The sequence below is a fragment of the Streptomyces syringium genome (assembly GCF_017876625.1).
GTDB classification, from domain to species: Bacteria; Actinomycetota; Actinomycetes; order Streptomycetales; family Streptomycetaceae; genus Streptomyces; species Streptomyces syringius.
Genome location: NZ_JAGIOH010000001.1, coordinates 3150301 through 3380986, shown reverse-complemented (window position 1 = coordinate 3380986; position 230686 = coordinate 3150301). Strand labels below are relative to the sequence as shown.

Annotated in this window: 188 protein-coding genes, 3 tRNA genes, 2 pseudogenes and 2 CRISPR repeat arrays (1 of these 195 cut by a window edge); of the genes and pseudogenes, 115 read left to right on the top strand and 78 right to left on the bottom strand. The window is 71.8% G+C overall.

Annotated features, from left to right (window positions below):
* On the top strand, window positions 1-811 hold the end of the coding sequence (locus JO379_RS14835) for a serine protease (RefSeq protein ID WP_209515301.1). Its footprint begins 2510 nt before the window's first position; only the last 811 of its 3321 coding nucleotides appear in the window; its start codon lies off the left edge, out of view; its stop codon occupies window positions 809-811.
* Here JO379_RS14835 and JO379_RS14830 read toward each other — a convergent pair.
* Window positions 803-2233: an NAD(P)H-hydrate dehydratase gene (locus JO379_RS14830; protein ID WP_130879021.1), complete on the bottom strand. Its 1431-nt coding sequence runs from the start codon at window positions 2231-2233 to the stop codon at window positions 803-805. The two genes, JO379_RS14835 and JO379_RS14830, sit on opposite strands and share 9 nt — an antisense overlap.
* Window positions 2234-2320: 87 nt before the next feature.
* Between JO379_RS14830 and alr the strand changes: the two genes are divergently transcribed.
* The 8 genes from alr (at window position 2321) to JO379_RS14790 (ending at window position 10671) form a co-directional block, all read left to right on the top strand.
* Window positions 2321-3505: an alanine racemase gene (gene alr / locus JO379_RS14825; RefSeq protein ID WP_130879022.1), complete on the top strand. Its 1185-nt coding sequence runs from the start codon at window positions 2321-2323 to the stop codon at window positions 3503-3505.
* Between the two features lie 17 nt (window positions 3506-3522).
* Entirely contained in the window at window positions 3523-4749 is a 1227-nt protein-coding gene (locus JO379_RS14820) for an alpha/beta fold hydrolase (RefSeq protein ID WP_130879023.1), read from the top strand.
* A gap of 124 nt (window positions 4750-4873) precedes the next feature.
* Window positions 4874-5446, top strand: a complete 573-nt coding sequence (gene tsaE / locus JO379_RS14815) for a tRNA (adenosine(37)-N6)-threonylcarbamoyltransferase complex ATPase subunit type 1 TsaE (protein WP_130879024.1) — start codon at window positions 4874-4876, stop codon at window positions 5444-5446.
* A 138-nt stretch (window positions 5447-5584) separates the two neighbouring features.
* Window positions 5585-5764 (top strand): hypothetical protein, encoded by a 180-nt coding sequence (locus JO379_RS14810; RefSeq protein WP_130879025.1) that lies wholly within the window; start codon window positions 5585-5587, stop codon window positions 5762-5764.
* Between the two features lie 62 nt (window positions 5765-5826).
* Window positions 5827-7005: an IS4 family transposase gene (locus JO379_RS14805; RefSeq protein ID WP_209514724.1), complete on the top strand. Its 1179-nt coding sequence runs from the start codon at window positions 5827-5829 to the stop codon at window positions 7003-7005.
* 267 nt (window positions 7006-7272) lie between these two features.
* Window positions 7273-8124, top strand: a complete 852-nt coding sequence (locus JO379_RS14800) for a transposase (protein ID WP_505016575.1) — start codon at window positions 7273-7275, stop codon at window positions 8122-8124.
* An 87-nt stretch (window positions 8125-8211) separates the two neighbouring features.
* Window positions 8212-8742, top strand: a complete 531-nt coding sequence (locus tag JO379_RS14795; protein WP_209515297.1) for a transposase — start codon at window positions 8212-8214, stop codon at window positions 8740-8742.
* Window positions 8743-9642: 900 nt separating this feature from the next.
* Window positions 9643-10671 (top strand): lactonase family protein, encoded by a 1029-nt coding sequence (locus JO379_RS14790; RefSeq protein ID WP_209515294.1) that lies wholly within the window; start codon window positions 9643-9645, stop codon window positions 10669-10671.
* Here JO379_RS14790 and JO379_RS34140 read toward each other — a convergent pair.
* Window positions 10655-11035 carry a DDE-type integrase/transposase/recombinase gene (locus JO379_RS34140; RefSeq protein ID WP_209518709.1) on the bottom strand — a complete coding sequence of 127 codons (381 nt, stop codon included), beginning with the start codon at window positions 11033-11035 and terminating at the stop codon, window positions 10655-10657. The genes JO379_RS14790 and JO379_RS34140 overlap by 17 nt on opposite strands.
* Window positions 11036-11275: 240 nt before the next feature.
* Between JO379_RS34140 and JO379_RS14780 the strand changes: the two genes are divergently transcribed.
* Window positions 11276-12208, top strand: coding sequence for a transposase family protein (locus JO379_RS14780; protein WP_209515291.1), 933 nt, complete (start codon window positions 11276-11278; stop codon window positions 12206-12208).
* A gap of 282 nt (window positions 12209-12490) precedes the next feature.
* Here the strand turns inward: JO379_RS14780 and JO379_RS14775 are convergent, their stop codons facing one another.
* Both JO379_RS14775 and JO379_RS14770 read right to left on the bottom strand, forming a co-directional pair.
* Complete coding sequence (locus JO379_RS14775; RefSeq protein ID WP_209514724.1) at window positions 12491-13669, bottom strand: IS4 family transposase; 1179 nt, start codon at window positions 13667-13669, stop codon at window positions 12491-12493.
* A 247-nt stretch (window positions 13670-13916) separates the two neighbouring features.
* Window positions 13917-14507 carry a hypothetical protein gene (locus tag JO379_RS14770; protein ID WP_130879026.1) on the bottom strand — a complete coding sequence of 197 codons (591 nt, stop codon included), beginning with the start codon at window positions 14505-14507 and terminating at the stop codon, window positions 13917-13919.
* Between the two features lie 127 nt (window positions 14508-14634).
* Between JO379_RS14770 and tsaB the strand changes: the two genes are divergently transcribed.
* The 3 genes from tsaB to tsaD are packed head-to-tail and all read left to right on the top strand — an operon-like array spanning window position 14635 to window position 17133.
* Complete coding sequence (gene tsaB, locus JO379_RS14765; RefSeq protein WP_130879027.1) at window positions 14635-15303, top strand: tRNA (adenosine(37)-N6)-threonylcarbamoyltransferase complex dimerization subunit type 1 TsaB; 669 nt, start codon at window positions 14635-14637, stop codon at window positions 15301-15303.
* A gap of 23 nt (window positions 15304-15326) precedes the next feature.
* The gene (gene rimI / locus JO379_RS14760; RefSeq protein WP_207303954.1) at window positions 15327-15986 is read left to right on the top strand and encodes a ribosomal protein S18-alanine N-acetyltransferase; all 660 of its coding nucleotides are present in this window, start codon (window positions 15327-15329) and stop codon (window positions 15984-15986) included.
* Window positions 15979-17133 (top strand): tRNA (adenosine(37)-N6)-threonylcarbamoyltransferase complex transferase subunit TsaD, encoded by a 1155-nt coding sequence (gene tsaD, locus JO379_RS14755; protein WP_130879028.1) that lies wholly within the window; start codon window positions 15979-15981, stop codon window positions 17131-17133. The genes rimI and tsaD overlap by 8 nt, the downstream gene beginning before the upstream one ends.
* 3 nt (window positions 17134-17136) lie before the next feature.
* On the opposite strand, the gene JO379_RS14750 is transcribed toward tsaD, so the two are convergent.
* On the bottom strand, window positions 17137-18342 hold the full coding sequence (locus JO379_RS14750; protein WP_209515290.1) for a THUMP-like domain-containing protein: 1206 nt from the start codon (window positions 18340-18342) through the stop codon (window positions 17137-17139).
* Window positions 18343-18434: 92 nt separating this feature from the next.
* On the opposite strand from JO379_RS14750, the gene JO379_RS14745 reads away from it, so the two are divergent.
* The 4 genes from JO379_RS14745 (at window position 18435) to groL (ending at window position 22531) form a co-directional block, all read left to right on the top strand.
* Complete coding sequence (locus JO379_RS14745) at window positions 18435-18995, top strand: flavoprotein (RefSeq protein WP_130879030.1); 561 nt, start codon at window positions 18435-18437, stop codon at window positions 18993-18995.
* Between the two features lie 241 nt (window positions 18996-19236).
* Window positions 19237-20118 carry a polysaccharide deacetylase family protein gene (locus tag JO379_RS14740; RefSeq protein ID WP_130879031.1) on the top strand — a complete coding sequence of 294 codons (882 nt, stop codon included), beginning with the start codon at window positions 19237-19239 and terminating at the stop codon, window positions 20116-20118.
* A 352-nt stretch (window positions 20119-20470) separates the two neighbouring features.
* The gene (gene groES / locus JO379_RS14735) at window positions 20471-20779 is read left to right on the top strand and encodes a co-chaperone GroES (protein WP_010986397.1); all 309 of its coding nucleotides are present in this window, start codon (window positions 20471-20473) and stop codon (window positions 20777-20779) included.
* Window positions 20780-20908: 129 nt separating this feature from the next.
* Window positions 20909-22531: a chaperonin GroEL gene (gene groL, locus JO379_RS14730; RefSeq protein WP_130879032.1), complete on the top strand. Its 1623-nt coding sequence runs from the start codon at window positions 20909-20911 to the stop codon at window positions 22529-22531.
* A gap of 116 nt (window positions 22532-22647) precedes the next feature.
* On the opposite strand, the gene JO379_RS14725 is transcribed toward groL, so the two are convergent.
* Complete coding sequence (locus JO379_RS14725) at window positions 22648-23409, bottom strand: SDR family NAD(P)-dependent oxidoreductase (protein ID WP_130879033.1); 762 nt, start codon at window positions 23407-23409, stop codon at window positions 22648-22650.
* Between the two features lie 9 nt (window positions 23410-23418).
* Complete coding sequence (locus JO379_RS14720; protein ID WP_130879034.1) at window positions 23419-24156, bottom strand: MOSC domain-containing protein; 738 nt, start codon at window positions 24154-24156, stop codon at window positions 23419-23421.
* An 82-nt stretch (window positions 24157-24238) separates the two neighbouring features.
* Between JO379_RS14720 and JO379_RS14715 the strand changes: the two genes are divergently transcribed.
* Window positions 24239-25150, top strand: a complete 912-nt coding sequence (locus JO379_RS14715; protein WP_130879035.1) for a LysR family transcriptional regulator — start codon at window positions 24239-24241, stop codon at window positions 25148-25150.
* 76 nt (window positions 25151-25226) lie between these two features.
* On the opposite strand, the gene JO379_RS14710 is transcribed toward JO379_RS14715, so the two are convergent.
* Complete coding sequence (locus JO379_RS14710; RefSeq protein ID WP_130879036.1) at window positions 25227-25541, bottom strand: WhiB family transcriptional regulator; 315 nt, start codon at window positions 25539-25541, stop codon at window positions 25227-25229.
* Between the two features lie 427 nt (window positions 25542-25968).
* Here JO379_RS14710 and JO379_RS14705 point away from each other — a divergent pair, with 427 nt between their 5' ends.
* The 4 genes from JO379_RS14705 (at window position 25969) to JO379_RS14690 (ending at window position 30463) form a co-directional block, all read left to right on the top strand.
* Window positions 25969-26580 carry a response regulator transcription factor gene (locus JO379_RS14705; RefSeq protein ID WP_003948568.1) on the top strand — a complete coding sequence of 204 codons (612 nt, stop codon included), beginning with the start codon at window positions 25969-25971 and terminating at the stop codon, window positions 26578-26580.
* 366 nt (window positions 26581-26946) lie between these two features.
* A complete protein-coding gene (locus tag JO379_RS14700) occupies window positions 26947-27546 on the top strand; it encodes a sigma-70 family RNA polymerase sigma factor (RefSeq protein ID WP_130879037.1) in 600 nt (199 codons plus the stop codon).
* Window positions 27547-27712: 166 nt separating this feature from the next.
* Window positions 27713-29215 carry an IMP dehydrogenase gene (gene guaB / locus JO379_RS14695; protein WP_130879038.1) on the top strand — a complete coding sequence of 501 codons (1503 nt, stop codon included), beginning with the start codon at window positions 27713-27715 and terminating at the stop codon, window positions 29213-29215.
* A gap of 120 nt (window positions 29216-29335) precedes the next feature.
* Window positions 29336-30463, top strand: coding sequence for a GuaB3 family IMP dehydrogenase-related protein (locus JO379_RS14690; RefSeq protein ID WP_130879039.1), 1128 nt, complete (start codon window positions 29336-29338; stop codon window positions 30461-30463).
* A gap of 85 nt (window positions 30464-30548) precedes the next feature.
* Here the strand turns inward: JO379_RS14690 and JO379_RS14685 are convergent, their stop codons facing one another.
* A complete protein-coding gene (locus JO379_RS14685) occupies window positions 30549-31160 on the bottom strand; it encodes a hypothetical protein (RefSeq protein ID WP_130879040.1) in 612 nt (203 codons plus the stop codon).
* 207 nt (window positions 31161-31367) lie between these two features.
* On the opposite strand from JO379_RS14685, the gene JO379_RS14680 reads away from it, so the two are divergent.
* A complete protein-coding gene (locus tag JO379_RS14680) occupies window positions 31368-32522 on the top strand; it encodes a rod shape-determining protein (protein WP_130879041.1) in 1155 nt (384 codons plus the stop codon).
* A 71-nt stretch (window positions 32523-32593) separates the two neighbouring features.
* Here JO379_RS14680 and JO379_RS14675 read toward each other — a convergent pair whose 3' ends face one another.
* The 3 genes from JO379_RS14675 to JO379_RS14665 form a co-directional block, all read right to left on the bottom strand.
* A complete protein-coding gene (locus JO379_RS14675; protein ID WP_209515287.1) occupies window positions 32594-33847 on the bottom strand; it encodes an RNA polymerase sigma factor in 1254 nt (417 codons plus the stop codon).
* Entirely contained in the window at window positions 33844-34206 is a 363-nt protein-coding gene (locus JO379_RS14670; protein WP_130879043.1) for a YciI family protein, read from the bottom strand. Before JO379_RS14670 ends, JO379_RS14675 begins: the two co-directional genes overlap by 4 nt.
* 249 nt (window positions 34207-34455) lie before the next feature.
* A complete protein-coding gene (locus JO379_RS14665; RefSeq protein ID WP_130879044.1) occupies window positions 34456-35727 on the bottom strand; it encodes a nucleotide sugar dehydrogenase in 1272 nt (423 codons plus the stop codon).
* Window positions 35728-36067: 340 nt separating this feature from the next.
* Between JO379_RS14665 and JO379_RS14660 the strand changes: the two genes are divergently transcribed.
* Window positions 36068-37774, top strand: a complete 1707-nt coding sequence (locus JO379_RS14660) for a glycerol-3-phosphate dehydrogenase/oxidase (protein WP_130879045.1) — start codon at window positions 36068-36070, stop codon at window positions 37772-37774.
* Window positions 37775-37830: 56 nt separating this feature from the next.
* On the opposite strand, the gene JO379_RS14655 is transcribed toward JO379_RS14660, so the two are convergent.
* Window positions 37831-38985, bottom strand: a complete 1155-nt coding sequence (locus JO379_RS14655; protein WP_245382128.1) for a serine hydrolase domain-containing protein — start codon at window positions 38983-38985, stop codon at window positions 37831-37833.
* Between the two features lie 153 nt (window positions 38986-39138).
* Here JO379_RS14655 and JO379_RS14650 point away from each other — a divergent pair, with 153 nt between their 5' ends.
* Entirely contained in the window at window positions 39139-41148 is a 2010-nt protein-coding gene (locus JO379_RS14650) for a protein kinase domain-containing protein (protein ID WP_209515281.1), read from the top strand.
* Window positions 41149-41312: 164 nt separating this feature from the next.
* Window positions 41313-44003: a serine/threonine kinase C-terminal domain-containing protein gene (locus JO379_RS14645; RefSeq protein ID WP_209515278.1), complete on the top strand. Its 2691-nt coding sequence runs from the start codon at window positions 41313-41315 to the stop codon at window positions 44001-44003.
* A 57-nt stretch (window positions 44004-44060) separates the two neighbouring features.
* Here the strand turns inward: JO379_RS14645 and JO379_RS14640 are convergent, their stop codons facing one another.
* Complete coding sequence (locus JO379_RS14640; RefSeq protein ID WP_209515274.1) at window positions 44061-45638, bottom strand: class I adenylate-forming enzyme family protein; 1578 nt, start codon at window positions 45636-45638, stop codon at window positions 44061-44063.
* Window positions 45639-45795: 157 nt separating this feature from the next.
* Between JO379_RS14640 and JO379_RS14635 the strand changes: the two genes are divergently transcribed.
* The 4 genes from JO379_RS14635 (at window position 45796) to JO379_RS14620 (ending at window position 50314) form a co-directional block, all read left to right on the top strand.
* Window positions 45796-47118, top strand: a complete 1323-nt coding sequence (locus tag JO379_RS14635; RefSeq protein ID WP_245381468.1) for an amidohydrolase family protein — start codon at window positions 45796-45798, stop codon at window positions 47116-47118.
* Between the two features lie 6 nt (window positions 47119-47124).
* Window positions 47125-48294, top strand: coding sequence for an acyl-CoA dehydrogenase family protein (locus JO379_RS14630; RefSeq protein WP_209515271.1), 1170 nt, complete (start codon window positions 47125-47127; stop codon window positions 48292-48294).
* 2 nt (window positions 48295-48296) lie between these two features.
* Window positions 48297-49421: an acyl-CoA dehydrogenase family protein gene (locus tag JO379_RS14625; RefSeq protein ID WP_209515269.1), complete on the top strand. Its 1125-nt coding sequence runs from the start codon at window positions 48297-48299 to the stop codon at window positions 49419-49421.
* 413 nt (window positions 49422-49834) lie between these two features.
* The gene (locus JO379_RS14620; RefSeq protein ID WP_130879052.1) at window positions 49835-50314 is read left to right on the top strand and encodes an ATP-binding protein; all 480 of its coding nucleotides are present in this window, start codon (window positions 49835-49837) and stop codon (window positions 50312-50314) included.
* A gap of 344 nt (window positions 50315-50658) precedes the next feature.
* On the opposite strand, the gene JO379_RS14615 is transcribed toward JO379_RS14620, so the two are convergent.
* Window positions 50659-51585 (bottom strand): cyclase family protein, encoded by a 927-nt coding sequence (locus JO379_RS14615; protein ID WP_209515267.1) that lies wholly within the window; start codon window positions 51583-51585, stop codon window positions 50659-50661.
* 141 nt (window positions 51586-51726) lie between these two features.
* On the opposite strand from JO379_RS14615, the gene JO379_RS14610 reads away from it, so the two are divergent.
* The 4 genes from JO379_RS14610 (at window position 51727) to JO379_RS14595 (ending at window position 56482) form a co-directional block, all read left to right on the top strand.
* Window positions 51727-52638, top strand: a complete 912-nt coding sequence (locus JO379_RS14610) for an SDR family NAD(P)-dependent oxidoreductase (protein WP_209515266.1) — start codon at window positions 51727-51729, stop codon at window positions 52636-52638.
* Window positions 52639-52686: 48 nt separating this feature from the next.
* Window positions 52687-53850, top strand: coding sequence for an acyl-CoA dehydrogenase family protein (locus JO379_RS14605; RefSeq protein WP_209515264.1), 1164 nt, complete (start codon window positions 52687-52689; stop codon window positions 53848-53850).
* Window positions 53847-55310: an aldehyde dehydrogenase family protein gene (locus tag JO379_RS14600; RefSeq protein WP_209515261.1), complete on the top strand. Its 1464-nt coding sequence runs from the start codon at window positions 53847-53849 to the stop codon at window positions 55308-55310. The genes JO379_RS14605 and JO379_RS14600 overlap by 4 nt, the downstream gene beginning before the upstream one ends.
* Window positions 55311-55408: 98 nt before the next feature.
* Window positions 55409-56482, top strand: coding sequence for a Zn-dependent alcohol dehydrogenase (locus JO379_RS14595; protein ID WP_209515260.1), 1074 nt, complete (start codon window positions 55409-55411; stop codon window positions 56480-56482).
* A gap of 47 nt (window positions 56483-56529) precedes the next feature.
* On the opposite strand, the gene JO379_RS14590 is transcribed toward JO379_RS14595, so the two are convergent.
* A complete protein-coding gene (locus JO379_RS14590) occupies window positions 56530-57630 on the bottom strand; it encodes a GlxA family transcriptional regulator (RefSeq protein WP_130879058.1) in 1101 nt (366 codons plus the stop codon).
* A gap of 236 nt (window positions 57631-57866) precedes the next feature.
* On the opposite strand from JO379_RS14590, the gene JO379_RS14585 reads away from it, so the two are divergent.
* On the top strand, window positions 57867-59177 hold the full coding sequence (locus tag JO379_RS14585; RefSeq protein ID WP_130879059.1) for an MFS transporter: 1311 nt from the start codon (window positions 57867-57869) through the stop codon (window positions 59175-59177).
* A 103-nt stretch (window positions 59178-59280) separates the two neighbouring features.
* On the top strand, window positions 59281-60288 hold the full coding sequence (locus JO379_RS14580; protein ID WP_209515256.1) for a hypothetical protein: 1008 nt from the start codon (window positions 59281-59283) through the stop codon (window positions 60286-60288).
* Between the two features lie 19 nt (window positions 60289-60307).
* On the opposite strand, the gene JO379_RS14575 is transcribed toward JO379_RS14580, so the two are convergent.
* The 3 genes from JO379_RS14575 to JO379_RS14565 all read right to left on the bottom strand — a co-directional run bounded on the left by JO379_RS14575 (window position 60308) and on the right by JO379_RS14565 (window position 64244).
* Entirely contained in the window at window positions 60308-60943 is a 636-nt protein-coding gene (locus JO379_RS14575; protein WP_245381466.1) for a flavin reductase family protein, read from the bottom strand.
* Between the two features lie 87 nt (window positions 60944-61030).
* Entirely contained in the window at window positions 61031-61960 is a 930-nt protein-coding gene (locus JO379_RS14570) for an enoyl-CoA hydratase/isomerase family protein (RefSeq protein ID WP_209515254.1), read from the bottom strand.
* A gap of 58 nt (window positions 61961-62018) precedes the next feature.
* Window positions 62019-64244, bottom strand: a complete 2226-nt coding sequence (locus tag JO379_RS14565; protein ID WP_209515252.1) for an acetate--CoA ligase family protein — start codon at window positions 64242-64244, stop codon at window positions 62019-62021.
* A gap of 109 nt (window positions 64245-64353) precedes the next feature.
* Between JO379_RS14565 and JO379_RS14560 the strand changes: the two genes are divergently transcribed.
* Window positions 64354-64794: a Zn-ribbon domain-containing OB-fold protein gene (locus JO379_RS14560; RefSeq protein WP_130879063.1), complete on the top strand. Its 441-nt coding sequence runs from the start codon at window positions 64354-64356 to the stop codon at window positions 64792-64794.
* A gap of 9 nt (window positions 64795-64803) precedes the next feature.
* Here JO379_RS14560 and JO379_RS14555 read toward each other — a convergent pair whose 3' ends face one another.
* Together JO379_RS14555 and JO379_RS14550 are read right to left on the bottom strand one after the other, a co-directional pair.
* Complete coding sequence (locus JO379_RS14555) at window positions 64804-65487, bottom strand: pyridoxine/pyridoxamine 5'-phosphate oxidase (RefSeq protein WP_245381465.1); 684 nt, start codon at window positions 65485-65487, stop codon at window positions 64804-64806.
* A gap of 107 nt (window positions 65488-65594) precedes the next feature.
* On the bottom strand, window positions 65595-66767 hold the full coding sequence (locus JO379_RS14550) for a thiolase C-terminal domain-containing protein (protein ID WP_209515249.1): 1173 nt from the start codon (window positions 66765-66767) through the stop codon (window positions 65595-65597).
* A gap of 88 nt (window positions 66768-66855) precedes the next feature.
* Here JO379_RS14550 and JO379_RS14545 point away from each other — a divergent pair, with 88 nt between their 5' ends.
* Both JO379_RS14545 and JO379_RS14540 read left to right on the top strand, forming a co-directional pair.
* Entirely contained in the window at window positions 66856-68169 is a 1314-nt protein-coding gene (locus tag JO379_RS14545) for an acyl-CoA dehydrogenase family protein (RefSeq protein ID WP_209515248.1), read from the top strand.
* Between the two features lie 20 nt (window positions 68170-68189).
* Window positions 68190-68645 (top strand): nitroreductase family deazaflavin-dependent oxidoreductase, encoded by a 456-nt coding sequence (locus JO379_RS14540; RefSeq protein WP_242626164.1) that lies wholly within the window; start codon window positions 68190-68192, stop codon window positions 68643-68645.
* Between the two features lie 130 nt (window positions 68646-68775).
* Here JO379_RS14540 and JO379_RS14535 read toward each other — a convergent pair whose 3' ends face one another.
* A complete protein-coding gene (locus tag JO379_RS14535; RefSeq protein ID WP_209515246.1) occupies window positions 68776-69423 on the bottom strand; it encodes a TetR family transcriptional regulator in 648 nt (215 codons plus the stop codon).
* Between the two features lie 282 nt (window positions 69424-69705).
* Here JO379_RS14535 and kbpA point away from each other — a divergent pair, with 282 nt between their 5' ends.
* Together kbpA and afsK are read left to right on the top strand one after the other, a co-directional pair.
* Entirely contained in the window at window positions 69706-70506 is an 801-nt protein-coding gene (gene kbpA, locus JO379_RS14530; RefSeq protein ID WP_130879068.1) for an AfsK-binding protein KbpA, read from the top strand.
* Between the two features lie 236 nt (window positions 70507-70742).
* Window positions 70743-73283, top strand: coding sequence for a protein serine/threonine kinase AfsK (afsK, locus tag JO379_RS14525; RefSeq protein ID WP_130879215.1), 2541 nt, complete (start codon window positions 70743-70745; stop codon window positions 73281-73283).
* An 82-nt stretch (window positions 73284-73365) separates the two neighbouring features.
* On the opposite strand, the gene JO379_RS14520 is transcribed toward afsK, so the two are convergent.
* From JO379_RS14520 to JO379_RS14505, 4 genes are all read right to left on the bottom strand, one after another.
* Window positions 73366-74070, bottom strand: a complete 705-nt coding sequence (locus tag JO379_RS14520; protein WP_209515244.1) for a hypothetical protein — start codon at window positions 74068-74070, stop codon at window positions 73366-73368.
* Window positions 74071-74135: 65 nt separating this feature from the next.
* Window positions 74136-74903, bottom strand: coding sequence for an enoyl-CoA hydratase/isomerase family protein (locus tag JO379_RS14515; protein WP_209515241.1), 768 nt, complete (start codon window positions 74901-74903; stop codon window positions 74136-74138).
* Window positions 74900-75364 carry a Zn-ribbon domain-containing OB-fold protein gene (locus JO379_RS14510; protein WP_130879070.1) on the bottom strand — a complete coding sequence of 155 codons (465 nt, stop codon included), beginning with the start codon at window positions 75362-75364 and terminating at the stop codon, window positions 74900-74902. Before JO379_RS14510 ends, JO379_RS14515 begins: the two co-directional genes overlap by 4 nt.
* 6 nt (window positions 75365-75370) lie before the next feature.
* Entirely contained in the window at window positions 75371-76522 is a 1152-nt protein-coding gene (locus JO379_RS14505; RefSeq protein WP_209515239.1) for a lipid-transfer protein, read from the bottom strand.
* A gap of 153 nt (window positions 76523-76675) precedes the next feature.
* Here JO379_RS14505 and JO379_RS14500 point away from each other — a divergent pair, with 153 nt between their 5' ends.
* Window positions 76676-78370, top strand: coding sequence for a FadD3 family acyl-CoA ligase (locus tag JO379_RS14500; protein WP_130879072.1), 1695 nt, complete (start codon window positions 76676-76678; stop codon window positions 78368-78370).
* A gap of 332 nt (window positions 78371-78702) precedes the next feature.
* Here the strand turns inward: JO379_RS14500 and JO379_RS14495 are convergent, their stop codons facing one another.
* From JO379_RS14495 to afsR, 3 genes are all read right to left on the bottom strand, one after another.
* A complete protein-coding gene (locus JO379_RS14495; RefSeq protein ID WP_130879073.1) occupies window positions 78703-78921 on the bottom strand; it encodes a hypothetical protein in 219 nt (72 codons plus the stop codon).
* A 478-nt stretch (window positions 78922-79399) separates the two neighbouring features.
* Window positions 79400-79561 (bottom strand): hypothetical protein, encoded by a 162-nt coding sequence (locus JO379_RS14490; RefSeq protein ID WP_165451572.1) that lies wholly within the window; start codon window positions 79559-79561, stop codon window positions 79400-79402.
* Between the two features lie 453 nt (window positions 79562-80014).
* Window positions 80015-82978, bottom strand: coding sequence for an SARP-family global regulator AfsR (gene afsR / locus JO379_RS14485; RefSeq protein ID WP_505016574.1), 2964 nt, complete (start codon window positions 82976-82978; stop codon window positions 80015-80017).
* A gap of 122 nt (window positions 82979-83100) precedes the next feature.
* On the opposite strand from afsR, the gene JO379_RS14480 reads away from it, so the two are divergent.
* The 6 genes from JO379_RS14480 to JO379_RS14455 all read left to right on the top strand — a co-directional run bounded on the left by JO379_RS14480 (window position 83101) and on the right by JO379_RS14455 (window position 91339).
* Window positions 83101-84330 (top strand): amidohydrolase family protein, encoded by a 1230-nt coding sequence (locus tag JO379_RS14480; RefSeq protein ID WP_209515235.1) that lies wholly within the window; start codon window positions 83101-83103, stop codon window positions 84328-84330.
* 76 nt (window positions 84331-84406) lie between these two features.
* Window positions 84407-85318 carry a TIGR03619 family F420-dependent LLM class oxidoreductase gene (locus JO379_RS14475; RefSeq protein ID WP_130879216.1) on the top strand — a complete coding sequence of 304 codons (912 nt, stop codon included), beginning with the start codon at window positions 84407-84409 and terminating at the stop codon, window positions 85316-85318.
* Window positions 85319-85508: 190 nt separating this feature from the next.
* Window positions 85509-86270 carry an SDR family NAD(P)-dependent oxidoreductase gene (locus JO379_RS14470; RefSeq protein ID WP_209515233.1) on the top strand — a complete coding sequence of 254 codons (762 nt, stop codon included), beginning with the start codon at window positions 85509-85511 and terminating at the stop codon, window positions 86268-86270.
* Between the two features lie 119 nt (window positions 86271-86389).
* Window positions 86390-87517 (top strand): LLM class flavin-dependent oxidoreductase, encoded by a 1128-nt coding sequence (locus tag JO379_RS14465; protein ID WP_209515231.1) that lies wholly within the window; start codon window positions 86390-86392, stop codon window positions 87515-87517.
* Window positions 87518-87762: 245 nt separating this feature from the next.
* The gene (locus JO379_RS14460; RefSeq protein ID WP_209515229.1) at window positions 87763-89517 is read left to right on the top strand and encodes an N-acyl-D-amino-acid deacylase family protein; all 1755 of its coding nucleotides are present in this window, start codon (window positions 87763-87765) and stop codon (window positions 89515-89517) included.
* A gap of 235 nt (window positions 89518-89752) precedes the next feature.
* Window positions 89753-91339: an APC family permease gene (locus JO379_RS14455; protein WP_209515227.1), complete on the top strand. Its 1587-nt coding sequence runs from the start codon at window positions 89753-89755 to the stop codon at window positions 91337-91339.
* Window positions 91340-91493: 154 nt separating this feature from the next.
* Here the strand turns inward: JO379_RS14455 and JO379_RS14450 are convergent, their stop codons facing one another.
* A complete protein-coding gene (locus JO379_RS14450) occupies window positions 91494-93011 on the bottom strand; it encodes a CehA/McbA family metallohydrolase (RefSeq protein ID WP_209515225.1) in 1518 nt (505 codons plus the stop codon).
* Between the two features lie 228 nt (window positions 93012-93239).
* On the opposite strand from JO379_RS14450, the gene JO379_RS14445 reads away from it, so the two are divergent.
* The 3 genes from JO379_RS14445 (at window position 93240) to JO379_RS14435 (ending at window position 98088) form a co-directional block, all read left to right on the top strand.
* Window positions 93240-94097: a TIGR03619 family F420-dependent LLM class oxidoreductase gene (locus JO379_RS14445; RefSeq protein ID WP_209515223.1), complete on the top strand. Its 858-nt coding sequence runs from the start codon at window positions 93240-93242 to the stop codon at window positions 94095-94097.
* 170 nt (window positions 94098-94267) lie between these two features.
* On the top strand, window positions 94268-96862 hold the full coding sequence (locus JO379_RS14440) for a bifunctional FO biosynthesis protein CofGH (RefSeq protein ID WP_130879082.1): 2595 nt from the start codon (window positions 94268-94270) through the stop codon (window positions 96860-96862).
* Window positions 96863-96945: 83 nt separating this feature from the next.
* A complete protein-coding gene (locus tag JO379_RS14435; protein WP_245381464.1) occupies window positions 96946-98088 on the top strand; it encodes a DUF8017 domain-containing protein in 1143 nt (380 codons plus the stop codon).
* 73 nt (window positions 98089-98161) lie between these two features.
* Here the strand turns inward: JO379_RS14435 and JO379_RS14430 are convergent, their stop codons facing one another.
* Window positions 98162-98944, bottom strand: a complete 783-nt coding sequence (locus tag JO379_RS14430) for an SDR family oxidoreductase (protein ID WP_209515221.1) — start codon at window positions 98942-98944, stop codon at window positions 98162-98164.
* A gap of 142 nt (window positions 98945-99086) precedes the next feature.
* Between JO379_RS14430 and JO379_RS14425 the strand changes: the two genes are divergently transcribed.
* Window positions 99087-99929 (top strand): hypothetical protein, encoded by an 843-nt coding sequence (locus JO379_RS14425; RefSeq protein ID WP_209515220.1) that lies wholly within the window; start codon window positions 99087-99089, stop codon window positions 99927-99929.
* 147 nt (window positions 99930-100076) lie between these two features.
* On the opposite strand, the gene JO379_RS14420 is transcribed toward JO379_RS14425, so the two are convergent.
* From JO379_RS14420 to JO379_RS14410, 3 genes are all read right to left on the bottom strand, one after another.
* On the bottom strand, window positions 100077-100280 hold the full coding sequence (locus JO379_RS14420; protein ID WP_130879085.1) for a DUF397 domain-containing protein: 204 nt from the start codon (window positions 100278-100280) through the stop codon (window positions 100077-100079).
* A 269-nt stretch (window positions 100281-100549) separates the two neighbouring features.
* The gene (locus tag JO379_RS14415; protein ID WP_209518707.1) at window positions 100550-101407 is read right to left on the bottom strand and encodes a helix-turn-helix domain-containing protein; all 858 of its coding nucleotides are present in this window, start codon (window positions 101405-101407) and stop codon (window positions 100550-100552) included.
* 406 nt (window positions 101408-101813) lie between these two features.
* Complete coding sequence (locus JO379_RS14410; protein ID WP_209515219.1) at window positions 101814-102602, bottom strand: GOLPH3/VPS74 family protein; 789 nt, start codon at window positions 102600-102602, stop codon at window positions 101814-101816.
* Window positions 102603-103128: 526 nt separating this feature from the next.
* Here JO379_RS14410 and JO379_RS14405 point away from each other — a divergent pair.
* The 4 genes and pseudogenes from JO379_RS14405 to JO379_RS14390 form a co-directional block, all read left to right on the top strand.
* Window positions 103129-105381 carry a D-alanyl-D-alanine carboxypeptidase family protein gene (locus JO379_RS14405; protein WP_307842001.1) on the top strand — a complete coding sequence of 751 codons (2253 nt, stop codon included), beginning with the start codon at window positions 103129-103131 and terminating at the stop codon, window positions 105379-105381.
* A gap of 206 nt (window positions 105382-105587) precedes the next feature.
* Complete coding sequence (locus tag JO379_RS14400; RefSeq protein ID WP_372449082.1) at window positions 105588-107459, top strand: DUF8823 domain-containing protein; 1872 nt, start codon at window positions 105588-105590, stop codon at window positions 107457-107459.
* 268 nt (window positions 107460-107727) lie between these two features.
* Complete coding sequence (locus JO379_RS14395; RefSeq protein WP_130879087.1) at window positions 107728-108303, top strand: GVDTG sorting domain-containing protein; 576 nt, start codon at window positions 107728-107730, stop codon at window positions 108301-108303.
* Between the two features lie 458 nt (window positions 108304-108761).
* Window positions 108762-109364 (top strand): annotated as a pseudogene (locus JO379_RS14390) (class F sortase); the annotation flags it as partial.
* A gap of 45 nt (window positions 109365-109409) precedes the next feature.
* Here the strand turns inward: JO379_RS14390 and recQ are convergent.
* Together recQ and JO379_RS14380 are read right to left on the bottom strand one after the other, a co-directional pair.
* Window positions 109410-111518 carry a DNA helicase RecQ gene (recQ, locus tag JO379_RS14385; RefSeq protein ID WP_209515217.1) on the bottom strand — a complete coding sequence of 703 codons (2109 nt, stop codon included), beginning with the start codon at window positions 111516-111518 and terminating at the stop codon, window positions 109410-109412.
* Between the two features lie 134 nt (window positions 111519-111652).
* Window positions 111653-113713, bottom strand: a complete 2061-nt coding sequence (locus JO379_RS14380) for a restriction endonuclease (RefSeq protein WP_209515216.1) — start codon at window positions 113711-113713, stop codon at window positions 111653-111655.
* 340 nt (window positions 113714-114053) lie between these two features.
* Window positions 114054-115423: a CRISPR direct-repeat array (repeat unit 28 nt; unit sequence CTGCTCCCCGCGCATGCGGGGATGGACC).
* Between the two features lie 139 nt (window positions 115424-115562).
* Here JO379_RS14380 and casA point away from each other — a divergent pair.
* The 9 genes from casA (at window position 115563) to istB (ending at window position 127798) form a co-directional block, all read left to right on the top strand.
* The gene (gene casA, locus JO379_RS14375; RefSeq protein WP_209515215.1) at window positions 115563-120188 is read left to right on the top strand and encodes a type I-E CRISPR-associated protein Cse1/CasA; all 4626 of its coding nucleotides are present in this window, start codon (window positions 115563-115565) and stop codon (window positions 120186-120188) included.
* Window positions 120185-120874 carry a type I-E CRISPR-associated protein Cse2/CasB gene (gene casB / locus JO379_RS14370; RefSeq protein WP_209515213.1) on the top strand — a complete coding sequence of 230 codons (690 nt, stop codon included), beginning with the start codon at window positions 120185-120187 and terminating at the stop codon, window positions 120872-120874. The genes casA and casB overlap by 4 nt, the downstream gene beginning before the upstream one ends.
* Window positions 120871-122061 carry a type I-E CRISPR-associated protein Cas7/Cse4/CasC gene (gene cas7e / locus JO379_RS14365; protein WP_209515212.1) on the top strand — a complete coding sequence of 397 codons (1191 nt, stop codon included), beginning with the start codon at window positions 120871-120873 and terminating at the stop codon, window positions 122059-122061. Before casB ends, cas7e begins: the two co-directional genes overlap by 4 nt.
* On the top strand, window positions 122058-122789 hold the full coding sequence (gene cas5e, locus JO379_RS14360) for a type I-E CRISPR-associated protein Cas5/CasD (protein ID WP_209515210.1): 732 nt from the start codon (window positions 122058-122060) through the stop codon (window positions 122787-122789). The genes cas7e and cas5e overlap by 4 nt, the downstream gene beginning before the upstream one ends.
* Window positions 122789-123496 carry a type I-E CRISPR-associated protein Cas6/Cse3/CasE gene (gene cas6e, locus JO379_RS14355; protein ID WP_209515208.1) on the top strand — a complete coding sequence of 236 codons (708 nt, stop codon included), beginning with the start codon at window positions 122789-122791 and terminating at the stop codon, window positions 123494-123496. The genes cas5e and cas6e overlap by 1 nt, the downstream gene beginning before the upstream one ends.
* Before the next feature lie 6 nt (window positions 123497-123502).
* Window positions 123503-124456, top strand: a complete 954-nt coding sequence (gene cas1e / locus JO379_RS14350; RefSeq protein ID WP_209515206.1) for a type I-E CRISPR-associated endonuclease Cas1e — start codon at window positions 123503-123505, stop codon at window positions 124454-124456.
* Window positions 124453-124800, top strand: coding sequence for a type I-E CRISPR-associated endoribonuclease Cas2e (gene cas2e, locus JO379_RS14345; RefSeq protein ID WP_209515204.1), 348 nt, complete (start codon window positions 124453-124455; stop codon window positions 124798-124800). The genes cas1e and cas2e overlap by 4 nt, the downstream gene beginning before the upstream one ends.
* A gap of 91 nt (window positions 124801-124891) precedes the next feature.
* A CRISPR array of direct repeats spans window positions 124892-125163; the repeat unit is 28 nt; unit sequence CTGCTCCCCGCGCACGCGGGGATGGACC.
* A 242-nt stretch (window positions 125164-125405) separates the two neighbouring features.
* Window positions 125406-126965: an IS21 family transposase gene (gene istA / locus JO379_RS14340; protein ID WP_209513316.1), complete on the top strand. Its 1560-nt coding sequence runs from the start codon at window positions 125406-125408 to the stop codon at window positions 126963-126965.
* A complete protein-coding gene (gene istB / locus JO379_RS14335) occupies window positions 126962-127798 on the top strand; it encodes an IS21-like element helper ATPase IstB (protein WP_245381325.1) in 837 nt (278 codons plus the stop codon). Before istA ends, istB begins: the two co-directional genes overlap by 4 nt.
* A 1263-nt stretch (window positions 127799-129061) precedes the next feature.
* Here istB and JO379_RS14330 read toward each other — a convergent pair.
* Both JO379_RS14330 and JO379_RS34345 read right to left on the bottom strand, forming a co-directional pair.
* The gene (locus tag JO379_RS14330) at window positions 129062-129376 is read right to left on the bottom strand and encodes a 4a-hydroxytetrahydrobiopterin dehydratase (RefSeq protein ID WP_209515203.1); all 315 of its coding nucleotides are present in this window, start codon (window positions 129374-129376) and stop codon (window positions 129062-129064) included.
* 1 nt (window position 129377) lies between these two features.
* Window positions 129378-130913 carry a helix-turn-helix domain-containing protein gene (locus JO379_RS34345; protein ID WP_505016582.1) on the bottom strand — a complete coding sequence of 512 codons (1536 nt, stop codon included), beginning with the start codon at window positions 130911-130913 and terminating at the stop codon, window positions 129378-129380.
* On the opposite strand from JO379_RS34345, the gene JO379_RS14320 reads away from it, so the two are divergent.
* Complete coding sequence (locus tag JO379_RS14320; RefSeq protein ID WP_209515199.1) at window positions 130893-131279, top strand: hypothetical protein; 387 nt, start codon at window positions 130893-130895, stop codon at window positions 131277-131279. The two genes, JO379_RS34345 and JO379_RS14320, sit on opposite strands and share 21 nt — an antisense overlap.
* Window positions 131280-131288: 9 nt before the next feature.
* Here the strand turns inward: JO379_RS14320 and JO379_RS14315 are convergent, their stop codons facing one another.
* From JO379_RS14315 to JO379_RS14295, 5 genes are all read right to left on the bottom strand, one after another.
* On the bottom strand, window positions 131289-131525 hold the full coding sequence (locus JO379_RS14315; protein WP_130879093.1) for a hypothetical protein: 237 nt from the start codon (window positions 131523-131525) through the stop codon (window positions 131289-131291).
* A 62-nt stretch (window positions 131526-131587) separates the two neighbouring features.
* Entirely contained in the window at window positions 131588-131977 is a 390-nt protein-coding gene (locus JO379_RS14310; RefSeq protein WP_209515197.1) for an MmcQ/YjbR family DNA-binding protein, read from the bottom strand.
* Window positions 131978-132111: 134 nt separating this feature from the next.
* Entirely contained in the window at window positions 132112-132327 is a 216-nt protein-coding gene (locus tag JO379_RS14305) for a DUF6243 family protein (RefSeq protein WP_209515195.1), read from the bottom strand.
* Window positions 132328-132526: 199 nt separating this feature from the next.
* A tRNA-Arg gene (locus JO379_RS14300) sits at window positions 132527-132599 on the bottom strand.
* Between the two features lie 68 nt (window positions 132600-132667).
* Window positions 132668-133939, bottom strand: a complete 1272-nt coding sequence (locus JO379_RS14295) for a M6 family metalloprotease domain-containing protein (protein ID WP_209515193.1) — start codon at window positions 133937-133939, stop codon at window positions 132668-132670.
* Window positions 133940-134198: 259 nt separating this feature from the next.
* Here JO379_RS14295 and JO379_RS14290 point away from each other — a divergent pair, with 259 nt between their 5' ends.
* Together JO379_RS14290 and JO379_RS14285 are read left to right on the top strand one after the other, a co-directional pair.
* Window positions 134199-134825 carry a TetR/AcrR family transcriptional regulator gene (locus JO379_RS14290; RefSeq protein WP_130879097.1) on the top strand — a complete coding sequence of 209 codons (627 nt, stop codon included), beginning with the start codon at window positions 134199-134201 and terminating at the stop codon, window positions 134823-134825.
* Between the two features lie 200 nt (window positions 134826-135025).
* A complete protein-coding gene (locus tag JO379_RS14285) occupies window positions 135026-136543 on the top strand; it encodes an MFS transporter (RefSeq protein WP_209515191.1) in 1518 nt (505 codons plus the stop codon).
* A gap of 138 nt (window positions 136544-136681) precedes the next feature.
* Here the strand turns inward: JO379_RS14285 and JO379_RS14280 are convergent, their stop codons facing one another.
* Window positions 136682-137188, bottom strand: coding sequence for a MarR family winged helix-turn-helix transcriptional regulator (locus JO379_RS14280; protein ID WP_130879099.1), 507 nt, complete (start codon window positions 137186-137188; stop codon window positions 136682-136684).
* Window positions 137189-137304: 116 nt separating this feature from the next.
* On the opposite strand from JO379_RS14280, the gene JO379_RS14275 reads away from it, so the two are divergent.
* Window positions 137305-138105, top strand: coding sequence for a dioxygenase family protein (locus tag JO379_RS14275; RefSeq protein ID WP_372449081.1), 801 nt, complete (start codon window positions 137305-137307; stop codon window positions 138103-138105).
* 113 nt (window positions 138106-138218) lie between these two features.
* Here JO379_RS14275 and JO379_RS14270 read toward each other — a convergent pair whose 3' ends face one another.
* Window positions 138219-138638: a hypothetical protein gene (locus tag JO379_RS14270; protein WP_130879100.1), complete on the bottom strand. Its 420-nt coding sequence runs from the start codon at window positions 138636-138638 to the stop codon at window positions 138219-138221.
* 592 nt (window positions 138639-139230) lie between these two features.
* Here JO379_RS14270 and JO379_RS14265 point away from each other — a divergent pair.
* Complete coding sequence (locus JO379_RS14265) at window positions 139231-140244, top strand: sigma-70 family RNA polymerase sigma factor (RefSeq protein ID WP_130879101.1); 1014 nt, start codon at window positions 139231-139233, stop codon at window positions 140242-140244.
* Window positions 140245-140495: 251 nt separating this feature from the next.
* Here JO379_RS14265 and JO379_RS14260 read toward each other — a convergent pair whose 3' ends face one another.
* Window positions 140496-141467, bottom strand: a complete 972-nt coding sequence (locus tag JO379_RS14260) for a helix-turn-helix transcriptional regulator (RefSeq protein WP_130879102.1) — start codon at window positions 141465-141467, stop codon at window positions 140496-140498.
* 101 nt (window positions 141468-141568) lie between these two features.
* Between JO379_RS14260 and JO379_RS14255 the strand changes: the two genes are divergently transcribed.
* From JO379_RS14255 to JO379_RS14240, 4 genes are all read left to right on the top strand, one after another.
* Window positions 141569-143101 carry an MFS transporter gene (locus JO379_RS14255; RefSeq protein ID WP_130879103.1) on the top strand — a complete coding sequence of 511 codons (1533 nt, stop codon included), beginning with the start codon at window positions 141569-141571 and terminating at the stop codon, window positions 143099-143101.
* Between the two features lie 169 nt (window positions 143102-143270).
* Window positions 143271-144032, top strand: a complete 762-nt coding sequence (locus JO379_RS14250) for a DeoR/GlpR family DNA-binding transcription regulator (RefSeq protein ID WP_130879104.1) — start codon at window positions 143271-143273, stop codon at window positions 144030-144032.
* A complete protein-coding gene (pfkB, locus tag JO379_RS14245) occupies window positions 144029-144976 on the top strand; it encodes a 1-phosphofructokinase (RefSeq protein WP_209515190.1) in 948 nt (315 codons plus the stop codon). The genes JO379_RS14250 and pfkB overlap by 4 nt, the downstream gene beginning before the upstream one ends.
* A gap of 167 nt (window positions 144977-145143) precedes the next feature.
* Window positions 145144-147123, top strand: coding sequence for a PTS fructose transporter subunit IIABC (locus JO379_RS14240; protein WP_209515188.1), 1980 nt, complete (start codon window positions 145144-145146; stop codon window positions 147121-147123).
* Between the two features lie 27 nt (window positions 147124-147150).
* Here JO379_RS14240 and JO379_RS14235 read toward each other — a convergent pair whose 3' ends face one another.
* A complete protein-coding gene (locus JO379_RS14235) occupies window positions 147151-148350 on the bottom strand; it encodes a P1 family peptidase (RefSeq protein ID WP_209515185.1) in 1200 nt (399 codons plus the stop codon).
* Window positions 148351-148413: 63 nt separating this feature from the next.
* Window positions 148414-149631 carry a low temperature requirement protein A gene (locus JO379_RS14230; RefSeq protein WP_209515183.1) on the bottom strand — a complete coding sequence of 406 codons (1218 nt, stop codon included), beginning with the start codon at window positions 149629-149631 and terminating at the stop codon, window positions 148414-148416.
* A 214-nt stretch (window positions 149632-149845) separates the two neighbouring features.
* Here JO379_RS14230 and JO379_RS14225 point away from each other — a divergent pair, with 214 nt between their 5' ends.
* On the top strand, window positions 149846-150028 hold the full coding sequence (locus JO379_RS14225; protein WP_130879109.1) for a hypothetical protein: 183 nt from the start codon (window positions 149846-149848) through the stop codon (window positions 150026-150028).
* Window positions 150029-150037: 9 nt separating this feature from the next.
* Here the strand turns inward: JO379_RS14225 and mscL are convergent, their stop codons facing one another.
* From mscL to JO379_RS14195, 6 genes are all read right to left on the bottom strand, one after another.
* Complete coding sequence (gene mscL, locus JO379_RS14220; RefSeq protein ID WP_130879110.1) at window positions 150038-150517, bottom strand: large conductance mechanosensitive channel protein MscL; 480 nt, start codon at window positions 150515-150517, stop codon at window positions 150038-150040.
* Window positions 150518-150610: 93 nt separating this feature from the next.
* Window positions 150611-150766 carry a hypothetical protein gene (locus tag JO379_RS14215; RefSeq protein WP_209515181.1) on the bottom strand — a complete coding sequence of 52 codons (156 nt, stop codon included), beginning with the start codon at window positions 150764-150766 and terminating at the stop codon, window positions 150611-150613.
* 285 nt (window positions 150767-151051) lie between these two features.
* Window positions 151052-151903: an S-methyl-5'-thioadenosine phosphorylase gene (locus JO379_RS14210; protein WP_130879111.1), complete on the bottom strand. Its 852-nt coding sequence runs from the start codon at window positions 151901-151903 to the stop codon at window positions 151052-151054.
* 166 nt (window positions 151904-152069) lie between these two features.
* Window positions 152070-152411 (bottom strand): FmdB family zinc ribbon protein, encoded by a 342-nt coding sequence (locus JO379_RS14205; RefSeq protein ID WP_130879112.1) that lies wholly within the window; start codon window positions 152409-152411, stop codon window positions 152070-152072.
* 66 nt (window positions 152412-152477) lie between these two features.
* Window positions 152478-153755 (bottom strand): MFS transporter, encoded by a 1278-nt coding sequence (locus tag JO379_RS14200; protein WP_130879113.1) that lies wholly within the window; start codon window positions 153753-153755, stop codon window positions 152478-152480.
* A gap of 309 nt (window positions 153756-154064) precedes the next feature.
* Window positions 154065-155597 carry a potassium/proton antiporter gene (locus tag JO379_RS14195; protein ID WP_242626169.1) on the bottom strand — a complete coding sequence of 511 codons (1533 nt, stop codon included), beginning with the start codon at window positions 155595-155597 and terminating at the stop codon, window positions 154065-154067.
* 238 nt (window positions 155598-155835) lie between these two features.
* Here JO379_RS14195 and JO379_RS14190 point away from each other — a divergent pair, with 238 nt between their 5' ends.
* Window positions 155836-158742 (top strand): penicillin acylase family protein, encoded by a 2907-nt coding sequence (locus tag JO379_RS14190; RefSeq protein ID WP_209515179.1) that lies wholly within the window; start codon window positions 155836-155838, stop codon window positions 158740-158742.
* Window positions 158743-158883: 141 nt separating this feature from the next.
* On the opposite strand, the gene JO379_RS14185 is transcribed toward JO379_RS14190, so the two are convergent.
* Entirely contained in the window at window positions 158884-159474 is a 591-nt protein-coding gene (locus JO379_RS14185) for a 5-formyltetrahydrofolate cyclo-ligase (protein WP_209515177.1), read from the bottom strand.
* 93 nt (window positions 159475-159567) lie between these two features.
* Here JO379_RS14185 and galU point away from each other — a divergent pair, with 93 nt between their 5' ends.
* The 7 genes from galU to JO379_RS14150 all read left to right on the top strand — a co-directional run bounded on the left by galU (window position 159568) and on the right by JO379_RS14150 (window position 164960).
* A complete protein-coding gene (gene galU, locus JO379_RS14180) occupies window positions 159568-160470 on the top strand; it encodes a UTP--glucose-1-phosphate uridylyltransferase GalU (RefSeq protein WP_130879116.1) in 903 nt (300 codons plus the stop codon).
* Between the two features lie 3 nt (window positions 160471-160473).
* Complete coding sequence (glp, locus tag JO379_RS14175; RefSeq protein ID WP_209515175.1) at window positions 160474-161784, top strand: molybdotransferase-like divisome protein Glp; 1311 nt, start codon at window positions 160474-160476, stop codon at window positions 161782-161784.
* Window positions 161785-161889: 105 nt separating this feature from the next.
* Window positions 161890-162417, top strand: coding sequence for a cyclic pyranopterin monophosphate synthase MoaC (gene moaC, locus JO379_RS14170; protein ID WP_130879118.1), 528 nt, complete (start codon window positions 161890-161892; stop codon window positions 162415-162417).
* Window positions 162414-162926 (top strand): MogA/MoaB family molybdenum cofactor biosynthesis protein, encoded by a 513-nt coding sequence (locus tag JO379_RS14165; RefSeq protein WP_209515173.1) that lies wholly within the window; start codon window positions 162414-162416, stop codon window positions 162924-162926. The genes moaC and JO379_RS14165 overlap by 4 nt, the downstream gene beginning before the upstream one ends.
* Window positions 162923-163609: a GNAT family N-acetyltransferase gene (locus tag JO379_RS14160; RefSeq protein WP_130879120.1), complete on the top strand. Its 687-nt coding sequence runs from the start codon at window positions 162923-162925 to the stop codon at window positions 163607-163609. Before JO379_RS14165 ends, JO379_RS14160 begins: the two co-directional genes overlap by 4 nt.
* A gap of 150 nt (window positions 163610-163759) precedes the next feature.
* Window positions 163760-164785: a divisome protein SepX/GlpR gene (gene sepX / locus JO379_RS14155; protein WP_130879121.1), complete on the top strand. Its 1026-nt coding sequence runs from the start codon at window positions 163760-163762 to the stop codon at window positions 164783-164785.
* 101 nt (window positions 164786-164886) lie between these two features.
* Window positions 164887-164960 (top strand) — tRNA-Ala (locus JO379_RS14150).
* 145 nt (window positions 164961-165105) lie between these two features.
* Here the strand turns inward: JO379_RS14150 and JO379_RS14145 are convergent.
* The 4 genes from JO379_RS14145 to JO379_RS14130 all read right to left on the bottom strand — a co-directional run bounded on the left by JO379_RS14145 (window position 165106) and on the right by JO379_RS14130 (window position 170738).
* Complete coding sequence (locus JO379_RS14145) at window positions 165106-166449, bottom strand: erythromycin esterase family protein (RefSeq protein WP_209515172.1); 1344 nt, start codon at window positions 166447-166449, stop codon at window positions 165106-165108.
* Between the two features lie 293 nt (window positions 166450-166742).
* Window positions 166743-167357 (bottom strand): DJ-1/PfpI family protein, encoded by a 615-nt coding sequence (locus JO379_RS14140; protein WP_209515170.1) that lies wholly within the window; start codon window positions 167355-167357, stop codon window positions 166743-166745.
* Window positions 167354-168325: a GlxA family transcriptional regulator gene (locus tag JO379_RS14135; RefSeq protein ID WP_209515169.1), complete on the bottom strand. Its 972-nt coding sequence runs from the start codon at window positions 168323-168325 to the stop codon at window positions 167354-167356. Before JO379_RS14135 ends, JO379_RS14140 begins: the two co-directional genes overlap by 4 nt.
* Before the next feature lie 154 nt (window positions 168326-168479).
* On the bottom strand, window positions 168480-170738 hold the full coding sequence (locus tag JO379_RS14130) for an alpha-N-acetylglucosaminidase (protein ID WP_209515168.1): 2259 nt from the start codon (window positions 170736-170738) through the stop codon (window positions 168480-168482).
* Between the two features lie 231 nt (window positions 170739-170969).
* Here JO379_RS14130 and JO379_RS14125 point away from each other — a divergent pair, with 231 nt between their 5' ends.
* The 3 genes from JO379_RS14125 to JO379_RS14115 all read left to right on the top strand — a co-directional run bounded on the left by JO379_RS14125 (window position 170970) and on the right by JO379_RS14115 (window position 173363).
* Window positions 170970-171425, top strand: a complete 456-nt coding sequence (locus tag JO379_RS14125) for a hypothetical protein (RefSeq protein ID WP_130879125.1) — start codon at window positions 170970-170972, stop codon at window positions 171423-171425.
* Window positions 171426-171516: 91 nt separating this feature from the next.
* Entirely contained in the window at window positions 171517-172755 is a 1239-nt protein-coding gene (locus JO379_RS14120; RefSeq protein WP_209515167.1) for an ATP-binding protein, read from the top strand.
* Window positions 172756-172862: 107 nt separating this feature from the next.
* Entirely contained in the window at window positions 172863-173363 is a 501-nt protein-coding gene (locus tag JO379_RS14115) for a DUF1269 domain-containing protein (RefSeq protein WP_130879127.1), read from the top strand.
* Window positions 173364-173381: 18 nt separating this feature from the next.
* Here JO379_RS14115 and JO379_RS14110 read toward each other — a convergent pair whose 3' ends face one another.
* Window positions 173382-173873 (bottom strand): GNAT family N-acetyltransferase, encoded by a 492-nt coding sequence (locus JO379_RS14110; protein WP_130879128.1) that lies wholly within the window; start codon window positions 173871-173873, stop codon window positions 173382-173384.
* A gap of 67 nt (window positions 173874-173940) precedes the next feature.
* Here JO379_RS14110 and JO379_RS14105 point away from each other — a divergent pair, with 67 nt between their 5' ends.
* Window positions 173941-174732, top strand: a complete 792-nt coding sequence (locus JO379_RS14105) for an exodeoxyribonuclease III (protein ID WP_130879129.1) — start codon at window positions 173941-173943, stop codon at window positions 174730-174732.
* Between the two features lie 108 nt (window positions 174733-174840).
* Here the strand turns inward: JO379_RS14105 and JO379_RS34135 are convergent.
* From JO379_RS34135 to JO379_RS14090, 3 genes and pseudogenes are all read right to left on the bottom strand, one after another.
* Window positions 174841-175278, bottom strand: a pseudogene (locus JO379_RS34135) (XRE family transcriptional regulator); the annotation flags it as partial.
* 284 nt (window positions 175279-175562) lie between these two features.
* Entirely contained in the window at window positions 175563-176384 is an 822-nt protein-coding gene (locus tag JO379_RS14095; protein ID WP_209515166.1) for a MerR family transcriptional regulator, read from the bottom strand.
* Between the two features lie 45 nt (window positions 176385-176429).
* Window positions 176430-177233: a MerR family transcriptional regulator gene (locus JO379_RS14090; protein WP_242626170.1), complete on the bottom strand. Its 804-nt coding sequence runs from the start codon at window positions 177231-177233 to the stop codon at window positions 176430-176432.
* A gap of 155 nt (window positions 177234-177388) precedes the next feature.
* On the opposite strand from JO379_RS14090, the gene JO379_RS14085 reads away from it, so the two are divergent.
* The 3 genes from JO379_RS14085 (at window position 177389) to JO379_RS14075 (ending at window position 180094) form a co-directional block, all read left to right on the top strand.
* Window positions 177389-178912: a flavin-containing monooxygenase gene (locus JO379_RS14085; protein WP_209515165.1), complete on the top strand. Its 1524-nt coding sequence runs from the start codon at window positions 177389-177391 to the stop codon at window positions 178910-178912.
* Window positions 178909-179802: an SDR family oxidoreductase gene (locus JO379_RS14080; RefSeq protein WP_209515164.1), complete on the top strand. Its 894-nt coding sequence runs from the start codon at window positions 178909-178911 to the stop codon at window positions 179800-179802. The genes JO379_RS14085 and JO379_RS14080 overlap by 4 nt, the downstream gene beginning before the upstream one ends.
* Before the next feature lie 103 nt (window positions 179803-179905).
* On the top strand, window positions 179906-180094 hold the full coding sequence (locus JO379_RS14075) for a hypothetical protein (protein WP_130879134.1): 189 nt from the start codon (window positions 179906-179908) through the stop codon (window positions 180092-180094).
* Window positions 180095-180224: 130 nt separating this feature from the next.
* On the opposite strand, the gene JO379_RS14070 is transcribed toward JO379_RS14075, so the two are convergent.
* Window positions 180225-183569, bottom strand: a complete 3345-nt coding sequence (locus tag JO379_RS14070; RefSeq protein WP_209515162.1) for a S41 family peptidase — start codon at window positions 183567-183569, stop codon at window positions 180225-180227.
* A gap of 85 nt (window positions 183570-183654) precedes the next feature.
* On the opposite strand from JO379_RS14070, the gene JO379_RS14065 reads away from it, so the two are divergent.
* The 3 genes from JO379_RS14065 (at window position 183655) to JO379_RS14055 (ending at window position 188134) form a co-directional block, all read left to right on the top strand.
* Window positions 183655-184254, top strand: a complete 600-nt coding sequence (locus tag JO379_RS14065) for a TetR/AcrR family transcriptional regulator (protein WP_130879136.1) — start codon at window positions 183655-183657, stop codon at window positions 184252-184254.
* A gap of 106 nt (window positions 184255-184360) precedes the next feature.
* On the top strand, window positions 184361-186607 hold the full coding sequence (locus JO379_RS14060; RefSeq protein WP_209515160.1) for an MMPL family transporter: 2247 nt from the start codon (window positions 184361-184363) through the stop codon (window positions 186605-186607).
* 330 nt (window positions 186608-186937) lie between these two features.
* Window positions 186938-188134 (top strand): MarP family serine protease, encoded by a 1197-nt coding sequence (locus JO379_RS14055; RefSeq protein ID WP_209518704.1) that lies wholly within the window; start codon window positions 186938-186940, stop codon window positions 188132-188134.
* 145 nt (window positions 188135-188279) lie between these two features.
* Here the strand turns inward: JO379_RS14055 and JO379_RS14050 are convergent, their stop codons facing one another.
* Window positions 188280-190319: an MDR family MFS transporter gene (locus tag JO379_RS14050; protein WP_130879138.1), complete on the bottom strand. Its 2040-nt coding sequence runs from the start codon at window positions 190317-190319 to the stop codon at window positions 188280-188282.
* A 252-nt stretch (window positions 190320-190571) separates the two neighbouring features.
* Between JO379_RS14050 and JO379_RS14045 the strand changes: the two genes are divergently transcribed.
* From JO379_RS14045 to JO379_RS14025, 5 genes are all read left to right on the top strand, one after another.
* On the top strand, window positions 190572-191690 hold the full coding sequence (locus JO379_RS14045; protein ID WP_209515158.1) for an energy-coupling factor ABC transporter permease: 1119 nt from the start codon (window positions 190572-190574) through the stop codon (window positions 191688-191690).
* A gap of 1 nt (window position 191691) precedes the next feature.
* Window positions 191692-192459, top strand: a complete 768-nt coding sequence (gene cbiQ, locus JO379_RS14040; RefSeq protein WP_130879140.1) for a cobalt ECF transporter T component CbiQ — start codon at window positions 191692-191694, stop codon at window positions 192457-192459.
* A complete protein-coding gene (locus JO379_RS14035) occupies window positions 192456-193229 on the top strand; it encodes an energy-coupling factor ABC transporter ATP-binding protein (protein ID WP_130879141.1) in 774 nt (257 codons plus the stop codon). The genes cbiQ and JO379_RS14035 overlap by 4 nt, the downstream gene beginning before the upstream one ends.
* Window positions 193230-193315: 86 nt before the next feature.
* A complete protein-coding gene (locus JO379_RS14030) occupies window positions 193316-194515 on the top strand; it encodes a serine hydrolase domain-containing protein (protein WP_209515156.1) in 1200 nt (399 codons plus the stop codon).
* A gap of 59 nt (window positions 194516-194574) precedes the next feature.
* On the top strand, window positions 194575-195360 hold the full coding sequence (locus JO379_RS14025) for an SDR family NAD(P)-dependent oxidoreductase (protein ID WP_209515154.1): 786 nt from the start codon (window positions 194575-194577) through the stop codon (window positions 195358-195360).
* 17 nt (window positions 195361-195377) lie between these two features.
* On the opposite strand, the gene JO379_RS14020 is transcribed toward JO379_RS14025, so the two are convergent.
* The 3 genes from JO379_RS14020 to JO379_RS14010 form a co-directional block, all read right to left on the bottom strand.
* Window positions 195378-196226 (bottom strand): EamA family transporter, encoded by an 849-nt coding sequence (locus JO379_RS14020; protein WP_130879144.1) that lies wholly within the window; start codon window positions 196224-196226, stop codon window positions 195378-195380.
* 161 nt (window positions 196227-196387) lie between these two features.
* The gene (locus JO379_RS14015; protein WP_307841991.1) at window positions 196388-198019 is read right to left on the bottom strand and encodes a penicillin-binding transpeptidase domain-containing protein; all 1632 of its coding nucleotides are present in this window, start codon (window positions 198017-198019) and stop codon (window positions 196388-196390) included.
* Window positions 198020-198174: 155 nt separating this feature from the next.
* Entirely contained in the window at window positions 198175-199938 is a 1764-nt protein-coding gene (locus JO379_RS14010) for a dolichyl-phosphate-mannose--protein mannosyltransferase (RefSeq protein ID WP_242626171.1), read from the bottom strand.
* Window positions 199939-200146: 208 nt separating this feature from the next.
* Between JO379_RS14010 and rsmI the strand changes: the two genes are divergently transcribed.
* The 14 genes from rsmI to JO379_RS13940 all read left to right on the top strand — a co-directional run bounded on the left by rsmI (window position 200147) and on the right by JO379_RS13940 (window position 217357).
* On the top strand, window positions 200147-200995 hold the full coding sequence (gene rsmI, locus JO379_RS14005; protein WP_130879146.1) for a 16S rRNA (cytidine(1402)-2'-O)-methyltransferase: 849 nt from the start codon (window positions 200147-200149) through the stop codon (window positions 200993-200995).
* Between the two features lie 194 nt (window positions 200996-201189).
* Window positions 201190-201675, top strand: a complete 486-nt coding sequence (locus tag JO379_RS14000) for a hypothetical protein (protein WP_130879147.1) — start codon at window positions 201190-201192, stop codon at window positions 201673-201675.
* Between the two features lie 32 nt (window positions 201676-201707).
* Entirely contained in the window at window positions 201708-202631 is a 924-nt protein-coding gene (locus tag JO379_RS13995) for a TatD family hydrolase (protein ID WP_209515150.1), read from the top strand.
* 96 nt (window positions 202632-202727) lie between these two features.
* On the top strand, window positions 202728-204302 hold the full coding sequence (locus JO379_RS13990) for a resuscitation-promoting factor (protein WP_130879149.1): 1575 nt from the start codon (window positions 202728-202730) through the stop codon (window positions 204300-204302).
* Window positions 204299-205171 carry a 16S rRNA (adenine(1518)-N(6)/adenine(1519)-N(6))-dimethyltransferase RsmA gene (gene rsmA, locus JO379_RS13985; RefSeq protein ID WP_130879150.1) on the top strand — a complete coding sequence of 291 codons (873 nt, stop codon included), beginning with the start codon at window positions 204299-204301 and terminating at the stop codon, window positions 205169-205171. Before JO379_RS13990 ends, rsmA begins: the two co-directional genes overlap by 4 nt.
* A gap of 72 nt (window positions 205172-205243) precedes the next feature.
* Window positions 205244-206170 (top strand): 4-(cytidine 5'-diphospho)-2-C-methyl-D-erythritol kinase, encoded by a 927-nt coding sequence (locus JO379_RS13980; protein ID WP_130879151.1) that lies wholly within the window; start codon window positions 205244-205246, stop codon window positions 206168-206170.
* A 115-nt stretch (window positions 206171-206285) separates the two neighbouring features.
* The gene (locus JO379_RS13975; RefSeq protein WP_209515148.1) at window positions 206286-207650 is read left to right on the top strand and encodes an acyltransferase family protein; all 1365 of its coding nucleotides are present in this window, start codon (window positions 206286-206288) and stop codon (window positions 207648-207650) included.
* Window positions 207651-207761: 111 nt separating this feature from the next.
* Window positions 207762-209573: an ABC-F family ATP-binding cassette domain-containing protein gene (locus JO379_RS13970; protein ID WP_209515146.1), complete on the top strand. Its 1812-nt coding sequence runs from the start codon at window positions 207762-207764 to the stop codon at window positions 209571-209573.
* A gap of 254 nt (window positions 209574-209827) precedes the next feature.
* Window positions 209828-211702, top strand: a complete 1875-nt coding sequence (locus JO379_RS33685) for an outer membrane protein assembly factor BamB family protein (protein WP_209515145.1) — start codon at window positions 209828-209830, stop codon at window positions 211700-211702.
* 236 nt (window positions 211703-211938) lie between these two features.
* Window positions 211939-212616 carry a response regulator transcription factor gene (locus JO379_RS13960; RefSeq protein ID WP_130879155.1) on the top strand — a complete coding sequence of 226 codons (678 nt, stop codon included), beginning with the start codon at window positions 211939-211941 and terminating at the stop codon, window positions 212614-212616.
* A gap of 254 nt (window positions 212617-212870) precedes the next feature.
* Window positions 212871-213953, top strand: coding sequence for a galactose-1-phosphate uridylyltransferase (galT, locus tag JO379_RS13955; protein ID WP_209515144.1), 1083 nt, complete (start codon window positions 212871-212873; stop codon window positions 213951-213953).
* Window positions 213950-214912: a UDP-glucose 4-epimerase GalE gene (gene galE, locus JO379_RS13950; protein ID WP_130879157.1), complete on the top strand. Its 963-nt coding sequence runs from the start codon at window positions 213950-213952 to the stop codon at window positions 214910-214912. Before galT ends, galE begins: the two co-directional genes overlap by 4 nt.
* Window positions 214909-216063, top strand: a complete 1155-nt coding sequence (galK, locus tag JO379_RS13945; RefSeq protein WP_307841990.1) for a galactokinase — start codon at window positions 214909-214911, stop codon at window positions 216061-216063. Before galE ends, galK begins: the two co-directional genes overlap by 4 nt.
* A 505-nt stretch (window positions 216064-216568) precedes the next feature.
* Window positions 216569-217357 (top strand): response regulator transcription factor, encoded by a 789-nt coding sequence (locus JO379_RS13940; protein WP_130879158.1) that lies wholly within the window; start codon window positions 216569-216571, stop codon window positions 217355-217357.
* Here the strand turns inward: JO379_RS13940 and JO379_RS13935 are convergent.
* On the bottom strand, window positions 217316-217813 hold the full coding sequence (locus tag JO379_RS13935) for a MarR family winged helix-turn-helix transcriptional regulator (protein WP_130879159.1): 498 nt from the start codon (window positions 217811-217813) through the stop codon (window positions 217316-217318). The genes JO379_RS13940 and JO379_RS13935 overlap by 42 nt on opposite strands.
* Before the next feature lie 140 nt (window positions 217814-217953).
* On the opposite strand from JO379_RS13935, the gene JO379_RS13930 reads away from it, so the two are divergent.
* Entirely contained in the window at window positions 217954-218766 is an 813-nt protein-coding gene (locus JO379_RS13930; RefSeq protein ID WP_209515143.1) for a trans-aconitate 2-methyltransferase, read from the top strand.
* A gap of 69 nt (window positions 218767-218835) precedes the next feature.
* Here JO379_RS13930 and JO379_RS13925 read toward each other — a convergent pair whose 3' ends face one another.
* Entirely contained in the window at window positions 218836-219528 is a 693-nt protein-coding gene (locus JO379_RS13925; protein WP_130879161.1) for a TetR/AcrR family transcriptional regulator, read from the bottom strand.
* Window positions 219525-220505: an acyl-CoA desaturase gene (locus JO379_RS13920; RefSeq protein WP_209515142.1), complete on the bottom strand. Its 981-nt coding sequence runs from the start codon at window positions 220503-220505 to the stop codon at window positions 219525-219527. Before JO379_RS13920 ends, JO379_RS13925 begins: the two co-directional genes overlap by 4 nt.
* A gap of 195 nt (window positions 220506-220700) precedes the next feature.
* Here JO379_RS13920 and ppc point away from each other — a divergent pair, with 195 nt between their 5' ends.
* On the top strand, window positions 220701-223472 hold the full coding sequence (gene ppc / locus JO379_RS13915) for a phosphoenolpyruvate carboxylase (protein WP_372449080.1): 2772 nt from the start codon (window positions 220701-220703) through the stop codon (window positions 223470-223472).
* A gap of 73 nt (window positions 223473-223545) precedes the next feature.
* Here the strand turns inward: ppc and pth are convergent, their stop codons facing one another.
* The 5 genes from pth to JO379_RS13890 form a co-directional block, all read right to left on the bottom strand.
* Entirely contained in the window at window positions 223546-224136 is a 591-nt protein-coding gene (pth, locus tag JO379_RS13910) for an aminoacyl-tRNA hydrolase (protein ID WP_130879162.1), read from the bottom strand.
* 85 nt (window positions 224137-224221) lie between these two features.
* On the bottom strand, window positions 224222-224797 hold the full coding sequence (locus JO379_RS13905) for a 50S ribosomal protein L25/general stress protein Ctc (protein WP_130879163.1): 576 nt from the start codon (window positions 224795-224797) through the stop codon (window positions 224222-224224).
* A gap of 185 nt (window positions 224798-224982) precedes the next feature.
* Window positions 224983-225960 (bottom strand): ribose-phosphate diphosphokinase, encoded by a 978-nt coding sequence (locus JO379_RS13900; protein ID WP_130879164.1) that lies wholly within the window; start codon window positions 225958-225960, stop codon window positions 224983-224985.
* A 73-nt stretch (window positions 225961-226033) separates the two neighbouring features.
* Window positions 226034-227488, bottom strand: a complete 1455-nt coding sequence (gene glmU, locus JO379_RS13895) for a bifunctional UDP-N-acetylglucosamine diphosphorylase/glucosamine-1-phosphate N-acetyltransferase GlmU (protein ID WP_209515141.1) — start codon at window positions 227486-227488, stop codon at window positions 226034-226036.
* A 114-nt stretch (window positions 227489-227602) separates the two neighbouring features.
* Window positions 227603-227674 (bottom strand) — tRNA-Gln (locus JO379_RS13890).
* 411 nt (window positions 227675-228085) lie between these two features.
* Here JO379_RS13890 and JO379_RS13885 point away from each other — a divergent pair.
* Entirely contained in the window at window positions 228086-229447 is a 1362-nt protein-coding gene (locus JO379_RS13885) for a sensor histidine kinase (RefSeq protein ID WP_130879166.1), read from the top strand.
* 49 nt (window positions 229448-229496) lie between these two features.
* Here JO379_RS13885 and JO379_RS13880 read toward each other — a convergent pair whose 3' ends face one another.
* Together JO379_RS13880 and JO379_RS13875 are read right to left on the bottom strand one after the other, a co-directional pair.
* Window positions 229497-230000 (bottom strand): SUKH-3 domain-containing protein, encoded by a 504-nt coding sequence (locus JO379_RS13880; RefSeq protein ID WP_130879167.1) that lies wholly within the window; start codon window positions 229998-230000, stop codon window positions 229497-229499.
* 5 nt (window positions 230001-230005) lie between these two features.
* Window positions 230006-230536 carry a YwqJ-related putative deaminase gene (locus tag JO379_RS13875; protein WP_209515140.1) on the bottom strand — a complete coding sequence of 177 codons (531 nt, stop codon included), beginning with the start codon at window positions 230534-230536 and terminating at the stop codon, window positions 230006-230008.
* Between the last annotated feature and the right edge of the window lie 150 nt (window positions 230537-230686).

Genomic DNA, 230686 nt, shown 5'->3' with positions numbered 1-230686 from the left:
CGGCGGACGCCCCGAGGTGCAGTGGCGGGGGTCGTCCGCTCCCGAGGATCTGGCGGACCTGGCCACACCGGCCCTCACGGACCTCTCGCTGCGCGGATGTCAGGAGATCATCGATCTGCGCGCCCTGCGTGACTGCCCTCCGCTGCGCTCGCTGCGGATCACCGAGTCCGAGGGCGTGTCCCACCTGGGGGCGCTGAATGGCGAAGCACTCCGGCTCCTCGAACTGTCCTTGTTCGGGTTTCCCCCGGGCTTGGAGGCGGTGGCCGGTCTCGAACGGCTGGAGTCACTGGACTTCGAATGCACCCATTCTGGTGTCCCCGACGGGGCGGACGGCGAACTGCCGCTGCCGCCCCGGCTCAAGTCGCTGACCCTGGGACGTGGTGCGGCCGGGCTGCGGCTGGTGGGGTTGAGCAGGCACCCCCGGCTCGTAACGGTTACCCTCAGCAACCCCGAACATCCCCTGTCGGCCTTTCCCCTGGCCACGCTGCCCCGGCTCGGCGCGCTGTGCATCAGGAGGATGGACCTGACCACGCTGCGGCACGCGGAGCCGCTGCTTCGTGTGTCCGACCTCGCCCTCGCCGATGTCATCGGTCTCGCCGGGCTGGCTCATCTGCCGGAGGTCTTCCCGGGCACCCGGGCGCTGGCCATCAGCACGCATGAGTTCGCCGCCAAGGAAACCCTCGACCTGGCCCTCCTGGAGGGCCTGAGCCTGGAGAGCCTGATCCTCCGCCACCCCGGCCCCGTCCGTAACGTGGATCTGCTGCCGAGCGGCTGCGCTCTCTACCGCACGTCGCCCGAACTCTCACTCTGACACCGCCCGCCACGCCCCCGCCAGGGCCCCCGCCACCCCCATCGCCGTCAGCGGCGCCGCGCCCAGCGACCGTGCCGCCAGGCCGTGCAGATACGCGCCCACCGACGCCGCGTCCCGCCCCGGCAGCCCCGCGGCCAGCAGGGAGCCCGTCAGGCCCGACAGCACGTCCCCGCTCCCCGCCGTGGCCAGCCACGGTGTCCCCGTCGGGTTCACCCGCACCGCCGCGCCCGAGGCGCAGGCCACCACCGTCGTCGAGCCCTTCAGCAGGGCCGTCACGCCGAAGCGTTCCGCCAGGGCCCGCGCCGAGGACAGGCGGGACGACTCGACGTCCTCGCGGGAGCAGCCGAGGAGGGCCGCCGCCTCGCCGGCGTGCGGGGTGAGGACGGTCGCGGCGGACCGGGCCCGCAGGGCGTCGACGGAGACCAGGTGCAGGCCGTCCGCGTCGACGAGGACCGGGACGTCCGAGGCCAGGACGTCATCGACGGCACGGCGGGCGCGGGCGTCGTCGCCGAGGCCCGGGCCGACCACCCACGCCTGGACGCGCCCGGCCTTCGACGGCGGGCCCGCCGAGACCAGGGTCTCGGGGAAGCGGGCGATGACCGCCTCGGCCGCGGGGCCGACGTAGCGGACCGCGCCCGCGCCGCCGTGCAGGGCGCCCGCGACGGAGAGGACCGCCGCGCCCGGGTAGCGGTCCGAGCCGGCCACCACGCCCACCACGCCCCGGCGGTATTTGTCGCTCTCGGCCGCCGGGCTGGGCAGCAGCCCGGCGACGTCCGCGTGCTGGAGCGCCTCCACATCGGGCTCGTCCGGCAGGCGGAGGCCGATGTCGACCAGGCGCAGGGCGCCCGCGTGCTCCCGGGCCGGGTCGATCAGCAGGCCCGGCTTGTACGCGCCGAAGGTGACGGTCGCGTCCGCCCGGACCGCCGTGCCGCGCACCTCGCCGGTGTCGGCGTCGACGCCGCTGGGCAGGTCGACGGCGACCACCAGGGCCCCGGCCGCCGCCGCGACCAGGGATTCCGCCGCCGGGCGCAGACCGCCCTTGCCGCCGATGCCGACGATCCCGTCGACGACGAGGTCCGCGCGCCGGACCACGCGGTCGCCCTCCTCGGCGGAGGCGATCCGCCCGCCCGCCGCCCGCAGTGCCGCCAGGCCGCCCGCGTGCGCGCGGTCCGGGGCGAGCAGCACCGCGCTGACCCCGGCGCCGCGCCGGGCCAGCCGGGCGCCCGCGTACAGGGCGTCGCCGCCGTTGTCCCCGCTGCCGACCAGCAGGGCCACCCGTGCCCCGTACACCTTGCCCAGCAGGCCGGCGCAGGCGGCGGCGAGCCCGGCCGCCGCGCGCTGCATCAGGGCGCCCTCGGGCAGTTCGGTCATGAGCGCGCGCTCGGCGGCCCGTACGGTCTCGACGCTGTAGCCAGTCCTCATGGATTCAGTGTGGCCGCCGGGGCGTGTGCCCGCCCGGAACATGACACCCCGCACCGCCGCCCCGGGAGGCCTGAGACACTGACGGGGATGAGTGAGACACCGATGCCGATGCGCGCCCGTGCCGTGATCGACCTGGCCGCCCTGCGGGCCAACGTGACGACGCTGCGGGCACGTGCGCCCCGGGCGCAGCTGATGGCCGTGGTCAAGGCGGACGCCTACGGCCACGGCGCGGTGCGCTGCGCGCGTGCGGCGCGGCAGGCCGGGGCCGAGTGGCTCGGTACGGCCACGCCGCAGGAGGCGCTGGCGCTGCGGGACGCGGGGGACACCGGACGGCTGATGTGCTGGCTGTGGACGCCGGGCGGGCCGTGGCGGGAGGCCGTCGAGGCCGACATCGACGTGTCGGTCAGCGGCATGTGGGCGCTGGAGGAAGTGTCGGCGGCGGTGCACGCGAGCGGCCTGCGGGCCCGGGTGCAGCTGAAGATCGACACCGGCCTCGGGCGCAACGGCTGCCAGCCCGACGACTGGCCGGAGCTGGTGCTCGCAGCCCGCCAGGCCGAGGCCGAGGGCCTGATCCGGGTCACCGGCATCTGGTCGCACTTCGCCTGCGCGGACGAGCCCGGCCACCCCTCCATCCAGGCCCAGCTGCGGGTCTTCAAGGACGCCCTCGACTACGCCGAGCGCCAGGGGATCACCCCCGAGGTGCGGCACATCGCCAATTCCCCGGCGCTGCTCACGCTCCCCGAGACCCACTTCGACCTCGTGCGGACGGGTGTCGCGGTCTACGGCGTCTCCCCGAGCCCCGAGGTCGGCACCCCGGAGGACTTCGGCCTCAAGCCCGTGATGACGCTGTCCGCGTCCCTCGCCTCGGTCAAGCGGGCGCCGGGCGGTCACGGTGTCTCGTACGGGCATCACTACACGACGCCCGGGCCCACTACGCTCGCCCTCGTCCCCGTCGGGTACGCCGACGGCATTCCGCGGGCCGCCTCCGGCACCGGGCCGGTGCTGGTGGGGGGCAAGTGGCGGACGGTCGCGGGCCGGGTGGCCATGGACCAGTTCGTCGTGGACCTGGGTGGCGACAGCGCGCAGGTGGGTGACGAGGCGGTGCTGTTCGGCCCGGGCGACCGGGGCGAGCCGACCGCCGAGGACTGGGCGCGTGCCACGGGCACGATCGCCTATGAGGTCGTCACGCGCATCTCCAGCCGGGTGCCCCGCGTCTATGTCGGTGAGAACGGGAACACGCAGGAGATCACCGAGGACGTGGACCACAGCTAGGACACGGGGGACCGGGAATGAGCGAAGGAGACACCACGGGCGTGGACGCCGCCGGCCGGTGGCGGGGCGCCGGGGTCGCGGGCGCCGCGATCGGGATCATCGCCACCGGGGCCGCGGTCGGTGTGGCGGTGGAACGCCTGACGGTGGGCCGCGGCATGCGCCGCAAGGCGCGCCTCGCCCTGGACGCCTCGGCCCCGTACGGGACGCTGCGCGGCACCGCGGGCAAGGCGGTCGCCGAGGACGGCACCGAGCTGTACTACGAGGTCGACGAGGTCGACGACCCGGCCGCGGCGGACGCCCCGGCGCCCCGCCGACGGCTCTTCGGGGGCGCCGCCCGCCCCCAGGCCGAGCCGGTCACCGTCATTTTCAGCCACGGCTACTGCCTGGGGCAGGACGCCTGGCACTTCCAGCGGTCCGCGCTGCGCGGTGCCGTGCGGACCGTCTTCTGGGACCAGCGCAGCCACGGCCGCTCCGCCCGCGGCGTCGCCCAGCGCGACCGCGAAACGCCCGTCAGCATCGACCTGCTGGGCCGTGACCTCAAGGCGGTCATCGACGCCGCCGCCCCCGAGGGGCCCCTGGTACTGGTGGGGCACTCGATGGGCGGCATGACGATGATGGCGCTCGCCGCGCAGTACCCGGAGCTGGTCGCCGAGCGCGTCGTGGGCGCGGCCTTCATCGGCACGTCCTCGGGGCTGATCGCCGAGCTCACCTACGGCCTTCCCGTCGTCGGCGGGCTGAACGTGGCGAGCCGCGTCCTGCCGGGCGTCTTCAGGCTGATGACCGCGCAGGCCGCGCTGGTCGAGCGGGGGCGGCGGGCCACCGCCGATCTGTTCGCGGGGCTCATCAAGCGCTATTCGTTCGGCTCGCGCGATGTGGACCCGGCGCTGGCGCGGTTCGCCGAGCGGCTGATCGAGGCGACGCCGGTCGAGATCGTCGCCGAGTTCTACCCGGCCCTCGCCGCGCACGACAAGGTGGAGGCGCTGTGCGCCTTCGACCACATGCCGGTGCTCGTCCTCGCCGGGGAGAGGGACCTGATGACGCCGAGCGAGCACAGCGAGGCCATCGCGGCGGCCCTGCCGGACGCCGAGCTGGTGCTCGTACCGGGCGCCGGGCACCTGGTGATGCTGGAGGACCCCGGGACGGTCGACGAGCACCTGGCCGGAGTGCTGGCCGCGGCCGGGGCGGGCGAGGCGGCCCGGGGCATCGAGCAGCGACGGGCGGCCGGAGCGCGTCGGCACGGCTGAGGGAAGGCGGGCGGGGCCGTCCGTGGCTCCGTCGGCACGGCCGGGCAAAGGCCGCCACGGGTGTTCGTGCCCGCGGCGGCACGGCTGAGCCCCTTACCGGCCCGAGCCCGTACCATCGGCGGGTATGAGCGCCCCGCACGACACGGCCCACCACGAAACGGCCGCCGACGCCACCATCGCCACCACCACCCGGATCACCGTCAAGTCCGCCGAGGACATGCGCGGACTCGGCCGCAGACTCGCCACGTTCCTGCGCCCCGGTGACCTGGTGCTGCTCACGGGCGAGCTGGGAGCGGGCAAGACGACGCTGACCCGCGGGCTGGGGGAGGGCCTCGGCGTGCGCGGTGCCGTCACCTCGCCCACCTTCGTGATCGCCCGCGTCCACCCGCCGCTCGGCGACGGCCCGGCCCTGGTCCACGTCGACGCCTACCGGCTGCACGGCGGGCTGGACGAGATGGAGGACCTGGACCTCGACGTCTCCCTGCCCGAGTCGGTGATCGTCGTGGAGTGGGGCGACGGCAAGGTCGAGGAGCTGTCCGACGACCGGCTGCACGTCGTCATCGAGCGGGCCGTGGGGGCCGACGCCCCGGGCCTCGACGACCTCGACAGCGCCGAGGAGGCCGACGACGAGCGCGGCGTCACGGTGACCGGAGTGGGCGCGCGCTGGGCGGGCGTGGATCTGACGCCGCTGGGGTAGAAGAGGGCTGTCCGTACGTTCCGACAAGTCGTCGGCAAGATGTTGCGTCGGCGGTGTCGGCCGTGGTCACATGGAGTCAGAGACTCGGTTAGGTCTACCTAAGTACCTGACCTTGCCCAGCTGCCCCAGGAGGCATACATGTCGGCCCAAGAGCCTGCTGCCGCCGTGGCGAAACGCTCCGAGGAGCGGCCCCCGTCCATGCGTGACCTCCTGGCGTCGTGTGCCGCGGCCGACGCGGTCTCCACCCCGCCGCAAGCGCCTGAGACGGCGTCCGGGGCCGAGGGCGGCGAGGGCGTGGCGGAGCGCGACGCGGCCTAGAGCCAATGCCGTTGCGATAGCTGTGGGCGTAGGCTTTGGGTGCTGTTCCGGGGGTGGTGCCGATGGCTGAGCGTGTGCCTGAGCTGGCGGGTCTGGGGTTGTTGACCTGGGTGTATCCGCCGGGCTTGGTGGATCGGGTGGTGGCGGCGTGCGGCCGGACCGAACAGCGCAGACGGCTGTTGCCGGCTCGGCTTACGGTCTATTTCGTGCTGGGTCTGGCGCTGTTCTCCCCGGCGCCGTATCTGGAGGTGCTGAGGCATCTGGCCGAGGGCCTGCGGAGTGCCGGCCTGTGGGGCGACTGGCGGATCCCCGCCAAGTCATCCCTGTTCAGGGCCCGGGAGAGGCTCGGGGCTGAACCGTTGCGGGTGCTGTTCGCCGCCACCGCGAGGCCCTTGGCCGGGACGGGAACACCCGGTGCGTCCTGGCGGCGACTTCGGCTGACGGCAGTGGACGGCACCTGCTGGGACGTCGCCGACTCACCTGCGAATGCTGCGGAGTTCGGCCGTCCGGGCAACACCCGCAAGCCGGACCGGTCGGCGTTCCCGCAGGTACGAATGGCCGCGTTGGTTGAGTGCGGGACGCATGCGGTGCTCGACGCGGAGCTGGGCGGCTGCCGGGTCGGCGAGCTGACCCTGTCGGCCCGGCTGGTGCGCTCAACCGGCCCGGACATGCTCGTGCTCGCCGACCGTGAGTTCCTCGGTGTGCCGTTGTGGCGGGCCTTCACCGCGACCGGTGCCCATCTGCTGTGGCGGGTCTCGGCGAACCGGGTGCTTCCCGTTCAGCAGCGGCTTGCGGACGGCTCCTGGCTCAGCCGCCTGCATGCCGGCACCGACGGGAAGAAGCGTGACCCGGTCCGGGTGCGGGTGATCGCCTACGGGCTCGAAGGAATCGGTCCCCGTTCGGGAGTGGAGGAGTACCGCCTGGTCACCGACCTCCTCGACGAAGAGCTCTACCCCGCAGCGGAGTTGGCCGCCGTGTACTGCGAGCGGTGGGAGGCCGAATCGGTATTCGCCGAGATCAAGACGCAGCAGCGCGGTCCGCGGGTCGTGCTCTCCAGCAAGACGCCCGAGGGTGTGCGCCAGCAGATCTGGGCGCACCTGCTGGTCCACTACGCCCTGCGGTCTCTGATGGTCCGATGCGCCACCGCCCAAAGAACCGATCCGGACCGGCTCTCCTTCACCGACACGCTGCGCGCCGTCCGGCGCAGCGTCACCACCTCGCCAGGTGTCTTTTCCCCCTGAACTGCTGATCGGACACCTGACGCGGTGGCGTGACGACAGCCTGGACGGCCTTCGGCCCCCACGCCGACTTCGCAGTCAACCACGGGTCGTGAAACGCAAGATGTCCAACTACCGGCTCAAAAGAGCCGCACACCGCCACTGGCCACAACCCACCCAAACCCCCACCCAGGCCGTCCTCATCCACCCACCGAGAACGGCCAGACCGTAACGCAACGGCATTGTGCCTAGGAATCCAGTGAAGATGTTGGGCTGTTCTTTTCCTGGATCATGTGGTTCGGGGTCAAAGTGACAGGCATGATGGGACGGCCGCCCAGTCGTCCGGTCGGGCCTGATGTGTGGGTCACGTGCCGGGAGTTGATTCCAGCCGGGAGCATGTTCGCGTTCCTGGCCGAGCGCCGGGACGCTCTGTTTCCCGAGGCGATGTTCGCGGACATGTATCCCGCGTCGGACGGCCGTCCGTCGGTGCCGCCCGGGGAGCTGGCCTGCGCGGTGGTGCTGCAGACCTTGCACGGGCTGTCGGACGTCGAGACTGTCCAGCACCTGCGGTGCGATTGGCGCTGGAAGGCCGCGTGCGGGCTCGGCCTGAACGACCGGGCATTCGATCCGTCCCTGCTGGCGTACTTCCGGCGCCGGCTGGCCCGATCCGGTCGGCCCGACCGGATCTTCGACGCGGTGCGCAAGGTGGTGGCCGCCACCGGCGTGCTCAAGGACAGGCACCGGCGGGCTCTGGACTCCGCGGTGATGGAGGACTCGGTGGCCACCCAGGACACGGTCACCCAACTCATCGCCGCGATCCGCCGCGCGATCCGCGACTTTCCCGGCGCCGCTGCGGTGGCCGACGAGTACTGCAGGGCCCACGACTACGCTGACCCGGGCAAACCCAGGATCGCCTGGAACGACGAGGAGGCCCGCACCCAACTCGTCGACGCGCTCGTCACCGACGCCCTCAACCTGCTGGGACGCCTTCCCGAGCAGAATCTCGGCCCGGGCGGCCGATGCCGTGGGCACCCTGGCCCTGGTGTCCGGGCAGGACATGGAAGTGGCCTACGACTCCGACGGGCGGTGGCGCATCGCCCGCCGCACCGCATACGACCGGGTGGTCTCCACCGTCGATCCTGACGCCCGGCACGTCCACAAGTCCGTCTCCCAGTATCGGGACGGTTCAAGGCCCACCTCGTCGTCGAGCCCGAGACTGGGCTGATCACCGTGATCACTCTGCGGTCCGCCGCCGGGGCCGCCCATCACGAAGCCGCGGTTGCCCTGGACCTGCTCAACGAAGAGACACAAGCCTTCGACATCCTGGCCGACTCCGCCTATTCCACCGCCGCCTTGCGGGCGGCGCTGATCGAGGCCGGGCACCGGCTGCTGATCAAACCGGCCGCGTTGAGGAAGGCTGCCGGCGGTTTCACTCTCGACGACTTCCGCATCGATGCGGCGGCCGACACGGTGACCTGCCCGGCCGGCCACAGCACTGTCCTCCTGCCACCCGGTGGCAAACACCACCAGCGCAAGGCCTGGTTCACTGCGGAGCAGTGCATCACCTGCCCGCTCAGGTCCCGGTGCACCACCGCCAAAGGCGGCCGTGTCGTCACCTGGTGCCCACACCACGACCTGCAGGAAGCCGCCCGGCAGCAAGCTGCCGATCCCACCTGGCAGGCCGACTACCGCCGCTGGCGTAGCCGTTGCCGCCACGCGTCTCTGGCTCCGTCCGTCCGTGGCCTGCCGGACAGCCCTTAGGTCACGCGAGAGCTGCTGCGGAGCGGGCACGTGGTTGCCTCAGGCAGGCGTGGTCGTTGTGGCGGGCGGGGCGAGGGCTTACTTCTCTTCCTGGTCTCTGGACGGCCCGCCGATGTTGAGGCTCAGGCCCGGTTCCTTCGTCCACTCTTCCCTGGCGCGTTTCATGCGCTCCTCGGGGGTGAGCTTGGCCCATTCAGCTTCCGCTTTTTTCTCTTCCTCCCGGGCCTTGCGCCCTGCTCCAGAACGGAGAACGGAGGGTCACAGGGGTCGGGTGACGAAGCGGGGCTCCCGGTTGATGCGCTGGTGTTATCCATACACCGCGCTTCGTCCGAGGACTCCCGGCCGCCGTGACCGTGCCGCACAGCCTCACGCCGCCGACATCCTCGGACGTGCCCGGCGTCGCGGCGAACAGCGGGGCATGGACGCAAATTCAGCATCAGCCCCTGACTCATGTCAATCGTGAGGGCAGTCCTCCCTCTGGAGCAGCATCGTCTGAATATCCATAATCAGCCGGCTTCACTCCGAGCGCCTCCTTCCTGCGCCCTGCCCAACCCACCACAAGAGCAGTACCGTAAAGGGACCCCAAAGACCACGAGCCACCTGAGCGCCCATCCATTCAGCAGTTCACCGCCGCCACCGCACTCGACGAACCCGGCCGGGCCCTCGCCGTCGGGCAACAAGTACTGGCTCGCCGACACCGATACCGGCACCAGCTCCCTCACCACAGAACCCAAAACGCTCACCGCCGACGTCCGCAGGGCCATTGACAGCAAGACCATCCTGCTCCTCGACGCCGCCCACACCTGGTACACCGTCACCCCCCCACGTCGACCAGGACCAACAGACCGGCGCCACCGACTGGGACACCTTCCAGCTCAAGACCAGCTAAGGAGAACCACCATGAGCAAGCTCACCCTGTACGCCCCCTCCCCGTTCCGCATCCGGACCATCGACACCAGCACGCGAACGGTGAGCGATCCAGTGAGCAGCCTGGAGGGCGGACTTTCCCATGGCGGAATCCTCTTGCTGGATGCCCCCCGGTCGCTGGTCTATCGCATCGGTAACTCCGAGCACGTCGATGAGATCGATGTCAGTAATCCCAAAAGCCCGACCGCAGCTCACCTGGCGGCCGGGAAAGGGGCGAAGCTGCTGTGTGCAGCCCTTGCCGGCGGCTTCGGACAGCCACCCCATGTCGATCAGCGTCTTTACTGCGGCGGCAGCGACGGGTTCATCTACACCTTCCCCCTTGACCCCAGCGGCAAGACCCGCAAGACGAACTCCGCTCCCGCTCCCTATGAAGTCGAAGGCGCCCACGGCAGGCCCATCGTCGACCTTGCCGTCACCTCCGACGGCACCCACGCCTTCGCCCTCATTTCAAGCAGCGACGGCAAAGCTGCCGCGGTCACCAAAGACCTCAAACCCATGCCCCACAACCCACGAGTCCACTACTACGCCGACCGCCCCCAATGGAACACCATCCCCCACCCCGACCACATCAGCCTCACCCCCGACGAACGCCACCTCATCGTAACTGATTTCGGCGGAAAGAAATGCACCATCATCGATACCACGACAACCAAATCTTATGAACGTCCACTCGCCGACTACGCCGGCGTGCCAGTACACGTGGACAACACTACTGCCTGTTTTCTTTGTCCCGGCCGATTCCACAGCATCGATCTCGAAAGCGGGGAACCAAAAAAGGGGCCCGAAATGACCGGAATCACCACGAGTCTCTTTTACTTCGCCGCGACTGGAGCGGGGTGTGCGTTCTTCGCCAGCCCTTATTACAATAAGGTTTCGTGCTGCCTTTCCGATTGCAACGGGAATGGGCAAACCTTCATTTTTTCAGAGCACTCGAAAGACCTAACCCTGGAGACGCACGCAGATATGACCCTGGGAATCGGTGTGATTACCGAAGGCGGCTGATGAACCGACAGAACCCCACGACATCCGGTGTCCACGCATTCTCGCCTTTGAGGGTCTCCCTCTTGAACGCGGCGTTGAAGCTTTCGGCGGCGGCGTTGTCTGCGCTGGCTCCGATCGCACCCATGCTCTGGCGAACCCCTGCTGACCTGTAGATTTCAGCGAAGACCGTGCTCGAATACTGCGAGCCGTGGTCGGTGTGCATGATCGATCCGGCAAGGCTTCCGCAGGTCTGCTCAGCGGCTTCGAGGGCGTCGATGACGAGTTCGGTCCGCATGTGGTCGGCGACCGCCCACCCGGCCAGACGGCGTAAGGCGAGGTCGATGACGGTCGCGAGGTAGAGCGGCTTCGAGCCTTTGACTGGCAGGGTATGTGATGTCGCCGACGTATTTGGTGTTCACCGCGGCCGCAGTGAAGTGTCGTCCGAGTAGATCCGGTGCCTTCGCCGCGGCCTGGTCCGCAACGGTGGTGTGGTGCCGGCGGCGCAGGCGGACTCCCTCGAGCCCGATGGCCCCCATGATCCTCGCGACGCGCTTGTGGTTGACCACCGGGCCTAACGACCTCGTGCATGGTTGGCGGCGGGGCGTGATGGCAGCATGTTGGGTTCATGCGGAATGTTTCGCGTGCGGTGATCGTTGGCAGCCCGCGGATCACCGGGTTGACTGTGGACGTGATCGCTGAACTCGTTGCCGAGGTCGGCCCGTTGTGGACGGAGCAGCGTCACCGGCGCCTTGTGCAACGCCAGCGGGTGCGAGCGGTGGGGGCCGGGGCCAGGTACAAGCTGGTCTTCGTCGACCGGCTGCTCGTCACGCTCGTCCATCTCCGCCACGGTGTCACGCACGACGTGTTGGCCTGCTGGTTCGGCGTGGACCGCTCTACCGTCACCCGCGCGGTCGGTGAGATGCGACCGTTGCTGGCTCAGCGGGGATGCCAGGTTGAGCCCGGTATTCGGCTGCGCACGCTGGCCGAGGTAATCGAGTACCTCGGTGCGAGTGGACGTGCTGCGATCATCGATGCCACCGAGGTCCGAGTCCGGCGTCCCGCGGCCGGCACCGCGGGACGCGATCGCTACGTGTCCGGCAAGAGCAAGCAGAACGCCGTGAAGTTGCTCGTCGTCACGGACGCGCGGGGCCGCCTGCTGTTCGGCGGCGCCCTCAGACCGGGCAGCTGCCCAGACATCACCCAGGCTCGCGACGCAGGGCTGGTGGAACTCCTGCGCCAGCAAGGCAGTCTCGAGGTTCTGGCCGACGCCGGATACCAAGGTCTGGGCGCCCAGACCGGTGGACAGGTGATCACGCCGCCGCACCGCAAGTTCAAGAAGAACGCCCCACCGTGGTGGGAGGAGTTGTTCGCCCAGCAGCGCCGGGCGCATGCCTCGCAGCGCATTCGCGTCGAGCACGGCATCGCCCATCTCAAGAACTGGCGGGCACTGGCTCGTCACCATGGCCGCCGTGAACTCCTCGACGAGATCGTCCCGGCAGCCGCCTGCCTGGCCGCTGCCGGACAGGCACGCCAACAGCAGCCGAAAACCGCGCGATGAACTCCGCGGATAACTACATCCATCACGCCCCGCCGCCAACCATGCACGAGGTCGTTAAAGCCAATGCCGTTGCGTTACGGTCTGGCCGTTCTCGGTGGGTGGATGAGGACGGCCTGGGTGGGGGTTTGGGTGGGTTGTGGCCAGTGGCGGTGTGCGGCTCTTTTGAGCCGGTAGTTGGACATCTTGCGTTTCACGACCCGTGGTTGACTGCGAAGTCGGCGTGGGGGCCGAAGGCCGTCCAGGCTGTCGTCACGCCACCGCGTCAGGTGTCCGATCAGCAGTTCAGGGGGAAAAGACACCTGGCGAGGTGGTGACGCTGCGCCGGACGGCGCGCAGCGTGTCGGTGAAGGAGAGCCGGTCCGGATCGGTTCTTTGGGCGGTGGCGCATCGGACCATCAGAGACCGCAGGGCGTAGTGGACCAGCAGGTGCGCCCAGATCTGCTGGCGCACACCCTCGGGCGTCTTGCTGGAGAGCACGACCCGCGGACCGCGCTGCTGCGTCTTGATCTCGGCGAATACCGATTCGGCCTCCCACCGCTCGCAGTACACGGCGGCCAACTCCGCTGCGGGGTAGAGCTCTTCGTCGAGGAGGTCGGTGACCAGGCGGTACTCCTCCACTCCCGAACGGGGACCGATTCCTTCGAGCCCGTAGGCGATCACCCGCACCCGGACCGGGTCACGCTTCTTCCCGTCGGTGCCGGCATGCAGGCGGCTGAGCCAGGAGCCGTCCGCAAGCCGCTGCTGAACGGGAAGCACCCGGTTCGCCGAGACCCGCCACAGCAGATGGGCACCGGTCGCGGTGAAGGCCCGCCACAACGGCACACCGAGGAACTCACGGTCGGCGAGCACGAGCATGTCCGGGCCGGTTGAGCGCACCAGCCGGGCCGACAGGGTCAGCTCGCCGACCCGGCAGCCGCCCAGCTCCGCGTCGAGCACCGCATGCGTCCCGCACTCAACCAACGCGGCCATTCGTACCTGCGGGAACGCCGACCGGTCCGGCTTGCGGGTGTTGCCCGGACGGCCGAACTCCGCAGCATTCGCAGGTGAGTCGGCGACGTCCCAGCAGGTGCCGTCCACTGCCGTCAGCCGAAGTCGCCGCCAGGACGCACCGGGTGTTCCCGTCCCGGCCAAGGGCCTCGCGGTGGCGGCGAACAGCACCCGCAACGGTTCAGCCCCGAGCCTCTCCCGGGCCCTGAACAGGGATGACTTGGCGGGGATCCGCCAGTCGCCCCACAGGCCGGCACTCCGCAGGCCCTCGGCCAGATGCCTCAGCACCTCCAGATACGGCGCCGGGGAGAACAGCGCCAGACCCAGCACGAAATAGACCGTAAGCCGAGCCGGCAACAGCCGTCTGCGCTGTTCGGTCCGGCCGCACGCCGCCACCACCCGATCCACCAAGCCCGGCGGATACACCCAGGTCAACAACCCCAGACCCGCCAGCTCAGGCACACGCTCAGCCATCGGCACCACCCCCGGAACAGCACCCAAAGCCTACGCCCACAGCTATCGCAACGGCATTGGGCCTAGAGCCTGTTCTCGGGTGCACCCCCGCTGCGCGGTGGTGTCCTCAATTGCCGGACGGGCCGGTTGTGGCTGGCCTCAGCCGATTCCAGCCCGTCCGGCGATTGAGGACGCGCCCGAAGGGCACCCCGCCGAAGGCGGCCAGGACAGGCACCCGTACGAGTGAGCCCGGTCAGGGCCAACGCACTTACTGAACGACGACGACCTTCGTGCCGTGGACCGCGAACGCCCACATCGCGTCGCCGTCGGGCCGCGTCTCGCGGATGCCGCCGGTCTTCTTCGCGTTCGCCGCCGGAGCCGGCATCGAGCCGTCGACCGCCGCGCTGAAGCCGAAGACGATCCCGGGCAGGCTGTGGAAGCGCACCACGTGCTCGACGGGCGTGCCGTCCGAGCCGACGACCTGGGGGGCGCGCGAGGTCACCGCGTACGTCCCCGGCTTCAGGGCGGCCGTGCTGGGCGTGACCTCGAAGGTCCGGGTGGCCTTGCCGTCGGCGCCGACCAGCCACACCCGCTTCTGCCCGAGCGCGTAGACGACCCGCTGCCCGGTGCCCGAACCGGCCGGGACCGGCGCCGCCGCCTTCTCCTGGCCCGTCTTGCCCTTGCCGGCCGCGTCCTTGCCGTCCTTGGCCTTCTCCCCGGTCTTGCCGGGGGAGGAGGAAGAGGTGGCCCGGGCGGGGCGGTCGGGTGCGGCCTGTGCCTGGAAGGCGAGGAAGCCGACCGCGGCCAGTGCCGCCGCCGTGAGTCCGGCCACCACGGCCCCCGCGCTGCTGCGTGCCACGCTGCGCACCCTTTCGTCCTGCGTACGACTTTGCGGCTGACCGTAGCACCGCGCACGCCCCCGCCGTGCCCTCGGCGGAGGCGGGCGCGCGCACCGGGTGCCCCCGTGCGCGCCGTAGGCTGTCCATGTGCTGCTGCTCGCTCTTGATACCGCCACCCCCGCCGTGACCGTCGCCCTCCACGACGGGGACACCGTCGTAGCCGAGTCGAGCCAGGTGGACGCCCGCCGTCACGGCGAGCTCCTGCTGCCCGCCGTCGACCGGGTGCTCGCCGAGGCGGGCCGCACACTGGACGCCGTGACCGGGATCGTCGTCGGTGTGGGCCCCGGACCGTACACCGGCCTGCGGGTCGGCATCGTCACCGCCGCGACCTTCGCCTCCGCGCTGTCCGTCCCCGTGCACAGCCTGTGCTCCCTCGACGGGATCGCCTACGCCGCCGGCCAGGCGGGCCTGGAGGGCGAGTTCGTCGTGGCGACGGACGCGCGCCGCAAGGAGGTCTACTGGGCCCGCTACGCGGACGCGCGCACGCGCGTGACCGAGCCCGCCGTGGACCGCCCCGCCGACCTCACCGAGCCGCTCGCGGGCCTCACGGCCGTCGGCGCGGGCGCCGTGCTCTACCCCGACGCCTTCTCGGACGTACGGGCCGACCTGCCCCAGCACCAGTCGGCGGGCGCGCTGGCGTCCCTCGCGGCGGAGAAGCTGCGGACGGGCGGCGAGTTCCTGCCGGACCAGCCCCTGTACCTGCGCCGCCCGGACGCGCAGGTGCCGGCCAACTACAAGGTGGTCACCCCCAAGTGAGCCAGGCCGTGCGGATCCGTGAGATGCGCTGGTGGGACATCGCCCCGGTGCTGGAGCTGGAGCGCGCGCTCTTCCCCGACGACGCCTGGTCCAAGGGGCTCTTCTGGTCCGAGCTGGCCCACGCGCGCGGGGCGAACGCCAACCGCCGCTACGTCGTCGCGGAGCTGCCCGGCGGTGCGGACGGCGCCGACGACGCCCCGGGCGCCGGTGACGCCGGAGTGGCCGGGCGCCACGCGAGCGCGGCCGGCGGACCGGGCACCGGCGCCGGCACCACGGCCACGGGCGGCCGCATCGTCGGCTACGCGGGCCTCGCGGCCATCGACGGCACCGGCGACGTCCAGACCATCGCCGTGGCCTACGACCACTGGAGCACGGGCCTGGGCGCCCGCCTCCTGACCGAGCTGCTCACCACCGCGACCGACTTCGAGTGCCGCGAGGTGCTCCTGGAGGTCCGGGTCGACAACACCCGCGCCCAGCGGCTGTACGAGCGCTTCGGCTTCGAGCCGGTCGGAGTGCGGCGCGGCTACTACCAGCCGGGCAACATCGACGCGCTGGTCATGCGCCTCGCGACCGACGCGCCCTCCGCCGACGCTTCCGGCCCCGCCGAATCCGCGGAACCCTCCTCCGCCTCCGACAGCGGCTCCGCCGCACAGAACACCGAGCAAGGAATGACCCATGGCTGACGAACCTCTCGTACTCGGCATCGAGACCTCGTGCGACGAGACCGGAGTCGGCATCGTCCGCGGCCACACCCTCCTCGCCGACGCGGTCGCCTCCAGCGTCGACGAGCACGCCCGCTTCGGCGGCGTCGTTCCCGAGGTCGCCAGCCGGGCCCACCTCGAAGCCATGGTCCCGACCATCCAGCGCGCCCTGAAGGACGCGGGCGTGAGCGCGCGGGACCTCGACGGCATCGCGGTCACCGCCGGCCCCGGCCTCGCGGGTGCCCTGCTCGTCGGCGTCTCGGCGGCCAAGGCCTACGCGTACGCGCTCGGCAAGCCCCTCTACGGCGTCAACCACCTCGCCTCGCACATCTGCGTCGACCAGCTCGAACACGGCGCGCTGCCCGAGCCGACGATGGCGCTGCTGGTCAGCGGCGGCCACTCGTCCCTGCTGCTGGCGCCCGACATCACCTCCGACGTCCGCCCGCTCGGCTCGACCATCGACGACGCGGCGGGCGAGGCCTTCGACAAGGTCGCCCGCGTCCTGAACCTCGGCTTCCCCGGCGGCCCGGTCATCGACCGCTACGCCCGGGAGGGCGACCCCGCGGCGATCAAGTTCCCGCGCGGTCTGACGGGCCCGCGCGACCCGATCTACGACTTCTCCTTCTCCGGCCTGAAGACCGCCGTCGCCCGCTGGATAGAGGCCAAGCGCGCGGCGGGCGAGGACGTGCCCGTCGCGGACGTGGCGGCGTCCTTCCAGGAGGCCGTCGTCGACGTCCTCACCCGCAAGGCCGTCCGCGCCTGCAAGGACAACGGCGTCGACCACCTCATGATCGGCGGCGGCGTCGCCGCCAACACCCGGCTGCGCGCCATGGCCCAGCGCCGCTGCGAGGACGCGGGCATTGTGCTGCGCGTACCCAGCCCGAAGCTCTGCACGGACAACGGCGCGATGGTCGCGGCGCTCGGCGCGGAGATGGTGGCGCGGGGGCGCGCGTCGTCGTCGTGGGACCTCTCGGCCGACTCGTCGCTCCCGGTGACGGAGACGCACGTGCCGGGCACGCACGACGAGGACCACGACCACGGAGACGGTCACGGTCACTCACACGGTCACGGCCACGCGCACGACCACGACCACTTCCACGAGCTGAGCAAGGACAACCTCTACTCCTGACCGTCAGCCGGCCGGGTGCCCCAGCAGCATCGTCGGGGCGCCCGCCACCCGGGTGAGCAGAATCGTGCAGGAGTTCGGCCCTGCGGGCTTGAGCTTCTTGCGCAGCTCCTCCGGCTCGACCGCCGACCCGCGCTTCTTCACCGTCACGACGCCCACCTCGCGCTCGCGCAGCAGGGCCTTGAGCTTCTTCAGGTTGAAGGGCAGCACGTCCGTGATCTCGTACGCCGCCGCGTACGGCGTCGGGCGCAGCTCGTCGCTCGTCACATACGCGATCGTCTCGTCGATCAGCCCCCCGGCGAGCTCCTCGGCCGCCTCCGCGACCAGGTGCGCGCGGATGACCGCGCCGTCGGGCTCGTAGAGATAGCGGCCCACGGGCCGTACGGCCGGGTCCGGCAGGCCTTCGCCCAGCAGGGACGCGGCCCGGGGCAGCAGCGTCGCCCGCCGTGCCCCCGGCTGCGTGCCGAACCACAGCACGGCCTCCTTCACATCGCCGCCGTCCGAGATCCACTCGGCCTCCGCGTCGTCGGGGATCGCCTCGTGCGGCACCCCGGGCGCGATCTTGAGCGCGGCGCGCGGTGCGGTGCGGGCGGCCCCGATCGCCCAGGACAGCGGCGGTGAATACGCCTCGGGGTCGAAGATCCGGCCCCGCCCGCCGCGCCGCGCCGGGTCGACGAACACCGCGTCGTAGCCGGTGGTGTCGATCTCGGCGACATCCGCGCACCGCACCTCGATCAGGTCGGACAGCCCCAGGGCGGCCGCGTTGGCACGGGCGACCTCGCAGGTCAGCGGGTCGCGGTCGACGGCCAGCACGAAGACCCCGGCGCGCGCCAGCGCGATGGCGTCACCGCCGATGCCGCAGCAGAGATCGGCGAGACGGCGGACGCCGAGCGCGGCGAACCGCCCGGCGCGGTACTCGGCCACCGACTTGCGGGTGGACTGCTCGACGCCGTTGGGGGTGAAGAACATGCGGTACGCGTCCTCGGCCCCGAACTTCGCCACCGCGCGCTGTCGCAGCCGCGCCTGGCCGAGCGCGGCCGAGACCAGCTCGGCGGGGTACTCACGGCGCAGCCGGGTCGCGGTGGCGAGCTCCTGGGCGGGGTCGTAGTCGCGCAGGGTGTCGAGGAGCCGCCGCCCTTCGTCGGTGAGGAGCGCGGCGAAGGCGTCGGTGGGCGAGCCGGTGGAAGAGTTCGGTGCGGGCACGTGTCTCATTCTCGCCGACGCCCGGCGCCCCGGCCGTCGGTGCCCGCCCGGCGGGAACGCACCACTTGCGGGCCCCGGCCGCACCCCGTGGACTGGCCCGTATGACCGCGAACGGCACCGCGCGCCGCGTCCTGTACCTGATCGCCTGCGCTGCCCCGCCCACCCGCCGGATCGCCGACGGCATCCGCGCCGCCCAGACGGCCGGCTGGGACGTCTGTCTGATCCTCACGCCCACCGCGCACCGCTGGCTGGCCGACGAGACGGCCGCCCTGCGGGACCTGACCGGGCATCCGGTCCGGCACGCGTACAAGCTCCCCGACGAGCCCGACGTGCTGCCCGCCGCCGACGCCGTCCTCGTCGCGCCCGCCACCTTCAACACGCTGAACAAGTGGGCCGCCGGCATCGCCGACACCCTCGCGCTCGGGCTCGTCACCGAGGCGATCGGGCTGCGCCTGCCCCTCGCCGCCCTGCCGCACCTCGGCGCCGCCCAGGCCGCGCACCCCGCGTTCGGGCGCAACATCGCGTTCCTGCGCGAGGCGGGCGTGACCGTCCTCCTCGGCGGCGACGGCTACCACCCGGAGCGGGGCGACGAAGTCGACGCCTTCCCCTGGGCGGCCGCCGTCGCGGCCCTGCCGGCACCAGCACCGGCACCGGAGCTGTAGCGCTTGTCCGCCGGGTCTTCGGGGGGCTCCCAACGCCCGGCACCGGGGGCTCCTCCCGGCGGCAGCCGGGGGGAGCCCGCCGCGTGCCGCCGACATGCGCCCGGCACGAGGGCGACCCTCCGTCGTGCGCTCGCACGCCCCGGACGCCGCTCGCCGATCCACGAAGATCTGCCGGGCAGGAACCGGCCCCACGTGCCGTCCCGGACCAGGCGCATCGAACACATGAACAACAATCGTGCCGGTGAGCACGACTGTTTCCGGCCTCCGGGCCGCCCTCGCCACCGCCCTCCCCGTCTGCGCCGCGACGCTCCTGCTGACGGGCCTGCTCTCGGGCTGCTCGTCCGGCGCCGATGCCGGAGCCGATGCCGGAAAGGGCGAGCGGACCCGCGCGTCCGAGAAGGCCGCCGCCCGGCCGCCCGCACCCGCCCCCGACGCGGACGCCTACCGCCGCTGGGGCCTCGACAAGCCCCTCGCCCCGCCCCCGGCCCCGCCCGCGCGCAAGCTGACGGAGAGCGTGCAGGCGGGCGGCGCGCCCCTGCTCGTACGGCGGGTGCCCACCCGGGACAAGGTCGTCTTCGTGACCATCGACGACGGGGCCGAGAAGGACCCGGAGTTCGTGAAGATGGCCGAGGACCTCAAGCTGCCGCTGACGATGTTCCTCACCGACGACATCGCCCGCGCCGGCCGCGGCTACCCCTACTTCGACCGGCTCCACGCCCTCGGCAACGGCGTCCACAACCACACCCTCGGCCACCCCGACCTGCGCACCCTTGACCCCGACGCCCAGCGCCGCCAGATATGCGGACAGCAGGACGCCCTGGCCAAGCGGTACGGCGCCCGCCCGGCGCTCTTCCGCCCGCCCTACGGCAACTACAACGACGCCACCCTCGCCGCCGCCGGCGGCTGCGGAGTGAAGGCGGTCGTGCTGTGGGAGGCCACCATGCAGATCAACGACATGCGGTACGCGCAGGGCGGCAGGCTGCGGCCCGGTGACATCGTCCTCGCGCACTTCCGCGGGCCCAAGGAGCTGAAGGGCACGTCGATGACCCGGATGACGGCGAACATGCTGCGCAGCATCCAGAAGCAGGGCTACACGGTGGCCCGCCTGGAGGACTACCTCTGAGGGCCCGGCGGAGGATTACCCCCGGCGACGCGCGGGAAGATCCACCCCTGCGGCCCCCGGCGCGCCGGTGCGGGCCGTGCACGTGTCCCGTGCGAGGCCTGTACGAGGTCCTGTGCGAGGCCCTGTGCGAGGGGGTCACCCCAGGGGTGGAACGGGACGCGCAGCGCACGCCGAATTGGCACTCCGCTTGACCGAGTGCTAACCGCGTCATAGTCTCGGCTCCGTTGGCACTCTCCACCGGGGAGTGCCAGACACGGCGACGGGCAGCTCCGGCACCCGCGACGACGGATCCGACCTGGTCGCCACCTCAGACAGTTAACCCCGTGAGATCTCCGAAGGGGGAGGTCGGATCGTGACGACCGCCAGCTCCAAGGTTGCCATCAAGCCGCTCGAGGACCGCATTGTGGTCCAGCCGCTCGACGCCGAGCAGACCACGGCCTCTGGCCTGGTCATCCCGGACACCGCGAAGGAGAAGCCCCAGGAGGGCGTCGTCCTGGCCGTGGGCCCGGGCCGCTTCGAGGACGGCAACCGTCTTCCGCTCGACGTTACCGTCGGCGACGTCGTGCTCTACAGCAAGTACGGCGGCACCGAGGTGAAGTACAACGGCGAGGAGTACCTCGTCCTCTCGGCTCGCGACGTTCTCGCGATCGTCGAGAAGTAGCCGGGGTCCGGGGGCAGGTCCCCCGGAAAGTACCGAACCCCAGTTTGCATTGATCTACGCCCCGGCCACCCGAGTCTGAACAACCGGGCGACCGGGGCGTAGTTCTTTCGAGAGGACACAACAGCTCCCATGGCGAAGATTCTGAAGTTCGACGAGGACGCCCGTCGCGCCCTTGAGCGCGGCGTCAACAAGCTTGCCGACACCGTGAAGGTGACGATCGGTCCCAAGGGCCGCAACGTCGTCATCGACAAGAAGTTCGGTGCCCCCACCATCACCAACGACGGTGTCACCATCGCGCGCGAGGTCGAGCTCGACGACCCGTACGAGAACCTGGGCGCCCAGCTCGTGAAGGAGGTGGCGACCAAGACCAACGACATCGCGGGTGACGGCACCACCACCGCCACCGTGCTGGCCCAGGCGCTGGTCCGCGAGGGTCTGCGCAACGTCGCCGCCGGCGCCTCCCCGGCCTCGCTGAAGAAGGGCATCGACGCCGCGGTCAAGGCCGTGTCCGATGAGCTTCTCGCGACCGCCCGTCCGATCGAGGACAAGACCGACATCGCCGCCGTGGCCGCGCTCTCCGCGCAGGACAAGCAGGTCGGCGAGCTCATCGCCGAGGCGATGGACAAGGTCGGCAAGGACGGTGTCATCACCGTCGAGGAGTCCAACACCTTCGGCCTGGAGCTGGACTTCACCGAGGGCATGGCCTTCGACAAGGGCTACCTCTCGCCCTACATGGTCACCGACCAGGAGCGTATGGAGGCCGTCCTCGACGACCCGTACATCCTGATCCACCAGGGCAAGATCTCCTCGATCCAGGACCTGCTCCCGCTGCTCGAGAAGATCATCCAGGGTGGCGCCTCCAAGCCGCTCCTGATCATCGCCGAGGACGTCGAGGGCGAGGCGCTCTCCACCCTCGTCGTCAACAAGATCCGCGGCACGTTCAACGCCGTGGCCGTCAAGGCCCCCGGCTTCGGCGACCGCCGCAAGGCGATGCTCGGCGACATGGCCACCCTCACCGGTGCCACCGTCATCGCCGAGGAGGTCGGCCTCAAGCTCGACCAGGCCGGTCTGGATGTGCTGGGCACCGCCCGCCGCGTGACCATCACCAAGGACGACACCACCATCGTCGACGGTGGCGGCAACTCCGAGGACGTCGTCGGTCGCGTCAACCAGATCAAGGCCGAGATCGAGTCCACGGACTCCGACTGGGACCGCGAGAAGCTCCAGGAGCGCCTCGCCAAGCTCGCCGGTGGCGTCTGCGTCATCCGCGTGGGTGCGGCCACCGAGGTCGAGCTCAAGGAGAAGAAGCACCGTCTGGAGGACGCCATCTCCGCGACCCGCGCCGCGGTCGAGGAGGGCATCGTCTCCGGTGGTGGCTCCGCGCTCGTCCACGCCGTCAAGGTCCTCGAGGGCAACCTCGGCAAGACCGGCGACGAGGCCACCGGTGTCGCCGTGGTCCGCCGCGCCGCCGTCGAGCCGCTGCGCTGGATCGCCGAGAACGCCGGCCTCGAGGGCTACGTCATCACCGCGAAGGTGGCGGAGCTCGAGAAGGGCCAGGGCTTCAACGCCTCGACCGGTGAGTACGGCGACCTGGTGAAGGCCGGCGTCATCGACCCGGTCAAGGTCACCCGCTCCGCCCTGGAGAACGCCGCGTCCATCGCGTCGCTGCTGCTCACGACCGAGACCCTGGTCGTCGAGAAGCCGGCCGACGAGGAGCCCGAGGCCGGCCACGGCCACGGTCACTCCCACTAGTCGCGACCACCGCCCGGTGGCGGCCGCTTCGCGCGGTGGCCACTCGGCACGGCCGAGGCCCGGCACCCCTTCGGGGGCGCCGGGCCTCGGCCGTTCTCCCTCCGGGCCGTGGGAACCTACCGGCGGCCCGTCCCCGACGACGCCCGCCCGAGCGCCCCGCGCGGCGCCAGCTTCGCCAGACCGCTGAACGCCTTGTACCGGGGGTCGGGCACGGAGATGGTCTTGCCGCGCGCCAGGTCCTTCAGCGCCGAGGTCACGAGCTTGTCCGCGTCCAGCCACAGCCAGTTCGGGATGTTCTCCGCGGGCATGCCCGCCCGCTCGTGGAACTCCGTCCGGACGAAGCCCGGGCACAGCGCCATCAGCCGCAGCCCGCTGCCCTCCAGGTCCTTCGCCGCACCCTGGGTGAACTGCACGACCCACGCCTTGCTCGCCCCGTAGGTGCCGCGCGGCACGAACGCGGCCACCGACGCGACGTTGACCACGCCGCCGCGCCTGCGCTCGCGCATACCGGGGACGGCAGCCGACGTCAGCCGCAGCACCGCCTCGCAGTGCACCTTGAGCATCCTCAGCTCGTCGGCCATCGTGACCTCGAGGAAGACGCCCTTGTTCCCGAACCCGGCGTTGTTGACCAGCAGATCCACCGGCTGCGTACGGTCCGAGAGCCGGGCCTCGACCGCCCCGATGCCCTCGTCGTCCGCCAGATCCGCGCGGAGCACCTCCGCTTCCACGCCGTGCCGGTCGTGGAGCTCGGTCGCCTGTTCGTTGAGCCGCTTCTCGTCGCGCGCCACGAGCACCAGATTGTGCCCGTCGGCCGCCAGCCGCCGAGCGAAGGCCGCGCCGATGCCGGCCGTCGCTCCCGTGATCAGTGCAGTCGTCATACGGGAACGTTAGTGCTCGCCGCCGTCCCGCGGGGCCTCCGCCGCCCCCGCTGACCCTTCCGGCTGATTCCGCTGCCGCGCCAGGTACTTGTGGACGGCCTCCACGGCCTCCGGAGGCAGGGCGTCACCGGCCGCCAACACCCGGGGCAGCAGGGCCCGTTCGGTGGTGAGCGCCCGGAAGAGGAAGGAGATGCTCACCTCGTGGCCGGGCCGGTGCACGATCGTCACCGCATCACCCGCACGGACCTCGCCGGACTCCACGACCCGCAGATACGCGCCGGGCGCGGCCTCCTGGGTGAACCGCTTCGTCCAGCCCGACTCGCCCAGCCAGTCCGCGAAGGTCCGGCAGGGGATGCGCGGCGCGGAGACCTCCAGCACCAGCTGTGCGCCGATCCGCCAACGTTCGCCGATGAGCGCGCCATTGACGTCGACTCCGCAGGTGGTGAGGTTCTCGCCGAAGGAGCCGTGGGGCAGCCGCCGGCCCAACTCCCGCTCCCAGCCGTCCAGGTCCTCGCGGGCGAACGCGTACACCGCCTGGTGGTCCCCGCCGTGATGGCGCAGATTGACCACCTCGTCCCCGGCGAGGCCGCTCCCCGCGACGCCCTTCGGCCCGGGCGGGGCCACGGCGACCGGCCCGGCGACGGGCCGCTTGTCGATGCCGGTGTCCATGCCGGCCGCGAATCCGGGGGCGTCGCCGGGGGCCGCCGCGGTCGTCGCGCGGCCCACGTTCACAGAGATCACGTACATGAGGGGCAAGGTTAGGTGCGCGGCCCTCAAAGGGGCGAACGCATATTTTCTGGCTTCCCCAAGAAGGCCTTATGCTCGAAGCATGATCGAGGCTCGTCATCTGAGGGTGCTGCGCGCGGTGGCCGCCACCGGTTCGTTCTCGGCCGCGGCGCGCGAGCTGGGCTGCACCCAGCCCGCCGTCAGCCAGCAGATGAAGGCCCTGGAGCAGTCCACGGGCACACCACTGCTGATCCGCACGGGCCGCGAGATGCGCCTGACGCAGGCGGGCGAGGCCCTCGTCCGGCACGCCTCGGGGATCCTGGCCGGGCTGACCGCGGCCGAGGAGGAGATCGCGGCGATCGCGGGGCTGCGCGCCGGGCGGGTGCGGCTGGTCTCCTTCCCCAGCGGCAGCTCGACGCTGGTACCGGGCGCGCTCGCGGCGATGCGGGCCGCCCACCCGGGCACGCGGGTCTCCCTCGTCGAGGCCGAACCGCCGCGCTCGGTGGAGATGCTGCGCGACGGCGACTGCGAGATCGCGCTGGCCTTCCGCTACCCCGAGGTGCGCGGCGCCGACCCGGCGGCGAGCGCGGAGTGGGACGACCTGGTCGTGCGGCCGCTGCTGACCGACCGGCTCATCGGCGTGGTCCCGGAGGGGCACCGGCTGGCCGGGGCCGACCGGGTCGGGATCGAGGAGCTGGCGGACGAGCCGTGGATCGCGGGCTGCCCGCGGTGCCGCCTGCACCTGGTCGAGGTGTGCGAGAGCGCGGGCTTCACGCCGCGGATCGACTTCGCCACCGATGACTATCCGGCGGTCTTCGGGCTGGTCGGGGCCGGGCTCGGGGTCGCGGTGATGCCGGAGCTGGCCCTGGAGTCGGTACGCCCCAAGGGCGCCCGGATCGTACCGGTCGAGCCCGTCGTGCAGCGCGAGATCGTCGCCCTCACCCTGCCGGACCTGGCCCGGGTTCCGGCCGTCGGGGCGATGCTCGAACAGCTGGCGGCGGCCGCTCGTCGCTGAGCGCTCCTGATGAGACGTTTCTTCAGCGCGGACGCCGAGCGATGGAACGTTTCTTCACGCGACAGGGCATGTGGTCTCACGCACTGAGAGCGCCGGTCACGGCGATGCTCCGGTGTCGCGCGCGTCCCATCAGCTCCTCGCGTTCATCCTCGGTGAGCCCGCCCCACACGCCATAGGGCTCGCGCACGGCCAGCGCGTGCGCCGCGCACTCCGCGCGCACGGGGCAGCGCATGCACACCTCTTTCGCCGATGCCTCGCGGGCGCTGCGGGCGGCGCCGCGTTCGCCCTCGGGGTGGAAGAAGAGCGAGCTGTCGACCCCTCGGCACGCCGCCAGGAGCTGCCAGTCCCACAGGTCGGCGTTGGGACCGGGAAGACGGGAGAAATCTGCCATTGCTTATCCCCTCGAAGCGATCTGTGACGCGATGTGTCCTGAGTGGTGTGCGGGTTGATCCTCTGAGGAGTTCCCCGTCATCTGCTGTGTAAGCAGATGTAAATATGACTCATTGCGAATCTAGCCATAGACACCAGCAAATGGGAAGAAAAACGGCGCCGGATGGGCAAATGGGGCATAGCTTGAGTGGTGAGCAGGGCGCCCCCAATGCGCCCTGCTCCGTGTCCGCGCCCTCACGTAGAGTGCCGAACGTGGCCGACCGAGCCCGTAACTCTTTCGGGTGACCGTCGTTGAGAGTGCGGAGGCGGTTGACGGATGAAGCAGTCGGGCAGGTGTCCGACCCAGCGGGAAATCGTTGATCGCACAGGTGACGATCAGTACCAGCCTGGAGGCTCAAGGTGACGCGCATCAGCTGCGGAGGGCGGCCATGACATCCGTCCTCGTCTGCGACGACTCCCCGCTTGCCCGAGAAGCGCTCCGTCGTGCGGTGGCGACCGTGCCCGGCGTCGAGCGTGTGACGACGGCGGCCAACGGCGAGGAAGTCCTCCGCCGCTGGGGCGCCGATCGTTCGGACCTCATTCTGATGGACGTTCGGATGCCGGGGCTCGGCGGTGTGGAGACCGTGCGCCGGCTGCTCTCCGCCGACCCCGGGGCCCGGATCATCATGCTCACGGTGGCCGAGGACCTCGACGGGGTCGCGCTCGCGGTCGCCGCCGGGGCGCGCGGCTATCTGCACAAGGACGCCTCGCGCGCCGAGCTGCGGGCGACCGTGACCCAGGCGCTCGCCGACCCGACCTGGCGCCTCGCCCCCCGGCGGCTGCGCTCGGCGGAGATGGGCGCGGCGCCCACGCTCACCGCGCGGGAGATCCAAGTGCTCGAAGGTATGAGCCACGGTCGGTCCAACGCGGAGATCGGCCGTGAGCTGTTCCTCTCCGAGGACACGGTCAAGACCCACGCGCGGCGTCTGTTCAAGAAATTGGGCGCCTCGGACCGGGCGCACGCGGTGGCGCTCGGCTTCCGCTGGGGCCTGGTCCGCTAGGGCGTGGTGTGGCGCGCAGTGTCGTGAGGCCGCGGTGCGCGCCACCCCGGTGGTGCCTGCCGCGGCCTCACCGCGTCGGCGTCCGACGCCGAAACTCCGAGCGATGCCGCATCCTTGGAGTGTGACTCCTCCCCGGCAGGAGCCGAAGCTTCTCACTCGGCCCCGAAAGATCTCATGACGGACAGGCCCTGCCCGGCGCCGTACGGCACGGGCACAAGCTATCGGTGGAGTCGTGAGTGCAGGGGCGGGCATACCCGAAAGGGGGAGGCGCTAGACGTGAGTGCGAGGACACCGACGCGTAACGGTTCGATGCACAACCACGAGGGCGATGCCACGGAAGCTTCCACAGCGAGGCACCATGGACCGATGCGCGACGACGACAAGGCGGGGTCTCCCATGCCCACAGCCCCAGGGGAGATCGGCGCCCTCGTCGCGCGCGCCGTGGAGGGTGACCGGCGGGCCACCCACGATCTGCTGGCCCTGGTGCACCCGCTCGCCCTGCGCTACTGCCGCACGCGGCTGTCGCGGCTGCCGGGCGACGCCAGGCACTTCGTGGACGATCTGGCCCAGGAGGTCTGCCTGGCGGTGCTGTGCGCCCTGCCGCGCTACCGCGACACCGGGCGGCCCTTCGAGGCCTTCGTCGTGGCCATCGCCGCGCACAAGGTCGCCGACCTGCAGCGGGCCGCGATGCGGCACGGCAGTACCGCGGTGCCGTCCGACGAGATGCCGGAGCAGCCCGACGACTCGCTCGGTCCCGAGGAGCGGGCGCTGCTCAGCAGCGACGCGGAGTGGGCGAAGAAGCTCCTCGCCAATCTCCCGGAGAACCAGCGCGAGCTGGTGCTGCTGCGGGTCGCCATCGGGATGACGGCGGAGGAGACGGGACAGATGCTCGGCATGTCGCCGGGTGCGGTGCGGGTCGCGCAGCACCGGGCCCTCAGCCGGCTCCGGGCGCTCGCCGAGCAGTGAAAGCGGCCCCGGGACGGATGCGGGGCGGCGCGGGTGCGGCCCGCGCACATCGTCGATTTGTCGGAACGTACAAGTGATGCGGGACTCAGCGGTCGTGGAATGGGACACCTGTGACGGCCGTTAGCATGGGAGTCCGCGCTGGGGCAAGACCATTTGGGAAGGTGTCATGACTGACAACGTCGACGGAATGCCCGGAAAATTCGCGATGCTCGGTCTGACATACGACGACGTCCTGCTGCTGCCGGGCGCCTCGGAGGTACTGCCGAACGGGGTCGACACCTCGTCCCGCGTCTCGCGCAACGTCCGGGTCAACATCCCGCTGCTGTCCGCCGCGATGGACAAGGTCACCGAGGCGCGGATGGCGATCGCCATGGCCCGTCAGGGTGGCGCGGGCGTGCTGCACCGCAACCTCTCCATCGAGGACCAGGCCAACCAGGTCGACCTGGTCAAGCGCTCCGAGTCGGGCATGGTCACCGACCCGATCACGGTCCGCCCGGACGCCACGCTCGCCGAGGCCGACGCGCTGTGCGCGAAGTTCCGGATCAGCGGCGTGCCGGTCACCGACCCGGCGGGCAAGCTGCTCGGCATCGTCACCAACCGCGACATGGCCTTCGAGCTGGACCGCCGCCGTCAGGTGCGCGAGGTCATGACGCCGATGCCGCTGGTGACGGGCAACGTCGGGATCTCCGGCGAGGACGCGATCGAGCTGCTCCGCCGCCACAAGATCGAGAAGCTGCCGCTGGTCGACGAGAGCGGTGTGCTCAAGGGCCTCATCACGGTCAAGGACTTCGTCAAGGCCGAGAAGTACCCGAACGCGGCGAAGGACTCCGAGGGCCGCCTGGTCGTCGGTGCCGCCGTGGGCGTGGGCGAGGAGGCGTACGAGCGCGCCCAGGCGCTCGTCGCGGCCGGTGCCGACTTCCTGGTCATCGACAGTGCCCACGGCCACAGCCGGGGCATCCTCGACATGATCGCCAAGGTCAAGTCCAACATCAACGTCGATGTCGTCGGCGGCAACGTCGCCACGCGCGACGGCGCCCAGGCGCTCATCGACGCGGGTGTCGACGGCGTCAAGGTCGGTGTCGGCCCGGGCTCGATCTGCACGACCCGCGTCGTCGCCGGCATCGGCGTCCCGCAGGTCACCGCCATCTACGAGGCCGCGCAGGCGTGCCACGCGGCCGGTGTGCCGCTGATCGGCGACGGCGGTCTGCAGTACTCCGGCGACATCGCCAAGGCGATCGCGGCCGGCGCGGACACGGTGATGCTCGGCTCGCTGCTCGCGGGCTGCGAGGAGTCGCCGGGCGAGATGGTCTTCATCAACGGCAAGCAGTTCAAGTCCTACCGGGGCATGGGCTCGCTGGGCGCGATGCAGTCGCGCGGCCAGGCCCGCTCGTACTCCAAGGACCGCTACTTCCAGGACAACGTCCTCTCCGAGGACAAGCTCGTGCCCGAGGGCATCGAGGGCCAGGTGCCCTACCGCGGCCCTCTCGCCTCGGTCGCGCACCAGCTCATCGGCGGTCTGCGGGCCTCCATGGGCTACGTCGGCTCGGCCGATGTGCAGGAGCTGAAGGACAAGGGCCGCTTCGTGCGCATCACGTCGGCGGGGCTCAAGGAGAGCCACCCGCACGACATCCAGATGACGACCGAGGCACCGAACTACTCCCGCCGGTAGTAGGCGGCAGGAGTACGCGCAGCGCAGGAGCCCGCGACCGAAAGGCCGCGGGCTTCGCCGCGTCGGGGATACTGGTATGCGCAGACGGAGCGCCAAGGAAAGTATTGAAAGGCCACACACGTGACTGAGATCGAGATCGGGCGCGGCAAGCGCGGCCGCCGGGCGTACGCATTCGACGACATCGCCGTCGTCCCGAGCCGCCGTACGCGCGACCCGAAGGAGGTCTCGATCGCCTGGCAGATCGACGCCTACCGCTTCGAGCTGCCGTTCCTGGCCGCTCCCATGGACTCGGTCGTCTCGCCCGAGACCGCCATCCGCATCGGTGAGCTCGGCGGCCTCGGCGTGCTGAACCTCGAGGGTCTGTGGACCCGCTACGAGGACCCGGAGCCGCTGCTCGCGGAGATCGCGGAGCTGGACGAGACCGCCGCGACCAAGCGCCTGCAGGAGATCTACGCCGCTCCGATCAAGGAGGAGCTGATCGGGCAGCGCATCAAGGAGGTCCGCGACTCCGGTGTCGTGACCGCCGCCGCGCTCTCCCCGCAGCGCACCGCGCAGTTCTCCAAGGCCGTCGTCGACGCGGGCGTGGACATCTTCGTGATCCGCGGGACGACCGTCTCCGCCGAGCACGTCTCCGGTGCCGCCGAGCCGCTGAACCTCAAGCAGTTCATCTACGAGCTCGACGTCCCGGTCATCGTCGGCGGCTGCGCGACCTACACCGCCGCGCTGCACCTGATGCGCACCGGCGCGGCGGGTGTCCTCGTCGGCTTCGGCGGTGGCGCGGCGCACACCACGCGCAATGTGCTGGGCATCCAGGTCCCGATGGCGACCGCGGTCGCCGACGTGGCCGCCGCCCGCCGTGACTACATGGACGAGTCCGGCGGCCGTTACGTCCACGTCATCGCGGACGGCGGCGTGGGCTGGTCGGGCGATCTGCCGAAGGCCATCGCCTGTGGCGCGGACGCCGTGATGATGGGCTCCCCGCTCGCGCGCGCCACGGACGCGCCGGGCCGCGGCTACCACTGGGGCATGGAGGCCGTCCACGAGGACGTGCCGCGCGGCAAGCGCATGAACCTGGGCACGGTCGGCACGACCGAGGAGATCCTCGCCGGTCCCTCGCACACCCCGGACGGCTCGATGAACATGTTCGGCGCGCTGCGCCGCGCGATGGCCACCACGGGCTACAGCGAGCTGAAGGAGTTCCAGCGGGTCGAGGTGACGGTCGCGCCGTCGCAGCACGACAACCGCTGATCCACGCCTTCGAGGGCCCGGACCGCTTCGGCGGTCCGGGCCCTTCGGCGTGTGCGGGGCCCGCCGGGCGACTCGGGGGTGGCTGTCAGCCGCCGAGCTTGCGGGCGGCGCTGAAGGCGCCGACGCCGCCGAGGGCGTAGAAGAGGACGTCCATGCCGCCCATGTCTTCCTTCCACGCCTTGTTGACGACCTCGAAGTGGTCGAAGAGCACCTCGGTGACCGGCACGTTCAGGAAGTCGGCGAGCGCCAGGGAGTAGCCGAATATCTGGCCGAGGTAGACGCCGAGGAGCCCGAGGGCCACGCCGACGACCGGGAGGACGGCGTTGCGTCCGCCGATCTTGCCGAGGGCCGCTCCGACGAGGGCGCCCACACCGATGGCGAGGTAGCCGATCTGGCGGCCGTCGGTGGCCTTGAGGATGTAGCCGTAGATGCCGGCGCCGACGAGCATGGCCACGATGCCGAGGAGCACCGCGAGGCCCACGTTGCCCTGGCGGACCGGCGCGGGCGGCGGCGGGAAGCCGCCGGGGGCGCCGTACTGCGGGGCGCCGTGCGGGGGCATGCCGTACGGCTGCTGGGGCTGCTGCTGGCCGTAGCCGGGCTGCGGGGGCTGCTGGCCGTACGGGCCGGGCTGCTGCGGCGGGGGCTGCTGGCCGTAGGGATTCGGCTGCTGCGGCTGCTGCTGCCAGGGCTGGTTCATGGTGGTGTCCCCCGTGGGCGAAGAAGATGAGCGCGAGAAAGTTGCAGAGTGTGAAGCGTGGGCCACAAGCTAGCAGCCGGGCCTGACAGCGCGACAAGAAAACCCGGTGGTCCCCGACATGACCCGGGCCGACGCACTGTCACCGACAGCGAGCGGGCCGCTGTGAACTCCGCATAAACGTTCGACCATAGGGAATAATGGCAACTTATGGCACAAAGCAAGTCGTTCAGCGGCAGGGACATGGGCATCGACCTCGGCACGGCGAACACGCTCGTGTACGTGCGGGGGAAAGGAGTGGTGCTCAACGAGCCATCGGTGGTCGCGGTCAACGCCGCTGACGGCGGAGTGCTCTCGGTCGGATCCGAGGCCAAGGAGACCATCGGCCGCACCCCTTCGAACATCGTGGCCATCCGCCCGCTGCGCGACGGCGTCATAGCCGACTTCGAGATAGCCGAGCGGATGCTCCGGCACTTCATCAAGAAGGTCACGGGCAACCGCCGCTTCTCCCGCCCGCGCGTCGTGGTGTGCGTGCCGTCGGGCATCACCGGCGTCGAGCGCCGCGCGGTCATCGAGGCCGCCACGCAGGCCGGGGCCCGTCAGGTGCATCTGATCGAGGAGCCGATGGCCGCGGCGATCGGCGCGGGCCTGCCGGTCAGCGAGCCGACCGGCTGCATGGTCGTCGACATCGGCGGCGGCACCACCGAGGTCGCCGTGATCTCGCTGGGCGGCATCGTCACGGCGCGCTCGGTGCGGACCGCGGGCGACGCCATGGACACGGCCATCACCTCGTACGTGAAGAAGCACTACGCCCTCGCGATCGGTGAACGGACCGCGGAGGAGATCAAGATGAGCATCGGCTCGGCTTCTCCCACGGCCTCCTGGACCGCGGCCGGGCTCAGCGCGCTCGCCAAGCAGCTGGAGAAGAACGACGGCCTGGAGGACGTCGGCGGCGACCCGGAGGAGACCCAGGGCCTGCTGCCCCCGGACCGCTTCACCATCCGCGGCCGCGACCAGGTCAGTGGTCTGCCCAAGACGCTGGAGCTGACGGCCGACGAGGTCCGGCACGCGCTGACGGAGCCGGTGGACGCGATCGTCATGGCCGTGCGGCAGACCCTGGACGAGACCCCGCCGGAGCTGGCGGGCGACATCATGGACCGCGGCATCGTCCTGACCGGCGGCGGTGCGCTGCTGCGCGGCCTGGACGTGCGGCTCAGCAAGGAACTCGACATCCCGGTGCTGGTCGCCGACGAGCCGCTGGACTGCGTGGCCGTCGGCACGGGCCGCTGCGTCGAGGACTTCGCCTCGCTCAGGACGGTCCTGGACGCGCAGCCGGGCCGGCTGCTCGGGACGGGCCGGCTGTAGGGACGGATACGAGGCCGGTCCGGCGTCTTCCCCCGGGTTCCGGGGGAGAGGCCGGGCCGGCCTTTTCGCCGTCAGCCCGGTAGGGGCGAGAGCCGTGCCGCGCGAGCGGTGAGGTGGCGCCGTTCCGGTGCGCTGGTGGTGCGTCGGGCGGCCTCGCGGTAGGCGTCCGCCGCTGCCTGCTGCCGGCCGAGCATCTCCAGCAGATGGGCCCGGGTGGCGAGCAGCCGGTGGTGGCGTGCCATGCGCTTGTCCGACGTCAGGGTCTCGAGGAGGCCGAGCCCGGCGGAGGGGCCGTGCACCATGGCGACGGCGACCGACCGGTTGAGGGTGACCATCGGGTTGGGAGCGGTGTGCTCCAGCAGTTCGTAGAGCGCGAGGATCTGCGGCCAGTCCGTGGCGTCGACGTGCTCGGCCTCGTCGTGGACGGCGGCGATGGCCGCCTGGAGTTGGTAGAGACCGACCTGCCCCCGGGGCAGCGTCCTGCTGATCACCTCGATTCCCTCGGCGACGAGCAGACGGTCCCACCGGCCCCGGTCCTGCTCGGCCAGCGGCACCAGGTCACCGTCGGGGCCGATGCGCGCGGGGCGGCGCGCGTCGGTGAGGAGCATCAGCGCCAGCAGGCCCGCCGTTTCCGCGTCGTCGGGCAGCAGGCGGTGCAGCAGCCGGGTGAGCCGGATCGCCTCGGCAGACAGGGCGGGTGCGGTCAGGTCGGCGCCGTCCGTGGTGGTGTAGCCCTCGTTGAAGACGAGATACAGCACGTGCAGCACCTCGGCCAGTCGTTCGGCCCGGTCGGCTGCCTCCGGCATGCGCAGCGGCGTGCCGGAGGCCTTGACGGTCTGCTTGGCCCGGCTGATGCGCTGGGCCATGGTGGCCTCCGGGACCAGGAACGCCGCCGCGATCTGTGCCGTCGTCAGGCCGCCGACCGCACGCAGCGTCAGCGCGATCCGGCTCGGGCGGGACAGCGCCGGGTGGCAGCACAGGAACAGCAGCGCGAGGGAGTCGTCCCGGTCCGTCTCCGGCTCGGCGTCGGCGGCCCGGCTCAGCAACTCCGCCTGCGGGGTGGCCAGGGCGATGCGCTCCTCGCGGTGCCTGCGCGCCTGTTCGCTGCGCACCTGGTCCACCAGCTTGCGGGAGGCGACGGTGACCAGCCAGGCCCGGGGCTGCTCCGGTATTCCCTCGGCCGGCCACTGGAGCGCGGCGGCGAGCAGCGCCTCCTGGACGGCGTCCTCACAAGTGTCGAAGACGCCGTACCGGCGGACCAGCGTGCCGAGGACCTGCGGCGCCAGCTCGCGCAGCAGGTCCTCGACACGGTGTCGCTCGCTCACATGTCCGCCGCGGACTCGTGCAGGACGGGCCACAGCTCGACGGGATCCGTGTCGGCGAAGGGCATGTCCGCGGCGATCTGCTGCGCGCGCTCCTCGCTCTCGCAGTCGAGCAGGTAGAAGCTGGCGAGGTACTCCTTGGTCTCCAGGTACGGGCCGTCGGTGACCACCGGGACGCCGGCCTCGCGCCGCACGAGCCGGGCGTTCGCCGCGTCCGCCAGACCGTAGGCGCCCACCAGCTCGCCGGTCTCGCGGTACTTCTTGTTGAACGCGTCCTGCTTGGCGATGGCCTCGGGCCATGCCTCGGCCGGGAAGGAGTCCCACTTCGCCTGGTTGCCGTAGATCATCGCGACGTACTTCATCTCGGGTGTCCCCTCAGTCCCGCGCGCCGGGCCGGCGCGCTGTCACCCTTCAGTCGGAGCGGGAAACCGTCCCTCGACATCCGACGACAACTTTCTTCGACTTTTTTCGCGGACTTTTTTCGCGGACTTTCATCGTGGGCCTTCGTTCGCGGACCTTCCTTCACGGACTCGAAGGTCGCGGCCGCGCCCCCGGTGCCACGAATGATCAACCTACTGCGTGGTCCGGGCGGCCTGCCGGCGCCGGTTCTCCTACAACCGGTGGGCTGCCCCCGCGGGGCTCGCGCCGCGGGTGTCCAGCAGCAGCTGCGCCTTGACGGCCAGTCCTTGCAGGTCGTAGGTGCGGTGGGGCTGGAGAAGAACCGTCAGGTCGGCGATGGCAGCCGCCTCGTAGAGACAGTCGGCGCGCGGCACCGGACGGCCGAGTACCCGCCACTGCTGGACGTACGGGTCGTGGTAGCTGATCTGGGCGCCCAGCTCCATCAGCCGGGAGGCGATCTCGCGGGCGGGCGAGCCCTCCTGGTCGCCGGTGTCGGCCTTGTAGCCGACACCGAGCAGCAGCACGCGCGCGCCGCGTGCCGATTTGCCGTGCTCGTTGAGGAGCGTGGCGCAGCGCTGGATGACGTAGCGCGGCATCCGGCCGTTGACCTCCTGCGCGAGCTCCACCATCCGCAACGGGTGGCCGAGGCTGCGCCCCTTGTACGAGAGGTAGTTCGGGTCGATGGGCACACCGTGGCCGCCCACCCCGGGCCCCGGGCGGAAGGCCTGGAAGCCGAACGGCTTGGTCTCGGCGCAGCGCACGACGTCCCACAGGTCGACGCCGATGTCGTGGCAGAAGACCGCCATCTCGTTCGCGAGCGCGATATTGACGTGCCGGTAGTTGGTCTCCAGGACCTTGACGGCCTCCGCCTCGCGGGGGCCGCGGGCGCGGACGACCTTCTCGCAGATCCTCCCGTAGAAGGCGGCGGCGGCCTCGGTGCAGGCGGGGGTGAGGCCACCGATGACCTTGGGGGTGTTGGTGTAGCCGTGGCGCCGGTTGCCGGGGTCGAAGCGGCTGGGCGAGTAGGCGAGGTGGAAGTCCCGGCCCGCGCGCAGGCCGGAGCCGGATTCGAGCAGCGGACGGAGGTAGTCCTCCGTGGTTCCTGGGTAGGCGGTGGACTCCAGGAGCACAGTGGTGTGCGGGCGCAGCCGGGCGGCGAGCGCGCGGGCGGCGTCGCCGATGGCGCCGAGGTCCAGCGCCCGGTCCTCGCCGAGCCGGGTGGGGGCGCAGATCACCGCCGTACGGACCCGGCCCAGCTCGGTGTCCTCGGTGGTGGCGCGGAAGCCCGCGGAGAGCATGCGGCGGACGCCGGCGGCGGTGAGCGAGCCGTCGGCGCCCTCGGTGGGCAGCCGGCCGGCGCGGAGTTCGGCGACGGTGTGCGGGTCGGGGTCGTAGCCGACGGTGGCGATACCGGCGGCCGTGGCGGCCTGGGCGAGCGGGAGGCCGAGGTGGCCGAGTCCGAGGACGGCGAGATCTGCGGGCATGGCGGGCGGTCCTTCCCGGAGGGGTCCTGCTGGCCGGTCCTTCCCGGCGGGCGTCGGCCGGAGGGCACTCCGGAGGTTGCGGAGGGCTCTTCCGAGGGGTGAGCCCGGAGGGGAGGCGGATGGCCCCGCGGGCGGACGGGACCGATCCCCGGACGAGTTACATCAGGTTAAGCGGATATATGACTGTTATCCGGGATTATCGCGGCGCGGCTCGCCTCCGACACGGCCAAAGCGGCCGATCTGGTGCAGCATCGGAGGGGAACGGGTGCCCGGCAGTCCTGGTGCCCCGGTGGCCGCGGCCACCGGGGCGGCAGCGAGAGCGGTCAATCGGGAGGCAGCAGTGAGGACAGCGACACTCGGGCCGGCCGAGCGCGGCGAGGCGCTCGCCCGGATGGCGGAGCGGGAACTGGACATCCTGGTGGTCGGCGCGGGCGTCGTCGGCGCGGGCACCGCGCTCGACGCGGCCACCCGCGGGCTCACGACCGGGCTCGTCGAGGCGCGCGACTGGGCGGCGGGGACCTCCAGCCGGTCCAGCAAACTGATCCACGGCGGGCTGCGCTATCTGGAGATGCTCGACTTCGCCCTCGTGCGCGAGGCGCTCAAGGAGCGCGGACTGCTGCTGGAGCGGCTGGCGCCCCACCTGGTGAAGCCGGTGCCCTTCCTCTACCCCTTGCAGCACCGGGGCTGGGAGCGCTTCTACGCCGGCTCGGGCGTGGCGCTCTACGACGCGATGTCGGTCTCCTCGGGCCACGGGCGGGGGCTGCCCACCCACCGGCACCTCACCCGCAAGCGCGCGCTGCAGGTCGCACCCGCCCTGAAGAAGGACGCGCTCGTCGGCGCGCTGCAGTACTACGACGCCCAGATGGACGACGCGCGCTACGTCACCACCCTGGTGCGCACCGCCGCCGCCTACGGCGCGGACGTCGCCAACCGGGCGCGCGTGGTCGGCTTCCTGCGCGAGGGGGAGCGGGTGGTCGGGGCCCGGGTGAAGGACCTGGAGCAGGGCGGCGAGTTCGAGGTCCGCGCCCGGCAGATCGTGAACGCCACGGGGGTGTGGACGGACGACACCCAGCAGCTCATCGCGGAGCGCGGACAGTTCCACGTACGGGCGTCCAAGGGCATCCACCTCGTCGTGCCCAAGGACCGCATCCACTCCACCACCGGGCTGATCCTGCGTACCGAGAAGAGCGTGCTGTTCGTCATTCCGTGGGGCAGGCACTGGATCATCGGCACCACCGACACCGACTGGGACCTGGACAAGGCGCATCCGGCCGCCTCCAGCGCCGACATCGACTATCTGCTGGAGCACGTCAACGAGGTGCTCGCCGTGCCGCTGACCCGCGACGACGTCCAGGGCGTCTACGCCGGGCTGCGCCCGCTGCTGGCCGGGGAGTCGGACGCGACCAGCAAGCTCTCGCGCGAGCACACCGTCGCCCACCCGGTACCGGGGCTGGTGGTCGTGGCGGGCGGGAAGTACACCACCTACCGGGTGATGGCGAAGGACGCCGTGGACGAGGCGGTGCACGGTTTGGCCCAGCGGGTCGCGGAGTGCGTCACCGAGGACGTGCCGCTGGTGGGGGCCGAGGGCTACCGGGCCCTGTGGAACGGCCGGGCGCAGATGGCGCAGCGCACGGGCCTCCATGTGGCGCGCGTCGAGCACCTGCTGAACCGCTACGGCTCGAGGGTCGACGAGGTGCTGGACCTCGTCACTGCCGATCCGAAGCTGGGCGAGCCGCTCGGCGGTGCCGAGGACTATCTGCGGGCCGAGGTCGTCTACGCCGCCTCCCACGAAGGGGCCCGCCATCTCGACGACGTGCTCACCCGCAGGACGCGGATCTCCATCGAGACCTTCGACCGGGGCACGCGCAGCGCGCGGGAGGCCGCCGAGCTGATGGCGGGGGTGCTGGGCTGGGACCGGGCGCAGACCGAGAAGGAGATCGAGCACTACGAGAAGCGCGTGGAGGCGGAGCGCGAGTCGCAGCGGCAGCCCGACGACCAGACGGCGGACGCGGCGCGGCTGGGCGCCCCCGAGGTGCAGCCGCTGTAGGGCGGCGCGGTGCGGTGTGATGCGGTGCCGGACGTCCGGTCCGCTCGTCCGGTTCGTCAGGCTTTCGGGCAGAACTCGGCGGTCAGAAGGGCCCTTTCGGCCGCCGCGTCGACGGGGGCGTCGCTGTTGACGCGGTAGCTGACGAGGTGCCGCCCGTCCGTGGTGCCGAGCGTCTGTACGTACGAGCCGCTGATCTCGCCGTTGTGGCCCCATAGGGTGCGGTGGCAGGGCAGCCGCACGGGGAACAGCCCCATGCCGTAGCGGCCGTACGAGTCCGTCGTGTCCCGCATCTGCCGCAGCTCCGGTGCGGGCAGGAGGGTGCCGCGCAGCAGTGCGCCGAAGAGACGGTTGAGGTCGGGGAGGGTGGAGACCAGCTCGCCGGCCGCGCCCGCCGAGGAGGGATTGAGGTAGGTGGCGTCGGCGGTGCGGCTGTTGCCAGTCGTCGTGCCAGTCGTCGCGCCTGGTGTCGCGCCTGTCGCCGTGTAGGCGCGTCCGTGCGGGGAGGGCAGCCCCGCCCGTGTGCCGGGAAAGCTGGTGCCGGTGAGGCGCAAGGGGGCGATGACGCGCCGGTGGGCCTCGGTGGCGTAGGAGTGGCCGGTGACCTGACGGATGACCATGCCGAGGAGTAGGTAGTCGGTGTTGGAGTAGCGGTACCGCTCGCCGGGGGCCGCGTGGGGCGGGTGCGAAAGGGCGGTCCGTACCAGTGCGTCGGGTTTGTGGGTCTGGAAACGGTGCGCGGTGAAGCCCGGGCCGAAGAACCGATGGAAGAAGGCGCGGTCGTCGGTGTAGGAGAACAGCCCGCTGGTGTGTGTGAGGAGTTGGCGGACCGTGATCCGGCAGCCGGGGTCACGGCTGTCGCTGTCGCTGTCGCCGGGGCAGGGCAGCAGGGCGGCGGTCGCGGCGGGCAGATGGGTGCTGACCGGATCGTCGAGGTCCAGCTTGCGCTCGGCGGCGAGCTGGAGGGTGACGGTGGCGATGACGGTCTTGGTGATGCTGCCGACCCGAAAGCGGTCCGTGGGGCGGATGGGGCGCCCGGTTCGTACATCCGCCACGCCCGCCGTGTGGAATCGGACCCCATGAGCGTCTTGTGACAGCTGGGCCGCACCGGGAACCGTTCGCGGGGAAACGAGGTCTTGGACAGGGGACCGGGCGGCGGTGCCACTGCCCGCAGACCCCGCGGATACCGTCACGGCGCAGGTCAGAGCGGTCATGGCGGAGGCGAGGCGCACGAGGGCGGTGTGCGTCGGCATGTGCTCATCATCCATGGGCACTCGGACCCTGGCCTTCCACCGGTCTGCGGATGAGAGACAATGGTCGCTCTGCCAGGGTCGGTTGGTCGCAGAGCTGATTGCCAGAGGGGACGCATGTCGGAGGCGGAGCAGACGCAGGGCACGGCAGGGCGCCTCCTGGCCGGGCGGTACCGCCTCGGGGGCATCCTCGGTCGTGGCGGCATGGGTACGGTCTGGCGGGCGACCGACGAGACGCTCGGCCGCACCGTCGCGGTCAAGGAGTTGCGCTTCCCGGCCAACATCGACGAGGACGAGAAGCGCCGCCTGATCACGCGCACACTGCGTGAGGCGAAGGCCATCGCCCGGATCCGCAGTGCCGGTGCGGTCACCGTCTACGACGTGGTGCACGAGGACGACCGCCCGTGGATCGTCATGGAGCTCATCGAGGGCCGCTCGCTCGCCGATGTCATCCGTGAGGACGGGCCGCTCAAGTGGCGACGGGCCGCGGAGGTCGGACTGGCCGTCCTCGACGTGCTGAGCGCGGCGCACCGTCAGGGCATCCTGCACCGCGACGTGAAGCCGTCCAACGTCCTCATCGCGGACGACAACCGTGTCGTCCTCACCGACTTCGGCATCGCCCAGGTCGAGGGCGACCCGTCGGTCACCTCGACGGGCATGCTGGTCGGCGCCCCCTCGTACATATCCCCGGAGCGGGCGCGCGGCCAGAAGCCCGGCCCGCCGGCGGACCTGTGGTCGCTGGGCGGCCTGCTGTACGCGGCGGTCGAGGGCGTCCCCCCGTACGACAAGGGGTCGGCCATAGCGACCCTCACCGCCGTGATGACCGAGCCGCTCGGCCCCCCGCGGAACGCGGGCCCGCTCGAAGGCGTCATGTACGGACTGCTCGCCAAGGACCCCGCCAAGCGGCTGGACGAGGCGGGCGCCCGGGCCCTGTTGACCGACGCGGTCAACGCCCCCGACGAGCGGCTGCCGAAGGCCCCCGAGGCCTCCCCGGCCCTGGACGCCACACAGGCGATCGCTCTGCCGTCCCCCGCCGAGATGCGCTCCGGCACCCGTCCGTCCTCCGGGGCGGGCACGGGAGCGGCGGCGGGCGCGGCCTCCGCTTCGGCGTCGGGCTCCCGCAAGGGCGACACCCGTGCCTCCGCAGCACCGTCCGCCGGCTCGCGTGCGACGGACGGGGCGGGCGACCGGATGCGGGGCGCGTTCAAGTCCGTCCGGGACGCGGCCTCGGGCACCGGCGCGAAGCCGGCACGACCGGCGAAGCCCGCTCCCTCCATACCGTCCGCCCAGCGGCAGACCGGCCTCGGCCGATCCGGAAGCGGCAGCGGCGGCCACCCCGCGCGCCCCGGGCGGGCGTCCATCACGGATGTCGTGTCCCGCCGCACGCTGCTGGCCGTGGCGGTCATCGTCGCGCTGGCCATCATCGGCACCGTGCTCGCCATCACGCTGAACGGTGACGGCGACGACAAGGGTGCCACGGGCGGCACCAAGGGCGGCACGTCCAAATCCGTCGGGGACAAGGCCCCTTCCTCCCGTTCCTCCCTCACCGAACAGGGTGCCAAGGGACCGGACGCCGCGTCACCCGGGACGGGCAAGGACAAGAAGGACAAGGGCGACACGTCGAAGGACGAGGACGACGCGTCCTCGGACGGCGATGACCTGCCCGACGGGTTCGCGGCGGTCAAGAACGCCGAGTACCACTTCAGCATCGCCATGCCCAAGGGGTGGCGGAAGACGGGCACCGCCGGGGCCCACTCCGGGGCGATCTACAGCCAGTCCGGTGGCTTCCCGCGTCTCCAGGTCGACTTCGGTTCCGACCCGGGCTCGGACGCCGCCGCGGCCTGGCGCGAGTCCGACTCCGCAGCCAGGAGCGGAGGCATGCCCAACTACAACGGCCTCGGCGTCGAAGAGGTCGAGGACTGGGACGGCCACGACTACCCGACCATCGCCGACTGGACCTTCGAGCGCGACCAGAAGGACAAGCGCGTCCAGGTCGTCAACCGGGGCTTCAAGGTGGACGACAAGCGTGGCTACGCCATCATGGTGACGTGCGAGAAGGCCAAGTGGTCCGACTCGGAGTGCGAGAAGCTGCGGGAGACGGCGTTCAAGACGTTCCAGCCCGCGTGACGGGCCGGAGCCCGGTCACATACTGAGCCGTACGCGCCCGAAGAGACGGCTTCGGCACGTATCGTGAGTCCCCGTGAACCATACGCAGCCGCAATAAGCAGCTAAATGACCGACTTTGATGGTCATTCGAGCGATGGTGTGGATCGCGCGCTTGGGGAGGCGTCGTGGACGACTATGCGGGTCGGGTGCTCGCCGACCGCTATCGCCTGCCGCTTCCGCCGTCGGACGCCTTCGAACTGGTGGAGACGCGGGCCTATGACACGTACAGCGGTCAGGAAGTCCTCATCCGGCAGATCCCCCTGCCGGAGATCGTCGACGCGGAAGTCCTGGGTGACGACGGCCCGTACGAGGGTGAACGCGCGGTCGGGGCCGGTCACGGGGGCGAGGGTGCCCGTGGTGAGGTTCCCGGTGCGGGCGGGCTGACGGGCCAGGGGCCCGGTGATCCGGCGGTGCGCCGTGCTCTGGTCGCCGCCACGGCTGCCGCGCAGCTTCCCGACCATCCCCGTCTCGACCAGGTCTTCCACGTCTTCGTCGAGGCGGGAAGCCTATGGATCATCAGTGAGCTCGTCTCGGCCCGCCCGCTGGCCGCCCTGCTCGCCGAGCGCACGCTCTCACCGCACCGGGCCGCCGAAGTGGCGGCCGACGTCCTCACCGCGCTGCGCGCCCTCCACGCCCAGGGCTGGACCCACCGCAACATCACGGCCCGCACCGTCCTCATCTGTGACGACGGCCGTGCCATGCTCACCGGCCTCGCCGCGGGCGCGGCGGAGGAGGCCCTCTGCGGCCACGACCCCGTCCCGGCCGGCCCGGCTGGTGCCGGGCAGGTGGCCGGTGGTGGCTCCACGGGACAGGCCGGCCCGTGGCCGGGTGCCGCGCCGGGCGGACGTGCGGCGATCACGACGCCCCGCGCCGGGGAAGCCCCGCCCCGACAGGCGGGGGCCGCCCCGACAGGCTCCTCGTACCCACGGCTCCCCGATCAGACGGCCCCGCGGCGGGGGCCGGTGGGCGCAGGCGGCGCGGCGCCCACGACGGGGGAGGCGGGCACGGCCGGCATCCCGGCGCAGGAGGGGCGGGGCCATCGCGACCAGGGCGCGATCGGCGGGTACGGACCGTCCGGCGGCGGGGTACCGGGCACCGACCGGGCGGGCGGCCACGAGCAGGACGCGGCTCCGGACGACCGGGTGCCCCGGGCCGGGGCGATCGCCGCGTACCGCGCGGGCGCCCGGGCCGCCGCCGCGCGCGCGGCAGCGGAGAGCACCCTCCGGCCGTCGGCCGGCTCGTCCACCTGGGGCGCGGGCAGCGCCGTCGGTGGGGCCGCCGCTTCCCCCGACTCCCCGTGGGCCTCCGACGCTCCCGTGGGACGCCCCGCCCCCAGCGGCCCGCCCGGCCCGGGTGGCCCCGGCGGTGCGGCCGGGCCCGTCCCCGCGCAGAACGGCCGCGAGCGCGGCACGGGCGGCTGGGCGCGCACCGCCGGACCGGGCAGTGCGCTCGCCGCCGAGCGGGCGCGGCAGGCGCGCATGGTCGTGGTGGGTGCCGTCACCGAACGATGGGCACCGGAGCAGGCCCATCCGGTGCAGGACAGCTGGCAGCTCGCTCCTCCCGTGGGCCCCGCCGCCGATCTGTGGGCGCTGGGCGTGCTGCTCTTCCGCGCGGTGCAGGGCCATGCCCCGTACCCGGAGGAGAGCGCGGCCGAGCTGGTGCAGCTCGTCTGCGCGGAACCGCCCGCCTACGCCGAGGAATGCGGAGCGCTCCGCCCCGTGGTCGAGTCGCTCATGCGCAAGGATCCGACCGAGCGTCCCGAATGCGAGGAACTGCGCGGCTGGCTGCGCTCGCTGATCCGCTCCGCGCCGGAGCCGGAGCTCGGCAGCCGGACGGTCACTGTGCCGTCGATCGGCACGAGCCTCCCCACCGACCCCCGTCGGCTCCCGCTCATCCGGCGGCGCGGCGAGCTCGTACGCCGCCGTCGGGGCCGCGCCTCCGGTGGGCCGGACCCGGCGCCCGTGCACGGGCGGCACAAGAAGACGGCCGGGGAGTTGGCGGAGGAGCCCGGCGAGTGGGACGAGGCGGCCCCCGACGGCCGGCCGGTCCCCGACCGTGGCGACGACCGGGTCCCGTCGCAGGGCGGGGCCCGCTCCACGGGGCGAGGGGGCGCGCAGCGCTCACCCCGGCATCTCGGGCTGCTGCTGCTCGGCCTGATCCTGCTCCTCCTGGCCGGGGCGGTGCTGTACGCGCTGCTGTTCATGCCGCGTGCCGACGAAGGCGGGGACCGGGGACAGACGGACCGTACGGGCACGGCGGGGCTGCGGAGCGCCGTCCCCAACCAGCCGGGGACGAACGGCAGGACGGCCCAGACCGACGGCTCCGGCACACAGGAGGCGCGAACCACCGAACCCCATGGCGTCGCCAAGGGCTACACCCTGCGCCGGGACCCCAAGGGCTTCTCCGTGGCCGTCGCCGAGGACTGGCAGCGCCGCGGCGAGAACGACCGGGACCAGGTCGTCTACGTCGGCGGGGACTACGAGCTGATCGTGGTGCCCGGCCGGGACAAGGTGTCGGAGTTCGGCGGCGACCCGTTGGCCTACCAGCAGGGCAAGGAGCCCGAGCTGGAGCCCTACCGCTCCTCGTCCTGGTCGGGCGCCTCCGGGCTGCGCCGTTCCGACGTCGGCGGGAGGGCGATGGTGGAGGGCACGTTCAACTGGAACGACAGCAGCGGCCGCCAGGTCTATGTGCGCAACGCCGCGATGATCCTGGCGGGCCGCTATCACGTGGTGCAGGTGATCGGCCCGATGGACGAGCAACGCTCGGTGGACGGCTTCTTCCAGCAGGCCACGTCCACCTACCGCTTCACGGGCTGAGCGCGGGGGTCTGGCGAGCATCCCGTCGAGCGGCCCGTCCGAGCCCTCGAGCGGCTGTCAGCCGGAGAAGCGCTCGCGCAGCTTGTACTTGAGGACCTTGCGGAGCGTGTCGTTGCGCGGCAGCTCGTCGACGAGCTCCAGCTGCTCGGGCATCTTGTGCACGGACAGTCCCGCGCTCCGCAGGTGGGCCGTGATGTCGTCGAGCCCCAGCGGTTCGGCGCCGGGTGGCTGCTGGACCACGGCGCAGACACGCTCGCCGCGCGCCTCGTCGGGAAGGCCGATGACGGCCACGTCCTCGATGGCGGGGTGTTCGTGGAGCAGCCTCTCGACCTCCTGGGCGGAGATGTTCTCGCCCTTGCGGATGATGATGTCCTTGGTGCGGCCGGTGAGTACGAGGTGGCCCTCGATGGTGAGCCGGCCGAGGTCCCCGGTGATGAGGAAGCCGTCCTGGTCGAAGGCCTCGGCGGTGTGGGCGGGATCGAGGTAGCCCTGGCAGACGGCCTCTCCGCGCAGCCGTATCTCTCCTTCCGTGCCGGGCGGGAGCGGCTTGCCGTCGGTGTCGACGACGCGGATCCGCATGCCGGCCGGAGGCCGTCCCTCTGTGGTGGCCAGTTGCTCCGGGGTGTCGTCCGGCGACCCCATGGTGATCATCGGCGCTTCGGTCATGCCGTAGCCGTGGGTGAGCGCGCACCCGAGCTCGTCGACCACCTCGTGATAGAGCGCGGGCGGCTTCGGCGCGCCTCCGCCTGCCATGAGGCGGAGGGTGGGGACGAGCTTGCGGGTGGGGTCCTTGCGCTGTTCGGCGAGGAACAGGGCGTAGAAGGCGGTGGATCCCCCGGCGACGGTGACGCCGTTGCGGCGGTAGGCGTCGAGCGAGCCCGGCAGGGCGAAGTGCTCCAGGAGGATGCTCGGGAAGCCCCGGAGCAGCAGCATCACGGTGTAGTCGGGGCCGGCCACATGCGCGTAGGGGAAGGCCATGGAGCCGACGTCGCCGGAGGACAGGCGCAGCGCGTCGGCGAGACAGGCACCGGCGGCGATGAGGGACCGGTCCGTGTGGAGCACGCCCTTGGGCTCGGAGGTCGTGCCGGAGGTCCAGTAGATCCAGCGGACGGTGGTGCCCTCGGTGGGAGGGGGCGGGAGCGTCGAGGGGTCCGCCTCCGGGAGCCTGTCGTAGGCCGTGAAGACGAGGGGCGGTGACGGCAGCGTGAGGGCGAGGCGGTAGGCCATCGCGGAGTGGTCGAAGCCCCGCCAGACACCCGGCACCGCGAAGAACTCCGCCCGAGTCGCCCGTAGCGCGTGGCGGACCTCGCGGTCGCGGTAGAAGGGGGTGAGCGGTGTCTGCACGGCCCCGAGCCGGGCCAGCGCGAAGGCCAGGACCACGGTCTCGACACGGGTGGGCAGCTGCCAGGCGACCCGGCTGCTCGGCCGTACGCCCAGCCCGTGCAACCAGGCGGCGACGCGCTCCGCGCGGTCGCGCAGCTCCCCGAAGGCCAGCCGCCGGTCGGCAGCCGTGTCCTCGGCCGCCGGCTCGTCGGCCTGGATGAGTGCGACGGCATCCGGGGTGAGCGCGGCGCGGCGGTCGAGGAGCTCCCACAGGGTGCGGGAGGCGACCAGATCGGGGGCGGTGCCGGCCATGAGGTGCCTCCCGGGGGGGCTGACGGTTTGTCAGGCGTGGCGGGAAGCGTAGGGGCGACCCGGCTTGTCGGTCCAGGGGGCGCGGACTAACCTCGAATCTGATGGAGCGTCAGGAAAGCTGATACCGCGTCGCCGGGTAATCGAGAGGGAGCCCCTCATGGATCTGCCGCGCATCGTCAGCGTGGACGACCACGTGATCGAACCCGCCCATCTCTTCGAGACCTGGCTGCCCGCCAAGTACCGCTCCCGCGGTCCCCGCGCCCTGACGGCCGGCATCGGTGAACTGGCCTACGTGGCCGGCAAGTACGTCATCACCATGGACCCCGAAGGGCCGCCCGCCGACTGGTGGGTCTACGAGGACCTCCGGTTCCCGTACAAGCGCAACATCGCCGCCGTCGGCTTCGACCGCGACGAGATGACCCTGGAGGGCATCACCCGGGAGGAGATGCGCCCCGGGTGCTGGGACCCGGCGGAACGCCTGAAGGACATGGACCTCAATCACGTCGAGGCGTCCCTGTGCTTCCCCACCTTTCCGCGCTTCTGCGGCCAGACCTTCGCGGAGGCGCACGACAAGGAGGTCGCGCTCGCGTGCGTCCGGGCCTACAACGACTGGATGGTCGAGGAGTGGTGCGGCGACAGCCGGGGCCGGCTGATCCCGCTGTGCCTCATTCCGCTCTGGGACGTCGGCCTCGCCGTCACCGAGATCCGGCGGAACGCCGCCCGTGGCGTACGGGCCGTGACCTTCAGCGAGATCCCCACCCACCTCGGACTGCCCAGCATCCACTCCGGGTACTGGGACCCCTTCTTCGCCGCCTGCCAGGACACCGGCACCGTCGTCAACATGCACATCGGCTCGTCCTCGCAGATGCCCGCCGCCTCCCCGGACGCGCCGCCCGCCGTACAGGCGTCCCTGTCGTTCAACAACGCCATGGCGTCGATGATGGACTTCCTCTTCAGCGGCGTCCTCGTCAAGTTCCCGCGCCTCAAACTCGCCTACAGCGAGGGGCAGATGGGCTGGATCCCCTACGCCCTGGAGCGCGCCGACGACGTCTGGCAGGAGCACCGGGCCTGGGGCGGGGTGCGCGATCTGATCCCCGAACCGCCCTCCACCTACTACTACCGGCAGATCTTCTGCTGCTTCTTCCGGGACAAACACGGGGTCGCCTCACTCGATGTTGTGGGCCGCGACAACGCGACCTTCGAGACCGACTACCCCCACGTCGACTCGACCTTCCCGCACACCAAGGAAGTCGCTCTCGACCATATGAAGGGCCTGGACGACGAAACCGTCCACAAGGTGATGCGGGGCAACGCGATCCGGATGCTCGGCCTGGACCTGGACCTGGACCTGGACCTGGACCTGGACGTACGGAATCCGGACGCACCGGATCCGGACGCCCGGGATCTGTCTGCGAGGGGACCGGAGGGGCGTGGGCGCCCGGCGGACCGGGCGCCCGGTCTCGACCGACCCGGCGCGTGAGAGCCCATGGACCTCACCTTCACCAAGGAAGAGGAAGAGTTCCGGCGAAGGCTGCGCACGTGGCTGCGCGAGACACTGCCGAAGCTGCCCGCGAAGCCGCCGCCCGATCAATGGCCGGCGCGGCGCGCCTATGACTGCGCCTGGCAACGCGCGCTGTACGACGCCGGCTACGCCGGACTGCACTGGCCCACCGACGCCGGGGGACAAGGCGCCACCCCCACCCAGCATCTGATCTTCCTGGAGGAGACGGAGCTGGCGGGTGCGCCCTACGTCGGTGCCAACTTCGTGGGCCTCCTGCACGCCGGGCCCACCATCGCCGTGGAGGGAACGGCCGAGCAGCGGGCCCGCTGGCTGCCGCCGATCCTGCGCGGCGAGGAAGTGTGGTGTCAGGGCTTCTCCGAGCCGGACGCCGGCTCCGACCTGGCCTCACTGCGTACCCGAGCGGTCCGGGACAGCGATGCTTACATCGTCACCGGCAGCAAGATCTGGACCTCGCACGCCGAGGTAGCCGACTGGTGCGAACTGCTCGTCCGTACGGACGCCTCGGCCCCCAGACACCGGGGGATCTCCTGGCTCGCCATGCCCATGGACGCCCCCGGGGTGACCGTCCGCCCGCTGCGCACCCTCGCGGGCTCCACCGAGTTCGCCGAGTTGTTCCTCGACGAGGTGCGGATACCGCTCTCGCACCGCGTCGGCGCCGAGAACGACGGCTGGCGCGTCACCATGGTCACCCTCTCCTACGAGCGCGGTACCGCCTTCGTCGGCGAGGTCGTCGCCTGCCGCCGCACCCTGGCCCGGCTGGCCCGGACGGCGAAGGAGAACGGCCGGTGGGACGACGCGGTCCTGCGTCGTCGCCTGGGGCGGCTGAACGCCGAATTCGGTGCGCTGTGGCGACTCACGCAGTGGAACGTGAGCGCGGCGGAGCGGACGTCGCCCGGGGGCGGGAGCGCGGTGCCGGGCGTCGGCGGCTCCGTCTTCAAGCTCCGCTACTCCGAGGCGCGACAGGAACTGTACGAAGCGGCCGCCGAGGTCATCGGCCCGGAAGCGCTGGACGCCGGGCACCCATGGACGGCGGACCGCCTCTCCGCCCTCTCCTACACGATCGCCGCCGGGACGTCCCAGATCCAGCAGAACATCATCGCCGAGCGCATCCTCGGCCTGCCCAAGGGGCGTTGATCATGGAATTTCAGCTGAACGACGACCAGCGGGCCCTGCGGACCGGGACACGGCAACTCCTCGCGGCGCTGTTCCCCCGCGAGCGGCTTCGGGCGATGGTGGACGCGGGCGGTCCGGGGGGTGCCGGGGGCCCAGGGGGTGCCGGGCGTCCGGGAGGTGCGGCGGTGGACGGCGCCTCGGTCCGGGAGCTGTGGCGGGAACTGGGCGCCGCCGGCTTCTTCTCCCTGAGGCTGCCCGAGGAGCGCGGTGGGACCGGCCTCGGCCTGCCGGAGACCGTGCTCGTCTTCGAGGAGGCAGGACGGGTCCTGCTGCCCGGCCCGCTGGTCGCCACTCATCTCGCCGCGGGCCTGGTGGAGGGGGCGGCCGAAGGGCGGGCGCTGGTGACGGCCCTGGACCGGCCGGGCCCGGTCGAGCACCTCGCCTCGGCGGATGCCGTCCTCCTGCTGGACCGCGCCACCCTGCGGATCCTGCGAACGGACCCCGGCCCCGACCCCGACCCGGATGGGGACGCATGCACGGCGGTGCTTCCGCGCGCGCTGCGGGCCCGGTCGGTGCGGGCGGTCGACCCGACGACACCGCTGCACCTCGTGAGCCAACTGCCGGACGACGCGGGAGCGGTCCCTGGCGAGCTCCCCGACGCCGTCCGACTGCGTCGGGAAGCCGCCCTGTTGACGGCGGCCCTGCAACTGGGCAGCGCCCTGCGGACGGTGGAGATGACGGTCGCGCATGTCAAGGCACGATCGCAGTTCGGCCGCCCGGTCGGCTCCTTCCAAGCGGTGCAGCATCTTTGCGCCCGCATGTTCGTCCGTGCCGAAATCGCCCGGTGCAGCGTCTATGCCGCATCACTGACAGTGACATTCGGTGATGTTTCCAGGGCGAAATTGCTCGCCGATACGGCTGCTGTCCGTAATGCCCGTGACTGCCTGCAACTACATGGCGGATTCGGGTTTACCTGGGACGCGGACGTTCATCCGCACCTCAAGCGAGCTTGGGTGAGAGCGGCACAGTGGCAGTCGGCGGCAGAGGCCGAAGAAGGACTCGCGGAGGAACTCCTGAACGAATTCCCTGCGGGGCTGTCGACCGGTCCGGGCGAGGTGGTCGCGAACGTCGAAATTAGCTCTGAGTGAGCACTGTGACCGAAATGCCCGCTATATCACTAATAAGTGATCACGCAGCGTCGATATCGTGTTGTGTCCTGCGTGTGACTCGTCACGGGGAGGAGTTCGCCCCGACCTCGGGTACGCTCCCTTGGATGCGAGTGGTTCAGAAGCGCAATTATCCCGGTGCCGCCGATATGGCGGCGCCGAACGCGGGATTGTCTGCCGCTCGCGTCGGCTCGGGGGCCGCGATTCCCCGATGTTCGAGTCCCCGCAGCGCGCGTCGCACAGTATGCAGCACGCATACTCCTTTGCGCCGGAATATGCCTGAAGCGCTTGTTGAGGTGACTCTACGTCAACCATGCTGTCTCGGAAGGAGATCACGTTCCGTGACCTCTCGGAGACGCGAGGCGTTGTGTCCGCCGGTTCGGATGGTGTGAGCGGTGCAGGTGCTTCAGATGCAGATGGAGGTTCGGGCCGACCCCGCGGAGGTGGGGCGGGCTCGCAGATGGGCGCGGTCGCGCCTTGCCGGTACCGGGATAGGGGTGGACGAGCCCTTGGCCGAAACGCTGATCCTGCTCATCTCGGAGCTGGTCACCAACGCCGTGGTGCACACGGGCTGTCCGGCCGTCCTGCGCATGCTCTTCCCGGGTGCGGGCGGCTCCGCCGAAGCCGCGGCCGGGGTGTGTCCGGGCACGGTTCGTGTCGAGGTCGCCGACATCAGTGCTCGTCCACCGCGTCGCCGCTGCGCGGAGGGTGATGACACCGGTGGCCGTGGGCTGGAGTTGGTGGACGGCCTGGCCGACCGCTGGGGTTGGCAGCCCGAGGGTGCGGGCAAGCGCATCTGGTGCGAGGTCGACCGCGGGGAGCCGCTCTGGGTCGGCGCTTTTGAGCCGCCACGCGCCGTCACAAATCGGGCGTAGTCGACAAAGTCCAGACCAGGTGTTGACGTGAAGTGCTCGCGTGATCACCCTTGGATGCAGCGATTCGTTGCGAGGGGACGTCGAGAGGTCCGCGTTGTGGGGCCGGCTTGGCGAGTGCGGGTCGCGGCCCGGCGCGACATCAGGGCAGAGGCGCCGGAGCTGGGTGGCGGCGTGTGGTGCCGTGCTCGGGGTGCGCATCAGCGCGCCGCCGCCCGCCCGCCCTTATGGCGTCCCGTGTGGCGGCTTGCTCCGCGGTGGGAAGGCCAACGGCCGGAGTGCTGAGGCCAAGTGGTCCGGGCCGAGATGGCCTGGGGCGAGATGGTCCGGGGCGAGGTGGCTCCGGCTCAGAGGACCGCCACCGGCGCCACCGGCGCTCCCGTGCCACCGGTGAAGGGCTCGGGTGTCGCCGACAGGAGGAACGCATAGCGTTTTTCCTCCGCGCATGCCTCCGACAGTTCCTCCAGATTCCAGTTCTGCCCTTGCAGCATGCCCATCTCCACCAGGTCGAGCGCGTGTACGGGCAACCATAGATTTTCGAACTCCGGTGGGAATGCCTCGAACGTCAGGGTGTCATTGGCGACGGCGGCGACATCGCGGGCGTGGAACCACTCCGGCGTACGAATCGACAGCCCGGGCGAAGGAAAGGCGTACGCCTCCCTGTCGCCTGCCAGATAGTGCTGAATCTGCCCCGTTCGCACCAGGACGATATCGCCCGCCCGTACCGAGACGCCGGCCAGTTCTTCCGCCGCGTCGAGGTCCTCGGGGGTGACGATGTGCCCGCCGTCGAGCCGCTCGGTCCCCCTGGCTCGCGCGACATCGAGCAGAACGCCCCGCGAGGCGACGGGCCCCGCCTTCTCGATGCCGCTGAAAGCGGCACGGCCGTGCGTGGTGATCGAATCCGCCGGGCGGCCGTTGTAGATCTTTCCGCTGTGGGAGACGTGGGGGAGAGCATCCCAGTGCGTGCCCGCCTGGAGGCCCATGGTCACGGTGTCATCGCTGGTGGCGATGGTGTCGGGCCCGAACATCTCCCAATTGACGGCCACCATCGTGTGGAGCGGGTTGACCCTGCCGGGAATCATTCCGGTCTGCACCCCGTCCTGCCGGAGCGGCAGAGCCAGAGGGACGCGGCGGCCGGTGGTCACGGTCGCGGCGGCGGCGCGCACCACGGCGCCGGTGATGAGATTGAGGGTGCCGATCTCATCGGCCGCCCCCCAACGTCCCCAGTTGTTGACGCGCTTGGCGATCTCGTGGAACTCGGACGGCAGTGGCATGGGAGCCCTTCCCGGGGTCGGACATCGTCGGCCGTGCCGCGCCAGGACTTCGTGCGGCCACTTCGGCGGTGGGTCTTGTGCTCGTGCTCGCTCTGCCCAAAAATCTAACGGACCGTCAGAAACTCCGGGAAGGGGCAGGCCATGGGGAACTTCTTGGCGGGCAAGGTGGTCGCCGTCACCGGAGCCGGACGGGGAATCGGCCGGGCGGTCGCCCTGGCCTGTGCCGTCGAGGGGGCGAAGGTCGTCGTCAACGACTACGGCGTCTCCATCGACGGCGGTGAGCCGACCAGTACCGTCGCGGCCGCTGTGGCCGAGGAGATCGAGAAGGCGGGTGGCGAGGCGACCGCCCTGGCGGACGACGTGTCGACCATGGCCGGGGGGCAGCGGATCGTCGACACCGCGCTGGCGCGGTACGGGCGGCTCGACGGCGTCGTCTGCGTGGCAGGGATCCTGCGGGAGCGGATGCTCTTCAATATGACCGAGGAGGAGTGGGACCCGGTCGTCGCCACCCACCTGAAGGGGACCTTCACCGTCTTCCGGGCCGCCTCCGCGCTGATGCGCAGGCAGGGCAGCGGCACCCTCATCGGATTCACCAGCGGCAATCACCAGGGCAGCGTCTCGCAGGCCAACTACTCCGCAGCCAAGGGCGGTGTCATCTCGCTCGTCCGCAGCGCCGCACTGGGTCTGCACAAATACGGGGTCACGGCCAACTGCGTGGCCCCCGTGGCCCGTACGCGGATGTCCGCGAACGTCCCGACGGAGCTGACGGAGATCGGTGAGCCCGAGGACGTGGCACCGCTGGTCGTCTATCTGCTCAGCGAGCGGGCCCGGGACGAGGGCATCACCGGCCAAGTCTACACGGTGGCCGGCCCGAAGATCGCCGTCTGGGCGCAACCGCGAGAACTGCGCGCGGCTCACGCGGAGGGAGGCTGGACCCCTCAGCGGATCGCCGACGTCCTGCCGGGAACGGTCGGTACGGACCCGATGCCCATGCTGGCCCGGCTGGAGGCCATGGCGAAGGCGGCCGCGGCCAAGGCTCGTCCGAACGCGTGACCGCCCCGGGATTTCGGATCAAGGTGTCGGCGAGGGGAGAGGGCAGGCGTGGATTTCGCATTCGGTCCGGAGGACGAGTCGTTCCGGAAGACCGCCCGGGCTTGGCTCGCCGCACACCTCGCCGGGGGACCGGACCGGGTCTCCGGCCGGGCCTGGGAGCGCGAGCTGGGCGCGGACGGCTGGATCGGCCTCGGCTGGGACCGTAACCGTGGCCGCTTCGGCAACCGGGCCGCGACGGTGACCGAACAGGTCGTGTGGGCGGAGGAGTACGCCCGCGCCCAGGCCCCCGCGCGGGTCGGCCACATCGGTGAGAACCTCCTGGCCCCCACGCTCCTCGCCCACGGCGACGACGCCCAGCGCGCCCGGTTTCTCCCCGCCATCGCCCGCGGCGAGGAACTCTGGTGCCAGGGCTACAGCGAGCCCGGTGCGGGATCGGACCTCGCCTCGGTGCGCACCGCCGCCGTCCGGGACGAGGGCAGCGGAACGTATCGGATCACCGGGCAGAAGATCTGGACCTCGCTCGCCCACGAGGCGGACTGGTGCTTCGTCCTGGCCCGTACCACCGAAGGGTCGCAGCGCCACCACGGGCTCTCCTTTCTGCTGGTGCCGATGGACCAGCCCGGCCGGATCGATGTCCGGCCGATCCGGCAGATGTCGGGGTCGGCCGATTTCAACGAAGTGTTCTTCGAGGGCGCGGTGGCCGCAGCCGATCACCTGGTCGGCGGCGAGGGGAACGGCTGGCGGGTCGCCATGGGCCTCCTCGCCAGGGAGCGCGGCGTCTCCACACTCGTCCAGCAGATCGGCTTCGCCGCCGAGCTGACACGTGTGGTCCAACTCGCCCTGGAGACCGGTGCCGCGGCGGAGCCGGTCGAGCGCGACCGACTCGTGGGGCAGTGGGCCGCCTTGCAGGCCATGAGGTGGAACGCCCTGCGGACGCTGGGCGGGGTATCGGATCCGGGGGCGCCCAGTGTCGCGAAACTGCTGTGGGGAGGCTGGCACCGGTCCCTCGGTGAACTGGCCATGCGGGTACGGGGCGCGGACGCCACGGTCGCCCCGGACGACTGGCGGACCGATCACCCTTATGAACTGGACGCAGCCCAGCGGCAGTTCCTCTTCTCGCGCGCCGACACCATTTACGGCGGCTCGGACGAGATCCAGCGCACCATCATCGCCGAGCGCGTCCTCGGCCTGCCGAAGGAGTTCCGTCCATGACGGCATACGGGCACTGGATCAACGGCGCCTGGCGTACGCCGGAAAAGGGGCACTATCCAGTTGTCAATCCGGCGACCGAACAGGTCGTCGGGGAGGCCCCGGAGGCGACTCCCGCCGAAGTCGCCGATGCCGTGACCGCCGCGCGGGCCGCCCAAGACGGCTGGTCCCGTACGGATCCGCGCGAGCGCGCAGCCGTGCTGGACCGGATAGCGGATCTGCTCATCGAACGCGGAGGGGAGCTGGCGACTCTCCTCCAGGCGGAGACGGGCGCGACACGTCGCGTCGCCTCGACCCTGCAAGTGACCCCGGCCGTCGACCGCTTCCGCCGCTACGCGCGGGGTGCGGTGGAACCGGATGTCGTCCCCCTCGGGCCGCGGGCCGTCAAGGCCAGCGCGCTCGCCCCCGGCGGCCTGATCGGCGCCGCCGCGGTCCGTCGCCCGGTGGGCGTCGTCGGCTGCATCACCTCCTACAACTTCCCGGTCGTCAATCTCGCGGGCAAGGCCGCTCCGGCCCTGGCCATGGGTAATACGGTCGTCTCCAAGCCGGCCCCGCAGGACCCGCTCGGCTGTCTCGAGCTGGGCCCGCTGTTCCAGGAGGCCGGACTTCCGGACGGCGTCTTCAACGTCGTCACCGGCTCGGGTCCTGCCGCGGGGGAAGCGCTGGTGGCCCACGCCGAGGTCGACATGGTGAGCTTCACCGGCTCCACCGAGGTGGGAAAGAAGATCGCCGAGACCGCGGGGAGGTCGATGAAGCGCACCCTGATGGAGCTGGGTGGCAAGGGCGCTGCCATCGTCCTGGCTGACGCCGACGACGCAACGGCCACGTCGGCGATCGGGGCGGTCGGTTCGGTCTGGTCCTTCCACAGCGGGCAGGTCTGCACGGCGCCGACCCGCGTGCTCGTCCATCGGTCGATGTACGAGAAGGTCGTCACCGGCCTCACACATTACGCCCGCTCGCTGACGGTCGGTAACCCTGTGGATAACTCCACCGTCGTCGGCCCGCTGATCTCCGCCGCGCAGCGCGACCGTGTCGAGGAGTACATCGCCGGCGCCCGTGACCAGGGCGCCCGCATCGTCACCGGCGGATCCCGGCCCGGCCTCCGGCCCGGTTTCTACGTCGCGCCCACCCTCATCGCCGATGTCACGCCCGACATGACCGTCGCCCGGGAGGAACTCTTCGGCCCGGTCGTCGCCGTCATCCCGTTCGACGACGAGGAGGAGGCGGTCCGCATCGCCAACGGCACCTCCTACGGTCTGTACGACTACGTCTTCAGCACCGATACCGGCCGGGCCTGGGCCCTCGCAGGCCGGCTGCGCAGCGGAAACGTCGGCATCAACACGGCCCAGCGCCATCCCGAGACCCCCTTCGGCGGCTTCAAGGACAGCGGTATCGGCCGCGACGGTGGTTCCTTCGGGCTGCACGCGTACAGCGAACTCCAGTCCGTCGTCTGGTCCTCCTGATGGGACGGCCCCTCCTGGACGGCTCCTCCTGACGGGACTGCCCCGGGACGGCCGCGCAGTCGCTTCAGCCCGTACCGCTTTCCGAGAGGACATCAGCCATGCGAGGCGTCATCTTCGACGGCAAGCGGTCCCGCGTCGTCGACGACCTGGAGGTACGTGCCCCCGGGCCCGGTGAGGTCCTGGTCGCCGTCACCGCCGCCGGGCTCTGCCACAGCGACCTGTCGGTCATCGACGGGGTCATTCCCTTCCCGGTCCCGGTCGTTCTCGGGCACGAAGGGGCGGGCGTCGTCGAGGCGGTCGGGGCGGGCGTCGCACACGTCGCGCCCGGTGACCACGTCGCTTTGTCCACGCTGGCCAACTGCGGCACCTGCGCCGACTGCGACCGGGGACGGCCGACCATGTGCCGCAGGTCCATCGGCATGCCCGGCAGGCCGTTCTCGCGCGGCCGCGAGAAACTGTTCCAGTTCGCCTCCAACTCGGCCTTCGCGGAGTACACGGTCGTCAAAGCGGTCCAAGCGGTCAGGATTCCCCCCGATGTGCCGCTGACGTCCGCGGCCCTCATCGGCTGCGGCGTGCTGACCGGGGTCGGGGCCGTCCTCAACCGCGCGAAGGTGGCCCAAGGCGACTCGGTGCTCGTCATCGGCACGGGCGGCATCGGGCTCAACGTCCTGCAAGGGGCACGGCTCGCGGGGGCCTCGACCGTTGTCGCCGTCGACGCGAACCCGGCCAAGGAACCGACCGCCCGGCAGTTCGGAGCCACCCACTTCATCGACGCGGCCGCCGCCCCCGACACCTCCGAGGCCGTACGGGAGGTCCTCCCGAGAGGAGCCGACCACGCCTTCGAGTGCGTCGGCGACACCCGGCTCGTCCGGCAGGCGATCGACCTGCTCGACCGGCACGGCCAAGCGATCCTGCTCGGGGTGCCGCCCGCCGACGCCGAAGCGGCCTTCCTCGTCTCGTCCCTGTACCTCGACAAGACGATTCTCGGCTGCCGCTACGGTTCGTCACGGCCTCAGCGGGACATCGCCCTATACGCCCGCCTGTATCGCGAGGGGCGCCTGCTGTTGGACGAACTCGTCAGCAGGACCTACCCGGTGGAGGATTTCGCCGACGCGGCGGACGACGCGCGACACGGCCGTATCGCACGCGGTGTTCTGACCTTCTCCCGCTGACCGGGCGGCTGCCTCCTTACCCTGGTGCCCGCCTCCGCCAGGTGCCGTCAGCGACGGGCGCTCACGGGCGCCGCCCGGAACGTGCGCCGGTAGACCGTCGGCGAGACACCGAGCGCCGCCTGCAGGTGCTGTCGCATGGACGAGGCCGTTCCGAAGCCCGCGTCCCGCGCCACCTGGTCCACGGAGAGGTCGCTGTCCTCCAGCAGATGCCGTGCGCGTTCCACTCGCTGTTGTGTCAGCCACTGTCCGGGGCTGATGCCGACCTCCTCACGGAAACGGCGCGTGAAGGTCCGCACGCTCATCGCCTCCTGCGCGGCCATGTCGCGCAGCTGAATCGGCTGGTGCAACCGGGCCAGCGCCCAGGCGCGGGCCCCCGTCGTCGTGGCGAACTGCGGCTCGGGCACGGGCCGCTGGATGTACTGGGCCTGGCCGCCGTCGCGGTGCGGCGGCACGACGCTGAGCCGGGCGACCTCGTTCGCCACGGCGGTGCCGTGGTCGCGGCGCACCATGTGCAGGCACAGGTCGATGCCGGAGGCGACGCCCGCCGACGTCAGCACGTCGCCGTCATCGATGAAGAGGACGTCGGCGTCCACCCGGACCGCCGGGAAAAGCCGCTGGAAGTGTTCGGTACTGCTCCAGTGCGTGGTGGCCGGCCGGCCGTCGAGCAGTCCGGCGGCGGCGAGGACATACGAGCCCGTGCAGATGGACACCATGCGGGTGCCGGGTCGGATGCCGGCGAGGGCGGCGGCCAGGTCGTCGGTGAGCCGCCCCTCGGTATAGGCCGGGCCGAGCCGGTAGGAGGCGGGTATGACGACGGTGTCCGCCTCGGCGAGAGCCTCGGGGCCCTGGTCGACGGTGATCGAGAAATCCGCGTCGGTGCGCACCGGTCCGGGAGCGAGCGCGGCCGTCACGATCTCGTAGAGCGGCTCATGGGCGGTGGTGCGGGCCCTGCCGAAGATGCGGAAAGGAATGCTGAGTTCGAAAGGGATCACACCGTCCAGAGCCAGGACGACGACCCGGTGCGGCCTGCCACCGGCGGGTGCCTCGGTGCTCCCGGGCGCCCGGGAACTCGCGCCGGATGCGCGCCCACGCTCACCGAAGGAGGCACCGGGACGGTCGGCGGTATCCGTTTCCGTGGTCTGCGACATGCTCCTACGCCCCTCGTCCCGTTCCCGATCGGCCCTGCCCCTGACTGACAAGGCTTCCGCGGACCGGCGCATTCCCGACACCCCGCCGGATGCACCGGCGGGGGTTTACCGCCCATCGCGCTCCTTACGGCCAGAGGCCGTCTTCGCTCCCCGGGCAGAAGTGATGACCCGATCCTTGCGGCAGGTGTCATCCGGGCCACTCGATCCGAGGGGACGGCGCGCTCGATCCTGATGACGTGACCCAGACAACCGAACTCCCCGCTTCGTCAGACGGTGGATCCACGCGTCCCGGCGGCCGGTCGCGCGTCCACCGGGCCTGGTTCGTCGCCGCCGTGTCCTTCGTGACGATCATCGGTGCGGCCGGCTTCGCCTCCCTCCCCGGTCTGCTGATCGAGCCGTTGCACACGGAGTTCGGGTGGTCGCGGGGAACGATCGGCTTCGCGGTCTCCGTCAATCTGGCCCTCTACGGGCTCACCGCCCCCTTCGCCGCCGCACTGATGGACCGTTTCGGCATGCGCAAGGTCGTCGCCTGCGCGCTGACCACGATCGCGGCCGGCGCCGGCCTGACCGTCTTCATGACGACGAGCTGGCAGCTCGTCCTGTGCTGGGGAGTGCTCGTCGGGCTGGGCAGCGGCTCGATGGCGCTGGCGTTCGCCGCGACCGTCGCCCAGCGGTGGTTCGTCGCCCGCCGCGGTCTGGTCACCGGCATCCTCACGGCGGCCGGTGCGTCGGGACAGCTGGTCTTTCTGCCGCTGCTCTCCTGGATCGTCGAGCGGCACGGCTGGCGGCCCGCCGCCGCGATCGTGGCCGCCGTCGCCCTCGCCGTCGTCCCCTTCGTCCTGTCGCTGATGCGCGACCATCCGGCGGACGCGGGCCTCGCGCCGTACGGCTCCACGACGTACGTACCGAAGCCGCTCCCCGTGGCCGGGGCAGCTCGCCGCGCGGTGACCGCGCTGCTCACAGCGGCTCGCACCGGCCCGTTCTGGCTGCTCGCCGGCACCTTCGCCATCTGTGGCGCCTCGACGAACGGGCTGGTCAAGACGCATTTCGTGCCCGCCGCCCACGACCACGGCATGCCGACCACGGCTGCCGCCGGTCTGCTCGCGGTGATCGGCGTCTTCGACGTCGTCGGCACCATCGCCTCCGGCTGGTTCACGGACCGCTTCGAGGCGCGCCGCCTGCTCGCCGTCTACTACGGGCTGCGCGGCGTCTCCCTGATGTTCCTGCCGATGCTGCTGGCCCCGTCCGTCCATCCACCGATGATCTTCTTCATCGTCTTCTACGGGCTCGATTGGGTCGCCACCGTCCCGCCCACCATCGCCCTGTGCCGCGAGCACTACGGCGACGACAGCGCGATCGTCTTCGGATGGGTGCTCGCCTCCCACCAGGTGGGCGCGGCCCTGATCGCCTTCCTCGGCGGCGCGGCACGTGACGTCTTCGGTTCGTACGACCTCGTCTGGTACGCCTCCGGCGCGCTGTGCGCGGTGGCGGCACTGATGGCCCTGGTCATCCGTCGTCGGTCGACCGCGTCCGTGTCGCCCGGCTGACGGCTGTCGCGCAGCGGTGGAGTGGGGCCGAGGGTGTTCTCGGGTCACTCGCGACGCAACCCTTCGGCCCCTGGAGGAATCTTTCTTGGCGAGAGGGGCGAACATGACACAGCAGGCAGAACCGGACGCGATACCGGACGAGGCGACGACGGACGGTGCGCCCGAGGAGTCCTCGCGGGAGGCGGTGCGCGGGGACGGCTTCGGCGCGGCGTTCTGCGCGTCGATGGCCACCCTCTGTGTGGAGGCCGCCCTCGCCGGGACGATCGCCGTCCTCGTGCTCCTCTCCCGGGAGCACGACGGGCTGCCCGGCAACGCCCTCGTGATCGTCGCGGCGGTGCTGGTGGTCGCGCTCCTGACCGTATTGATCAGTGGTTTCGTCACGGCGGCCGCGGTGATGCCCGCGCTGGCGCTCGCGCGGCGGGCCGCGCGGCGCGCGGGAAGGGCCGAGGGGCCACTGTGGGTCCTCGGGGCCGTACCGGCCGTCGCGGCGGTGGCGGTCGCGGTGTTCGGCGGCGTGGCGGCCCTCGGAAGCCTCTCGCTCGCCCGGCCCTTGGCGTACCTCCTGTGGTGGGCCGCCCTCACCGTCGCCCTGCTACCCGGTGCCGTGCTCGCCCGGGCCGCGTCCCGGCGGCTCCCCGAGGGCCGCTCCGCGCGGACGGCCCGGCGGGTCACGCTGTACGGCGGACTCGCCTGGCTCGTCACCGCCGCCCTCGGCGCGGGAGCGTACGGGACCGGCCTGGTGAGCGTGTACGAGCCGCCCCGACTGGAGAAGTCGGACCTCGCGGGTATGTGGAGCGACGGCCGCGGCGGCAGGGTCGAGCTTGCCCCCGACGGGGTCGCGACCGCCCGTGGGCTCGACAATTTCGTCTGGGACGGCATGGGCAAGGACAGGCCGACGGACTGCGACGGTTCGGGGACCTGGACGGCGGTGAAGGACGGCGGAACGGTCCAGGGCATCTCCCTGCGTATCGGCTCGTGCGAACTGTCCCGCGAGTGGAGCGTCAGTGGCACCGAGAAGGAGCCGCGGATCTTCCACGAGATCGGGAAGCCGGGTTCCGGCAAACGGTATGTGCTCACCAAGGTCGTCAAACACTCCAAGGGTGCGAAGTAGGCGGAGCGTGCGGCGGGCTTCAGGCGCTGAACGTGCCGAAAGCGCCCCGGTGGAACAGCAGCGGCCCCGCGGCCGCCGCCCCCTCGTCCGTCCCGAGTGCCTCGACGCGTCCGACGACGATGAGGTGGTCCCCGCCCGTGTGCACGGCGTGGATCACGCAGTCGATCCACGCGGGTACGTCCGTGAGCCGAGGTGACCCGGTCACGGGCGATGGTTCGTGAGGCACGCCCGCGAATTTGTCGGCCGTGCGCGAGCCGCTGATCGCGAAGGACCGGCAGAGCGCACCCTGCCCGGCCCCGAGGACGTTGACGCAGAAGACCCCGGCCCTGGCGATACGGGGCCAGGTCGTGGACGTCCGGGCGACCATGAACGCCACCAGCGGCGGGTCGAGGGACAGCGACGAGAAGGACTGGCAGGCGAAGCCGGCCGGCGGCTCTCCGTCCGCGCCCGGCGCGGTGATGACCGTGACGCCGCTGGCGAAGTGGCCGAGCACGCTCCGGAACTCGTCCGGCGTCGGCGGAAGACGCTCGTCCGCCCGTACGGCCCGTAGCTCCGGCCGGGGCAGCGGATCGACGGGCCGTCCGGCGGAGGTCGGTGACCCCGTCGATCGTAGATAGCGCACGGCCGCGGCGGCCATCCCCGCGTGTCCCATCATGGACCCATTGAAACTGATGGATCATCAGGTAGGAAGCTTCGCGACGGCCCGAGCGTGCGCCGGCCGGCCGCCCTGCCGTCTGCCGCCCTACCGCCCCCGGAACGCGGGGCTGCGGCGCTGCGCGAAACTCGCCACGCCCTCGATCGCGTCCGCCGTCGTCATATTGATCTCTTGAGCTGCGGCCTCGGCCGCGAACGCGGCCGCGCGGTCACCATCAAGGGAGGCGTTGACCAGCTGTTTCGCCAGCGCGAGCGTGCGCGTCGGTCCGGTCGCCAGCCGCGCGGCCCAGGACCTGGCCGTCGTGGCGAGCTCCGTTTCGGGCACCACCCGGTTGACCAGCCCCAGACGTTCCGCTTCGGTGGCGGTGAGGGCGTCGCCGAAGAACAGCAACTCCTTGGCGCGCTGCGGTCCCACCAGCCGCGGCAGCAGATACGCGCCGCCGCCGTCGGGCACCAGGCCACGCCGTACGAACACCTCGATGAATCGCGCGGACTCGGCCGCCAGCACCAGATCGCAGGCGAGGGCGAGATGCGCGCCGAGGCCCGCGGCCGTGCCGTTCACGGCGGCGATCACCGGCTTCTCGCAGTCCAGCACCGCGCTGATCAGCCGCTGCGCCCCGCGCCGGATGGTGCGGGCCACGTCGCCCGGCACGCGCTCGGCGGGGGCGGTGGAGGCGGTGCGCAGATCGGCGCCCGCACAGAATCCCTTGCCGGTGGCGGTGATGACCACGGCTCTGACGCCGGGGTCGGCGGAGTCCTGATCGAGCAGCGAAATAAGACGTTCGCGCTGGTCAGGGGTGATCGCATTGAGTACGCCGGGCCGGTTGAGGGTGATCCAGGCGACGCCGTTGTCAGTGGTGTGGAGTACTAATGAGCAGGCGGATTCGGCGAGTTCGGTGCCTTCGGCGGATCCGGTGGACCCGGCGACGGGTTTTCCGGATTCGGGAAGCGTGGCCGGGGCGGCGGGCTCGGTGATGCCGTGGGGATCGACAGGTGTCTCATGGGGGGAGACGGTCATGGGGGAACTCCTTGTCCTGCGGGCGCCCGCGCGCGGCTCGGCGGCGGACGGCGGGTGCTCAGCGGCAGAAGGCGAGCGCGTCGAGGGCCACGGCGCCCTGGCCGCGCTCCAGCACCAGCAGCGGATTGATCTCCAGCTCGGCGAGGGTGTCGCCCAGCTCCAGCGCCATGCGCTGCACGCGCAGGACGGTCTCGACGAGCGCGTCGACATCGGCCGGGGGAGCCCCTCGGACGCCGCTGAGCAGGGCATGGCCGCGCAGTTCGCCGAGCATCGCGCGTGCGTCGCCCTCGCCGAAGGGCGGGACGCGTACGGCTGTGTCGTGCAGGGCCTCCACGAGCACTCCCCCCAGGCCCACCGTCACGGTGGGGCCGAACAGGCTGTCCGGTGTGATGCCCAGGATGGTCTCGACACCGCGTCCGACCAGCTGGCAGACGAGGATGCCGTCCAGGGGCAGTCCTTCGTAGCGGGCGATGTCGGTCAGCTCGCGATAGGTGTCACGCACTTGGCTGGCGGATGTCAGCCCGATCTTCACGAGGCCCAGTTCGGTCTTGTGGGTGAGCTGTGGCCCCGAGGCCTTCATCACGACGGGGTAGCCGACCTGGGCAGCAGCGCGTACGGCCGCTGCGGCGCTGGTCACCAGCTGTTCGCGGGGGACGCGTATGCCGTATGCGCGCAGCAGCTGTTTCCCCGCGTGCTCGCTGAGCTGTTCGCCCGGGCGCATGAGCGCCTGTGCCTTGCGTGCCGAGGGGGAGAGGGTCCGCGGGGCGTCGTCGAACGGGGAGCGGTAATCGGCGGCGAAGCGGTGGTGGTCGAGATAGGCGCGGACGGCGGTGACGCAATTGGAGAAGGTGCGGAAAGTGGCGACGCGGGAGGACCCGAGCAGGGTGGTGCGATAGGCGTCCTCGGTGCCCACGGGCGAGCCCCACACCACGCACACCAGCTTGTCCGTCTCCTCCGCCGCGGCCACCAGATCCTGTGCGAGCCGGTCGCTCATGGGCGGGAAGGGGCCGGTGATCGGGCAGACGAGGACGCCGACGGACGGGTCGGCCAGGATGGCGTCGATGATCCGACGGCCGCGCCAGTCCCCGACGGGGTGGCCGCCGTTGTCGATGGGGTTCGCGACGCTCAGGTACTCCGGTATCCACTCGTGGAGCTCGCGCTGCTTCCCGGCGGAGAGGACGGGGAGCTCCAGGCCGGCCGCCGTGGCCAGGTCGGCGAAGTGGGCCCCCGTGCCGCCGGAGATCGAATAGACGGCGACACCGGTGGCCCGGGGCGGGCGGGCACGGGCGAGCAGGGCCGAGGTGTCCTGGAGTTCGTCCAGGCCGTCGACGCGGATCACGCCGAACTGCCGCATGGCCGCGTCCACCACTTCGTCCGCCCCGGTCAGCTTGCCGGTGTGGGAGGCGGCCGTGCGGGCACCGGTCTCGGTGCGGCCGACCTTGACGGCGACGACGGGCACCCGGTGGCGGGCCGCGCGGTCGGCGGCGAGCAGAAAGGCTCGGCCGTCCTTGATCCCTTCGACATACGCGGCGATGGCCCCGACCTCGGGCCGGGTGGCGAAGTAGGAGATGAAGTCGGCGCACTCCAGATCCGCTTCGTTGCCCGTCGGGGCCCAGTGCGAGAGCCGGATGCCGAGCTCCTGGAGGGCGAAGACGGGGCGGCCCTGGTGGCCTGACTGGGTGATCAGCGCGATGGCGGGGCCGTCGAGGTCGGTGCGGAAGCGCTCGAAGGCGTTGAGGTTGGTGTTCGGTCCGAGCAGCCGGATTCCCGAGGCCCGGACGGCGGCGGTGAGCCTGGCCTGTGCGGTGGCGCCCTCGGCTCCGGTCTCGGCGAAGCCGGAGGCGAAGGCCACGGCGTATTTGACCTTGGCGCCGGAGAGTTCCCCGATGAGAGGCGTGGGGTCGCCGACGAGCAGGACGGCGAGATCGACCTGCTCGGGCACCTCACCGATGGACGGACGGCAGGTGAGGCCGAAGACGGTTCTGCGGGTGGGGTGCACGGGGTGGACGCGGGCGCCGACGCGCTCGGACCAGGCGAGGAGCTGCCGGGTGATCCCGGTGTTCGGGCGCCCCTCGGCGTCCGAGGCGCCGATGACGGCCACGGTCCGGGGGCGGAAGAACAGGTCCAGGTCGGGGACGGCCGACTGCAGTGGCCGGCCACTGACGTCCACGTCCTGGGCGGCGTCGGCCAGGCCGTGGACGGCGGGGCGGGGACGCTCACCGCAGGCCACGACGCGGGCGGTGCGGGAGGTGGTGGTGAGGGTGCCGTGAGTCGATCCAAGCATCGTTCTCGCCCACTCCTGTCCATGGCCGATAGGCTGACGTATAGTCAGGCTACTCACCTGATGGGCCGTCAGGAATGGTGTGACCGCAGCAATAAGGGAGGGCGCCCCTTTGAGCTCGACGCCTCAACCCTCCGGCACGGCACCGCGTTTCGATGTGCCCGAGACCGACGCCTTCACCCTTCCCTACTGGGAGGCGGCTGCCGAAGGGCGGCTGCTGATACGCCGCTGCCGCGCCGTGGAGTGCGCCCGTCCGCACCACTTTCCGCGCGAGTTCTGCCCGTACTGCTGGAGCGAGGACGTCGAATGGGAGGAGGCGAGCGGCCGCGCCACGCTCTACACCTGGTCCGTCGTCCACCGGAACGACCTGCCGCCCTTCGGCGAACGGCTTCCCTACGTCGCCGCTGTGGTGGACCTCGCCGAAGGGCCGCGCATGATGACGGAGGTCGTCGACTGCCCGGAGGCGAGGCTGGAGATCGGCATGCGCCTGCGGGCCCGCTTCCGCTCGTACGGTGAGCCCGCCGTGTCCGTCCCGGTGTTCCGCCCGTACTGACGCGGGCCTTCAGGGCCAGAGGAGTTCCCTGGCCCAGGAGCCGTCCTCGGTGCGGTGGTAGTCGAGACGTACGTGCCGGCGTTGCGCGTCGCCCTGGAAGAGCTCGACCTCGTCGGCTTCCAGCACGTACAGCGTCCATGTGTCGGCAGGCGCGTCGGGCTCCCGGTGTGCCCGCTCCCATGCCGCCTCCGAGGCCCGTGCCAGGTCCGAGAGGGAGGCCAGGGCCTCGCTCTGGTGTCCCACCAGCGCGGCGGCCAGGGCGCCCGTCGACCGCTTGGCCAGGTCGGCCCGGCTCTCCGCCGCGCTCGCCGCCGTCACGGTGCCGCGCACGCGGACCTGTCGGCCGACCGCCGCCCAGTAGAAGCCCAGCGCCGCCTGGGGGCGTACCGCCAGGTCCCGCCCCTTGCGGCTCGTCCGGTGGGTGGCGAAGTGCCAGCCCCGTGCGTCCGTGTCGTGCAGCATCAGGGTCCGGACGGACGGCCGCCCGTCCGCGTCCGCGGTGGCGAGGGACATGGTGTGCGGCTCGGGTACGCCCGCCTCGGCCGCCTCACGCAGCCACTGCTGGAAGAGGGGCAGGGGATCGGCGGGCGCGGAGCCCGGGTCGAAATGCGGGAGTTCGGTGTCCCATACGCGCAGGGAGCGAAGGAGCTCCCGGAAGGACTCCTGCCGGCTGTCGTCCGAATGGCTGCTCATGAGGCCATCCAACCCGCCGTTGCCCCGCATGCCTCGTCGCCTGTGCGGCTCGGCGGACACGCGTCCCGGCGGGCGGGCGGGGCGGGCAGGCAGGGCCGGCCTCGGGGTCAGTCCCGGCCCAGGACCACGGTGCCCGACGAGCAGAACCAGCCGCCCGTCCCCGAGGCGACGGCGAGCCGGGGGAGCCGGCCGTCGTCCTTGCGTACCTGGCGGTCGGCCTCCGCCTCCCCGCGCAGCTGCCGTACGGCCTCGACCAGCAGAAACAGGCCGCGCATGCCGGGGTGGCAGGCGGAAAGGCCGCCACCGTCGGTGTTGACCGGCAGTTCGCCGCCGATCAGCAACCGTCCTCCCGCCACGAAGGCACCGCCCTCGCCCTTCGCGCAGAAACCGAGGTCCTCCAGCGTCACCAGCGTCATATAGGTGAAGGCGTCGTACAGCTCAGCCACCTCGATGTCCCGGGGGGTGACCCCTGCCCGTTCGAAGGCCAGCCGTCCCGAGACGGCCGCCGGGGACACGGTGAAGTCGGCCCACTCGGACATCGTCGTATGGGAGACCGCCGTACCGGCGCCCAGCACCCACACCGGAGGCTTCGCCGTGTCCGCCACGTACTCCTCCGCCGCCAGCAGGACCGCGCAGCCGCCGTCCGACCGTATGCAGCAGTGGAGCGTGGTGAAGGGGTCGGCGATCACCGGTCCGCCGAGGACGTCGTCGACCGTGATCGGGTCGCGGTACATGGCAAGGGGATTGTGGGCGGCGTTGGCGCGGGTTTGAACGGCGACGTCGGCAAACTGTTCGAGCGTGGTGCCGTATTGGTGCATATGGCGGCGGGCCGCCATCGCGTACTTGGCGACGAGGGTGTGTCCGTACGGCACCTCGAACTGCGCGGGGCCCCGCGTGCCGAAGGAGAGGTTCGCCCGGCGGCGGCCCGCCTTGAGGTCCGCGCGAGCGGTGGAGCCGTAGACCAGCAGCACCGCGTTCGCGTGGCCCGCGGCGATTGCGTCGGCTGCGTGGGCGGCCATGACCTCCCAGGTCGAACCGCCGACGCCGGTCGAGTCCACCCAGGTGGGCCGCAGCCCCAGATACTCGCCGACCTCCAGGGGGGCGAGCGTGCCGAGCCCGGCCGAGGCGAGGCCGTCGATCACTCCCTTGTCGAGGCCCGAGTCGGCCAGGGCGCGGCGGGCGGCCTGGGCGTGCAGGGCGTAGGGCGTGGCCGTGTCGACGCGGCCGCAGTCCGAGAGTGCGACGCCGACGACGGCGACCTTGCGGGTTCCGGGACTCATGAATCTGACGGTACATCAGCAAGGGGCTGGGAAAGTGCGGTCGGGCTGCCTAACATGACGCCCCGTCAGTCAGGGGAGGAGCTCGCCGATGGACGCCTCGCTGAGCGAGGAGCAGCACCAGATCAGGCGCACTCTGCGTGAACTGCTGCTCAAACGCTGTGGCCCGGACGACGTCAAGGCCGCGGTCCGCACCGGGACCGGCTACGACGAGAGCCTGTGGCGCTGCCTCGCGGAGCAGCTGGGGCTGCCCGGGCTGGCGGTGGAGCGACGGTACGGGGGCGTGGGGTGCGGACCGACCGACCTGGCGCTGGTCAGCGAGGAGACCGGCCGGGCGCTGCTGCCCTCGCCACTGCTGTCGACGGCGGGTCTCGTGGCGCCCCTGGTGGCGGCACTGGGCACGTCCCGGCAGCGCGCGGAGCTGCTGCCGCGGCTCGCGGCCGGGGAGCTGACGGCCGCGCTCGCGGTTCCGGGCTGCACGCTGCCGGCGGCCCTCGGGCTCACCGGGCCGAACGACGGCGCATGGTCCGGTGGCGGCCGGGCGGGCGGTGTGCAGGCGCGGCCGGTGGACGGTGGCCGGAGCTGGCGGCTGTACGGCGAGGCCCGGCAGGTCCTGGACGGTCACCGGGCCGGCCTGCTGCTCGTCGCGGCGCACGCCGGCGGGTACGCGCGCAGCCGCACCCTGCTGTTCGCCGTGCGGCCGCGGGACGCGCGCGGTGTGGTCCGTACCCGGCAGACCTCCTTGGACGAGACCCGGACGCAGGCCCGGATCGAGTTGCGGGACACGGAGGCCGAGTTGCTGGGCGCGGACCCGGACTCCGCCCCCGCCCTCGCCGACGACGTGTGCGGCGCCCTGGCCGCCGTGGGCGGGCGCGTGGCGGCCGTGCTGGCGGCCGAAGCGGTGGGAGCGGCGGAACGGGCGCTGGAGCGGACGGTGGAGTACGCGCGCGTGAGGGAACAGTTCGGCAGGCCGATCGGGTCGTTCCAAGCGGTCAAGCACCGGCTTGCGGACCTCTACGTGGCGGTGCAGGCGGCACGCTCGGCGGCGTACTACGCCGCATGGGCCGTGGGCCGCGAACAGGAGGCCGAGCCCCGTCCGGGACAGGGCGAGGGGCTGCCCCAGGCTCCGGCCGCGGCCGTTTCGCCACCGGGGCACAGCAGCGCCCGGGTCGCCGCCGGGCTCGCGCTGGCCCAAGCGCTGGAAACCGCACGGGTCGTGGCGGGAGAAGCCGTCCAACTGCATGGAGGTATCGGTGTGACGTGGGAACACGATGTGCAGCTGTACTTCAAGCGGGCCGCGTCGGACGAGCTGCTCTTCGGGCCCGTGCACCGGCTGCGGGAGAGCGCGGCGCGGACGGCGGGGCTGTTCGGCACGGGTGCGGGCCGGGAAGCGGTGGCCCTGTGACGTCCGCGGTGGAACGCCTCGTGCAGAAGTTGTCCTCGAGCCGCGGGTTCGCCCGGGTCGCGCCGCACTTCGTGCCGGCGCTCGACCGGACCCTGCACCGGCTGACCGGCGGAAAGGTGCTGCTCAGTGCCCAGATGCTGCCGAGCCTCCTGCTGACGGCCAGGGGTGCGAAGAGCGGGCTGCCCCGGCGGACGCCGCTCGCCTGCATGCCCGAGGGTGACGGCCCCGGCAGCTGGATCCTGATCGGCAGCAACTTCGGCCGTCCCGGCCATCCCGACTGGACGGCGAATCTTCTGGCGCACCCGGACGCGGAGATCAGCTGGCGGCGGCGGGACATCGCCGTACGGGCGCGGCTGTTGCGCGGGGCGGAGCGGGAGGCCGCGTGGGCGGCGGTGGTGAAGTTCTGGCCTCCGTACGCGCGTTATCAGGCGCGTGTGGAGCGGGAGATCCGGCTCTTCCGGCTGGAATGGAGGTAGCCGCGCGACATCGTGAGCGCTGCGCGGGAGGTGACGTCCGCTGTCGGTTCGCGCCGCGGCGGGCCGCCCGGAGCCGAGCCCCGGGTGGCCCGCCGCTGCGATGACAGGACGTGCGAGGCGCGCTACGGCGCTACTTGGTCGGCTTCTTGCCCGTGATGCCGAGATGGACGAGCAGGGCGAGGTTGGGCTTGAGTTCGGCCTGCTTGACGCCCCAACTCTGGAAGCCCTTCTGGTGCGAGGCCACCGCGGCGAGCATCGCGACGAGCGAACCGGCGACGGCCGCCGGGCTGACGTCCTTGTCCACCTTGCCCTTGGACTGGAGTTCCTTGACCGAGTCCGTGAGGGAGTTGGTGACGGCGTTGAGGATCTTCATGCGGATCTTGTAGAACCGCTTGTCGCCTTCGGCCGCTCCCAGATCGATGACGCGCAGGATGGCGTCGTGCTTGCGCCAGAAGCCGAGGAAGCCGTCGACGAGTTCTTCGGCGGCCTGCCAGCCGGACCTGCCGACCCACGAACGCCCGGCGACGAGTTCGGTGAGGGTCGCGCCCTCCTTCGCCATCTCCTCGGCGATCTCGAGGACGGCGCCCTCGACGTCGGGGAAGTACTGGTAGAAGGTCGCGGGAGAAGTGCCGGCCTTACGGGCGACGTCGATGACCTTGACGTCGCGATAGGGCGAGGAGCTGAGCATTTCGCTGAGGCAGTCGAGCAGCTTCTGCCGCGTCGCCTGTCCGCGTCGTCCGGCCACCCGGCCGTCGACGGTGCGTACTTGTCCTGTCATGCCGTCAGCTTACCGAGGGGTGATCGGAGCGCGATTCGGCCGCATGCAAATGGGGGCGGGGGGCGGAGACCGGGTGTACCCGCTGATCAGGGGGGTTGTGGGGGTCACGGGGAAGGCCGGAGCGGATTGGCCCGTACCGGTGAATCCTCTTATCAACAGGCTGTGGACAACGCCGTCGAGCGGCACCGCCCCGCGGTTATCCACAGGCCGCGCGGGATCCATGATCCCCCTATAGCGTGGCAGTCGTAACACCTCGGGAACGGGCATGGAAGGAGCCGACCCATGAGCACGGACTCGGACGCATTCCCGGAAGGCATGCCGTGCTGGGCGGACGTCACTCTGCCGGACCTCGAAGCGGGCAAGCGCTTCTACGGTGAGCTCCTCGGCTGGACCTTCGACGTCGGCACCGCCCGGTTCGGCTACTACACGCAGGCCTCCCGTGACGGGAAGAAGGTCGCGGCCCTGGTGCCCAAGACCGACGGCCGGATGCCGACGGCCTGGGGGGTCTACTTCGCCGCGTCCGACGCGGTGGCCACGGCCGGCCGGATCGAGGCCGCGGGCGGCCGGATCATCGTCGGGCCGATGGGCATAGCCGACTTCGGCAGGATGGTGGTGGCCGCGGACCCGGACGGCGCGGTCTTCGGCGTCTGGCAGGCGGGCAGCCACCACGGCTTCGAGCTCCGCGGGGAGCCCGGTTCCTACGGCTGGACCGAGGTGTACACCCGCGACCCGAAGGCGGTCGACGCCTTCTACGAAGCGGTCTTCGGCTTCACCTCGACGGATCTGAGCGAAGAGGCGGGCATGGAGTTCGCCATGTGGACACCCGCCGGGAAACCGGCCGCCTCGGAGCATGCTGTAGGGGGCCGGGCCGTCCTCGACGACAGCTTCCCGGCGGAGATGCCCGCGCACTTCCGGACGTACTTCGTGGTCGACGGCTGCGACGCGGCGGCGCACGCGGCGGTCGGCCTGGGCGGGCGGATACTGCGCGAGCCGCAGGACACGCCCTACGGACGCTTCGCCGTGCTGGCCGACGACCAAGGGGCGAGCTTCGCCGTCATCGACCTCTCACAGGTGCAGGGATAGCGGAGCGACGGCCCACGGGCCGGTGCGAAGAGCGGGGACGGGAGCGACCGGGACAAGGGGGAGGGTGCGGGACGGGACGTTCCGCATGTGGTGGAGACACGACGAAGCGTGCCCCGGGTTCGCAACCGTGGCCTTCGCCAGGAAGAATCAGGTTGCGTACCCCGGGATAATTCGCGGTGATGCGCTGCACGGGGCTGGAACCCTTCAAGCCCCCACGGGGAGGTGGCAGGCCAGTGGTGGAGCAGCTTACGCAGCACGACCCGAGACGGATCGGCCCGTTCGAGGTGCTCGGCCGACTCGGTGCCGGCGGCATGGGGCTGGTCTATCTCGCCCGCTCGGCGTCCGGCCGACGGGTCGCGATCAAGACGGTGCGCACGGAGCTCGCGGAGGACCAGCTCTTCCGGGTGCGCTTCACCCGTGAGGTGGAGGCGGCCCGCGCGGTCAGCGGCTTCTACACCGCCGCCGTCGTCGACGCCGACCCACGGGCGGCCGTGCCATGGCTGGCCACCGCATACGTGCCCGCTCCTTCGCTCGAGGAAATAATCAATGAGTGCGGGCCGCTCCCGGCCCAGGCGGTGCGCTGGCTGGCGGCCGGGGTCGCGGAGGCGCTCCAGTCCATCCACGGCGCGGGGCTCGTGCACCGCGACCTCAAGCCGTCGAATGTGCTGGTCGTGGAAGACGGGCCGCGGGTCATCGACTTCGGAATCGCCTCCGGGGTGTCCAACACCCGGCTCACGATGACCAACGTGGCGGTCGGCACCCCCGCGTACATGTCACCCGAGCAGGCGCGGGACTCCCGGAGCGTGACGGGCGCCAGCGACGTCTTCTCGCTGGGCTCGACGCTGGTCTTCGCGGCCACCGGGCATGCGCCCTTCCACGGCGCGAACCCGGTGGAGACCGTCTTCATGCTGCTCCGCGAGGGCCCCGACCTCGGCGGGCTGCCGGACGAGCTGCGCCCCCTCATCGACTCGTGCATGCAGATGACGGCCGAGCACCGGCCGAGCCCCGCGGACCTGCAGTCGCAGCTGGCCCCGCACCTCTTCGCCTCCGGCGGCGGTGACGACAGCGGCACCGCGTCGGCCTGGCTGCCGGACAACGCCGTCTCCCTGATCGAGCAGCGCCGGGCCGGGCACCGGCCCGCCGCGGCGGGCGCGGGAGCCAGAGGCGCCAGGAGCCGTCCCAGCGCCCCGCCGCGGCCCCCGCAGCCGCCGACCCCGGCGCCCGGCCCCGCCGCGTCCTACGACCCGCAGGGCGGACACGCGCGGAGCGGCCCGGGCTGGGGCGACGGGCACGCGGCCGGCGCCGGTGCCGTCGGCGCCGCCTCCGGCCGGTCCGGCATGGTCGGCGCGCGTGACCCGCGCGGTGGCCTGGGCGGCCCGCACGTGGCCGCCGCCGGACCCGTCGGCGCGCAGGGCCGGCACGCCGCCGCGCCCGTCGCGTCCGGCCCCGACGGTGCCGTACGGCTCCCCGGCTCGCAGGTGCCGATCGGTCCCGGCCCCCGGGTCGCCGACGCCCGCGAGCCGCACGCCCAGACGGGCACCGGGCCCGCGACCGGCTGGGTGCGTCCCCCGGCCGGGGCGCCCGCCGCCGTGCCCGTGCAGAATCCGGCCCCCACGCCGGACGCCGGAGCGAACACCCAGGGCGAGCAGGGGCGTTGGCGGCCCTGGCGGTTCCGGATGTCCAACGACGTCTGGGGCACCCCGACGGTCGCCGGCGACCTGCTGTACGTCACGTCCTTCGAGGTGCACGCCCTCGATGTGGCCAGCGGCCGACGGCAGTTCAAGACCCGGGACGTCGCCTGGGCGATGGCCGTCGCGGACGGCCGCATCCACGCCTCGGACGGGCCGACGCTGTACGCACTGGACGCCACCGACGGTGCCGAGCACTGGCGGCTCGCGACCGACGGCTGGGTCTACTCCCTCAAGGCCGACCGCGGGACGATCGTCACCGGTACGCGCGGCGGGGGCGTGCAGGCCTGGGAAGCCGCCAACGGCGAACTGCTGTGGGAGGCGGGCGGTCTCCAGACCGACTTCGAGACGCCCGACTGCGGGCCGTTCGTGCAGGACGGCACGGTGTACGTGTGGGCCGACGCCCGTCTGAAGGCCCTTGAGGCCCGTACGGGCGCGGAGCGCTGGTCGTATCCGATCGGCGACGCCGCCTCGTGCGGTGGCGTGCCGGTGCGCTTGCTGGCGGCCCCGGACGGGGTCGTGTACGTCGCGGCCGGTACGCGCGTGCTCGCCATCGACGTGGCCCGCGGGGACGTGCGCTGGCGGTTCGAGGCGCCGGCGGTCTTCCTCAGTCCGCCCGCCTTCGCGCCCGGGCCCGCGGTGACGGGCGGCGGTGTCTACATCGCCGACTACCTGGGCACCGTGTACGCCCTGGACGCGGCGACCGGCCGGGACCGCTGGCGCATCGCGACGGAGGCCCGCCAGTCGACGGAGCCGGTGCTCGTGGCGGCAGGATCCGTGCACCTGGGCAGCGGCGGGGCGCTCTACACCCTGGACGCCGTCACCGGCACGCCCAAGTGGCGCTTCGCCGCCGGCGGCGATGTCGTGGGCGCCCCGGTCGTCGCCGACGGCCGGGTCCACTTCGGCTCCGCCGACCACTGTCTGTACACGGTCGACGCGGCGGGTGGCCAGCTCCGCTGGAAGCTGGCGACGGGCGGCGAGATCACGGGCTCGCCGGTGGCGACGGGCGGCGTGGTCTACGCGTGCAGCAAGGACCGCTGTGTCTACGCCCTGGACGCGGCCAAGGGCACGGGTCTGTCCCGCCGCTGAGACCGACGTGGCCGACCGGGCCCGCCACGCGCCCGCCGCCAGGACGTCATCGGGTGTCCGGACGGCGGTCGGGACGGGCACGTCACCGGGTCTCGGGAGGCGGTGCGGGCCACGGAGGCGGGGTGGCCGACGGCGGGGAGGGGAGAGGCTGGGTGTCGTAGGGCTCCTGCGGGTCGTCGTAGGGTCCGGGCACGCCGCGCGTGCTGCTCGGGTCGCTGCTCGGGTCGCTGTACGGGTCGTACGCGCGGAGTGGCCGCTCGGAAACCGGGTCGTACGCGCCGAGTGGTGGCTCGGGAGCCACGTCGTACGCGACGGGCGGCGGCTCGGGAATCGGGGCGGGTGCGAAGGCGTCGGCGTGGCGGGGACGGCGGCCGGGCATGACGAGGGCGGCCAGGAGCAGCGCGGCACCGCCGACGGCGGCCGTGGCCACGCCGGTGTTCAGCCCCTCGCCGCGGGCCCCCACCGTGAGGGAGCCCGCCGCCTGGCCCTGTCGGACTGCCCACAGCACTGTGAGGGCGATGATCACCAGGCCCGTCAGGCCGACGAGCAGCCGTGACCGCAGCACCAGTCCCATGAGCGTCACGAGTGCCGTGATCAGCATCGGTGCGAAGAGCGAGCCGGCCAACCGCGCGTGGTCCCCGGTGACACCGTCGGCGCGGAAGAGGTCCACGACGAGGTAGTCCTTCCCCCGCCGGTCGCCGTACCAGGGGCGGAATGGACTCCAGACGACGGCCACCACGCCGGCGAGCGCCACCAGGGAACCGATCGCGTTGCGCAACGTCGCCATGACACGACGCTACGTCCGTGCCGTGGCCCCCGCCATCCGCGGCGCCGCCGGTGACCGTCCGCCGCTCAGCGCAGGCGGTACTCCCGGTCACGGGCGGCGAACAGCCCCGCCTGGCGGTCCGGCGGCAGATTGCCCAGGGAGATCAGGTGCGGTGCCAGGGCGAGCGCCCGTTCGCGTGCGGCCTCCTGCGCCGCCCACACGGCACGCACGGTGCCCTGCACCGCCTCGGTCGGGTAGGACGCGATGACGGCGGCGGCGCGCAGGGCCGCGGTGACGGCCCCGCCGGGCGGGGTCAGCTCGGATACCAGCCCGATCTCGTACGCGCGACGTGCGGAAAGCCGCTCCGCGGTGCCCATCAGCGCCAGCCGGGCCGCTTCGCCGAAGGGCATGCGCTGGGCCATGAAGAGCGATTCGTAGGCGCTGACCATGCCGTACGAGGTGTGCGGGTCGAAGAAGGTGGCGTTCTCCGACGCCACGATGAACTCGGCCTCGCCCAGCAGGTAGAACGCTCCGCCGCAGGCCATGCCGCCGACCGCGGCGACGACCGGCTTCCACAGGTCGGCGGCCTTGGGGCCGACCGTCAGCAGCGGGTCGTCCAGGCTGTACGGGGAGGCCGGCTGCGGGACGTGGGCCGCGCGGTCGAGGCCCGTGCAGAACGCGCGGTCCCCGGCGCCGGTGAGCACGACAGCCCGCACGGTGTCGTCGCGGCGGAGGTCGCGCCACAGGGCGCTCAGCCGGGCGGCCGTCGCGAGGTCGATGGCGTTGTGCCGCTCGGGCCGGTCGAGGGTCACGAGGGTGACGCCGTCCCCGGCGGCTTCCGTGCGCACCGTCACGGTCGCTCCAACAGCCAGCGGGGCACCCGGACGCCCTCCGCCAGCTCGGTGAAGGCCACGACGACGGGGGCGCCGATGCGCAGCCGGGCCGGGTCGACGGAGTCGAGCGCCGCGTCGGGGGCGGCCACCAGATTGCCGACGAGGCGGATGCGCGGGTCGTCGGCCAGCTCGACGACGATCACGTTGTACGGGGCCTGCTCGGCGTAGGGGGGCAGCAGGGGCGGGTGGGGGCGGACGAACGACCAGATGCGGCCGCGGCCGCTCGTCACACGCCACTCGCTGTCGAACGACTGGCAGCGCGGGCAGCAGGGGCGGGGCGGGAAACGCGGCTCGTGGCACCCGGCGCAGCACTGAACGCGCAGTTCACCGCGGGCGGCGAACTCCCAGAAGGGCGCGCCGTCCTCGTCCGGCACGGGCAGCAGCGGACCGTTGTCAGTGGTGCCCTTCATGATGGAGGACATGAGCACTCAACTCCTCAGCAGAAGTGCCGAAGTGGGGACTCCCTCGCCTGCCGTGACCAGGCACGTCGTGGCGTCGGGGACCTGCGCGGTGGAGCTGCCGCGGAGTTGTCGGACGCCCTCGTTGATGAGGTTGAAGCCATGGACGTAGGCCTCGCTGAGCCCGCCGCCCGCCGTGTTGATCGGGAGCCGGCCGCCGATTTCGAGCGCACCTCCTTCGGAGAAGGCCGCGCCCTCTCCGCGCCGGCAGAAGCCGTAGCCCTCCAGGGAGAGCGGTATGAGCGGGGTGAAGGCGTCATAGATCTGTGCGACGTCCACGTGCTGCGGGCCGAAGTCGGCGTGCTTCCACAGGTGGCGGGCGGCGGTCCAGGAGGGGCCGGTCAGCGGGTCGTCGGTCCAGTAGTTGACCATGCCGTGGTGCTGGGATGGCAGGCCCTGGGCCGCGGCATGGACGTACACGGGGCGGTGGCGGCAGTCGCGGGCGCGTTGCGCGGAGACGACCACGCAGGCCAGGGCGCCGTCCGTCTCCAGGCAGTTGTCGAAAAGGCACAGCGGTTCGCTGATCCAGCGCGAGCCCATGTACATCTCGCGGGTCAGCGGTCGCTCGTACATCATCGCCGCCGGGTTCTGGTTGGCACGGTTGCGGCAGGCCAGGGCGACGTTGAAGAGATGGTCGCGGGTGGCGCCGTACTCGTGCATATAGCGGCGGGCGAGCATCGCGATCTCGTCGGCGGGTCTCAGCAGCCCGTACGGCCGGGTCCACTGGCCCGGGGTGGGCAGCTGGGTCCGGGTGTTGCGCCACGGCCGCGGGCCGGAGCCGCGCTTGCGGGAGCGCCAGGCGACGCCGACGGTCGCCTGTCCGGTGGAGACGGCGAGGGCCAGATGCGCGATGGTCGCGCAGGAGCCGCCGCCTCCGTAGCCGACCTGGGAGAAGAAGGTGACGTCGCCCGCCCCGATGGCCTTGGCGATCTCGACCTCGGCGGTCTCCTCCATCGTGTAGGAGGCGAAGGCGTCGACCTCGGAGGGGTGGATGCCCGCGTCATCGAGCGCGGCGACGATCGCGCGGCAGGCCAAGGTCTTTTCAGAGGCGTCGAGTTGTCTGGCGAAGGGGGTCTGTCCTATGCCGACGATCGCAGTAGCGTCCTTGAGCGTTGCCGCCATCGCCACCTCCGTGCTGTCGGTGTGCACATTGCTGACAGCGCGGAAGGGTATCGCTAATCTGACGATGAGTCAGCTATGGGGCCGGGTGGCCGGCCGGTCGGGCCGCCGCCCGCCCGAGGGGCCGCCCCGGTCGGTACCGGGGGAGGGCATGCGATGCGCGGCGATCTGGAATTCACCTCCATACCCCTGCTGGTCCGCACGGCCGCCCGGCGGTACGCCGACCGGGAGGCCGTGGTCGAGGGCAGGACCCGGCTCAGCTACCGGCGGCTCGGGGAGCGCGTCGAGCGGGCGGCCGCCGCGTGCCTCGCCGCCGGAGTCGAGCGGGGCGACCGCGTCGCGATCTGGGCCCCCAACACCCTGGACTGGATCGTCTCCGCCCTGGGCGCCGTCACGGCCGGCGCGGTCCTCGTCCCCGTCAATACGCGCTTCAAGGGCGCCGAGGCGGCTCAGGTGCTGGCGCGCACCCGCTCCCGGCTGCTGTTCATCACCGGCACCTTCCTCGGCACCTCCTACGTCGCCGCACTGCGCGCTGCCGCCGGTGGCCCGACGGAGGGCGGGAAGGGCGGCCCGCTCGCCGGTCTGCCGCAGCTGCGCGATGTCGTCGTCCTGGCCGAGGACGCGCCGGCGGACTTCCGCACCTGGAAGGACTTTCTCGCCGCGGGCGGGGCGGTACCCGGTTCCGTCGTACGGGCCCGGGCCGACGCCATCGCGCCGGAGGACCCCTCCGACATCATCTTCACGTCCGGCACCACGGGCGAGCCCAAGGGCGCGGTCGTCACCCACGCGCAGACGCTGCGGACCTTCGGCGTCTGGAGCGAGCTGGCCGGGCTGGTGGAAGGGGACCGCTATCTGATTGCCAACCCCTTCTTCCACACCTTCGGTTACAAGGCGGGCATCATCGCGAGCCTCATGCGCGGCGCGACGATGGTCCCCCAGCCGGTCTTCACGGCCGACGCGGTGCTGGCCAACATCGCGGCCGAGCGCATCTCCGTGCTGCCCGGCCCGCCCACCCTGTACCAGTCACTGCTGGACCATCCGGCCCGGCGGGTACACGACCTGTCGCCCCTGCGGCTGGTGGTGACGGGAGCGGCCGTCGTGCCCCGCCGCCTGGTCGACCGGTTGCGTGCCGAGCTGAGGGTCACGACCGTGCTGACCGCCTACGGCATGAGCGAGGCGACCGGTGTGGTGACGATGTGCCGGCGCGGCGACCCGGCCGAGGTCGTCGCCGGGACGTCGGGCCGGGCCATCCCGGACACCGAGATCAAGGTGGTGGGGCCCGACGGTGCGGCGCTGCCGACCGGTGAGCCCGGCGAGATCCTGGTGCGGGGATACCAGGTCATGAGCGGTTACTTCGAGGATCCGCAAGCCACCGCTCAAGCCATCGACTCCGACGGCTGGCTCCACACCGGCGACATCGGCGTCCTGGACGCCGAGGGCAACCTCCGGGTCACCGACCGGCTCAAGGACATGTTCATCGTCGGCGGCTTCAATGTGTACCCGGCCGAGGTCGAGCAGTCGCTGGCCCGGCACCCGCGGATCGCGGAGGTCGCCGTCGTGGGGATCCCCGACGAGCGCCTCGGCGAGGTGGGCAAGGCGTTCGCGGTGCTACGCGACGACGGCGTCCTGCCGCAGGCGTCGGACGGGGTGCCCGGGGAGGGCCTCACGGCCGATGCGTTGATCGCCTGGGCCCGTCGGCAGATGGCCAATTACAAGGTCCCCCGCGAGGTCGAATTCGTCACCGGGCTGCCGCGCAACGCCTCGGGGAAGATCCTCAAGAGGCAGTTGCGGGAGCGCGGCGGGCCCACGGGAGCGGCACAGGCACCGGAAGGCCCGGGCACAGGCGCGTAGCGGGCCCTTGGCCGGATATCGCGCCCGTTGAAGGGCCCCCGCCGGGGCGCCTGTGGTGGCACTCGCCCCGGCTTCAAGGCGGGGAGGGCAGGAGGGGCGGGAGGGGCGCGGTCGGGCGGACGTACCCCGTCCGGTCCCTGTGCCGACCGGGCGGAGCCGTGGTGTTCCTGACCGGCCGCGCCTCCCGCGGGGCGCGCCCCTTCGCCGATGCCGGGCGCTTCACGCTCCTGCCCGCCCGGAGCGATTGCCCGTCAGGCCGGAACCGCCGGAACCGGACTGGCCGGAACCGGGTCGGCCGGGGGCCTTACCGGATCGACGTGGACGGGCGCGCGTCAGCCCAGTCGGACGTCGGTGGTGTGGTCGTCGGCGCCCCCGGTGGTGTGGTCGTCCTGCGGGCCGTTGGCCACCGACGACTGCAGGGCCGCCACGCCGCGCCCCTGGGAGGTGGTGTGGTCGTCGGCCGCGGCCGGCAGGGCGGCGACGGCCACACCGGCCGCCGCGAGGGCGAATATGGCGAGGGCCTTCTTGGTGCGGGTCATCGTGCGCGTCATGGTGACTCCTCTGCTGGGGGTGGCTGTGCACTTCTCAGTGAACGTATCGGCGGGGAAACGGGCATACGCGGTTTTGGGCCGGAAAGCACTGCCTCCGGGCCCGGTTGGGCAGCGGACCGCAGGGCGGCCCACGAGATCGTGGCTGCGCGGCGTACGGGCGTGGGCGGTGTGATGGGCACCGGCTCACGTACGCCCGTACGCCGCGTGGGCGACAACGCCGCAGGGGCCCGCGTCGACGGCTCCCCCTCCGTGCCGTCGACGCCGGCCCCTGTCGGTCCCCCGTTATGTGTCCCCCCGGTGGACCTCGTTCCCCCGTGTTCCCCCGTGTTTCCCCCGTGGTCCACCGGGAGGGACTGCTGATCGGCCGGGAGTTCCGCATGCCCCCCCGGGTCGGGATTCCCGACCGATCGGATGCGCTCGATCGGACGCGTTCACGATCACGCGCTCTACGATCACGCGTTCACGATCACGCGCTCGATCAGAAAGGCTTCTCGGTCGTGGCGTGGTCGTCCTGCACCACGAACGGAGGCTTACCCGTCGCATGATCGTCCAGCGGTGCGGCGATCGTGCCGCCGGTGGCGTGGTCGTCCTGCGGTGTGGCTATGACGGGCTTGAGCGTCTTCTTCTTGTCGTCGCTCATGGCGATCAACTCCGATGGTCAGTGCGAGTCGTTTGGTGTGATGGGGATTGCGTAACCCGCCCGGCGACTCCCCCGAGGACCGCCGGACGGGCATAAGGGCTGTTCACCCTAGAGGTGAGGCCTCACCTACGACCCGCCTGCCCCCCGACGCGACGGATCGACAGGGATAAGACTGGCGTGCCGCGATAAACGATCGATGAACGGCCACGTGAAAGGGTTTTGGCGGGGGTCGTACGGCTGCGGACGGCCTCCGGACCGGCTGCGGCACGGCCGGAAACGCCGCCGAAAGGCCCCCGAAAACCAGGCGTCGCGCTCCCGACACGCCCCTGCAATGCGCCTGGTGCGCCCCACAACCTTCACATGCGGCCGACAGGACTCCGCCTACGGACATCACCACCGGTGGCGCGCCCGGCGTGAAACGGGACGCCTCCCGCCGCCGGCAGCGGCACCGCCCTACGCGGCGGCCGCAGGAGCCAATAACCCTCGCACGTCCGCCGCTTCCGACGAGCCGAGCTGCTCGAAGATGGCCAGCGCTTCCGCCCAGCAGGCGTGGGCGCGCCCCGGCTGGCCCAGGGCGTCGAGGCAGCGGCCGAGGACGGTCAGCACGTTGCCGCGCCGCCATTCCCCGCCGATGCCGCGCAGCTGCGCCAGGGCCTGCTCCGCGTGGGCCGCCGCCTGGGCGGGTTTGCGGACGGCGAAGTACAGCTCGGCCATCCGGAAGAGCGTCATGCCCTCCCACAGCCGCTGCCGGTTGTCCCGGAAGACCGGCAGGGCCTCGGTGAGCTGCGCCAGGGCCTCGTCGTGCCGCCCGGCGCGGGTCAGGGCCACTCCGTAGGCGTAGAGGCCGTTGGCGTGCCGCCAGGAGACGTTGATCTCGCGGTAGATGGCCAGTGCCTGCTCCGCGAGGCTGACCGCGGACTGGATGCGGCCCATGTCCAGGTGCGTCCGGGAGAGGTTGCTGAGCGCGCTGGCCTCGCCGGGGAGGTTGCCGTCGGCGCGGAACGCGGCGAGGGCCTGGCCGATGTAGGCCTCGGCGTCCTGGTGGCGGTGCTGGTAGATGGCGATGATGCCGCGGTTGTTCGAGGCGTAGCAGCACGGAATGGGGTCGGCGCAGGCGCGGCCGAGCAGGACGGCGTGCCGGGCCTGCTCGTCGGCCTGGTCGAACCGGCCGGCCAGGCTGTGCACATGGGTGAGCACGGTCCGCGCGCGCCCTTCCGCCCGCCCGTCGCCCGCCGCCTGGGTGGCGGCCAGCAGGGCCGTCGCGGCCTGCTCGTACTGGCGGGAGTCGGCGCCCGACTCGGCGAGGTCCTTGGCGGCCAGCAGCAGGTCCACGGCGCGGCGCAGGGTGAGGCCTGCGGTGTTCGCGTGCTGCCGTACGCAGGCGAGCAGACAGCCCGCCTCGGCGAAGAGCCAGTCGCTCGCCGCGCCCCGGTCGGTGAACGTCAGGCCCGGGTGCGTGGTGGGTGTGAGGTGGGCGAGGAGCTGGTCGCCGGGGCGTTCGAGGACGTACACGCCGGCCGCCGTGGCCAGGTAGAAGTCGAGCAGGCGGGACATCGCGGCGTCCCGTTCGGCGGGCGGCTGCTCATCGCGCTCGGCGCATGCACGCGCGTAGAGGCGCAGGAGGTCGTGGTAGCGGTAGCGGCCCGGGGCCGCGGACTCCAGGAGCGAGGTGTCGACCAGCGATTCCAGCAGTTCCTCGGTGTCGTCGGGGTCGAGGTCGAGCACGGCGGCCGCGGCGGCGAGCGAGAAGTCGGGGCCGTCGGCGAGGCCGAGGAGGCGGAAGGCGCGGGCCTGGGCGGGCTCCAGCTGGCCGTAGCCGAGCTCGAAGGTGGCCTTGACGGCGAGGTCGCCGGCCCGGAGCTCGTCGAGGCGGCGGCGCTCGTCACCGAGCTTGCGGGCGAGGACGGACACGGTCCAGGTGCGGCGGGCGGCCAGCCGGGAGGCGGCGATGCGGATGGCGAGCGGCAGGAAACCGCAGGCGGCGACGACGTCCATGGCGGCGTCGCGCTCGGCGCCCACGCGCTCGGTGCCGACGATGCGGGTGAAGAGGACGAGTGCTTCCTCGGGGCTCATCACATCGAGGTCGACGAGGTGGGCGCCGGCGAGGTCGACCATGCGGGAGCGGCTGGTGACGAGCGCCGCGCAGCCCTCGGTGCCCGGCAGCAGCGGGCGGACCTGGGCGGCGTCGCGGGCGTTGTCCAGCAGGGTCAGCACCCGGCGGCCGTCGAGGGTGGAGCGGAAGAGCGCGGACCGCTCCTCGACACCGTCCGGAATGCCGGAGTCGGGGATTCCGAGGGCCCGCAGGAAGGAGCCCAGCACGGCTTCCGGCTCGGCGACCACGGGCCCGGTGCCCTGGAGGTCCACATACAGCTGGCCGTCCGGGAAGTGATGGCGGGCGGCGTGGGCGACGTGCACCGCCAGCGTCGTCTTGCCGACGCCGCCGATGCCCGCGACCGCGGAGACCGCCATGACGCGGCCCTCGGCGGTGGCCAGCTGGTCGCTCAGCTCGTGGACGAACGCGGTGCGTCCGGTGAAGTCGGAGACGGTCGCCGGGAGCTGGGCGGGGCGCACGAAGGTGGGTCCGGCGGTGGGGCGGTCGTCCGCGCTGAAGTGGATGGTGAGGTCGGCGTCGGCCTGGAGGATGCGCTGCTGGAGTTCGGAGAGCTCGGCACAGGGGTCGACGCCCAGCTCGTCGGCGAGCAGCCGGCGGGTGTCGGCGTAGACGGCGAGGGCCTCGGCCTGGCGGCCGCTGCGGTAGAGGGCGAGCATCAAGAGCTCGCGCAGCCGCTCGCGCAGCGGGTGCGCGGCGGTCAGGGCGGTCAGCTCGGAGACGGCCTCGGCGTGACAGCCGACCTCGAGGTCCAGGTCGAGGCGGGTCTCCAGCAGGCTCAGGCGCCACTCCTCCAGCCGGGTGCGCTGGGTGTCGGCGTACGGGCCGGACAGGCCCGCGAGCGGCTCGCCGTCCCAGACGTCGAGCGCGTCGCTGATGAGCCGGCGGGCGCCGCAGCGGTCGCCGGCGGCGCGGGCCTTCTCGGCCTCGCCGGCGAGGCGCTCGGCCGTGTCGATGTCGAGGCCGCCCGGGCCCACGCGTATCGCGTAGCCGCCGGACTCGCTGACCAGGGCGTCGGCGTCGGGGCCGAACGCCTTGCGCAGCCGGGAGGCGTACGTCCGCAGGGCGGCGAGGGCGGCGTGCGGGGGTTCCTCGCCCCAGAGGGCGTCGACGAGTTCGGGCGCGGTGGCGGTGCGGCCGCCGCGCAGCAGCAGCGCCGCGAGGAGCGCCCGCTGCTGGGGTGACCCGCTGTGCAGCAGTTCGTCGCCGCGCCAGGCGCGGACGGGCCCGAGCACGGTGAAGCGCAGCTGCTGCCCGTGCCCTGTGTCGCCGGCCATTGTGACCCCCTGTGTCCTGCTCGGTCGCACCGGCCAGTCTGCCTTGTTCGGGGCCTCTACGTCAGCAGGGGTCCGGCCTCTCCACAAGGCCTGCCAAGGACCACCTCACCACATAGCTGACGACCCGTCAGTTCAGCGCTACCGTGTCGGCCATGGAGAGCTTCCCGAAGATAATCTCGGTGGACGACCACACGGTCGAGCCCCCCAACGTCTGGCGGGACCGACTTCCGACGAAATTCCACGACGTCGGACCCCGGATCGTACGGGCGCCGCTGAAGGAGATGACCTTCGTGGGCGGCAGGTTCGCGCCGAAGATGGGCGCGCCCGGGGACGACGGTCCGGTGGCGGACTGGTGGGTCTATGAGGATTTGCACCGTCCTCTCACTCGGCTTGATACCGCCGTCGGATACTCCAGGGATGACATCAGGCTCGAAGGAATCACCTACGAGCAGATGCGGCCGGGCTCCTACAGCGTGCCGGAGCGGCTGGCCGACATGGACGTCAACCACGTGCAGTCGGCGCTCTGCTTTCCCACCTTTCCGCGCTTTTGCGGGCAGACCTTCACCGAGGCGCGCGACCGCGAACTGGGGCTGCTGGGCGTACGGGCCTACAACGACTGGATGGTCGAGGAGTGGTGCGGCCCCCAGGCGCACGGCCGGCTGATCCCGCTCACGCTCGTACCGCTGTGGGACGCGGAGCTGGCCGCCGAGGAGGTGCGCCGTAACGCCGCGCGCGGGGTGCGGGCCGTCTGTTTCTCCGAGATACCGCCGCACCTGGGGCTGCCGTCCGTCCACACCGACGCCTGGGACCCGTTCCTGCGCGCCTGCGACGAGACCGGGACCGTCATCGCCATGCACATCGGGTCCTCCTCGCGCATGCCGTCGACCTCCGCCGACGCACCGCCCGCGGTGGGTTCGACCATCACCTTCGCCAACTGCTGCTTCTCGATGACCGACTGGCTGATGTCGGGCAAGTTCGACCGTTTCCCGAACCTCCGGATCATGTACGCCGAGGGCCAGATCGGCTGGATCCCGTACATCCTCGAGCGCGCGGACGTGGTCTGGGAGGAGAACCGGGGCTGGGGCGGTGTCGCCGACAAGGTGCTCCGCCCGCCGTCCGAGCTGTTCGCCGAGCACGTGTACGGCTGCTTCTTCGACGACGCCTTCGGCCTGCGCAACCTCGACGCCATCGGGGAGGGGAACGTGCTGTACGAGACCGACTACCCGCACTCCGACTCCACCTGGCCCAGGTCGAAGGAGATCGGCGAGGAGCAGATGGGGCATCTGGCGCCCGGGGTGGTCGAGCGCATCGTGCGGGGTAACGCCATCGACCTGCTCGGGCTCACCCCGGACGGACTGTGGGCGGGAGCGGGCCGTGCCTGACCCGGCGCCGCCGGGCGGGGAACGCGGCCCCCGCCACGGGCTGCGCGTCCTGCCGCCGGACCGCTTGTCGTACGGCATGCAGCTGCCCGTCCAGTCGCAGAGCACCCTCTACGCCGAGCCCTGGGAGGCCGCCGCCGGGCCCGCCGAGCTGCTGGAGATCGCCCGGAGCGCCGACCGGCTCGGGTTCGCCTACCTCGCGACCTGTGATCACGTGGCCGTCCCCGTACGCCTCGCCGCCACCATGGGCACCGTCTGGTACGACCCCGTGGCCACCCTCGCCTTCCTCGCCGCCGTCACCGAGCGGACCCTGCTGATGAGCCATGTGGCCGTCGCCGGGCTGCGGCACCCGCTGATCACCGCGAAGCAGTACGCGACGGTGGACCGGCTCTCGGGAGGGCGGCTGGTCCTCGGGGTCGGCGCGGGTCATGTGGAGGAGGAGTTCGCGGCGCTGGGCGCGGACTTCGGGCGGCGCGGGGCGGTCCTGGACGAGACGATCGACGCGCTGAAGGCGGCGCTGGGCCCGGGGGAGTTCCCCGAGTTCCACGGCGAGCGGTTCTCCTTCCACGGCCTCGGCCAGGCCCCGCGGCCGGCCCGGACGCCCCGGCCACCGCTGTGGGTGGGCGGCTCCTCCGCCGCCGCCCTGCGCCGGGCGGCGCTCAGGGGCGACGGCTGGCTGTCACAGGGCGACCGCCGCGATCAGCTGCCGAGCCGCGTGGCCCGGCTGCGGCGGCTGCGCGCGGAGGCCGGGAAGGACGGGCCCTTCGCGATCGGGGCCATCACCGAGCCGCTGTACGTGGGCACGCCCGGCTGGGACACCGGCCCGCGCACGCTGACCGGGCGGCCGGAGGCGCTCGCGGAGTCGCTGCGCGCCTACCGGGCGATCGGCGCGGACCAGATCCAGGTGCGGTTTCGCTGCCGCGACCTGCCTGAACTCCTCGATCAGATGGCGGGCTTCGCGGATGCGGTGGCTCCGTATCTCGACCACTAGGGCGTGTCCGGTGGATCCTGCCGGGCCGGACCGTGGGCACCTCCGCTGCGCGGTGGTGTCCTCAAGCGCCGGACGGGCTGGTTTTGGCTGGCCTCAGCTGAATCAGACCGGTCCGGCGATGTGAGGACGCCGCCGCAGGCGGTGGACGAAACGGCGGGTGAGCCGTCGACCAGGACCGAAGGGGGACGTCATGGGCAAGCTGGACGGCCGCGTCGTGCTCATCACCGGCGCGGCGCGGGGACAGGGCGAGTGGGAAGCGCGGCTCTTCGCGGCCGAAGGGGCGAAGGTGATCCTCGCCGACGTCCTGGACGACGCGGGCACGGCCGTGGCGAAGGACCTGGGGGAGTGCGCCCGCTACGTCCACCTCGACGTGGGTGACGAGGCGGACTGGGCGGCGGCCGTCGCCCTCGCGAAGGAGGCCTTCGGCGGGCTGGACGGGCTGGTCAACAACGCCGGCATCCTGCGCCACAGCGAGCTGGAGCGGACCTCCCTCGCCGAGTACCAGGAGGTCGTCCGGGTCAACCAGATCGGCCCGTTCCTGGGGATGCGGACCGCGGCGCCCGAGCTGGCGGCGGCGGGCGGCGGGACGATCGTCAACACCGCCTCGTACGTGGCCCTGGCGGGCATGGCCACCCTCACCGCCTACGCGGCGACCAAGGCCGCCGTCGTCGCGATGACCCGGGTGGCGGCGCTGGAGCTGGCGGGCCGGGGCATCCGGGTCAACGCGCTGTGCCCGGGCGGGGTCGACACCCCGATGACGAACCCGGGCGGTGACGCGGGAGCGGGGCTGGACGAGATCTTCCGCAAGCTGGTGCCGCTGGGACGGCTCGGGCGGCCGGAGGAGATGGCGCGGGCGGCGCTGTTCCTGACGTCGGACGACTCCTCCTACCTCACCGGACAGCCGGTCGTCATCGACGGCGGATGGCTGGCGGGGGTGCCGCTCCCCTCATGACGCCAGCCCGCCCCAAAGCCCGCCCTGGGCCCCGTCCGGCCGTCTTGACGCCCTCTGCCACCGGTGCCAGAGTCTGCGTACCTGACGATGCGTCAGAATTACAGGGACGGTGAACCTCCGTGGAATTCGGGATCTTTGTGCAGGGATATGTGCCGGCGAGCCGTGCGGCGGCCGACCCCGGGGCCGAGCACCACGCGTTGATGGAGGAGACCGAGTACGTCATCCAGGCGGACGCGTCGGGCTTCAAATACGCCTGGGCCTCCGAGCACCACTTCCTCGACGAGTACTCGCACCTCTCCGCCAACGACGTCTTCCTCGGCTACCTCGCGCACGCGACCGAGCGCATCCACCTCGGCTCGGGGATCTTCAACCCCCTGCCGCAGGTCAACCACCCCGCCAAGGTCGCCGAGAAGGTCGCCATGCTCGACCACCTCTCGGGCGGGCGCTTCGAATTCGGGTCCGGGCGGGGCGCGGGCAGCCACGAGATCCTCGGGTTCCTGCCGGGCATCACCGACATGAACCACACCAAGGAGATCTGGGAAGAGACCATCGCCGAGTTCCCCAAGATGTGGCTCCAGGAGGAGTACGAGGGCTTCCAGGGCACCCACTGGTCCCTGCCCGCCCGCAAGATCCTGCCGAAGCCGTACGGGCCCTCCCACCCGGCGATGTGGTACGCCGCCGGGTCGCCGTCCTCGTACGCCATGGCGGGGCGCAAGGGGCTGGGCGTGCTGGGCTTCAGCGTGCAGAAGGTCTCCGACATGGAGTGGGTCGTCGAGTCGTACAAGACGGCGGTCGAGCAGGCGGAGGCCGTCGGGGCCTTCGTCAACGACAACGTGATGGTGACCTCGACCGCGATCTGCGCGGAGACGCACGCCAAGGCCGTCGAGATCGCGGTGAGCGGCGGGCTGAACTACCTCCAGTCGCTGCTCTTCCGCTACCACGACACCTTCCCCCGGCCCGACGGCATCCCCGAGTGGCCGGAGCTGCTGCCCGAGTACACCGAGGAGATCATCGAGCTGCTCATCGCGGAGGAGCTGATGATCTGCGGTGACCCCGACGAGGTCTTCCGCCAGTGCAAGCGCTGGGAACAGGCCGGCGCGGACCAGCTGTCGTTCGGGCTGCCGATCGGGGTGCCGTACGAGCACACCATGGAGACCATCCGGCTGATCGGGGAGCACGTCATCCCGAAGATCGACACGGATCCCGTGCACCGCACGACGCGCTTCCGTCAGGCCGCCGGATCCTGAGCGGGCGCCCACCCGCACCGGGGCGGCGCCTCCCGGGCCGCCGCCCCGGCCCTTCCCGGCACGCGCGCGTGCCCCACGCCCGCGCACCGGAAACCGCCCCGGCCACCGGGAAACCACCCCGCTCACCGGAAACCGTCCGCCGCCCTTCTTGCTACGCGCGCGTGCCCCACGCCCGCACACCGCCCGGCCCTTCTCGCCCGCTGACCGTCGGCAGCCTCCGCCCCGGACCGCAGAGAGGACCCACCATGCTCGACCACCTGATCCGGCGCGCCACCGTCGTCGACGGCACCGGGGCACCCCCGTTCGTCGCGGACGTCGGCATCGAGGACGGACGGATCGCGGTGGTCGGCACGACGGCGGTGGTCGGCGGGCGGGTGAACCGCCGGGCGCGGACCGAGGAGGACGCGCGAGGGCTCGTCCTCGCACCGGGGTTCATCGACCCGCACACCCACTACGACGCACAGCTCTTCTGGGACCCCTACGCCACCCCGTCCATGAGCCACGGCGTCACCACCGTCGTCGGCGGCAACTGCGGCTTCACCCTCGCCCCGCTCCACCCCGGCCGCCCCGCGGACGCCGACTACACCCGGCGGATGATGAGCAAGGTCGAGGGCATGTCGCTGACGGCCCTGGAGGAGGGCGCGCCCTGGACCTGGTCGTCCTTCGGCGAGTACCTCGACGCGCTGGACGGCCGGATAGCCGTCAACGCCGGGTTCATGGTGGGGCACTGCGCGCTGCGCCGGCATGTGATGGGCCCCGCGGCCGTGGGCGGCAGGCCCGACGCGCAGCAGTCGAAGCAGCTGCTCACCCTGCTCCACGAGGCGATGGACGCGGGTGCCTGGGGGCTCTCCACGACCCAGTCGAGCACCCACACCGACGGTGACGGCCGGCCCGTGGCCTCCCGGCACGCGCTGCCCGAGGAGCTGCTCGCGCTGTCCCGGGCCGTCGGCGAGCACGAGGGCACCCAGATCGAGGCCATCGTCGCCGGGTGCCTGGACCGGTTCGCGGACGAGGAGATCGACCTCCTGGTGGGGATGACGGCCACCGCCGGCCGCCCGTTGAACTGGAACGTCCTCACCATCGACGCCGCCGTTCCCGAGCGCGTGCCGCGCCAGCTCGCCGCGAGTGCGCGGGCCCGCGCGGCGGGCGGCCGGATCGTCGCGCTGACCATGCCGATCCTGACCCCCATGAACATGTCGCTCGGCACCTTCTGCGCCCTGAACCTCATCCCCGGCTGGGGCGAGACCCTGGCCCTGCCCGTGCCGCGGCGCATCGCCCGCCTGCGCGAGGCGTCCGTCCGGGCGGAGCTGCTGCGGTGCGCGCACAGCGAGGAGGCCGGGGTCTTCCGGCGGCTGACCGACTTCGGGCGGTACGTGATCGGCGATACCTACGCGAAGGAGAACGAGGGCCTGACCGGCCGGGTCGTGCGCGACATCGCCGCCGAGCGCGGCACGGACCCCTTCACGTGCCTGGTCGACATCTGCGCCGCCGACGAGCTGCGCACGGTCCTGTGGCCGATGCCGACGGACAACGACCCCGCCAGCTGGGAGCTGCGGCGGCGCACCTGGGAGCACGAGGACGTGCTGCTCGGCGGCTCGGACGCGGGGGCGCACCTGGACCGGATGTGCGGGGCGCCGTACACGACGCGCTTCCTCGGGGACTGTCTGCGCGGCCGGAAGCTGGTGCCCCTGGAGCGGGCCGTGCGGATGCTGACGGACGACCCGGCGCGGCTGTTCGGGCTGCGCGGCCGCGGCCGGATCGCGCGGGGCTGGCACGCGGACCTCGTGCTCTTCGACCCGGACCGGATCGACGCGGGCCCGGCCACGCTCGTCCACGACCTGCCGGGGGACGGCCCCCGGCTGGACGCCCGGGCGCGCGGGGTGGTCAGCGTCCGCGTGAACGGCGTCGAGACGGTCCGGCACGACGTGACGACCGGCGCGGTGCCCGGGGTGGTGCTGCGGTCGGGACGGGACACGGAGACGGTGGGGACCACCCACTGAGACGGCCGGGGCCCGCGCACCGGGCACGGGAAATTTTTGAACCAGGACAAAAGGTGCGGCGCTGCGGTTCCCGCAATCCGGTCACTCCACGTTTATCCCTTGGTGTTACCTGCCGTAACCGGGCCTGCGCCTTTCTTTGCCAGGTCAACTCCACCAACGGGCGCATGCGTTCAAGGCGCGGCCCCTGGACGGCAAGCCTCCGGATGCGGAAACAGCAGCACTTAACGTCCTGCCCATGGTTCAGGTACATCCACGGCCCCGGGCCGGAGACACGGTAATGAGCGTCGCCGGCAGCGGTGTTGATCAAGCCGGTGACGCGGGAGACATGCGCACCAAGGGGCTCAACGGCAATTCCGTCGGGCTGCTTGGCAGCGCCGTCATCGGCATCTCCACCGTCGCGCCCGTCTACTGTCTGACCTCCACCCTAGGCCCGACCGTCGGCCAGGTCGGCGTGCAGATGCCCGCCGTCTTCCTGGCCGGATTCCTGCCCATGCTGCTCGTCGCCTTCGCCTACCGCGAGCTGAACAAGGCGATACCCGACTGCGGCACCTCGTTCACCTGGACGGTGCGGGCCTTCGGCCCCCGCGTCGGGTGGATGTGCGGCTGGGGCCTGGTCATCGCGACGATCATCGTGCTGTCCAATCTCGCCGGCGTCGCGACCTCCTTCTTCTATCTGCTGCTGGGCGAACTCACCGGCAGCGACGCGCTCGCCGCCCTCGACGACAACCGGCCCGTCCACGTCCTGACCTGCCTGGTCTTCATCGCCGTCGCGACCGCCGTCAGCTATCGCGGCATGACGGCCACCAAGGGCGTGCAGTACGCGCTCGTCGGGCTCCAACTGGCCGTGCTCACCGTGTTCGTCGCGATGGCCGTGTCCAAGGCCCGCTCCGGCGACCTGCCCGGCTCCCTCGACTTCTCGTGGTCGTGGATGAACCCCTTCGCCGTGCAGTCCTTCGCGGCCTTCACCGCCGGACTGTCCCTGTCGATCTTCATGTTCTGGGGCTGGGACGCCTGTCTGACGGTCAACGAGGAGACCGAGGGCAGCGCGAGGACCCCCGGCCGGGCCGCGCTCGTCGCCATGGTCGTCCTCGTCGGCTCGTACCTGCTGACGGCCGTCGCCGCCCAGATGTTCGCCGGCGTCGGCGAGCAGGGCACCGGCCTCGGCAACCCCGAGACCTCCGACAACGTCTTCGCGGCACTCGCCGACCCCGTCATGGGCACGGCACTGGGCGTCCTGCTCTTCGTGGCCGTCCTCGCCTCCGCCGCCGCCAGCCTCCAGACCACCTTCATCCCGGTCGCCCGCACGGTCCTGGCGATGAGCACCTACCAGGCGCTGCCGCCCTCCTTCGCCCGCATCCACCCGCGCTTCAAGTCCCCGGGCCTCGCCACCATCGCGGCGGGCGTCGCCACCGGCGTCTTCTACGCGGTGATGAGCTTCCTCAGCCGGAACGTCCTGATCGACACCGTCTACGCCCTCGGCCTGATGATCTGCTTCTACTACTCGATCACGGCCTTCGCCTGCGCCTGGTTCTTCCGCGCCGAGCTGCGCCGGTCGGCGCGCGACGCGCTCTTCAAGGGCGTCTTCCCGGTGCTGGGCGGCCTGCTGCTGGCTGCCGTCTTCGGCAAGACCCTGTACGACATGTGGGACCCCTCCTACGGCAGCGGCAGCTCGGTCCTCGGCGTCGGCTCGGTCTTCGTCATCGGCGTGGGCCTGCTGCTGGTCGGGGTGGTCATCATGCTGGTGATGCGGCGCCGCAGCCCCGCGTTCTTCCGGGGTGAAGTACTGACCGGCTCCACGTCGGCCCTGGTCGTGGCGGACTAGCTTCCTGTGCCGCCTGCGGCGGCCGGCGCCCTGCGGGCGCGTCCTCAATCGCCGGACGGGCTGGAACAAGCCCGTCCGGCGATTGAGGACACCGCCACGCAGCGGAGGTGCACACGCCACGGTCCGCAGGCCGAGCGCACACCAGCCGGGCAGGCTAAGGCCACCCCAGAAAGACCGGATTCGTCAGCGCGGCAAACGCCCCCGGCATCCCGGAGGCTCCGCCATCCGCGGGCGGATGGCGGACCTCCGCCCGGACGTACGCGGCGTACGAGGCGGTCGTCCGCCATTCGACCTTCCCGTCGGCGGGCACCGGGGTGGTGAACAGCCGGCCCTGGTCGGTGACGAACGAGGCGGAACAGCCCGTCACCCCGGTGACGTCCAGCCGGACGGTGACGGGCGCGTCCCGGTCCACGTGCAGCCGCTCGCCGATGCCCGCGTGGGCGCCGCGCCCGCCGGAGGCGGAGAAGGACAGGCCGACGGCCGAGGACTCCGCGATCCAGCAGCGGCCGGCCCGGATGCCGGCCAGCAGGGCCGTCCGGGACAGGTCCTCGGCCAGGACGACGGTCTGCGGGTGCCCGACGACCTGCGGCTCGCGGTGCGCGTCGCTGTTGCCGATCGCGGGCAGCCAGGGTCTGCCCCGCCGGACCGCGGCGACCAGGGCGTTGTCCCACTCCGCGAGGGCGATCTCGTCGTCCGGGGTGTACGGGCCGTTCCAGACCTCCACCGCGTCGGCCTCGTTGAACCCGAACTTCCAGTTGCAGCCGACACAGGTGGCGTGCGGGTGGGCGGGGACGACGAGCCCACCCGCCTGGCGGATCCGGCGGGAGAACCGGCCGAAGGCGTTGTCGCGGGCCCGGTAGCGCCAGTCGACGAACACGCCGGGGTCGGTGCCGAGCGCCACGACGTGGCCGTTGCGGGTCGTCACCTCCTCACCGGTCAGGATGAGGAAGTCGTCCGCCCACAACCCCTCCCACGCGCCGTGCGAGGACGTGGTGTTGTGCTCGGTCGTCGTGATCCAGTCCAGCCCGGCGGCCCGCGCCGCCGCGGCGACCTCGGCGGGGGTCCGCTTGCCGTCGGAGTGCACGCTGTGCAGGTGGTTGTCGCCCCGGTACCAGGCACGGCCGCGCCCCTTGGCGCGCTGCGGCGGATACACCGGCGCCGGGGTGACGCCCGGCGGCCCGTACCGCAGGGTGACCGTCACCTCGTACGCCAGGCCCTGCGGCGCCACCGTGTACGGGCCGAGGACGACGTGCCAGGTGCCGGGCCGGACGGGGCCCGCGAGATAGCCGGGGGTGGCCCGCTCGGCGCTGATGGCGAACTCCGTGCGGGCGCCGCCCGACCAGCCCCGGAAGCCGGGCCCGCCCAGCTCCGTGCCCCGCTCGTCGAAGATGCCGATGTCGCAGGCGTTGCCCTGGACCCCGGCCGGCACGACGGGTCTGTCGTAGGTGTAGGAGACGGCGATCTCGCGGACACCGCGCGGTACTTCCACGGGGAGGTGGACGAAGTCCGGCGCGCCGGCCGGCAGCCGGCCGGTGACCTTGCGGGTCTCGGACGCGGGAGAGCCGCCGGTCCCACCGGGCCCGTCGGCGTGGGCGAACGTCACGCCGTCGAGCGTAAGCACGCCGGCCGCGCCCGCGACAGCCGCCATCCTGAGCATTTCGCGTCGGTGCATCCGTGGCCCCCTGGGTCGGAAGGGTCGCCCCGTCATCGTTGTACGCCCGGGTGGCGCACAGGGGAACGGGTACGGACGGGTGAGTTGCGGCGGGCGGTCGGCCGTGGGCGGGCGTGGCGGCCGGTTGCCGCTGCCGGGTGTCCGTCGGCGGCCGTCCGCTTGTCGCGCGGACCGCCGGAGGGTGGTAGAGCATACGGTTGGGACACGCCACGACGGAGGTGCCACCGCATGCGGATCGCCACCACGATCTTCCTCACCGACGAGACGATCAGCCCGGTCCGGCTCGCCCGGGAGCTGGAGCAGCGCGGCTTCGCCGGTCTCTTCCTGCCCGAGCACACCCACATCCCGGCTTGTCGGGAGACGCCGTGGCCCGGGGGCGATCCGCTGCCGCGCGAGTACGGCCGGGGCCTGGACCCGTTCGTCGCGCTGGCGCAGGCCGCGGCCGTCACCGAGCGGCTCGCGATCGGCACGGGCGTCACGCTGGTGGCCCAGCACGACCCGATCGTGCTCGCCAAGCAGGTCGCCTCGCTCGACTTCGTGAGCGACGGCCGGCTGACCCTCGGCGTCGGCTTCGGGTGGAACGTGGAGGAGGCCGCCGACCACGGTGTGGAGTGGGGATCGCGGCGGCGGCTGGTACGGGACCGGATGGCCCTGATGCGCGCGCTGTGGACCGAGGAACCAACGGCTTACGCGGGGGAGTTCGGCTCCGTCCGGGCGAGCCTCGCGCATCCCAAGCCCGTCCGGGCGCCGCGCTCCCGGGAAGGCGCGGAGCCGCTCGTGGGGCCGCGCACCCTGATCGGCGGAGGCGCCGGGCCGGGGCTCTTCGCCCATGTCGCGGAGTACGCGGACGGCTGGCTGCCCGTCGGCGGCGGCGGTCTGGGCGAGGCCCTGCCCGCGCTGCGCAGGGCGTGGCGGGCGGCCGGGCGGCCCGGGGAACCGGTGGTCGTGCCGTACGCCGTGCACCCCTCGGCCGAGAAGCTCGCGCACCTCGCCGACCACGGCATCGAGGAGGTCGTGGTGGGGCTGCCCTCGGCCGACGACGCGGTCGTGGTGCGGGCCCTGGACGCGCTGGCCGAATTCCTCTAGCGGGGCGGGCCCCGAGCCCTCCCGCCCGCCCGTTCGGCGCCGCTGGTCAGGCGTTGTTCCCCGGCTGCGGAACGCATGCCGGAGGGTGCCTCCGTCTGACGTGATCAGTGGCACACGGATCCACCCCGGGGCGCTCTGGAGTTGTCGGTTCCCGCTCGTATGCTCGGACAATGACTTCGAGCGCGCAGGGACCCGAGCAGGCAGCACCGACCGCGAACGCCATGCGCCGCGCGCTCAGGCGGGCCCGCGACGGGGTCGCGCTCGACGTCACCGAGGCCGCGGTGCTGCTCCAGGCGCGCGGCGAGGACCTGGCGGACCTGTGCGCGTCCGCCGCGCGGGTGCGGGACGCGGGCCTCGAAGCTGCCGGCCGCCCCGGCATCATCACCTACTCCAAGAGCGTCTTCATCCCGCTCACCCGCCTCTGCCGCGACAAGTGCCACTACTGCACCTTCGCCACCGTCCCCGGCAAGCTGCGCCGCGCGGGCCACGGGATGTTCATGTCCCCGGACGAGGTGCTGGACATCGCCCGCCGCGGCGCCGAAATGGGCTGCAAGGAAGCGCTGATCACCCTCGGCGACAAGCCCGAGGACCGCTGGCCCGAGGCACGCGAGTGGCTGGAGGCCGAGGGCTATGACGACACCATCGCCTACGTACGGGCCATGGCGATCCGCATCCTGGAGGAGACCGGGCTGCTGCCGCACCTCAACCCCGGCGTCATGACCTGGACGGACTTCCAGCGGCTCAAGCCCGTGGCGCCCTCCATGGGCATGATGCTGGAGACCACCGCCACCCGCCTGTGGAGCGAGCCCGGCGGCCCCCACCACGGCTCCCCGGACAAGGAGCCGGCCGTCCGGCTGCGCGTCCTGGAGGACGCCGGGCGCAGCTCCGTCCCCTTCACCAGCGGCCTGCTGATCGGCATCGGCGAGACCTACGAGGAGCGCGCCGAGTCGCTGTTCGCGCTGCGCCGGGTCTCCCGCGCCTACCACGGCATCCAGGAACTCATCCTGCAGAACTTCCGCGCCAAGCCGGACACGGCGATGCGCGGCATGCCGGACGCCGAGCTGGACGAACTCGTCGCCACCGTCGCCGTCGCCCGGCACATCATGGGCCCCTCCGCCTGCCTCCAGGCCCCGCCCAACCTGGTCGCCGGGGAGTACGCGCGGCTCATCGGCGCCGGCATCGACGACTGGGGCGGCGTCTCCCCGGTCACCCCGGACCACGTCAACCCCGAGCGCCCCTGGCCGCACATCGACGAACTCGCCGAGCACTCCGCCGCCGCCGGCTTCGAGCTGCGCGAACGCCTCGCCGTCTACCCCGAGTTCATCCAGCGCGGCGAGCCCTGGCTCGACCCCCGTCTGCTGCCGCACGTCCGCGCCCTCGCCGACCCGGCCACGGGCCTGGCCCGCGAGGACGCCGTGATCGAGGGCCACCCCTGGCAGGAGCCCGAGGACGTGTTCGTCGCCGCGGGGCGCACGGACCTGCACCACACCATCGACACCGAGGGCCGCACCGCGGACCGCCGCGACGACTTCGACGAGGTGTACGGCGACTGGGAGGCGCTCCGCGAGGCCGCCGCCCCCGGCATGGTCCCCTCCCGGCTCGACGGCGACGTCAAGCAGGCGCTGAAGCAGGCCGCCGACGACCCCACCCGGCTGACCGACGCCGAGGCCCTGACCCTCCTGCACGCCGACGGCCCCGCCCTCGACGCCCTCTGCCGCATCGCCGACGACCTGCGCCGTGCGACCGTCGGCGACGACGTCACCTACATCGTCACGCGGAACATCAACTTCACCAACGTCTGCTACACCGGCTGCCGGTTCTGCGCCTTCGCCCAGCGGCGCACCGACGCCGACGCCTACACCCTCTCGCTCTCCCAGGTCGCCGACCGCGCCGAGCAGGCGTGGCAGGTCGGCGCGACCGAGGTCTGCATGCAGGGCGGCATCCACCCAGACCTGCCCGGCACGGCCTACTTCGACATCGCGCGGGCGGTGAAGGAGCGCGTCCCGGGCATGCACGTGCACGCCTTCTCGCCGATGGAGGTCGTCAACGGCGCGACGCGCACCGGCCTGTCCATCCGCGAATGGCTGACCGCGGCCAAGGAAGCCGGGCTCGACAGCATCCCGGGCACCGCCGCCGAGATCCTCGACGACGAGGTCCGCTGGGTCCTCACCAAGGGCAAGCTGCCGACCGCCACCTGGGTCGAAGTCGTCAGGACCGCACACGAGCTGGGCATCCGGTCCTCCTCCACGATGATGTACGGACATGTGGACCAGCCCCGCCACTGGCTGGGCCACTTCCGCCAGCTCACCGCGATCCAGCAGGAGACCGGCGGCTTCACCGAGTTCGTGACCCTGCCCTTCATCCACACCAACGCCCCCGTCTACCTCGCCGGCATCGCCCGCCCCGGCCCCACCACCCGGGACAACCGTGCGGTCACGGCGATGGCCCGGGTGCTGCTCCACCCGCACATCACGAACATCCAGACGAGCTGGGTGAAGCTGGGCGCCGAGGGCGCGGCCGAGATGCTGCGCTCGGGCGCCAACGACCTGGGCGGCACGCTGATGGAGGAGACCATCTCCCGGATGGCGGGCTCCTCCTACGGCTCGTACCGCTCGATCCAGGACCTCGTCGCCATCGCGGAGGCCGCGGGCCGCCCGTCCCGGCCGCGTACGACGCTCTACGGCGAGGTGTCCGAGGAGCGGCAGGCCGCGGCCCTCGCCTCGGACGGCCACCTTCCGGACCTGCTGCCGGTGCTGGGGGAGTAGGGCAGGGGCCCGGCGCCTGCTTGTTGCCGATTTGTCGCCGCTCGCTGGCCGGGCGGCGACGGTTCATGCATAGGGTGTCGGCCATGTCTTGGCCACAGAACCCGCAGGATCCCCAGCAGCCCCAGGGTGGGCAGCCCCCTCAGCCCCCGCAGCAGGGCTTCGGTCCGCCGCCCGCGTGGACGCCGACCGCTCAGCAGCCGGCCGTGTCACTGCCCCCGCAGCCGCCCCAGCACCAGCAGGCACCTCCGCAGCCGCCGCAGGGGATGCCCCAGCAGCCGCAGCAGCAGGGGATGCCGCCTCAGCCGCCCCAGCAGCAGGGAATGCCGCCGCAGCCCCCGCAGCCGTACGGTGCGCAGCCGCCCCAGCACCAGCAGATGCCCCCGCAGTACCAGCAGGCACCCCCGCAGCCCGAGCCGCCGCGTGGTGGCGGCCGCAACAAGACGATGCTCGCCGTCATCGGCGGCGTCGTGGCGCTCGCCGTCATCGGCGGCGGTGCGTTCTTCCTGCTCCGGGGCGGCGACGAGGAGAAGCCCGAGGCGGGCAAGGGCGGCCCGCAGGCGTCCGGCGCCCCGGCGCAGCCGACCCAGGAGCCCACCCCGGGCAATGGCTCGGCGAGCCCGTCCGGCCCGCCGCCGAAGGTCGCCGGCTGGCAGACGCAGACCAGCGACGAGCACAACTACCGCTACGACGTGCCCGCCAAGGCCGACAAGTGGAACGTCGCCCCGCAGGGCACCGCCATTTCCTACACCGACAACGGCAAGCCCGTCGTCGTGATGCGGGAGATCGCGAGCTACCGCGAGGGCGGCTGCTCCTCCAACGCCAACCCCGACACCATCGGTGAGGCGGGCAAGGGCCAGCTCGCCTCCATCGGCACCACGGGCGGCGGCAAGGACCTGGACCTCAAGGAGAACGCCCGGAACTGGGCGGGCAACTGGGGCACCATGGCCTACGGCGGCCTGAGCAACAAGCCCAAGATCGAGATCAAGGACGAGAAGGCCTGGAAGGCCAACGGCATCGAGGGCTGGACCGCCACCGCCAAGGTGACCGTCAAGAACCGCCCGAGCGACTGCGTCCCGCCCACCGCGATCGTGAAGAGCATCGCCCAGAAGCTGCCGGACGGCACCTTCCACGGCTGGGTGATCTACGCCGACCAGGGCGTCCCCGACGCGCTGACCGAGGCCCAGATCGACAAGATCATGAGCACGGTCCGGCCCGCGAAGGACTGACGGCGTGAGCGGAACGCGCTCGGCGCGGGGGCCGAGCGCGAACCTCCCGGTGTGATCCGGCCCGCCGCGCGGGTCAGCGCATCACTTCCCCGGCGTTCACCAGCAGCGACTGACCGGTGATCGCCCGCGCGCGGTCGGAGGCCAGGAAGACGACGGCCTCCGCCACGTCGCCGTCCGTCGCGAGGTCCGGCAGTGCCACCCGGTCGGTGAGCCGGGCCCGGACGACCTCCTCGGGCACTCCCTCGCTCAGGGCGGTGCGCCGGACGTGCTCGCGCACCGGCGGCCCCCACATCCAACCGGGCTGCACGGTGTTGACCCGGATGCGGTGCGGGCCCAGCTCGCGCGCCAGCGAGTACATCGCCGAGACCAGGGCACCCTTGGACGCGGCGTACGCGGTCTGGCGGACCTGGGTGGGCGCGGCCACCGAGGACTGGGTGCCGATGAGGACGACCGAGCCGCCGCGCTTGCCGAGCGCCGGCAGACAGGCGCGGGTCAGCCGCAGCGCGCCGAGGAGATTGACGTCGAGCACCTCCCGCCACGCCTCGAAGTCCGCGTCCTCCAGGCCGCCGAAGTGCCGGTCCAGGGCCGCGACGTGGACGACCGCGTCGAGGCGCCCGAAGCGGTCGGTGGCGGCCGTGGCGAGGGCGTCGCACTGCGCCTGGTCGGTGATGTCCGTGGCGAGATGGGCGGTGCGTTCGCCCGACGGGTCGATGGCCGCGGCGGTCCGGGCGAGGTTCGCGCCGGTCCGGGCACCGAGGACGACCCGGGCCCCGTCGCGGACGCACGCCGCCGCCACCCGCCCGCCGAGACCGGGGCCGACGCCGGACACGAGTACGGTCTTGCCGCGCAGCAGCATGGGACGGCACCTCCCGTGACAGCGGAACTGACGGGACGTCAGTTGAGGTCCAGGGTAGGTCCGCCCGCGGCGCTGGCGCCATACCTCGCTCCGCTCCCCTGGGCCTCCACATTTGATGCTGCGTCAGCTAGATCTGTGGGTCATGACGACTGACGACACCCGCGTCCGGGTCTACGGCGAGCTGGCCTCCGTCGGGCCCTATGGGGTGCGCCCCGGGCACGCCCTGATCACCCTGGTCGAGCCGGACCCGGGGCAGGAGCGCGCGTACAACCGCTGGTACGAGGACGATCACTTCATCGCCGGCGCCATGGCCATGCCGTGGATCTACGCCGGCCGGCGCTGGGTGGCCACCCGGGAGCTGCGGGAGCTGCGCCATCCGGCGGAGTCCGCCGTCGCCCGGCCGGTCACCACCGGCTGCTATCTGTCGGTCTACTGGATCACCGAGGGGCGCTACGACGAGCACATGCGGTGGACCGTCGGCATCAACAAGCGGCTGAATCGCGACGGCCGCATCCACCAGGCCCGCAGCCATGTCTTCACGGCCTTCCAGGACCACGAGGCGACGGTCTACCGGGAAGGCACCGAGGGGCCGCGGGACTTCCACGCGCTCGACCACCCCTACGCGGGTCTGGTCCTGGAGGTCATCGACGCGAACGGGCCGCGCGAGCGGGAAGAGCTGCTGCGGTGGCTGACCGCCGAGCGGCTCCCGGAGCACCTCGCCGGATCTCCGGCCGCGATGGTCACCGTCTTCCGGCCGACACCGCTGCCCGGTGACCGCATGAGCTATGTGCCGCAGGTCGAGGGGGTCGACACCCGGCTGACCCTGCTGTGGTTCCTCGAGCGGGACCCACGCGTTTGCTGGGAGGAACACTTCGCCGGGAGCGGGGCGGACGTCGAACGCACCGGCCTCGGCCGGGTCGAACTCGCCGCCCCCTTCATCCCGACCGTCCCCGGCACCGATCGCTACGTGGACGAACTGCGCTGACGACGACCGTTGAGGCACGGAAGCCGCCCGCACGGTGCCTGCGGGGGGCGACGGCAAGCCCCCTCGGCCACGACGGCTTTCAGACGAGAGGGCTGTGCGCGGAACTGCGTAGGGACTGTCAATCAGAGCCGGATCAGAACGCCGGGGTCAGAGGTCGTACGAGCCGTCGTTGACGGTCGTCACGAACGAGGACCAGGCGTGGGGGGTGAAGGTGAGGGTGGGGCCCTGCGGGTCCTTGGAGTCACGGACCGCGATGGCCTGCGGCAGAGGGGAGGCGACCTCCACGCAGTCGCCGTTGGCGAGCGAGTGGGAGGACTTCCGCCACGTGGTCTTTCCCTGGTGAATAGCCATGATTACTCCGATGCCTGTGAATGCTGCCTGTCGGTTCAACGCCGGTTTCCCGAAGCGATCTCGACGTTACGCGCCAACATCACCTGATGAATGGCCTGTTCACTCGACCGGATGGCATATTCCAGACGCCTCTTCCCAGACAGGGGACTCGGGTGTACGGTGCGCCACTTTCACGCCACCGGGCCGCGGCCGGGCCGCCAACGTGCCACCGCTGTGCCGCCTCAGGGCCCCTCAGGCCCTCACCGCCCCCACCCCGTTCAGCGTGCGGGTCAGCTGCCCCACTCCTCGGCCACCTGGCTCATGAACTGCCGTGAGTGCTCCGCGTTGAGAGCCTGCATCCGCAAATGCTCGTACATCACGCTGTACGTCTGCACGTCGTTCGGCTTCTCCAGATAGAGATCGCTGGTGATGCCCTCCAGGTAGACCGTGCTGGCGTCCTGCGGATCGTGGAACTCGAGGATCGAGAACTTCCCGTACATCCCCGGATGCGCGCCCACGTCGTAGGGCAGCACCTGCACGGTGATGTGCGGCTGGAGGCTGAACTCCACCAGGTGCTCCATCTGTTCGCGCATGATCGCGCGATTGCCGACGATCCGGCGCAGCGCCGACTCGTCGATGACCGCCCACAGCCGCAGCGGGTTGTCCGGATCGGTGATGCGCTCCTGCCGGCGCATGCGCACCTGCACCCGCCGCTCGACGTCCGCCGCCGTGGCCTCCGGCCAGGAACCCTCGGTCACCGCGCTCGCGTAGTTCGGCGTCTGGCGCAGGCCGGGCACGAGGGACGCCTCGTACACGCGCAGCGAGGAGGCATCGGTCTCCAGACCGATGTACACGCTGTACGGGATGTCGCCGAAGGCGTGCCACCAGCCCTGCTGGCGCGACTCCTTGGCCATCTGCATCAGCGAATCGACGATGCGGTGGTCCTCGACGCCGTACACCCCGCACAGATCGCGGACATCGCGCTGGCTGATGCTGCGGCGGCCGTTCTCCAGCCGACTGATCTTCGACTGCGAGACCAGTAGCCGCTCGGCCACCTCCTCGGCGGTCATGCCCTTGAGTTCGCGTAGCTTGCGCAGCTCCTGCCCCAAGCGGCGCCGTCTTACGGTGGGATTGACACTGGACGCCACGGGGCGCACCTCCGGCTCCGTCATGCTGCTGTCTCCTGATCCGCAGCCTGCCACCACTGGCCGGGGCGGCGCTGGAAAATGCCGACACAGAGTCCGCTTGCGGTGACCGGCGCCCGGCCGCCGGCGAGGGACGATCGCACCCGGGGTCACCCGCGGCGGGACGACCGGCCACGCGCGAGGCGCGAAGCGCGCACGCGCACGCGGGGTGGTGGACCGAGCCGCCGTCCGGGACGGGCCGGCCCACCACCCCGCGTGCTGCTGCGGCTCCCGAACCGGGTCATGGGGACTGCGGTGCGGTCGGTGGAGCGGAGGGTGTAGCGAGCGGTACTGCGGTTGATCCATGGGACTGATGTGCTCAAGGTCGATGCTGGTCGTACGAGCGGGCGAACGCCGACGGCAGAGCCGTCTACGAGGCCCCCGCACGGGCCATCACGGCCTCCTGGTGCGCGGGCTGCGCGGGAACCCCGGCGGACTCCACCGAGGGCCGGCCGGAGGTCGACCTGCGCCCCGAACCGCCGCCGGCCCGGCCGCCGCCCGCACCCGCCGTGGCCGGTGCCCGACGCGGCTGCGCGGCGACCCCGTTCTGCACGTCCATCACGGCGTGCGCGACGAGTCCGCCCATCGGGTCGTGCCTGATCAGATCCCGGAGCCGGGAGCGTGAAGAGCGGCCCTCGTTGCCCGGGTACAGATGCTTGCCCAGACCGACCGCGTGGGCCAGTGCGGCGAGCGCCGCGGTCCGCGGGTCCGGCGGCACGCCGGTGCGGATCGCGCTGTCCAGCCGGGTCCTGATCTCCCGGCTGATGGCCGTGTCCGTCGCCTGGTAGCGAGTCGTCGGCAGCACCCCGCACATCTGGCCCGCCACGGCATGCACCATGCCGCACCGCTCCAGGTGTGTGAGATACGTCTGGCGCAGCCCCAGCCGGGGCCCGCCGATCCAATGGACGGCGCGGACCGGGCTGCCGCGGCGGCGCAGCAGCTCCAGTGCGGAGTCCAACGTCGGATCTCCTGTCGGCCGTGGCATCACCACGGCGATACGATCCCCGTCTGGGGCTATCCGTCCAGCCAGAGCCAGCTCCACTAGCTGTGCCCCGGCCAGGCCGAGGTCGAGCGACTGCGGCTGCGCCGTGGTTCCCGTGGCCGGGTCCAAGGCGAGCAGCAGAAGCTCCTCCGGAATTGTTCTGCGGCTCCTGCCCATCCATGCCTCCCCGCGTGGATGAGTGACAGGGTGACCCCTCTCACATTGGTCTGTCGAGAGTGCGTGGTGGCTTCGGGTGGGAACCGGTAGGTATGTCGTCTCGTCTAGCACGTGGATGAAGCCGGGCGAAGCCCTGTGACGGTGCGGTTGCGCTTCTGCGGCACAGGACACTGGTAGACGTTGGGAAAGTTCGGGCAGCGGGGTGCTGGGTGCTCCGCCTCGGCGTATGACGTGGGAATTCGAGGAGGCATCGGTGGCGGGCGAGTCCCCCGACAAGTCGGAGCAGCGGAAGTCGTCGGGGGAGACGACTGGCGGCGAACGCGACCCGCGGCTCGGAGTTTTCCGAGAAGCGACGGTCAAGAACCCTTCCTCGGAGTCCTCGGAGGCCCCGAAGTCCTCGCAGTCCTCGGAGCCCGGTTCCGAGCCGGTGGCAACTGCGAAGCCGGAAACGGCTTCGGGTTCCGGCGCGGCCCCGGTTAAGGGCCGGGTAGTCAATGCGATTGCAAAGCCCTCGGCTGATTCCGAGGTGGAGTCCGACGCGAAGTCCGAGGCGGAGCCCGGGGACAAGTCCGAGGCGAAGCCCGAGGTGAAGGAGCCCGCCGAGGCCGCCGCCGGCAACGACCGGCTGAAGGCCGCCGTCGCCGCGTGGGTGGCGAACGCCGACGACTCCGAAGGCGCCGACGACACCGACGGAAGCGATGGCGGCGAGTCCGGAAAGCCCCGGGAGTCCGCGACGTCCGGGAAGTCCACCGACAAGCCCGCGGCCGGCTCCGACGAGAAGCCTGCTGACAAGCCTGCCGAGACCTCCGCCGCCAAGCCCGCCGCCAAGCCCGCCGCCAAGCCGGTTTCCGAGCCCGCCGCCGAGAAGTCCGGCGAGGAGGCGAAGGCGGCAGACGCTCCCGCCGGGAAGCCCGTGGACCGGCCGACCGCCGCGTTCGGCGTGGTGAAGCCGAAGAACGGCACGGCCAAGCCCGCCGAGGCCCCGGCCAAGAAGCCGGCGGACAAGTCGTCCGACAAGCCGTCGGACAGCGCAGCCGACCCGGAGGCCGGTAAGCCGGCCGACCAGCCGACGGCCGTCTTCCGTACCGTGAAGCCGAAGAACGGCACCGCGAAGCCCGCCGAGGCCCCGGCCGAGAAGCCGTCCGGCAATGAAGCCGAAGCCGACAAGGCAGCCGACAAGCCGTCCGGCAAGCAGGCCGCCACGTCGGGCGACCAGCCGACCGCCCTGCTCAAGGCCCCTGCCGTCCCGGCCACGGGCAGCGCCCCGGCCGCGGGCAAGGCGCGGCCCAAGGGCGCCGCGGACTCGGACTCGGAGCGCACGAGCCAGTTCGTACCGCTGAAGTCCGACGCCCCCGACGCTCCCGCCGCCCCCGCGAAGCCCGCCATACCGGTCAGCGTCACCCCGCCGACCGGCGTGCCGAAGGCGCCCGCGGAGGCCGAGCGCACGAAGCAGACGCCGCTGCCCCCGCAGTCCGCCGCGGGTGCGGAGCCGGCGGGTCCGGCCGCGCCGCTCGACCTGCTCGCACAGCTGACCAACACCCCGCCGCCGCCGGAGACGCCCGTCCGCACCGCCGTGCGCCGGGTGAAGATCTGGACGCCGCTGGTGGCGCTGCTGCTGATCATCTTCTGCGCCGTGCAGGCGTTCCGCCCGCTGCCGGACCCGACGCTGAAGCTGACGGCGAGCAAGAGCTACGCCTTCGAGGGCGCCAAGCCGTCGCTGCCGTGGCCCACCGAGGGCCAGGGGCATGTCGAGGTGTCGGGGCTCGGCACGTTGGGTTCGTTCGGCGAACAGAAGCCCGTGCCGATCGGCAGCGTGGCCAAGACCATGACCGCGTACATGGTGCTCAAGAACCACCCCCTGAAGCTGGGCGAGAACGGCCCGATGATCGACATCGACGCCAAGGCCGTGTCCGACGCGGGCAAGGAGTCGGAGGGCGAATCGGTGCTGAACACCGTGAAGCCCGGTCAAAAGATCTCCCTGCGGGACGCCCTGTCCGCCGTCATGATCCCGTCGGCGAACAACATCGCGCGACTGCTCGCCCGCTGGGACTCCCAGTCCGAGGAGGCGTTCATCAAGAAGATGAACGAGACCGCCAAGGACCTCGGGATGAAGAACACCACCTACACCGACGCGAGTGGCCTCATGGAGACCACGGTCAGCACCGCCGAGGACCAGGTGAAGCTGGGCAAGAAGGCGATGGAGATCCCCGCCCTGGTGGCGATCACCAAGCTGCCGTCGTGGAAGGACCCCTCCGGCACGACCCACCGGAACTACAACACCCTCGTCCCCTTCGACGGCGCGATCGGCATCAAGACCGGCAGCACCACGAAGGCGGGCGGCAACCTGCTCTTCGCCGGCCAGAAGGAGATCGGCGGGACGACGCAGCTCATCGTCGCCGCGGTGCTCGGACAGCACAAGGCCCCGATCATCGACACGGTCAACGCGGTCAGCAAGAAGGTGCTCATCGCGGCGCAGGGCGAGCTGAGGGACCACAAGGTCGTCAAGAAGGGTGACGTCGTCGGCCGGGTGGACGACGGCCTCGGCGGCACGACGCCGGTCGTCGCGACGAAGGACGTCACGGCCGTCGGCTGGTCCGGCCTCACCGTGAGTCTCGCGCTCAACGACGCCGGCCGTAAGCTCCCGCACTCGGCGAAGGCCGGGACCGAGGTCGGACTCCTGACCGTGGGCAGCGGGCCGGGTCAGGTCCGGGTGCCGGTGAAGCTGAAGAAGGACCTGGCGGAGCCGTCGTTCGGGTCGAAGCTGACCCGCCTCGGCTGAGCGGCACACAGGTGACACGGCCGGGTCCGGCTCGCCGGGCCCGGCCGTGACGGGTGGCGCGGCTCCTGGCCCGTACGAGTGCGTACGGGCCGGGAGCCGTTTCACCGTTCAGGGCCCGTCGCGACGGCGTGTTAGCGTCGCGAAGGTTGACGTATGGCACGGCCCGGCCGAAGGGAAGACGTCGGGGGAAGACGGGGAGAACCGCAGTGACCACCGTGGGGCCGGCGCGTGCCGACAAGCCGCAGGAACCGGACGACAGGGGCGATGGCGTCCCGTCCCGGATAGGGGACGCGGAAGCGGAGCCCGGCGCCGGTGACAACCGCCCGCCCGCGCCCTGGTGGCGCCGTGCGGGCCGGTGGGCGCTGGCGCGTCCCGTGGCGACGACGTTGATCGTCGCCGCCGTGCTGCACGTCATGTGGTTCTGGCTGTTCGCCAACAGCGGCGGCGACCTCGCGGCGCAGGACGCGTGGGCGGAGTTCGCCCTCCAGCACCCCGACTCGGCGTACAACCTGGCGTGGTACGGCGGTATGCACCCCGTCTCGTACAGCGTCATCTCGCCGTATCTGATGGCGCTGCTCGGCGTGCGCTCGACGATGATGATCGCGGGCACGCTGTCGGCCGGGCTGATCGCGATGCTGCTGGTGCGCAGCCGCTCCGTCCGTCACCCGCTGTGGCCCGCCATGTACGGCACCTTCGCGCTGACCTGCAACGCGATCTCGGGGCGCGTGACCTTCGGGCTCGGCATGATGTTCGGCCTGGCGGCCGTCGCCGTGATCTTCGCGTGGCCGGTGCGCTGGCGCAGCGAGGGCAAGTACCGCTGGGGCCGGGCCGCGCTCGCGGGGCTGCTGGCGGGGCTGGCGACGGCGTCGAGCCCGGTGGCGGGCCTGTTCGTGGGCATAGTGGCGGCCGCGCTCTTCCTGAGCGGCCGCCGCCCGGCGGCGTACGCGCTGGGCGTGACCCCCGTCGTGGTCGTCGGGCTGTCGGCGTGGCTGTTCCCGTTCTCCGGCCAGCAGCCGATGGCGTTCACGTCGGCGATCCTGCCGCTGCTCAGCGGCGTCTTCGGGCTCGTCTTCGCGCCCAAGCACTGGCGCACGGTCCGGATCGTCTCGGCCCTGTACGTGCTGGGTGTGGTGCTGGTCTGGGTGATCCCCTCCCAGATCGGCACCAACATCTCCCGGCTCGGCATGGTCTTCGGCGGTGTGGTGCTGGTCGCCGCGCTGCCGGAACTGAAGGTGCCGTCCCGCTCCCAGCTGCTGACCGCGGGCCGCACGTGGTCCGCGGTGGTCCTCGCGCTCGTGACGATCACGGCCTGGCAGTCCACCAACTCCATCAGCGACATCGTGCACACCACCCCCGCCGCGTCCTGGGCCCGCGAGGTGGCACCGCTGGTGGACAGGCTGCAGCGGGTCGAGGCCGAGCGCGGCCGGGTCGAGGTCGTCCCCGCCCGCAGCCACCGCGAGGCATCGGCCCTCTCCCCGTACGTGAACCTGGCGCGCGGCTGGAACCGCCAGGCCGACATGAAGCGCAACCCCCTCTTCTACGACCGGCCCAGCAGGCTGAACGCCACCACCTACCGCGCCTGGCTCGACCGCTGGGCGGTGCGCCACGTGGTGCTGCCCATCGACGAGCCGGACCACGCGGCCGTCGACGAGGCCAAGCTGGTCGCCGGGGGACTGCCGTACCTGCGCAAGGTGTGGTCCGACGATCACTGGCGGCTGTACGAGGTGCAGGACCCCAAGCCCATCGCCGATCCCCCGGCGATGGTGGCGCGCACGGACGCGGACGGCATGACGATCACCGTGAACAACGCGGGCCGGGTGCTGATCCGCATTCCGTACTCGCCCTGGCTGGCGCTGATCGACGAGGACGGCAAGACCGTCCAGCCGCCGCGGATCGGCCCGAAGGGCGAGCCGCCGGTCAACGTCAACGGCTGTCTGACCAAGCACCCCGAGCGGGCGGGCGAGGACGAGCCGGAGGACAACTGGACGGTCCTGCACGCGCCGCACGCCGGTACGTACCGGATCGCGGCCCCGTACAAGCTGCCGCGCGGCACGGGCTGCCCGGACGACCTGAAGTAGGCCGACTGAAGCGCGAGCGGGTGAACCGAGGAGAGGTTCACCCGTTCGCCATTTCCGGGCACGCGCGTACGGTAGTCATCCGATCGCGGCCAGTGACCAGCTCTTTTGTCTGCGGGCGGGCCCGCCCGCAGCGCCCCGGACGGCCTTTCTGATGTGACGTCAGAGTGCAGGCGGGGCGAAACGCCGTTTCGCTCGGTTTGAGGAGCGTGGAACCCCGTCTTCATGCGGCACATCGGTGTGCCGCGGCCGCGCTCGCGGAGGAACGAGCATGCGTACAGCAGCACGAGTGTTCACCGGGACCGCCCTGTCCATAGCCGCCGTCGCTCTCGCGGGCGCTCCCGCGCTCGCCGCCGGCACCTTCGAGAAGCTGGAGGTCTCGCCGGGCAGCGTCCAGCCCGGTGCGACGGTCACGGTGAGCACCACCGCCTGTGGCCGCGACGGCGCGGGCACAGGTGATGCCAGCGCCGTCGGCGGCCCGGCGTCGTTCCAGCTCAAGACGGGCACGCACAAGGAAGTCGTGGTCGGGCAGTTCAAGGCCCCGATGAGCGCCAAGCCCGGCACCTACGGCATCGGCGTCAACTGCAAGAACGGCCGGGAGGCCACGGGCGATCTGGTCGTCACCAAGGGCTCGGGTTCGGCGCCCCCGGTTCCGGCCCCGGCCCCCTCCCCGGCCACCTCCGGCCCTGCCCAGGCGCCCCAGGGCGGCATGAAGACCGGTGTCGGCGGTGCGAGCGAGAGCGACTCGGGCACGGCCGAGATCGCGGCCGGCGCGGCCGTCCTGACCGCCGCCGCGCTCGGCGGCACCTGGTTCCTGCGTCGCCGCGAGAGCGACGACCGCGTCTGACGCGAGCCGCCCCCGGGCGGCCGAGCCCGTCCCCGGCTCCCGGACGCACGCACGGCGTCCGGGAGCCGGGCACGGCCGGGACCTTCCCGGCGTCGGCCCCCTGAGATCGCCCCGTTCCGCCGCGGTGGAGGACCCGGATGTCCCGGACGCGACACAAGCGCAAGAAGTACCTGAGGCGCCGGGAGCACCAGCGCCAGGCGGCGCGGCGCCGCGGTGGCCTGGCCGGCCGGGGCGACTTGGTTGACCAGGTTGGCCAGGTTGGCTCGGCTGGGCCGGGCGATCCGTCGGACCAGGCTGACCTGTCAGGTCCGTCTGACCTGACTGACCCGACTGACCCGTCCGGCCCGATAGGTCCGGCTGCCCCGGCTGCCCCGGCTGTCCCGGCCGATCCATCCGGTCCGGCCGATCCGTCGGCCCCGTCCGGCCCGACGCGTCGGCCGCGCGTTTCCCGCCCCAGGATGGTGGTCGCCGTGACGGCGGCGGCCGCACTGTGCGTCGGCACCTGGCTGATCGACCGCGGCACGGAGACCGACGCCCCGCCGCCGCAGCCCTCGAAGGCGCAGGCGTTGCGGACCGACGGCGGCCGCGCCGTGTCGTCCGTCGCGCCACTGCCTCCCTCGCCCCCCATCAGCGTCCGCATTCCCGAGATCCGGGTCGACGCCCCCGTGAAGCCGCTGGGCCTGCTGCCGGACGGCACCCTCGACAGTCCGCCGGACGACGACAGGAACCTCGCCGGCTGGTACGCCGCCGGCACCCAGCCCGGCGCGGCGGGCACCGCGATCGTCGCCGGGCACGTCGACACGGCCGCCGGACCCGCCGTCTTCTACGGCCTCGGCTCGCTCAAGAAGGGCAACACGATCGAGGTGCGGCGCGCGGACGGCCGTACGGCCGTCTTCACGACGGACGCGATCGAGGTGTACGACCGCACGGAGTTCCCGTCGAAGAAGGTGTACGGGGCGTCCAAGCGGGCGGAATTGCGGCTGATCACCTGTGGTGGCGGCTTCTCCGAGGAGACCCGTTCCTACCTCGGAAACGTCGTCGTCTTCGCCCATCTCACGGGCGTGAAGACCTGGTTCGGGGGTCGGAGCCTCTTCCGGGCGCCCGGTTCACCAGTCGATCTCAGGCTCGGGTTCGGGCCCGAAGTCGGGCTCGGGACCGAAATCGGAGTCCGGCCCGAAGGCCGACTCGGGCTTCGGCCCTGACGGCCCTGACGGCGCGGGCCGGCCCGACCGGCCCGACTGGTCGTTCGGCCGCTTCGAGTCCGCGCCCGGCTGGCCCGGCTGCCCCGACTGGCCGGACTGGACCGACTGGCCCGACCCCAGGCCCGCGAGGACGTCCAGCATCGGCTGCCCGTACTTCGTGAGCTTGTTCTCTCCGACGCCGCCCACCGTGCCGAGCTTCTCCAGCGAATCCGGCATCAGGGTCGCGATCTCGCGCAGCGTCGCGTCGTGGAAGATGACGTACGCCGGGACGCCCTGCTCCTTCGCGGTGGCCGCGCGCCAGGCGCGCAACGCCTCGAAGACCGGCACGGCCGCCTCGGGCAGATCGACGGGCGCGGCGCGCTTGCCGGAACCGCTCTTCGACGAGCTCTTCGCCGCCCGGCCCGGCTTCTCCGGCTCGCGGCGCAGCAGCACCTGGCGCTGCTTGCCCAGCACCTCGGCGCTGGCGTCGGTGAGCACGAGCGTGCCGTAGTCGCCCTCGACGGCCAGCAGCCCCTGCGCCAGCAGCTGCCGCACCACGCCCCGCCACTCCGCGAGGCTCAGCTCGGTACCGATGCCGAAGACGGTGAGCCCGTCGTGGTCGTGCTGGATGACCTTGGCGGTCTTCTTGCCGAGCAGGATGTCGATGATCTGCCCCGCGCCGAACTTCTGCCGCCGCTCCCGGGCCAGCCGGAGCACGGCGGAGAGGAACTTCTGGGCGGCGACCGTGCCGTCCCAGGTCGTCGGCGGCGTGAGGCAGGTGTCGCAGTTGCCGCACGCGGTGCTCTGCTGGCCGAAGTACGCGAGCAATTGGATGCGGCGGCACTCGACCGTCTCGCACAGCGCGAGCATGGCGTCGAGGTGCGCCCCGAGCTTGCGGCGGTGGGCGTCGTCGCCCTCCGAGCCGTCGATCATCTTGCGCTGCTGGACGACGTCCTGGAGCCCGTAGGCCAGCCAGGCGGTGGAGGGCAGACCGTCACGCCCGGCACGGCCGGTCTCCTGGTAGTAGCCCTCGACGGACTTCGGCAGATCGAGGTGGGCCACGAACCGTACGTCGGGCTTGTCGATGCCCATGCCGAACGCGATCGTGGCGACCACGACCACACCGTCCTCGCGCAGGAAGCGCGACTGGTTGGCGGCGCGGGTCCGCGCGTCGAGACCCGCGTGGTACGGCACGGCGTCGATGCCGTTCTGCGTGAGGAAGGCGGCCGTGTCCTCGACGCCCTTGCGCGACAGGCAGTAGACGACGCCGGCGTCACCGTCGTGCTCGGTGCGCAGCAGCTCCAGCAGCTGCCGCTTCGGGTCGTTCTTCGGCGCGATGCGGTACTGGATGTTGGGCCGGTCGAAGCTGGCGACGAAGTGCCGGGCGCCCTGAAGGCTCAGCCGCCCCGCGATCTCGCCGTGGGTGGCCTCGGTGGCGGTCGCGGTCAGCGCGATCCGCGGCACGTCCGGCCAGCGCTCGTGCAGCGCGGACAGCGCGAGGTAGTCGGGCCGGAAGTCGTGGCCCCACTGCGCCACACAGTGCGCCTCGTCGATGGCGAAGAGGGAGATCTTGCCCCGGTCCAGCAGCCGCAGGGTGGCGTCCACGCGGAGCCGCTCCGGCGCCAGGTAGAGCAGATCCAGCTCCCCGGCGAGGAACTCGGCCTCGACCATCCGCCGCTCGTCCATGTCCTGCGTGGAGTTCAGGAACCCGGCCCGCACACCGAGCGCCCGCAGCGCGTCGACCTGGTCCTGCATGAGCGCGATCAGCGGCGAGATGACGATGCCGACGCCCGGCCGGACGAGGGCCGGGATCTGGTAGCAGAGCGACTTGCCGCCACCGGTGGGCATCAGGACCAGCGCGTCACCGCCGCCGACGACGTGCTCGATGATCTCCTGCTGATCCCCGCGGAAGGCGTCGTAGCCGAAGACGCGCCGCAGGATGCGCAGGGCGTCGGAGTCGTCCGTGATCTCGGCGGAAATCTCGGCGGTGACAGTGGGGTCGGCGGGCGCGGTGGGCTCAGCGGGATCGGCCATTCGGGCAGTCTACGAGGATCCACCGACACCGCAGGGCGGTCGATCATGATCGGCCATTTTGGGGCAGGTCAGGACAGGGGAGAAGCCGGGAGGAGTGACGCGAAGCACGGCGCCGGCGCCGACACCCGCCGACTCTAGGCGACCTCTATCCCGTACTCCTGCACCAGCGCCTCCAGCCCACCCGCGTACCCCCGCCCCCCGATGACGAAGTCCCAGTCGCCGCTCGCACGCCTGCGGAAGGAACCGAGGACGAGGGCGGTCTCGCCGGGCCGCCCGTCGGACACCTCCAGCCGCCCCAGCTCGGCCCCCGAGGCGTCCGACAGCCGGATTCGGGCGTCGGTGAACCCCGACAGATCCGCCTGCGGGTTCGCCTCCGGGTCTATCGCGGCGACGAGGACGAGCCGGTCGGCGCCCTGCGGCAGGGCGTCGAAGGTGACGCGCACGGCGGCCTTGTCGGCGGCCGGGGCGGGAACGGCGCGAACGGATCCGTCGGGGGTGCGGGGGTTGTTGTAGAAGACGAAGTGCTCGTCGCTGAGCACGCGCGTGCCGTGGCAGACGAGGGCGCACACGTCCAGGACGACACCGCCGGACCAGGACATGCCCAGCACGTTGTAGTCACCGTCACCTTCGGCGGGCTCGGCGTCGGGCACGGCGGACGCGGTCGCGCGGGCGCTCCCCCCGCCGCTTTCACCACCCAGCCTTCCGCGCAGCCCGTGCTGCCGGAGCAGCTCCACGAGCTCCTCCCCGGACACCAGCGTCAGCGGCTTGCCGTTGGCGAAGGCGTACGAGCCGGGGCCGAACTTCGAGGTGGTCACGAGGACCCCCTTGTTGGCACCCGCGCCCTGGACCGTCCCGTACAGATCACGGACGGCGGTCGGCGGCACGGTCTTGCGGTACCGCTTGACCTGCACGATGATCCGCCCGCCGCTGATCGGATCCGGGTCCAGCGCCTCGACGTCGACACCGCCGTCATTGGAACGCTGGGTCATGACCGCCCGCATCCCCCGGGCCCGGAACAGCTCGGCCACCAGCCCCTCGAACTCCACCGGATCCATCGCGAACAGATCCGGGTCGTCACCACCACCGTGTGAGACGACCCCCCGCCCGACCTCGTCGGGCAACCGCCCCGGCCGGACGGCCGCCAACTGGTCGGGACGGGCCGACAGCAGCCCGCCGAGCCCCTCGGTGAGGCACTCGACGGCGCTTACCTGCTCCAGATGCAGCTGGCCGAAAACGGCACGGGGAACGGTGACGGCGGCGAGGAAGATCTGCGCGAGCCGCCCGGTGACCGGGTCGTGCTCGTCGACGAACCCGTTCAGTGCCACGGACTCCAGCGCCCCGAACTCGTCCGCCGCGAACAGATCACGCAACGCCAGCAGCACGCACTGCGCCAGCACGTCCCGGTACAGCGCCCGCCGCTGGGTGACCGGCCGGGCGACTTCCTTCTCCTGGTCCGCGTTGACCATGTACCGCACCGACTTCGTCTCCGGCACGATGTCGAACCCCGGCAGCTCCCAGTTCAGCACCAACTGCCGGGCACCCGGGTCGTACGAGGCCGACAGCTGATGCGGGAAGTCATCCGGCCAGGCGGTCGAGGCGTACAGCGCCGCCGAGAAGTACTCGACGACCGCGTCCGGATCCCCCTCGCGCAGCGCGGACGCCATCTCCGCGATACCGGCGTTGTACCGCCGGATCTCCTCGAGCTGCGCGACGGCCCACGCGTCGTACTGCCGCCGGTACGCGGCCAACTGCTGCTGCCGCTGCGCCTCGGCCGCCTGCGCCGCGTGCCAGTCCCGCTCGAACTCGGCCCGCGCGAACCGGTACTGAACCGGATCCGGCATCGGCACGGGCTGCGCGAGATGCCCGGGGGCGAACGCCTCCACCTGCTCCGCCCGCGCGAGCGCCCCCGTGGTGAACCCCGGCGCCCGGCACCCCACCACGAGCAGCCCGGTCAGCTCCTCGACCCGCGCCTCGATCTCCTCGGTCCGCCGCCGAGCCTCGGCCTCCCGGGCCTGCCGATAAGCGGCCCGCTGCTCCCGGTCGAGCCGAGCCGACTCCCGCTCATAAGCCCGCCGCTCCCGCTCCAGCCGCCGCTGCTCCTGCACCTCCGCCCGATGCCGAGCCTCCACCTGCCGCTGCTGCTGCCGCTGCGCCTCGGCCCAGACGCCGATCAGTCCATTGGAGCGACGACTCATACGGAAACATGCCCTCCCCTCGGGGCGCGAGACGCCCCGGAACCGCGTACTGGCCCCACAACCAGCGGTAATGAGATCCGACTTTAGTCGGTTTGGGGCGGTGCGATCATCAGGTTGGGCGGGGTGGGGGTCGGGTCCGCTTCGGGGCGGCGGAAAGTTGGGGACTCCGGGTGTGGAGGTGGTCGGCGATTTCCCTGATGCGGTTGCGTGGTCGGGCGCTAGCTTTGGGTGGGGCTCAGGAGGAGAGGCCCCTGAAGGGGTGACCTTGTCTCTTATGTCTGGTTCGGTGAAACTGCTCGGAAGCGCCTGCGGCCGGCGATGAACTCGCAGGTCGCAGAGTCTGCTCCCCGCGCATGCGGGGATGGACCCGACCGTGAGCGGGCCTACTACAACGAAGCGGCCTGCTCCCCGCGCATGCGGGGATGGACCGCGCGGGGCCGTGCCCATCGTGCTGGCCACCATCCTGCTCCCCGCGCATGCGGGGATGGACCCGACCGCCCCGTCTCGTACAGAGCCTCCTGCCGCCTGCTCCCCGCGCATGCGGGGATGGACCCGCGTGGGACTTGACGACGCCGTTCACGGAACGCTGCTCCCCGCGCATGCGGGGATGGACCCAAATGGACATCCTTTCCAAGGAGGTGGACATGCTGCTCCCCGCGCATGCGGGGATGGACCCGGTGACCGGGTGTTCGAGCGCGGTCGGGGGCACTGCTCCCCGCGCATGCGGGGATGGACCCCGCGTGGACAGGCTCTTGCTGGCCCCGGGGGCCTGCTCCCCGCGCATGCGGGGATGGACCCCGTTTTGGCGGGAGGCGGCGGCCCGAGAAGCCCTGCTCCCCGCGCATGCGGGGATGGACCAGGCAGGAGCCGGAGAGGGAGACCATGACCATCTGCTCCCCGCGCATGCGGGGATGGACCCGCCCTGACCTGGGGCGCCGCCGGATGGTGGGCTGCTCCCCGCGCATGCGGGGATGGACCTGCATAGACCGGAGGGGTCGGGCTCGCCGTGAACTGCTCCCCGCGCATGCGGGGATGGACCCAAGGCCAAGTGCAGCGCGGCCGGGTGGCGGGCCTGCTCCCCGCGCATGCGGGGATGGACCCTCATCCGGCACCACGACCTGGACCCTGCCGAGCTGCTCCCCGCGCATGCGGGGATGGACCCTACTTACCGGTAGCCCACGTGCATAGGGTGGACTGCTCCCCGCGCATGCGGGGATGGACCCGCCTTCATCGACCTGGCCGAAGAGGTCCGCGACTGCTCCCCGTGCATGCGGGGATGGACCCGGCGAGGCGCTCCTCGCGTGCCCAGTCCCTGTCTGCTCCCCGCGCATGCGGGGATGGACCCTGCGCCATCAACCGGCGCGCGGTCAGGGTGATCTGCTCCCCGCGCATGCGGGGATGGCCCCACCGGCTCAGTTGAGGGCCACGGCCGAAGCGGCTGCTCCCCGCACCCGCGGGGATGGACCCCCGGCCGTGCCCTCGCTGCACGGGGGATTTCACTGCTCCCCGCACCCGCGGGGATGGACCCTTCAAGGACAAGGGTGTGAAGGCCAAGTCCGCCTGCTCCCCGCACCCGCGGGGATGGACCCGAACTTTCCACCCGCCGACGGGAAGCGGGCGACTGCTCCCCGCACCCGCGGGGATGGACCTCGAGGAGTAAGACCGCGAATCGGACCGGAGATCTGCTCCCCGCACCCGCGGGGATAGATCATCACGGTGGAACACCACGCCCAGGCGAGACCTGCTCCACAGCCCTCCGCGCGTCGTCCCATTACCACGCAAGTACCCTCACCGCGCGATCTTCCGATAATCGCCATGCGCTGCCACCTGCACGTGTTCAATGACTCCCATGACTCGCCAGGACGCCGAGAAAGCTCACCTGGGCGCCCACTTGACCCCTGTCGCCCGTACCGTCTGGGCCAAGCACGATCGTCCGACGGACGGCTGGTTGCCGTTGTGGCGGCACATGGCTGACAGTGCGGCGGTCGCCGGTCTCCTCTGGGACCACTGGGTTCCCCGGAACGTGCGGCAGCTCGTCGCCGGCGCGCTGCCCGCCGGGAACGGTGATGCGCGTGCCCTGGCAGTCTGGCTGGCGGCCGTTCACGACATCGGGAAGGCCACACCTGCCTTCGCCTGCCAAGTGGACGCCCTCGCCGACGACATGCGCGCGGCCGGGCTCGAAATGCCCCAGCGGAAGCAACTGGGCGACGACCGCCGATTCGCCCCACACGGGCTGGCAGGGCAACTCCTTCTCCAGGAGTGGCTGACGGAGCAGCACGGTTGGAGCAGCCGGTCCGCTGCTCAGTTCGGGATCGTTCCCGGTGGTCATCACGGCGTGCCCCCGTCCCACGCGGACATCCACGACCTCGACGCCCGCCCGCACCTGCTGCGCACCCCGGGCCCCAGCCAAGCCCTGTGGCGCCGCGTTCAGGACGAACTCCTCGACGCCTGTGCCCAGACGTACGACGTACGGGAGCGGCTCCCCGGCTGGCGCAGCGTGAAGCTTCCCCAGCCGGTCCAGGTGCTGCTCACCGCTCTCGTCATCGTCGCCGACTGGATCGCCAGCAATCCCGACCTCTTCCCGTACTTCCCCGAGGAACACCCTCGCAGCGACGCCGAACGCGTCGCCGCCGCCTGGCGTGGGCTCAGCCTCCCGCCCCCGTGGTCGCCGGAGGAGCCGACCGGCACGGCAGGCGACCTGTTCGGAGCCCGGTTCGACCTGCCGCGCGGTGCGCGTCCGCGGCCGGTGCAGGAAGAGGCGGTGCGGATGGCGCGTGAGATGTCCGCACCCGGCTTGATGATGATCGAGGCTCCGATGGGCGAGGGGAAGACCGAGGCCGCGCTCGCCGTCGCCGAGATCTTTGCCGCGCGTTCCGGCGCCGGGGGCTGCTTCTTCGCGTTGCCCACGATGGCGACGGGCAACGCGATGTTCCCCCGGCTGCTGGACTGGCTGGGCCGATTACCCGACGACGGAGACCTTCCACAGGAGCGGTCCGTACTCCTGGCGCATTCCAAGGCCGACCTCAATGACCACTATCAGGGCCTGAAGTGGAGCGGCTCCCGCACCATCGCCGCCGTGGACCCCTACGGCCTGGAAGACACCTGGCAGCCCTCGGCCGACGTCCGCGCAGGCTCCGCGGAACTGGTCGCCCATCAGTGGCTGCGCGGCCGCAAGAAGGGGATGCTCGCCTCCTTCGTCGTCGGGACGATCGACCAGCTCCTGCTGGCAGGGCTCAAGAGCCGCCACCTCGCACTGCGCCACCTCGCGCTCGCCGGCAAGGTCGTAGTGATCGACGAGGCCCACGCCTACGACACGTACATGAACTCCTACCTCGACCGAGTCCTGTCCTGGCTGGGCGCCTACCGGGTTCCCGTGGTCGTCCTCTCCGCGACGCTGCCCGCCGCGCGACGCCGCGAGTTGGCCGAAGCGTATGCCGGCACCTTCCCCACCACCGACGATTACGCTGCGCTGGAGGCAGCCGACGGCTACCCCCTTCTGACTGCAGTGGCACCCGGAGAGCCTCCCGCAACACGATTCCCCACCGCCTCCGGCCGACGCGCCGACGTGCAACTGGAGCGGATCGACGACGATCCCGCTCTCCTCACGGACCGCTTGGCGGAGGAACTCGCAGACGGCGGCTGCGCCTTGGTCATACGCAACACGGTGGACCGGGTCCTGGAGACGGCCGCTCACCTGCGGCAGCGATTCGGCGCCGGGAACGTCACGGTCGCCCACGCGCGCTTCATCGATGTCGACCGGGCCCACAAGGACGCTGATCTGCTGGCGCGCTTCGGCCCCCGGGGCGAGCGCGCCGAAAAGGACCGTCGACCCACCGGGCCGCACATCGTGGTCGCCAGTCAGGTGGCCGAGCAGTCACTCGACGTGGATTTCGACCTGCTGGTCACCGACCTTTGCCCGATCGATCTGCTCTTGCAGCGAATGGGCCGTCTCCACCGCCACCTGAGAGGCGAAGACCAGAGCGAGCGCCCGGCCCGCCTCCGTGTCGCACGCTGCCTCGTCTCCGGCGTCGACTGGCAGACGAGCCCTCCGCAGCCGGTAAGTGGCTCTTGCAGTGTCTACGGCACTTACCCGCTACTCCGGTCCCTGGCCGTGCTCGCGCCCCACTTCGACGCCGGCGATGGCAAAGCCGACGGCACCAGCAGCCCCGTGCGGCTACCCGAGGACATCGAGCCCCTGGTTCAGCGAGCCTACGGAGAAGAGACCGACGTTCCGGCCGACTGGGCCGAAGCCCTGGCCGCAGCGCGTGCGGAGCATGAGCAGGCACGTGCGAAACAGCGCAGGTCGGCGGACGCCTTCCGGCTGGGGGAAGTGCGCCGGGACGGCCGGCCGTTGCTGGGATGGATCGAAGCGGGGGCCGGGGACGCGGACGACACGCGGGCCGGCCGCGCGCAGGTGCGCGACAGCAGGGAGAGCCTGGAGGTGCTGGTCGTGCAGCGCCGCGCCGACGGCACCCTTGCCACCCTGCCCTGGCTGGAGAAAGGGCGGGGCGGTCAGGAACTCCCCACCGAGGCGCTTCCCACGCCCGCCGTCGCCCGGACTGTCGCCGCCTGCGGACTACGGCTGCCGTACCAGTTTTCCTTCCCCGGCGTGATCGACCGCGCCCTGGAGGAGCTTGAGCAACTGTGCGTACCCGCATGGCAGACGAAGGAGAGCCACTGGCTGGCCGGTGAGCTGATCCTTGCCCTCGACGAGGACCTCCGCAGCCAACTGGCAGGCTACGACATGCAATACAGCCCCACCGACGGCCTCAGAGTCGTCCGGTCCGACGCGCCCGCCGCCCGCCCGGTGAGTGACAGGCCGTCCTTCGACCTGCTCTCTCGGCCCTGGCTGCCGGTGCAGCGTCTGGACGGCACGGAGACCGAGCTCTCCCTCCAGGAGGTGTTCGCCCAGGCTGCCGACGTACGACGACTCGTGGGCGATGTCCCCACGCAGGAGTTCGCCCTGCTGAGGATGCTGCTCGCCGTCCTGCACGATGCCGTCGACGGCCCGCAGGACATCGACGCGTGGGAGGACCTGTGGGAGAGCGACAACGCCTTCGCTCCGGTCCAGGCCTATCTCGACCGACACCGGGACCGCTTCGACCTCCTGCACCCCGAGACGCCGTTCTTCCAGGTCGCAGGGCTCCATACGGCCAAGGGCGACGTTTCCTCCTTGAACCGGATCGTGGCGGACGTCCCCAACGGCGAGCCGTTCTTCACGATGCGCGCCCTTGGCGTCGACCGGTTGGGATTCGCCGAAGCCGGCCGCTGGGTGGTCCACGCCCACGCCTTCGACCCGTCGGGCATCAAGTCCGGTGCGGTGGGGGATCCACGCGTGAAGTCGGGCAAGGGTTACCCCCAAGGCGTCGCCTGGGCAGGGAACCTGGGTGGTGTCATCGCCGAAGGCGCCACCCTGCGCGAGACCCTGCTGCTCAACCTGATCGCCGCCGACACCGGCACCCTGCGTATCGACGCCGACGACCGGCCCGCCTGGCGTCGCAAGCCGCCGGGCCCGGCCGCGGCTGACCCGGTGGACCTCGCCTCCCGGCCTTCCGGGATGCGAGACCTGTACACCTGGCAGTCCCGCAGGCTCCTCCTCCACCACGACGTGGACGGTGTCCACGGAGTCGTCCTCGCCTATGGCGACCCACTCGCCCCGCAGGAGGAGGGCATGCACCGCAGTGAACCGCTGACGGGCTGGCGCCGCAGCCCGGCGCAGGAGAAGAAGCTGGGCCGGCCCTTGGTCTACATGCCTCGCGAGCACGATCCGGCCCGCGCCGCCTGGCGGGGGCTGTCCAGCCTGTTGCCCCGCGAAGTGACGTCCGAGATCCGGCCACGGGTCCTTGACTGGGTCGCGCGGTTGATTACCGAGGGCGCGCTGCCCGGCGACCGGCTCATCCGGGCCCGTCTCTTCGGTGCGGTGTACGGCACCCAGCAGTCCGTGATCGACGAAATGATCGACGACGGGGTCACCATGGCGGTGATCCTGCTGCACGAAGAGGACCGCCGCTTCGGACAGGCGGCCATCGAGGCGGTCGGCGACGCGGATGCCGCGGTTCGCGCCCTCGGGGACCTCGCCACCGCCCTCGCCGAAGCCGCAGGGTCAGACCCGGAGTCACACCGGACTACGGCACGCGATCGGGGCTTCGGCACCTTGGACGGCCCGTTCCGCCACTGGCTGCGAGAGCTGAAGCCCGGCTGCGATCCGTACCGACAGCGTGCCGAGTGGCAGCGCCGAGCGCACCGGATCGTCAGCGGCCTCGGGGACGAACTGCTGGCGGCCACCGGCGATGCCGCGTGGGAAGGGCGGTTCGTCGAAACCAAGGGCGGTCCGCGTTGGCTCACCGCCTCCTCGGCCGACCTGCGCTTCCGCGTGCGCCTGAACGAAGCCCTCCACCACCCGTTCGCCGAGGCGGGGGATGCGCCAGCCCCTACCGGAGCGCCCCACCACGAGACGCCGGAGACCCACCGATGACCGCCGACTCCCAGCCCACTCTTCACCGTCGGCCAACCCTGGGCCTGGTCGGTGCGACGGTGAGCGAGCACATCAACGTCCTCCAGAGGGGCTACCTGGGCGACCGTGCCGACGCCGTGGCGGCCCTGGCCCGGATGCGCCGTGGAGTCGGCAAGCCGTACGGGACGATGCCGGAGCTGTGGGGTCTGACCGGTATGGAAGCCCTCTACGAGGTCCGCACCCTGTCGGAGGAACGGACGGTCCGGGCCGAGGAGGCCGCTCACACCGCCCTGACGTTGTGGGCCCTGCATCAGCAGTCGCACCGGCAGAACCGCATGCACCAGGCTGACGGTCCGGAATTGGGCGCCGCGGTTCGCCGACTGATGCCGGGCACCGAGCTCGACGAGCCGACCCGTAAGCGCTTCGTACGCGCCGGTACCGCGTCCTCGCTGCCGATCCTCGCCCAGCGGCTGCGGGACATCGTCCTGCTGCTGCGACGTGACGGCGTTCCCCTGGACTACGGCCTCCTGGCGGACCAACTGGAGCAGTGGCAACAACCGGGAGGCCTGGACCGGGTCCGCCGCTCCTGGGGGCGCTCCTTCCACGCGTACCGCCCGCAGGCCGCGGGCGACTCCACCCAAGCCAATCAGGCCACCAAAGCCGCGAAGAACGTGAAGACCGCCGAGACTGAGAAGGAAACCTCGTGAGCCGGACCATCCTCGACGTACATGTGCTGCAGACCGTCCCCCCGAGCAACCTGAATCGGGACGACACCGGCTCCCCGAAGTCCGCTGTGTACGGCGGGGTGCGCCGGGCCCGGGTCTCCAGCCAGGCATGGAAGCGCGCCACCCGGCGTGCGTTCGAGGACCTGCTGGACCCGGCGGAACTCGGAGTACGGACGAAGCGGGGAGCCGAGATCCTGGCCACCCGGATCAGCGAGCTCGAACCGTCGATCGAGGCCCCCGAAGCACTGGCCTTGGCGGCCGAGACGCTCCAAGCTGCCACCGGATCCACGATCGCGGTACCCAAGCGCAAGGCGGATGCGGCGAAGAAGAAGGGGGAGAACGAGCCCCCTCCCGAGTCCTCCTACCTGATGTTCCTCAGCTCGCGGCAGTTCGACGGTCTCGCCCGGCTGGCTGTCGAGGGCGCCGCGGACATCAAGGCGTTCCTCAAGGTCAAGAGCAACAAGGACTGGGCGCGTCGGATCGCCGACACCCGGCACTCGGTCGACATCGCCCTCTTCGGCAGAATGGTCGCCGACTCCACCGACATCAACGTCGACGCGGCCACCCAGGTCGCCCACGCCATCAGCGTGCACGAGGTGGAGAACGAATCCGACTACTACACGGCCGTCGACGACCACAACAGCGACGCGGAGCCCGGCGCGGGCATGATCGGTACGGTCGAGTTCAACTCCGCGACGCTCTACCGCTACGCAGCCCTGGACGTCGACCTCCTGCGGCGCAATCTGGGCGAAGGCCTCCGCGAGGACGAGCCCCTTACCGAGCCGGTGCGGCGAGCCGTGTGGGCGTTCGTGTACGGCTTCGTCGCCTCGCTTCCCACGGGAAAGATCAACACGTTTGGCAACCACACGCTCCCGGACGTAGTCGTCGTCAAGCTCCGCACCACCCGCCCCATCAGCTTCGCGGCGGCGTTCGAGGAGCCGGTGGCGAAGGACATCACCGGCGGCTATCTGCGCACGGCCTGCGAGCGCCTGGCCGCATACGTCCCCGACATCGAGCGCGCCTATGGTGTCGACGACACCACGACGTGGCTCTTGCGGGTCGGCGCCGGCACCGAGAAGCTCTCCGGCCTCGGTACGGAGGTGACGCTGCCGGAGCTCGTCGACGCTGTCGGCGCAGCCGTGGCCGGCCGCCTGGAGCCGGGGAAATGAGCGTCCTGCTCCTACGGCTCGCCGGGTCCTTGCAGTCCTGGGGGTCCGCTGCCCGCTTCGCGCGCCGGACCACCGAGTCCGCGCCGACGAAGAGCGGCGTCATCGGCCTCCTCGCGGCCGCACAAGGCCGCGATCGCGGGGACGATCTGACTGACCTCGCCGCCCTTCGCTTCGGCGTACGCGTCGACCAGCCGGGCACGCGCATCCGGGACTACCAGACCGCGCACCACGGCGACACCGACAAGTCGATGCCGGTGTCCGAGCGCTTCTATCTGTCCGACGCGGTCTTCGTGGCGGCGGTCGAAGGCGACGGCGTTCTGATCGACGAGTTGTACCGCGCGTTGCGTGCCCCGGCCTACTTGCCCTATCTGGGACGCCGCTCCTGTCCGCCCAGCAAGCCCGTGGAACTGACCGTCCACATGGACGTGGGCCTGGAAGGGGCGTTGGCGGGGGAGCGGTGGCACGCGGCGGAGTGGTACCAGCGACGTCTCAGGCGGGAGAAGACGGTTGCATTGGAGGTGATCGTCGAAAGCCGGAGTGGTGGGGACGACCCCGGTGACACCCTCCGTGACCAGCCCCTGAGCTTCGACCCACGCCACCGACGCTACGGGCTGCGCACAGTCCGCTCGACGAGCGTACGCGTCCCCAACCCGCTGGCCCGCACGGTCGCGGCACGCCGTACCCCGCCTCCCGATCACAATCCGGCGACCGTACTGAAAGGCGTCTGATGTACCTGACCCGCTTCCGCATCAACACCGCGCGGGTCGGCGCCCGTCGGCTTCTGTCCTCGTCCCAGCGCCTGCACGCGGCCGTCATGTCCTCCTTCGTGGAGGCGGCGCCCCGCCATGAAGAGGGCGGTCCGCGTGTGTTGTGGCGCATCGACCGCAACGCCAAGCCTGAGGTGATCCTGTACGTCGTCAGCCCCGACCGCCCGGACCTGACCCATCTGGTCGAGCAAGCCGGCTGGCCCACTACGGGGACCTGGCAGACGTACGACTACGCGGACTTCCTGTCCCGCCTCACAGCAGGCGACACATGGGCGTTCCGGCTCACGGCCAACCCGGTGCACAACATCCGTCGCACGGCCGACGAGCCGAGGAAACGCACGGCCCACCTCACGCCCCGATACCAGGCGCAGTGGCTGCTGAAGCGGCAGAAGGAGGCGGGGTTCCGCGTCCTGGAGAAGCCGAAGGAGCAGCGCCGCCTGGCGGAGGGCGACGAGCACCAGCTGATCATCCACGGCCGTGACCCTCGGTCATTCGGCAAGACCGAGGAGGCAACGGGCCGGAAGAACCACGTATCGCTCGTGGCCGTCACCTTCGACGGACGACTGGAAATCACCGACGCCGATGCCATGCGCCGCACCCTGACCTCAGGCCTGGGGAAGGCGAAGGCGTACGGCTGCGGGCTGATGACACTCGCCCCTGTGGGGTGAGAGGGGATGACCACGGTCAGTAAGAGGCCTCTCTCCACCCCACGCGAGCTCACACGGGTGGGTGACCGGCTCTCCTTCGTCTACCTGGAACGATGCGTCGTCCACCGCGAGGCCAACGCGATCACGGCGGAGGACGGCCAAGGCACCACCCACATTCCGTCCGCCACCATCGGGACGCTGCTCCTCGGTCCCGGCACGCGCATCACCCACCAGGCGATGAGCGTGCTGGGTGAGAGCGGTGCGGGAGTGGTATGGGTGGGCGAGAACGGTGTGCGCTTCTATGCAGGCGGCCGGGCACTGACCCGCTCGTCGGCATTGGTCGAGGCACAAGCCACGCAGTGGGCCAACCGCCGCACCCGGCTCGAAGTGGCCCGTGCCATGTACCGCCTGCGCTTCCCCGACGACGACCCGGCGGGGCTCACCCGCCACGAGCTCCTCGGCCGGGAAGGCCGGCGCGTCAAGGACTGCTACCGCAAGGAGTCCGCCCGCACCGGAGTCCCCTGGCGCGGCCGTCGCTTCACTCCTGGCGACTTCGCCTCGGGAGACGCCCCCAACCAGGCCGTGTCGGCAGCGGGGCAGTGTATGTACGGAATCGCCCAAGCGGTGGTGGCCGGGCTGGGCTGCAGCCCCGGGCTGGGCTTCATCCACTCCGGCCATGAGCTGTCCTTCGTCCTGGACATCGCCGATCTCTACAAGACCGAGATCGGTATCCCCGTGGCCTTCGACGTCGCGGCGGAAGGGGAGGACGTGGTCGGCACGCGTACCCGTAGGGCCATTCGCGACAAGGTCAATGGGACCCGTCTCCTTGAACGCTGCGTGGACGACATCAAGCGGCTGTTGCTCCCCGAAACCGTGGCTGGCGAGGGCATGGGTGACCTGGAAGACCGGGTGACCTTGCAGTCCGACCGCGGCGTGGATGTGGAGGCCGGGCGGAATTACGCGGACGGGGTGATCTGGTGACGGTCATCGTCCTCACCCAGTGCCCGGTCGGGCTGCGCGGATTTCTGACCCGGTGGCTACTGGAGATCTCCCCGGGCGTCTTCATCGGAGGCCCGTCGGCGAGGGTTCGCGAGGCCCTGTGGGACGAGGTGAGGCAATACGCGGGCAATGGGCGTGCGTTGTTGGCGTACAGCACCAATTCCGAGCAGGGCTTCACATTCGAGACCCACGACCACAAGTGGCATCCGGTGGACCACGAGGGCCTGACCCTGATCCGGCGGCCCAGCGATCAGATTGCTGCCCCACCGGCTCCGAAGCAGGGGTGGAGCAAGGCGTCCAAGCGGCGGCGGTTTGGTGGGAGGTGAGGGGTGGGTGGGGTTGATGTCTGGAATGGGTGAATCGGTGGAAGTGCTTGGAATCGCTGCCTGGTGGGGATGAAGGTGCAGGTCGTGGAGTCTGCTCCCCGCGCACGCGGGGATGGACCTGGTCTTGGACCAGCGGAAGGAGGCGGTGCGCTCTGCTCCCCGCGCACGCGGGGATGGACCCGCCCTGTGGCCGTCCGAGGGCGAGATCGCCCTCTGCTCCCCGCGCACGCGGGGATGGACCCATCACCGGCTGCCAGTACAAGAGGGTCCTCGCCTGCTCCCCGCGCACGCGGGGATGGACCTGCCGATCAAGTCCCATACCTGCCTGGCCATCACTGCTCCCCGCGCACGCGGGGATGGACCCTCTCATCATGCCCCAGCACACCCCTGCCCAGACCTGCTCCCCGCGCACGCGTGAGAGCGGACAGCGCAAGATCCTTGTAGGCGGACGGGACGGCCCCCGCTGGGCGGACAGCTGATCTCCCTCTCCGTGGACCCATTCGTGTCGGTTCCGAACAGACGATCCCTCCGGGGGTTGGCTCAGTGCTGCCTGGCATTGAGACCGACCACCCGGAGGGACGTTGAAGAAGTCTGACAGGGAGATCATGGAAATCTTCGAGGCCCTGGACGCCACTGAATGTGCGCATTCCGCGGCTGCGCTGGCGGGGGTCGATCCCAAGACCGTGCGACGTTACGCACGGATGAGGGACACCGGTCGGCCAACCGGTCTCGTCCGCCGGCCGAAGATGATCGACCCGTTCATGCCGAAGATCGAGGAGTGGGTCGACCGATCGCAGGGCAGGGTGCGGGCCGACAAGCTCCACGACCGCCTGGTCCTGCTGGGGTTCACCGGTGATGAGCGCACGACCCGGCGGGCGGTGGCGAAGGCGAAGGAAGCCTGGCGGGCCGGGAACCAGCGGACCTATCGGCCCTGGATCACCGAGCCGGGGCTGTGGTTGCAGTTCGACTGGGGCTGGGGGCCGAAGGTCCCGGGCCCGGGCGGCGGTGAGCCCCGCGTGACGCTGTTGTTCTGCGCGTGGCTGGCCTGGTCGCGGTTCCGGGTGGTGATCCCGACCTGGGACCGGACTCTGCCGACGCTGGTGACCTGCATCGACTCGACCTTGCGGGCGATCGGCGGGGCGCCGACCTATGCGCTGACCGACAACGAGAAGACGGTCACGATCGACCGGGTCGCCGGCATCGCGGTCCGTCATCCCCAAGTCGTCGCGACGGGGCGGCATTACGGGATGCAGGTTCACACGTGTGTCCCCTTCGATCCCGAGTCCAAAGGCGGGTCGGAGGCGACGGTCCGCATCGCGAAGGCGGATCTGGTGCCCACGACGGCGAATCTCCGCAAGGAGTACGACTCGTTCGCCGAGCTCCGCGGCGAGTGCGCGATCTTCTGCCAGACGGTGAACAACCGGACCCACCGCGAGACGGGCAAGGCTCCGTCCTCGATGCTCGACGTCGAGCGGACCAGGCTGCATCCGCTGCCGCCGGCGCCTCACACGCTCGCGCTGGGCGAGTCGAGACAGGTGCTGCGGGACCAGACCGTCCGTTTCGGGTCCGTGCGCTATTCGACGCCGTCCGGGCTGGTCGGCCAGGAAGCCTGGGTGAGGGTCGACGGCGACGAGCTGGTCGTCGTGGCCGACCTGTCGAAGCTGGCTCACCGGCCGGAATGGATGCAGGGCCCGGCCGGCCTGGCGGAAGTCGCCCGGCACGAGATCGCTCTGCCCGGCCGTCCGGTCATCCTCGCCGAGCACTATCCCAACCACCCGCAGGAGATGGACGGTTCACCGAAGCCGCCGCGGCCCCGGCCCGTCGATGCCGCCGAGGAAGCCTTCCTCGCGCTCGGTCCCGGGGCGAAGTCCTGGCTGATCGAGGCCGCTGCGGCGGGGACCACCCGGATGCGGGTGAAGATGGCCGCCGCCGTCGAGCTCGCGGCCCTGGTCAGTGTCGCCGAGGTCGACATGTCGCTGGGGCTTGCCGCGACCGCGGGCCGATTCGCCGAGGACGACCTGCTCTCCATCGTCCAGCATCGCAAGTCCGGCGTCCGTCCCGCCGACCTCGTCGTCGCCGACGAGGCCCACTCCGTTCAGCCCGGCACTTCCGCCTGGGCTGACTTCGGCCGCAACGGCGGCCCGGCAGAAAGGAATCTTCCATGACCGGCATCGCGTTGCTGGACCCGGAAACCGACCAGCCCGTCCCGGCCCCGTCTCCGGTCCCCTCCTCACCGGCCCCGCCGCCGATCCCGGCCGATCTGGAATCCGTCCTGAAGCGGATGCGGTTCCCCTACTTGCGCAAGGCGGCCCCGGACGTGCTGGCCACCGCCCGGTCGCAACGCTGGGACCCGGCCGAAGTGCTGCGGATCCTGCTGGAAGAGGAGATCAAGGGCCGGGAGGCGGCGACCCGCCGCAGCCACCGCAAGCAGGCGAACCTGCCCACCGGCAAGACGTTCAGCTCCTGGCGGGAGGAGGACTCCTCCATCCCCGCTCCGACCCAGCAGGCCCTGATGACGCTGGAATGGGTCGGCCGGTCGGAGAACCTCGCCATCGCCGGCCCGTCGGGCACCGGCAAGAGCCACTTCGCCGAGGCCCTGGCCCACAAGGCCATCGACCGGGGCATGCAAGTCGCCTGGTTCAGCCTCGAATCGCTGACCGCCCACGTCGGCCGGGCCACCGTCGACAACTCCGTCGCGAAGGCGATCGCGAAGATCACCCGGGCCAACCTCATCATCCTGGACGACATCGGGATGCTGCCGTCCGGCCAGGCCGCCGCCGAGGCGTTCTACCGGGTGATCGATGCCGCCTACGAACGCAGGTCCGTGATCGTGACCTCGAACCTGCATCCGTCGGGATTCGACTCGATCATGCCCAAGACGCTCGCCACGGCAGCAGTCGACCGGCTGTTGCATCACGCGCACATCGTCCTGACCGAGGGCAGCAGCCTCCGGCTCACCCAGGCAACCACGGGCAAGGGCGTCAAGCCACTGCACTGAGCCAGTCGAGGGACGAAAAGTCACACCGCACAAGGAGATGAACTGTCCGCCCACAAAGAGGTGCAATGTCCGCTCACCCGGATGACCGCGTGTCCGTGGACAACGCGGGGATGGACCCAGGTTCCGCAGCTGCTGCTCGGTGACTTCCTCCTGCTCCCCGCGCCCGCGGGGATGGACCCGCGTCGGTCAGCCCCTTGAGGACGTCCTGTGCCTGCTCCCCGCGCACGCGGGGGTGGACCCAGCACCGCGCCGAACACGACCACCCGCGTGAGCTGCTCCCCGCGCAGGCGGGATGGACCCGAGGGCGAATCGTCCAGTGGTGCCCAGCAGGTCTGCTCCCCGCGCATGCGGGGATGAACCCGTCTCCCGGTAATCGCGCCCCTGGGCGATGACCTGCTCCCCGCACCTGCGGGGATGGACCCTGGGTGCGTATTGAGGTGCACGACCCCAGCCGCTGCTCCCCGCGTATGCGGGGATGGACCCCACGTCGGGTTGCTCGGTGCGCCAGCAGAAGCCTGCTCCCCGCGCATGCGGGGATGGACCCCTCGGGATGCCCCGGGCTGCGGAGCTGCGGTTCTGCTCCCCGCGCCCGCGGGGATGGACCCGGCACCGTGAAGGACGGCAAGGGGGCGAATCGCTGCTCCCCGCGCCCCGCGGGGATGGACCCTGCTTGGGCGTCTGCTCCCCGCGTATGCGGGGATGGACCCTGACCGCGATCCGCGACCACTCTGCTGTGGGCCCTGCACCCCGCACCCGCGGGGATGGACCCTGGCACAGTCCGCTGGGCTGCGCCCGAAAGCATTACTCCCCGCGCATGCGGGGATGGACCCGCTTCGGGCAGCAGGGTGACCTCGTCGACGTACTGCTCCCCGCGCCCTGCGGGGATGGCCCCCACTCCGACCACCCAAGAGGTTCCCCATGACCCTGCTCCCTGCGCATGCGGGGTTGTACCCACCTTCACTACCCCGGCCAATGCGACGCAAGCCTGCTCCCCGCGCCCGCGGGGTGGCCCCGAGGTGCCGGCGGCCCGGGTGGAGACCCTGAGCTGCTGCTCCCCGCGTATGCGGGGATGGACCCCAATCCATCCAGACCGGTGACGCATGCTCTGACTGCTCCCCCCCGGTCTGCGGGGATGCACCCGAGGGAGCGCGTCGCGGTTGATGGCAGTCGTACTGCTCCCCGCACCCGCGGGGATGTACCGGTGGTCCACCGAGAGCGAAGGCTGCCCGTCCACTTCAGGTGGGCAGTTGCACCCTCCGACGTTCAAACCGGACGGGCCTCGTGAGCTGCCGCGATCGCGTCGATGCGCCTGGCCAAGTCAAAGTCCGCGACAGTGAGCCGGTGGCCCGCGTCATGGGTGGTGATGCCGAAGCGGACCCGGTCCCAGCGGAGGTCGATGTCCGCATGGTGCCCGATCAGCCGCTCGACGTCCGCGACGTGCACGATCAGCGCCACGCCTCCGTGATACCGGATACCGAAGGTGCGGGTGATCTCATCCCCCGACCGCTGCCAGCCGGGAAGCTCCCTCAGGTGCTCCGTGATCTCCGTGTCCGTCAGTGGGACGATTGCCTCCGCCACGTCATCCCCTCGCTGCCACAGGCGCCAGGACCTTGTCGAGGTCGTGCCCTACGGGAGCATCGTGCCACGGGCTCATCGCGTGCCGCAGCGACGTCAACTCTCTTCGCATTCGCTCCGATCCAGTGTCGACCGCGATCCGTACCGCCTCACGTGCGATCGCGACGGCGTGGTCCGGGTCCCGCGCGATCGCCGCTGCCGTCGCATGGCGGGCCAGGTACACACCGCGATCTCTCCGTGCCGTCGTCGGAACGATGCTGAGCACCTGCCTCCACAGGGAGTCGGCCTCGGCGCCCAGCCCCAGTCGGCCGTAACAGGTCGCCCGCTGCACTTCGAGGTAACCCGGTGTACGCCGACAGGCATTGCCCCAGGGAAGGTCGTCATCGACTCGGGCGAGGAGTTCGTCGGCCTGGTCGATGAGGCGGTCGACGGCCGCGCGGTCGTCGATCAGGCTGGCGCCGTGTGCCTGCTGCTGGAGGGCCATCACCTTGACCTTCGGAGCGAGTCGGCCGGATCCGTCGAGGGCTGCCTCGCACAGATCGACGACTCCGTGCCCGTCGCCTAGGTCGGTGCGCACCTGTGCCTGGTTCACCAGCGAGTAGGCAATCAGGTGTGGATCCCGGGACCGCATCGCGATCTCCTGTGTCGTCCCACGCCAGAACGAGGCGCCCCCGAGGTCGCCGGCGTCCTGGTAGAGCCAGCCCACCAGTGCCGCGTAGGCGGCGCCCACCCGCAGCAGGCCCCGGCGGGTCTCGCCTGTGGCCGGACGTACCAGGCGATCGATGAGTTCGTACTGTGCGGAAACGGTGCCGATGAGGTCGTGCGGGCCGAGCAGCATGTCCGCGCGGTAATGGCCCTCAAGCTGCTGCTCGAAGTAGTCGATGAGGGCGGGGTCGACGTGCCGCGGTGCGATCGGTCCGGCGGTGAGGGCGGCGGCGGTCACCGATACGAACGCGCGTCGATTCACCGCTGGCGCCCCTTCCTGGTGATCTGCGCGGATCCATCCGGCCGGAGCGGAGAACCCCAGGTCCTCGGGCCAACGGCCGAACGCGCAGTGGAGCGCGACCGCGTAGTCCTCGCGTGGCCATCCGGGGCGACCGGACTCCCACCTCCGCCAGGTCCGGGACGACACCTCGAAGTGCGGGTCGCCGAGGGCCTCCCGCCCCGCGGCGGTCACTCCACGAGCCGCGGCTTCGCCCGACCGCCAACCCCGTTTCAGCCTGGCAGCTCTCAGTGCGTCGTTGGAGCCTGTGCTTGGAGTCTGAGGTGTCGTGAGTCGCACTCCCGGACATGGCCGTCGAGTGGCCGCGAAGTGGCCGCCCGCAGGCCTAGTTGAGGCTTGTCGCGCAGCACCATCATCCAGGTGTGACCAGGAAACGCGGCCAAAAAGCCAGTACCGAAACACGATCCGACGACCCCATGGGACTGACCCTGAACAGGCTCTCCTCACGGTGGCTGATCTCGCGGGAGGTACATCCTTCCGTTGGGCCGTGAGGCGTGGATGCGGGACGAGCCCGCTGTGATCCGCACGGGTATCCATTTCGAGGCGGTCCGGTTGCCCGCCGATCTCGTCCACGGCCTCGCTGCGACTGTGGCGGACGAGGCTGTGTCGCGGCAGTCCGTCGAGCGGGCTTTCCATGGGGCGGGCATCCACGGTGCGGTCATCGCCGACCCGGCGCGGCGTTGGTACTACGCCCTCGTACCGCCCGGTACCGCCGAGGCGTGGGCCGATCCCGGCTTCGAGTGTCTGGGCCGGGACCACTACCTCGGGGTGCCGGCCACGCACCGTGCCGAGCCACCGGGTACGCACTGGCTGCTGTCGCCGCCGGAGGGGGAAAGCGATCTCTGCGACGTGGATGCCGTGCGGAGGCTGACGGACGCGCGATGCGAGGGCCGGAAAGGGTGAACAGCGGTACTACGCGTGCCGGCCGCCGCCCCACGGGCCGTGCAGGTGGAGCCCGTGGTGCCGGTGGGCGTGGAGCCGCTCCGGGTGGTCGACCTCGTCGGCGTGGCGCTCGTGGAGGTTGGGAACGGCGTCGCTGAACTTGAAGTCGACGATGCGCTCGTCGCGGCGGGCTTCCAAGGCGTAGATCGCGAAGACCACTACGGCGGCCATCAGGACGATCACGGCCAAGCTGATGACGATCGTCATGGTGCTCACATCCCTTGGGCAGGGACCGGTTTCCGGGCGCGATGGGTGCCGGTGATTCCAGGCTACTCCGACCGCTCGGATCGCTCTCCCGGCCAGTCCAGCAGCAGACGCGTGGCCCGGGGCAGAGCGGCGACGATGAGGTCGTACGAGTCCTCGATCATTTCCCGCACGAAGGCGTCCGGCAGGGAGCCGCCCTCCAGCGTCACCGTGTTCCAGTGCCGCTTGTTCAGGTGGTAGCCCGGGACGATCTCCGGGTGGGCCTCTCGGAGCCGCACCGCGAGCTCCGGGTCGCATTTGAGGCTCACGGTCAGTGGGGAAGCGGTGAGCGTCGTCAGGGCGAAGATCTTGCCGCCGACCTTGAAGGTGCAGACCTCGGGGTGGCGCGGGAAGGGGAATTCTTCCGTGGCGCCGTTCAGATGCAGGCACGTCGCCCTGAGGTCGTCCGGGGTCATGGGGTCAGTATGGCGGTGCCGCGTCGCGGGGGCGGCAGTGCGTTCCCGAGCCGCCCGCTACGGCAGCAGGGCCCGGACCGCTCGTCGCGGTCCGGGCCCTGGCCCGTGCGGTGCCGCCCTGCGGCGGCGGTGCGTCAGCTCTGGGCGGTGTCGTCGCCCGACTGCCCGGCGCTCTCGGCTGCGGCTGCCTTCTCGCGCATCTTGCGTATCAGCTCCGCCTTCTGGTCGGCCGCGCCCTTGCGGTCGAGGTTGCGGTGCGGGCCGTTGTTCTGGCGTTCGGCGCGGGACTGCCGCTTGCGCTGGCCGCCGCCCATGCCCACGGGGTTGTTGATGTTCTTGCTCACGGTCATGGGTTCTCCCGGTAATGATGTGAAGTGATCTACAGATTCATCGGTGGGGGACGGGCGGCGACGTTGAAGGACGTCAGCAGGGGCCCATCACGTGCTCACTCGTAAATCGGCGTCCCGCACACCAACCGAGCGTCGACGAAAAAGCCCCCGGACCGGGTCCGGGGGGCTTTCGTCAGGCGTTTTGCCTGGTCAGGCAATGTGCCCCCGGGCAGATTCGAACTGCCGACACCCGCTTTAGGAGAGCGGTGCTCTATCCCCTGAGCTACGGAGGCGGGGCCGCCGTCAGTGTAGCGGGTGGTGGGGTGGGCGGGTCAGGGTGCCGGGCATCTTGGCGGTGGGGTCATGCCCGGCGGGGGTCGGTCTTCACCGTTACCTGCCAGTTGCCCGCCTCGTCCTGGCCCAGGACCCCGATGGTGACGCCCGCCGCCGCGCAGCGCTGGCCCGTCACGTACGTCGCGTCGCTCAGGGGCGCGTTCACGTTGAGGTCGTGGGTGTAGCAGCCGGGGCTGTGCGGGGTGGCGTCCGAGGTGCGGATCGGGCCGGAGCCGGTGCGGATGTCGGAGGCGATGGTGGTGACGAGGACGCCGGGGCGGCAGACCGTGTGGTCGAGGAGGCCGGGGGCGCGGGCTTCGAGGGTGATGGCGCGGGTGGGGGAGAGGGGGACGACGATCAGTTTGGGGCCGCCGTCGGCCGAGGTGGGGGTGAGGGTCAGGGTGCGGGTGCCGGGGGCGTCGACGCAGTGCACCTGGTCGGGGGCCAGCCAGCCGAGCTTCCACTTGTGCCAGGCCAGGAAGTCGTTGGAGGGGCCCCAGTCCTCGTCCATGAGGTCCCAGTGGCCGACGGGGGTGTCCAGGGGGTTGTTGTTGCGGGCGTAGTAGAGGTCGGGGAGGCCGAAGCTGTGGGCGTTCTCGTGGTTGAGGACGCGGTAGGGGCTGTTGCCGGTCTGGGTGCTCCAGATGAAGGAGACGTTCTTGAACTGGGCGCCGTCGTCCGCGCGCAGCCCCGTGGGTGTTCCGGCGAAGGTCACGGACCGGACGTCCTCGACGGCGGGCGGGCCGGCGTTCGCCGTGGCCAGGACGTTGACGAGGTCGAAGTCCCGGAAGTCGACGATGTGGTCGACCGCGGCGAGGATCTCGCGCGAGATGGCGTGGTAGCCGTCGTCGCGGTCCACGTCGAAGGGGGCGCCGCGCTCCAGTCCGTACGACGTGTAGGGGCGTGACATGCGGATCCAGCGCAGGACCGGGGTGGAGCGGTAGTCCAGCCGGCCGTAGGAGCTGGCGCGGTAGTAGTCGGTGACGGCCGGGAAGAACTCGGCGTAGCGCCGATGCGGGGGGACCTCGGCGGGGGCGTCGGGGAAGTCGATGAGGAAGGTGACCGCCCGGACCGTGCCGCTGGAGCGTGCGTAGCCGCGGGGGGTGCGGGAGCCCTCGGAGACGTCCTTGGTGACCGTGGTGAGCGCGCAGGGGCCGGAGGGGGGCCGGCCCGTCATGTCCGGCGCGCGACCGGCGGCGTCGGCCTCGGCGACCGTCGGGGGCGCGTCCGCCGACGAGGGCACGGGTGAGGTGAGCGCCAGCGCGGTGATCACCATGACCAGCATGGCCAGGGACTTCATGTCGGTCACCTCCGTGGCGCACGCGACCCGCAACCCGGGCGCTCTCTGTGTCCACCCTGTGTCGCTGTGTGTACGGCCGCCCGCTGGAGTGCGGCAGATGGGGCATGGGTGACCACCGGGTCGGGTGAGGCGCACGTCACAACCGGAGGTGAAATATCCGGGGAGGATCTCCCCGTTTAACGAAGCGTCCCCGTCAAACGGGGAAGTTCTCCCCGGTTAGCCGAACCGGATCGGAACCGCATCGAAAGGAGTGCCCGCCGTGGCAGCACCGCAGCCCCGCCTCCGTGCCGACGCCCTGCGCAACCGGGAGCGGATCATCGCCGCCGCCCGCGAGACGCTCGTCGAGCACGGGGCCGATGTCCACCTCGATGAAATCGCTCGACGGGCCGGGGTCGGCAATGCCACGCTGTACCGGCACTTCGCGGATCGCTATGAGCTGATCCACCATGTCACCCTCTCGGTGATGGCCCGCATCGCGGAACAGGCCGAGACTGCACGAGCTGAGGAGCCCGATGCTTTCCTCGCGTTGAGGCGCTTCGTCCACGCCGCGGCCGACGAGCGCATCGGTGCGCTCTGTCCGTTGCTCGCCGACGGCGTCGACCACGAGCACCCGGACCTGGTCGAGGCCCGTGACCGACTCGAGCGTGACACCGAGGCCTTGATGGCCGCGGCCCGCGCTGCCGGGCAGTTGCGCGACGACATCGCCGTCGGCGACCTGATGGTGGCCCTCACTCAGCTCACCAGGCCCTTGCCCGGCAGTGGCTGTGTGAACTTCGACCAGTTCGTGCACCGGCATCTCCAGCTGTTCCTGGACGGGTTGATGGCACCGGCGCGTTCGCGCCTTCCCGGCTGCGCCGCGACCTTGCAGGACCTGCGCCACAAGTAAGCACCCGAGCCCTTGGGCAGCGAATCCGAGCCCTGGAGCAATGACCCGCGTCATACCTCGTTCCGTCCGGTGCGGCGGCCGGGCCGTGCCCTTGACGGCCGAGCCTCCCAGTGCCGTGCCGCCCGCCGCCCCGACCGCCTTTGACTTCGCCTCACCCCCCTCCTCGTACCGCCCTTCGCACCACTTAGGCAGGCCGTTCCATGCAAGACTCCGCCACCACTCCTGACCCCAGGCGCTGGAAAGCGCTCATATTCATCGCCCTCGCCCAGCTGATGGTCGTCCTCGACGCGACCATCGTGAACATCGCGCTGCCCTCTGCCCAGGACGACCTCGGGATCTCGGACGGCAACCGGCAGTGGGTCATCACGGCCTACGCCCTCGCCTTCGGCGGACTGCTGCTCTTCGGTGGCCGCGTCTCCGACCTGTGGGGCCGTAAGCGCGCGTTCGTCGTCGGTCTGGTCGGCTTCGCGGCCGCCTCGGCCCTCGGTGGCGCCGCGGTCAACACCGGGATGCTGCTGGGCGCCCGCGCCCTCCAGGGTGTCTTCGGCGCGCTGCTCGCGCCGGCGGCCCTGTCGCTGCTCGCCGTGCTCTTCACCGAGGCGAAGGAGCGCGCCAAGGCGTTCGGCATCTTCGGTGCCATCGCCGGTGCCGGTGGTGGCGTCGGCCTCATCCTCGGCGGTCTGTTCACCGAGTACCTGAACTGGCGCTGGACGTTCTTCGTGAACATCCCCTTCGCCGTCGTCGCCGCACTCGGCGCGATCGCCGTGATCCACGAGCCCGCCGGCAGCCGCAACCCCTCGAAGCTCGACATCCCCGGCGTCATCCTGGCCACCCTCGGCCTGGTCTCGCTCGTCTACGGCTTCACCCGCGCCGAGACCGACGGCTGGACGTCCGGCGTGACCATCGGCCTGTTCATCGCCTCGGCGGTGCTGCTGTACGCCTTCCTGGTCGTGGAGAAGAAGGTCAAGGCCCCGCTGCTGCCGCTGCGTGTGCTCACCGACCGCAACCGGGGCGGCGTCTACGTCTCCCTCGGTCTCGCCGCCATCGCGATGTTCGGCCTGTTCCTGTTCCTGACCTACTACCTCCAGGTCGTCCGGGGCTACTCGCCGGTCAAGACCGGTCTCGCGTTCCTCCCGATGATCGTCACGATGATCGCCGGTTCCACGCAGATCGGCGCCCGGCTGATGACCCGCGTCCCGGCGCGCTGGCTGATGGGCCCGGGCTTCCTGCTCGCGGCCCTCGGCATGGTGCTGCTCACGCAAATCAGCCTGGACAGCTCGTACACCTTCGTGGTCCTGCCCGGCCTGCTCCTGATGGGCCTCGGCATGGGTACGGCCTTCATGCCGGCCATGAGCCTGTCCACGCACGGCGTCCAGGCCCGTGACGCCGGTGTCGCCTCCGCGATGGTCAACACCTCGCAGCAGGTCGGCGGCGCCATCGGCACCGCGCTGCTCAACACCATCGCCACCAGTGCCACCAACGCGTACGCCTCCTCGCACAAGGCGGGTGCGGGCAACCCGAAGCTGCTCCAGCTCAACTCGATGGTGCACGGCTACTCCATCGCCATCTGGTGGGCCGCGGGCCTGCTCACGCTGGCCGCGGCCGTCGCGGTCGTCTTCGTCAACGCCGGTCACCAGGGCGGCCCGTCGGCCGACGGTGCGGGTGCGGGCGACGGTGCCGACGCGGGTGTCGAGAAGATCCCGGTCATGGCCCACTGAGGGTCCGAGTGAGCACTGCCGTGGGGGACATCGGCTGAGTCTTCCGACCCGCGGGCACACGCAAGGCCCCTCGCCGTCACGGCGGGGGGCCTTCGCGTTGCCCGGCGGTGAGCCGGCGGGGCAGGGTGGTTAAGCGCATCAGCGGGTCCACGGGAGGTCGCCGCCCTCGGGCTGGAGACCTGCCTGGATGGTCCGGCAGATGTCGCCGAGCTGGGCCACCTGCTCCGGCGCGAGACGGTCGAAGATGGCCGCCCGGACGGCGGCGACATGGCCGGGGGCCGACCTCTTCAGCATCTCGTACCCCTCGTCCGTCAGAACGGCCAGCTGGCCGCGCTTGTCGGAGGGGCACTCCTCGCGGCGGACCCAGCCGTTCTTCTCCAGCCGGGCGACGGCGTGCGAGAGCCGGGAGCGGGTGATCTTGGCGTCCTGGGCGAGCTCGGTCATCCGGAGCCGGTGGCGTGGCGCCTGGGAGAGGTGCACCAGCAGGCCGTAGTAGACGTGCGGCATTCCGGCGTCGCGCTGGAGCTGGCGGTCCAGGTGGTCTTCGAGGAGCGTCGTGGCATGCAGGTACGCCCGCCAGACGGCCTGCTCCTCGTCACTGAGCCAGCGGGGCTCGGGCGGGCCCCCCGCGGATTGGTTGGTCATGCCATCCACTGTTTCATCCGTGCTTCCTCCGAAGCGAATGTTTGAAGTTTAAATAAAGTAGGGCTAGGGTCAGGGATAGAGCTTGATAGTTCAAGTATGAGCACTCTGGAGGGTCCATGCCGGCCACCGCGACCCCGGCCCCGACCGGCGGGCGGATGCCCGCCCTCTACCTCTCCCACGGCGCGCCGCCCCTCGCCGACGACGAACTGTGGCCCGGCCAGCTCGCCGCCTGGTCCGCCGGGCTGCCCCGGCCCACCGCCATCCTGATGATCTCCGCCCACTGGGAAGAGGCACCGCTCGCCCTCGGTGCGACGGAGACGCTGCCGCTCGTCCACGACTTCTGGGGCTTCCCGGAGCACTACTACCGTGTCCGGTACGCCGCCCCGGGCGCCCCGGAGCTGGCCGACCGGGTGCGCAGGACGCTGCGCGGCGCCGGTACGCCCGTGCAGGACATCCCGGACCGGGGCCTCGACCACGGCGCGTACGTGCCCCTGGTGGAGATGTACCCGGACGCCGACATCCCCGTGCTCCAGGTGTCCCTGCCCACGCTCGACCCGCGGCGGCTGATGGACATCGGGCGCAAGCTGGCGCCGTTGCGGGACGAGGGGGTGCTGATCGTCGGCAGCGGGTTCTTCACTCACAACCTCGCGGCGCTGCGGCACGCGGGGGCCGGGCCGCCCGCCTGGTCGGCGGAGTTCGACGCGTGGGGGAGCGAGGCCCTCGACGGCCAGGACGTGGACGCGCTGCTGGACTTCGAGAACAAGTCCCCGGCCGGGCGTCTGGCGCACCCGCGCACCGAGCACTTCGCCCCGCTCTTCGTCACGTTGGGTGCCGCGGAGGACGAACTCGACAGGCAGCGCGCCGTCATCGACGGATTCTGGATGGGGCTCGCGAAACGGTCGGTGCAGTTCGGCTAGCGGGCACGTCGCCGGCCCCGGCCGACGTAATGCGGCCGAGGCCGGTGAACTGCCTTGCGGTGGGCCCGGGAAGGGGCTGCCGCCCGCTCGGTGCTCGTGCGGGCAAGGAGACCTCAGTGCTCGTGCATGTAGAAGACGTAGTACGAGACCACGGCCATCGCCCCGCCCAGGAAGAGCCCGAACAGCGAGGCGCGCAGCACCGAGACCTGGGTGAGGCTGTAGAGGAAGCCGAGGCTGATGCCGAACAGCGCGCCGAACGCCGCGGCCCTGACCTCGGCGATCATCTTGGCCCGCTCCTTGATCAGTACGTATCCGGCGCCCATGGCGACCAGCCCCGCGATGACGCCGATCATCCAGGCGCGCGGCGTGGAGGCGCCGTTGTCGTCGGCGAGGAAGACGGTGTACAGACCGAGGACGACACCGCCGGTGACGGGCACGGCCCAGGCGGACCGTGAGGTGTGGTGCGAAATCCCGGTGACCGGGCCCGGGCCTTCGTGACGGTGGTGTCCGTGCAGAGCCGGGTGCGTCGGCATGGCGGGCTCCTCTCTCTCGCCCCACCCCTTTCCCACCAGGGCACACCCGCGCCCGGGTGGCGGCAACTCGATCACGGGCGGACCGTCGTGGGCCGACATCGAGCAGTACGTGGCCCGACATCGAGCAGTAACGGTGAGAATCCGGCTTTCCGGGACGTCTTGGGCAACCGGAATGCGGTACGAGCCGTCTTGTGGGGTAGGAGAGCAGCCAGTGGCGGCACTCCTCCGGTGATCCGGTGGGATCCGGCGGTGTGGGAACAGGTGGCGTCGAAGGTGACGGCCGTCTCACGGGCCCCGTGGTGGCAGCGGTCCGCAGGGGCGGCGAGGGCGGCCTCGGGACCGGGTCTGACCTGCGCTTCCGTCGGCCTCGGCGGCACCTGCTCGCCCTCTGCGGCCGCACAGGGTACTGCATGATCAGAAAAATGAAGAAGACTCGCGGGAATTCTGTCCGGATTCCAGTCGTTCTTTCCATCGGATGGGGCACCCGAGAAGAGGCTGTACCTCTCGGGTCTCCCGGGTCCTCCCCGGTTTTCCGGGGCGCTCGCCGGGGGTCCCACCCGTCCCGCGACCGACTCATCGCAAGGGAGCACGCATGGCAACCCGTGCCGTCGCCCGCCGTCAGACCGCCGACAAGGGGCCTGAGCGGGCAAGCAGTGTTCGCGCCGTAGGCGGGGAGATCGCCGACCGCGACCTGGTCGGCATGTACCTCGACGAGATCGCGCGTACACCCCTGCTCGACGCCGCCAAGGAAGTGGAGCTGTCCCAGACCATCGAGGCGGGCGTCTACGCCCAGCAGCTCCTCGACGGCCTCGTGGAGAGCCCCGACGGCGATTCCGCGGCCGCGTCCGCGTCCCGCGAGGAGCTCGAGGCGATAGCCGCCGAGGGTGCCCGCGCCAAGGACGTCTTCATCAAGTCGAACCTGCGCCTCGTCGTGGCCGTCGCCCGTCGCTACCCGCGCAGCGGGCTGCCGCTGCTGGACCTGATCCAGGAGGGCAACGCCGGTCTGGTGCGCGCGGTGGAGAAGTTCGACTACGCCAAGGGGTTCAAGTTCTCCACGTACGCCACGTGGTGGATCCGTCAGGCCATCACCCGGTCCATCGCCGACCAGTCCCGCACGATCCGGCTGCCCGTGCACCTCGTCGAGGAGCTGGGCCGCATCCGCCGGGTGCAGCGCGAGTTCAACCGGGAGAACGGCCGGGATCCCGAGCACGCGGAGATCGCCGCGGAGCTGGGCTCCACGCCCGAGCGCGTCGGTGACGTGCTGGACTGGGCCCGCGACCCCGTCAGCCTCAACATGCACGTGGACGACGAGGGCGAGACCCAGTTCGGCGACCTGCTGGAGGACACCTCCGCCGTGTCCCCGGAGCAGTCCGTGCTCACGCTGCTGCGCAGTGAGGAGCTGGAGGATCTCATCAGCCGGCTCGACCACCGCACCGCGTCGATCATCAAGGCGCGCTACGGCATCGAGGACGGGCGGGAGCGCACGCTGACCGAGGTCGGCAAGCAGCACGGCCTCACCCGTGAGCGGATCCGGCAGATCGAGAAGCACGCGCTGCTGGAGCTGAAGAAGATGGCTCACGACACCGGTTTCGACGCGGCGGCCTAAAAGGGCATATCCTAGACATAACCCCATAGACCGGGCCCCGGCGCTACCCCCCCTGCGTCGGGGCCCTTCCCTTTGCCCGGGCGCTTCTCCCTGCCCGGGGCCCGGGGCTTTGTCCTGGGGTGCCCGAACAGCGGTGCGGGAGCCATCGCGCCCGTACGGCGGTGTGCGCGGCCGGGTCCGCCGTTCTACGGTCTGCGAGCATGACGGCGGGTTCGCGAAGCCGGGCGGGGTGCCCCGCCGGGGCGCACGGGTCATGGCCCTGTCGCACCCGCCGCGCGGGTGATGCGGGCACCGAGCTCACGCAGATGCTCCACCAGCTCCGGCGGCTCGTGCACCTCGAACTCGCAGTCGATCAGAGCGAGCCGGAAGGCGACCCACTCCAGGGTGTCCGCGACCGTGGCGTCCAGCCGGCAGGTGTTCTCGTCGACCGGCACCGGGGTGCCGAGGGAGGACTGCAGCCGGGCGGCGACGAACGCGGCGGGCGCGTGCAGCGTCGCCACCACCCGGTAGGTCGGCTGGAGGCGGGAGAGGGACCGGCTCATGAACTCGGCGGCGTTCGCCGCCGGCAGCTCGCGCGGCGTGAACCGTGCCCCGGTGGCGAGCGGTTCGCTGACCCGGTCGACGCGGAAGGTCCGCCAGTCGTCGCGGTCGATGTCGTACGCGACGAGGTACCAGCGGCGCCCGGTGCTGACCAGCTGGTGCGGTTCCACCAGCCGCCGGGTCCCGGTCCCGTCGCCCGTGCGGTAGGCGAAGCGCAGCCGCTCGTGCCCGGTGGCGGCAGAGGCCATCACCGTCAGCGTGCGCGGGTCGACGCTCGCGCCGTCGCCGCCCACGAGCGGCACCGTCGCGGCCTGGAGGGCGGCCACGCGGTGGCGCAGCCGGGACGGCAGGACCTGCTCCAGCTTGGCGAGGGCCCGTACCGACGCCTCCTCGATGCCGTCCACGGCATGGCCGGCGCCGGCCCGCAGGCCCACGGCGATGGCGACGGCCTCCTCGTCGTCCAGGACGAGGGGCGGCATGGCGGCGCCCGCGGCCAGCCGGTACCCGCCCTCCGCACCCATCGAGGCCTGCACCGGATATCCGAGGTCCCGCAGCCGCTCGATGTCCCGGCGGATCGTTCGCGAGCTGACCCCGAGCCGCTCGGCGAGCTCGCTGCCGGGCCATTCGCGGGGCGTCTGGAGCAAGGAGAGGAGATTCAGCAACCGTGCCGGTGTGTCGCTCATGACACTCAGCTTGGCAGGGATGTGGGACACAAGATGTCCTACATGGAAGTTAGCGTCGTCGACGTCCCCGGAAGTGAAATGCCAGGAAAGGCCGTACAGCAATGACCACCGATTCGCCGCCCGTCGACCGCCGCCGCTGGCTGGCACTCGCGGTGGTGATGACCGCGTCCTTCATGGACCTGGTCGACGTCACCATCGTCAACATCGCGATGCCCAGCATCCAGCGCGACATCGACGCCTCCTTCAGTGCCTTGCAGTGGCTCAGCGAGGGATACGCGCTCGCGTTCGCCATAGGCCTGATCACGGGCGGCCGGCTCGGTGACATCTACGGCCGCAAGAAGGTCTTCCTGCTGGGCATGGGCGGGTTCACCCTCGCCTCGATGCTCTGCGGCGTCGCGGCAGACCCGCAGCTCCTGGTGGCCGCGCGGGTGCTCCAGGGCGCGATGGGCGCGCTGATGGTGCCTCAGGTGCTGTCCATCGTGCACGTGACCTTCCCCGCCCACGAGCGCGGCAAGGTCTTCGGGATGTTCGGCGCGGTCATGGGCCTCGGCGCGGTCTCCGGCCCGCTGTTGGGCGCGCTGCTGACCCAGTGGAACCTCTTCGGCCTGGAGTGGCGGCCGATCTTCCTGATCAACGTGCCCGTCGGCATCGCCGGACTGCTCCTGGGCCGTCACTTCATCACGGAGTCCAAGGCCCCCAGGGCGCTGCGCCTGGACCTCGTCGGCGTGGCCCTGGCCAGCGCCGCGCTGCTGATGCTGCTCTACCCGCTGACCCAGGGCCGGGAGCACGACTGGCCGCTGTGGGGCTTCGTCTCCATGGCCGGTTCGGTGCCGATGCTCGCGGCGTTCATCGCGTACGAGCGGTACAAGACGCGCAAGGACGGCTCGCCGCTCGTCGAGCTGTCGCTGTTCAAGGTCAAGAGCTTCGCGGCGGGCATCGGCGTGCAGCTGACCTTCGGTGTCGCCTCCGGCATCTTCTTCCTGGTCTGGACGCTGTACATGCAGCTCGGCCTGGGCTGGTCGGCACTGCGGTCGGGTCTGACGGGCATTCCGTTCTCGCTGGCGATCTCCGTGGCGGCGGGCCTGTCGGTGCAGAAGCTGGTGCCGAAGTACGGGCGCAAGGTGTTGCAGGCGGGTGCGCTGGTGATGGCGGCGGGTGTGCTGACCTACATCTGGGAGGCCCACCACTACGGCGCAGACATCCGGTCCTGGCAGATGGCGCTGCCGCTGGCCGTGATGGGCCTGGGCATGGGCCTGATCGTCGCCCCGATCACGGACGCCGTGCTGTCCGAGGTGCCCCGCGCGCACGCGGGCTCGGCCTCCGGCCTGATCAACACGACCCAGCAGCTCGGCAACGCCATCGGTCTGGGCCTGGTCTCCGTGGCCTTCTTCGGTGTGGTGGACGACGCCGATCCGCGCCGCGAGACGCCGTCGGACATCTTCGGGGGAGCGTTCACGCACGCCATGTGGTGGGTCGCGGGCGGTCTGCTCGCGGTCTTCGCGCTGATGTTCCTGCTGCCGAAGCGGTCGAAGCACCACGAGGCGGCGGGTGCGACCGAGGACGCAGTCGAGCCGGTCGCTGCCGATGTCGCCGTCCCGGCCCAGCAGGCCGAGAAGGAACTGCTGAAGCGGTAACGCCTCCGCGCGTGCTCCGGGGACCCCGGGGGAGGGCTCGGGCCCGGTCGGTGATCCGACCGGGCCCGTTTGCGTACGCTCGATGCCCGAATCTGTTTACTTCCCGGAACTGTGGCCGTAATCTGACGGCGAAACCACAGGCTCGGGCAGGGAACGGACGTAAAACCACATGTACGCACCGGAGCGCCAGCAGGAGATCCTCCGCCTCGCCCGCGAGAGCGGCCGGGTGGACGTGCTGTCGCTCGCCGAGGAGTTCCAGGTCACCTCCGAGACCGTCCGGCGCGACCTCAAGGCCCTGGACCGGGCCGGGCTGCTGCGCCGGGTGCACGGCGGCGCGATTCCCGTCGGCCGGCTCGACTTCGAGCCGGACCTCGCCGAGCGCGAGAGCACGGCGGCGGACGAGAAGGACGCCATCGCCCGGGCCGCGCTCGCCGAGCTGCCCGCCGGCGGCAGCGTGATCATCGACGCCGGTACGACGGCCGCGCGGCTCGCGGGCCTCCTCCCGCTGGAGTGCGAACTCACCGTCGTCACCCACGCCCTTCCCGTCGCCGCCCGCCTCGCGGACCACCCCGGCATCTCCCTCCACCTCGTCGGCGGACGGGTGCGGCACCGCACCCGCGCGGCCGTCGACGCGTGGGCGCTGCGCGCGTACGCCGAGATCAACGCCGACGTCGTCTTCCTCGCGACCAACGGCTTCTCCGTCGACGACGGCCTCACCACCCCGGACCTGGCCGAAGCCGCCGTCAAACGGGCGACCGTCGGGGCCGCGCGACGGGTGGTGCTCCTCGCCGACTCCGGCAAGTTCGGCCGCCGGCACTTCGCGCGCTTCGGGGACCTCGCCGACGTGGACGTGCTGATCACCGACACCGGTCTCGCCCCCGAGGACGCCCTCGCCATCGAGCGCGCCGGCACCCGGACGGTCCGCGCGTGATCCTCACCGTCACCCCCAACCCGAGCCTGGACCGCACGTACGAGATCCCCCGGCTGGAGCGCGGCGCGGTGCTGCGCGCCGCCGCCGACCGCGTCGACCCCGGCGGCAAGGGCGTCAACGTCTCGCGCGCGGTGGCCGCCGCCGGGCACCGCACGGTGGCGGTGCTGCCGCTCGGCGGGCCGGAGGGCGCGCTGCTGGCGCGGCTGCTCGGCGACCTCGGCATCGACGTGGCGGGCGTGCCCGTGCGGGGCTCGACCCGGGTCAACATCGCGGTCGCCGAACCGGACGGCACCCTCACGAAGGTCAACGCCGCCGGGCCCGAACTGGACCGCGCGGAGGCCCAGTCGATGCTGGCGGCCGTCCGGGACCGGTCGGCGGGCGCCGACTGGATCGCCTGCTGCGGCAGCCTCCCGCGCGGGCTCGCCCCCGAGTGGTACGGGCACCTGGTGGCCCGCGCCCACGACGCCGGCGCCCGCATCGCCCTGGACACCTCCGGCCCGTCCCTGACCGCCGCGCTGCGGATGCGCCCGGACGTCGTCAAGCCCAACGCGGAGGAGCTGTCGCTGGCTGTCGGCCGCCCGCTCGCCACGGTCGGCGACGCGGCCGAGGCGGCGGGCGAACTGCGCGCCCTGGGCGCGCGGGCGGTCCTGGCCAGCCTCGGCGCGGACGGCCAACTGCTCGTCGACGCCTCCGGTACGTACTTCGGCACCGCGCGCGTCCCGTCCGTGCGCAGCAACGTCGGCGCGGGCGACGCGTCACTGGCCGGCTTCCTCGCCGCGGGCGGCACGGGCCCCGGGGCCCTCGCCGCCGCCCTCGCCCACGGCGCGGCGGCGGTACAGCTGCCGGGCAGCGCCATGCCGGCACCGGCGGACCTCGACCCGTCGTCGGTGACGGTGACCTCCGAGGTCCCCTCCGCCCGTGCGCTGACGGAGCCGGTGCGGTGACCGGGGGAGGGGGCGGGCACCGGACCCTGCCCAGCCGCCGATTAAGGCACGCCATGGCGCCGAGGAACCTCCCGGCACCGATGCGGGAGGTCCCACCCGCCGTCGTCCCCTGACTTCCCTCCCCCCACCTCGCCCGCAGGGCGCTACCGCGAGCAAAGGAGCCCGCGATGAGTGAGCTGATCACGGCCGACCTGGTCGATCTCGACCTGTCCGCCGAGACCAAGGAAGCGGCGGCGAGATCGCTCGCCGCACGCATGCGGGAACTGGGCCGCGTCACCGACCTCGACGGCTTCCTCGCCGACGTCGCCGCGCGCGAGGCCCAGATGCCCACCGGGCTCGACGGGGGCATCGGCATACCCCACTGCCGCAGCGCACACGTCACCGAACCGACCCTCGCCTTCGGCCGCTCCGCCGCGGGCATCGACTTCGGTGCCCCGGACGGTCCGGCGGACCTGATCTTCCTCATCGCGGCCCCGGCGGGCGGCGACGCCGACCACCTGTCGATCCTTTCCGCACTGGCCCGCCACTTGATGGACCCGGAGTTCACGTCCGCGCTGCGTGCGGCGGAGGCACCGGGCGCGGCGGCGGCCCTGATCCGTGGCGACGAGCCGGAGCCCGAGCCGGAGCCCGAACCGGAGCCGTCGGTGGACGGCGAAGCCGAGGCGCCGGGAGCCGGCGCCCAGCCCTTCCGTATCGTCGCCGTCACCTCCTGCCCCACCGGGATCGCGCACACCTATATGGCCGCCGAGGCCCTGGAGTCGGCCGGGCGGGCCGCCGGGGTGGAAGTGGTGGTCGAGACGCAGGGGTCTGCCGGGTTCGTGAAGCTGCACCCCGCGGTCGTCGCCGCGGCGGACGGGGTGATCTTCGCGCACGACGTCGAGGTGCGGGACAAGGGCCGCTTCGCCGGGCTGCCGACCGTGGACGTCGGCGTCAAGGCCGGGGTCAACCGGCCCGGCGAGCTGATCGCCGAGGTGCGGGCGAAGGCCGCGCGCGGCGAACGGGCGGCCCCCACTGCCCCCATGGACGCGGGCGCCGACGCCGGGGACGGCTTCGCGACCCGACTGCGCGCTTGGCTGATGACCGGCGTCAGCCACATGGTCCCGTTCGTCGCGGCGGGCGGGCTGCTGATCGCGCTCGCCTTCGCCACCGGCGGGTACGGGATCAACAAGGCGCCCTCCGTGGCCGACCACTTCGCGTGGAGCGAGTCCGCGAGCTGGGCAGCTCTGCTCTTCCAGACCGGCGGCGTCGCGTTCGCGTTCCTCGTGCCGGTCCTGGCCGGTTTCATCGCCTACGGGATGGCCGACCGCCCCGGACTCGTCCCCGGGTTCGTCGGCGGCTCCATCGCGCTGACCGTCGACGCGGGCTTCCTCGGCGGCCTGATCGCCGGTCTCCTCGCGGGCGCGGTCGTCATGGCCGTACAGCGGCTGAACGTACCGGCCGTGCTGCGCGGCATCATGCCGGTCGTGGTGATCCCGCTGCTGTCCTCGGCGGTCGTGGGCTTTCTGATGTTCCTGGTGGTCGGCAAGCCCGTCGCCGCACTGCAGAAGGCGCTGACCGACTGGCTGGGCGGACTGTCCGGGACCAACGCCGTCATCCTGGGCACCCTCCTCGGCCTGCTCATGGCCGCCGACCTCGGCGGGCCGCTCAACAAGGTCGCCTACGCCTTCGCTGTCGGCGGTCTCGCCGATCCCAACGAGGGCAGCCTGAAGGTGATGGCCGCGGTCATGGCGGCCGGTATGGTCCCGCCGCTGGCGATGGCGCTGGCCACGACCGTGCGCGGACGGCTCTTCACCGCCTCCGAGCGGGAGAACGGCAAGGCGGCCTGGGTGCTCGGGGCGTCCTTCATCACCGAGGGCGCGATCCCCTTCGCGGCGGCGGACCCCCTGCGGGTCATCCCGTCGGCGATGGCGGGCGGCGCGGTCACCGGCGCCCTGTCCATGGCTTTCGGCTGCACGCTGCGCGCCCCGCACGGCGGTGTCTTCGTGGTGCCGCTCATCGGCTCGCCGTTCCTCTACCTGCTGGCCGTCGCGGCGGGTACGGCGGTCAGCGCGGCCGCGGTGCTCCTGCTCAAGGGCCTCCGCAGGCCCGCCCCGCCGAAGGCCGCCGACCCGGCCGAGGACGGGGAACCGGTCGCCGTGGCCGTCTGACCTGACGCCGGGCCCCGTCCGGGCCGATCAGCCGCCGTACAGCTCGCGGTAGGAGGGGAAGACGCCGCCCGGGCCGTCCACCCCCTCCGCCGCGAGCACGGCCTTCACCACGGACCGGGTGAGGACGTCCGCGCCCGCGGCCAGGATCTCGTTGAGCACGCCGAGTTCGAGAACGTCCCGTTCGAGATCACCGAGTTCGAGACCGCCGTGTTCGAGAGCGCCGGGCTGCCCCGGGCCGCTCCCGCCGACCATCGGCCGTGCACCCGTGGCCAGGGCGAAGACCGTGTCGCCGTCGGTGAGAAGGTGCACGGGCCGAACGGCGCGGGCGAGGCCGTCGTGAGACGTGCCCGCCAGCTTCTGGGCCTGGGCGCGGGTCAGGACGGCGTCCGTGGCGACGACGGCGATCGTGGTGTTGAGCGGCGGCCGCACGGACGCGGCCGAGCGCTTCGCCGACTCCCGCCGCGCGGCGTCCAGGGCCTGCTGGGCGGCGGCATGGCGGTTCGCGGCGGGGTACTCGACCCGGCCCTCGAAGAACCGCCCGTACAGCACCCCCGTCAGCGGATCGACCGTCGAGCCCACCGCGTTGACCGCCGCGAGGGCCGCGACCGTCACACCCGACGGCAGCACCACGCTCGCCGTGCCGATGCCGCCCTTGAGGCCGCCGACCATCGCCCCCGTGCCCGCGCCGACATTGCCCTGAACGACGGGCGCCCCCGTCTCCGTACGGGCCGCCGCCTCGACGGCCTCCCGGCCGAGCGCCGCGTCGGGGCGGGCCCGCCAGTCACCGCCGCGGCCCAGGTCGAACAGGGCCGCCGCGGGTACGACGGGCACCACCTGGGCGGGGTCCGGGCCGACGCGGAAGCCACGGCCCGCGTCCTCCAACCAGCCCACCACCCCGGACGCGGCGTCCAGCCCGAAGGCGCTGCCGCCGGTGAGCACGACCGCCTCGACGCGCTGGACGAGGTTGCGCGGGTCGAGCGCGTCGGTCTCCCGCGTCCCCGGCCCACCGCCCCGCACGTCCACGGCCGCGACCGCGCCGCCCTCCTCGGTGAGCACCACGGTGGTCCCGGTCAGCGCCCCGCCTTCGGTGCGCTGCGCGTGCCCGACCCGCAGTCCGGCCACATCGGTCAGGGCGTCCAAGGGGCCGGGGCGGGGGCCGGCGGCGGGGGAGGCGAAGAAGAGGGCGTCGGTGCTGTCGGCGGTCTGCGCGGTCCGGTCGTCAGTCATGGAGCCATGCGTATCACGCGCATGAAGCCATGCGTGTCACGTGGCTGAATGCCCGTCAGGCCCTCACCCCGCTTCCTGTGTGCGTTCGTTCACCTCCGCCGCCCGTTGGTCGGCACGTTCCTTCAACGTGACCCCCGCCGCGACCGTCAGGGTCGCCACCAGCCCGGTGAACAGCACCGCCGTCCGCCCCGCGAACGTGCAGACCAGCACGAGCACGGCCGAGACGGGCAGCACCAACTGCTGGGCCGGGCCCCGCTTGTGGTGCCGGGAGTGGATCAGCCACACCGAGAACATGAACAACGCCGTGGGCAGCGTGACGGTGGCGGCCGCCGCGAACGCCGAGATGTGCGCCTTGCCGATGGTCTCCTCGATCGCCACCTCGATGCCCGCCCCGATCGCCGCCGCCGAACCGAAGACCAGATAGTGCCCGTACCCCCAGGCGAACGCCTGCCGGTTGGAGGCCAGATGGAGATGGATGGGCACGGCGAAATAGATCCAGTAGGCGGCGAAGATGATCAATAGACCGCCGCCCGCGATCGGCAGCAGCGTGTCCAGCGCCTCGTCGTCGTCCAGGGCCGACTGGACGGCCACCGTGGCCGCGAGGACCGTCTCGCCCAGCACGATGATCGTGAACAGGCCGTACCGCTCCGCGATGTGGTGCGGGTGCCAGCCCGTCGTATGCCGGCGCTCGGCGATCGCGGGCACCGCCATCTCGGCGAGCGCCATCCCCAGGAAGAGCCACGGCTTGCCGTCGTCGGGCAGGAACAGCAGGCCCAGCCAGCCGACCTGGCACAGACTCACCCCCGTCGCGTACTTAAGCGCCGTGCGCCGCTCCTCGCCCCGCGTCGAGTACGCGGCCCGCAGCCACTGGGTGACCAGCGCCAGCCGCATCACCAGATAGCCGAACCAGACCACCGCGAAGTCGCTGTCGTTCAGTGCCCGGGGGATGCCCGCCGCCAGGATCAGCACCCCGGCCATCTGGACCAGCGTCACCACGCGGTACGGAACGTCGTCCGTGTCGTACGCGGAGGAGAACCAGGTGAAATTCACCCAGGCCCACCAAATCGCGAAAAAAGCCATCAGGTAGCCCGGAATGCCGGTGCCCGGGTGCCCCTCGGCGAGCGCGTGCACCAGCTGTCTGCCCGCCTGCGCCACCGCCGCCACGAAGCAGAGGTCGAAGAACAGCTCCAGCGGGGTCGCCGCGCGGTGCTCCTCCTCGCGGCCGCGCGCGGCCATCCGGCGCAGCAGCGAGGTGTGCCGCGCGTGCGGGTGCCCGCTCATCGCCGAACGGGTGTGGGCGGCGTCACATGGCTCATGCGGTGATTGTCACCGCTGCGGGGGGCTGCCGCGCGGTGGCCGTACCGGTCCGCGTGCCGTCCGTGCCGCCTGCGGCGGCGGGCGCCCTGCGGGCGCGTCCTCAATCGCCGGACGGGCTTGGTGGTGCTGGCGAGCACACACCGCGGCCCGCAGGGCCAGGCGACCGTACCCTGGAGGCATGAGTACCGCCCCCGAGCCCACTCCCAAGCCGCGCAACCCCGCCGCCCTGATCTTCGACGACCCGCTGTCGCAGCAGTCGTCGGACGACACCGACCGCGGCTGGGGCGACCGGCCGAGCGGCGGCGACAGCGCGGGCGACCTGGCCCGGTTCCTGGACGAGAAGCCGCCCCACCACATCTGACGCCAGCCGTTATCGCTGGACCGGTACGGACTCCGAGGCCGGGCCGCGGCGCTGCTCCACGAGCGCGTCCCGGATCTGCTCGAGCAGCTCGATCTCCGTCACCTGCGCCGGGGTGGCCTCCGCCGGAGCCTTGGCGGCCTGGCGGTCCTGCCAGCGCTTCATCGGCAGCAGCATCAGGAAGTAGACGACCGCGGCGGTGATCAGGAAGGTCAGCGCGGCGCTGAGCACCGAGCCCCACTGGATGTAGACGCCGCTGGTCACCTCGCCCGCCTTGTTCATGGCGCAGGGGCCCTTGAGGCACGAGGCGTAGCTGGTGAGGTCCTTGGTGCCGAAGGCGCCGACGATCGGGTTGATGACACCCTTGACCACCGAGTTCACGATGTTGGTGAACGCCGCGCCGATGACAACGGCGACCGCGAGGTCTATCACGTTGCCCCGCATCAGGAATGCCTTGAATCCTCCAAGGACCCCTGTCTTCTTCTCGCTCACCGAAAAGCCTCTCTCTGTACGCACCTGCGGCGGAATGGTTGGTTCCATAACCTACGAGAGAGTCTGGCAGTCCTGTCCAATCCGCACGCTCGATCAGGCGAACCGGAGCTGCGTCAGCGCGGGGGCGCACAGGATCACCGCCCCGGCGGCCATCACGACCCCGGCGCCCAGCAGCCGTCTTCCGCGCCGCCCGGCCCGGCCCGTCCGGGACCGTCCCCGGCCCACCCGCACCGGGGCGAAGTGCGGCACCCCGCGCCTCGGCGGCGGTGTGTAGACGTACGCCCCCGGGGGAGAAGCCGAGGATGGCAGCGGAGAGAAGGAAGGCGACGAGGCCCATGAAGGAGCCGGAGGAGCCGTAGAAGAAGCCAGCGGGCCAAAAGGGGACACGAGCGACCACCGCCTGCGGTGAGGAGTGCCAACCGGACGCTCCCCACGATCCAGGCAACCGCCCGATCCCGCTGAGCCCTGTGGACTACCGCCCGGTTGTGGACAACCTCGTCACCCTCGCGAGCTCCACCGCCCCACATCAGCCACCTAAGGCAGCGCGATCCCCAGGTCCCAGCCCTCGTGCACCCGGGTGCACAGGCAGGTCCGGCCGTCCGTCTCCGGCAGGGCGCAGACCGCCGCGAAGATCACCTCGCGCAGCCGCCCCACGTTCTCGGCGAAGACCCGCATCACCTCGGCGTGCGACACGCCGTCGCCCGTCTCGGCCCCGGCGTCCAGGTCCGTGACCAGTGCCATCGAGGTGTAGCAGAGCTCCAGCTCGCGGGCGAGCACCGCTTCGGGGTGCCCGGTCATGCCGACCACCGACCAGCCCTGGGCGGCGTGCCAGCGGGACTCCGCGCGGGTCGAGAAGCGCGGCCCCTCGACGACGACCATCGTCCCGCCGTCCACCACCGGGTCCCAGCCGTGCCCGCGCGCCACCGCGATCGCCACCGCGCGGCCCGTGGGGCAGTAGGGGTCGGCGAAGGTCGTGTGCACCACGTTGGGGACCGAGCCGTCGGGCAGCGGCTCACCGTCGAAGAAGGTCTGCTGACGTGTCTTCGTGCGGTCCACCAGCTGATCCGGTACGAGCAGGGTGCCCGGCCCGTACTCCGGCCGCAGGCCGCCCACCGCGCAGGGGGCCAGCACCTGACGTACGCCGAGCGAGCGCAGGGCCCACAGATTGGCCCGGTAGTTGATGCGGTTCGGCGGCAGACGGTGGTCACGGCCGTGCCGGGGCAGGAAGGCGACCGTGCGCCCGGCCAGCTCGCCGACGAACAGCGAGTCGCTCGGCTTGCCGAAAGGCGTCTCCACTATGACCTCGGTCACATCGTCGAGGAAGGAGTAGAACCCCGACCCGCCGATCACGCCTATGTCCGCCCGTACCCCACCCGTGTTGATCATGCAGCCAGCCTAGCGGCGCGCCCGCCCCGGCCCCAGGGTCCGTAGCCGTGTGGTGCCCGCAGACGACGAAACCCGCCGCATACGACGAAACCCGCCGCCTCGGTGAGGCGACGGGCTTCGTCGTGCGCGAGATCGCGCGAAATGCTGCGTGGTGCGGTGAGGCGCGTCAGGCGGCCGAAGAGCTGCTGCTCGACGAGGCCGAAGCCGACGCGGTGCTCGTGGAGGTGCTGCTCGCGCCCGACCCGGAGGCCGAGGACGTGCTCGTCGACGAGGACGAGTCCGAGCCGCTCTTGGCGGTCGTGGACTTCGCCGGGCTGCTGCTGGACGACGCGCCACGGCTGTCGTTCCGGTAGAAGCCGGAGCCCTTGAAGACGATGCCGACGGCGGAGAACACCTTCTTCAGGCGTCCGTCGCAGCTCGGGCACACGGTCAGGGCGTCGTCGGTGAATTTCTGCACCGCCTCGAGGCCCTCGCCGCACTCGGTGCACTGGTACTGGTACGTCGGCACTTGCTCCTCCTGGCACTCTCACTCGATGAGTGCTAACGACGATCCATAGTGCAGTATTCCGGCGCGTCAGTCCACCGAAACAGGCTCGCGGTGACCCACCCCACGTGCGGCTATCCGCGATTCCCCCTTCGGGGTGAGCGCCTTGCGCAGCGTGAGCAGGACCGCCAGGGCCAGTGCGGTACCGGCCAGCGGCACCAGGAATCCGGTGCTCGCGGAGTGTCCGTCGATCAGCTTGCCGCCGATGCTGGCACCGGCCGCCTGGCCGAGGCCCACCGCGCCGGTCAGCCAGGTGAACGCCTCCGTACGGGCGGTCGGCGGCACCAGCGACTCGACCAGCGTGTAGCCGGTGATGAGCGCCGGGGCGATGCACAGGCCGACGAGCAGGCCGACCCCGCCCAGCACCGGCAGCGCGTGCGCCGCCCACAGCGGGGTGGTGGCCAGGACCAGCAGCGGGTAGGCGATCAGCAGTCGGCGCTGGGGGGTGACCTTCCAGGCGATGGCACCGCAGACGAGGCCCGCGATCATGTTTCCGGCCGCGAAGGTGCCGTACAGCAGACCGTTCAGGCCCGGGTCGCCGATCTCCTTGGTGAAGGCCGTCATCGACACCTGCATGCCGCCGAAGACGGAGCCGATGCCGAGGAAGGAGATCGCGAGGACGCGGACGCCCGGAACGGACAGCGCCGACGCGCTCTTCACCACGGGACCGGCGGCGGAGCGGCTCGGCTCCGGCTGCGTGCGCCGCTGGGCGGCGAACAGCAGACCGCCGACGAGGGTGAGCACCGCCTCGGTGACCAGACCGGCCGCCGGGTGGACGCCCGTGCACAGCGCGGTGGCCAGCACCGGGCCGATCACGAACGTGAACTCGTCGGTGACCGACTCGAAGGCCGCCGCCGTGGACATCAGCGGCGAGCCCTCCAGCTTCGCGGCCCAGCGGGCCCGCACCATGGGGCCGATCTGCGGGGTCGAGGCACCGGCGGGCACGGCCGCGGCGAACAGGGCCCACAGCGGTGCGTCCGCCAGCGCCAGCGTGATCAGCAGCGAGATCGCGGCGGCGTGCACGACGACGCCGGGCACCAGCACCCGGCCCTGCCCGAAGCGGTCCGCGAGCTTGCCGCTCTGCGGCGCGAAGAGCGCCATGGAGACGCCCGCGGTCGCCGAGACGGCGCCCGCGATGCCGTACGAGTCCGTGGTGTGCTCGACCAGCAGCAGGATGCCGATGGTCAGCATCGCGAACGGCTGCCGGGCCAGAAAGCCGGGCAGCAGGAACGTCCAGGCGCCGGGGGTGCGCAACAGCTGGCCGTATCCGGGGCGTGCCTCGGTGGGGTCGTTGACCGTGGATGCCACGGCCGGGCCTTTCCGCCGCCTGGTAGCGCACTCCAGACGGGGTCGCCGCACGGAGCGCGCCGAGAGCTGTCCTCTCGCGCAGGACCGTGGTAGATGCCGTGCCGGCCGCCTGGTGACGCGCGACCGCGGCCGCCGTGCGGTCGCGCCAGCCCTGCATCAGGCAGAGTTGGTTCGGTTGGAGTGATGGTGCAGAAGTGGTGCGAGCGGTGGACCAGCCCGGAAAACCGAGGCGCGATCCAGCCGCTCACTCAGGCGTCCGCGCAGGTAATCCCGTAGACAACGCTGAGCAGACCGAGTCAATTGGGTGCACTACTTCCCCTTTATCGTACCTGTAGCACCCAGCCATCCCGCAAGCTTTCCGCCCTCGGAGACCGCCCGCAGCCGCTTCTCGGCGGCGTCGCGCACCGGGTCGGTGGCCACCACGAGCAGCTCGTCGCCGTGCTGCAGCACGGTCGTGGGCGCCGGGACGAAGCTGGAGCCGTCCCGGACGACCAGCGTGACGGCGGCCCCGGGGGGCAGGCGGAGCTCTCCGACCTCCACGCCGTGCATCTTCGAGCCGTCGGGGATCGCCACGGACAGCAGATGACCGCGCAGCCGCTCCAGCGGCGCGGATTCGATGCCCAGGTCCTCGGGCTCGGTCTCGCGGAGCTTCAGATGCCGGGCCAGCCAGGGCAGCGTCGGGCCCTGCACCAGGGTGTAGACGATCACCAGTACGAAGACGATGTTGAAGATCCGGCGGCTGTCGGGGACGGCGGCCACCATCGGGATGGTGGCCAGCACGATGGGCACGGCCCCGCGCAGCCCGGCCCAGGACAGCAGGGTCTTCTCCTGCCAGGACATCCGGAAGGGCGCGGTACTGAGGAAGACCGACACCGGCCGCGCCACCATCGTCAGCACCAGCCCGACGACGAGCGCGGGGATGATGTCGTCGCCCAGCTCGTGCGGGGTGACCAGCAGGCCGAGCAGGACGAACATGCCGATCTGCGCTATCCAGCCGAGCCCCTCGGCGAAGCCGCGGGTGGCGGGCCAGTGCGGCAGCTTGGCGTTGCCGAGGACCAGGGCCGCGAGATAGACGGCGAGGAAGCCGGAGCCGTGCGCGAGCGCGCCGCCCGCGTAGGCGACGGTCGCGATGGCCATGACGGCGATCGGGTAGAGGCCGGAGGCGGGCAGGGCCACGTGCCGCAGACCGTACGAGCCGAGCATGCCCACCGCGATGCCGATGGCCGCGCCGATCGCGAGTTCCAGGGCGATCTCGCCGATGAGCAGGTACCAGTGCTCGACCGGGCCGGCGGCCGAGAAGGCGACGACGAGGATGACGACCGGGGCGTCGTTGAAGCCGGACTCGGCCTCCAGGACACCCGTGAGCCGGGACGGGAGCGGAACGTTGCGCAGCACGGAGAAGACCGCCGCGGCGTCCGTGGAGGAGACCACCGCGCCGATGATCAGGGCCTGCCGCCAGTCGACGCCCGCCAGATAGTGCGCGGCCGCCGCGGTGACGCCCACGCTCAGCGCTACGCCCACGGTGGAGAGCGCCGCCGCGGCGGGCAGCGCCGGTTTGATCTCGTGCCACTTCGTGCCGAGACCGCCCTCGGCGAGGATCACCACAAGTGCGGCGTAACCGATGATCTGGGTCAGACCGACATCGTTGAAGGAGACGCCGATGCCGTCCTGGCCTATCGCGACGCCTATGCCGAGGTAGATGAGCAGGCTGGGGAGCCCGCTGCGGGAGGAGATCCGGACTGCCGCCACCGCGATGAGCAGGACGAGCGAGCAGATCAGCAGGAGTTCGTTGAGGTGGTGGACAGTCAGGGGCCAGGTCCCTTCACGAGGTCTTTCATGCACTATCGACCGGAACGTTCTGCCGTCCGATCAGAACTTCATTTCCTAATCTAATCTTTTACGACTTCTTGACGCGAACTCGTGACGGCGGTGACCGCGCCGTGACCCTCCGGCGGGGGTGCGGCGAGGGGTCCGCGACCGTTTCAGGGGGCTGGTGGTGACACCGCGTCCGGTCGTCCGGTGCCCTGCGCCTATGGTTGCTCCAGCACCCCAGGACCACCCTGCCCCTCTAAGGACAGCGATGCCCGCCAACAAGACCGGCCCTTCCGGCAAGAAGAAGTCCGGTAAGAAGAAAGGCCGACGCGCCCGGCTGCTCGTGATCACTCTCGTGCTGCTGATCGTGGCGGGCGTCGGCTTCGGCGCGTACTGGAGCGTCAGTACCGTCCGCGCCTCCTTCCCGGAGACGAACGGCACCCTGCAGCTCAAGGGCCTGTCCGCGGACGTGAAGGTCCAGCGCGACGGGAACGGCATCCCGCAGGTCTACGCGGACAACGCCGAGGACCTCTTCCGCGCCCAGGGCTTCGTGCAGGCGCAGGACCGGTTCTGGGAGATGGACGTCCGCCGGCATCTGACCGCGGGCCGCCTCTCCGAGATGTTCGGCTCCGGGCAGGTGGAGACCGACGCCTTCCTGCGGACCATGGGCTGGCGGAAGGTCGCGCAGGAGGAGTACGACACCAAGCTCTCGGCGACCGCCAAGAAATACCTCCAGGCCTACTCCGACGGTGTCAACGCCTACCTCAAGGACCGCAAGGGCAAGTCGCTGTCCGTCGAGTACGCGGCCCTGGAGTTCGAGAACGACTACCGGCCCGAGAAGTGGACCCCGGTCGACTCGGTGGCCTGGCTCAAGGCCATGGCCTGGGACCTCCGCGGCAACATGGAGGACGAGATCGACCGCTCGCTCGCGGCGACGCGGCTGAGCCCGAAGCAGATCGAACAGCTGTACCCGGCCTATCCGTACAACCGGAACAAGCCGATCGTCGAGGGCGGCGCCGTCGACCCCGCCACCAAGCAGTTCGACCCCAAGGGCACCCCGGCCACCCCGCAGAGCGGCGCGGGCCGGACGCCCGTCGGCTCGGGTGCCGCCGCCGGGGGCTTGCGCACCGGGCTGACCTCGCTGTCCAACACCCTCGACAAGATCCCTGCGCTGCTCGGCCCGAGCGGCAACGGCATCGGCTCGAACTCGTGGGTGGTCTCCGGCCAGTACACGACCACCGGCAAGCCGCTGCTCGCCAACGACCCGCACCTCGCGCCGCAGATGCCCTCGCTCTGGTACCAGATGGGCCTGCACTGCACCAAGGTCGGACCCTCGTGCCCGTTCGACGTGGCCGGCTACACCTTCTCCGGTCTGCCGGGCGTCGTCATCGGCCACAACCAGGACATCGCCTGGGGCATGACCAACCTCGGCGCGGACGTCTCCGACCTGTACCTGGAGAAGGTCACCGCCAACAGCTACCTCTACGACGGCAAGCAGGTCCCCTTCACCACCCGCAAGGAGACCATCAAGGTCGCGGGCGGCAAGTCGCGGGACTTCACCGTCCGCTCCACCAACAACGGCCCGATCGTCTCCGACCGCAACGACGAGCTGGTCAAGGTCGGTGAGAGCGCCCCGGTCAAGGACCCCGCTCCCGACCGCGCCGACGGCTACGCGATCGCGCTGCGCTGGACGGCCCTCGACGCCGGCAAGACCATGGACGCCGTCTTCGGGATCAACGCGGCCACGGACTGGAAGTCCTTCCGCAAGGCCGCCGCCGACTTCGAGGTCCCCTCGCAGAACCTGATCTACGCCGACACCAAGGGCAACATCGGCTACCAGGCCCCGGGCCGGATCCCGGTCCGCGGCAAGGCCGCCGCCAAGGGCGACGGCAAGCCCGACCCGGCCACCGGCGCGAACAACGGCACCGGCAGCAACGGCACCGGCAACAACGGGACGAACGCCGACGGAAGCACCGGGGCGAACGCCGACGCCAAGGCCGTCGTGCCCGACGGGCGCTACCCCGCACCCGGCTGGGACCCCGCCTACCGCTGGACCGGCTGGATCCCGCAGGGCGAGCTGCCCTGGGACTTCAACCCCAAGCGCGGCTACATCGTCACCGCCAACCAGGCGGTCGCCGACAAGAAGTACCCCTACCCGCTCACCGGCGACTGGGGCTACGGCGCCCGCAGCCAGCGGATCAACGACCTCATCCAGTCGAAGATCAAGGACGGGGGGAAGATCTCGACGGATGACATGCAGAAGATGCAGATGGACAACCACAGCGAGATCGCCAAGCTGCTGACGCCCTACCTGCTCAAGATCGACGTCAAGGGTTCCAACGAACGCGAGACGAAGTACGTCCGCGAGGCGCAGAATCTCCTGAAGGGCTGGGACTACACCCAGGAGGCCGACTCCGCCGCCGCCGCGTACTTCAACGCGGTGTGGCGCAACACCCTCAAGCTCGCCTTCGGCAACAAGCTCCCCAAGGAGCTGCGCGTCAAGGGCCAGTGCCTGCGGGTCCGCCCGGCCAACGACTCCGGGCCGCAGGAGGACCTCGACGGCAACTCACGGCTCGTCCAGGAGTGCGGCGAGCGCGACCCGGACAGCGCGCAGCCCGACGGCGGCGACCGCTGGTTCGAGGTCGTCCGCACCATTCTCGACAAGCCGAACGACGACTGGTGGAAGACCAGCGGCACCCGCGCCAACCGTGGCGCCGGCAACCGTGACGAGCTGCTCCAGCGCGCCATGAAGGACGCCCGCTGGGAGCTGACCTCCAAGCTCGGCAAGGACGTCAATTCCTGGAGCTGGGGCCGGCTGCACCAGCTGACCCTGAAGAACCAGACCCTCGGCAAGGAGGGCCCCGGCATCGTCCGCTGGATGCTCAACCGGGGTCCCTGGAACCTGGCCGGCGGCGAGGCCGCGGTCAACGCGGCCGGCTGGAACGCGGCGGGCGGCTACGACGTGATCTGGGTCCCGTCGATGCGGATGGTCGTCAACCTCGGTGACCTCGACAAGTCCCGGTGGATCAACCTCACCGGTGCTTCCGGGCACGCCTACAACGCCCACTACTACGACCAGACCGACAAGTGGGCCAAGGGCGAGCTGCTCCCCTGGGCGTACAGCGCGGCGGCCGTGAAGGAAGCCACGGACGACACGCTGACGCTCAAGCCGTAGCGGCGGGTGTCCTCAAACGCCGGACGGGCTGGTTGTGGCTGAGCTCAGCCGAATCAGCCCGTCCGGCGTTTGAGGACGCGCCCGCAGGGCGCCCGCCGCCGCAGGCGGCAGGACGACCTGCCGTCGGCAGGACACACCGCACTAGCCGAACCTACGCACCCCGCCAGGGGTGACCACCGCGTGCACGGGGTGGTCGTGCGGTTCCTCCGGGACCCGCGCGACCACCTCGTCGTCGTAGAGGAGCACGACCCGCGCGGGCGTGGCGCCCGCGCGATCCAGCCGGGCCAGCACCCGGTCGTACGAGCCGCCGCCGCGGCCGAGCCGCATCCCGCGGCCGTCCACCGCCAGGCCCGGCAGCAGCACGGTGTCCGCCCCCGTCACGGCGTCCGGGCCGAGCCGCTCGCCGTCGGGCTCCAGCAGCCCCCGCGCCGCCCGCACCAGATGGCCGGGCCCCCGGTAGAGACCCCAGTCGAGATCGTTGTCCGAAAGCAGTACCGGCAGCAGCACGCGCACGCCCCGGGCGCGCAGTGCCTCAAGCAGGGCGCGCGTGCCCGGTTCGCGCCCCACCGAGACATAAGCCGCCACCGTCCGCGCCGCGGCGAGCTCCGGCAGCTCCAGCGCCCGGCGCCCGAGCGCTTCCTCGGCCACCTTTACGTCATCCGAGGTCAACCCCGCTCTCACCGCCAGGAGGGCCTGTCGCAACTCACCCTTATTACCGTCGTACTTGATCACTGTTTCCGTGTACTCCTCGACTCGGGTCCTATCGGCGGAGCCTCTCGGTGGAGCCTCATCTTCCCGACAATCCCAGCGGCTAGGGTTCCCTTTATGACTCAATCGCGTCCTCGGATCAGCAAGGCTGTCATCCCTGCCGCCGGACTCGGGACCCGCTTTCTCCCGGCGACCAAGGCCACTCCCAAGGAGATGCTGCCGGTCGTCGACAAGCCGGCGATCCAGTACGTGGTCGAAGAAGCGGTGCACGCCGGGCTGTCGGACGTCCTCATGATCACCGGGCGGAACAAGCGCCCCCTGGAGGACCACTTCGACCGGAACTACGAGCTGGAGGAAGCCCTGCGCCGCAAGGGCGACGAGTCACGGCTCGCCCGCGTCCAGGAGTCCAGCGACCTGGCCACCATGCACTACGTCCGCCAGGGCGACCCGCGCGGTCTCGGCCACGCGGTCCTGTGCGCCGCCCCCCACGTGGGCGACGAGCCCTTCGCCGTCCTGCTCGGCGACGACCTCATCGACGCCCGCGACCCGCTCCTCTCGCGCATGGTCGACATCCAGCGCAAACACGGCGGCAGCGTCATCGCCCTCATGGAGGTCGACCACTCCCAGATCCACCTCTACGGCTGCGCGGACGTCAAGCCCACCGACACCGAGGACGTCGTCGAGGTCACCGGGCTGATCGAGAAGCCCGACCCCGCAGACGCCCCCAGCAACTACGCCGTCATCGGCCGCTACGTCCTCGACCCCGCCGTCTTCGACGTGCTGCGCGAGACGCAGCCCGGCCGCGGTGGCGAGATCCAGCTCACCGACGCCCTCCAGGCCCTCGCCGCCGCGCCCGGGCTCGGCGGTCCGGTGCACGGCGTGGTCTTCAAGGGCCGCCGTTATGACACCGGGGACCGTGGTGATTATCTGCGTGCCATTGTCAGACTGGCGTGCGAACGTGAAGATCTGGGACCGGACTTCCGAGCCTGGCTTCGAAGGTATGTCACCGAGGAGATGTAGCCCTTGAGCAGCACCGCCGACAAGGCCGCCGCACCGGACCGCTTCTGGTCGGTGGACGAGCACCTCGACGACATCCTCGGGAAGATCCGCCCCCTGGAGCCGATCGAGCTGCAACTCCTGGACGCCCAGGGCTGTGTGCTCGTCGAGGACGTCACCGTCCCCGCCGACCTGCCGGGCTTCGACAACAGCTCGATGGACGGCTACGCGGTCCGCACGACGGACGTCGAAGGTGCGAGCGAGGAGTTCCCGGCGGTGCTCACCGTCATCGGCGACGTCGCCGCGGGCAGCGGCGAGCTGCCCACCGTCGGCCCCGGCGAGGCCGCCCGCATCATGACCGGCGCGCCGCTGCCGCCCGGCGCCGAGGCCGTCGTGCCCGTCGAGTGGACCGACGGGGGCACGGGCGGCGGCCCCGCCGCCGGCATGGCCGCCCGCAGCGCCGCCCCGGACGGCGCCTCGGGAGAGGTCCGGATCCACCGCCCCGCCACGGCCCGCGCCCATGTCCGCGCGGCCGGCAGCGACGTCAGGGCCGGTGCCCTCGCCCTGCGGAGCGGCACCGTCCTCGGCCCGCCGCAGATCGGCCTGCTCGCGGCGATCGGCCGCGCCACGGTCCGGGTCCGCCCCCGTCCGCGCGTCGTGATCATGTCGACCGGCAGCGAGCTGGTCGCCCCCGGCGAGAGCCTCGGCCCCGGCCTCATCCACGACTCCAACAGCTACGTGCTCACCGCCTGCGCCCGGGACGCCGGGGCCATCGCCTACCGCGTCGGCGCGGTCGCCGACGACGCAGGGACGCTGCGCTCCACCCTGGAGGACCAGCTCGTACGGGCCGACGCCGTCGTCACCAGCGGCGGTGTCAGCGTCGGCGCGTACGACGTCGTCAAGGAGACCCTCTCGGAGCTCGCGGGCGAGGAGGGGAGCGTCGACTTCCGGAAGCTGGCCATGCAGCCCGGCAAGCCCCAGGGCTTCGGCCGCATCGGCCCCGACCGCACCCCGCTGCTCGCCCTGCCCGGCAACCCGGTCAGCGCCTACGTCTCCTTCGAACTCTTCGTCCGCCCCGCCATCCGCGCCCTGATGGGACTGGAGCCGCACGACCGCGAGAAGGTCCGCGCGGTGTGCACCGAGGCGGTCGCCTCCTCACCCGCGGGCCGCCGCCAGTTCCTGCGGGCCCGCTACGCGGACGGCAAGGTCACCACCGTCGGCGGCGCGGGGTCCCACCTCGTCAAGGCCCTCGCGGAGGCCAACGCCCTGATCGTCGTCCCCGAGGAGACCACGGAGGTCGGGGCGGGGGCCGAGGTGGACGTCATACTCCTCGGCTGACCGGCCGAGGTCAGCCCCCGCGTGGCCCCTGACGTGGTCCTTCCCGACCGGCCACCCGTCCCGCCCGGTACGGTGTCTGCCCACAAGGACCGGACCGGGAGAACGATGAGCAGCGCCCAGGACCCTTTGCCCCCCGCCATTCCCCCCAGCCTCACCCATCTCGACGACGCGGGGGCGGCCCGCATGGTCGACGTCTCGGAGAAGGCCGTCACCACCCGCACCGCCCGGGCGAGCGGCCGGGTGCGCGTCTCCCCGCGCGTCGTGGAACTCCTGCGGGGCGAGGGCGTCCCCAAGGGCGACGCCCTCGCCACCGCCCGCATCGCGGGCATCATGGGCGCCAAGCGCACCCCCGATCTGATCCCGCTGTGCCACCCGCTCGCGGTCTCCGGGGTGAAGGTCGACCTGTCGGTCGCCGACGACGCGGTCGAGATCCTCGCCACCGTGAAGACCACCGACCGCACGGGTGTGGAGATGGAGGCCCTGACCGCCGTCACCGTCGCCGCCCTGACCGTCGTCGACATGATCAAGGCCGTCGACAAGGACGCCGTCATCACGGACGTCCGCGTCGAGGAGAAGACCGGCGGGAAGTCCGGCACCTATCTGCGGGCTCCGGCGGGGGAGACGACGGCATGAGCGGGACCGACGCAGCGCGCCGCGCCCTCGTCGTCACCGCCTCCAACCGGGCCGCGGCCGGGGTGTACGAGGACAAGGGCGGCCCGCTGCTCGCCGAGGGCCTGGCCCGGATGGGCTTCACCGTCGACGGCCCGCGCGTGGTGCCCGACGGCGACCCCGTCGAGGCCGCCCTGCGGGACGCGGTGGCCGGCGCGTACGACGTCGTCCTGACCACCGGCGGCACGGGCATCTCGCCCACCGACCGCACCCCCGAGGCCACCCGCCGCGTCCTCGACTACGAGATCCCCGGCATCCCCGAGGCCATCCGGGCCGAGGGCCGTAGGAAGATCCCCACGGCCGCCCTCTCCCGGGGGCTCGCCGGGGTGGCGGGCCGCACCCTGATCGTGAACCTGCCCGGTTCGACGGGCGGGGTCCGCGACGGGCTCGCCGTACTGGAGCGGCTGCTGGCGCACGCCGTCGACCAGGTCCACGGCGGGGACCACCCGAGACCGGCCGGGAGCCCCAGCTGAGCGCCGGGTGGCCCGCCCGGCTGGCGGACGGCGACATCGTCCTGCGCCCCATAAAGCTGCGTGACCAGCGGGCCTGGCGGGAGGTCAACGGACGCAACCGCGACTGGCTGCGCCCCTGGGAGGCGACCATCCCGCCGCCACCGCCCGGCGCGATGGCCGCCCGGCGCCCCACCTACCGCCAGATGGTCCGCCATCTGCGGGCGGAGGCCCAGGCGGGACGGATGCTGCCCTTCGTCATCGAGTACCGGGGGCAGCTGGCCGGACAGCTGACCGTCGCCGGCATCACCTGGGGCTCGATGTGCTCGGCCCACGTCGGCTACTGGGTGGACCGGGCCGTCGCGGGCCGGGGTGTCATGCCGACGGCCGTCGCCCTGGCCGTCGACCACTGCTTCCGCACGGTCGGGCTGCACCGGGTCGAGGTGTGCATCCGGCCCGAGAACCTGCCCAGCCGGCGGGTCGTGGAGAAACTCGGATTCCGCGAGGAGGGACTGCGCCCGCGCTATCTGCACATCGACGGCGCCTGGCGCGACCATCTCGTCTACGTCCTGACCGCCGAGGAGGCGGGGGAGGGACTGCTGGCCCGCTGGCACCGGGTCCGCCCGGCGGAGCCCGGCGACCTGCGCGGCCCGGGTGATCCGCACGGCCCCGGCGGCTCCGGGAGTCGGCAGCTCCCCAGTAATTGAATAAACGTTCGAATTTGACTGTCAATTGACGGTATTCGACGCTCTTCGGGCTCAACAATCACAAAAAAAGTTCGAGATATCAGCCGGATCGTGCGACACACCGGGCCAATTGGCGGAATCCCTTGTGCGGTCCCCTCTACGGTGTGAAGTGTGAGCAGCAGCGGCCTCATCTACGCAGTCATCGTCGGGGCCTGGGCCGCCTACTTGGTGCCGATGTGGCTCCGTAGGCAGGACGAGCTCAATGAAGCCCGTCCGACGGAACGCTTCAGCACAGCCATCCGGCTGCTGTCCGGACGGGCGGGCATGGAGCGCCGTTACGCCAAGGACCTGGAAGTGCGCGCGACCGACGACGCGCCGGCCTCCGCCGACCCGGCGGAGCCGGAGTTTCGCGCGCCCGCGCCGGACGCGGCGACCGAAATGGTCGACGTCCGGCCCTTCAGCACGCCCTCGGCCACCCCGGTGCCGTCGGCGGCCGAGCGCGCCCGGCGTTCGAAGGTCCTCGCACGGCGGCGGCGCACCACCGTGCTGCTCTTCCTCGCCTTCACCCTCGGCGCGATCGTCGCGGGCGTCGGCGGCCTCGCCTTCCTGTGGGCGCCGGCCGTACCGGCGGCGCTGCTGAGCGCGTACATCGTCTATCTGCGCGTCCAGGAGAAGCGGCGGTTCGCCTTCACCATGGACCAGCGCCGCGCCGAACTCGCCGCGCAGCGGCTCCGCGAGGGCCGCCCCCACCCTCGCCCGGCGGCGCCGGAACCCGCGACCGCCGCCGCCCCCGCTGACCCCGACGCCACCGCGGCGCCCGCGCCGGCGGCGCAGCCCGAGCCCTCGGCGCACAGCGCGGGCCGTCGCGCGCTCGTCGAGCAGACCGACCACGCCGAGTGGGTCGACCAGCAGCGTGACCGCGACCGCGGCACAGGCGAGGGCTGGGAGCCCGTGCCCGTACCGCTGCCGACGTACGTCACCGCGCCGGTCGCCCCCCGCGCGAGCGGCTCGGCCGACCTCGGCACCCCGGACACCTGGAGCTCCGCCCGCTCCAGCACCGCGGAGCCGGCCGCCGGCCGCAAGCCCGCCGAGGAGCGCCGCGGCGGCCGCTCCCGCCGCCGCCCCCGCGAGCGCGGCCGCACCCCGCTCTTCGACCAGTACGCCGACGACGACCGCCCCCGCGCGGCCAACGAGTGACGCCGGTCACCACTCGCCACCTCCGCTGACCAGGGAGGGAGCGACCGGGGAGCGGATTTCCGAGCACCCGGATGGAGGTGCTAGAGTTTCACTCGTTGCAAGGGCCTGTGGCGCAGTCCGGTAGCGCACCTCGTTCGCATCGAGGGGGTCAGGGGTTCGAATCCCCTCAGGTCCACAGCACAGACGGAATCCCGTCCGATCATCACGATCGGGCGGGATTCCGTCGTTTCGGGGCCTGTTGGGAGGTCGGCGTGCGTGCGGGTGCGTGGTGCGGTCGCCATTGCCCGGTAGTCGGCAGACGCCCGGTTCGCGCTGGAGCGCTATAGCTTGCCCGCCTCCCGAACGGTACGGAGGTGGACCAGGACGTCGTAGGCCCTGCCGATGGCGATCTCAGGCGTCTTGTCGTTCGGGTACTGCGTGCCGACGCTGCATGTCGGGCGCGAGGCGTCCAGCCACCTGCGGGCGGCGGCAGGGGCCTTGCGCAGGTCGGCGTAGTAGTCGCGGTACCGGACCTGGTCGAGCGTGTACTCGTTCGTGCCGGGACCGGCCGGGTCGACGGTGAACTTCTTCCACTCGCCGCCGAGCGCCTCGTCCTTGGAGAGGAAGGAGCCCCGGTCGAAGGTGGTACCGATGGCGAGGTAGTCCGCGCCCAGGGTGTCGCGGAGGAACGAGCCCTGGGTTTTTGGGTACGTCGTGGGGTCGGTGGCCGCGTAGCCTGCGTGGTCGTTGTGGGCCGACAGCAGGACCCTGCCGCCGGTGCGCCGCTGCCACCATGCCGTCGTCTCGGCCATCACCTGGTCGCGGTAGCGCTGTATGGCGGTCGACGATTCCTGGTCACCGGGGTCGAGGGTCAAGAAGGTGTAGGTCTGGGCGATGTTGCGGGCGTTCTGCAGAACGAAGTCGAAGTCCTCGCCGCCCACCGACCTCCGGCGTTGGACAAGTTCCAGTACTTGCCGCGCTTTGGCCGCGTTCTGCTGCCGCTCGGCGAGCGGCAGCCCCAGGTAGGCGATGGCGTCGTCGAGCGGGCGCACGCTGGTCAGGAGCTCGTTCAGGCGCGGCAGGGATTCCGGATGGGTCCGGCGAACGTAGTCGGTGACGCTGTCGAAGACCCGCTTGTCGAGCCTGGGTGCGCCGATGTCGTCGCCCAGGAAGTGGACCGGGCGGTCGGGGTGTTGGCGGTTGTACTCGCGCATCCACCGGACGAGGGTCACGAACTCCTCTCGGTCCCAGGGAGATCCGGCCATCACCTCGTGCACGACCTGCCGCGCGTCGCGGTCACCGTCACCGCGCTGGAGGTAGTCGTCGATCCGCAGCCCCGCCGACCAGCTGATCTCCAGAGCGAAGGTGGTGAATCCCTTCTGCTCGACGAGGTAGCGGAAGACCCGATCCTTCAGGGCGAAGAACTCGTGCGAGCCGTGCGTGGCCTCGCCCACGCCGACCACTTTGGCGTCGCCGACCATCACTCCCAGGGCGTGCAGATCGGCCGTGCCGGTGCCCGGCTCCGTCGACCGCAGCGGATGGGCGATCCGGTCCAGCGCGCGGACGGGGGCCGGCGCGACGGCCGATACGGACGCCGCCGGTGCTGCGTACGCGGCCGTCGCGGGGGCCATCGTCGCGGCCAGGGCGAGAGCCGCCGACGCGAGCCGCTTCCCGTTGCCGATCATGTGTGATCACTCTCCAACGTGCTTGGTGTCAAGCGCTGCTGAGAAGATCGTCACGCGCGCGCGGCCCGGGCGCGCTGGGGCCGGCCCGACACCTTCCCGGGGGATAGCCCCACGACCCGGGTTTCAGGTCAGGCGCCCTGGGCACCCTGGCGGCGGGTTGGGCAGTGTCCTGTCCCGGGCAATCCTCATTCGTCATCACAGGTGCCTGCCGCTCGCGGCGGGCAAGATCATCTGACACGACGAGCCAATCGGACCAGATCACCTGTTGGGGGACAGCCGCCGGGGGCTGCCTTTCACGCCCCTTGGGCGAGGAGGGGCTCGTCGGCGAGGTAGGGCGGGGCCGGTTCGTACTGGATGTAGCGGCGGACCGCGCGGGCGTGGTCGCGGCCGTGGATCCGGCCGATCAGCCACAGCGCCATGTCGATGCCTGCCGAGACGCCCTGACTGGTGATCAGGGTCCCGTCCACGACGTATCGCGCGTCGCGGACCACGGTGACGTCGCCGCGGGATTCCAGGGCGTCCTCGAAGGCGTGGTGGGTGGCCACCCGACGGCCGCGGGCCGGGCCGGCCTCGTGCAGGAGGAGCGCGCCCGTGCACACGCCGGTGATCCAGGAGGCGCCGTCGGACGTCTCGGTGATCCACTCGATCAGCGCGGGGTTGTCCACCTGGTGGCGGGTGCCGTTGCCGCCGGGGACCAGGAGCACGTCCAGCGGCGGATGGTCGTCGAAGGTGTGGTCGGGGAGGACCCGCATGCCCTTGTTGCAGCGGACGGGGCCGGGGCGCTCGGCTATCAGGACGGCGGTGTCGGTGTGGCCGCGCAGCATCGAGGACGCCGTGAAGACCTCCCACGGCCCGGTGAAGTCCAGCTCCTCGACCCCCTCGAAGATCAGTAGGCCGTAGGTGGTCATGCGTGCTCCTTCGACGACCGGAACCGGTCGCGGTAGTCGGACGGCGGGACGCCGAGATGGCGGTGGAAGGCGCGCCGCAGGGTCTCGGCGCTGCCGAGGCCGCAGCGCCGGGCGATGGTCGCGACGGGGGCGTCGCCCTCGGCCAACGCGCGCCGGGCGGCCTCGATGCGGACCCGCTCCACGTACTCGGCGGGCGGGACGCCGAGTTCGGCGGTGAACCTGCGCTGGAGATGGCGGGGGCTGAGCCCGGCGCGGGCGGCCAGATCGCCGACGGAGTGCGGGCCGCCGGGGTCGGCGTGGACCGCCGAGACCGCGGCCCGGATCGGGTCGGTGGACGGCTGGGCCGACCACAGGGGCACGCTGAACTGCGCCTGGCTGCCCGGCCGGCGCAGGAACAGCACCAGCTCCTGGGCGATCGCGTGGGCGACTTCCCGCCCGTGGTCGTCCTCGACCAGGGCGAGCGCCAGGTCCATCCCGGCGGTCACCCCCGCCGAGGTCCAGACCCGGCCGTCGCGGATGAAGATCGGATGCGTGTCGACGGCCAGCTCCGGGTGTTCCCGCCGGAGTTGGCCGTCACGGCTCCAGTGGCTGGTGACCCGGTGGTCCGCGACCAGCCCGGCGGCGGCGAGCAGGAACACGCCGCTGCACACCGAGGCCACCCGGCGGGCCGTGGCGCCGGCGGCGGCGATCCACGCCACCAGCGCCGGATCGGTCCGGGCCTCGTCCACCCCGCTGCCACCGGCCACCACCAGGGTGTCGATGCCGCGCGGGTCCAGATCGCCGATGCCGTGGTCGGCGTGTACCCGCAGCCCGCTGTTCGACCGCACCAGCCCCGCGGCGGGTCCCACGGTCTCGCAGGAGTAGCCGGGGCGGAGCCGGGCGGCCTGTTGGAACACCTCGAACGGGCCGGTGAGATCGAGGAGCTGGAACCCCTCGAAAGCGACGAAAGCGATGCGTTGCTGATCCACGGTTTCAGCCTGCGGCCGGCGTGGGGTGGCGTCAACGACGGTCACCCCACGGTTTGTGCCATGGCCTTACCGGCTCTTGCCACTGGGGCGGCGTGGCGCCCTGCGGGCGCGTCCTCAAACGCCGGACGGGCTTTGTCGGGGCCTGGCGCCGTGGTTACAGCTTGTTCGCCACCTTGCGTGCGATGCGGACGATGTCTCCCGTGGGCTTCGCGGAGTAGCCGGGATGACGCCGGGTCCAGCGGTCCTCCAGCGCGAACCAGTCGATGGCCTTCGGTTTCCGGCCCGCCGCCAACGCCGCGTCCAGTTCGTCGAAGTACGTCTTCCAGCGCAGCCGGTAGAGCCCCCCGACCAGCCCGGACCACTCGCGGTTGGCGTAGTCGTGCAGCTTGCCGCGGTTCGCCGAGTCGCGCGGGCCCCAGGTCGTCAGCAGGGACACGGCGTCGTATTCGAGGCGGTCGCGTTCGGCGGCGGAGGAGCCCCAGGCGCGGGCGTCGGCGATCCAGCGGCCCAGCAGATGGCGCTCGTCGGTGGCGACGGTCTGCTCCAGGAGGGTCATCCAGTCCAGCCACTGGCGGGTGAGGTCGCGGAAGCGGGATCTGTCGCGGGCGTCGTAGGCGGTCTTGACGCGCGGCAGCAGCAGCCGGGCGCGGTTGGAGACGGTCTGCCGGGTGACGTCGAGCAGGTCGTAGCGGTAGGCCGAACTCCGGCGCAGCGCCGGGGCCACGGCGAGGAGGTGGGGCAGGGCCTTGTCGAACTCCTTGGCGTCGTAGCGCAGCTGCTTGGGCGACCAGCTGGCCGCGCGGGTGACGGCCAGGTCCGGGCGGGCGCCGAAGAGGCCGTCGGCCGGTTCGCTCCAGCCGTCGGCGCGGGTGGTGCCGTAGGCGGTGCGGCGCAGCACGTCCCAGGCGCGGACGGCCTGGGGGTCGGCGGCGCCGTAGCGGTAGTGCGGCCACTGCCGGAACCAGTCCGCCAGCCCGACCCGGCCCTCCGTCCAGGGCAGATCGCTGAAGAGGGCGAGGGCGGCGGGGTTGTTGTCGGCGGCCTCGGGCATCAGCGCGATGCCCTTCAGGGCGCTGCCGTCCTTCGTGCGCCACCGCTCGTAGAGATCGGCCCAGTCGCGGGTGTTGGCGCCCAGCGCGGTGTGGCCGCCGAAGTTCCAGATCGATCCGAAGGCGTACGGGGTGCCGGACCAGTCCGCTTCGCGGTCGGTGACGTTGGGGTAGTGGTCGGAGATCCCGTCGAGGATGAGCATCCGGGACCGGTCGACGGCCTGGATGATCTCGCGCCGGGGGTTGTCCTGCCAGCCGAGGATGACCCATGTGGCGCCTGGGTGCGCGGCCCGCAGGGCCTTCTCCACGGCCCGGGCGGCGTCGCCGACGGGGACGTCCCCCGGTTTGCCGCCCTCGTGCAGCAGGTCCATCTTGTACATCGACGTCGCGCCGTACAGCTCCTGCTGCACCTTGTAGAAGGTCCGCGCGACCCGGCCGAAGGCTGCCGTGCGGGGGTCGAGCCAGTCGGGCCGGGCGAAGCCGCCCCAGTCGCCCTGGGGGATGACCCGTGCGCCGGGCTCGCGGCCCGGGAAGCCGGGCGGCACGGTGCCGAAGTAGCCGGGGAGGACCGGGGTCATGCCCAGCTCGCGCAGCCGCCGCACGATCTTCTGCGCGAGCGCGGTGCGCCGGTCGAGGAGGCCGCGGGAGACCGGACCGCCGAAGTCCGACATGTTCTGCAGCAACCACCACGGCTGGTGCGCGGGCCCGGGAACCCACCGGCGGACCTCGGCGTCGCTGTAACCGTGTTCGATAAATGTGCGGTGGTAGACGGCGTCGGCGCCGGCGTAGACCAGCACCTCGTTGAAGCCGTGCAGCGCCAGGACGTCGAGTTCGCGCTCCCAGTACGCCCAGCCCTGGTACGGGCCGGTGTAGCCGTCATTGGTGTCGTTGAGGACGAACCGGTGCGTGACGTTCGAAGCCCGGACGAGAGGGGTACGCACGCCGGGGAGGCGGTCGGGGAGGTCGGTCTGCGCGCCGGTCCAGGAGAAGTGGGCGTGCGCCACATGTCTGAGGTACCAGTGGAAGCCGGTCAGCTGGACGGCCGGAGTGCTGCCCTCCACGAGGATCGCGCCTTCCTCCCCCGAGACCCGGAAGGCGTCCGTCCCGTTCCTGGGCGGGACGGTGCGGAAGGTGACCTGGCCGTGGTGGCGGGGCAGCAGCCGGGCCAGCGCTGCCGCTGCCGCTTCGCTCGCGGTGGCCGGGGGCGTGGTCGCGGCCGCCGGTCGGCCGGACGTCGTGCTCGCCGCTGTGGGCCCGTTGGCCCGGGATGCGGCGAATCCGGACGCGGCGGCGGGTGCGCCCGCCGCGGTGAGGGCGGCGGTGCCCGCGAGGGCGCCGAGGATCGAACGTCGGGCGATGTGCATGAGTGACCTCCACCATGGCACTGCGGCGACTGGACTGGACCACTTGAGCGCGAAGATCCTATGAGCAAACGATCGGACAGGGCCAAGGGCACGGGCGGCAATCCAGCCACGCCGGTTACATTTGGCACGAATGGCCCCACGGGACGTGACGAGCCTGCGGGGCTCGACCGACGCACCGCAGTTCAGACCGCTCGCATCAGCCCGCTCCGTCCCATCGGTATGAGGAACCCCGTGCGACCACTCATCGCGACCATCGGCGCCCTGGCACTGGCCGGCGGGCTGCTGGGCATGTCGCTGTGCGGGTGCGCCGATCCCGGAGGGCTGAAGGTGTCCGGTCCCGCGCAGAGTCCCTCGGTCACCAGCGGCCCGGTGTTCGTGGCCCAGCCCCCGCCGAAGCCGCGGCTGCGACGGCCGGAGTCCTTGGACATCGGCAAGGACGTCACGCTCACCGGACTGCGCTGGCGGAGCTGGGGCGGGCCGACGGCGGAGGCGACCGGCGAGGTGTCGGGCGCCCGGTGCGGGCCCGCCTGCCGCGACAAGCCGGTCAGGGCCGAGGTCACGTTCACCGGGCTCGTCCGGCACGACCGCGTCGGCTACTACAGCCGGGCCGCGGTCAGCGCCGAGGGGCTGCCGCCGGGGCAGCGGGAGGGGCTGCGCGACCTGCGGCTCTTCGTCCCTCAGGGCTGAACCGGGGCTGACCCCGGGAGCGAATGCAGGACCGCATGCAGGGCTGATTCCCGAGCCGACTGCCGAGCCGACCGCCGAGGAGCCCGACACCGTGGGACTGCGTACGAAGATCGGCGTGGTGATCACCGCCACCGCTGCCCTGGTCGCCGTCATCATGGGCCTGGTCGTGCACCACCGCACCGCCGTGAACCAGTTGGAGACCGCCCGCGAGACCCTCGACGCCCGGCTCGGCACGGCCGTCGAGGACCATGCCACCGGCGTCGACCGGCACCGCACCCCCGACCGGCGCCGCGCGCTCGTGAACCCCGAGCGCCTGCCCGAGCCGCTGCGCGAGGCCGCCGAGCGCGGCAAACGCGCCACCTACCTGGACCGCAGCGGTGGCCGCCCGGTGCTGTGGGCCGCCAGCCGCGTCGGCGACGACATCATCGCCCTCAGACACCCCTACGAGCGCCAGGCCCGCAACCTCCGTGACCTCGACGAGGTCCTGTGGCTGGCGGGCGGCCTCGGCACCGCCTTCGCGGGCGTCGTCGGGGTGACGCTGGCGACCGTGGCCGGGCGCCGCCTCAACGCTTCCGCCCGCATCGCCGAACGGATAGCCCGGGGCGACCACAGCGCCCGGCTCCGCCCGCGCGGCGGCAAGGACGAGATCGCCCGGCTGACCATCGCCGTCAACACCATGGCCGACGCCCTCTCCGCCCGTCTGCAGGCGGAGCGCGAGGTCACCGCCAACATCGCGCACGAGCTGCGCACTCCTGTCGCGGGCCTGGTCGCCGCGGCCGGGCTGCTGCCGCCGGGCCGGCCGGCGGAGATGGTGCGGGAGCGGGCCGAGCGGGTACGCGGCCTGATGGAGGACGTCCTGGAGGTGGCCCGCCTGGACGGCTCCGCCGAGCGCGCCGACACGGACGTACGGGCGCTGGGCGAGCTGACGCGGCGGGCGGTCGGCACGGTCGTCATGGACGGCCGGGAAACGGCGGAGGTGCGTATCGAGCGGGACTGCGTGGTCGAGACCGACGCCCGGCGCGTGGAGCGCATCCTGGCCAACCTCGTCACCAACGCCTTCCGGCACGGCAGCGCGCCCGTCGTCGTGGAGGTCGACGGCGGGCTCGTCCGGGTGCGGGACAAGGGCCCGGGGTTCCCGCCGGAGCTGCTGGCGCGCGGGCCGCAGCGGTTCCGTACGGGCTCCGGTTCGGGGCTCGGCCTGGGGCTGACGATCGCGGCGGGACAGGCACGGGTGCTGGGGGCGGGGCTGGCCTTCGCGAACCCGGAGGGCGGGGGAGCGGAGGCGACGCTGGACCTGCGGGCGTCGGTGGCGGGAGAGGGTGAGCGCTGAGGTGCGCGTCCGGGCGGCAGCCCCAAGAGTGGAGCCGTAGAAGCCTCGCGGACGGACAGAAGCTTTCGGAAGACCTTAGGAAGACCTTCGGAAGAGGGGAGCGACAGATGGACGAGAACGTCCTGTTCATGAACGTCGACGGGCCCGCAGTGGGCCACCGGGCGCTCGACGCGCTGCGGAAGGCGCACGCCGACGACGACATCAGGCTGCACGAGGGTGCGGTGATCGCCCGCGACGCGGAGGGCGCCCTCGACTTCCCCGACGCCGTCGACAACACCGGCTCCGCGCGGGCCTTCGCCGTGGGCGGCCTGATCGGCGGGCTCCTCGGCATTCTCGGCGGCCCGCTCGGCATCATGATCGGGTTCGGCGCGGGCGGTCTGATCGGGGGCGTGCGCGACGCGCGCGAGGCCACCGCCGGGAACGCGGCGCTGGAGATGCTCGCCGCCGAGGTGCCGCCGGGCAGCACGGTCCTGGTCGCCCAGATCGAGGAGAACGGCCCGGACATCGTCGACGACCTGCTCGCGCCGTACGGCGACGTCTCCACGCGCTATCCGGCGGACCGGTTGCGCGAGGAGGTCGAGCGGGCGATCGCGGAGGGGCGCCCGTAGGACGCCGTCAGTCGTTCGTCAGCCGTTCGGGAGAACGAGCGGCTTGGCGAAACAGCGGCTGCTGTCGTAGCCGCGGTACAGCCCGAACTTCGGCACCTCCGGGGCGTAGCCGCTCGACAGGTACAGGGCGATCGCCTCGGGCTGCTGGTCACCGGTCTCCAGCACCATGCGCGTCCGCCCGGCCTCCCGGGCGCTGTCCTCCAGCGCCGCGAGGATCCGCCGGGCCAGCCCGAGGCCGCGCGCCTCGGGGACCACGTACATCCGCTTCAGCTCGGCGTCGCCGTCCGCGTACCCCTCCTCGTTGCGCTCCTGGGCCCGCCAGCCGCCGGTGGCGACGGGGGAGCCGTCGGCGTCGTACGCGATGAGATACAGGCCACGCGGCGGGGCGAACTGCGAGGGGTCCAGCGGGGTGAGATCACCGTCGCCGTACCGCTCGACGTACTCCAATTGCACCTGGTCATTGAGCTTTATGGCGTCGGGATGGTCGTACGCGGCGGTCACGATCTGCATCCGGAAATCGTACGGTCGTATGGGCGGAGTGCGGCAGGGGTGTCTCAGAGGTCGGTATCGTGCCGGAATGCTCACCGTGACCACCGTGAACGTCAATGGCCTCCGTGCCGCCGCCAAGAAGGGCTTCGTCGACTGGCTGGCGCAGACCGAAGCCGATGTCGTCTGCCTCCAGGAAGTGCGCGCCGAGCCGCACCAGCTCCCCGACGAGGTGCGCGAGCCCGCCGGCTGGCACACCGTGCACGCCCCGGCGGCGGCCAAGGGCCGCGCGGGCGTCTCCCTCTACTCCCGGCGCGAGCCGGACGCCGTACGGGTCGGCTTCGGCTCGGCGGAGTTCGACGGCAGCGGCCGTTACGTGGAGATCGACCTGCCCGGCGTCACGGTCGCCAGCCTCTACCTCCCCTCGGGCGAGGTCGGCACGGACCGGCAGGACGAGAAGGAACGCTTCATGGCGGAGTTCCTTCCCTACCTGGTGGGCCTGAAGGCGCGGGCGGCGGCGGAGGGGCGCGAGGTGCTGGTCTGCGGCGACTGGAACATCGCCCACACCGAGGCGGACCTCAAGAACTGGAAGGCCAACCGCAAGAGCGCGGGCTTCCTCCCCGAGGAGCGCGACTGGCTGACGAAGGTCTTCACGGAGTACACGGACGTGGTCCGCGCCCTCCACCCGGGCGTCGAGGGCCCGTACTCCTGGTGGTCCTACCGGGGCCGCGCCTTCGACAACGACTCCGGGTGGCGCATCGACTACCTCGTCGCGACGCCGGGCCTGGCGGAGCGGGCGCTCAAGGCGGTCGTGGAACGGGCGGCGACGCATGACCTGCGGTGGAGCGACCACGCACCGGTGACGGCGGTCTTCGACCGCTGAGCCCCGGCTGCCCCGCCCGCGCGCCTCTCGGGGAGGAACGCGGGCGGGGCCACGGCCGTCCGGCTCAGGCGGGGCCCGCTCCGGCCTGAGTCCGGTGCTCGCCGTGGATCATGCGCTGCTTCCCTCCGCGCTCCTCGTCGTCCGGGACGGCATCGGCACGCCCCTGGACCACAGCTCCTCCGTGTGTTCCGCGAAGCGGGAGAACATTCCGGCGCGCCCTTGGCCGCGCAGGTGCAGCAGCGGGGAGTCGTGCCCGACCAGCCGGGCCAGGTGGGGCGTGACCAGTGCCTGGTCATCGAAGCGGAACACCGACAGGGACACGTGGTTGATCGCGTCCGCCGGTGCGGAGAAGCGCGTTTCCAGCCCCTCGACCGGGCCGAGTCTCCCGAGGTGCTCCAGGGTGATCCTGATGCGTGTCGAGACCGTCAGCGCGACGTCCTCGATCTGTTCGCGCTGACAGGCGACCTCTCCCTCCGGGTCACCCAGGAGAAAGCGGATCCGACACCCCTGTTCCGCCTTGCGGCGCAGGGTGCCGACGAAGTCGGGCTGGTGTCTTTCCCGACACCCCCACCCTTACGGCCAGTTGCCGAGGGGAGAGGCCGACATCGGCCATAGCCGATCGTAGGGCAGTGTTCAAGGGCTCCCCTCCGGACGTTTGGGACGTTTTCACGCTAGCGCCGTCACGGCACGTGGGGCCGCGCCCTGGACGCCGGTGATCGTCCGCAGGCCGAAGCGGTGATCGTGGCCATGGGCCTGCACCAGCGCGCCGCGCACGCATGAGCGTCGGGCGGGCGGGGCCGGCTCGGCCGTGACGCCCGCCCGTCCCGGGGTCAGGGCTTGATCACCGGTGCCTGTAGTTCGGTGACCCAGGCGTCGTGGTCGTCCGGGCACTCCAGGTTGATCTCCCGCGGGTATCCGGCCGACCGGTACCCGTTCTCGTCGATCCAGACGGCCAGGGCCTGGGCCGTGGGGAGCATGGTGTCGACCGAGCCGCGGTGCACGATGGTCGCCGCCTGATCGACGGGCGGGAGATCGAGCACCCGGAAGGGGCCGTCCTGGAGCGGGGCCGCGACCTGGACGGCGGCGTGGACGCTGATCCGGCCGCCGCCCTCCGGGGAGTCCTCGTAAGAGGCGACACCGGGCCCCGCGGGCGTGACCCCGGCCGCGTCCAGGCGCCGGAACAGCTCGTCGTAGAGCGGCCCGATGACCGGGCTGATGTCCTCCGGCTCGAAGCTCGCGGCCGTCGCGGTCAGCTCCGCCACCCGGACCGCGGGGATGCTCTTGATGACGACGTCGTCGGTGGGCATGTGCCCCTCGCTCTCGATCGACCGGAGCCTCGCCTCGACCCGGACCAGCCGTGCCGCCGCGGCGGCCATGGCGTCCTCCAGCTCGGCCCGCCGCAGCCGCAGCATGGCGCGCAGTTCCTCGGTGGTGACCTTCTCGTCCAGGATCCGCTGGACCTGCTGGAGGGTCAGGCCGAGGTCCTTCAGCGCGATGACGCGGTTCAGGCGGGCCAGCTGGGCAGCCGAGTAGTACCGGTAGCCGGTGGCGGGGTCGACACGGGCCGGGGGCAGCAGTCCGGTGGCGTCGTAGTGACGCAGCATGCGGACCGACACGCGGCCGTGCCGGGCGAAGTCTCCGATGGTGAACATGATGTCTCCGAGTTCAGCGCCTGACACGGTGTGAGGGTCAATACGTCAGTCCGCCGTCGGAGGCGTCGGGGTTGGCGTCGGCGTCGGCCAGGATTCCAGTTCCGCTCGTACGCGGCGGTCCATCGCCATCGATACCTCCGCGTCCACCACCGTCTTCACGATCGGGCGCAGTTGGTCCAGGGCTTCCGTCACGCGGGCGACCTCCGTGGGCGGGAGGGGGGCGCCCGAGGCCGCGTGGGTGAGGATGTCCGCCAGGACGTGGCGGCGGACCAGGGTCGTGAACGTGTCGGCCAGGGCGTCCGCGTGGGCGCGGACCTCCCGGCCCGCCGCGATGACGGCGGACAGCGGAACGCCGTTGCGCACAAGGGTCGTTGACGCGTCCAGGAGGCGGCGGCTGATGTGGACGAGGTCGTCGCCGTCCATGGCCAGGAAGCCGAGGTCCAGGGCGGCCGCCAGGTTCTCCTCGGTGTCCTCGCCCCAGAAGCGGTCGGCCAGGACGTCGGGGGTGAGGCGGACCGGCGATTCCTCGGACCAGGGGGCGGCTATCGCGCCGCTGAGGCCGAGGAGGTCACCGACGCCGCGGCCGCGCTCGAAGGCGCTGAGGAGTTCGGCGATGCCGCCGAGGGTGTGGCCCCGGTCCAGGAGGGCCGTGATGGTGCGCAGCCGGGCCAGGTGGTGGTCGTTGTACCAGGCGATGCGGCCCTCCCGGCGCGGCGGCGGGACGAGCTTGCGCTCCCGGTAGAAACGCAGCGTGCGGACGCTGATGCCGGCCTTCTCGGCCAGCTCCGCCACGCGGTATTCGCGCTCTTCACCGGGGGTGTCCGTGCCACCGCTCTCGTCGTTCGCCACCCTCGCAGCCTATGTCCTGGGGGTCCGGCCGCCGAGAGGTGCGACCACCGGTAACTTCCTTGCCCCCGACCCCTATCGCTCCTCGAATGTCTGCCCTACGCTCCCCACCATGCCAGTGTCTGCTGGCATGGTCGAGTCGATCCGGAGGCGGCGGCATGGTCGGCGGCAAGGGTGAGCACGTACGGGTGGCGGTGATCGGGTCCGGCTTCGGCGGTCTGGGGGCGGCCGTGCGGCTGCGCCGCGAGGGCATCACCGATTTCGTGGTCCTGGAGCGTGCCGACGGCGTCGGCGGGACCTGGCGGGACAACACCTATCCGGGCTGCGCCTGCGATGTGCCCTCCCATCTCTATTCCTTCTCCTTCGCCCCCAACCCCGAGTGGCCGCGCGCCTTCTCCGGCCAGCCGCACATCCGCGCCTATCTGGAGCGGGTCGCCGACGTCTTCGGCCTCCGGCCGCATCTGCGGTTCAACGCCGAGGTGCGGTCCCTGCGCTGGGACGCCGACGAGCTGCGCTGGGAGATCGACAGTGCCGCCGGGCCCCTCACCGCCGATGTCGTCGTCTCGGCGGCCGGCCCGTTGTCCGACCCGAAGATCCCGGACGTCCCCGGCCTCGGCACCTTCCCCGGCAAGGTCTTCCACTCCTCCCGCTGGGACCACGGCTACGACCTGCGCGGCAAGCGCGTCGCGATCATCGGCACCGGCGCCTCCGCCGCCCAGATCGTCCCGGCCGTCCAGCCCGACGTGGAGCGCCTCACCCTCTTCCAGCGCACAGCCCCGTGGGTGCTGCCGCGCTTCGACCGGCGGATCACCGCCGCCGAGCGCTGGCTGCACACCCGCGTCCCCGCCACCCGGGCCCTCCGGCGCGGACTGCTCTGGGCCGTACGGGAGTTGCAGGTCAGCGCCTTCACCAAGCGGACGAAGGAGCTCGGCCTCGTGGAGAGCCTCGCCAAGGCCCATCTGCGCCGAGCCGTCAAGGACCCGGCGCTGCGGGCCCGGCTCACCCCCGACTACCGCCTCGGCTGCAAGCGCGTCCTGCTCTCCAGCGACTACTACCCGGCCCTCGCCCAGCCCAATGTCGACGTCGTGGCATCGGGGCTCGCCGAGGTGCGCGGCTCCACCCTCGTCGCCGCCGACGGCACGGAGACCGAGGCCGACGCCATCGTCTTCGGCACCGGCTTCCACGTCACCGACATGCCGATCGCCGAGCGGGTGACCGGCGCGGACGGCATCACGCTCGCCGAGTCGTGGAAGGACGGCATGAAGGCCCTGCGCGGCAGCAGCGCCGCCGGGTTCCCGAACTTCCTCACCCTCATCGGCCCCAACACCGGCCTCGGGAACAACTCCCTGATCCTCATCATCGAGGCCCAGCTGAACTACCTGGCCGACTATCTGCGGCAGCTCGACACCCTCGGCGGCAGGGCCGCGCTCGACGCCCGCCCCTCGGCCGTCAACGCCTGGGCCCGGATGGTCCGGACCCGTATGGAACGCACGGTCTGGAGCTCCGGCGGCTGCGACAGCTGGTACCTGGACGCGCACGGAAACAACACCACCCTCTGGCCCGGCACCACCGCCGAGTTCCGCAAGGTCACCCGCCGGGTGGACCTCGCCGAGTACCGGCTCCTGCGGATGCCACGCCGGACGCCCGTCGAGCAGCCCGTCGCGGCCGAGGCCGGCCGATGAGCCGCCGGGTCGGTCTGGAAGGGCAGGTGGTCGTCGTCACCGGCGCGGCCCGGGGCGTCGGGGAGATGCTCGCCCGCAAGCTCTCCGCGCGCGGCGCGAAGCTGGCCCTCGTCGGCCTGGAACCGGAAGAACTGCGGCGCGTCGCGGAGTCGTTGTACGAGGACGCCGCCCACTGGCACGCCGATGTCACCGATCACGAGGCGATGGCGCGCGTCGCCCATGAGGTCAAGTCCCGCTTCGGCAAGGTCGACATCGTCGTCGCCAACGCGGGTGTCGCCGCCGGCGGCCCCTTCGCCGACTCCGACTTCGCCGACTGGCGCCGGGTGGTCGAGGTCAATCTGATCGGCAGCGCCGTCACCGGCCGTGCCTTCCTGCCCGTCCTGGCCGAGAGCCGGGGCTATCTGCTCCAGATCGCCTCGGCCGCCGCCATCGCCCCGGCCCCGATGATGAGCGCCTATTGCGCCTCGAAGTCGGGCGTCGAGGCGTACGCGCACTGCCTGCGCGCGGAGGTCGGCCACAAGGGCGTACGGGTCGGGGTCGGCTATCTGAGCTGGACCGATACCGACATGGTGCGCGGCGCCGACGAGTACGAGGTGATGCGGGAGCTGCGGCAGCGGCTGCCCTGGCCGGCGAATCGCACCTACCCGCTGGGCCCGGCCGTCGACCGGCTCGTGGCGGGCATCGAACGGCGCTCGGCGCACGTCTACGCCCAAGGGTGGCTGCGCGGCATGCAGGCCGTACGCGGTTGTCTGCCCGGCCTCATCGCGATCCGCGGACAGCGCGAGATGCGGCACTTCGAGCCGCGACTGGCGGGGATGCGCGGCGGGCTGGTGGGGGCCGGGGGTGCCGCCGATGAGAAGGCCCGCGAGGACGGCAGCGCAGACCGATAGCGGAGGGTAATCGTACGATATGCGTGCTGTGATGGCGCGTGCCACGCTGAAGCGGGGCCGCACGACGGCCCCGCACACTCACCCTCACTAGGAGTGAATCAGCATGGGCATCAAGGACGAGATGCAGGAGAAGGCCCAGAAGGCCAAGCAGAAGATGCAGGACAAGCAGGGCGAGGCCGCCCAGCGCGGCCGGAGCGAGCAGGACCGCCTGCGCGAGCGCGCCGATGAGACACGGCAGTCGGGCCAGCGGTCCTTCGACGACATCCAGGACGACATGGACGACCGTCGGTAAGAGGCACGAGCCGGTAAGGGGCGCATCCCACGGGGGTGCGCCCCTTACTCATGCCCTCGGCGATCAGTGGGGCGGCAGCGGGCGCCCTGCGGGCGCGTCCTCAAATGCCGGACGGGCTGTCTTCCGGCGGTCAGCGCGGCGGCAGCTTCGGCCGTCGCAGATCCGGGACCGCCGAGTAGTCCGGCGGCTTCGTGCAGCCGTGCCGCTCCAGCAGATCCAGGGCCACCCGCACCGCGTCGTCCAGCTGCTTGTGCCGGCCCTCCGCCCAGTCGAGCGGTGTGCGGTCCACCTCGATGTCGGGCTCGACCCCGTGGTTCTCCACGTCCCAGCCGTACGCGTCGAACCACGCCGCGTTCATCGGCACGGTGATCGCGCTGCCGTCACCGAGCCGGTGCCGGCCGGTCATCCCGACCACCCCGCCCCAGGTGCGCAGGCCCACCACCGGGCCGATGCCCTGGAGCTTGAACGCCGCGGTGATCATGTCGCCGTCGGAGGACGTCATCTCGTCGGCGATGGCCACGACCGGGCCGCGCGGGGCGTTGCTCGCGTAGCTCACCGGCTGGGCGCCGCGCGTCAGGTCCCAGCCGACGATCGTGCGGGTCAGCTTCTCCACGACCAGCTCACTGATGTTGCCGCCCGCGTTGCCCCGGACGTCCACGATCAGCGCCTGGCGGGACATCTCCATCCGCAGGTCCCGGTTGAACTGCGCCCATCCCGAACCACCCATGTCGGGGATGTGCAGATAGCCGCACTTGCCGCCGCTCAGCTCCCGGACGACCGCCCGGCGCTTGGTCACCCAGTCCTGGTAGCGCAGCGGCCGCTCGTCGATCAGCGGCACGACGGCCACCCGGCGGGCGGGCGGGGGCGTGGCGTCGTCCGCCCCCTCCTCCGTCGGCGGGGGCCGGAACGTCAGCTCCACCGTGGTGCCGCCCGCCGCCGCCAGCAGCGGGTACGGGCCGGTGACCGGGTCCACCGGGCGCCCGTCGACGTGGGTGAGCGCCGAGCCCTCGCGGATGCCCGAACCGGCCAGCGGCGAGCGGGCCTTGGAGTCCGAGGACTCGCCGGGCAGGATGCGCCGCACGGTCCAGGAGCCGTCCTTCTGGTGCGTGAAATTGGCCCCCAGGAGGCCGATCGCGCGCTGGTAGTGCGGCGGGCCCTCGTTGCGGCGGGCCGCCGCGACGTACGCGTGCGAGGTGCCCAGCTCGCCGAGGACCTCGCGCAGCAGATCCGCGAACTCGTCGGGGGAGGCGACCCGCTCAACCAGCGGCCGGTACTGGGCCAGCACCCCGTCCCAGTCGATGCCGCACATGTCCGGCTCCCAGAAGTAGGCGCGGACGATCCGGCCCGCCTCCTCGTAGGCCTGCCGCCACTCCGCCGCCGGGTCGACGTCGTGCAGGACGCGCCGCATGTCGATGTAGACGGTCGAGTCGGAGTCGCCGATGTCCGTCGCGGGAACGGCCCGTAGCTCGCCCTCGTCGTTGACGACCAGCCGGGTGCCGTCGCCGCTGACCGCGAACCAGTCGATGGAGCTGGTCAGTTCGGTGCGCTTGGCCTTGCACAGGTCGAAGTGTTCCAGCGTCGGACGGCCCGAGGTGTCGGCCGGGTTGGCGAAGGTCTCGCCGAGGGCGCCGGAGATCGGCCAGCGCAGCCACACCAGGCCGCCGCCGCTGACCGGGTGCAGCGCCGAGTACTTGGAGGCGGCCACCGGGAACTGCGTCACCCGGCTCTCCAGCCCCTCCACCTCCACGATCACCGAGCCGTCACCGCCGCCGTCGTCCGCGTCGAGTCCGCCCGCCGCCGGCCGGCCCTCCGCCGACAGCGCGAACGGCGAGGGCGTCGCCGACGACAGCGGCACCAGATAGGGGCGGCAGCCCAGCGGGAACGACAGATCGCCGGTGTGCACGTCGTAGACCGGGTCGAAGCCGCGCCAGGAGAGGAAGGCGAGATAGCGGCCGTCGCGGGTGAACACCGGCTGTTCGTCCTCGAACCGGCCGTTGGTGACGTCCACGACCAGCCGGTCCGACAGCCGGGCGATCTTGATCTGTCGCAGGGAACGTCCGATGCCGGGGTGCGACCACGTCAGCCACGCCGAGTCGGGGGAGAAGGCGAGGTCGCGCACGGGCCCGTTGACGGACCGGATCAGCTCGGACACCTCGCCGTCGCCGTCGGGCGAGGTGTCCACGAGCAGCAGCCGCCCGTCGTGCGCGGCGACCGCCAGCAGCTCGCCGTCGGGCGAGCCGAGCGTCTCGTGCACCCGCCCGATCCGGCCCGCCGCCAGCCGGCGCGGCTCGGTGGGCCCGGTCGCGCGCGGCAGTTGCGCGATCTCGATGGCGTCCTCGCCCTCCGCGTCCGTGACATAGGCGACCTGCCCGGTCGAGCCCAGCATCTCCGGCAGCCGGACGCGCACCCCCGGGGTGTCGGCGATGGTGCGGGCCGGGCCGTCGCGGTGGGTGAGCCAGTACAGGCTGCCGCGGACATTGACCGCGCTCGCCCGGCCCGTCGCGTCCACGGCCAGCGCGTCCACGTGCGACGCGGCCTGCACCTGGTACGTACGCCGCCCGGCCCGTGGCCCACCGAGCCGGACGTCCAGCTTCCGCGGGGTGGCCGTCGGCCCCAGGTCGTCCACCAGCCACACGTCCCCCGCGCACTGGTAGACGATCCGCGAGCCGTCGGTGGAGGCGTGCCGGGCGTAGAAGTCCGCGTGATCGGTGTGCCGGCGCAGCTCCGAGCCGTCGGGCAGACAGGAGTACAGATTGCCGACGCCCTCGTGGTCGGAGAGGAAGGCGATCCGGCCGCCGACGAACATCGCCGAGTCCAGATGGCCGCCCAGGTCCGGCACCAGCCGCTGCCCGTGCAGCCACAGCCGGCCCGTCGCCCCGCCCCGGTAGCGCTTCCAGGAGGCCGGCTCGTGCGGCGGCTTCCCCGTGAGCAGCAGGGTGCGGTGCTCCCCGTCGATCTCGCCCACGGCGATGTCGGACAACGGGCCCCACGGGAGCCGCAGGCCGGGGCTGCCGTCGGTGGGCAGCCGGTAGGCCCAGGAGAAGTACGAGAACGGCTGGCCGTGCGAGGAGACGGCGAGGATGTCATGGCCCCCGTTGCGGTCGGAGGGCGCCCAGCCGCAGACCCGGGTGTCACTGCTGCCCCAATAGGTGAGCCGGCGGGCCGGGCCGCCGTCCACCGGCGCGAGATGGATCTCGGGGTCGAGACTGCGCCAGCTCGTGAACGCGATGTGCTGCCCGTCGGGCGAGAAGCGCGGATGTCCCAGCCGTGTCCGGTCGACGGTCAGCCGCCAGGCCCGCCCGGTGTCACCGCCCGCCCCCTCGGGAGCCAGCGGGGCCACCCAGAGATCGTCCTCGGCGATGAAGCAGAGCAGATCGCCGTGGAGGTGGGGGAACCGCAAATACGCATCGCTCACCCGACCATGGTTTCGGGCCCCGCACCCCGCGGCAACTCGGTCCGTGACGCAGAACACCATCGAAACGAACCCGTTTCGCTCGCCTGCGGCGTACGCTCCTGGTGTACGAAACCGTTTCGTTCCATGCATGAAGGGAGGCGCGGCAATGCCGACGGAACCACCCAAGCCACCGGCGCGGCGCACCCGGCTGACGTCCGAGCGAGCGGGAGAGCTGTACGACGCCGTGCTCGATCTGTTGCGCGAGGTCGGCTACGACGCCCTGACCATGGACGCCGTCGCGGCCCGTACGCGCTCCAGCAAGGCCACCCTCTACCGCCAGTGGAAGGGCAAGCCGGAGCTGGTCGCGAGCGCTCTGCGGCACGGCAAACCCGTGCATCTGGGGGAGATCGACACCGGCAGTGTGCGCGGTGACCTCCAGGCGATGGTGTGCACTGCCGACGAGGCCCAGATGGAGAAGGACACCGCCCTCATCCGGGGGCTCGGCCACGCCGCCCACACCAACCCGGAGCTGCTGCGGGCGCTGCGTGAACTGCTGGTCGAGCCCGAGATCGAAGCACTGAAGGCGATGCTGCAACGCGCGATCGACCGGGGTGAGGTCGCCCCGGACGTCCCCGCGCTGCGCTATGTCCCGCACATGCTGCTCGGGGCCTTCATCGCCCAGCCGCTGATCGAGGACCGGCCGATGGACGCGGAGTTCCTCACCGCGTACGTGGACGCCGTGATCGTTCCCGCGCTCGGCCTCTAGTCCCCACCCCACCCCCCCACCGACCCACCTGACGCGCCGCTCTCGTCGTCGGGCTGGTACCCCACGCCCTGTTCCGTTTCTCGACCCGACGGGAGCACAACTCCTCGTGGCCACGTTCCTTTACAGACTGGGCCGGCTCGCCTTCCGGCGACGCCGGCTCGTCGCCCTCATATGGGTGGCGCTGCTGGCGGTCGCCGGCGTCGGCGCCGCCACCGCACCGAGCCCCGGCAGCACCAGCTTCTCCATCCCGGGCACCGAGGCGCAGCGCGCCTTCGACCTGCTGGAGAAGCGCTTCCCGGGCCAGAGCGCGGACGGCGCCGCCGCCCGCGTCGTCTTCAAGGCCCCCGACGGCCAGAAGATCACCGACCCGAAGAACAAGGCCGCGGTCGAGAAGGCCGTCGGCGAGCTGACGGGCCCGCAGGTGGCCCAGACCGCCAACCCCTTCCAGGTGCAGGCCGTCAGCAAGGACGCCACCACGGCGTATGTGTCGGTCACCTACAAGGTCGACGCCAACAGCCTCACCGACGACTCGCTCGACACCCTCAAGGGCGCCGCGACGCACGGGCGGGACGCCGGGCTGACCGTGGAGACCGGCGGCAGCGCCCTCCAGGCGATACCCGAGGCCGGCGGGACCTCCGAGATCATCGGCATCGCCGTCTCGGCCGTCGTGCTGGTCATCACCTTCGGCTCGCTGATCGCCGCCGGAATGCCGCTGCTCACCGCGATCATCGGCGTCGGCATCGGCGTGTCCTCGATCGCCGCCCTGGCCTCCGCGCTGGACCTCGGCTCCACCACCTCGACGCTCGCCACGATGATCGGCCTCGCGGTCGGCATCGACTACGCGCTGTTCATCGTCTCCCGCTACCGCGCCGAGCTGGCCGAGGGCCGCGAGCGCGAGGAAGCGGCGGGACGGGCGGTCGGCACCGCCGGTTCGGCGGTCGTCTTCGCCGGTCTGACGGTCGTCATCGCCCTGGCCGGACTCGCCGTCGTCAACATCCCGATGCTGACGAAGATGGGCCTGGCCGCCGCCGGCACGGTCGCCATCGCCGTCCTCATCGCGCTCACCCTCATCCCCGCGCTGCTGGGCTTCGCGGGCCGCAAGGTGCTCTCCCGCAAGGACCGCAAGGCCGAGCCGGGTGCGGACAAGGGCGAGGACAAGCCCAACATGGGCACCCGCTGGGCGCGCTTCGTGCTGCGCAGGCCGGCCCTCGTGCTGGTGGCCGGTGTCATCGGGCTCGGCGCCGTCGCCGTGCCCGCCGCCTCGCTGGAACTGGGCCTGCCCGACGACGGGGCGCAGTCGACCTCCACCACCCAGCGCAAGGCCTACGACCTGCTCTCCGAGGGCTTCGGCCCCGGCTTCAACGGCCCGCTGATGGTCGTCGTCGACGGGTCCGGCGCCGACGACCCCAAGGCCGCCGCGCAGGCCGTCGCCAAGACGGTGGCGGGCCTGGACAACGTCGCCGCCGTCGCCCCGGTCACCCCGGCGAGCTTCAACAAGGCCGGTGACACGGCCATCGTGACGGTCATCCCGAAGTCGAAGCCGAGCAGCAAGCAGACCGAGGACCTGGTCCACGCGATCCGCGACAAGGGCGCGGCCACCGCCGCGGACGCCGACGCGCGGGTGCTGGTCACCGGTCAGACGGCGATGAACATCGACGTCTCGCAGAAGCTGAACGACGCACTGCTGCCCTACCTCGGGCTCGTCGTCGGCCTCGCCTTCCTGCTGCTGATGGTCGTCTTCCGCTCGGTGCTCGTGCCGCTCAAGGCCGCGCTCGGCTTCCTGCTGTCCGTGGTCGCCGCGCTCGGCGCGGTCGTCGCGGTCTTCCAGTGGGGCTGGCTCGGCGGTCTGTTCGGCGTCGAGGAGACCGGGCCGATCATGAGCATGATGCCGATCTTCATGGTGGGTGTCGTGTTCGGGCTCGCGATGGACTACGAGGTCTTCCTCGTCACCCGGATGCGCGAGGCGTTCGTGCACGGGGAGCGGCCCGGCCAGGCGATCGTGACCGGCTTCCGGCACGGTGCCCGGGTCGTCAGCGCCGCCGCCGTGATCATGATCAGTGTCTTCGCGGGCTTCATCGGCTCCTCGGAGTCGATGGTCAAGATGATCGGCTTCGGTCTGGCCATCGCGGTCTTCTTCGACGCGTTCGTCGTCCGCATGGCCATCGTGCCCGCCGTCCTCGCGCTGCTCGGCAAGTCCGCCTGGTGGCTGCCCGGCTGGCTCGGCCGGATCCTGCCGAACGTGGACGTCGAGGGCGAGGGCCTGCAGAAGCAGCTCGGTGACGGGGCGGGCGCGGATTCCCACCGCGACGCCGACTCCGACCCCGACGCGAAGCGGGAGCCCGTCAGCGTCTGATCCGCGACGTCCGGAGCCGCCCGTTCCGAAGGAGCGGCGGCCCCGGCGACCGCGCCGACCCCGTGGGGACGGGGGCCGTGCGCGGGCCGCCCGGCGGCGGCCTCCTGATGACCGAGGAGGCCGCCGCCGGGCCTTTTTCTGCCCCGGTTCCCGCCCCGGACCGACCGCCGTTGGCGTTCATCGTTCGGTTCGCCCCATCGGGTCCACTCACCGGAGCCGGCATGTGGCGTACGCCACGAAAGGGAACCGTTGGTCCTTCTACGGGCGTTTTCCCCAGTCCATACCTGTGGGCGCGATCGGGGGGCGCGTGTGATGGAAGGGCTCCCCGCGTTGAACCTGCTCGATCTGCTTCTGTTGCTGGTCGTCGTCGGTTATGCCGTCTCCGGCTACCGGCGGGGCCTCGTCGCGAGCGCCGTGCTGCTCGCCGGGTTCCTCGGCGGGGCGGTGCTCGGGGTCTGGGCGCTGCCGTACGCCCTGGAGCCCTTCGACCCCGGGACCTCGGCCGCGGCCGTCGTCGCCGTCCTCGTCGTCCTGCTCCTCGCCGCCGCGGGGCACGCGCTGGCCGGGCGGCTCGCCTGGCGGCTGCGCCGCCGGCTGACCTGGGCGCCCGTGCGCGGCGTCGACGGCATCGGCGGAGCGGCCGTCAACTCACTGGCGGTGCTGCTCGTCGGCTGGGTGGCCGCGAGCGTGCTCGCCTCGGCGAACTCCGTGCTGCTGACCAAGGAGATAAAGGAATCCACGCTGCTCGGTGCGGTGCAGAAGTCGATGCCCGAGCAGGCGCCCACGTGGTTCAGCCGCACCACGGACGCGCTGGCCGGCGCGGGGTTCCCGCAGGTCTTCAACCCCTTCGAGAACGAGCCCGCGACCAGCGTCGCCAAGCCGTCCGGTGACGCGGTCACCGCGGCGGCGACCCGCGCGGCGCGCAGCAGCGTCGTCAAGGTCGAAGGCGTCGCCGACGTCGGCGACGGGCGGCGCGGCCAGGAGGGCAGCGGCTTCGTCTACGCCGCGCACCACGTGATGACCAACGCGCACGTCGTGGCCGGGGTGAGCGACCCGACCGTACGGGTGGGCGGGGTCGGGCGGCCGTACCGGGCGAAGGTCGTCCACTTCGACCCGAAAACCGATGTGGCCGTCCTCGACGTCCCCGGCCTGGACGCGCCCGCGCTGCCCTTCGACAAGGGCGCGGGGCGCGGTGACCCGGCGGTCGTCGCGGGCTTCCCCGAGAACGGCGGCCTCGACCTGCGGGCGGCCACCGTCGCCAACGAGGTGCGTGCCAAGGGCCAGGACATCTACGGCGACGGCGTCACCACCCGCACGGTCTACTCCGTCCGCTCCACGGTCCGCCCCGGCAACTCCGGCGGCCCGCTGCTGACCCCCGCCGGCAAGGTCTACGGCGTCGTCTTCGCCCGCTCCACGTCGAACTCCGAGACGGGCTACGTTCTGACCGCCGGTCAGGTCTCCACGGCAGCGGCCCGCGCGGCCACGGCCACCACCCCCGTCTCCACGGGGAGCCGTGCGGCGCTTTAGCCCTGCGGGCGGCGGTGGTTGCCACTGTCGTGGCGAGCGCCCTGCGGGCGCGTCCTCAATCGCCGGACGGGCTTATATAAGCCCGTCCGGCGATTGAGGACACCGCCGCGCAGCGGAGGTGCGCCCCGTCCGGTGTCCGGCCTCGCTACACCGCCAGGTGTTCCCGTTTCTCCTCGTCCTCCTCCAGCAGCCGTTCCGCCATGTTGTTCAGCGCGCGGTCCAGACGGGCGCGGTCGTCGGGGTCGGTGATGTCCCAGTCCTCCAGGCGGGTGTCGAGCCAGTGGCGCCAGGCCGCGCTCAGGCGTTCGATCTCCGCTTCGCCCGCCGGGGTCAGTGACAGGCGGTCGCCGTCCAGACGGGCGTAACCCGCCTCGGCCGTGCGGGCGAAGACCGGTTCCAGGACTTCCGGCGGCATCCGGTGGGCGGCGGCCACCGCGCTGAGGGACGCCCCGCCCAGGATGCGGTGGCGCCAGTGGATCTGGCCCAGCGTCCACGCGTCGGCGGGGGCGAGCGGGCTGCCGGACTCCGCGAGGATCTCCCGGCTGACCGGGCGGCCCTTGGCGTGGCTCATGACGGTCGCCACCGCGCGTTCCAACTGCTGGTCCGCCTCCGCCGAGGACGGTGCCGCGAAGGCCTCGCCCATGTCGGACGCCCCGGCGCGGGCACTGTCGCGCAGCGGCACCTCCTTGAGGAACCACGCCACCAGGAAGCCGGCCAGCGCGACCGGCACGACCCACAGGAAGACGAAGTTGATCGTCTCGGCGTAGGCGTCGATGACGGGCCGCGCCTGTTCCGGTGAGAGCCGGGCGAGGTCCTGCGGGCTCTGCACCGCCGACGGTGGCACCCCGGGGGTGCGGATGAGCGCGTCCTCCAGATTGGGCCGGAGCTGCTTGGTGTAGAGCGTGCCGAAGATGGCCGTGCCGAAGGCGCTGCCGAGCGTGCGGAAGAACGTCACGCCCGAGGTCGCCGTGCCCAGTTCGTGGTACGGCACCGTGTTCTGCACGGCGATCGTCAGCACCTGCATGGCCAGCCCGATGCCGGCGCCGAGCACGAACATGTGGAGCGACTCGAGCCAGGAGCCCGTCGTCGCGCCCATCGTCGACATCAGATACAGCCCGAGGGCCATCACGGCCATGCCGACGATGGGGAACACGCGATAGCGGCCGGTGCGGCTGATGGCGATGCCGGAGAGCAGGGAGGCGCCCAGCAGCCCCGCGACCATCGGCAGCGCCCGTACGCCCGACATGGTGGCCGACACCCCGTCCACGTACTGGAGGTACGTCGGCAGATACGTGAGCGCCCCGAGCATCGCGAAGCCCACGATGAAGCTGAGCACCGAGCAAATGGTGAAGACGGGGTTGCGGAAGAGATGCATGGGCAGCATCGGTTCCTTCGCCCGCCGCTCCACCAGGACGAACGCGAACAGCAGCGCGATCGAGCCCAGGAAGAGACCGATGATGACGGGCGAGCCCCACGCGTACTCGTTGCCGCCCCACTCCAGGCCGAGGACCAGGCCGGAGGCGCCGAGCGCCACCAGGGCGATGCCCGCGTAGTCGATGACCGGCCGTACCGCCGAGCGGACGACGGGGATGGTCCGGGCCGCCATGATCACCATGACGATCGCCACCGGCACGTTGACGTAGAAGCACCAGCGCCACGTGGCCTGGTCGGTGAAGATCCCGCCGAGGGTCGGGCCGACGACCGTGGTCACACCGAAGACCGCGCCGAGCGCGCCCTGGTACTTGCCGCGCTCGCGCAGCGGGATGACGTCCGCGATCAGCGCCATGGCGGTGACCATCAGCCCGCCGCCGCCGACGCCCTGGAGGGCGCGCGCGGCGATCAGCATGGGCATGGAGTCGGCGGCGCCGGCGAAGACCGAACCGCCCGTGAAGACCACCGCACTCAGCTGGAAGACGATCTTCCGCCCGAAGAGGTCGCCGAACTTGCCGACCAGCACCGTCGAGACCGTCTCGGCCAGCAGATAGGCGGTCACCACCCACGCCATGTGCCCGCCGCCGCCCAGATCCGCCACGATCGTCGGCAGCGCGGTGGAGACGATGGTCTGGTCGAGGGCGGCGAGCAGCATGCCGAGCACGATCGTGACGAAGACGAGATTCGTCCGGCGGCGGCTGAGCGCGGGCGGGGCCGCGGGTGCCTCCGCCGCCGATGCGGTGGCCGTGGTCATGTGACGTACCTCCCGACCTCAGCATTTGGGGAGATGTCCGCTCTCGCCACCTTTGCTGCTGCGGGGGAGGGCCCGGCCGGGCGAGGGGCGTGCAGAAGCATTGCGCACGCTCTTGCGAGGTGTTCGCAGAGGGCCCCTATCATCGGACGACTTCAGCGTGGTTCATGGCTGAAACGAGCCAGGCCCGTGATGCGAACGCACGCCCGAGCCCCGACGATCCGAACCGCACGAACCAGCAGAGCGGAGCCCCGCATGCACGTACCCGACGGATTCATCGACGCCCCCGTGTCCCTGGCGACCGGCGCCGTCGCCGCCGCGGCCGTCGCGGTCAGCCTGCGCGGCGCCCGGCGCGAACTCGGCGGCACCGCCCCCGCCGACGGCCTCGGCGGCGAGCGCACCGCGCCGCTCGCCGGACTGGTCGCGGCCTTCGTCTTCGCCGTCCAGATGCTCAACTTCCCCGTCGCGGCGGGCACCAGCGGCCATCTGCTGGGCGGCGCGCTCGCCGCGATCCTCGTCGGCCCGTTCACGGGAGTGCTCTGCATATCCGTGGTGCTGCTGATGCAGGCCGTGCTCTTCGCGGACGGCGGCCTCACCGCGCTCGGCGTCAACATCACCGACATGGCGGTCGTCACGACGCTCGTCGCGTACGGGCTGTTCCGGCTGCTGCTGGCGGTGCTGCCCCGCCGGCGCTCCTCCGTCACCGCCGCCTCCTTCGGGGCCGCGCTGGTGTCCGTACCGGCCGCGGCCTGCGCGTTCACCCTGCTCTACGCCCTCGGTGGCACGACCGACGTGCCGATCGGCAAGGTCTTCACCGCGATGACCGGCGTGCACGTCCTGATCGGCATCGGCGAGGCGGTGATCACCGCGCTGACGGTCGGCGCCGTCCTCGCCGTACGGCCCGACCTCGTGTACGGCGCCCGGGGGCTCACCGCGCCGCTCCGACTGCGCACCTCGCCGCTGCGGCCGGAGACCGACGCCGCCCCGGCCCCCGACGCCGCCCCGGCGCCGGTCACCGCCAAGCCCGCCCGCTCCACGCGCCGCTTCGCGCTCGCCGGCCTGCTCACCGCCCTCGCCCTCGCCGGCGTCGGCAGCTACTACGCCTCGGCCAGCCCCGACGGCCTGGAGAAGGTCGCCCACGACAAGGGCATCGACAGCAAGACCGAGGAACACGCCGCCAAGGACTCCCCGCTCGCCGACTACCAGGTCGCGGACATCACCGACGGCCGGATCTCCGGCGGTCTCGCCGGGGTCATCGGCGTCGGCGCGACCCTCCTCGTGGGCACCGGCGTCACCTGGGTGGTGGTGCGCCGCCGCCGCGACCGGGCAGCGGCCGCCGAGAACGGGACCGCCGCGACCGGGACGACCGCCTGACATGGGCGCCGGGCACACCCATCACCAGCTCTACGTGCGCGGGCACTCGCCCGTGCACCGGCTGCCCCCGCACTGCAAGATCTCAGCCGTCCTCTGCTTCGTCCTGGTCGTCGTCGCGACCCCCCGCGAGGCCCTGTGGGCCTTCGGGGCGTACGCGGCCCTGCTCGCCGCCGTCGCCGCGACGGCCCGGGTGCGCCCGGGGTTCCTGCTCCGCAGGCTGCTGATCGAGGTGCCGTTCGTGGCCTTCGCCCTGCTCATGCCCTTCGTGGCCGAGGGCGAGCAGGTGCGGGTGCTGGGCCTCTCGCTCAGCGAGTCCGGCCTCTGGGGCGCCTGGAACATCCTCGCCAAGGGCACCCTCGGCGTCGCCGCCTCCGTGCTGCTCGCCGCCACGACCGAGCTGCGCGATCTGCTGCTCGGCCTGCAACGGCTGCGGCTGCCCCCGCTGCTCGTCCAGATCGCGTCCTTCATGATCCGCTACGGGGACGTCATCACCGACGAGATGCGGCGCATGCGCGTCGCCCGCGAATCCCGCGGCTTCACCGCGCGCGGCGTACGCCACTGGGGGGTGCTCGCCAAGACCGCGGGGGCGCTGTTCATCCGCTCCTACGAGCGCGGGGAGCGCGTCCACCTGGCGATGCTCAGCCGTGGCTACACCGGCACCATGCCCGTGATCGACGACGTGCGGGCGACGCGTGCCCAGTGGACGTACGCCGCCGCGCTGCCGCTGGCCGCACTCGCGGTCTGCCTGACCGGACGGACCCTGACATGACCCCTGTTCCCCCGCCCGCCCCGCCCTCCCTCGAGGTCTCCGGCCTCGCCTTCGCCTACCCCGACGGGCACCAGGCCCTCTTCGGCGTCGACCTGACGGTCGGGCGGGGAGAGCGCGTCGCCCTCCTCGGGCCCAACGGCGCCGGCAAGACCACCCTCGTCCTGCACCTCAACGGCATCCTCGGCGGCGGCGTGGGCAGCGTGCGCGTGGCCGGGCTGCCGGTGGACCGGGGGCACCTCGCCGAGATCCGCCGCCGGGTGGGCATCGTCTTCCAGGACCCCGACGACCAGCTCTTCATGCCGACCGTGCGCGAGGACGTCGCCTTCGGCCCGGCGGCGGCCGGGCTGCGCGGCGCCGAGCTGCACGCGCGCGTGCACGAGGCTCTGTCGCGGGTGGGCATGGAGGCCTTCGCCGACCGGCCCCCGCACCACCTCTCCTTCGGCCAGCGGCGGCGGGTGGCGGTCGCGACCGTCCTCGCCATGGAGCCGGAGATCCTCGTCCTGGACGAGCCCTCCTCCAACCTCGACCCGGCCTCCCGCCGGGAACTCGCCGACATCCTGCGCTCCCTCGACGTCACCGTCCTGATGGTCACCCACGACCTGCCGTACGCCCTGGAGCTGTGCCCCCGCGCGGTGGTGCTCAGCGACGGCGTCATCACGGCGGACGGCACCACGCAGGAGCTGCTCTGCGACGAGGAGCTGATGCGGGCCCACCGGCTGGAGCTGCCGTTCGGCTTCGACCCCCGGTCGGTGGTGGTCCCGGGCCGGTAGAGGGCCCCCGGCCCCAGCGCATGGACGACCGCGTTGCACCATGGTGGAGGGATTTGTAGCGATCGGCACAGTGGGAGCAGACAACAGTGGACGTCCAGGGCACGGTGGCGGACGGTTTTGAACCGGTCCGGGACGCCTTCGCGGGCAATTTCGCGCGACGGGGCGAGCGCGGCGCCGCCGTGGTCGTCTACCGCGCCGGGCGCAAGGTCGTCGACCTGTGGGGCGGCGCCAAGAACGCCGACGGCCCTATCGACTCCTCCTCCGCCGATACGGCGGCCGAGCCCTGGACCCGGGACACCGCGCAGGTCGTCCGCTCCGCCACCAAGGGCGTCGCCGCCGCCGTGCCGCTGTTGCTGCACCAGCGCGGGCTGGTCGACCTGGACGCGCCCGTCGGCACCTACTGGCCCGAGTTCAAGGCGGCCGGCAAGGAGCGGCTGCTCGTCCGCCATCTGCTCTCGCACCGCGCCGGGCTGCCCGTCCTGGACACCCCGCTCACCCCCGCCGAGGCCATCGACGGCGTCAGCGGCCCCCGCGCCCTCGCCGCGCAGGCACCCGCCTGGGAGCCCGGCACCGCCCACGGCTACCACGCGCAGACCTACAGCTGGCTGCTCGGCGAGCTGGTCCGGCGGGTCACCGGGCGGTCCATCGGCCGCTGGGTCGCCGAGGAGATAGCCGGGCCGCTCGGCCTGGACCTGTGGATCGGCCTGCCGGACGCCGAGCGGGGCCGGGTCGGCCGGATCGCCGACATCGCGCCCCCCGCCGAGCCCGCCACCCCCGGACTGCGGCTGCGCCCCAAGCGGTCCGTCTCCGACGCCTACAGCGACCCCGGCTCCCTGACCCGGCGCGCGTTCGGCGCGATCGACCCGCAGGCCGACGAGAACGACCCCGCCTACCGCGCCGCCGAACTCCCCGCCTCCGCGGGCATCGCCACCGCCGACGCCCTCGCCCGCTTCTACGCCTCGCTCATCGGCGAGGTCGACGGAGCCCGGCGGCTCTTCGCGCCCGCGACCCTCACCCTGGCCCGCACGGAGGAGTCCGCCGGGCCCGACAAGGTCCTCGTGGTGGGCACCCGCTTCGGCCTCGGCTACATGCTGCACGGCCCGGCGTGCCCGCTGCTGGCCCCCGGCTCCTTCGGCCACCCCGGCCGCGGCGGCTCCCTCGCCTTCGCCGACCCCGAGTCGGGCACCGCCTTCGGCTACGTCACCAACGGCATGCAGAAGAACGTCACCGCCGACCCGCGCGCCCAGGCGCTCGTCCGGGCGGTCGGCAAGGCACTCGAGGGCTGACCGCCCGGCCCGGCTCCACGGGGTGATTGGCTCCGCCCCGGCTGGGTATCGCTTGCCGCATGGCACTACGGTTCGACGGCTACGCGGTACTGATCACCGGCGCCGGGCGCGGCATCGGCGAGGCCACCGCGCGCCGCTTCGCCGACGAGGGCGCCCGGGTGCTCCTCACCGACCTCGACGGGGCGCGCGCCGAGCGGGCGGCCAAGGGGCTGCGGGCGGCCGGCCTCGCCGCCGAGTGGCTCGCCTGTGACGTCGGCGACCGCACCGCCGTCGAGGCCGCCGTGGCCCACGCGGCCGGGCTGTTCGGGCGGCTCGACATCCTCGTCAACAACGCCCTGTCCTGCCACCCCGACGCGCCCCTCGTCGAGGACCAGCCGGACGACACCTGGTTCAAGGACCTCGACGTCACCCTCACCGGCGCCTTCCGGTGCGTACGGGCCGCCATGCCGCACCTCGCCGCGGCCGGCGGCCGCGGATCGGTCGTCAACATCGGCTCGGTCAACGGCGAACAGGACTTCGGCAACCACGCCTACAGCGCCGCCAAGGCCGGGCTGGCGAGCCTGACCCGCACCCTGGCCGGGCACTGCGCCGCGCGCGGCGTGCGCGTCAACCTCGTCGCGCCCGGCACGGTCCACACCCCCAACTGGGCGGGCCGGGAGGAGGCGTTGGAGCGGGCCGCCGGGCACTACCCGCTGGGCCGGGTCGGCCGGCCGGAGGACATCGCGGCCGCCGTCGCGTTCCTGGCCTCGCGCGACGCGTCGTGGATCACGGGGGTGACGCTGCCCGTCGACGGCGGGATCCTGATCTCGAACGACGGACTGCGCGAGGCGCTGCGCGGCGGGTGACGACGGCCCGCTCGCCCTCACCCCAGCAGCATCAGCCCGATCCCCACCACCATCAGCCCCGCGGCGGCGATGCGCGGCGTACCGAACCGCTCCTTGAAGAACACCGCTCCGATGGCCGCGCCCACGATGATCGACGACTCCCGCAGTGCCGCGACGGGGGCGAGCGCCGCCCGGGTCTGGGCCCACACCACGAGCCCGTACGCGAAGAAGGACAGCACCCCGCCGACGAGGCCCCGTACGACGTTCGGACGCACTTCGGCGAGGAGGCGGCCGCGGCGGGTGGCCAGCGCGTAGAGGGGGATCGGGAGCCCTTCGATGACCATCAGCCAGGCGATGAAGCCCAGGGAGGTGCCGGAGGCGCGGGCGCCCAGGCCGTCGATGACCGTGTACGAGGCGATGGCCAGGCCCGTCGAGCCCGCCGCGATGATCGCGGCCCAGTGCGGCGGGGCACCGGAGCCCCGGATGCCCCACAGCGCGAGGCCGACCAGCCCGGCGGAGGCCACGGCGACCCCGGCCAGCTGCGGGGCGCCGGGGAGTTCCGCGGCGAAGACCGCCGCGAGGACGGTGACCGCCAGCGGCGCGGTGCCGCGTGCGATCGGATACATCTGGCCGAAGTCGCCGAGCGTGAACGACCGCATGAGCAGGGCCTGGTAGACGACGTGCACGACCACGGAGGCGATCAGATACGGCCAGGCCGCGGCGGCGGGGGTCGCCACGAACGGCAGCATCGCCAGCCCGCAGAGCGAACCGCCGCTGCCCACGAGCGTGAAGGCGACGAGTTTGTCCTTCATGCCGGCCGCCAAAGCGTTCCAACCGGCGTGCGTGACCGCGGCGGTGAGCACCGCCCCGGCTATCAGGGGGGTCATGCCTGGACGCTAGCGTCCCGGTGCACCACCGCTGCGCGGCGGTGTCCTCAATCGCCGGACGGGCTTTCAGCCCGTCCGGCGATTGAGGACGCGCCCGCAGGGCGCCCGCCGCCGCAGGCGGCAAGACGGGTCTGTGGCCGACGAACCGCACCGCGGCAGTGTCACCCCGCCCGCAGGACCGCTGCCACGATCGGGCCCGCCGAGTCGCCGCCGTGCCCGCCCCGGGGGACGACGGCCGCGGCCGCCACGTCGCCCCGGTAGGCGGTGAACCAGCCGTTGGGCTGTGCCTGGTTGTCGACCTCCGCCGAGCCCGTCTTGGCGCCGACGTCACCGCCGAGGCCGGCCATGGCCCGGGCGCCCGTGCCCGAGAGCGCGGTGAGCCGCATCATCGAGCGCAGGTCCCGCGCGACCGGGGCCGGCAGGGGCCGGGCCGCCCGGGCGAGTTCCCGGTCGTCCACCGACGGGGCCACGAGATAGGGCTGGTGGAACGAGCCGGTCCGCACGGTCGCGGCGACGGAGGCCATGTTGAGCGGGCTCATCTGCACCCGCCCCTGCCCGATCATCGCCGCCGCCTTGCCCGCCCCGCTGTCGACGGGCACGCTGCCGTCGAAGCTCCCGATGCCGGTCTTCCACTCCAGGCCGAGCCCGAAGACGTCCCTGGCCTCGGCGGCGAGCGCATTGTCGGGGATGTCGTCGGCGAGCGAGATGAAGGCGGTGTTGCAGGAGGCCGCGAAGTCCTCGGCGAAGGTCGCCTTCGGGTTCTCGCTCTCCTCCACGTTGTGGAAACGCATGCCGTACGTGGCGTACTTGGGGCACGGCAGCGGCTTGCCCGGCGCGGCCTTGCCCTGCTCCAGCAGCGTCGCCGCCGTGACGACCTTCATCGTGGAGCCTGGCGCGGTCTGCCCCTGGAGCGCCGGATTGAACTCGGTCTTCTTGGAGTTGGCGACGGCCAGGATCTCGCCCGTGCTCGGCTTCACGGCGACCACCGACGCGTCGGCGCGCTTGGCCACGGCGGCCTCGGCGGCCCGCTGCGCGTCCGCGTCCAGCGTCGTGCGCAACGTCCCCGGCTTGCCCTTGGAGACCACGTGCAGGGTCCGGGCACCGGCCCCGGCACCGGCCCCGCCGTCGGGCCCCTGGGCCCGTACCTCGACCGCCGGCTCGCCGCCCGCCTTCTCCCCGAAGCGCTTGCGCAGCTGCGGCAGGACGGGCGCGAGCGAGGGGTGGTCCTTGGGGTCCAGCACCGCGCCGTTCCGGTCGAGGGCGGTGACCTGCGGGGCCTGGACGGCGTCCGTCCTGAGCGTCCCGCCGGTCCTGAGCTCGGGGTGGACCACTGTGGGCTGCCAGTCGACCAGGGCCTTCCCGCTGGTCCGGCCCCGGACGACAGCGAGCGAGGACGCGTACTTCCACGTCGAGCGCTGCTTGCCGTACGCGATCTCGGCGGTGACCGTGAACGGCACCTTCGCGCCCGTCGCCGCGCCCGGCTCCAGCGTCACCTTCTCGACGTGGGCGTTGTCGCGGTAGCCGGTCAACGCGGCCGACGCGGCGGACGCGTTGTCGGTGAGGGTGGCGGCGTGCTCGGTGTCGCCCGCCGCCCACGCCGCGAGGAAGTCGTGGGCGGCCTTGTCGATCTCGTCCCCGGTCGGCGGCCCGGTGCGCACGGGCGCGGCCTCGCTCTTCGTCCCCGTGCCGTCCGCGACCGCGTCCACCAGGTTGTACGCGCCCAGCCCCGCCGCCCCCACCATCGCGACGGCCACCCCGCCCACCGCGATCTTCGCGCCCTTGCGCATGTCCATCCCCCTCCAGGCCCCCGCCCAGTTCCCGGCGTTTTAATCAGTTGATCAAAACGTCTGTATCGGAACTCTACGGGACGGGAGTGACGCATGGAGTGACATGGCCGGAAGCGGCTGTTGAGGCGCCGAGCGGACGCGTGGGATCCGCCGGACAGGCCCTAGATCCAGGTGTCGAACCACATCCGGTTGCGCCACGCGTCCAACGGGATCGCCTGGCCGGTGTAGAGGGGGAAGAAGTAGACGAAGTTCCAGGCGATCAGCAGCACCAGCGTTCCCGCGCCGACCGCGCCCGCGATCCGCCGCCGCTCCGAGGAACCCGGCGGCCCCAGCAGCGCCCCGATCATCATCGCCACCGCCAGGCACAGGAACGGCACGAAGACCACCGCGTAGAAGACAAAAATGGTCCGTTCCTGCCACATGAACCACGGCAGATAACCCGCGGCGACCGCGCACAGCACCGCGCCCGCCCGCCAATCCCGCCGGAAGGCCCACCGGTAGAGCAGATACACCAGCGCGAAGCAGGCAGCCCACCACAGCAGCGGGGTGCCCAGCGCGAGCACCTCCCGCGCGCACTTGTCCGCCGCGTCGGCCGGGCAGCCGTCGTCGCCCGGCTTGGGGGACTCGTAGAAGTACGACACCGGGCGGGACTGGACCAGCCAGCTCCACGGGTTGGACTGGTACGTGTGCGGCGAGGAGAGGTTCGTGTTGAAGTCCCACACGTCGTTCTCGTACTTCCACAGGCTGCGCAGCGGGTTGAGGATCCCCGCGAGGAAACCGTCCGGGCTGTGGCCGCCCTCGGTCTCCGCCCAGTGCCGGAGGTAGCCGCTGTGCTGCCAGCCGCCCTCCTTGGTGTACGTACCGCTGTTGGCGAACCAGCCCGTCCAGGAGGCCAGATAGACGCCGAGGGCCACCGGCACGGTCGACAGGAACGCCCACGGCACATCGCGCCGCAGCGTGGCGAGGTGCGGCCGCCGGGCACCGGCCAGGCGGCGCGCGCCGAGGTCCCACAGGACGACCAGCAGCCCGAACGCCGCCAGATACACCGCGCCGTTCCACTTCGTGGCGCACGCCAGGCCCAGGCAGACCCCGGCCGCGAGCCGCCAGGGCCGCACACCCAGCCGGAGACCGTCGCCGACCTCGGCGTCCGGCCGCGCGACGCCGCCCTCGTCGACCGGCAGCGCCGCCGCCAGCCTGGCCCGGGCCTTGTCCCGGTCCACCAGCACACAGCCGAACGCCGCCAGCACGAAGAACATCAGCACCGAGTCGAGCAGCGCGGTGCGGCTCATCACGAAGTGCAGCCCGTCCACGGCGAGCAGGGCGCCCGCGAGACAGCCGAGGAAGGTGGAGCGGAACATCCGCCGTCCGATGCGGCACAGCATCAGCACCGACAGGGTGCCGAGCAGCGCGACCATGAAGCGCCAGCCGTAGGGGGTCAGGCCGTGCAGCCACTCGCCGATCCCGATGACCCACTTGCCGACCGGCGGGTGCACCACGAAGGTGGGGGTGTCGGCGATCTCGGTGCTGCCCTTGAGGATCGCCTCATTGGCGCCGTTGTCGGGCCACTTGGCCTCGTAGCCGTGCTGCCACAGCGCCCAGGCGTCCTTGGCGTAGTACGTCTCGTCGAATATGACGTCCCTCGGGCTGCCCAGGTGCCAGAACCGCAGCACCCCCGCGAACAGGGCGATCAGCAACGGCCCGGCCCAGCCCATGCCGCGCGCCAGCAGCAGCGCCACCGACGGAGGCACCCCCAGCGCCCCCCACAGCCGGACACCGGGCTCGGGGTACGGCGGCACCAACCGCTCCCGCACGTCCGGCCCGGGCCGTCCCGCATACCCGAACCGCCGCAGCCTGCGCTGCCACGGGGGCGGCTGCCCGTCTGCCCTCTGGCCCTGCCGGCCTCGCGTCGCGGTGTCACTGGTCACCGCGCCATCGTAGGGAACCCGCCTGTGCGAGTCCCGACGACGGCGCGGCACCCCCGGCGGGCGCGCCTGTCCGGCAGGGGCGCCCGGGCGTGCGGGGAGCGGACTCGGCTGCCGGCGAGCGCCCGGGAAGTCCGCCGCCACGGCACACGGAGCACGCCCCCTCCCGGGCCGCGGCCACGCCGGTGCCGCGCCCTGCGAGGATGGGAGCGTGACTGGAACGCTCGTACTCGCAGGTACCCCCATCGGTGACGTCGCCGACGCGCCCCCACGGCTGGCCGCCGAGCTGCTCGCCGCCGAGGTGATCGCCGCCGAGGACACCCGGCGGCTGCGCCGGCTCACGCAGGCCATGGGGGTGCACACCACCGGCCGCGTCGTGTCGTACTTCGAGGGCAACGAGTCCGCCCGTACGCCCGAGCTGGTCGAGGCGCTGCTGGGCGGGGCGCGGGTGGTGCTGGTGACCGACGCGGGGATGCCGTCCGTCTCGGACCCCGGATACCGGCTGGTCGCCGCCGCCGTCGAGCACGACATCAAGGTGACGGCCGTGCCGGGGCCGTCCGCCGTGCTCACCGCGCTGGCGGTGTCCGGGCTGCCGGTGGACCGCTTCTGCTTCGAGGGGTTCCTGCCGCGCAAGGCCGGTGAGCGGCTCGGGCGGCTGCGGGAGATCGCGGACGAGCGGCGCACGCTGGTGTACTTCGAGGCCCCGCACCGGCTGGACGACACGCTGGCCGCCATGGCGGAGGTCCTCGGCGAGGAGCGCCGGGCCGCCGTCTGCCGGGAGCTGACGAAGACGTACGAGGAGGTCAAGCGCGGTCCGCTGAAGGAGCTGGCCGAGTGGGCCGCCGAGGGCGTCCGCGGCGAGATCACCATCGTGGTCGAGGGGGCCCCCGAGCCCGGGCCGCAGGACCTCGACCCCGCCGAGCTGGTCCGCCGGGTGCGGGTCAGGGAGGAGGCGGGGGAGCGCCGCAAGGAGGCCATCTCGGCCGTGGCGGCCGAGGCGGGGCTGCCCAAGCGCGAGGTCTTCGACGCGGTCGTAGCGGCGAAAAACGCCGCAAAATAGGGCGCTTCGGAAGGTAATAGGGTTATCGTGAAAGGCAAAGCTTAGGCATGGCAGCCTGGCGCTTCGGATATGAAGCCGCCAAGTTTGGCCCAATTCCAGGCCCGGACTGCTGCGCCGTCGCCGCGACGGGCGTTCCCTGGACATCGGGACGTCCGGTCCCGGAGAGACTTGTCCAGCGGACAAGAGGAGCTGCCATGAGCGAGACCGCGGGTACCTCGAGCGGTGTTCAGCCGATAGACCGACCTCGCACGCTGACCGAACCGCGCACCCCCCGACCGGGGCCCGGAACGGGCGACGTCGGACACGAGTCCTACGCCTTCGCGTGCATGCGCTGCGCGCACGGCTGGGAGCAGTCGTACGAGATCGCGCACCACACCGACGCGGAGGGCCGGGCGTACGTCACCTACTACGCGGACGGCGAGCGCGTCCCCTCCCCGCTGACCCGCCCGACCTGCGCGAACTGCGGCGGCCACGTCGTGCGCATCATGCGGTCCGGCCAGGTGACCGAGGTCTCCGACGCTCTGCACATGCCCACCGGCTCGGTGGTGGCCACCGCCGGCCCCTTCCCCGCCCGGGCGGACACCCGCGACACCGGCGCCGAGCCGCGCCACCGCGACGCGAACGGCTCCCGGAGCCACTGGCACCTCGCGGACCTGCTGAAGCCCTTCCACCGGAAGTGAGCCCTGTCCAGGGCGATCCTTAGAATCGCGTCATGGCGGCAACAGCATCGAACAGCGGCACCACCGGCGGCGAGCGGAAGAAGAACGACGACAAGGACGTTCCCCCGCCCCTCCCGGCGCCCCTGAACGTGCCGGTCGCCGACTCGCACACCCACCTCGACATGCAGAAGGGGTCCTCCGTCGATGAGGCCTTGGCCAAGGCCGCGTCCGTCGGCGTGACCACGGTGATCCAGGTGGGGTGCGACCTGGCCGGCTCCCGCTGGGCGGCCGAGACCGCCGCCGCGCACGACGCCGTCTGGGCCACCGTGGCCCTGCACCCCAACGAAGCCCCCCGCATCGTCCTCGGTGACCCCGACGGCTGGTCCCGGCAGGGCGAGCGCGAGCCCGGCGGCGACGCCGCCCTGGATGCGGCCCTCGCCGAGATCGACGCACTGGCCGCGCTGCCGCACGTCCGCGGCGTCGGCGAGACCGGTCTCGACTACTTCCGCACCGGCCCCGAGGGCATGGCCGCCCAGGAGCGGTCCTTCCGGCGCCACATCGACATCGCCAAGCGGCACGGAAAGGCCCTGGTCATCCACGACCGCGAGGCACACGACGACGTGCTGCGGATCCTGGAGGAGGAGGGCGCGCCCGACCGGGTCGTCTTCCACTGCTACTCCGGCGACGCCGAGATGGCCAAGATCTGCGCCGCCGCGGGCTACTACATGTCCTTCGCGGGCAACATCACCTTCAAGAACGCCCAGCCGCTGCGCGACGCCCTCACCGTCGCCCCGTCCGACCTGGTCCTCGTCGAGACGGACGCGCCCTTCCTGACCCCCGTGCCGTATCGCGGACGGCCCAACGCGCCTTACCTCATTCCGGTCACCTTGCGCGCGATGGCCGAAATCAAGGGGGTCCACGAGGACGCTCTGGCCACGGCGGTCGCCGCGAATACCGCACGCGTCTTCGGCTATTAACTCTCAGGGCACGACACAGTGTGACTATACGACTTTGGAGAGTGAGGGACACTCCGCTACAGTCCCGGCCCGATAGCTCGGACCCAGTGGAGTGTCGTGAGTCATGCACAGGGCAGCCCCCGCGCTGCACACCGCGGGGCGGCCGAAACGCCGACGTACGAGCGGTACGCGCCTTACGAGCCGCAGACCCCGTACGAGCCGCAGACAGCGTACGAACCGCAGGTCCCGTACGAGCCGTACGGGACCTACTGCCCCGAGCCCCGCGAACCCGAGTCCTACGGGCCCCCGCACCGGCCCTACGCGTCCGGGCCCTACCCCTCCGAGCCCTACGGGGCCCCGCCCTACGGCTCCGGTGACCCCTACAGCGCGTACGAGTCCTACGAGCCGTATCTGCCCCGGCAGTCCGCCTCCCCGGACGACGGCGCGAGCCCGGCCGCCCCGGACGCCCCCCAGGCCCTCTACGACCCGGCGCCGCCCACCGCTCCCCACGAGTCCCCCGGCGCCTTCGGGCCTCCGCTCCCGCCCGAGGACCCCGCGCCCCGCCCCAACCCCGGGCGGCGCAAGAGATCCGGCGACCGCCCCGACCGGCTGCGCCGCCTCGTCCCCCAGGCCCTCGTCGTGGCCTTCCTCGCCGGCGGCACGTCCTCCTTCATCGCCAGCGACAAGACCGTCAAGCTCAGCGTCGACGGCACCCCCCGCACCCTGCACACCTTCGCCGACGACGTCGAGGAACTCCTCGCCGACGAGCACATGAGCGTCGGCGAGCACGACATCGTCGCCCCCGGCCCGCACCACGACCTCGCCGCGGGCGACGAGGTCGTCGTCCGGTACGGCCGGCGCCTCGCCCTCACCCTCGACGGCGAGCACCGCCAGGTGTGGACCACCGCCCGGACCGTCGACGGCGCCCTGCGCCAGCTCGGCGTGCGCGCCGAGGGCGCCTATCTGTCCGCCTCCCGCTCCGCCGCCATCTCCCGCCAGGGCCTCGACCTCGATGTACGCACCGAGCGGACCGTCACCTTCATGGCCGACGGGCGCGAGCGCACCATCCGCACCAACGCGGCCACCGTCCACGAGGCCATCGAGCAGGCGGGCATCACCCTGCGCGGCCAGGACACCACCTCCGTCGACCCCGACAGCTTCCCCCGCGAGGGCCAGACGATCTCCGTCATGCGCATCACCGGCAGCCAGGAGGTCCGCGACCTGCCCATCGACTTCAAAACCGAACGCCGCAAGGACCCCACCCTCCAAAAGGGCACCGAGGTCGTCGCACAGCGCGGCGAGAAGGGCGTCGAGCGCGTCACCTACGCCCTGCGGACCGTCAACGGCGTCCGGCAGAAGCCGAAGCGGATCCGCTCGGAGATCGTCCGGGAGCCCCGCACCGAGATCGTGAAGGTCGGCACCAAGGCCGTCCCCGCCACCGTGCAGGGCGCGGACGGCCTGAACTGGGCCGGACTCGCGCAGTGCGAGGCCGGCGGACGGCCCAACGCGGTCGACCCCTCGGGCACCTACGGGGGCCTCTACCAGTTCGACGTCCGCACCTGGCAGGGGCTCGGCGGCCGCGGCCGGCCGCAGGACGCTCCCGCCTCCGAGCAGACCTACCGGGCCAAGAAGCTGTACGTGAGCCGGGGCGCGAGCCCGTGGCCACATTGCGGCCGTAAACTTCACGGGTGAGTTCCAGCCCCAGCACAGACGAGTCCGGCGCCCTGCTCGGCCCCGCCGACATCCGCGAGCTGGCCGCAGCCTTGGGGGTACGCCCCACCAAGCAGCGCGGCCAGAACTTCGTGATCGACGCCAACACGGTCCGGCGCATCGTACGGACCGCCGAGGTGCGGCCCGACGACGTCGTCGTCGAGGTCGGACCCGGGCTCGGGTCACTGACCCTGGCCCTGCTGGAGGCCGCCGACCGGGTCACGGCCGTGGAGATCGACGACGTGCTCGCCGCCGCCCTCCCCGCCACCATCGCCGCGCGCATGCCCGCCCGCGCCGACCGCTTCGAGCTCGTGCACAGCGACGCCATGCGCGTCACCGAGCTCCCGGGCCCCCCGCCCACCGCGCTCGTCGCCAACCTGCCGTACAACGTCGCCGTGCCGGTCCTGCTGCACATGCTGGAGCGGTTCCCCAGCATCGAGCGCACGCTGGTGATGGTCCAGTCCGAGGTCGCCGACCGGCTCGCCGCCCGGCCCGGCAACAAGGTCTACGGCGTGCCCTCGGTCAAGGCCAACTGGTACGCCGAGGTCAAGCGCGCCGGCGCCATCGGCCGCAACGTCTTCTGGCCCGCCCCGAACGTCGACTCCGGCCTCGTCTCCCTCGTCCGCCGCTCGAAGCCCATCGAGACGTCGGCCACGCGCGAAGAGGTCTTCGCCGTCGTCGACGCGGCCTTCGCCCAGCGCCGCAAGACCCTGCGCGCCGCCCTCGCCGGCTGGGCGGGCTCCGCCCCCGCCGCCGAAGCCGCGCTGCTCGCCGCCGGGATCTCCCCGCAGGCGCGCGGCGAGTCGCTGACGGTGGAGGAGTTCGTGGCCATCGCGGAGCACAAGCAGTAGCGACGGCGCCACCCCCCCCACAGACAAGCCGCCGCAAGCCGCCACCCGTACGAGCCGAGGAGCCCGCACCCCGTGACCGCGTCCGTCACCGTCCGCGTACCCGCCAAGGTCAACGTCCAGCTCGCGGTCGGCGGGCTGCGCCCCGACGGCTTCCACGACCTGGCCAACGTCTTCCTGGCCGTCGGCCTGTACGACGAGATCACGGTGGCCCCCGCCGACGAACTGCGCGTCACCTGCACCGGCCCCGACGCCGGCCAGGTGCCGCTGGACCGCACCAACCTCGCCGCCCGCGCCGCCCTCGCCCTGGCCGAGCGGCACGGACGCGACAGCCGCGTCCACCTCCACATCGACAAGGACATCCCGGTGGCCGGCGGCATGGCCGGCGGCAGCGCGGACGGCGCGGGCGCGCTGCTCGCCTGCGACGCCCTGTGGGGCACCGGCGCCTCCCGCGAGGAACTGCTGGAGATCTGCGCGGAGCTGGGCAGCGACGTGCCCTTCAGCCTCGTCGGCGGGGCCGCCCTCGGGCGCGGCAGGGGCGAGCTGCTCACCGCCCTCGAGGTCGGGGGCACCTTCCACTGGGTCTTCGCCGTCGCGGACGGGGGGCTGTCCACCCCGGCCGTCTACGCCGAGTGCGACCGGCTGCGCGAGGCCTCCGGCACGGGCGCGGGCATCGCGGACATCCCCGATCCGGAAGCGTCGGCGGCCCTGCTGGACGCCCTGCGGACCGGGGACGCGGCCGCACTGGCGGCCGCCGTGTCGAACGACCTCCAGGCCGCCGCCGTCTCGCTGCGGCCGTCGCTGTCCGCGACGCTGGCCGCCGGCACCGAGGCGGGCGCACTGGCCGCGATGGTCTCCGGCTCCGGACCGACGACGGCCTTCCTGGTGACCGACGAGACGGAGGCCACGAAGGTCGCGGACGCGCTGCGCGCCTCCGGCACGTGTCGCGCGGTGCGCGTGACATCGGGTCCGGCGGCGGGCGCGACGGTCCTGCGGGGCTGAATTCCAGCCCGTCCGGCGACCCCGGACCGGGGTCCGCGGCGGCGCCCCGGTACTCAGCCCGAAATGAGTACCACCGCCCTGGTGTCCGCCCACCGTCGTACGCCATCGTGCGCCCATGCCCTCGAACACCCGCGTACGCGACCTCGCCGCCGCGACACCCACGACGCGCGACCGCTACATCGACCTGCTCCGCGTCGCCTCCCTCGGCACCGTCGTCCTCGGCCACTGGCTGATGGCAGCGGTGACCGTCGACGCCGACGGCAGCGCGAAGGTCGGCAACCTGCTCGCCGTGGAACCGGGGCTGCAACTGCTGACCTGGGTGCTCCAGATCATGCCGGTGTTCTTCTTCGTCGGCGGCTTCTCGCACGCCCTCTCCTACCGGTCCCTCGCCCGCAAGGCCGACGGCCCCGCCTACGCCGCCTTCCTGCGGGCCCGGTTGCAGCGCCTGCTCCGGCCCACCATGGTCTTCATAGCGGTGTGGGGCGCGGGCGCCCTCGCCGCACAACTCCTCGGCGGCGACGGGCCGCTCACCGACGTCGCGGCCCGGCTCGTCGCCCAGCCGCTGTGGTTCATCGGCATCTATCTGGCGATGGTCGCGTTCACCCCGCCGCTGCTGCGGCTCCACGAGCGGTACGGCTGGGGCGCGTTCGCCGCCCTCGTCGCCGCCGCGGCCGGTGTCGACGTGCTGCGCTTCGCCGCCGGCGTCCCGTTCGTGGAGTTCCTGAACTTCGCCTTCGTCTGGCTCGCCGTCCACCAGCTCGGGTTCCTCCGGGCCGACGGCCGACTGGGCGCCCCCGCCGTTCCGGCCGCGCTGGCCGTCGCCGGCCTCGCCTCGGCCGCCGCGCTCGTGGTGTTCGGCCCGTATCCGCTGTCCATGGTCGGCATGCCCGGCGAGAAGATCAGCAACATGTCGCCGCCCACCGCCGCCCTGCTCTGCCACGGCATGTGGCTGGTCGGCGCCGTCGAGCTGCTGCGCGGTCCCGGCACGCGGCTCGTGACCCGGCCGCGCGTGTGGCGCGCGGTGATCGCCGCGAACGGTGTCGCGATGACCGCGTTCCTGTGGCATCTCACCGCGATGCTCGGGGTGTACGGGGCGCTGCTCGCCCTCGATGTGCCGCTGCCCGCCCCGGCGAGCGCCGCCTGGTGGGCGCAGGCCCCGCTCCGGATCGCGGCCGCCGCCGTCGTCACGGCGGTGCTGGTGGCCGTATTCCGTACGGTCGAACAGCCCGCCGCCAAGTCCCCGACCGCCCGGCCCGCTACCGCCCGTCCCGCCCGCCGGGTCTCCGGGCCCGTCGCCGCCCTCGGCGTCACCTTCGCCCTCTTCGGCGTCCTCGGGCTGTCCATGGTCGGCTTCGGCGGGCTCCTGGAAGGTCACACGGCCATGCTCGTCGCCGTGCGCGTCACCGCCCCCGCCGCCGTCGTCATGGCCGCCGTCGGCTGGCTCCTGGTGGAGGCGGCGGCGCCCCGCCGCCCGCGATGACCCACGTGGGCGGCCCTGCGGGCCCGCCCGGTGGAGGCCGCCGGAGTCCGCGTCCGGGGCCGCGGCCGGGCGTGGGATCCTGGAGAGGAGTCCCCTGGAGCAAGGAGTGGAATGGCAGCCAACCTGGTCAATCTGGAAGCCGTCGACAAGGTGTACGGCACCCGTGCGCTGCTCGACGGCATCTCCCTCGGCGTCAGCGAGGGCGACCGGATCGGCGTGGTCGGCCGCAACGGCGACGGCAAGACCACGCTCATCCGCATCCTCGCCAAGCTGGAGACGGCGGACAAGGGGCGCGTCACCCACTCCGGCGGTCTGCGCCTCGGCGTCCTCACCCAGCACGACTCCCTCGACCCCGCCGCCACCGTGCGGCACGAGGTCATCGGCGACCTCGCCGACCACGAGTGGGCGGGCAGCGCCAAGATCCGCGACGTGCTGACCGGCCTGTTCGGCGGCCTCGACCTGCCGGGCTTCCCGCAGGGCCTCGACACGGTCATCGGCCCGCTCTCCGGCGGCGAGCGCCGCCGCATCGCGCTGGCCAAGCTGCTCATCGCCGAGCAGGACATGATCGTCCTCGACGAGCCCACCAACCACCTCGACGTCGAGGGCATCTCCTGGCTCGCCGCCCATCTGCGGGCCCGCCGCTCCGCGCTCGTCGTGGTCACCCACGACCGCTGGTTCCTCGACCAGGTCGCCACCCGCATGTGGGACGTCCAGCGCGGCGAGGTCCACGAGTACGAGGGCGGCTACAGCGACTACGTCTTCGCCCGCGCGGAGCGGGAGCGGATCGCCGCGACCGAGGAGGCCAAGCGGCAGAACCTGATGCGCAAGGAGCTGGCCTGGCTGCGGCGCGGCGCCCCCGCCCGCACCAGCAAGCCGCGCTTCCGCATCGAGGCCGCCAACGAGCTGATCGCCGACGTGCCGCCGCCCCGCGACACCGCGGAGCTGATGAAGTTCGCGAACTCCCGGCTCGGCAAGACCGTCTTCGACCTGGAGGACGTGACCGTCCAGGCCGGCCCCAAGGTCCTCATCCAGCACCTCACCTGGCAGCTGGGCCCCGGCGACCGCATCGGCCTCGTCGGCGTCAACGGCGCGGGCAAGACCTCCCTGCTGCGCACGCTCGCCGAAGCGGCCCGTACGGGCGGCGAGAAGCAGCCCGCGGCCGGCAAGGTCGCGGTCGGCAAGACCGTCAAGCTGGCCTACCTCTCCCAGGAGGTCGCCGAACTCGACCCCACCAAGCGAGTGCTGGAAGCCGTCCAGCAGGTCCGCGACCGCGTCGACCTCGGCAAGGGCCGGGAGATGACGGCCGGGCAGCTGTGCGAGAAGTTCGGCTTCACCAAGGAGAAGCAGTGGACGCCCGTCGGCGACCTCTCCGGCGGTGAGCGCCGACGGCTGCAGATCCTGCGGCTGCTGATGGACGAGCCCAACGTCCTCTTCCTCGACGAGCCGACCAACGACCTCGACATCGAGACGCTGACGCAGCTGGAGGACCTCCTCGACGGATGGCCCGGCTCGATGGTCGTCATCAGCCACGACCGGTACTTCATCGAGCGCACCACCGACAAGGTCTTCGCCCTGCTCGGCGACGCCGCCCTGCGGATGCTGCCGCGCGGCCTGGACGAGTACCTGGAGCGCCGTCAGCAGGTCATCGACGCCTCCGTGCCCGCCGTCGCCGCCGCCGTGACCGAAGCGGCCGCCGTCAAGCAGAAGTCGGCCGGGGACGCCCGCGCGGCGAAGAAGGAACTCCAGAAGATCGAGCGCCGCCTCGACCGCATCAGTGAGCAGGAGAGCAAGCTCCACGCGCAGATCGCCGAGCAGGCCACCGACTTCGAGCGCGTCGCGAAGCTGGACGCCGAGCTGCGTGAACTCGCCGGTGAGCGCGACGAGCTGGAGATGCGTTGGCTGGAACTGGCCGATGATGTGTAACGGCCGGGGCGCGCCTCACGGCGCAACAGTCGCGCCGTAAGGCGGCAACAGTCTCGTCACGGGCCGGTCTCAGCTGGTGGATCCCGCTGGAATCGGCCCGTGTGCGGTCCGCGCCGGGTGATACAAAGAACACCCGCTCGCCTGCCGTTGACCTGTGGGATTTCTACCTGATTCGCTCCTTCCCGGTGATTTTCGGACACCGGGATCGCGGGGGAGACCGGTCGGGTCAGGCGCCCACGTAAAGAGGAAAGCTGATGTCACAGCCGCCGCAGCCGCCCAACCAGCCGCCACAGGGCCCGCCGCCCGGCTTCGGGGGCGCCCCCGGCGGCTTCCCCCCTCAGCCGCCGCAGAGCCGGCCGGGTCAGCCCGCGTACGGCTACCCCCAGACGCCGCCCCCGCCCCCGGGCGCGCCGCAGCCCCCGCCCGCACCCCCGGCCGCCCCCCAGGGCCCGCCGCCTCCGCCGCCGGGCGCCCCCCAGGGTCCGCCGCCGCCCCCGCCGGGCGGTGGCTACGGCTACCCCGGCCCCGCGGGACCGGGCGCGCAGGGCCCGCAGGACTTCCCCACCCAGGCGTTCGGCGCCGCCCAGCCGCCGCCGTTCGGCGCGCCGCCGCAGCCGTACGCCACGCAGCCGCAGTTCGGCGCCTACCCGCCGCCGGCCCAGTACCCCGGCGCCCCGGGCGGCGGCCCCTCCGGCGGCGGCTCCAAGAAGCGCATGGCGGTCATCGTCGCCGCCGTGGCGGCGCTGGTCCTCGTCGCCGGTGGCGGCGTCTGGTTCCTCACCAAGGGTGACGGCAAGGACGAAGAGGCCAAGAGCGAGACCGGCAAGAGCCAGGGCGGGACCGGCGAGCAGGGCGGCGGCGGTGGTGGCGGCGGCAAGGCGCCGCAGACCATCGACGGCAAGCTGCTCTTCAGCGTCGACCAGCCCAAGGTCGACGACCTTGTCACCGTCAAGGGCATGTGGGCCACCGACAAGGTCTTCGCCAAGGCCGACGTCTACAAGATCGTCGGCTACGGCCTGTCCGGCGGCCAGAAGTGGGAGATCCCGCTCGACGGCGAGATCTGCTGGTCCTCCCAGCACGTCACGGCCGACGGCAAGACCGCGGTCCTCGTCAAGGACGCCAAGCCCAGCGCCGAGAAGAAGTACGGCGGCAGTTGCACCCAGGTCGTCGCCCTCGACCTGAACAACGGCAAGAAGCTCTGGCAGGAGTCCGCCAAGGTCGCCGACCAGGACGTCCGCTTCGAGGAGGTCACCGTCGGCGGCGGCACCGTCGCCGCGGGCGGCACCAGCGGCGGCGCCGCCTGGTCGCTCGACGGCGGCAAGTCCCTGTGGAAGCCCAAGGCGGGCGAGGACTGCAAGGACGACGGCTACGCCGGTGGTGGCGACAAGCTCGTCGCGGTGCGCCGCTGCGGCGACTACAAGCGCCCGCAGATGAAGGTCCAGACCCTCAACCCGAAGACGGGCGCCATCACGTCCGAGTACAAGGTTCCCGAGGGCATCTCCTACGTCCACGTGGTGTCCACCAACCCGCTGGTCATCGGGCTCGACGCGGGCGGCTCCACGGGCAGCGGCGCCTCGGACCTCATGGCGATCGACGACAGCGCCAAGGACGGCAGGATGCGGTCCAAGATCTCCACGGGCAACGGCAAGTTCCAGATCAAGTGCCCCTCGACCGACGTCGAGGGCTGCACCAAGGTCGCCGTCGGCAAGGACGCCGTCTACATGCCGTCCGAGGAGCACCAGAGCGGCAACACCCAGAACCCGGGCCGGCTGAACGAGATCGTGGCCTTCGACCTGGCCACCGGCCAGTCCAAGGGCAAGACCGAGGGCATCCCGAACTCCGAGCTGCTGCCGCTGTCGGTGGACAAGGACGGCTACGTCATCGGCTACCAGTCGCCCACCTACCGGGACGGCGGCGCGGTCGTGCGCATCGACCCGAAGACGTTCAAGAAGGACGTCCTGCTGAAGAACCCGGCCTCCTCGGCCGTGGCCGAGCGCTCGCTCTCGCCCTCCTACCAGCAGGCGCTGTACGCCCAGGGCCGGCTCTACCTGGGTGACGGTTTCGCCGACAAGCCGAGCAAGTACCGCACGGACAAGGAGTACTTGACGCTCATCTTCGGCGGCAGCTGACCCCACCGGGCGAGCCGAAATTGATCATTTCGGCGAACGCTCCCGCCTCATCCCTGCCCATCGCGTGTACATGCCTGAACGATCCGTTTCAGTCGCGAAGTACACGTGATTGGCAGGGATTTCGGCATTCCGGGGGACTTCTCACGGGTAAAGGGCGCGCGACGTCGAACAAGCGTGTAGCTTCCGGGGGCAAGAAGGAGCCCAGGAGACGTACGCGGGCGACAGGGGGGACGCGCATGGGCGTGCGGCTCATGGTGGTCGACGACCACCGTCTGCTGGCTGAGGCGCTCGCCTCGGCATTGAAGTTGCGCGGGCACCGGGTGCTCGCCGCGGCCGCGCCGAGCGCGGGCGCGGCCGACCTGGTGGTCAGCCGCGCCCCCGAGGTGTGCCTGATGGGCACCGCCACCCCCGCCGAACCGGGCGCCTTCGACCCGGTCGTGCGGATCAAGCGGGACCGCCCCCAGGTCGCTGTCGTCGTCCTCGGCCCCGTGCCCAGCCCGCTCGGCATCGCCGCCGCCTTCGCCGCCGGAGCCTCCGGCTACGTCCGGCACAACGAACGCATCGAGGGCGTCGAACGCGCCATGATCAAGGCCCGCGCCGGGGAAGCCGCGGTCGACCCGCAGCTCCTCCAGGGCGCCTTCGCCGAACTGCTCAACCCCGCCGCCCAGCCTGACGACGAGGGCGCCCGGCTGCTCCAGCTGCTGACCCCGCGCGAGGTCGAGGTGCTGGTGCGGGTCGCCGAGGGCGAGGACACCCGGCTGATCGCGGCGGGCATGGGGATAGCGCCCAGCACCGCCCGTACGCATGTGCAGCGCGTCCTGATGAAGCTGGGCGTCGGCTCCCGTCTGGAGGCGGCGGCCCTCGCGGCCCGCACGGGCCTCCTGGACCGCGCCGCGGGTAGCTCGGCGCGTTAGCCTGGCCGGCGGCTCGCCTGTGCCGCCTGCGGCGGCGGGCGCGCTTATTCAAGCCCGTCCGGCGATTGAGGACAGAGCACAGCAGCCCGTCCGGCGATTGAGGACACAGCACAGCAGCCCGTCCGGCGATTGAGGACAGAGCACAGCAGCCCGTCCGGCGATTGAGGACACAGCACCCCTCATTGACCCTCGGCGTTCGGCCGTGATTCGTTGTGTTCAGTCCTGTTGGTTTCGTGGCCCCCAGGGAGCTGTTCATGAAGAAAACGGCGACCCGGCTCGCGGACGGCCGTGAGCTCCTCTACTACGACTCCCGCGACGACGCCGTACGCGACGCGGTCGACCCACGGCCGCTCGACGCCGCCGACCGCGGCACCACCGACATCCGCCGCGACCCGCTGCTCGGCGACAGCGTCGCCATCGCCTCCCACCGCCAGACCCGTACGTACCACCCGCCCCCCGGCCAGTGCCCCCTCTGCCCCTCCCGCGACGGGCGGCACACCGAGATCCCCGCCGCCGACTACGACGTCGCCGTCTTCGAGAACCGCTTCCCCGCCCTCGCCGGGGACGCCGGCCGCTGCGAGGTCGTCTGCTTCACCGATGACCACGACGCCTCCTTCGCCGACCTCGACGAGGAGCGCGCCGCCCTCGTCCTCGACGCCTGGACCGACCGCAGCGCCGAACTCGCCACCCACCCCGGCGTCGAGCAGGTCTTCTGCTTCGAGAACCGGGGCCGGGAGATCGGCGTCACCCTCGGCCACCCGCACGGCCAGATCTACGCCTACCCCTTCGTCGCCCCCCGCACCGAGCGCATGCTCGCCATGGCCGCCGCCCACCGGAAGACCACCGGGCGCAACGTCTTCGAGGACACTTTGGCCGCCGAGCGGGCCGACGGGCGGCGCGTCGTCCTCGACGGCCGGCACTGGACGGCCTTCGTGCCCTACGCCGCCCACTGGCCGTACGAGGTCCACCTCTATCCCCACCGCCGGGCCCTGGGCCTGCCCGACCTCGACGACGCGGCCCGCGCGGAGTTCCCCCGGATCTACCTGGAACTCCTGCGGCGCTTCGACCGGATCTTCGACGGACGGGGAGGCCCGGAGACCCCCGCGACCCCCGGCCGCGGGGCGCCGCCCACCCCGTACATCTCCGCCTGGCACCAGGCCCCCGTCCACCACACCCACAGGGGTGAATTCGGGCTCCACCTCGAGCTTTTCACCAACCGCCGCACTCCCGGCAAGCTCAAATTCCTCGCCGGTTCGGAATCCGGCATGAACGTGTTCATCAACGATGTGCCGCCCGAGTCCGCGGCCGAGCGACTGCGAGAGGTAGCGAGCGAATGAGCGAGTATCTGGTCACGGGCGGCGCCGGCTACATCGGGAGCGTCGTCGCGGCCCATCTGCTGGCCGCCGGGCACGCCGTGACCGTCCTCGACGACCTCTCCACCGGCCACCGCGACGGCGTGCCCGACGGGGCGCGCTTCATCGAGGGCCGCGTCCAGGACGCCGCCCGCTGGCTCGACGGCTCCTACGACGCCGTCCTGCACTTCGCCGCCTTCTCCCAGGTCGGCGAGTCCGTCGCCCGCCCCGACGCCTACTGGCGCAACAACGTCGGCGGCACCGTCGAGCTGCTCGCCGCCATGCGAGACGTCGGCGTCCGCACCCTCGTCTTCTCCTCCACGGCCGCCACCTACGGCGAGCCCGCCACCGTCCCCATCACCGAAGACGCCCCCACCGCCCCCACCAACCCCTACGGCGCCACCAAACTCGCCGTCGACCACATGATCAGCGGCGAGTGCGCCGCCCACGGCCTGGCCGCCGTCTCCCTGCGGTACTTCAACGTCGCCGGGGCCCACGGGCGCCACGGCGAGCGGCACACCCCCGAGTCCCACCTCATCCCGCTCGTCCTCCAGGTCGCCCGGGGCGAACGCGAGACGATCTCCGTCTACGGCGACGACTACCCCACCCCCGACGGCACCTGCGTCCGCGACTACCTCCACGTCGCCGACCTCGCCGAGGCCCATCTGCTCGCCCTGGACGCCGCCCGCCCCGGCGAGCACCTCGTCTGCAACCTCGGCAACGGCAACGGCTTCTCCGTCCACGAGGTCATCGACACCGTCCGCAAGGTCACCGGCCACCCCGTCCCGCACGTCGTGGCCGCCCGCCGCGCGGGCGACCCGGCCGTGCTCGTCGCCTCCGCCGAGCGTGCCCGCGACCGCCTCGGCTGGCGCCCCACCCGCACCGACCTGGCCCGGATCGTCACGGACGCCTGGGAGTTCGCCCGGCGCGCGGACGGCACGTGAGCGCCGAGCGGGCCGCCGCGGCCTTCCGCGAGGTCTACGGCACACCGCCCGCCGGGGTATGGGCGGCGCCCGGCCGGGTCAACCTCATCGGCGAGTACACCGACTTCAACGACGGCCTGGTCATGCCCCTCGCCCTGCCCCACCGCACCTGGGCCGCCGCCTCGCCCCGCGCGGACGGCCGGCTGCGGCTGCACTCCGCCGCCGCACCGGGCGGTGTCGTCGAGCTGCGGACGGCGGACCTCGCCCCGGGCGCGGTGCGCGGCTGGGCCGCGTACCCGGCGGGAGTCGCCTGGGCGCTGCGCGAGGCGGGGCACACCGCCGGGGGAGCGGACCTGCACATGGAGTCCGACGTGCCCGTCGGCTCGGGCCTGTCCTCCTCCGCCGCCCTGGAGGTCGCAACGGCCCTCGCGCTGACGGAACTTCACGGCCCGTCCCTGCCGCCCGACCGTCTGGCACGCCTGGCCCAGCACGCCGAGAACGCCTTCGTCGGCGTCCCCTGCGGAATCATGGACCAGACCGCGGCGGCCTGCTGCGCCGAGGGTCACGCGCTGCACCTCGACACCCGTGACCTCTCCCGCCGCCATGTGCCCTTCGCCCCCGACTCCGAGGGGCTGCGGCTGCTGGTCGTGGACACCCGGGTCCGGCACGACCTGGGCGACGGGGCGTACGCGCGGCGGCGCGCGGGCTGTGAGCAGGGCGCGCGGGCACTCGGCGTGCCCTCACTGCGCGATATCGCCCACGGTCAACTCCCTCGCGCCCTGGAGGAGCTGGCGGGCGATCCCGTCGTGCGCGCCCTCGTGCGGCACGTGGTCACGGAGAACGAGCGCGTGGCCTGCGTCGCGGCTCTGCTCGCGGCGGGTGACCTCCGGGCGATCGGCCCGGTCCTCACCGCCGGGCACGCCTCGCTCCGCGACGACGTAGCCGTCTCCTGCGCAGAGCTGGACCTGGCCGTCGCGGTCGCGAACGGTGCGGGGGCGCTCGGGGCGCGGATGACCGGCGGCGGCTTCGGCGGTTCGGCGGTCGTCCTGGCCGAGGCGGCGGGGGCCGATGTTGTCGCCGATGCCGTCACCGGCGCCTTCGCGTCGGCCGGGCACCGACCGCCGCGCGTCTTCCCGGTGCGTCCGGCGGGTGGCGCCCGCAGGGAGCTGTGAAACGTCAACGCCCTCGCCGACATCAACCCCTGTGTGCAGGCGGCGACTTGACCAGGGATGCCGGTACGTCCGAGCTCGACTTCGGCCAACTCGTCAGCAATGACCGGTAGTCGGCCGTCCGCAGGGCCGCTCCCCGGAGTCCCTCTCGTTCGGCGCGCCGAGCATCGCCCTTGACCTCGCGGAGAGTTGGGGAGTCGGCCGGGGCGGACGCGCATGGACCACATCGCGTCGTTCCTCGTCGTTCACCGCCCCAATACTGAACATAAAGCTCACCATAAACAGCCGGGTCAAGCAGTTTTGTCAATCGGCTTCCGATGTCGTACCCCCGCCGTACGCTGATGCACAGCGTTCGGTGGGGGCCGACGCTGATCAGGGGGCGAGACAGGCAGGTACGACGCCCGGGGTGGGGTAGATGTCAGGGGCGCGGCGGCGGCCGTGCGCGTGTGGCCACCCCGTTCCGGGCGCCGTGCCCGCACTGCCCGCCTCCCGGGATATGGGGGTGGCTGTGGCACGTATTCGGGTTCTGGTGGTCGACGACCACCGCATCTTCGCCGAGTCGCTCGCCGCCGCCCTCGCGGCCGAGCAGGACGTGGACGTCTCGGCGGCCGGCAGCGGGCCGGCGGCGCTGCGCGCCCTGGAGCGCGCGGCGGGCGAGGGGCGGCGCTTCGATGTGCTGCTGATCGACGCCGACCTGGGCGCGGCGGCGACGGATGTCGCGCAGGTACCGGGACAGCTCCGGGGGCCGGGGCAGGAGGGCGGCGGGCCGGGTGAGGGCGTGGTGGACGGGATTTCCCTGGTGGCGGGGGTCCGGTCAGGGCAGCCGGCGGTACGGACGGTGGTGCTCGCCGAGCGCGACGACCCCCGGCGGGCAGCCGCCGCACTGCAAGCCGGGGCCAGCGGCTGGGTCGCCAAGGACTGCTCGCTGTCGCGGCTGCTGTCCGTCATACGGGGGGTGCTGCGGGATGAGACCCATCTGCCGCCCGCCCTGCTGACCGGCGTGCTGCGGGAGCTGACCGCCGCGCGCAAACACCGCACGGAGAGCGAGCGGCTGGTGGAGTCGCTGACCCCGCGCGAGCGCGAGGTGCTGCGCTGCATGGTGGCCGGGCTGGGCCGCAAGGCGGTCGCCGAGCGGCTCTATCTCTCCCCGCACACGGTCCGCACCCATATGCAGAACGTGCTGGGAAAGCTCGGGGTGCACTCCACGCTGGCCGCGGTGGCGCTGGCCCGGCGGGCCGGGGTGGGCCCGGTGGACCTAGCCGGGGATGTTGTCGAACGGGGCGGTCAACTGGCGTAGCAGACCGGCCAGTTCCAGACGCTGGGCGTGGGACAGCTCGGCGAGGATCGCCCGTTCCTGGGCGAGCAGACCGGCGAGCGCCTGGTCGGCGCGGTCCCGGCCCTCGGCGGTCAGCCGCACCAGCACACCACGCCGGTCGCTGGGGTCCGGGAGCCGCTCGACCAGGCTCTTCTTGGTGAGCCGGTCGATGCGGTTGGTCATGGTGCCCGAGGTCACCAGGGTCTGGGTCAGCAGCTGGCCGGGCGAGAGCTGATACGGCGGGCCCGCGCGGCGCAGCGAGGTGAGGACGTCGAACTCCCATGGCTCGAGCTGGTGCTCGGCGAAGGCGATCCGCCGGGCCCGGTCGAGATGGCGGGCCAGCCTGCTGACACGGCTGAGCACCTCGAGCGGTTCCACGTCGAGGTCCGGGCGCTCCCGGCGCCATGCTGCGACCAGCCGATCGACCTCGTCCTCCATGACGATCAGTGTAGAGGGTCTGTCGACATGAAGTCTCTTGACGTCAAGAGATCACGGGGGGAATGCTGGAAGTCAGGTCACCGGCAAGCGCCACCCCGCCCCGGTCGCCCCGGCATGTCCACCCCGCAGGGAGGCCTTCCATGCACAGCGCACCCACCTGGGACCCGCGGCAGTACCTCCGCCACGCCGATCACCGGACCCGCCCGTTCCAGGACCTTCTGGCCCGGATCCCCGAGCCGCCGGCCGGCTCCCCGCGGATCGCCGACCTCGGCTGCGGTCCCGGCAACGTCACCACGATCCTCGCCGACCGCTGGCCGACCGCCCACATCACCGGCTTCGACAACTCCGCCCCCATGCTCGCCGACGCCGGGGCCTACGCGGGCCGCACCCTGCGTGGCGGCCTGCTCGACTTCCGCCACGCCGACCTCGGTCACTGGGCGCCCGACGAGCGCTACGACCTGATCGTCTCCAACGCGGCCTTCCAATGGGTGCCCGGCCACGCCGCGTCCTTCCCCGCCTGGACCGACGCGCTGACCCCCGGCGGCATCTTCGCCTTCCAGGTCCCCGGCAACGCGGACGCCCCCAGCCACGCCATCCTGCGCGAGCTGTGCTCCAGCAAGCGCTGGAGCACCCGCCTGGGGGAAGCCGGCCGCCGCCGCGTCGCCGTCCTCGAACCCGCCGACTACCTGGAGCGACTGTGCGGGCCCGGCTACGAGGTGGACGTCTGGGAGACCACATATCTGCATCTGCTCACCGGCGAGGACCCCGTCCTCGACTGGGTCAAGGGCACCGCCCTGCGCCCCGTCCTGACCGCCCTGGACGGCGACCCGGCGGCCACGGAGGAATTCCTGGCCATGTACCGCGGCAGGCTCCGCGAGGCCTATCCGACGGGCCCGCACGGCACCGTCTTCCCCTTCCGGCGGATCTTCGCGGTGGCCCGGAAGGGGGAGTGACAGAAAGGCAACCGGCTCGAATTCCTCGAACCCGGCGGAGCCTGAAGCGGCGCCGCCGGGAGCGGGCCGTCAGGACCGGCGGTGCCCGATCAGCCGGGGCTTCGGCTCCAGTCCGTCCAGCCCGTGCCAGGCCAGATTCACCAGATGGGCCGCCACCTCGGCCTTCTTCGGCTTACGGACGTCCAGCCACCACTGGCCCGTCAGAGCCACCATGCCGACCAGCGCCTGCGCGTACAGCGGAGCCAGCTTCGGATCGAAGCCACGGGCCTTGAACTCCAGCCCCAGAATGTCCTCGACCTGGGTCGCGATATCGCTGATCAGCGACGCGAACGTGCCCGTCGACTGCGCCACCGGCGAATCCCGCACCAGGATGCGGAAGCCGTCCGTATACGTCTCGATGTAATCCAGCAGGGCGAACGCCGCCTGCTCCAGCAGCTCCCGCGGATGCCCCGCCGTCAGCGCCCCCGTCACCAGATCCAGCAGCTGCCGCATCTCGCGGTCCACGACCACCGCGTACAGCCCCTCCTTGCCGCCGAAGTGCTCGTACACCACCGGTTTGGAGACCCCGGCCTTCGCCGCGATCTCCTCCACCGACGTGCCCTCGAACCCCTTCTCGGCGAAGAGTGTGCGACCGATGTCCAGCAGCTGCTCACGGCGCTCCGCGCCGGTCATCCGCACCCGGCGGGAGCGACGGCTCCCCGAAGCCGGGGTCCGGTCCTTGTTACTGGTGGTGTTGCTATCGATCGCCACGCTGTCAATCATGCCGCCTGTGCGGCATCTTCCTTCCGTCGGGATTCGATGCGGCCGGCATCGGGCCACCGCACGTCGTACGCCCAGCCCGCCTTCTCGAACCAGCGGATGATCCGGGCACTGGAATCCAGCTGCCCCTTCAGCACGCCGTGCCGCGCCGACGTCGGGTCGGCGTGGTGGAGGTTGTGCCAGGACTCCCCGCAGGAGAGCACCGCCAGCCACCACACATTGCCCGACCGGTCACGCGACTTGAACGGACGCTTGCCCACCGCATGACAGATCGAGTTGATCGACCAGGTCACATGGTGCAACAACGCCACCCGTACCAGCGAACCCCAGAAGAACGCCGTCACCGCGCCCTGCCACGACCACGTCGCCAGCCCGCCCACCAGCGGCGGGATCAGCAGCGACACCACCGTCCACAGCACGAACTGCCGGGACACCTTCCGCAGCGCCGGATCCTTGATCAGATCCGGGGCGTACTTCTGCTGCGACGTCCGCTCCTCATCGAACATCCAGCCGATGTGCGCCCACCACAGGCCCTTCATCAGCGCCGGCACACTCTCGCCGAACCGCCACGGCGAATGCGGATCACCCTCCGCGTCCGAGAACCGGTGGTGCTTGCGATGATCCGCGACCCAGCGCACCAACGGCCCCTCGACCGCCAGCGACCCCATGATCGCCAACGCGATCCGCAACGGCCGCTTGGCCTTGAACGCACCGTGCGTGAAATAGCGATGGAAGCCGATCGTGATGCCGTGGCAGCCGATGTAATACATCGCCACCATCAGCCCCAGATCAAGCCAGCTCACCCCCCATCCCCAGGCCAGCGGCACCGCGGCGAGCAGTGCGACAAAAGGGACGGTGATGAACAGCAGCAGCGCGATCTGCTCGACCGAACGCTTGCTGTCGCCACCCAGCGTGGCGGAGGGGAGCGAAGTTTCCTGGGCCATCGGCGCGTCTTCGATCACGTCGGGGCTTGCAGTCATTGGGTTCCCTCATGGGGCTCGGGGCAAGGCTACGGTTCCGTAACCTACGGCTACGTAAGTATGGCAGGACCGGCGCCCCGTACACGAGGGCTGGGGACAACCGCGCGTCGAACGGAGACCTATGCTGGGGATCGTCGGACAGCGCGGTCCGCAACCCCTCCAGACGTGCTCAGAAATCTGCAAGGAGCCGCACCTGTGAGCAGTGCCGACCACACCCCCCTCGCCCCCGCCGACAACCGGGAGAGCGACGGCGAAGCACAGCGCAGCGCCGCCCTGCGCGCCGACATCCGCCGCCTCGGTGATCTCCTCGGCGAGACCCTCGTCCGCCAGGAGGGCGAAGAACTCCTCGACCTCGTCGAACGCGTCCGCGCCCTCACCCGCAGCGACGGCGACGCGGCGGCCCGGCTCCTCGGCGAGACCGATCTGGACACCGCCGCCAAGCTCGTCCGGGCCTTCTCCACCTACTTCCACCTGGCCAACGTCACCGAACAGGTGCACCGCGGCCGCGAGCTGCGCGCCAAGCGCGACGCCGAGGGCTCCATCCTCGCCCGCACCGCCGACCAGCTCAAGGACGCCGACGCCGAGCACCTCCAGCACACCGTCGAGCACCTCGGCGTACGCCCCGTCTTCACCGCACACCCCACCGAAGCCGCCCGGCGCAGCGTCCTCAACAAGCTCCGCCGCATCGCCGAACTCCTCGACACCCTCGGCACCGGCGCCGGCGACAAGCGCCGCACCGACCTCCGCCTCGCCGAGAACATCGACCTGCTCTGGCAGACCGACGAACTGCGCGTCGTCCGCCCCGAGCCCACCGACGAGGCCCGCAACGCCATCTACTACCTCGACGAGCTCCACGCCCGGGCCGTCGGCGACGTCCTCGAAGACCTCGCCGCCGAACTCGACCGCGTCGGCGTCGCCCTGCCCGCCACCACCCGCCCGCTGACCTTCGGCACCTGGATCGGCGGCGACCGCGACGGCAACCCCAACGTCACCCCCCAGGTCACCTGGGACGTGCTGATCCTCCAGCACGAACACGGCATCACCGACGCCCTCGAACTCGTCGACGTCCTCCGCGGCGCCCTCTCCAACTCCATCCGCAACAGCGGCGCCACCGAGGAACTGCTCGCCTCGCTCCAGCGCGACCTCGAACTCCTCCCCGAGATCAGCCCCCGCTACAAGCGGCTCAACGCCGAAGAGCCCTACCGGCTCAAGGCCACCTGCATCCGCCAGAAGCTCGTCAACACCCGCGAGCGCCTCGCCCGCGACACCCCCCACCAGAGCGGCCGCGACTACCTCGGCACCGCCGATCTCCTCGCCGACCTCCAGCTCATCCAGGACTCCCTGCGAGCCCACCGCGGCCGCCTCATCGCCGACGGCCGCCTCGAGCGCGCCATCCGCACCCTCGCCGCCTTCGGCCTCCACCTCGCCACCATGGACGTCCGCGAACACGCCGACGCCCACCACCACGCCCTCGGTCAGCTCTTCGACCGGCTCGGCGAGGAATCCTGGCGCTACGCCGACATGCCCCGCGACTACCGCCGCAAGCTCCTCGCCAAGGAGCTGCGCTCCCGTCGCCCCCTGGCCCCCCAGCCCGCCCCCCTCGACGCCGGCGGAGAGAAGACCCTCGGCGTCTTCCACACCATCCGCGAGGCCCTCGCCCGCTTCGGCCCCGAGGTCGTCGAGTCCTACATCATCTCCATGTGCCAGGGCGCCGACGACGTCTTCGCCGCCGCCGTCCTCGCCCGCGAGGCCGGACTCATCGACCTCCACGCCGGCTGGGCCAAGATCGGCATCGTGCCGCTCCTGGAAACCACCGACGAGCTCAAGGAAGCCGACCGCATCCTCGACGAGATGCTGGCCGACCCCTCCTACCGGCGCCTCGTCGCCCTCCGCGGCGACGTCCAGGAGGTCATGCTCGGCTACTCCGACTCCTCCAAGTTCGGCGGCATCACCACCAGCCAGTGGGAAATCCACCGCGCCCAGCGCCGCCTGCGCGACGTCGCCCACCGCTACGGCGTACGGCTGCGCCTCTTCCACGGCCGCGGCGGCACCGTCGGCCGCGGCGGCGGCCCCACCCACGACGCGATCCTCGCCCAGCCCTGGGGCACCCTCGACGGCGAGATCAAGGTCACCGAACAGGGCGAGGTCATCTCCGACAAGTACCTCATCCCCGCCCTCGCCCGGGAGAACCTGGAACTGACGGTCGCCGCCACCCTCCAGGCCTCCGCCCTCCACACCGCCCCCCGGCAGTCCGACGAGGCCCTCGCCCGCTGGGACGCCGCCATGGACACCGTCTCCGACGCAGCCCACAGCGCCTACCGCCGGCTCGTCGAGGACCCCGACCTCCCCGCCTACTTCTTCGCCTCCACCCCCGTCGACCAGCTCGCCGAACTCCACCTCGGCTCCCGCCCCTCCCGCCGCCCCGACACCGGCGCCGGACTCGACGGACTGCGCGCCATCCCCTGGGTCTTCGGCTGGACCCAGTCCCGCCAGATCGTCCCCGGCTGGTTCGGCGTCGGCTCAGGCCTCAAGGCCGCCCGCGAAGCGGGACTCGACACTGTCCTGGACGAAATGCACGAACACTGGCACTTCTTCCAGAACTTCCTCTCCAACGTCGAGATGACCCTCGCCAAGACCGACCTGCGCATCGCCCAGCACTACGTCGACACCCTCGTCCCCGACGAGCTCAAGCACGTCTTCGACACGATCCGCGCGGAGCACGAACTGACCGTGCAGGAAGTCCTGCGCATCACCGGCGAAGCCGGACTCCTCGACGCCAGCCCGGTACTGCGGCAGACCTTCCACATCCGCGACGCCTACCTGGACCCGATCTCCTACCTCCAGGTGACACTGCTCCACCGGCAGCGGCTCGCCGCGGAGCGCGGTGAGCCGACGGATCCGCTGCTGTCGCGGGCGCTGCTGCTCACCGTGAACGGGGTGGCCGCGGGCCTGCGCAACACGGGCTGACGCCCGGGTGACCTCGAACGCCGGGCGGGCTGGAATACCAGCCCGCCCGGCGTTCGAGAACAAAGGGTCACCGCTACGAGTTGTACGTACCCTGAGCCCGCTCCAGGCCGTCCACGATCAGCGTCTCCACCGCGTCCGCCGCCCGGTCGACCTCGAAGTCCAGCTCCTTGCGCTCGGTGGACGAGAAGTCCTTGAGCACGAAGTCGGCGACCTGCATACGGCCCGGCGGCCGGCCGATCCCGAACCGCACCCGGCAGTAGTCCGGCCCCAGCGCCTTGGTGATCGACTTCAGACCGTTGTGGCCGTTGTCGCCACCGCCCAGCTTCAGCCGCAGCTGCCCGTAGTCGATGTCCAGCTCGTCATGGACGGCGACGATCCGCTCCACCGGCACCTTGTAGAAGTCCCGCAGCGCGGCCGTCGGCCCGCCCGACAGATTCATGAACGACATCGGCTTGGCGATGACCACCCGCCGGCTGGACGGACCCGGCGCACCGAGCCGCCCCTCGACGACCTGCGCCCGCGACTTGTGCGCCTTGAACTTGGCCCGCATGCGCTCCGCGAGCAGGTCCGCGACCATGAAGCCCACGTTGTGCCGGTTCGCCGCGTACTCCGGGCCGGGGTTGCCCAGGCCCACGATGAGCCAGGGACTGCTGTCGTCCGTCATCTGCATACCTCCTTATAGCCAACCGCCGCCCCGCTCCGGGCGGAGCGGGGCGGCGGCGGCAAAGAAAATCCGAAGCAGGCGAGGATCAGGCCTCGGTGCTCGCGGCCTCGGCCGGGGCCTCGGTCTGCGCGGCCAGGACCTGCAGGACGACGGCGTCGGCGTCGATGGCGAGGGTGGTGCCGGCCGGCAGGATGACGTCCTTGGCGAGGACGGAGGCACCGGCCTCGAGGCCCGCGATGTTGGCGGTGACGGACTCGGGGAGGTGGGTGGCCTCGGCCTCGACCGTGAGGGTGTTCAGGATGTGCTCGAGCAGGTTGCCGCCCGGGGCCAGCTCGCCCTCGGTGTGGACCGGAACCTCGACGGTGACCTTCTCGCCCTTGGAGACGACGAGCAGGTCGACGTGGACCAGGAAGCCCTTGAGCGCGTCACGCTGGACGGCCTTGGGGATGACCAGCTCGGTGCGGCCCTCGATGTCCAGGGAGAGCAGGACGTTCGGGGTCTTGAGCGCCATCATGAGCTCGTGGCCCGGGAGGGTGACGTGGACCGGCTCGCCACCGTGGCCGTAGACGACGGCGGGAACCTGGGCGGCGGCACGGGCGCGGCGGGCGAAGCCCTTGCCGAACTCGCGGCGGACCTGTGCGGGGATCTTGACCTCGGACACGGGGCACTCCTCGTAAGCAATGGGGATCTGACGGCCGTTACCCGGCCCACGACAGACCTTGCTACGAAGAGCGCGTCGATAACGGACCGCCGCACACTGCACACAGCAGTGCGGCCTCCCTCGCCGAGCAACTCGATGAGTCTACCCGGCGGGAAGGCCGCACTGAAATCGATCTATGGAGCGGGTTACGCCTGCTCGTCGAAGAGGCTCGTGACCGAACCGTCCTCGAAGACCTCGCGCACCGCGCGGGCGATCGTCGGCGCCATCGACAGCACCGTGATCTTGTCGAGCTCCAGGTCGCCCGGGTCGGGCAGCGTGTTCGTGAAGACGAACTCGCTCACCTTGGAGTTCTTCAGACGGTCCGCGGCGGGACCGGACAGGATGCCGTGCGTGGCCGTCACGATGACGTCCTCCGCGCCGTTGGCGAACAGGGCGTCCGCCGCGGCGCAGATCGTGCCACCGGTGTCGATCATGTCGTCGACCAGGACGCAGATGCGGCCCTTCACATCACCGACGACCTCGTGCACGGTGACCTGGTTGGCGACGTCCTTGTCACGACGCTTGTGCACGATCGCCAGCGGCGCGTCCAGACGGTCGCACCAGCGGTCGGCGACGCGCACCCGGCCGGCGTCCGGCGAGACGACGGTGAGCTTGGAACGGTCGACCTTCGCACCCACGTAGTCGGCGAGCACCGGCAGCGCGGAGAGGTGGTCCACCGGGCCGTCGAAGAAGCCCTGGATCTGGTCGGTGTGCAGATCGACCGTGAGGATGCGGTCGGCACCCGCGGTCTTCAGCAGATCCGCGATCAGACGGGCCGAGATCGGCTCGCGACCGCGGTGCTTCTTGTCCTGACGGGCGTAGCCGTAGGACGGGATGATCACGGTGATGCTCCGGGCGGAGGCCCGCTTCAGAGCATCGATCATGATGAGCTGCTCCATGATCCACTTGTTGATGGGAGCCGTGTGGCTCTGCATCAGGAAGCAGTCGGCACCGCGCGCCGACTCCTGGAAGCGGACGTAGATCTCACCGTTGGCGAAGTCGAATGCCTTGGTCGGGACCAGGTCGACACTCAGCTGGTGCGCGACCTCCTCGGCAAGCTCGGGGTGGGCGCGGCCGGAGAAGAGCATCAGCTTCTTCTCGCCGGTCGTCTTGATCCCGCTCACAGCACAGTCTCCTTGGATGTCCATTTGTGTGCGCTTATCACGGTACGCCCCGCACGGCGTGACCGTGTCACGGTCACTGCTCGCCGTCGGGCTCCTGGCGAGCCGTGGAAGCGGCCTGTGCGGCCGCGCTTCCGGGACGCTTACGGGCGACCCAACCCTCGATATTCCGCTGCTGACCACGGGCGACAGCCAGCGAACCCGGGGGCACATCCTTGGTGATGACGGAGCCGGCAGCGGTGTACGCGCCGTCCCCGACCGTGACAGGAGCCACAAACATGTTGTCCGACCCGGTCCGGCAGTGCGAACCGATCGTCGTGTGGTGCTTGTTCACACCGTCGTAGTTCACGAAGACGCTCGCCGCGCCGATGTTGCTGTACTCACCGATGGTCGCATCGCCGACGTACGACAGGTGCGGCACCTTGGTGCCCTCGCCGATGTCGGCGTTCTTCATCTCGACGTACGCCCCGGCCTTCGACTTGCGGCCGAGCTTCGTACCCGGCCGCAGATACGCGTACGGACCGACGGTGGCCCCCTCGCCGATCAGCGCGCTGTCGGCGACGGTGTTGTCCACCACGGCGCCCGCGCCGACGGACGTGTCCTTCAGGCGGGAGTTCGGGCCGACCTCGGCGCCCGTGGCGATGTGCGTGGCGCCCAGCAGCTGCGTACCGGGCTGGACGAGCGCGTCCGGCTCGAAGGTGACCGTGACGTCCACCCAGGTCGTGGCGGGATCGACGACCGTCACACCGCTCATCATCGCGTCGTGCAGCAGCCGCTCGTTGAGCAGCTTGCGGGCCTCGGCGAGCTGGACGCGGTTGTTGATGCCCAGGATCTCCCGGTGATCGCCCGCGACGGCCGCACCGACCCGGTGACCGGCCTCGCGCAGGATGCCGAGCACATCGGTGAGGTACTCCTCACCCTGGCTGTTGTCCGTGCGGACCTTGCCGAGCGCGTCGGTCAGGAGCTGGGCGTCGAACGCGAACACCCCGGAGTTGATCTCACGGATGGCGCGCTGCGCGTCGGTGGCGTCCTTGTGCTCGACGATCGCGGTCACGGCGCCGCTGTCGTCACGCACGATGCGGCCGTAGCCGGTGGAGTCGGGGACCTCGGCGGTCAGCACGGTGACGGCGTTGCCGTCGGCGGCGTGGGTGTCGCTGAGGGCCTTGAGGGTGGCGCCGGTCAGCAGGGGGGTGTCACCGCAGACCACGACGACGGTGCCGTCGAGGGCGATCCCGCTGTCGCCGAGCGACTCCAGGCCCATCCGCACGGCGTGGCCGGTGCCGTTCTGCTCGTACTGGACGGCGGTGCGGGTGGCCGGGTCGATCTCCGCCAGATGCGCGCTCACCTGCTCGCGGGCGTGCCCGACGATCACCACGAGGTGCTCGGGGTCCAGCTCGCGGGAGGCGGCGACGACGTGCCCGACGAGGGAGCGGCCGCAGATGGCGTGCAGGACCTTGGGGGTCGCCGACTTCATGCGGGTGCCCTCACCCGCTGCGAGGACGACGACGGCTGCCGGGCGGTTGGCGCTCACGGGTGTGCCCTTCGGCTTCGAGTGGTGGACACCCGAAGGATACCGGTGCGTATGGAGGCCGAAACGCGGGCGGGTCCTGACCTGGAGGTCAGGACCCGATATTCGAACATCCAGCTCCCCCGCCAGGACTCGAACCCGGACAGATGGCACCAAAAGCCACAGTGCTGCCAATTACACCACGGGGGATAGTGTCGGTCTAAACCGGACATTACGTCAGGCTGTCGATCGCGACCCCAACACTATGCCGTACCACCGGCCTTCGACGCGACGGTATAGGTCAGCTGCCGCCGACCGCTGTCGCGGACGCGCGCCGCGAGGTGCTCGCGACGCCCCTCCCCGGATCCTTCGACACGCCGAGCTCCGCCACGATCTCACCGCACGTCTTCCCGCCCGTCGCGGCTCCCGTACGCGGGCCTTCATGTCTGTTTTGGCTTGGAGCATGCACCGAAGCCTCGTCGTACGTGCGTGCACATGTGCCGAAAATCTGGCTGATTCAACAGTTCGAGGGAAAAGCTCGCTATTCGTCCTTGTTCGCACACCCTCCGTGCTGCCGTGCGCACCGGAAAAGCGGTGGCCCCCGCCCTTAGTCTGGGAGGTATGACCACAACGGGGGCAATCGCGGAAGCGGGCGCGCGGGGCGCGCCCTCGGGGCCTTGGTGGTGGGCCCGGCGGCGGAGTATGGCGCTGGATGTCGCGCTGGCTCTGGTGTCGGTGCTGGAGTGTGTGCTGGAGGGGGTGCAGTTCGCCGGCGAGCACGGGTTGCCGGCGGGGCTCGGGGCGGTGGTCGGAATTCCGGCCGGGGCCTCGCTGCTGCTGCGGCGGCGGTGGCCGGTCGCCGTGGTGCTGGTGTCGATCGCGATCACGCCGGCCGAGATGGGTTTCCTGCTCAGCATCGTCGGCCTGTACACGCTGGCGGCGTCCGAGGTGCCGCGTCGGATCACGGCCGTGCTGGCCGGGGCGTCGCTGGCGGGGACGCTGATCGTGACGTTCGTGCGGTTCCAGCAGGACATGGCGCAGGACGGTTATCAGCCGGGCTTCTGGGTGGTCGTGGCGTTCACGGTGGCGATGGCGCTGGGGCTGACGGCTCCGCCCGTGCTGCTGGGGTTGTACGTGGGGGCGCGGCGCCGGCTGGTCGACAGTCTGCGGGAGCGGGCGGACGGGCTGGAGCGGGAGCTGTCGCTGCTGGCGGACCGGGCGGAGGAGCGGGCGGTGTGGGCCCGTAACGAGGAGCGCACCCGGATCGCGCGGGAGATGCACGACGTGGTGGCGCACCGGGTGTCGTTGATGGTGGTGCACGCGGCGGCGTTGCAGGCGGTGGCGTTGAAGGATCCGGAGAAGGCGTCGAAGAACGCGGGTCTGGTCGGTGACATGGGCCGGCAGGCGCTGACGGAGTTGCGCGAGATGCTCGGTGTGCTGCGGACGTCGTCGGACGGGATGGTGGCGGAGAAGCCGGCGGCGGCGCAGACGCAGCGGTTGGCGGCGGTGGCGGCGGTGGCGTCGGCGCGGGTGTCGGCTGGTGCCGCGGGTGGTCATGACGACGACGGGGGTCCGGTCGGTGACGGACCGTGTCTGGACGGTCTGGCGGATCTGGTGGGGCAGTCGCGGGCGGCGGGGATGGCCGTGGAGCTGTCGGTGGAGGGTGAGGAGCGGGCGTACGGGCGGCGGGTGGAGCGTACGGCCTACCGCGTGGTGCAGGAGGCGCTGACGAACGTCCACAAGCACGCCCCGGGCGCGAAGGCGCAGGTGCGGTTGGCGCACCGGGAGGGCGAGGTGGCGTTGCAGGTGGAGAACGGCCCGTCGGACGGTGGTGCGGACGCGGGGCTGCCGAGTGGTGGCAATGGTCTGGTGGGGATGCGGGAGCGGGTGTCCGCGCTCGGTGGGGTGTTCGTGTCGGGGCCGACGGAGGCGGGTGGTTTCCGGGTGTCCGCGGTGATCCCGGACCGGGTGCGGGCGGTCTGACCGGGCGCTCCGGACGGGGCGCGGGTGTCCTCCGGACGGAGCGCGGGTGTCAGCGGCGTCCGGCGGACAGTCGTGCGGGGCGGGTGCCGGTGACCAGGGTGCCGATGGCGTGGTCGATGTCGGGGCCGAGGTACCAGTCGCCGGTGTGGTCGAGGCTGTAGACGCGGCCGTGGGTGTCGATGGTGAGCAGGGCCTGGTTGTCGGCTTCCTGGCCGAGGGGGCAGACCTCGGTGCCGAGCGCGCGGCCGAGGTCGGCGACGGTGCGGGCGAGGTGGAGGCCGTGCAGGGGGTCGATGTGGAAGGGCGTGGGGGCGATGTGGCGGCCCGCGCCGGGGGCGGCGATGCGCAGTCCGCCGAATTCGGCCCAGGCCTCGACGGCGGCGGGGAAGACCGTGTGCCGGTGGCCGGCGGGGGAGACGTGGGCGCGCAGGGCGTCGGCCCAGTTCTCGGCGGCTTTGATGTCCCAGCGGCCGGGCTGCCAGCCGGCTTCGCGCAGGGCCGCGTCGACGGCTACGGGGAAGCGGGTGGCGGCGGTGCGGTCGAAGGCGCGCATGTGTGTCAGCTCTTGCCGTTGGTGGAGGCGGCGGGGTCGACGGACCGTACGCCGAAGTGGGTCAGGAGTGCGGTGCAGGAGCGGCAGGGGGGTGCGTAGCTGCCGTGCCGGGGGTCGCCGTCCTCGCGGATGTGGCGTGCGGTGAGTTTGGACTGTTTGAGTGCGCGCCGGGCCTCGCCGTGGGTGAGGGGTTTGCGGGAGGCACGTTTGCTGCGGCCGGCTTCGAAGGCGCTGAGGTAGCGGGTGAGGAGGACGGCTTCGGGGCAGCGGCCGGTGAAGCGTTCGCGTCGCTCGCTGGTGAGGGTGTCGAGGAAGTCCTGGACGAGCGGGTGGAGGGCGGGTGGCTGGTCGGATCTGCCCGCGGTGCAGGTGAGGGTCTCGCCGCGGACGGAGAGCGCGGCGGCCACGGCGGGGAGTATGCCGTCGCGGCGGTGGAGCAGTGCGGGGGCGCGGTCGGCGTCGTCGGTGGCGCTCCAGGTGAGCCGGGGGTCGCCCGGTGTGCCGCCGTCGGTGTGGCGGTCCTGCGTCGTGTGCATGGTGGTTCTTCCCTCCCGTGCAATCCCCCTGTTGCGGGGATCAGACTGCCAAATGGGATGCGGGGTGTGGAAGTCAGGGCGGTGTTGTGCGCGCGTCGTGTGACGGATGTGCTTGATGAGGTCAGGGGTGGTGAGGCTGTGCGAACCCTT

Coding starts and splice junctions, on each gene's coding strand:
- JO379_RS13885 (WP_130879166.1), top strand. CDS start 228,086: ATGACCACAACGGGGGCAATCGCGGAAGCGGGCGCGCGGGGCGCGCCC.
- JO379_RS14610 (WP_209515266.1), top strand. CDS start 51,727: ATGGGGAACTTCTTGGCGGGCAAGGTGGTCGCCGTCACCGGAGCCGGA.
- JO379_RS14305 (WP_209515195.1), bottom strand. CDS start 132,327: ATGACCGTGAGCAAGAACATCAACAACCCCGTGGGCATGGGCGGCGGC.
- JO379_RS13925 (WP_130879161.1), bottom strand. CDS start 219,528: ATGATTGACAGCGTGGCGATCGATAGCAACACCACCAGTAACAAGGAC.
- JO379_RS14630 (WP_209515271.1), top strand. CDS start 47,125: ATGGACCTCACCTTCACCAAGGAAGAGGAAGAGTTCCGGCGAAGGCTG.
- JO379_RS14310 (WP_209515197.1), bottom strand. CDS start 131,977: ATGACCCCGGACGACCTCAGGGCGACGTGCCTGCATCTGAACGGCGCC.
- JO379_RS14575 (WP_245381466.1), bottom strand. CDS start 60,943: ATGATGGGACACGCGGGGATGGCCGCCGCGGCCGTGCGCTATCTACGA.
- JO379_RS14555 (WP_245381465.1), bottom strand. CDS start 65,487: ATGAGCAGCCATTCGGACGACAGCCGGCAGGAGTCCTTCCGGGAGCTC.
- JO379_RS14640 (WP_209515274.1), bottom strand. CDS start 45,638: ATGGCCGGCACCGCCCCCGATCTGGTCGCCTCCCGCACCCTGTGGGAG.
- JO379_RS14210 (WP_130879111.1), bottom strand. CDS start 151,903: ATGATCAACACGGGTGGGGTACGGGCGGACATAGGCGTGATCGGCGGG.
- JO379_RS14550 (WP_209515249.1), bottom strand. CDS start 66,767: ATGAGTCCCGGAACCCGCAAGGTCGCCGTCGTCGGCGTCGCACTCTCG.
- JO379_RS14670 (WP_130879043.1), bottom strand. CDS start 34,206: ATGAAGTACGTCGCGATGATCTACGGCAACCAGGCGAAGTGGGACTCC.
- JO379_RS13995 (WP_209515150.1), top strand. CDS start 201,708: ATGGCGGCAACAGCATCGAACAGCGGCACCACCGGCGGCGAGCGGAAG.
- JO379_RS14780 (WP_209515291.1), top strand. CDS start 11,276: ATGCGGAATGTTTCGCGTGCGGTGATCGTTGGCAGCCCGCGGATCACC.
- JO379_RS34345 (WP_505016582.1), bottom strand. CDS start 130,913: ATGGATACCCGTGCGGATCACAGCGGGCTCGTCCCGCATCCACGCCTC.
- JO379_RS14685 (WP_130879040.1), bottom strand. CDS start 31,160: ATGAACCAGCCCTGGCAGCAGCAGCCGCAGCAGCCGAATCCCTACGGC.
- JO379_RS14250 (WP_130879104.1), top strand. CDS start 143,271: ATGTACGCACCGGAGCGCCAGCAGGAGATCCTCCGCCTCGCCCGCGAG.
- JO379_RS14070 (WP_209515162.1), bottom strand. CDS start 183,569: ATGGTGTTCTGCGTCACGGACCGAGTTGCCGCGGGGTGCGGGGCCCGA.
- galU (WP_130879116.1), top strand. CDS start 159,568: ATGACTCAATCGCGTCCTCGGATCAGCAAGGCTGTCATCCCTGCCGCC.
- JO379_RS14395 (WP_130879087.1), top strand. CDS start 107,728: ATGCGTACAGCAGCACGAGTGTTCACCGGGACCGCCCTGTCCATAGCC.
- JO379_RS14095 (WP_209515166.1), bottom strand. CDS start 176,384: ATGTTCACCATCGGAGACTTCGCCCGGCACGGCCGCGTGTCGGTCCGC.
- JO379_RS14420 (WP_130879085.1), bottom strand. CDS start 100,280: ATGGCTATTCACCAGGGAAAGACCACGTGGCGGAAGTCCTCCCACTCG.
- JO379_RS14380 (WP_209515216.1), bottom strand. CDS start 113,713: ATGAGTCGTCGCTCCAATGGACTGATCGGCGTCTGGGCCGAGGCGCAG.
- JO379_RS14545 (WP_209515248.1), top strand. CDS start 66,856: ATGGACGCCTCGCTGAGCGAGGAGCAGCACCAGATCAGGCGCACTCTG.
- JO379_RS14080 (WP_209515164.1), top strand. CDS start 178,909: ATGAGCCGCCGGGTCGGTCTGGAAGGGCAGGTGGTCGTCGTCACCGGC.
- cbiQ (WP_130879140.1), top strand. CDS start 191,692: ATGGGCGCCGGGCACACCCATCACCAGCTCTACGTGCGCGGGCACTCG.
- JO379_RS14285 (WP_209515191.1), top strand. CDS start 135,026: ATGCAAGACTCCGCCACCACTCCTGACCCCAGGCGCTGGAAAGCGCTC.
- JO379_RS14590 (WP_130879058.1), bottom strand. CDS start 57,630: ATGTCGCAGACCACGGAAACGGATACCGCCGACCGTCCCGGTGCCTCC.
- JO379_RS14615 (WP_209515267.1), bottom strand. CDS start 51,585: ATGCCACTGCCGTCCGAGTTCCACGAGATCGCCAAGCGCGTCAACAAC.
- moaC (WP_130879118.1), top strand. CDS start 161,890: ATGAGCAGCGCCCAGGACCCTTTGCCCCCCGCCATTCCCCCCAGCCTC.
- JO379_RS14565 (WP_209515252.1), bottom strand. CDS start 64,244: ATGCTTGGATCGACTCACGGCACCCTCACCACCACCTCCCGCACCGCC.
- galE (WP_130879157.1), top strand. CDS start 213,950: ATGAGCGAGTATCTGGTCACGGGCGGCGCCGGCTACATCGGGAGCGTC.
- JO379_RS14015 (WP_307841991.1), bottom strand. CDS start 198,019: ATGGACATGCGCAAGGGCGCGAAGATCGCGGTGGGCGGGGTGGCCGTC.
- cas5e (WP_209515210.1), top strand. CDS start 122,058: ATGAGCGTCCTGCTCCTACGGCTCGCCGGGTCCTTGCAGTCCTGGGGG.
- JO379_RS14020 (WP_130879144.1), bottom strand. CDS start 196,226: ATGACCCCCCTGATAGCCGGGGCGGTGCTCACCGCCGCGGTCACGCAC.
- JO379_RS14480 (WP_209515235.1), top strand. CDS start 83,101: ATGGAGAGCTTCCCGAAGATAATCTCGGTGGACGACCACACGGTCGAG.
- JO379_RS14230 (WP_209515183.1), bottom strand. CDS start 149,631: ATGAGCGGGCACCCGCACGCGCGGCACACCTCGCTGCTGCGCCGGATG.
- JO379_RS14535 (WP_209515246.1), bottom strand. CDS start 69,423: ATGACAGGACAAGTACGCACCGTCGACGGCCGGGTGGCCGGACGACGC.
- JO379_RS14745 (WP_130879030.1), top strand. CDS start 18,435: ATGACCGCGAACGGCACCGCGCGCCGCGTCCTGTACCTGATCGCCTGC.
- JO379_RS14085 (WP_209515165.1), top strand. CDS start 177,389: ATGGTCGGCGGCAAGGGTGAGCACGTACGGGTGGCGGTGATCGGGTCC.
- JO379_RS14830 (WP_130879021.1), bottom strand. CDS start 2,233: ATGAGGACTGGCTACAGCGTCGAGACCGTACGGGCCGCCGAGCGCGCG.
- cas6e (WP_209515208.1), top strand. CDS start 122,789: ATGTACCTGACCCGCTTCCGCATCAACACCGCGCGGGTCGGCGCCCGT.
- JO379_RS14275 (WP_372449081.1), top strand. CDS start 137,305: ATGCCGGCCACCGCGACCCCGGCCCCGACCGGCGGGCGGATGCCCGCC.
- JO379_RS13975 (WP_209515148.1), top strand. CDS start 206,286: ATGCCCTCGAACACCCGCGTACGCGACCTCGCCGCCGCGACACCCACG.
- JO379_RS14105 (WP_130879129.1), top strand. CDS start 173,941: ATGCTCACCGTGACCACCGTGAACGTCAATGGCCTCCGTGCCGCCGCC.
- JO379_RS14165 (WP_209515173.1), top strand. CDS start 162,414: ATGAGCGGGACCGACGCAGCGCGCCGCGCCCTCGTCGTCACCGCCTCC.
- recQ (WP_209515217.1), bottom strand. CDS start 111,518: ATGGCCGATCCCGCTGAGCCCACCGCGCCCGCCGACCCCACTGTCACC.
- JO379_RS14145 (WP_209515172.1), bottom strand. CDS start 166,449: ATGATCGGCAACGGGAAGCGGCTCGCGTCGGCGGCTCTCGCCCTGGCC.
- JO379_RS14435 (WP_245381464.1), top strand. CDS start 96,946: ATGTCTTGGCCACAGAACCCGCAGGATCCCCAGCAGCCCCAGGGTGGG.
- kbpA (WP_130879068.1), top strand. CDS start 69,706: ATGAGCACGGACTCGGACGCATTCCCGGAAGGCATGCCGTGCTGGGCG.
- rimI (WP_207303954.1), top strand. CDS start 15,327: ATGCGCTGGTGGGACATCGCCCCGGTGCTGGAGCTGGAGCGCGCGCTC.
- JO379_RS14045 (WP_209515158.1), top strand. CDS start 190,572: ATGCACGTACCCGACGGATTCATCGACGCCCCCGTGTCCCTGGCGACC.
- JO379_RS14000 (WP_130879147.1), top strand. CDS start 201,190: ATGAGCGAGACCGCGGGTACCTCGAGCGGTGTTCAGCCGATAGACCGA.
- JO379_RS14140 (WP_209515170.1), bottom strand. CDS start 167,357: ATGACCACCTACGGCCTACTGATCTTCGAGGGGGTCGAGGAGCTGGAC.
- JO379_RS14050 (WP_130879138.1), bottom strand. CDS start 190,319: ATGACCACGGCCACCGCATCGGCGGCGGAGGCACCCGCGGCCCCGCCC.
- JO379_RS14265 (WP_130879101.1), top strand. CDS start 139,231: ATGGCAACCCGTGCCGTCGCCCGCCGTCAGACCGCCGACAAGGGGCCT.
- JO379_RS13920 (WP_209515142.1), bottom strand. CDS start 220,505: ATGACTGCAAGCCCCGACGTGATCGAAGACGCGCCGATGGCCCAGGAA.
- JO379_RS14510 (WP_130879070.1), bottom strand. CDS start 75,364: ATGTCCTCCATCATGAAGGGCACCACTGACAACGGTCCGCTGCTGCCC.
- JO379_RS14295 (WP_209515193.1), bottom strand. CDS start 133,939: ATGAAGTCCCTGGCCATGCTGGTCATGGTGATCACCGCGCTGGCGCTC.
- JO379_RS14700 (WP_130879037.1), top strand. CDS start 26,947: ATGCGCGACGACGACAAGGCGGGGTCTCCCATGCCCACAGCCCCAGGG.
- JO379_RS14065 (WP_130879136.1), top strand. CDS start 183,655: ATGCCGACGGAACCACCCAAGCCACCGGCGCGGCGCACCCGGCTGACG.
- JO379_RS13875 (WP_209515140.1), bottom strand. CDS start 230,536: ATGCACACGACGCAGGACCGCCACACCGACGGCGGCACACCGGGCGAC.
- JO379_RS14430 (WP_209515221.1), bottom strand. CDS start 98,944: ATGCTGCTGCGCGGCAAGACCGTACTCGTGTCCGGCGTCGGCCCCGGT.
- JO379_RS14445 (WP_209515223.1), top strand. CDS start 93,240: ATGCGGATCGCCACCACGATCTTCCTCACCGACGAGACGATCAGCCCG.
- JO379_RS14455 (WP_209515227.1), top strand. CDS start 89,753: ATGGTTCAGGTACATCCACGGCCCCGGGCCGGAGACACGGTAATGAGC.
- JO379_RS14750 (WP_209515290.1), bottom strand. CDS start 18,342: ATGAGACACGTGCCCGCACCGAACTCTTCCACCGGCTCGCCCACCGAC.
- JO379_RS14705 (WP_003948568.1), top strand. CDS start 25,969: ATGACATCCGTCCTCGTCTGCGACGACTCCCCGCTTGCCCGAGAAGCG.
- JO379_RS14460 (WP_209515229.1), top strand. CDS start 87,763: ATGCTCGACCACCTGATCCGGCGCGCCACCGTCGTCGACGGCACCGGG.
- JO379_RS14710 (WP_130879036.1), bottom strand. CDS start 25,541: ATGGCAGATTTCTCCCGTCTTCCCGGTCCCAACGCCGACCTGTGGGAC.
- JO379_RS14580 (WP_209515256.1), top strand. CDS start 59,281: ATGACACAGCAGGCAGAACCGGACGCGATACCGGACGAGGCGACGACG.
- JO379_RS14035 (WP_130879141.1), top strand. CDS start 192,456: ATGACCCCTGTTCCCCCGCCCGCCCCGCCCTCCCTCGAGGTCTCCGGC.
- JO379_RS33685 (WP_209515145.1), top strand. CDS start 209,828: ATGTCACAGCCGCCGCAGCCGCCCAACCAGCCGCCACAGGGCCCGCCG.
- istA (WP_209513316.1), top strand. CDS start 125,406: ATGGAAATCTTCGAGGCCCTGGACGCCACTGAATGTGCGCATTCCGCG.
- JO379_RS14240 (WP_209515188.1), top strand. CDS start 145,144: ATGAGTGAGCTGATCACGGCCGACCTGGTCGATCTCGACCTGTCCGCC.
- guaB (WP_130879038.1), top strand. CDS start 27,713: ATGACTGACAACGTCGACGGAATGCCCGGAAAATTCGCGATGCTCGGT.
- JO379_RS14450 (WP_209515225.1), bottom strand. CDS start 93,011: ATGCACCGACGCGAAATGCTCAGGATGGCGGCTGTCGCGGGCGCGGCC.
- tsaD (WP_130879028.1), top strand. CDS start 15,979: ATGGCTGACGAACCTCTCGTACTCGGCATCGAGACCTCGTGCGACGAG.
- JO379_RS14130 (WP_209515168.1), bottom strand. CDS start 170,738: ATGCACATCGCCCGACGTTCGATCCTCGGCGCCCTCGCGGGCACCGCC.
- JO379_RS14775 (WP_209514724.1), bottom strand. CDS start 13,669: ATGGCTGAGCGTGTGCCTGAGCTGGCGGGTCTGGGGTTGTTGACCTGG.
- JO379_RS14190 (WP_209515179.1), top strand. CDS start 155,836: ATGCCCGCCAACAAGACCGGCCCTTCCGGCAAGAAGAAGTCCGGTAAG.
- groL (WP_130879032.1), top strand. CDS start 20,909: ATGGCGAAGATTCTGAAGTTCGACGAGGACGCCCGTCGCGCCCTTGAG.
- JO379_RS14495 (WP_130879073.1), bottom strand. CDS start 78,921: ATGACGCGCACGATGACCCGCACCAAGAAGGCCCTCGCCATATTCGCC.
- JO379_RS14720 (WP_130879034.1), bottom strand. CDS start 24,156: ATGTACGTGATCTCTGTGAACGTGGGCCGCGCGACGACCGCGGCGGCC.
- JO379_RS14025 (WP_209515154.1), top strand. CDS start 194,575: ATGGCACTACGGTTCGACGGCTACGCGGTACTGATCACCGGCGCCGGG.
- JO379_RS14410 (WP_209515219.1), bottom strand. CDS start 102,602: ATGGGCAGGAGCCGCAGAACAATTCCGGAGGAGCTTCTGCTGCTCGCC.
- JO379_RS14805 (WP_209514724.1), top strand. CDS start 5,827: ATGGCTGAGCGTGTGCCTGAGCTGGCGGGTCTGGGGTTGTTGACCTGG.
- JO379_RS14425 (WP_209515220.1), top strand. CDS start 99,087: ATGACGACTGACGACACCCGCGTCCGGGTCTACGGCGAGCTGGCCTCC.
- JO379_RS14075 (WP_130879134.1), top strand. CDS start 179,906: ATGGGCATCAAGGACGAGATGCAGGAGAAGGCCCAGAAGGCCAAGCAG.
- cas1e (WP_209515206.1), top strand. CDS start 123,503: ATGACCACGGTCAGTAAGAGGCCTCTCTCCACCCCACGCGAGCTCACA.
- JO379_RS14470 (WP_209515233.1), top strand. CDS start 85,509: ATGGGCAAGCTGGACGGCCGCGTCGTGCTCATCACCGGCGCGGCGCGG.
- istB (WP_245381325.1), top strand. CDS start 126,962: ATGACCGGCATCGCGTTGCTGGACCCGGAAACCGACCAGCCCGTCCCG.
- JO379_RS14225 (WP_130879109.1), top strand. CDS start 149,846: ATGAGTACCGCCCCCGAGCCCACTCCCAAGCCGCGCAACCCCGCCGCC.
- JO379_RS14475 (WP_130879216.1), top strand. CDS start 84,407: ATGCAGCTGCCCGTCCAGTCGCAGAGCACCCTCTACGCCGAGCCCTGG.
- casA (WP_209515215.1), top strand. CDS start 115,563: ATGACTCGCCAGGACGCCGAGAAAGCTCACCTGGGCGCCCACTTGACC.
- JO379_RS13960 (WP_130879155.1), top strand. CDS start 211,939: ATGGGCGTGCGGCTCATGGTGGTCGACGACCACCGTCTGCTGGCTGAG.
- JO379_RS14820 (WP_130879023.1), top strand. CDS start 3,523: ATGAGCGAAGGAGACACCACGGGCGTGGACGCCGCCGGCCGGTGGCGG.
- JO379_RS14650 (WP_209515281.1), top strand. CDS start 39,139: ATGTCGGAGGCGGAGCAGACGCAGGGCACGGCAGGGCGCCTCCTGGCC.
- tsaE (WP_130879024.1), top strand. CDS start 4,874: ATGAGCGCCCCGCACGACACGGCCCACCACGAAACGGCCGCCGACGCC.
- JO379_RS14600 (WP_209515261.1), top strand. CDS start 53,847: ATGACGGCATACGGGCACTGGATCAACGGCGCCTGGCGTACGCCGGAA.
- JO379_RS14655 (WP_245382128.1), bottom strand. CDS start 38,985: ATGACCGCTCTGACCTGCGCCGTGACGGTATCCGCGGGGTCTGCGGGC.
- JO379_RS14570 (WP_209515254.1), bottom strand. CDS start 61,960: ATGACCGTCTCCCCCCATGAGACACCTGTCGATCCCCACGGCATCACC.
- JO379_RS14505 (WP_209515239.1), bottom strand. CDS start 76,522: ATGGCGGCAACGCTCAAGGACGCTACTGCGATCGTCGGCATAGGACAG.
- JO379_RS14800 (WP_505016575.1), top strand. CDS start 7,273: ATGTGGTTCGGGGTCAAAGTGACAGGCATGATGGGACGGCCGCCCAGT.
- JO379_RS14255 (WP_130879103.1), top strand. CDS start 141,569: ATGACCACCGATTCGCCGCCCGTCGACCGCCGCCGCTGGCTGGCACTC.
- JO379_RS14725 (WP_130879033.1), bottom strand. CDS start 23,409: ATGACGACTGCACTGATCACGGGAGCGACGGCCGGCATCGGCGCGGCC.
- JO379_RS13935 (WP_130879159.1), bottom strand. CDS start 217,813: ATGGAGGACGAGGTCGATCGGCTGGTCGCAGCATGGCGCCGGGAGCGC.
- JO379_RS13880 (WP_130879167.1), bottom strand. CDS start 230,000: ATGCGCGCCTTCGACCGCACCGCCGCCACCCGCTTCCCCGTAGCCGTC.
- pth (WP_130879162.1), bottom strand. CDS start 224,136: ATGACGGACGACAGCAGTCCCTGGCTCATCGTGGGCCTGGGCAACCCC.
- JO379_RS14115 (WP_130879127.1), top strand. CDS start 172,863: ATGGACGAGAACGTCCTGTTCATGAACGTCGACGGGCCCGCAGTGGGC.
- JO379_RS14810 (WP_130879025.1), top strand. CDS start 5,585: ATGTCGGCCCAAGAGCCTGCTGCCGCCGTGGCGAAACGCTCCGAGGAG.
- casB (WP_209515213.1), top strand. CDS start 120,185: ATGACCGCCGACTCCCAGCCCACTCTTCACCGTCGGCCAACCCTGGGC.
- JO379_RS14490 (WP_165451572.1), bottom strand. CDS start 79,561: ATGAGCGACGACAAGAAGAAGACGCTCAAGCCCGTCATAGCCACACCG.
- JO379_RS14635 (WP_245381468.1), top strand. CDS start 45,796: ATGGATCTGCCGCGCATCGTCAGCGTGGACGACCACGTGATCGAACCC.
- galT (WP_209515144.1), top strand. CDS start 212,871: ATGAAGAAAACGGCGACCCGGCTCGCGGACGGCCGTGAGCTCCTCTAC.
- JO379_RS14790 (WP_209515294.1), top strand. CDS start 9,643: ATGAGCAAGCTCACCCTGTACGCCCCCTCCCCGTTCCGCATCCGGACC.
- JO379_RS14595 (WP_209515260.1), top strand. CDS start 55,409: ATGCGAGGCGTCATCTTCGACGGCAAGCGGTCCCGCGTCGTCGACGAC.
- JO379_RS14260 (WP_130879102.1), bottom strand. CDS start 141,467: ATGAGCGACACACCGGCACGGTTGCTGAATCTCCTCTCCTTGCTCCAG.
- JO379_RS14110 (WP_130879128.1), bottom strand. CDS start 173,873: ATGCAGATCGTGACCGCCGCGTACGACCATCCCGACGCCATAAAGCTC.
- JO379_RS14440 (WP_130879082.1), top strand. CDS start 94,268: ATGACTTCGAGCGCGCAGGGACCCGAGCAGGCAGCACCGACCGCGAAC.
- JO379_RS14270 (WP_130879100.1), bottom strand. CDS start 138,638: ATGCCGACGCACCCGGCTCTGCACGGACACCACCGTCACGAAGGCCCG.
- JO379_RS14500 (WP_130879072.1), top strand. CDS start 76,676: ATGCGCGGCGATCTGGAATTCACCTCCATACCCCTGCTGGTCCGCACG.
- JO379_RS14235 (WP_209515185.1), bottom strand. CDS start 148,350: ATGACTGACGACCGGACCGCGCAGACCGCCGACAGCACCGACGCCCTC.
- JO379_RS14665 (WP_130879044.1), bottom strand. CDS start 35,727: ATGCCCGCAGATCTCGCCGTCCTCGGACTCGGCCACCTCGGCCTCCCG.
- JO379_RS13930 (WP_209515143.1), top strand. CDS start 217,954: ATGCACAGCGCACCCACCTGGGACCCGCGGCAGTACCTCCGCCACGCC.
- JO379_RS14625 (WP_209515269.1), top strand. CDS start 48,297: ATGGAATTTCAGCTGAACGACGACCAGCGGGCCCTGCGGACCGGGACA.
- JO379_RS14315 (WP_130879093.1), bottom strand. CDS start 131,525: ATGACGATCGTCATCAGCTTGGCCGTGATCGTCCTGATGGCCGCCGTA.
- JO379_RS14715 (WP_130879035.1), top strand. CDS start 24,239: ATGATCGAGGCTCGTCATCTGAGGGTGCTGCGCGCGGTGGCCGCCACC.
- JO379_RS13970 (WP_209515146.1), top strand. CDS start 207,762: ATGGCAGCCAACCTGGTCAATCTGGAAGCCGTCGACAAGGTGTACGGC.
- JO379_RS14520 (WP_209515244.1), bottom strand. CDS start 74,070: ATGGCGACGTTGCGCAACGCGATCGGTTCCCTGGTGGCGCTCGCCGGC.
- JO379_RS14280 (WP_130879099.1), bottom strand. CDS start 137,188: ATGACCAACCAATCCGCGGGGGGCCCGCCCGAGCCCCGCTGGCTCAGT.
- alr (WP_130879022.1), top strand. CDS start 2,321: ATGAGTGAGACACCGATGCCGATGCGCGCCCGTGCCGTGATCGACCTG.
- JO379_RS14680 (WP_130879041.1), top strand. CDS start 31,368: ATGGCACAAAGCAAGTCGTTCAGCGGCAGGGACATGGGCATCGACCTC.